We start from the raw sequence: 222,681 nt of genomic DNA, 5'->3' as shown, positions 1-222,681 counted from the left end.
GCCGCGGCCAGGGCCGCCGACGACAACGTTCCGGCATGCGAACGCAGGCCGAGGGCTCGATAGCATTCCCGGGCGGTTTCCGACAGGGAGGTGTAGGCGGCGTCGAAGATCTCCGGCAACGACAGCGCTGTCGACCGGCGCCGGTCGCTACTCAGCAGATCGGCGAACGAGCCGATCCGTCGCGCGGGGTGTTGCGCGATCAGGCTCCCCACCACGCACAGCGCGAACGGCATGTTGGCGCAGAGCACGAGGATTCGCCCCGCGGCCTCCGGCTCCGCGGCGACCCGCTCCGGCCCCACGATCCGGCCCAGCAATTCACGCGCCTCGTCGCCGGGCAACGGATCCAGCTCGAACACGCGTCCTCCCCGGCTCAGGTCGGCGGCGGAGTTCCGTCCGGTCACCACGATCAGCGACCCGCCGTCCGCCGGCTCGAGCCACGACACCTGAGCCGCCGTGGCGGCGCCGTCCAGGACGACCAGCATGCGCCGCCCGCGAGTCAGTGTGAGGTAGTGCCCGTGTCGCGCTTCCGGGAGATCCGGCAGGTCCTCACGCCGAACGCCCAGTGCCACAAGACTGTTGGCGAGCAGATCGGGAATCGATGTGGCGTCCGAGAGACGATGGAAAAGCTGTCCGCCGTGATAGCCCTCGGAGAGACGATGCATCAACTCCGTCACCACGGCGGTCTTGCCCACACCCGGCAATCCCTTGATGACGACCGTCGCATTCCCCACCGACCCGGCAGCGTGCTCCTCGACCGCGGCCAGAACCGCATGACGATCCACGAAATTGCCGTTACGCGGCGGGATCTGCCTCGGTACGTCCACCACACACCTCCCCTGCGCCGCACGCAGCCTACCCGAGCCATCCGGCCACCGGAATGCCAACGCGCGACACCGAATGATGTTCCGCGCCACCAGCGCACCCGCGAATCACGCACGGGACCGGTCCCGTGCGACAGACCCCATCATCGGCTCGTGACGTCGGAACAGACGTCTCGATCGATCGCCAACGAGAGGACACCGCCATGACCACATTTCGTTCCGCCGCGGCCCTGACCCTGGCCGGGCTCGCGACCTGGTCCGCCCTGCACGCGGGCGCCGCGGCCGCACAGGGACCCGCACTGGCCGACCCGATTTCGCTGACCGCCGTCGCGGCAGGACCGGACGGCCGCGCGGCCACCCCGGTGGCGTCCGGTTCCGCGGAGCGTTTCCAGAAGCCGGATCCCGGCCCGTACCCGAGCATGGAGGAATGCGAGAGGGCGCGGGCCCGCTACTACGACCCGTCCCAGTTGGAGTGCGTTCCGGTGCGGTAATCGGTCCAAAGTTGGTCGGGATGACAGGATTTGAACCTGCGACCCTCCGCTCCCAAAGCGGATGCGCTACCAAGCTGCGCTACATCCCGTTACAGGCCGGCAACTCGCTGGGACTCCCCACTGCGGGGGCCGGCAGACGGCCGCTGCCAGAGCGGGCGACGGGAATCGAACCCGCACCATCAGCTTGGAAGGCTGAGGTTCTACCATTGAACTACGCCCGCACGCATACGACACCCTGGGATCGCCACGATGTCGTCTGCGCCTAGGACTGTACCGAATCCCCGATCCCGAACGCCAATCGCCGCGACTGCCCGCGTTCGCCCGGAACGAAATTTTCGTCACAGCGCCGTGAGTCGGGCACCCGTTCGGCGCGCCGGGGCCGACACGCGTAACACGCCGCTCACGACACGCAGGCGAAGCTGTAACACTCCTGCCTGATCAGCGATGACATGGACGGTCGCCATTCGCGAGATATCGGAACAGGTTGTAAAACACCATTTTTCGGTGTCGAGTGGCTTGCTAGGATCCTTTTTGCCGGACGGGGGTATCTGGAAAGGGGGCGGTGAGCGTGCATCGAGTTAGGTGTACCGGACCGCAAGGTAGTGAGCACGATCCGGAGGGCGTGACCGGTCGGGGTACCGGCGCAGACGGCGTTCGCGTGAGGTGAGCATCGATGCCCGCCGATCTCGAGACGCAGGCCAAAGCGGCCACCACCCGGGACTGGGTCCGTGCTGTCTACAGCAGCAGCGGCCTGACCGTATCGCCCGAACATCTGGAACGGGTTTTCGCCGGCATCATCGACGAACTGATGGATCTGGCGCGCTCGGAACCGTTCCCGGTTCCGGCCGCGCGAGCCATCGGCCGCCGACTGGGCGAGGCGCCGTTCGATCGCACCCGCATGCTGGCCCCGGCCACCCGCGCGCTGCTGGGCTTCGCGCCCGGTGACCCGGGTTCGCTGGTGTCCACGCGCTGGCCGTTCGTCGCCAGCCATGCCATCGACGCGTACGCGGAGGCGCTCCAGCAGCGCGCCCTGGCCCAGCAGGAACGCAATCTGACCGAGGCGGTATCGGTGCGGGTGCAGGAGATCGCCGCCCTGCAGCACCGGCTCCGGCACGAGGCCACCCACGACGCCCTCACCGACCTCGCCAACCGGTCGCTGCTGCAGGAGCGCGTGCGGCTGATGGCCACCGACCGCTCCCGCGGCGTCGGCCTGCTGCTGATCGATCTGGACGATTTCAAGCAGATCAACGACGGTTACGGCCATTCCGTCGGCGACGAGGTGCTGGTGGAGATCTCCCGCCGACTCCGCGCGACCTGCCCGCGCGACACGGTGGTCTGCCGGTACGGCGGCGACGAATTCGTGCTGGCGCTCCCGGCCCGCCGCAATACCCTGGGCGAGCTGGCCATGCGCATCCTCGCCGCGCTACAGGACCCGGTGCCGACCGCGTGTGGCCCGGTGCCGGTGTCGGCGAGCGTGGGCACGGCCTACTGCCCGCCGGGCCGGTCGTGTGATTTCTCCGACCTGCTGCGCAGTGCCGACCGCGCGATGTACTCGGCGAAAACGGCCGGCAAACGCCGGTTCGCGCTGTCGGAAATGGACGACGAGGAGCCCGAACCCGACAGCTACGCGCCCGCGCGGCTCGGCTACGACACGGCCGTCGCGGGCTGATCGGCGACCGGTCGCGGCCTGGGCGCCCGCGTACCCTGGTGCATGTGGCAACCCTCTTTGTCCTCCTGGTTCTCGTTCTGGTGGTGTTTCTGGCCGTGTCATTTTTCGGACGTTCCGCACAGCGCAACCGGCAGGCCACCGAGCTGGCCGACGCCAAGGCCGATGCCCGCCGGCTCATCGAGCGGCTCGGCGGGCAGGTCTACAACCTCGTCGGCAACGACGAGGCATCCAAGCAGGCCCTGGCCGACGCCGGTGAACGGCTCAACGCGGCCGGTTCCCAGATCGACCAGGCGAACACCGTCACGCAGGCCCGGCTGGCGAAGGAGACCGCGGTCGAGGGCCTGTACTACGTGCGCGCGGCCCGCACGGCGATGAACCTGGACCCGGGCCCGCCGGTGCCGGAGCTGGACGGGCAGCGGTCGGCCGGGCGGGTCACCGAGGACCGGACGGTCGACTTCGAGGGTCGGCAGATCGAGGCGTCACCGTCGCCCTCCCCGCAGACGCCGAACTACTACCCCGGCGGCCGCGTCGCCGGGCGCCCGGTCCCGGCCGGGTGGTACTCGGAGCCGTGGTGGAAGACCGCGCTGGTCGCGGGCGCCTGGGGCATCGGCTCGGTGCTGTTGTTCGATGCCCTGTTCAGCGGCATGTCCGGGGTCGCCTACGGCGCTTCCGGCTTCGAGGGCGGTTACGGCGAGGGCTACGACGCCGGATTCGCGGCCGGGCAGGATTCGGGCGATCAGGGGGCTATCGACCAGGGCGGCGTCGACCAGGGCGGCGACCAGGGCTTCGCGGACCAAGGCGGGTCCGGCGGCTGGGACGGCGGCGGATTCGACGGCGGCGGCTGGGATGGTGGCGGGTTCGACGGCGGCGGGTTAGACGGGGGCTTCTGAGCCCGGCGACGACCCGCGCGGACCGTTGCGGTGCCCTGCATCAGGGTTGCGGAAGGTCCTTTCGCCGATCAGCCGATGGCTCGGAGTCACTCGGGCTGACAAGTAGGGCACCAGAACAGGTTTCGGCCCTCGAGTACCGCGTGCAGCACGGTGGATCCGCAGACGCGGCATGGTTCGCCGGCGCGGCGGTAGACGTAGGTGCGGGGCTTGCCCTCGGCGTATGACGGTGCGCCACGGTCGTGTTCGCGCCGCACGACGACGATCTTCCCGCGCCGCACACCGACCCGCATGAGGTCGACCAGGTCGGTCCACAGCTCGTCCCATTCGAGCGCGGTAAGGTCGCGTCCCCGGCGCTGCGGCGAGATGCCGTGGCGGAACAGCAGTTCCGCCCGGTAGACGTTGCCCACACCGGCGACCACGGTCTGGTCCATGAGCAGTGCGCCCAGTGTGCGGGTGGAGCGGCGGATGCGCTGCCAGGCGCGGTCCGGATCGGCGTTGCGGCGCAAGGGGTCCGGGCCCAGCCGGGCGGTGAGCGCGGCCACCTCCGGTTCGTGCAGCACTTCACACGCGGTGGGGCCGCGCAGTTCGGTTCCGTACAGCGATCCGTTCGAGCGACCCGCGCCGATCATGCGCATCCGGACCTGCCCGACCGGATCGCCCAGTGGCACGGTCGATTCCGTGAACGTCCCGTAGAGCCCGAGATGAACGTGCACGACGAGCCCCGAATCATAGTGGTGCAGCAGGTGTTTGCCCCACGCCTCGGCGCGCACCAGCGTCCTGCCGTCGACCAGCGCCGCGCCCTCGGCGAACCGGCCCTGCGGGCTCGACACCCGCACCACTCCCCCGGCGAAATGCTTGTGATGCAGCTTCGCCAAGCGATGCAGCGTATGCCCCTCAGGCACGGCTCAGCTCTGCAGCGCGGGGGCCTCGCCGGTCTTCTCGTACTCGGCCAGGATGTCGATGCGGCGCTGGTGGCGCTCCTCGTTCGACCAGGGGGCGGCCAAGAAGGCGTCGACGATGGCGAGGGCGTCCTCGGTGCTGTGCATCCGGCCGCCGATGCCCATCAGCTGAGCGTTGTTGTGCTCGCGGGCCAGGCGCGCGGTCTCGATGCTCCACGCCAGGGCGCAGCGGGCGCCGGGCACCTTGTTGGCGGCGATCTGCTCGCCGTTGCCGCTGCCGCCGATCACGATGCCGAGGCTGCCGGGATCGGCCACGACGCGGCGGGCGGCGTCGATGCAGAACGCCGGGTAGTCGTCGGCGGCGTCGTACACGTGCGCTCCGCTGTCGAAGACCTCGTGACCGGCCCGCTGCAGGTGGTCCTTCACGTGGTTCTTCAGCTCGAAGCCGGCATGGTCGGCACCCAGATATACGCGCATGGCTGCGATTGTGTCAGGCGCTCGAGAGGCGGTGTGCCCGGGGCCGACGCGGTGTGCCGGGAGCGCGGCGGGCGGTTACTGCCTAAGGTTCAGCTCATGCAGTTCGACGACAGCACGTCGCCCCCGACAGCACACCCGGGGCAGCAGCCCGACGCCGTAACCGGGCGGAATCCCATTGCCGCGCTGGCCGGTTGGGATCCGCGGGTGGGTCCGCCGGGCTGGGCGCCGCAGACGCCGTACTCCCCGCCGCCGCCCCGGGTGGTGCAGCACACGCGCGGGTTGTCGCCGTACGGCATGCCGGCCCGGCACAGCTGGGAGATTCCGCTGCTGGTGATCGTCATCGTGGTCACGAGCCTCGGATATCTGCTCAGCATGGTGCTGCTGCTGGTCGGGGAGATCAACGACTACATGCTGCTGTTGCTGGGGGCGCCGATCCTGCTGTACCTCGGGCGTGGTCTGAACTACGCGACGCAGCGGGTGAACGCGGTCAGGATGTCGCCCACCCAGTTTCCCGAGGGCTACCGCATGGTGGTCGAGGCCGCACAGCGCTTCGGCATGGCCACGGTGCCGGACGCGTATGTGATCACGGGCAACGGGCAGATCAACGCGTTCGCGTCCGGGCACGGGTTCCGCCGCTACGTCGTGGTCTACAGCGACCTGTTCGAGGTGGGCGGCCAGGCCCGCGACCCCGACGCGCTGGCGTTCATCATCGGGCACGAGGTCGGGCACATCGCCGCCGGTCACGTCTCGTACTGGCGGCAGCTGGGCATGTTCCTGGTGCCGTTCCTGCCGATCCTGGGCAATTCGCTGATCCGTAGCCAGGAGTACACCGCGGACAATCACGGATACTGCAACCGGCATGTCGGCGCGCCCGGCGCGATGCGGACGCTGGCGGCGGGCAAATGGCTCAACCCCCTGGTCGGATTCGACGAGATGGCCGACCGGGCCGGACAGGAGAGGGGCTTCTTCGTCTGGGTCGCCAACGCCATGTCCTCGCACCCCGTGCTGACCTGGCGCATGTGGGCCCTGCGCGACCGCAGCCGCCACGGCAAACTGTTCTGGCGACCGAGCGCACCACTCCTCCCGCCCAATCCCGCCCTCCCCCAAGGCTTCCCGCCACCCGGCGGCCCAGGATACCCACCGGCCGGCCCGAACACCCCGCCAACCGGAACCTACTACTCCGTCCCCGGCCAACCCTTCCCGTCAACCGGACAGAACTACCCCGGAACCGGACACAACTATCCGACTACCGGCCAAAGCTATCCCGCTGCCGGACAGAGCCATCCCGCTGCCGGGCCGGGCGAAGCCGGGACGACACCGACCCCGCACCCGACCGGATCGACCTCACCCGGGTCTACCTCGGCCGCGACCGGGGCGACCCCATCTCCGGCTGGACCGCCTTTCTCGTCGAGCGGGGAGGGGTACTCGCAGCCGGACGACGGCACCAAGGGCGAGGACCCGAAAGACTCCCAGTAGCAAGCTGATCCGGCCTGGGCGGGCACATTTCGGTGCGTCGCGGCATTTTTTGCCGGTTTCGCACCGATCGTGACCGCTCAGGCCGGATTCAGGCGTCGACGCGTTCCGGGTCGGATGTCCGGAGACCCGCGTAGGTCAGTCGAACTGCGGATCCTCGGTGCGGGTCCGCTTGAGTTCGAAGAAGTGGGGGTACGAGGCCAGGGCTACGGCGCCGTCCCAGACCTTTCCGGCGTCGTCGCCGCGCGGGATGCGGGAGAGCACCGGGCCGAAGAAGGCGACATCGTTGATGTGGATGGTGGGGGTGCCGACATCCTTGCCGACCTTGTCCATGCCCGCGTGGTGGCTGGCGCGCAGGGCCTCGTCGTAGTCGGTGCTCGACGCGGCCTCGGCCAGTTCGGCGGGCAGGCCGAGTTCGGCGAGCGAGTCGGCGATGACGGCGGCCAGTGTCGCGCCCCGGTCCTCACGTTCGTATTCGGCGCGGCGGTTGTGGATGCGGGTACCCATGGCGGTGTAGAGCGGGGACAGCACCTTGTCGCCGTGCTGCTGCGCGGCGGCGATCGCCACCCGGACCGGACCCCACGCGGTCTTCATCATCTCCTGATAGACCTCGGGCAGTTCGTCGCGGCCCTCGTTGAGCACCGCCAGGCTCATCACGTGGAAGTGGGTCTCGATGTCGCGCACCTTCTCCACCTCCAGGATCCAGCGGGAGGTGATCCAGCACCACGGGCACAGCGGGTCGAACCAGAAGTCCACCCGGTCCTTGGCACCGGTCGGGGTGGTCGTCGTGTCGCTCACGTCGGGGTCCTCTCGGAAAGTCGGTCCGGCACCGCCGGGTCTCACCGATGCCGTCGACAGTCATCAACGACGGAAACTTCCGGATATTTCCCGACCCGCGCAGCGCGGCGCAGTAGGGTCGGAATCGACCTGGTTGCCGTCGCACGGAGGTTTCCATGAGCACAGATTCCAGGTTCGTCATCGTAGGCGGCGGGCTCGCCGCGGCGAAGCTGGCGGAGGCGTTGCGCGCCAACGACTTCGCGGGCTCGATCACGCTGATCGGCGCGGAGGAGCACCTGCCCTACGAGCGACCACCGCTGTCGAAGGAGCATCTGCTGGGCAAGCAGCAGCTCGCCGATTTCACCCCCGACCCGGCGCACTGGTACCGCGACCACCACGTCGAGCTGATGCTCGGCACCACCGTCACGGCCGTCGACCGTGCCTCGAAAACCGTTGCGCTGCCGGATGGTTCGACACTGCCCTACGACAAACTGGCGCTGGCGACCGGCTCGCGGCCGCGACGCCTGCCCATCCCCGGCGCCGACGCCGACGGCGTGTACGAACTGCGGACCATCGAACAGTCCGACGCGCTGATCGAGCTGTTCGGCTCGGCGCGGCGGCTGGCGGTGATCGGCGCGGGCTGGATCGGGCTGGAGGCCGCCGCCGCGGCCCGCGCCGCCGACGTCGAGGTCACCATGCTGGAGACCGAGCAGGTCCCGCTGCGGGCCGCGCTCGGCGCCCGGATGGGCGAGGTGTTCGCCGACCTGCATCGCGCGCACGGGGTCGACCTGCGCTGCGGAGTGAAGGTCGGTGAGATCACCACTTCCGGCGGCCGGGCCACCGGCGTGCGGCTCGAGGACGGCACGGTGATCGAGGCCGACGCCGTGCTCCAAGCGGTCGGCGCGCGCCCCAATATCGAACTGGCCGCCGACGCCGGACTCGCCGTGGAGAGCGGCGTGCTGGTGGACGAGAGCCTGGCGACCGACGACCCGGACATCGTGGCCGTCGGCGACATCGCCGATCACCAGCATCCGGTGCTGGGCCGCCGGATCCGCGTCGAGCACTGGGCCACCGCGCTCAATCAGCCCGCGGTGGCGGCGCAGACCATGCTGGGCAAATCCGCCACCTACGACCGGCTGCCGTACTTCTTCACCGATCAATACGATCTGGGCATGGAGTACACCGGGTACGTCGCGCCCGGGGCGGACGCGTCGGTCGTGGTGCGCGGCGACACCGGCACGCGCGAGTTCGTGGCCTTCTGGCTGGACTCCGGCAATCGCGTGCTGGCGGGCATGAACGTCAACATCTGGGACGTCACCGACCGGATCAAGGAGCTGATTCTCGCGGGCGACCCGGTCGACCCGGAGCATCTGGCCGACACCTCGACGGCATTGTGACCGCGATCACGCACCGAATGCGTCGAAGCCGCGCGGTCGGCCCCGACCTGTTCGCGAGAGCGCCAGGACGGGCGCAGCGAAGATCCAGGAGCCGACCGTGAAGTACATGCTGTTGAAGACCTACGGCCCGACCGCCCACTGCGACACTCCCCCGGACCAGTGGACGCCGGAGGAGATCGCGGCCCACATCGAATTCCAGCGAACCCTGGGCGAGGAGCTGCGGAAGTCCGGGGAATTGGTGGACGCCCAGGGCCTCGGCTCCCCCGACCAGGCCCGCATCGTCTCCTCCGACGGCCGCTCGGCCCCGGTGATCACCGACGGCCCTTTCTCCGAAACCAAAGAGTTCCTGGCCGGCTACTGGATCGTCGACGTCGACACCCCCGAACGCGCCATCGAGATCGCCGCCCGCGCCTCCGCCTCCCCAGGCCCCGGCGGCACACCGATCGGCGAATACATCGAAGTCCGCGCCATCATGTCCGCCCCCTCCCCCGACGCCTGAGCCATCCATGCCCAACCCGTCCCGCCCCTCCCCAGCCCAATCAGCAAAAGAGGCAACGCAACCGGCCCCAGTGACAGAGATGACGCGAGCGACCCAGGCAGCAGTAAACCGAACACCGGAAGCAGAGCAGGCACCGGAGGTCGAGTGCGCACCGGAAGCCGAGCGAACGGCGCAAGCGGGGAGCACAGCAGAAGCCGCGCGGTCAGCGCAAGCCGGACAGGCACCGCAAGCCGAGCAGACGGCGCAACCCGCACAGGCGCAGCAAGCGGGGCAGACACCGCAAGCGGGCCGGGCGGCGCAAGCAGGCCGGGCAGCGCAAGCAGGGCTGGCGACGCAAGCGGGGCGAGCACCGGAAGCTGTGCCGGCGGTGGAGGTGGGGTGTTTGTTGCGAGAGTTGGCGCCGGCGGTGGTGGGGGTGTTGGCGCGGCGGGCGGGGGACTTCGATGCGGCTGAGGATGCTGTGCAGGAGGCTATGGTGGCTGCGGCGACGCAGTGGGTGGCGGAGGGGCTTCCGGACAATCCGCGGGCGTGGTTGATTCGGGTGGCGCAGCGGCGGCTGGCGGATTCGGTGCGGGCCGAGATCGCGCGGCGGCAGCGGGAGGCGACGGTGGCGGGGCGGGAAGTGGTGCCGCCCAGCGACTTCGGTTCCGGGCAGGACGACACGCTGACGCTGTTCCTGCTCTGCTGCCATCCGGCATTGTCCCCGGCAAGCGCCATCGCCCTGACCCTGCGAGCGGTGGGCGGGCTCACCACGGAGGAGATCGCCCGCGCCTTCCTGCTGCCGGAAGCGACCATGGCACAGCGCATTTCGCGTGCCAAACAGCGGCTGTCAGCGCTCGAGCGCCCGTTCGGGTCGCCGATCGAGCCGACGGACGGCTCCCGCCTCGCCTCGGTCCTGCATGTGCTGTACGTGATGTTCACCGAAGGGCACACCGCGAGCACCGGAGAGCAGTTGTATCGCGTCGATCTGGCCGCCGAGGCGATCCGGCTGACCCGGCTGGTACACCGCCTACAGCCCGACGATCCCGAGGTCACGGCGCTGCTGGCGCTCATGCTGCTCACCGATGCCCGGCGGTCGGCCCGGACCGGTCCGAGCGGCGAGCTGATTCCCCTGCTCGAGCAGGACCGTTCGCGATGGGACCGCACGCGGCTGTCCGAGGGCATCCGCCTCGCCACCACCGCGATCGGCCACGGCCTGCGCGGACCGTATCGCCTGCAAGCCGCGATCGCCGCGCTGCACGCCCAGGCCCGCCGCGCCGAGGACACCGACTGGGAGCGAATCCTGGTGCTGTACAACCTCTTCGAAGACCTCGCCGACAACCCGATGGTCACCCTGAACCGGGCCGTCGCCACCGCCATGGTGCACGGCCCCGCCGCGGGCCTGGAGCTGACCGCCACCCTGACGGACCGATTGTCCGGAAACCACCGTCTCGACGCCGTTCGCGGGCACCTGCACGAGATGGCGGGCGACCGCACCGCGGCCGTCGCCGCCTACACCACCGCGGCCCGGCGAACCACCAGCGTCCCGGAACGCGACTACCTGACCCTCCGCGCCGCCCGACTGAGAAACGAGAGCCGAGGATGACCGATCAGCAGCCTTATGTGAAAGATCCGCGCGTCGACACCTACATCGATGCCCTGCCGGAGTGGCAGCAGGCGATCTGCCGTCAGGTCCGCGACCTGGTGCATGCCGCCGATCCGGAGGTCACCGAGACCGTCAAGCGCCGCGTGCAGCCGTACTTCGTGTTGCAGGGCAACATCTGCGCATTGCTGGCCACCAAGGACCACGTGAACATCTTCCTGTACGACGGCGGCATCGTCCCCGACCCGGAAAATATCATCACCGGCGGCCACGACAACAAGACCGCGCGCATGATCTCGATCTACCGCGACGACGAGATCAACACCACCGCGCTGGTGGCGATGTTCCGGCACATCATCGCCGACAACCGAGCCGGTGGCTGGCGAAAGATCAAGGCGCGCAGCTGATCACGCGGGCCAGGCGCGCCCCGTGATCAACTGATACGCCTCCCGGTACTTCCCGCGCGTGGCGTCGACGATCTCGGCGGGGATCTCCGGGCCCGGTGGTTCCTTGTCCCAGCCGGTGGAGGTCGCCCAGTCCCGCACGAACTGCTTGTCGAACGAACTCTGCGGGCGGCCGGGCGCCCATTCGCCGGCGGGCCAGTAGCGCGAGGAGTCGGAGGTCAGCACCTCGTCCCCCAGGGTGAGAACGTCTCCGTCCCAGCCGAATTCGAATTTGGTGTCGGCGATGATCACGCCGCGCTCCGCCGCGTACGCCGCGCCGCGGGAGTAGATGTCCAGCGTCAGGTCGCGCAGGCGCTCGGCGACCTCGCGGCCCTCCTGGCGCACCACGTCGTCGAAGGTGATGGGCTCGTCGTGCCCGACGGACGCCTTGGTGGTCGGCGTGAAGATCGGCTCGGGCAATTTGTCGCCCTCGCGCAGCCCCGCGGGCAGGGCGATCCCCGAGACCGAGCCGGTGCGCTGATACTCCTTCAGCCCCGAACCGGACAGGTACCCGCGGGCGATGCACTCGACCTGCACCATCTTCAACGGCTTCACCCGCACCGCGCGCCCGGCGAACTCCGCGGGCACGTCGGTGGTGGACAGCACGTGGTTGGGTACGGCGGCGAAGTACTCGAACCACCAGTTCGACAGCTGGGTCAGCAGCGCGCCCTTGTCCGGGATCGGCGTCGGCAGCACCACGTCGTACACCGACACCCGGTCGGAGGCGACGAGAATCAGCGAGTCGCCGTCCTCGTACAGGTCGCGCACCTTACCGGCGTGGATGTGCCTCAACTGTCCTCCTCGTGGCTGGCTGGAACCTCAGCTTACCGAGGCCACCGGCCACCGCGGGCGCGGCCTCACGTGGCATTCTGGGCAGCGACGCACAGTTCTCCGACCGACGAAGGAGCCTCCTTGTCCGCACCGAATCTCACCCGAGAGCAGGCGATCACGCGTGCCGCGACGATCAGCGTGGAGAACTATCGCGTCGAACTCGATCTCACCGGTCAGCCCACCAGCGCGGCGGCGCCGACGTCGGAGACGTTCTTCTCGCGTTCCACGGTGACCTTCACGGCGACGCCCGGATCGGACACCTTCGTCGACTTCGTGGGGGCGGGCGTGCGGTCCGCGGTGCTCAACGGCGTCCCGCTGGAGATCGGCGAGTACGACGAGTCCGAGGGCCTGCGCCTGGCCGGCCTGGCCGAGCGCAACGAACTGGTGGTGGAGGCCGACTGCGAGTACTCGCACACCGGCGAGGGCCTGCACCGTTTCGTCGACCCGACCGACGACAAGGTCTACCTGTACTCGCAGTTCGAAACCGCCGACGCCAAGCGGATGTTCGCCTGCTTCGACCAGCCGGACCTCAAGGCCACCTACGACATCACCGTCACGGCCCCGCAGGACTGGGAGGTCATCTCCAACGGCGCGGCCGTCGAGACCCGCAGGACCGGCACGGTGGTCACGCACACCTTCGCCACCACGCCCCGCATGAGCACGTACCTGGTGGCGCTGATCGCCGGGCCCTACGCCAAGTGGACCGACACCTACACCGACGCACACGGCAGCATCCCGCTGGGCATCTACTGCCGCGCCTCGCTGGCCGAATTCATGGACGCCGAACGGCTTTTCACCGAGACCAAGCAGGGCTTCGGCTTCTACCACGAGAACTTCGGCGTCCCTTACGCGTTCGGCAAGTACGACCAGCTGTTCGTGCCCGAGTTCAACGCCGGGGCCATGGAAAACGCGGGCGCGGTCACCTTCCTCGAGGACTACGTGTTCCGTTCCAAGGTGACCCGGGCTTCCTACGAGCGACGCTGCGAGACGGTGCTGCACGAGATGGCGCACATGTGGTTCGGCGACCTGGTCACCATGAAGTGGTGGGACGACCTGTGGCTGAACGAGTCGTTCGCCACCTTCGCGTCGGTGCTGGCGCAGACATCGGCCACCGAATACTCCAGTGCCTGGACCACTTTCGCGAATGTGGAGAAGTCGTGGGCATATCGGCAAGACCAGCTGCCGTCCACCCACCCCATCGCCGCCGACATCCCGGATCTGGCCGCCGTCGAGGTCAACTTCGACGGAATCACCTATGCCAAGGGCGCTTCCGTGCTGAAGCAGTTGGTGTCCTATGTGGGGCTGGAGCCTTTCCTGGCCGGTCTGCGTGAATACTTCGCCGACCACGCCTACGGGAACGCCACCTTCGACGATCTGGTGGGCGCGCTCGAGAAGTCTTCCGGCCGAGACCTTTCCGGCTGGGGCGCGCAGTGGCTGAAGACCACTGGCCTGAACATCCTGCGCCCGGACTTCGAGGTGGACGCCGACGGCCGGTTCACCCGGTTCGCCGTGCTCCAGGAGGGCGCGCAGCCCGGCGCGGGCGAGCGCCGCGTGCACCGCCTGGCCGTCGGCGTCTACGACGACCAGGACGGAAAGCTGGTGCGCACCAAGCGGATCGAGCTGGATCTCGAGGCCGCCGAACGCACCGAGGTGCCCGAACTGGTGGGCGTCCCGCGCGGCAAGCTGGTGCTGATCAACGACGACGACCTCACCTACTGCTCGGTGCGGCTGGACCCGGAGTCGCAGGAGACGGTCGTCACCCGGATCGCCGACATCGCCGAATCGCTGCCCCGCACGCTGTGCTGGTCGGCCGCGTGGGAGATGACCCGGCAGGCGGAGCTGCGGGCCCGTGATTTCGTCGCACTGGTGCAGCGCGGTGTCGGCGCCGAGACGGAAATCGGTGTGGTGCAACGTGTTCTGATGCAAGCGAACACCGCGCTGGGCAGCTACGCCGATCCGGAGTGGGCGGCACGCGAGGGCTGGCCGCGGTTCGCCGATCGCCTGCTGGAGCTGGCGCGTGCGGCCGAACCGGGGTCGGATCATCAACTGGCCTTCGTGAATTCGCTGACCGGCGCGCGGCTGTCGGAGCAGCACGTCGAGGTGCTGCGCGCAGTGTACGAGGGCGATCCGGCGGAGGCGGGCCTGGCGGGGCTGGTGGTCGACACCGATCTGCGCTGGCGGCTGGTGCAGGCGCTGGCCAAGTCGGGCGCGGTGGACGCCGAAGACGACGCGACGCCGGTGATCGACGCCGAACTCGACCGCGATCCCACCGCGGCCGGTCGTCGCCAGGCCGCGGCCGCCGCCACCGCCCGGCCGCGGCCTCAGGTCAAGGAAATCGCCTGGAACACGGTGATGAGCGACGACTCGGTGCCCAACATCACCGCCCGCGCCATCGTCGGCGGCTTCGCCCCGGCGGGCCAGGACGACCTGCTGACCCCGTACGTCGAACGCTACTTCGCGGAGATCCCGGAGGTGTGGGAGCGTCGTTCCAGCGAGGTCGCCCAGACCGTCGTGGTCGGCCTCTACCCGCACTGGGCCATCACGCCCGAGGCGGTCGCCGTCGCCGACAAGTTCCTCGCCGGCGACCATCCCCCGGCGCTGCGCCGCCTGGTCTCCGAGGGCAAGGCGGGGATCGAACGTTCCCTGCGCGCCAGGGCTTTCGACGCGAGCTGAGTCCCGCATCCTCGCTGCTGTGGGCAGATCTGCTCACAGCAGCGAGGGGCGGTTTTCGGGGGCGGGGTCGGGCACCGTGGGGGCATGGCTCACGACGACAACAAGATCCCGCTGTTCAGCTGGCGCGCCCGCGAGCAACTGCTCAGCCGGCGCATCCTGGTCCTCGACGGCGGACTCGACGACGACAACGGAACGCTGCTCGCGACACAGCTGCTGACGCTGGCGGCCGAAGATCCCGATTCCGGTATCTCCCTGTGGATCCACTCCCCCGGCGGCTCGGTGCCGTCGATGCTCGCGATCCGCGACGTGATGCGCCTGGTGCCGTGCGACGTGTCGACGCTGGCGCTGGGGCTCGCGTGCAGTGCGGGTCAGTTCCTGCTCTCGGCGGGCGCGCGTGGCAAGCGATTCGCGTTGCCGCACGCCAGGATTCTCATGCATCAGGGCTCGGCCGGGATCGGCGGCAGTGCGGGCGAGGTCGAGGTGCAGGCCGACGATCTGCGGCACACCGTCAACACCGTGCTCGGCCTCATCGCCGAGGACACCGGGCAGCCGTTCGACCGCATCTACGAGGATTCGCTGCACGACCGCTGGTTCAGCGCCCCCCAGGCGCAGGAGTACGGCTTCATCGACGGCATCGTCGACTCCTTCCACCAGGTGATTCCGCAGCGGCAGAAAGTGGGGATCTCGGCATGACCAGCTACACCATTCCCAATGTCATCGCCCAGCATCCGCGCGGCGAGCGGATCATGGACGTCTATTCGCATCTGCTCACCGAGCGGATCGTGTACCTGGGCACGCCGATCGATTCCGGCGTGGCCAACGCGCTCATCGCCCAGTTGCTGCATCTGGACGCCGACAGCCCCGGCCAGGACATCAACCTCTACATCAACTGCGAGGGCGGCGACCTGTCGGCGATGCTCGCGGTCTACGACACCATGCAGCACGTCCACTCACCGGTGCTGACCACCTGCGTGGGCCAGGCCATCGGGGTGGGTGCGGTGCTGCTCGCCGGCGGCGCGGCCGGTCGCCGCTCGATGCTGCCGCACACCCGCATCGTGCTGCACCAACCGGCGGCGCGGGGTCAGGGCGCCATCCCCGACCTGATCATCCAGGCCGACGAGCTGGTCCGGATGCGCACGGAGATCGAGACGATTCTGGCCGAGCACACCGGTCAGGACGTGGAGACCCTCCGCCACGACACCGACCGCGACCGCGTCTTCACCGCGTCGGCCGCGGTCGAATACGGCCTGGTGGACCAGATCCTCGGCCGCCGGGATTGAGTATCCGGCCGGTGCTCAGGCGGCCAAGGCCATGAGTGTGGGACCCGAATTGCGGTCGCGCCCAGCCCGTTCGGGGACGGCGGGCCGGGTGCGGACGATCCGGCGTCGCCCGTTCGCCATCTCGATGAGGTCGGCGGGCGACATGCCGGGAGCGCCCGCGAGTGTCGGCAGGGCGCCGGGCCGCAGGGCGGCCGGGCGAGCCAGGGCCAGGCGGCGCTGACGGCGCAGCTCGTCGGCGACCTGTTCGGTGAGACCGCCGAGCGAGGTGCCGAGCGCACCCGCCAGCGCGGCGATCATCTCACTGGACGGTTCCTTGCGCCCGCGCTCCACCTCGGAGAGGTACTGCGGCGACACGCCCGCGCGCTTGGCGGTCTCGGCCAGGGTCTCGCTGTGTTCCTGCCGCAGCGCGCGCAACCGCTCCCCGAGCACCTCGCGCCACAGCGGTTCCCGCACCGCCTCCTGGGGCCGCGCGGGCGAGCGATCGTCGCGTCCGCCGGGGATCGAATGAAGTCGCGGGTGCTCGGCCATACTCCGAGCCTAAGGCCCGGCCGCGGCGGCCCGCCCCCTCATTCCGCTCAGAGCGTAATCGCCGCCCCCGCAGCCGAACCCCTGCCGTTCAGCTGGGGCGACCGATGGCGGCGGCCATCACTCGCACGGCCGCCACGAGACCGTCGATCAGCTCGCCCTGCCGGAACGAGCTGAGCGCGGCGGTGACACCGAGCTGGCAGACGCGGTCGTTGACCCGATCGGCGACATCACGGCCGGAGCGGACCTCGATGGCGCGGTCGTTCGGCGAGACGGCGATGAGCACCGAGCGCGCCGCCTCCGGAGTGGAAGGAAAGAGCGCCTCGACGCCGGTGGCCGGGTCCGGCCGCAGCTCACCGATGTAGATGTTGAACCGCACCTTGGTCGCGCGGGTGGCCTCGGTGAGCGTGTTGTCCAGCAGCAGCCGTTCGGTGTCGTTGAACGGCGCCTCGTTGAACACGTCGCCCGCCTCGTGCACACCGGACACCCGGCCGCTGGTCGTGACGGCGTATCCGCGCGGAAGGTCGGCCTCGACCACCGCGGGCCAATTAGAACTTGCCACTTGCCCGGCCTCCGATCAGCTCCGCCCCGGATTCGACAGCCGCATGATGGTCATGCGAATGGTCGGCGATGTGGTGACCGTAGACGGTCACCTCATCGGTCGCGCTCCACAGCACCGGGTCCGCGGTCCACTTGTCGCCGAGGTTGAAGTGGACCGGCTTCTCGCCGGGCAGCGGTTTGCCGAGAAACGACAATCCGGCGATCACCGCGTATATCACCAGCGGGATGCCGACAAAGATCAGCACTGTCTCGAGAATGCTCACAGCCCAACGGTAGACGATGCGCCCGACCGGGGTATCGACCGGTGAGCCACCGCGACCCGTGTCGCGTCGCTCAGACCAGCCAGGCCGCCGCGTTCACGGGCAGCCGGTTGCCGTCGAGCGGGGCGCTGGACAGCAGCACCTCGCCGGGCGGCAGCGGAATCGGCTCGTCGGAGGCGTTCAGCGCGCACACCAGACCGCCCGAGCGGCGGAAGGCCAGGCAACCGGCCGGGCTGCCGTACCAGTCGAGTTCGTCACCCGCGAATTCCGGTCGCAGCGCACGCATTTCGATGGCCGAGCGGTACAGCGACAGCGTCGAGTCGATGCGTTCCAGCTGCGCCTCGACGGTGAGATCGGCCCACTGCGGCGGTATCGGGAGCCATGACCGGCCGGTGGTGAAGCCGAACGGCGGCCGGTCTCCTTCCCACGGCAACGGCACCCGGCAGCCGTCCCGGCCGCGTTCGGTGTGCCCGGACCGCTCCCATGCCGGATCCTGGAGGACCTCGTCGGGCAGGTCGTCCACGTTCGGCAGCCCCAGTTCGGATCCGTTGTAGACGAACACCGCGCCCGGCAGCGCCAGTTCCAGCAGCAGCATCGCGCGCGCCCGGTCCACGCCCACGCTGCCGCCCCCGTAGCGGGTGACCTCGCGCTCGACGTCGTGATTGGACAGCGTCCAGGTGGCGCTGGCGCCCACGGCCGATACCGCGCCCAGCGAATTGTCCACGGCCGCACGGATCTTCGTGGCGTCGAAGGGGGTCTCGGCGAGCTGAAAATTGAAGGCCAGGTGCAGTTCGTCGGGCCGCACGTACTCGCCGAAGCGGACGTTGTCCGCCACCCACACCTCGCCGATCGACACCGCGCCCGGATACTCGTCGATGATCTTGCGCAGCCGCCGGTGGATGTCGTGCACGCCCGGATTGTTGAAGCGCGGATCGTCGTCATCGTGGACGAGCATGCGGGTGTCGACGGTGTCCATGTCCGGCAGGCCCGGCGGTTTGGCCATCCCGTGCGCGACATCGATGCGGAATCCGTCGATGCCGCGGTCCAGCCAGAACCGCATGGTCTGCTCGAAATCGGCCACGACCTCGGGGTTGTCCCAGTTCAGGTCGGGTTGCTCGGGGGCGAAGATGTGCAGGTACCACTGGCCGGGGGTGCCGTCGGGTTCGGTCACCCGGGTCCACGCCGGGCCGCCGAAGACGCTCGGCCAGTTGTTGGGCGGCTCGGCGCCGTCGGGTCCGCGACCGTCGCGGAAGATGTAGCGCGCGCGTTCGGAACTGTCCGGCCCGGCGGCGACGGCCGCGGTGAACCAGGGGTGCCGGTCGCTGGTGTGGTTGGGCACCAGGTCCATGGTGACCTTGATCTGCCGGTCGTGTGCCTCGGCGATCACCTCGTCCAGCACCGTGAGGTCGCCGAACATCGGGTCGATGGCGCGCGGATCGCTGACGTCGTAGCCGCCGTCGGCCATCGGCGAGCGCATCACCGGACAGATCCACAGCGCGTCGACGCCGAGAAGTTCCAGATAGCCGAGCCGATCGCGGAGGCCGGCCAGATCGCCGACTCCGTCGCCGGTCGAATCGGCGAACGACCGCGGGTAGACCTGATAGAAGACCGCCGAACGCCACCACGGCCCGTCCGACGGCGAGGCCTGCTCCCCGGGGGATGAAGCTGTCACAAACGCCAATAGTGCCAAAGGTTTCCGGCAAAAGTCGCCCCGGGGGCGCGTGTTGGCGAGATCGAGCTAACGTTCAGCGAGAATCGGACACGCTCCGCTCCATGCCCGATTTTTCCGCGTGCCGTCAGAGAGGCGAGTTGATCAGCGAATTCGCCGCCATCTCGAGGTAATCCAGCAGCGCACGGCGATGTTCGTCGTCGAGCACCTCCGGCTCGATCTCCGCCACGCCGATCCGCATGCAGCGCAACCACGCGTCCCGCTCGATCGGGCCGATCCGGAACGGCATGTGCCGCATCCGCAGACGCGGATGGCCGCGCTCGTCGGAGTAGGTGCGCGGGCCGCCCCAGTACTGCTCCAGGAACATCCGCAGCCGCCGCTCGGCCGGGCCGAGATCCTCCTCCGGATACAGCGGGCGCAGCACCTCGTCGGCGGCCACCTCCCGGTAGAAGGCCGCCACGATGCGGTGGAACGTCTCCGCTCCGCCGATCGCCTCGTAGAACGATGTCGCCGTCTGCTCGCCGGAACTCACACTCGCCAGCATATCGCCGGGTCCCGGAGCCCGGCATCCCCGTCGCGCATACCACCCGCGGGTGTCACCACGCGTTCATCGACAGCACAGATGGAATGTGTCAAATCAGCTGGCAAAGGCGTCGGTTCCATGGTCAACTGGTTGGCAGTGTCTGCCGAGATACCACACGAAACGGCCCAAACGAATTCGGGGTTCCCATGAAGCAGCGGCAGGGCGCTCGGTCACACGAGGCCAGAACGCATCGACAACTCCAGCCCGCCGACGTCCACAATCGTGGGTCGGGGGCTACTCCGCTGCATGTCCTTTCCGATAAACGTTCTCATCAGGGTGCTGCTTGGCCGCACCGCACCATCGAACCCGCGCCCCCGGTGGCCGCGTGGTTGAAGCGCCGGGTGCTGCTTCTGAACGCCACCTACGAGCCGCTCACCGCGCTCTCCGCCCGCCGCGCGATCGTCCTTCTGATCTGCGACAAGGCCGATACGGTCCACCACAATCCCGAAGGCCCCGTTGTTCATTCCGCGGGCGCGGCCGTCACCCTGCCGTCGGTGATCCGCCTGCGCAACTACGTCCACGTGCCGTATCGCGCCCGAGTCCCCATGACCCGCGCGGCGCTGATGCACCGCGACCGCTACCGCTGCGCGTACTGCGGCGGCAAGGCCGAGACCATCGACCACGTGATTCCCCGCAGTCGCGGCGGCGCTCACTCCTGGGAGAACTGCGTCGCCTCCTGCGCACCGTGCAACCACCGCAAGGCCGACAAGCTGCTCAGCGAGCTGGGCTGGACGCTGCACCATCCGCTGGTGTCGCCGAAGGGGCCGCACTGGAGGTTGCTGTCGACCACCGCCGACCTGGATCCGGTGTGGTTGCAGTATCTCGGCGAGGGTGCCGCCTAGGTCGTCGACCTGCCGGGCTCACCGCTTCTCCGGCAGCTGTCCGAGCAGCGGAAATCCCGCGGTCGTCGCGATCGTCGCGAGCGCGCGACGCAAGGCGGTGCGGTCCCGACCGGCCAGTTCCGCGGCGAGTTCGCCGTCGAGCCGATGCGCGATCTCCGCGCAGGCGGTGAGCAGTTCCCTGCCTCGACCCGTGAGCGACAGCACCTGACGCCGCCGATCCTCGGGGTCGCGCATCCGGCGTAGCGCGTCGAGGCTTTCGAGATGGTCGGCCAGCGCGACCACCAGGCTGGGCGCCACTTCGCCCTCCTCACGGGAGGAGCCGCCGTGCTGGGACTTGCCCGGCCGACCCTGCTGGCACACGCCGGGACCATAGCCTCGCCCGGCGTGACGATGTACGCCCAGGCGTACGCCGCCCGCGCGCTGCCGCTCAGCGCGGTCGCGGTGGCGGTGCTCGTCGGCGACCTCCACGACGCCCTTGTCCCTGTACTGGCGATCGCCGGGCTGGCACAGGTCGGCGACGTGATCATCGGTGCGCTGCAACGAAATTCGGGCATGCTCGCCGGATCCGCCACGAGTGCCGTCATCCACCTGGGGTCGGTGGCCTGGATCACGGCGCACTGAAGAGAGCAGTGCTCTTGACTTTATCGGGCGTGCCGGGCATGCTCGATACAACAGAGATCAGCGCTCACAAAAGCGAAAGGTGCGCACAATGTCCGAACTGCACGTCGTTACCGGGGCCGGGCCCGTCGGCACCACCGTGGCCGAGCAACTCGCCGCCGCCGGGAAGAACGTCCGGATCCTGACGCGCTCCGGGAGTGGCCCGGAGCATCCGCTGATCGAGCGTCGGCGGGTGGATGTCACTCGGCGCGAAGAACTTTCGGCAGCGGTCGACGGCGCGGTGGCGGTCTATCACTGCACGCACGGCTCCGAGTACGCCGCGCGCACCTGGTGGGCCGAACTGCCCGCCGCCGAGCAGACCGTGCTGGAGGTGGCCGGAGCCGCCGGCGCCGTGGTCGTTTTCCCGGAGAGCTTGTACTCCTACGGGCCGGTGAGCCGGCCGATGACCGAGAACATGCCCCGCACAGCCGATTTCGGCAAGCCGGCCGTGCGGGTGGCGCTGCTGCGGGCGCGTGACGCCTCGCCGACTCCGACCGTCAGCGTGGCGGCCTCCGACTTCATCGGGCCGCACGTGCGGATGTCACACGCCGGCGAGCGGATGGTCCCGAACATCCTGGCGGGCAAGACTGTTCAGGTCTTCGGCAAGGCGGATCTGCCACATTCGTTCACCTACATGCCCGACCTGGCGGCGGCGATGATCGCCGCCGCGGCGAATCGCACGCTGTGGAACTCCTTCCTGCACGCGCCGACCGCGCCCGCGGTGTCGATGCGCGAACTGGTCGCCGCCCTGGCCGCGGCCGCGGGCGTCCCCGCCCCGAGGGTGCTGGCCGTGCCCGGCTGGGCACTGCGCACAGTCGGCGTGGTGAACGGCATGATGCGCGAACTGGCGGAGATGAACTACCAGTTCGAGCGTCCCTTCGAGCTGGACTCCACCGCCAGCGAACGCAAGCTCGGGCTGCGGCACACGCCCTTGGACGAGATCGCCCGCGGCACCGTCGCCTGGTGGAAAACCGTTGTGGCCCCGGATGATCGGCCGGTAGCCGCATAGCCGGTCAGCCGTACTCGCTGGCCTGGATTCCCCAGGTGCCGGGCTCGAGGGCCTCGAAGATGTGCGGCTGGTCCCCGGGGTAGCGGATGTAGTCGCCCGGACCGAGTTCGACCGGGTCGGCGGCCGGGCCCGCCAGGGCGCGTCCGGCCGCCAGGATCAGATGCTCGATCTCGCCGCGCGAATGCGGTTCGGAGCGGCGAGGCAGGCCCGGCTCGGCCGAGACGCGGTAGATGTCGCGGCGGGCGTTCGGCGGGCTGGCCGCCAGCAGCGCCACCTGATAATCGGCTTGCGCCGACGCCAGCACCGGCCCCTCCCCCGCCCGGATCACCCGCACCTGCGGGCGCGGCGGGTCGAGCAGGCGGGAGAACGGAATGCCCAGCGCCACGCACAGCGCCCACAGGGTCTCGATGCTGGGATTACCGGCGCCCGATTCCAGTTGCGAGAGTGTGGATTTCGCGACACCCGCCCGGCGCGCCACCTCGGTGAGCGACAGCCCGGCGCGGGTCCGCTCACGGCGCAGCGCGGCGGCGATGGCCTCCTTCGGCGGGGCGGGCTGGGCGTCGTCGTGCTCGGTCATGATGGGTTCAGACAGTACCGGGCGGCGACGGCGCGATTGACGAGCCCGGGTCGTGGCGTTCACTATAGAAGCCGTGCGTTCGATATGGCGAACACTCGATCGGAGTGATCTCACCGGTATAGCGACCATCTGCCTGGCGGTCGTGGCGATCGGCGTCTCCTACGGCGCGTCCGCCGTGACCGCCGGGATGCCCGCGTGGTTGCCGATCCTGCTCAGCGTCCTGGTGCTGGCCGGTGGTGCGGAGTTCCTGTTCGTCGGCATCGTCGCCGCCGGGGGCGGGCTGGTCGCGGCGGTGCTGGCGGGGCTGGTGGTCAACGCTCGCCACCTGCCGTACGGGCTCGCCGTGCCCGACGTGGTCGGCACCGGATGGCGGCGGCTGCTCGGCACCCACGTCATGAACGACGAGTCGGTGGCGCTGGCCTTGGCCGAATCCGACCGCGACCGCCGCCGCGCCGCCTTCTGGCTGTGCGGACTCGGCGTGCTGCTGGCCTGGCCGCTGGGCGCGCTGCTCGGCGTGGTGGTCGGCACCGCGGTCCCGGACCCGGACCGGTTCGGCCTGGACGCGGTATTTCCGGCGGTGCTGCTGGCCCTGGCGCTCCCCGCGCTGCGCGGTGATCGAGCCACCCGGCGCGCGGCCCTGGTCGGTGCGGGCGTGGCCGCCGCGACCACACCCTTCCTCGGTGCCGGGCTTCCCGTATTACTGGCCCTCCCCGCCGCGCTTCTGGCATTCGGCCGCGGCGGAAAGCAGTCCGAACCGACCCGATCCGAAAGCGACCGAGCATGACCGTCGGTACCACTCTGATCGCGGGCACGCTGGCCTTGGCGGCGGGCACCTACGCCCTGCGCTTCGCGGGGCCGGTGCTACGCCGCCGCATCACTTTTCCGCCTCGCGTCACCCGACTACTGGAGGCGGGCTCGGTGGTCCTGCTCACCGCTCTGGCCGTCACCGAACTCGTTCCCACCGGTCACAAGGCCGGATTCGCCCTCCCCGCAGGCGTTCTCGTCGCCGTCGTCCTCGCCTGGCGACGCGCCCCGCTCATCGTCGTGGCCCTCTCGGCAGCCGTCACCACCGCCCTCCTCCGCCTACTCGGCGTGGCCTGATCCGACTGCGGTGTGACAGCCGGGAACCAACTGGGCGGTCAGCGGGGGGTCAGGGGCATGCCGGGGCCGCGGCGGCGGGCCACGGAGCCGTAGCGGGCGTCGAGGCGGAGCCAGGTGCGGGCGGCGCGGACACGGACTATTTCGGTGGGGGCGATGCGCCGGGAGTCGGCCTTGTCGCCGGAGTGCGGGATGAAATCCATGGCGGTGAGGGTGAATACGACCCGCATCGGGACCTCGACCTGCTGTCCGGCGCCGGTGACGGTGAGGACCGCCTGGTCCAGCAGGGAGACCGGCGGGCCGAGACCGCTGCCGTGCTCGGCGGCCACCTCCGCGCCGCGCTCGGCCAATTCGACCAGGCTGCGCGCCGGGACGTCGTCGACATGCACCCAGCCGTCCGCCGGCGGAAGCGCGGTGCGCCAGGCCGAATCCATCGAGAAACCGAGGTCGATCGGGCCGCCCGCGCCGGGACCGGTCAGACCGGACAGGAGCGTATCGCCGCCCACCGTCACATCGTCGACGCCCAGGTCGGCGACCACGGTGCGGACCGCCAGCGCCTCGAAACTCGTTGCCGTCCAAGCCGCTACGTAGCGGTCACCGCGCCGCCGCAACCGAATCACCGCGGCCGGATCCAATCGCACCGCGCGGCCCACGAAGGTCGCCAGGTTCTCGCGCTCGGCCGGATCGGGCACCCGCAGCGCTCGCTGGTCCGAACGGTCGAATCCCGGCATCATTGCCGCTGTCCTCTCCTTCCGCGCGACGCAGCCGGTCGCGCCCCTCGCCTCGTCAGTCCGACTTCCACTGCGCGAGGTACTCGCGCTCGGCCGGGGTCAATCGGCGCAACCGCTGGGTATCGATGTCGAATGCGGCCATCTGGGTGCTGGCGATCACCGCGGGCGCCGAATCCAGCGCGACACCGTTCGCGCGCACCTCGTACCCGATGGTGAAGTCGACCGCACGCAGCTGGTCGATCCACATCGCCACATCCAGCGGCGTGTCCTCGTGCCGCAGCTGACCCCGGTAGCGCACGTGCAGATCGGCCAGCACACAACCGGCGCGCAGCCCCGCGGTCGGGCGGTCACCCTCGAACAGCCACGGGATCCGCGCCTCCTCCAGCAGTGTCACCATCCGGGCGTGGTTGATGTGCTGGAAGACATCCATATCCGACCAGCGGACATCGACCTTGGTGTGAAAACGCTTGGGCAGCACGGCGATATCGGCCGACTTCGCGAGCCCGTTCACCGAACCGACACTCGTCACACGTAACCTCCGATCGGATCGCCACGCGCGCGCCTGCCGCCGGGCGGCCTGCGCCGCGGGTCGTGGAGCAGCGGGTCCGAATCGTTCCGGTGCGCCGATGCCTCCGAAACCGATTCGGCTACCCAGTATGCCGGGTCCGCCGCGGACCCTCGGCCCCGACACCGCCGCGCGGACCTCAGCACACCCTGTCCGTGCCGGTCAGGGTGCCGATCCACGGCTTTCTGTGAATCGGCACAACCGGCGCGCACTCAGCGCGGGACCTCCGACTGCGCGCCCACGCCGCTGACCATGCTGCGCACCTGGCGTGCCGCCACCGACAGCGTCGCCAGATCGTGGGTACCGGACTCGAAGAGTTCGGCCAGCGCGGCGCGGGCACGGCCGAGCCGAGACTGGTTCTTCGACTCCCAGTACGCGATCTTCTCCTCGGCCGTCTCCTCCGGATCGCCGCCGGACAGCACGTCCAGCGTGAGCGAGCGCAGCGACCCGTACATGTCGTCGCGCAGCGCCAGGCGGGCCAGCGCGTGCCAGCGGTCGCCGCGTTCCAGGTGGCTGACCGCCTGCAGCAGCCAGTCGATCTTCAGATGCTCGTTGAGCGCGTAGTACAGCGCGCCCACCTCTTCACCGCCGCGGTCGGTGATATCGGCGATGTCGATGACGTCCAGCAGGGGGAACAGGTTGAGCAGGCCGAAGACCTCGGTCGCCAGCTGCTCCGGCACGCCCCGGCCGACGAGCTTCGCCGACTGTGCCTCCAGGGTGTCGATGTGGTGGCCGCGCAGCCACCCCGGCACCTTGGGCGCCAGCTCCCGCACCGCCCCGCTGTACCGGTGGATCTCGGCGCCGACCGCGATGGGCTGCGGCCGGTTGCTCAGCAGCCAGCGCGAGGCCCGGTCGAGCGTGCGCTTGGTCTCGAGTTCCAGATCGTCCTGCACGGCGGTGGCGACGTCGGCCGCCCGGATGCGGGTCCAGATCGACTGCAGATCGAAGATCTGGGTCGCCGCCGCGAACGCGCGCACCGCGTCGGTCGCGCTGGCGCCGATCTCCTCGTTGAGCCGGTGCGCGTAGGTGATTCCGCCGAGGTCGACCATCTCGTTGATCACCATGGTGGTGACGATCTCCCGGCGCAGCCGGTGCCGCTTGATGGCCGCGCCGAAGCGTTCCCGCAGCGGCGCCGGGAAGTACTGCGGCAGCCGTGCCGAGAAGTACGCGCTGTCGGGCAGATCGGACTCGAGCAGATCGGATTTCAGCGAGAGCTTCGCGTGTGCCATCAGATTGGCCAGCTCCGGCGAGGTGAGCCCGTCACCGGCCTCGGACCGCCGCTTGATCTCCGCGTCCGAGGGCAGCGCCTCGAGTTCGCGGTCCAGGCCCCGGCGTGACTCCAGATCCTCGATCAGGCGCTTCTGCACGTTCAGCATCCGCGGCGCCTCGGTCCGCGACATGCCCATCAGGATGTTCTGGGACACGTTGTCCTGCAGCACCATTGCCGACACCTCGTCGGTCATCGAGGCCAGCAGCGGACCGCGTTCGGCGGCGGGCAGTTCGCCCGCGGACACCACGCCGTCGATGAGGACCTTGATGTTGACCTCGTGGTCGGAGCAGTCCACCCCCGCCGAGTTGTCCAGCGCGTCGGTGTTGCATTTGCCGCCGTTGCGGCAGAACTCGATCCGGCCGAGCGCGGTGAGTCCGAGATTACCGCCCTCGCCGATCACCTGAACCCGCAACCGGTTCGCGTCGACGCGCACCGAATCGTTGGACTTGTCGCCGACATCCGCGTGGGATTCGGTACTGGCCTTGATGTAAGTGCCGATGCCGCCGTTCCACAGCAATTGCACCGGCGCCAGCAGAATCGCCCGAATGAGTTCGGGCGGCGACAGCGACACGATCCCGTCGGGCAACCCGAGCGCCCGGCGCACCTGCGGGCTGATCGCCACCGATTTCACGGTGCGGTCGTAGACGCCGCCGCCCTCACTGATCACCGACCCGTCGTAATCACGCCACGACGACCGCGGCAACCCGAACAACCGCCGCCGCTCCGCAAACGACCGCGCCGCATCAGGATCCGGATCCAAGAAAATATGCCGATGATCGAACGCCGCCACCAACCGAATGTGCTCCGACAACAACATCCCGTTACCGAACACATCCCCCGACATATCACCGACACCCACCACAGTGAACTCCTGCGACTGCGTATCGACATCCATCTCCGCGAAATGCCGCTTCACCGACTCCCACGCACCCTTGGCGGTAATACCCATCGCCTTGTGGTCGTAGCCCACCGAGCCGCCCGAGGCGAACGCGTCACCCAGCCAGAATCCGTACCCCTTCGCCACATCGTTCGCGATATCGGAGAACGCCGCCGTGCCCTTGTCCGCGGCCACCACCAGATACGTGTCGTCCCCGTCGCGGCGCACCACCCGCGTCGGCGGAATCACCTCGCCGGTCGCGTGATCGACGTTGTCGGTCACGTCCAGCAGGCCCGAGATGAACGTGCGGTAGCAGGCCACACCCTCGGCCTGCAACGCCTGCCGATCCGCCGTCGCATCGCCCGTCGGCGCCGGCGGATGCTTCACCACGAACCCGCCCTTCGCGCCGACCGGCACGATCACCGCGTTCTTCACCGCCTGGGCCTTCACCAGACCCAGAATCTCGGTACGGAAATCCTCCAACCGGTCAGACCAGCGCAACCCGCCACGCGCCACCGGACCGAACCGCAGATGCACACCCTCCACCCGGGGTGAATACACGAAGATCTCGAATTGCGGCTTGGGCCTGGGCAATTCGGCTATCTCGCCCGGCTCCACCTTGATCGACAGGTACTCACGCGGCGCGCCCTGCTCGTCGGTGCGGTAGTAGTTCGTGCGCAGCGTCGCCCGCACCAGGCTCAGGATGGCCCGCAGAATGCGGTCGGCGTCGAGGCTCACCACCTCGTTGATGCGTTCGGCGACCGCCGCTTCCAGTTCCGCCGCCCGGTCCGGGGCGGCCGAGTCGGGGTCGAACAGCGCCGCGAACAGGTCCACGAACAGCCGCGCGGCGTCCGGTGACGCGAGCAGCACGCGGGCGATATTGGCCTGGCTATACGGAAAATCGGCCTGCTGCAGGTACTTCGAATACGCCCGCAGAATCGACACCGTGCGCCAGCTCAGGCCCGCGCGCAGCACGAGTTCGTTCAGGCCGTCGGCCTCGGCGCGCCCGTACCACAGTGCGTCGAAGGCCTGGGTGAACCGCTCGCGCAGACCACGCTCCCGCATGCCGAGCGCCTCCAGGCGGTCGGTCTTCTCGACCAGCTCGGCATCCATGTCGCGGTCCAACGCCATTCGCAACATGTCGGGCCGGGCCTGCAGCCCGAAATCGTAGATCCAGGTCTCGCGGCCGTCCTCGAACTGGATCTTGTACGGCCGCTCGTCGACCACCTCGACACCGAGGCTCTGCAGCAGCGGCAGGACCTGGCTCAGCGAGATGCCGCCGCCGACGTAGAGGGTGAAGCGCCACGAACCCGGCTCGGCGCCGGGGCGGCGGTACAGGTGCTGGTCGATCCGGCCCGCGCCGAGCCGTTCCAGCCGCACGATGTCGGCGAGCGCGCGGCCCGCCGAGAAGTCTTCCTTGTAGGCGTCGGGCAGGGCGGCCGTGTAGCGCTGCACCACGGCCGGGTCCAGCACCGTGGAGGCGGCCACCTCGTCGCGCAGGTGGTCGTCCCAGGTGCGGCTGGCCTCGGCGAGCAGGCTCTGGATGCGCAGCCGGTTGGCCTCGGAGACATCCACCGGGGTGCCGGGTTCCGGCAGCCGCACGGTGAAATACACACTGGCCAGCTCGCTTTCGGAGACCCTGGCCGAGTAGTCGATGGAGACACCGCCCAGCTCGCGCACCAGGATGTCCTGGATTTCCAGCCGGACCCGGGTGGTGTAGCGGTCGCGCGGCAGGTAGACCATGCAGGCCACGAATCGACCGTAGGAATCCGAGCGCAGGAACAACCGAACCTGCCGCCGCATACCGACATTGAGCACCGCGCCCGCGGTGTGCCGCATCGTCTCCACGTCCGCGGAGAACAGCTCGGTGCGCGGGAAGGACTGGATGACCTCCAGCATCGCCTGCCCGGAGAAGGAGTCGAGATCGAAGCCACTCTGCTCGATCACCGACCGCACCCGGCGCTCGACGACCGGAATGTCGAGCACGTTCTCGTGCATCGCGGCCACGGTGAACACGCCGATGAACAGGTGCTCGCCGGTGACGACGCCGGTGGAGTCGAATTCCGCGACGCCGACGAAATACGGGTACACCGACCGGTGCACGGTCGCCGGGACCAGGCCCTGGGTGAGCATCAGCAGCGGGCGCTCCCCGCTGTCCACCGGGACCCGGAAGTCGGTGCCCACGTCGGGACGCAGCACGCCGAGCGAACTGTCCGCCACGACAACGGGTTTCGCCTGCGGATCGCCCGTGGCCGGGCGCTGGTACCGGGCATATCCGAGCACGGTGAAATGGCCGTCGGCCAGCCAGCGCAGCAGGTTGGCGCAGTCGATCAGGTCGGTCGGGGAGAACGGCGGGTTGCCCCGCCCGGCCGCCGCCTCCAGTTCGTCGGCGAGCCGGTCCTGCACGGTGCGCATGGTCTCGGTGTCACCGATCACCTGGCGCACGTCGGTGAGGACGTCGGCGATGCCGGTCTCGAGTTCGGCCAGCAGTTCCGGGCTGGTCGAGGGATGCAACTGCACATGCATCCAGGACTCCCGGCGGCCCGTCGTCCCGTTGCCGTCGACCTCGTGCGGCACAGCGGATTCCAGCGCGCCCTCGGCGTCGCGGACCACCTCGATGATCGGGTGGATCACCTCGCTGATGCTCACCGCCTGCCGGCTGAGGTACGAGGTGACCGACTCCACCAGCAGCGGCATGTCATCGGTGACCATCTGCACCGCGGCCCCGAGGCCCGAACCGTCGTCCGGGTGGTACACCCGCACCCGCGCCTGTCCCGGCGGGCGGAGCAGGCCCAGTTCGATGTGCCGCCGGAACACCAGGTTCGAGCCCCCGGTGATCGCGCAGTCCACATCGCCGGCGTCCACGTGGCGGAAGTACGCCTCCTCGAGGCTCGCCAGCTCGCCGCGCAACTGCTCCGGCAAACTCGCGACCCACGCCACGGTGGACATATCGGACGAGACCGTCATTTTCTTCGCCAACTCCCTCGGATTGGGTTCCGCAACAAAGTGACGCCGGAGTCGAGAGTAGCTGGACGCCGGAGACGCCGCCGGGGAATGTCCCCAAACCTGCGACTACGGCAGCCCGCCCGAACGTTCCGGTTGGTACGACCTCACCCGTGCATTCTCGAACTTCCAGGTAGCGCCCGACAAGCGTTGCGCCGGTAGTCATTTGGCACACGCCTGAAATATGACGAATCACACCGTTTGCTTCTGGATAACCCCTCGGTAACCGGCACGCTGCCGGGTACGGAACGACGGAAAATCAGTCGCGGGTCAGCTTGCGGTGGGTCACTCGATGCGGCCGCGCGGCGTCCGGTCCGAGCCGCTCCACCTTGTTCGCCTCGTAGGCCTCGAAGTTGCCCTCGAACCAGAACCAGGCGGCCTCGTTGTCGTCGTTGCCTTCCCAGGCCAAGATGTGCGTGCAGGTGCGGTCGAGGAACCAGCGATCGTGGGAGATGACCACGGAGCAACCGGCGAACTGCTCGAGGGCATTCTCCAGCGAGCCGAGGGTCTCGACATCGAGGTCGTTGGTGGGCTCGTCGAGCAGGATCAGGTTGCCGCCCTGCTTCAGGGTGAGCGCCAGGTTCAGGCGGTTGCGCTCACCACCGGAGAGCACACCGGCCGGCTTCTGCTGGTCCGGGCCCTTGAAGCCGAAGGCGGAAACGTAAGCGCGCGAAGGCATCTCCTGGCTGCCGACCTGGATGAAGTCCAGGCCCTCCGAGACCACCTGCCACACCGTCTTGTTCGGGTCGATACCGGCGCGGTTCTGGTCGACGTAGCTCAGCTGGACCGTGTCACCGACCTTCACCGTCCCGCTGTCCGGCTGCTCGAGGCCGACGATGGTCTTGAACAGCGTGGACTTACCGACACCGTTGGGGCCGATGACGCCCACGATGCCGTTGCGCGGCAAGGTGAACGACAGATCCTTGATCAGCTGCCGGTCGCCGAAGCCCTTGTCCAGGTGCTCGACCTCGACGACCACATTGCCCAGGCGCGGACCGGCCGGGATCTGGATCTCCTCGAAGTCCAGCTTGCGCATCTTCTCGGCCTCGGCCGCCATCTCCTCGTATCGACCGAGGCGGGCCTTGTTCTTGGCCTGGCGGGCCTTGGCGCCGGACCGCACCCAGGCCAGCTCGTCCTTCAGCCGCTTCTGCAGCTTCTGGTCCTTTTTGCCCTGCACCTCCAGGCGCTCGGCCTTCTTCTCCAGGTAGGTGGAGTAGTTGCCCTCGTAGGGGTAGGTACGGCCGCGGTCGAGCTCGAGGATCCACTGGGCGACGTTGTCGAGGAAGTAGCGATCGTGGGTGACGGCCAGCACGGCGCCCGGGTACTGCGCCAGGAACTGTTCCAGCCACAGCACGGATTCGGCGTCGAGGTGGTTGGTGGGCTCGTCGAGCAGCAGCAGGTCGGGCTTGCTCAGCAGCAGCTTGCACAGCGCGACGCGGCGGCGCTCACCGCCGGAGAGATTGGTGACCGGCTCCTCCGGCGGCGGGCAGCGCAGCGCGTCCATCGCCTGTTCCAGCTGTGAGTCCAGATCCCAGGCGTCGGCGTGGTCGAGATCCTCCTGGAGCTTGCCCATCTCCTCCATCAGCTCGTCGGAGTAGTCGGTGGCCATGAGTTCGGCGATCTCGTTGAAGCGGTCCAGCTTCACCTTGATCTCGCCGAGGCCCTCCTCGACATTGCCGCGAACGGTCTTCTCCTCGTTCAGCGGCGGCTCCTGCTGCAGGATGCCGACGGTCGCCCCGGGAGCGAGCCAGGCGTCCCCGTTGTTCGGCTGGTCCATGCCTGCCATGATTTTCAGCACGCTCGACTTGCCGGCGCCGTTCGGACCGACAACGCCGATCTTGGCGCCGGGGAGGAAGTTCAAGTTCACGTCATCGAGGACGACCTTGTCGCCGTGCGCCTTGCGAACTTTCCTCATCTGATAGATGAACTCAGCCATGTGCGAAAGCCTATCGGTGTGGGTGTGTGCGGGACGAAGCGGCGCTACCGCGCGAGCGCCGGGGAGCGGAATCGCTCGTCAGCCGGCCTCGACCGGGGTAGCGGAGACCGGGTCGGCGGCGCTCGGGTCGGCCGGTCGATGATCCGCCTCGAGATCAACGGACGCGGAGGCGGCGGAGTTCCCGCCCGGAGGGCGCAGTACCGGGGCCGAGCAGCGGCCGAGGTCCGGACCCAGGGCGCTCGCGCGCATCTCCAGGTCGTGCCGGGCCACGCCGTCTCTGGTGTGGTACTCCGCGGTACGCAGCTGCCCGTAGGCGATGACGGGATCACCGCGGCGGATCGAGGCGTCCACACCCTCGACCAGCCGCCGCCAGCAGTTGACGGTGAGGAAGAGGGTGCCGTTGTCCACCCAGCTGCCGCTGTCGCGGTCGAACCGGCGGGCGGTGCTCGCCATCCGGAACGACACCACCTGCTCGCCGCTGGGCAGGCTGCGCCGCACCGGGTGCGTGACCACATTGCCGATGACGGCCGTATTCGCCTCGTACATGTTCCGCCCCTTCGTAATTCGGTCCCTCGACGGCGCGCGGCCGTGCGGACCGATCCCCTGTGCCCCTGCGATCGGGACACCTCCAGCCTGATCGATCACCCGCCGTCGCAACAGACCGAAACCGAATCTGTGGATGAAATTCCCGGCTGTGGATAGCCGCTGTTCCGCTTTGCGCGGCCAGGGCCTACAGCGTCGTCAGATCCGTGTTCGCGCCGCAGAGCACGATCACCGGCCGCTCCCCCGGGCCGGGCACGTACGCGCCGCTCTGGATCGCCGCCAGCGCCACCGCGCCGGCCGGTTCGACCACGATCCGGAATTCCCGCCACAGGTACTCGCGCGCCATCGCGATCGCGTCGTCGGTGACCAGCACCGAACCCATCCGATACCGCTGCGCGAGTTCCAGCGGTATGTCGCCGATCCGGGTGGCGCCCAACGCATCCGAGGCCAGCCCGCTGACGTGTACGTCCACCGGGCGGCCCGCGGCCAGGGCGGCGTGCAGAGTGGGTGACCCCTTCGGCTCCACGCCGATCACGCGGCCCCGCAGGCCCAGGGCGGCCGCGATCCCCGACGCCAGCCCGCCACCACCGACCGCGACCAGCACCGGCGGACGGCCGCGGACCTGACGCTCGATCTCGAGCCCCACCACCCCCGCTCCGGCCACCACCGCGGGCAGGTCGTAGGCGTGCAGTTGCAGGGCGCCGCGCTCCTCGGCCAGCTGGGTCGCGTAGTTCTTGGCGTCGGCGTAGGTCGTGCCGTGCCAGAGCACCTCGGCGCCGTAGGCCCACATGGCGGCCACCTTGGTGTGCGGCGCCGACTCGGGCACCACCACCGTGCAGGACCGTTCCTGCACGGCGCAGGCCAGCGCCGCGGCGATACCGGCGTTGCCGCCCGAGGCGATGATGACGCCGCGCCGATCGGACCGGTTCTCGAGCAGCGCGTTCAGGCTGCCTCGTACCTTGAAAGTGCCGCCGTGCTGGAGGTATTCGAGCTTGAAGGTCACCTTCACCGGGCCGTGCGGACCGGTCACCTCGGTGTGGAAAACCGGCGTCACCCGGATCCGGCGGCCCAGCCGCAGGCGGGCGGCTCGCACGTCGGACCGGTACAGCCGCCGCACATTTCCCGTCGTGGGCGCGTCGGTCACGGCCGAGTCCCCCGATCCCGCCGGGCCAGCTCGGCGAACATGGCGTTGTGCGCGGCCAGGTCGGCGTCGTGGTCGCGCTCGGCGGCGCGGTCCATCCGCTTGGCCAGCCGGTCGTCGCTGCGCGACCACTGGATCAGCAGCGCCAGCATCACCAGCACGAGCGGGATCTCGCCGCTGGCCCAGGCCAGGCTGCCGCCGGTGCGCTGATCACCGAGCAGATCGGTGTTCCACCCCAGCCCGATCGAACGGTAGAACGAGGCGCCCAGCACGGTCGTCATGCTCATCAGCGCGACACCGAAGAAGGCGTGGAACGGCAGCGAGCCGAACACCATGCCCACCTTCGTCATCGACTGCACCTGCCGCGGTTTCGGATCGATCCCGAGCACCACCCAGTAGAAGAGGTAGCCCGACACCAGGAAGTGCACGTTCATCACCAGATGCGCGCCGTGCGAGTCGACCACCGAGTCGAAGATGCCGCCCAGATAGAGCGCGTAGAAGCCGACCACGAAGAACGCCGTAGCCACCACGGGTTGAGTCATGAACCGCGACACCGGATTGTGCACCGCGGCCAGCACCCACTCCCGCGGCCCCGGCGGTGCGTCGCGGCCGGCAGGTGGCAGCGCGCGCAGCGTCAGCAGCACCGGCCCGCCGAGCGCGAACAGGATCGGGGCCAGCATCGACAGCAGCATGTGCTGGGCCATGTGCACGCTGAACATGGCCGGGGCGTAGCGGCCGACACCCGAACTGGTGGCGATCAGCAGCACCACGCAGCCACACAGCCAGGCGATGGTGCGCCCGGCGGGCCAGGCGTCGCCGCGGGAGCGCAGTCGCCGCACCCCGGCCAGATACAGCACAGCAAGCACGAGGGACAGCGTCCCGAAGATCAGATCGAAGCGCCAGTCGAACAGGATTCGCGCGGCCGTGGGCGGACCGGCCAGGTCGTATCCCAGCTCCACCTCGGCCGGGGTCGGGACCTGCTTCAGATCCGGCGGCGGCGTGCGACCCAGCCCGGCGGCGAGCCCGACGGTAGCCGCGAACACCAGCGCCTCGACCCCGGCGTAGCGGATCAGGGCGGCGCGGTCGCGCGCGTTCTTCAGGAGCGCGGGCACGGCGATGCGCCGCTGCACGAATCCGATCACCCCGAGTACGCACAACGCCATCGTCTTCGCGATCACCAACCGGCCGTAGGTGGTCGTGAACAATTCGCTACCCGGCACCCGCACCCAGGCGTTGATCACCCCGCTGACCGCGACCACCGCGAACGCCCCGGTGGCCACGAGCGAGAACCGCCGCGCCGCCGTCCCGGTGTGCTCGCCGCCGCGCAGCGCGTAGGCCAGCACCGAGAACAACCCGCCCACCCAGAGCGACACCGCCACCAGGTGCAGGATCAGGCTGTTGGTGGCCACATCGTGCGCACCGCCGGACGAGGAGTGTCCGGTCAGGGCGACCGGCATCAAGCACAGCACCGCGTACGCGAACAGCACCGGCGTCCAGCCCCAGCGCAGCGCGAGACGACAGCCCACCGCCAGCGCCAGCGCCATGCAGGCCGTGGTCCGCCAGGAACCCGCGACCTCGACCTGCGTGATGGCATGCCACACCTGGTCCGGCCGCAGCGTCGACCGGACCGGTTGCCCGGTGGTGTCCGACAGCGTCAGCGGCACCAGCAACGCCGCCGCGCCGGCCCACACCAGCGCCGCGATCCCGGCGCGGTGCAGCGCCCGGTACCCGCCCACGTCCAGCAGTCCATTACGCTGCGGCGGCGTGAGGAATGCCGCGAACAGCAGCGAACCGACCGCCATCGCCGCGGCCAGATCGGCGACCGCCCGGACCGCCGGCAGACCGTAGGTGGTGAGCGGGCCGGGATCCGGGATTCCGAGCAGCGTCAGCGCCTGAGCTGCGGACAGGCCCACCACCAGCGGGGCGACCAGCGCCGCCAGCGCGGTGGCGACCGCCGTGAGCACCAGGAACATCGCCGCCGACTCCGACCGGATGCCCTGGGATTCGGCTTCGACGGACGGGTCCTGCGGTGACGACATGCGGTTCAGCCTAGTTCGGCGCCCACACCCGCGACCGCCCCGGTCCGCACCTCCCGCGGCCTCCTGTGACCCGCTGACATGCCCGCGAGTTGCTCAGCGGCAGCCGGGACCGAATCTGGACGCTCGCTATACTAATCGTGCTGGACACCGTGCCGAGAACCCGGCATGGTGTGTGGTGCTGTGCACTGCCTCCGTAGCTCAGTTGGATAGAGCAAGGGCCTTCTAATCCCTAGGTCGCAGGTTCGATTCCTGCCGGGGGCGCCACCCAGCTTGACCATTTTCCCAGGTCAGGCAGATTACCCACATTAGTACCCCGCCGCGGCACCGAGGAAACCCCCGGATCACACGCGATACTCGGCGCGGAGGTCCTTCTTCTCCAGCGAGATCTTCCACTGCTCACGGCGCGTTCGCGCGGTTGCCGTCAACATCGTAGGTCTACGATCAAGAGCGCGGTGAACCTCGAGAAATGGAGTCCTTCGGATGGCCGAGTCGTCGAACAGTCGCAAGAAGACCAGGGCCGGGCGCGGTGATGGCCCGGTGACTCGGGCGGCGGTGCTGAGCGCGGCGTTGGACCTGGTCGATCGCGAGGGTGTCGACGGGTTGTCGATGCGGCGGCTGGCCGAGGCGGTGGGCCGGGATCCGATGGTGATCTACCGGCATGTGCCGAACAAGGCCGCGGTGCTCGACGGTGTCGCCGAGGTGGTGTTCGGGCAGTTGTCGGTCGACGCCGCGGCACCGGATTGGGTGGCCGAGGTGCGCAGGGTGGCACGGGAGTTCCGACGGGTGGCGCTGGCGCATCCACGGGTGGTGCCGTTGCTGGTGACGCGGCCGCTGGCGACTCCGCTCGGACAGCGCCCGGCGACCATGGTGCGGCCGCTGGAGGACACGCTCGCGCTGCTCATGCGCGTCGGCTACACCGAGGTCGACGCGCTGCACATCTACCGGGCGCTGTTCGGGTTCCTCTACGGGCATGTGCTCAACGAGTTGCAGGAGATCGTGGAACGCCCGGAGGAGACCGACGATCTGCTGCGGCTCGGGCTGTATCGCCTGCCGATCGGCGAGTTCCCGCTGGTGCGCAATCTCGCATCGGTGCTGGCGGCCTACGACGGCGAAACCGAACTGGAGCGTGGGCTCGACATCCTGCTGGCCGGTCTCGCCGCGACGCTGCCGGGGCCGGGTGACGCCGCGCCCGTCGACACGGGCGCGGTCACCCTCCCCGGACCGGAGGATGCGCCCGCCGCGCGATGAGGCTCGCGACTCCGTCGTCTACAATGTGAATCTACGCTGTAGATAGCAGTGCGATCGCTGCGCGCCGACTCGGCACGAACGGCCGTCGAGCGGCGCAGGGGTTGGACGACGGAAGGAGGACGTGTGCCGGTTCGAACCGACAGACCTCCGAGTACGGACACCATTTCCTACGCACACCTGTTCCGGTTGAGCGACGAGTGCGGGATCTTCGAGCACGCGCGGCTCACCGAGCCACGGGTCGACAACGGCTACTGCGTCGACGACGTGGCACGCGGCCTCCTGGTCACGGTCCGCGAAACCGAGCCCACCCCGGAGCTGCTCGACCTCACCAGGGTGTACTTCGACTTCGTGATCGATGCGCTCACCCCGGACGGGCGCTGCCACAATCGACGCGGGCCGGACCGGTGCTGGCAGGACGAGCCCAGCCTCGACGATCACTGGGGCCGCGCGCTGTGGGCGCTCGGCGCCGTCGTCGCCCGCAGGCCCGACTTGGCGGAAACCGCGCTGGCGCACTTCATGATCGCCGCCGAGCAGCGGCCGGAGTCCGCGCGCGCGATGGCGTTCGGCGCCCTGGGCGCGGTCGAGGTGCTGCGAAAATATCCGGAAAACCATTGCGCCCGTAACCTATTGGTCGACGCCGCGGCGCTGATCGGGGCTCCGACCCGTCGGCTCGATTGGCGATGGCCCGAGCCGCGACTGCAGTACGCCAACGCCGTACTGGCCGAGGCGTTGCTCGCGGTCGGCTCGCTACCCGGCCGGGAACGCACCCACGCCGACGGATTGGCGATGTTGCGCTGGCTGCTCGAGACCGAGACCACCGGCGACCACCTCTCCGTCACCCCGGTCGACGGCTGGGCGGTCGGGGAGGACCGACCCGGCTTCGACCAGCAGCCCATCGAGGTCGCGACGCTGGCCGACGCCTGCGCCCGGGCCTATCACGACACCGGCGACCAGCGCTGGAAGGACGCGGTCATGCTGTGCGAGGCCTGGTTCCGCGGCGCGAACGACATCGACACCCCGCTGCTCGACCCGGACAGCAACGGCTGTTCCGACGGACTGGAACCCACCGGCCGCAACGAGAACCAAGGCGCCGAATCGACACTCGCGCTGCTGTCCACCCAGCAACAGGCCAGACGGCTGACACGGAACCCGTAACGCGAAACAACTGTCGGGCTACCCGACCTTCGTGTAGGTCAGATCGAAGTCCGTCTGCCAGGTCCGGCCGTCCTCGGCCAGTTCCCAGCGGCCCTGGATCGTCTTGCCGTCGTCGGAGAATCTGCCGGTGAATCGCTGCGCGAAGGGCTCGCCGTCGCGGCGCAGTGTCCAGATGCTGTCCGACAGGCCCATCTCGTAGATGCGCTGCACGTCCCGATCGTCGGTGTAGAGCTGGTAGTAGGCGCCGCTCATGCCGTCGCAGCCGATGACCGCGACGCCGTCGGGCGCCTCGGGCATGTCGATGTGCCACCGCTGCACGAGCAGCGGTGTGCCCCTGAGCCAGTCGAAGGTGACGCGGCCCGAACCCGGCCACGGCGGACCGTCGGGCGGTCCGGCCTGCATGGTCCATTCTCCGACGAGAACCTCCAGGCGCTTGCGTGCCGAGTCGTTCGTGGACTGGTTCATCGAGCTGCTCCTCTCCGCTGGATCACTCGTATCGACGCCACGAGTCGGCGAATCTCATCGGTGCCCGGCGGCGCGGGTCAGGATGCGGCGCGAAGCCGGGAACGCAGGACCTTGCCGCTGGCGTTGCGCGGAATCTCGTCGAGCACGACGAACCGCTTGGGCACCTTGTAGCGCTCGAGACCGTCCCGGACGTATTGCCGGAGATCGTCGTCGGACGGCGCCGCGGCATCGGGGGCGACAACGACGAAGGCATGCAGGACCTGCCCGAACTCGGCGTCGGGAACACCGATGACCACGGCGTCGGCAATGCCGGGATGCGCGGTGAGACGCTCCTCGACCTCGCCGGGGAACACGTTCTCCCCGCCGGAGACGATCATGTCGTCGGAGCGGCCGTCGATGTAGAGCAGGCCCCGCGCGTCGAGGCGCCCCATGTCCCCCGTGTTGACGTGGCCGTCGACGACCTCCTTGGCCCTTGCCCGGACGGTGGCGTCCGGGGTGTAGCCGGTGTACTCCAGCGCGGTGCGGACGAAGATCATGCCGGTCTCCCCGACCGGTGCGACCGTGCGGTCCGCGCGCAGGATGCGCACCGACACGCCCAGCGCCGGACGGCCCGCCGTATTCGGCGCGGCCACCAGGTCGGCCGGGCCCGCGATGGTGACCAGGCCCGCCTCGGTGGACCCGTACCCGTTGATCAGGATGGGACCGAACGCCTCGAGCACACCCGAGACGGTGCCGGCGGAAATCGGCGCGGCACCGGTGACGATGCTCCGCAACGCCGCGCGACTCGGGGCGGATCGCGCGAGTCCGGGGACGGCCAGCAGTCGTTGCAGCATGACCGGAACCGCCATCAGCACCGTGACCCGATACCGGGCGATGTCGTCGAGGGCCAGCCGCGCGTCGAAGCGGCGGCGGCAGATCGCGGTGCCCCCGAGCGCCAGCGGCCCGAGCAGCGCGAGCAGTCCGAAGCCGTGGAAGAACGGCGGCGCCACCAGCACCCGATCGGAGGAACGCAGCCGCAGCAGGGCCATGGCGGTCGCGGTCAGCAGCGCGATCGCCTGCGGTTTCACGGCCCGCGGAACGCCCTTGGACAACCCCGTGGTGCCGGAGGTCAGCAGCGTCAGCCGCACCGCCCGCCGCACCGGCGGCGGTGCCGGGTTACGTTGCGCGGCAAGGTCGTCCAATGTCGGCAGGCGCGTAGTGGAGCCAGGCTCGTGCCAGGCAAGTACCCGCAGGCCCGAGTAGCCGGATTCCTCGACGGCCGCCGCGTATTCGTCGTCGTAGATCAGGATGTCGGGGTCGTGGCGGCGCAGGATCGCCGCCAGTTGCGGCGGCGGCAGTTCGGTATTGACGAAGATCAGTTCCGCGCCCAGTTGGGCGCCCGCGCTCATCGCCTCGACGAACCCGCGATGATTGCGGCAGACGATGCCCACCGACCGCGGCGCGGCGGGCGACCGGGCGAACAGTGCCGCCGCGATCGCCTCGGCGCGCCGCTGCAACTGCCGATAGGTCAGTTCACCGCGCTCATCGATCACCGCGACCCGCTCGGGAAACCGAATCGCGCTGGCCGCCAACAACATCGCCGGAGTCGGGCCGAACCGGCGGAAGTCCCGCGCCAGCGCCGCCAAGGCCGGTGGCGCCATCGGGGTCAGTAGGCCCGACGTCGCGATCGCCGGTACCGCCGCGGCCCACTGCCGCACACCGCGGCCGAAGTCAGCGCACACCGGACCGCACCTCCGTCGTCGCCGGGGCCTTCGGCGATCGCACCCGCGCGAGCGACGCCTGTGTGTCGCCGAGGAAGCGGTAGACGAAGCCGAGCAGTAATTCGTTCGGAACACGCAGCAGCGGAACGAGAATCGCCGACGGATGGCCGTAGATCGGTGTCAGGGTGCGCGGCTTGTGCACCACCGCGCGGGCGATCACCCGTGCGGCGTCGGCGGGTGTCTGTCCCGGCAGCATCCGCATCCAGCGGCTCGGCGCGCTCATCCGGGTGTGCATCAGCCCGGCATAGAACGTGGTCAGGGTGACGCCGTCCGCGCGCGCCTCCATCCCCACCGCCCGCAGCCACCAGTCGAACGCCGCCTTCGACGACAGATAGAAGCCCCACTTCGGCACGACCGGGAACATGATGCCGACCGTCGACACGTTCACGATGTGCCCACGGCCGCGAGCGCGCATGGCGGGCAGCAGCGCCAGCGTCAGCCGCATCGGGCCGACATAGTTCGCCCCCGCGGTGGCGGTGATGTCCTTGGGCCGGTCGTAGGACAGGTGAATCGATCGCCGCAGCGACTTGCCCGCGTTGTGGATCAGGTAGTCGACCTCGCCGAAATCGAACAGCACCGAGGCGGCGAACTCCGACACCGACTGCTCGCTGGTCAGGTCGAGCGGATAGGCGAACGCCTGCCCGCCCTCGGCGGTGATCTCGTCGGCGAGTGCGCGCAACCGGTCCATAGACCGCGCCGCCAGCACCACCCGCGCCCCGGCCCGCGCGAACAATCTCGCGGTCGCCTCGCCGAGGCCGTAGGACGCGCCGGTGACGACGACGACCTTGCCCGCGACCTCGGCACGCAACTCCGCGCGGTCGCGCAGTCCCCGCGGGCCGATCAGGAAGGCCGCCGCGCGGGCGATCGGGTGCGACACCCACCGCGAAGGGCCGGAAGGAAAGGGCATCGACATCGAACTACTCCACATTGTCGGAACGGGTCAGCTGCGGGAGGTCGAGCAGAGACGACAGCGACTGCGCATCGGGTATCGCCGCGTCCAGCACCCGCTGGGTCAGTCGGATCTCAGGATCCGAGCGCAGCGCGCTGATGACGGTGCCGAAGAGGTTGGCCACGATCAGATCTCGCACCTGCTCGCGCGAGATCTCCTCGCTGTGCACCCAGTGCAGCACCACGCCCTCGATGAAGGACAGGTAGCCGTTGATCGCCGCGCGCAGCACCGCGCTGGTGTCGCCGCCGGTGATCTCCACGGCCAGCGCCTCCGCGACCCGTTGCCGATGCCGGTCGCGAATGCTGCGCACCTCCGCGTCCGCCACGTCGGCGATCAGGGCCTCGAATCCGCTGGTCTGATGCTGGGCGCGGTCGAGGAGCTGGTCCACACCGCGGTGCAGCCGGTCCAGCGCGGGACCGCGCATGGACACCAGATCGCTCCAGAACTCCTCGGCCGCCTGCTCGAGCACCGCCAGATAGAAGCCCCGCTTGCCGCCGAAGTGGTAACTGATCGATCCCGCGGCGACCCCGATGGAGCGGGCCAGATCCACGATGGACACATCCTCGTACCGCTGCTCGCTGAACGCCGTCCGTCCCGCCTCCAACAGCGCGGCCCGGGAAGCCTCACCCCGCCGATTGCCGACCATCGCACCCCAGTTCTTGAATCAGATTCAAAGTCTGACGGTAGTGCGGGGGCGCGGGCGGGTCAAGGCAGAGTTTGAATATGCTTCAAATTCTCGGCAGGCCCCCGACAACCGCTGGGGCGCCGCCGGATTCCCAGCGGCGCCGCGAGCGGTGCCGTCCGGCTACGCGGGGATGTCCTCGCTGGCATCTCCGACGGCCTTCGCGATCGCCGTGAACGACCGCGCCGGGGCATGCCGCAGCATGCGGGCGTAGGTGCGGGCCGAGGCCGGCCACGGATTGGTGACGGCCCCGCTCTCATGCTTGTACCAGCTCGAACCGGCGGACGCCCAGACGGTCCGGCACAGCGCGTTCCGCATCCACAGCTCGTAGGCGGCCATCGCGTCGGCGCTCACTTCGATTGCGGCGGCGCCGGTTTCGTCTCGCCATCGCAGGCACTTCATGATGTAGTCGATCTGCAGTTCCTTCATGCCCGGGTTGCTGCCCGCCGGATTGAACGAGTTGGGCCCGGCGATGAGGAACGCGTTCGGGAAGCCGGGCACCGCCAGGCCCATGAATGCCGAAGCGCCCGAACGCCATTGGTCGTGCAACAGCCGCCCGCCGCGTCCGCGCACCAAGATCGGCGCGAGGAATTCGGACGCCCGGAAGCCCGTCGCGTACACGATGACATCGGCGCGATGGCGCGCACCGTCGACGGTGTCGAGCCCGTCCCGGGTCAGGCGCGCGATCGGCGCGGTGACCAGCTCGACGTTCGGTTCGCTCAGTGCCCGAAGGAAATTGCTGTCGAACAGGATCCGCTTGGCGCCGATCGGATAGTCAGGTGTCAGCCGCGCGCGCAACGCTGGATCCGCGACAGATCGGCGCAGGTAGGTGTGCGCGAGCCACCTCGCGGGCCGAGCCGACCAGCCCTCCCGCATGATCGGCGACAGCAGCGAATCCGCGGCCTGCCACAGCAACCGGCGATAGGCACGATGCCCGCCGGGCAGCCGCAGGGCGATCCGGGCGAGCAGCCCGAACTCCCGGCCGGGTTTGGGGAGAATCCAATGCGGAGAGCGTTGGAACACAGTGACTTTGCGGGCAGAGGCCCGCAGTATCGGCAGCACCTGCGCCGCGCTGGAACCCGTGCCGACCACCGCCACGTCCCGGCCGTCGAAATCGATGTCGTGATCCCACTGCGCGGTGTGGCACGACGCGCCCGCGAAGTCGCTGTGGCCGGGGAACACCGGCACGCTCGGGCGGTGGAGCTGACCGACGGCGAAGACGACGACGTCGGCGGTGAGGCGAGTTCCGTTGGCGGTCACCAGCGCCCAGCAGGCGGCGGGCTCGAGATAGCTCGCCTCGGTGACCGCCGAGTGCGGCCGCAGGTGCGCCGCCAAGCCCTGTTCGTCGACCACCTTCCGGAGATAGTCCAGGGTGTGGCGCTGATCCGGATATCTGGTGCGGGTACTGCGATACGGGGCGAAGGAAAACGAATACAGATGTGCCGGAACGTCACAGCTACAACCGGGATAGGTGTTGTCCCGCCACACCCCGCCCAGTCCGGGCCCGCCCTCGAGGATGACGAAGTCGTCGATCCCGGCCCGCCGCAGCGCGGCCCCCATGCCGATACCGCCGAATCCCGACCCGATGATCACCACTGAGTAGTGCAATCTCGTTACCACCTCCATGCGCGAAGACATCCAGTAATCGATTGGCAACCTTACTGTCCGGGGCCTTCAAATCGATAAACGTGACGTCAACACAGGGGTTTTCGGCCATCGGCAACTGTCGAGCAAGCACCTGCTCGAGTCGGGCAGGCACACGGCTGGCAATCACCGCGAGAGGGAATCACCGGACACCTGAATCGCGCGCGAAAATCGCGCCGCCCACCGTCGGCCGCGCAACTTCCCGAGACCGCCCCGGCGGCAGGCCCCATGCGTGCCGCAGGGCGCGGAGGTGGACGAATGCCCAGCGCTGCCCGGCATTACCCGGGAGACCAGCGAGGACGGCAAGGTCAGTCGGCCAAGAGATTCCGGCCGGTACGGAAGTCTGGCCTACGGCCGCCGGAAGGGTATTATGTTCCTTCGACGCGGTGTGATCGGCGGTCTTTGGGCACCGCTGGTGATCGTCGAGCATCGGAGTAGAGGTCATGGTCGCAGAACCGGTTCAATCTCGGATCGGCAGCGTGGATTCGCTTGTCGCCGAGCGTGGTCCGACGGCGCTGCGGATCGCCGTCGGCGGGCAGTTGCGCAAGCTGCGCGAGCAGTGCGAGATCACCCGTGAGGCCGCGGGCGAGCACATTCGCGGCTCGCACGCCAAGATCAGCCGTCTCGAACTGGGCCGCACCGGCTTCAAGGAACGCGACATCCGCGACCTGCTGACGCTGTATCGCGTCACCGATCCGCAGGATCGCGAGGCGTTCCTGGACCTGGTGCGCAAGGCCAACCAGCCGGGCTGGTGGCACCGCTACAGCGACCTGCTACCGCAATGGTTCGAGACCTACATCGGCCTCGAGCACGCCGCGCACTCCATCAGAACCTTTGAGGCGCAACTGGTTCCGGGCCTGCTGCAGACCGAGGCCTACACCCGCGCCGTGGTCGCGCTCGGGCACCAGGAGGACGAGGCCAACCGGCGCGTCGAGCTGCGCCGCCACCGGCAGAAGATCCTCGACCGGGAGGGCGGCCCGACGCTGTGGGCGGTGCTGGACGAGACGGTGCTGCACCGGCCGATCGGCGGCAACGACGTGCTGCGCGGGCAGTTGGAGCATCTGGTCGAGATGTCGGATCGGTTGAACGTGACGATCCAGGTGCTGCCGTACGCCGCGGGCGGCCATGCGGCCGCGGGCAGTTCGTTCACCATGCTGCGCTTCGCCGAACCCGAACTCCCCGACCTGGTCTACATCGAACAACTGACCAGTGCGCTCTACCTGGATCGCCTGCGCGATCTGGAGATCTACCGCCTGGTCATGGACCGCCTGAGCGTGCAGGCCGAGCCGCCGGAGGTCTCGCGGCAGATGATGGTGGACGCCGCCGCTCGATTGTGAGCGGCTCCGCGCCGTCAGTGCACTTCGACGACTTCGCTTGTGTCCCTGGGCCGTTCGTCGACCACGGGCAGCGGTTCGGCCGCCGCGGGCCGTCGGATCGGGTCGCCGACGGCGTGCAGGTGGCGCAGTGCCTGTGCGTAGGAGTCCAGTAGTCCGGTCTCGCTGTAGGACACGCCGCGCTCGCGGCAGAACTCCACGACCAACGGCTGGGCGTGGCGCAGGTTCGGGCGCGGCATGGACGGGAACAGATGGTGCTCGATCTGATAGTTCAGGCCGCCCATCGCGGTATTGATGAGCCGGCTCCCGCGCACGTTGCGAGAGGTCAGCACCTGCCGGCGCAGGAAGTCGGTGGCCTCGTCCGCCGTCAGCACCTCCATGCCCTTGTGGTTGGGGGCGAAGGTGCAACCCATGTAGAACCCGAACAGCATCTGCTGCACGGCGATGAACACCAGCGCCTTGCCCGGCGGCAGCACCGCGAACACCACGGCGAGGTAGCCGACGGCGTGGGCGGCCAGCAGCGCGCCTTCCCAGCGACGGTGCGAAATGGGCCATCGCGCCACCGCACGCGCGCTCGCGAAGTGCAGACTTCCGGCCTCCAGCAACAACATCGGGAAGAACAGCCACGCCTGATAGCGGAAGACCCACCGCCGCAATCCCCGCGCGGTCCCCGCCCGGTCGTGCGAGTGCGCCAGCACACCCATGACGTCCGGGTCGGCGCCCTCGGTGTTGGGGTGGGCGTGGTGACGGTTGTGGTTGCTGGTCCACCAGCCGATGCTGACGCCGATGGCGAGATTGCCGGCGATCAGGCCGAAGAGGTGATTGGCCCGCCGCGTCCGGAAGATCTGCCGGTGCCCGGCGTCGTGCCCCAGGAAGGCGAGCTGCGCGAACACCGCCGCCAGCCAGACGGCCACCGGGAGCTGCCACCACGAGTCGCCGACGAGTACGAACGCCGCCCATCCGCCGATCCACGCCGCGCCCGTGATCGCACTCTTCCAGCCGTAGTACCGCAACCGGCGCTCCAGCAACCCGGCCTCACGTACCCGCCGCGACAACACCGCGTAGTCGCTGCCCCGCAAAACCTCATAGCTACGCACGGCCAGCTCCGCTCCGACTGTCGTTGTTCCCGGTACACGATGCCATGTCCGGCGACCTCTTTCCGGTTGCCGGACTTCCCGTCACCGGCGGCAAACTGCGATCGCGGCGCACCCGTCAGGGCCCCATGATCCCGCGACAACATGTCCGCCGAGTGAACGAACGTCGGATCGGCGACCCGCCGCCCGTGCCGCCATCGTCGCACAGTGCGCCCGGCTCGCGGCGGCGGGCCCGGAGCCGGACGGGGTGGCGGAACGTCTTTCACCCCCGCTTCCGTTTCCTTCGGCGCGGTATCCTGCCGAGGTGGCGGGTCGGGGGAACGAGTTCAAGCCGGATGCACAGGATCCCAAACGCGTACTGTTGCGCACCGGATTACCGCCGGGCGTCTCGCGGGCGGAGATCACCTATCGGGTCGGCGGCGGGATCCGGGGAACGCGTGTGGTGCGGCGCTCGGAGGCGGAGTTCGCGCACCTGCGGACCGCCGTGGACGACGTCTACGAAGGTCCGTGGAGCGCGCCGGAACAGCTGACACCGGCCGCGGCCACCTACTACATCGACCAAGCCGAACAGCGAACGGCCTTGCGCGCGGCCGAGATCCAGCGGCACCGCGAATCGATCGATCTGACCTGCCCGTGGTGTGCCCGGCCGCGCACGTATATCGGCGTGCTCGGGTTCGTCACCGGCCACGCCGGGTTCCTCACCGATCACCCCAGTGAACTGGGCCAGCAGGTCGAGAAGCAGCACGCCTACCGGTGCGACCGGTGTGGATCGATGCTGTACTTCGCCGACGGCTATCTGGCGCACCCGTTGCCGGGGCGCCCAGCGACCCCGTCCTGAGAGCCGCGTTTGCGCTCGAAAAGTCGGGCGGGGACGATATCCCCGCGCAGTTCTGCAGCCCCGACAGTCCGCAGACCGGAGACCGATGGCACTTTCCGCACTGCTCACCAAGATCGTCGACTGGTTGCGCGCCGGATATCCCCACGGCGTGCCCGATACCGACTATGTGCCGCTGCTCGCCCTGCTGGCACGGCGCCTGACCGAGGACGAGGTGCGTGCGGTGGCCGAGGAGTTGGTCGCGCAGGGCACCCTCCCCGCCGATCGGGCCGACGTCGGGGTCGGCATCACCAGGATCACCGACGCGATGCCGCGCGAGGCCGACCTCGCCCGCGTCCGCGAGCACCTGCTGGCGGGCGGCTGGCCGGTCGACGACAGCTGGCCCGGCACACTGCCGTGAGCGCGCCGAGCCGGTAATCGCAAGGCGCGGTACGGGTTACGCACTGCGGGCGCGTCGGTCGACCGACGCGAGCAAACCGGGATCGGCCAATCCACCCTCCAGATGCGCGGCGTGCCCGACGCCGGGCAGAACGAGCCGGCGAGTGCCCAGGTAGTCTGCGAGCGCGGCCACCGCGCGGTGCCGGGGGCCGGGCGACCGCGCACCGACGGTGAGCACGACGCGCTCGGGCGCGGCGAGCGGCGCGGGCTCGAAGGCGCCGAACATGGCGAACTCGGCGGCGACGGTAGCCCGCGACGCGCGAGTGCACTCGGGCCGCCATGCCGGACCGTACAGCGCGCGGCCGAATCCCTCGACACCGCCGGCCGCCAGCCCGGCCGCGACATGGTCGAGCAGGCCCGGGGCGAGCGAGCCCGCCGCGGGTTCGTGGAGCAGCGCACCGGCCAGCGGCACTCCGCGGGCCGCCAGTTCCAGGCCGAGAGTCGCTCCGCCGCTCACGCCGAACACGAACGCGCCCACGCACATCGGCGTCAGGAAGGCGATCTCGGTGTCCAAATCTCCGGACTGCGGACGGTCCGGGGCGAGCACCTCCGCGGTACCGGACAGCGCGGCGGCGGTCGCGCCCCAGACTCGGGAATCGGTTGCCGCGCCGTGGATCAGGACGACCCGTCTCATCCGCCGAGCGCGGCGAGCAGGTCCGCCGAGGTCGCCACCGCGCCGAAGATGCCGCCCTGCATGGTGACCATGCTCAGCGCCGCCTCGTGGTGTCGGCGTTCGGTGGCGCCCGTGCAGTCGGACAGCAGCAGGCATTCGTAGCCGCGGTCGTTGGCCTCGCGCAGGGTGGTGTGTACGCAGACGTCGGTGGTGATACCGGTCAGCACGAGATGGGTGATGCCGCGGGTGCGCAGCAGGAGATCCAGGTCGGTGGCGTAGAACGCGCCCTTGCCGGGTTTGTCGATCACCGGCTCGTCCGGCAGCGGCGCCACCTCGGGAACGATTTCCCAGCCGGGTTCGCCGCGCACCAGGATGCGCCCGCACGGGCCGGCGCTGCCGATCTCGGCGCCGGCCCGGGCCGAGCGCCAGCGCTTGTTGGCCGGCAGATCGGCGAGGTCGGGGCGATGTCCTTCGCGGGTGTGGATCACGGTGAGGCCGTGGCGGCGGGCGGCGTCGAGCACCCGCGCGGTCGGTGTCAGCCCGGCACGGGTGAGGGCGAGGTCGTAGCCCATCTGATCGACGTATCCGCCGGGTCCGCAGAAATCGGTCTGCCAGTCGATGAGCAGCAACGCGGTGCGGGCCGGGTCGACGGCGCCGTCGAACGGCCAGGCGTAGGGTCGCGCGGCCACGGTCGGGAGGGTCATACCCCAATCTCCTTGTCTCGAGCGGTCATTGCGCACGCGGCGGTGAAGACGACCGCGGCGGCCAGCAGGCCCACCACGGCATCGGACAGCTGCGGCGCGCAGGCGTGGGTGAGCAGCGCGGCGGCGGAACCGCCGAACCAGCCGGCGAACGGCGGCCAGCGCAGCGCCCGCACTCGGCCCCCGGCGCCGAGGCCGAAGCGCGGCAGGACGAGTTGGTCGAGGATGACCACCGCGCCGATCGGCGGCACGATCACCCCGAGCAGGTTCAGCCACTGCTCGAACCACGACCAGATCCCGGCGACCGCGAGGATCACCCCGACCGTGCCGAGCACGACGGTCAGCCGCCGCATCCGTCCGCGAGTGAGCTGGCTCCAGCCGACCGCGCCGTTGTAGAGGCAGTGCGTGCACACCGAGCCGAGATTGACGAACACGAAGGCCACGGCCAGCGGTACCAGCAGGCCGCCGTGATCGATGAGCAGCCCCAGGAAGTCGCCGCCGTCGGCGGCCGGATCCCGCGCCCCGCCTAGCGCGACGATCAGCCCACCGATGACCAGCGCGATCATCTGCCCGACCGGGAAGGCCGAGAACGCCGCGAGAAAACCCTCGCGACCGCTGCGCGACCAGCGGGTGAAGTCCGCGGTCATCGTCCCCGAGTCCACGAAGGACGCGATCACCAGCGTGACCGCCGCGCCGAAACTCATCACACCGGTGCCCTGGTAGGCGGTGGGTGAGGCGGGCGCGTCGGCGGCGGCGAGCCCGACCGCCACCAGACCCAGCACCACATAGAACGGCGCGGCGATCATGCCGATCACCGATAGCGCACGGATGCCGAGCAGTGTGACCGCGACGAAGACGACCCCCGTGAGCAGGGTGGTGAGTCGTTCGTGCCAGCCCAGACTGTCGTGCAGGATCGCCCCGGCCATGCCGGTCTGGAAGGCGAACCAGCCGATCACGACGGTCGCGAGGAAGCCGGACGGGATCGCGGCGGCGCGGCGGCCGAAGGTCTCGGCGGCGGTGAGCGCGAAGTTCTTGCCCGTGCGACCGGCGAGGTAGCTCAGCGCGCCGACATAGAGCATCAGGATCAGGCTGCCGGTCGCGATGGCCAGCATCCCGCGCCCGAAGCCGAGCGAGTGCACGATCAGGCCGCCGAAGAGGGCGCAGGTGAGCACCATCGGGAAGCCGAACCACACGGCCGAGACGGACAACAACCCGCGCCGGTGTTCGGCGGGCACCGGGACGTCCTCGAACTCCTCGATGCCCGTACCCGGCGTGCCGGTGATCGTCGTGGCGGTCATCCCCGCACCTCCGGTAGCTCGTATACGACGGTGATGCTGCCGCCGCCGGGAGGACCCTGGTGTTCGGCCCCGCCCGAGACATAGATCGCGCCGTCGCCCTTGAGCGCGGCGAGCAGACCGCCGACGGCCGCGCGGGCGTGGCGAGTGGCATTGATGTCGGAGTCGGTGAGCATGGTGTGCCGATGACCGCGCACCGTGCCCGACGGGTCGGCCTCGGCCTTGGCTAAGATCTGCCGCACGGTGCCGCCGCGCCGCGCGACCTCGTCGAGCAATGCGGTCACGGCCGCGAGGTCGAGCGCGTCGGCCATCTCGCCGTGCAGCGCGCGCAGCGGGTTGGCGGCCGCGGCGCTCTCGGCGACGACGAGGACATGGCAGTCGTCGAGTTCGGCTCCGGCGCTTGCCGATGCGCGTGCCGACGACACCTCGGCCGTCCCCGACAATGCCGCCGCGGCGGTGGCGGTATCGCATTCGCCCAACGCGACCGCGATGCCGAGGGCACTGGCCGCACGCGAGCGGCCCATCGATTCATAGGTGTCGTCGCAGACCGGTTCCAGCCCGGCGGCGCGCAGTGCCGCGATCTTGGCGGAGGTCAGCAGCGGGCATTTCACCAGGACGAAGTGCACGTCCGCGGCGGCGACACCGAGTTCGGAGACGAGCTTGCCGACCGTGTCGGTAACGGCGGCGACCTGCGCGGGCCGACCGATCTCCGCCGGATCCAGCGTGCGGGTGCGGCCCGCGGCGGCAACCAGGCCGCGATCGAATCCCGGATGCCGGGTCTCGTCGCGGACGAACAGAGTGACGTGCGGGCTCAGGACGCCCTCGGTGCCGCCGGAGAACACGGTGACCGCGGCCTCGGGCAGTAGCGGTTCCCACGCCGCGGCGGCCAGGGTGCGGCTGAAGTCGTTGACGCAGCCGTTGCCCTCGGTCTTGCCGACGACGCCGACCACGTCGGTGGCGCGCTGCCCGGCGGCGGTGAGCGCCGTCAGCGCGGACACATCGGCGGGACCGGCCGTGGGCACGGTGAGCAGGGTTATCGGGGTCATGCGGATGCGCTCCTCCGGGACAGCGGGCCGAGATGGTGGAAGACGAGATTGAGGACGAAGGCGACGATGACCGTGCTGGTGATGGCCCCACCGCAGATGATCTTGGCGGCGGACGGCAGCCCGGAGTACACGTCGGGCGAGACGATCGGGATCATCCCGATGCCCATCGCCGGCGACACGATCAGCAGGTTGTCGCTCCCGGAGAAATCGACCTTCGCGAGGGTCGCGATACCCACTCCGGCGACGGTGGCGAACATGACGAGGCTGACCGAGCCGATCACCACGTCGGGCAAGCTCGCCACGAGTTCGCCCATCTTCGGCACCAGGCCGAGCGCGATGAGGATGCCACCGGCCACGCCGACGACCCGCCGGCTGGTCACCCCGGTCATCCGCACCAGGCTGACGTTCTGCGCGAACACGGTGTCGGGGAAGGAGGTCAGGAATCCGGCCAGTAGCGCGGACAGTCCGTCGGCGGCGAGCCCGCGAGCCAGCCGCGGCGGTGTGACCTGCTCGCCGGTGGTCTCCGACACGGCCAGCAGGTAGGCGGTCGACTCGGTGTAGATCACCAGCATGACCAGGCACATCGAGATGATTCCGGCGATCGGGAAGGTCGGCGCGCCGAAGAGGAAAAGCCGCGGTATCCCGAACCAGCCCGCCCCGCCGACACCGGCGAAATCGGTCATCGAGAGCAGCGCCGCGACGCCGGTCCCGAGCACCAGCGCGATCAGCACCGCCGACTGTGCGAGCAGGCCCCGGCCGTAACGCAGCAGCGCCACGATCAGCAGCACGATGCCCGCGGCGAGGGCCAGCCGCGAACCGCCGGCGGGCTGGTCGCCGAAGATCATCGTGACCGAGTTGCCGATCAGCGACAGCCCGATCATCGTCACCGCCGCACCCCGCACCACCGGCGGGAAGAACCGGATCAGCCGCGAGAACGGCACCGCGACAAGGACACCGAAGATACCGGCGGCGATCATCGCGCCGTAGACCGCGGACAGGCCGTACTCCTGGCCGATCAGGATCATCGGCGTGACCGCGGTGAACGACGCCCCGACCACGACGGGCATCCGCGCGCCGAGCAGGCGGCCCACCCCGGCGGCCTGCACGACCGTGACCACACCGGCGACCAGCAGATCGGCGTTGACCAGGACGGCCACGGTCGATTTCACGAGGCCGAGGGCTTCGCCGAAGACGAGCGGCACGGTGACACAACCGGCGTACATCACCAGCACGTGTTGCAGGCCGAAAAGAACGGTGCGCCAAGCGGACAGGCGGCGGGGCGGTGATTCGGTGCCGAGAGTGGCGGCGGACATGCGGGCCTCCAGCGGGACGAGCTATCTCACTGGAGATTTGTATACAAAGAGTATTTCTAGCGCGTTTCCGTTGGTTCAAGCCGCGTTACATGCCAGTACAGCGGAAAGATTTGTATACGAACTAGCCGTTGCGCAGGCCCACCACCAAGGCCTCGTCCTTCGCGATGTGCTCGCCCATCAGATAACCCGCCTGGACCGGCGACCGGCCGAGGATGGCCTGGGCGATGGCCGCGTGCTCACTCCACGAGCCGGCCGTCCGGGTTTCCAGCTGCTGATCGAAGATCCACGACACCCGCCCCAGGATCTGGCCGAGCATGATCTGGAGCTGGTGATTGCCCGAGGCACGCCCGACCAGCGTGTGGAACTGCACGATCAGCGACGGCAGTTGTTCGTGCGCCGCGGTGCCGCGCCCCAGCTCGACGACCCGCCGGAGTTCGTCGGCGACCTCTCCCCCGCCGCGCTCGGCGGCCAGCTGCGCCGCCAGCACCTCGAGGCCGCGCCGCACCTGCACCAGTTCCAGCGCGGCCGCCCCCGCGGTGTCCGAGACCGTCGCGCCGCGATAGCGGATCAGGGTGACGAACCCCTCGCTGTGCAACTGCGACAACGCTTCTCGGATCGGCACCCGCGAAACCTCGAATCGCCGAGCCAGATCCGTCTCGCGTAACCGGTCGCCCGGCGCCAGACGTCCCGCGAGGATGTCCTCCCGCACCGCGTGCGCGATCGCCTCCCGCGGTGCCACTCCGATACTCTCTCCACCGGCGGCCACGCCGAGAGCGTAGCGGCTGACGGCATGCCGGGGCCGCAGCTGCCATGATGGAAAGGCCGCCGGAACGGGGAGGATCGTCATGCGTCTGATCTCGCTGCTGATGTTCGTGTGGTTGATCGTCGGGGTGGTGGCCGCCGGCCAGCGGGGCTATCTCACCCAGATGTCGCAGAGCTGTGGCGATTTCGGAACCATCGCGCTGAATGTGGTCGCCGGTCCGCTGAACTACCTCGGTGTCGACCCCAAGGTCACCGAATGCACACTGCCCGAACCCAGTTCGACACCGTCGTGACGGCCGCTCAACGCTCGCGCGCGACGTTGTCGAGGATGGTCTTCCACGCGGTGGCCCAGGCCGCCGAGGCGGGCGCGGTGAACTCGGCGTGACCGACGCCGGGGAGTATCTGTAGGTCCGTCGTGTTCCCGGCGCGGCGAGCGGCGCCGACGTAGCGGCGGCTCTGCTCGACGTCCACCACCCGATCGGCCTCTCCGTGCAACGCGCTGATGTGGATGCCGCGCGGCAGATGCTCGATCGGCGACGCCTCCAGGTAGCGGTCGGGAACCTCGTCGGGGCCGCCGCCGAGCAGCTTGCGCACCGCCGCGTCACGGCCGTTCCGCACCGCCAGCACCGGATCCAGCACCCCGGCCAGCACCGTGAGGCTGCGGATCCGAACCGCTTGCCGCGCATCGGGATTCGCCGCGAGCCGGCCCGCCGCCCACGCGGCCAGATGCCCACCGGCGGAGTGCCCGGCCAGATGCACGCGCCGCAGGTCCAGCCGTCGGCCGGAACGCTGCTGGACCACGGTCGCCAGCGCGTCGACGGCCTGCTCGACATCGGTGAGGGTGACCGGCCAGCCCCCCGCGCCGTTCACCCGCCGGTACTCGATGTTCCAGACCGCGACACCCTGCTGGGCCAATGCCGTGGACTGCGAGGCGAATTGCGCCAGCGTCCGATACTGCGCCCAACTCCCGCCGTGAACCAGCACCACCACCGGGAACGGACCGGAACCGCTCGCGGGCAGGTACAGGTCGCCGTAGGTATCCGCGGCGTTCCCGTAGCCGATGCGCAGCGGCGTCTCCGGTGTCGCGGGCGCGCCCGCGGCGAACACGGCGGGAGTCGCCGGTTCGACCGCCCCGTATCCGGTGGTCAAGGCCACGGCCGCGAACACCGCCGTCACGGCCAGTGCCCGTAACCGGCCGCGCCTGGTTCCCAGCACGATCGGGCACCTCCGTACTCGGTGATCACTCGCCCCGGCAATCCTAGCCGTCTACCACCATCCGAGTATCGGCTGCAGCCGGCGCCCCAGCGGACCGGCCAGTGACCGCGAGTAGCTGGCCGTCAGGTGATGCTCGTCGTGGTAGACGAGCACGTTGCCGCCGACCACCGGGCACACGTCCGGCTGGCAGACGGCGTCGGTCATGTCGACCGGGAAGACGTTGGGGAACCGGGAGGCCGGCTCGAGTTCCGGATCGACGGGGTCCAGCGCGTCCGTCCGGCGCATGCCGCACGCGATCGGATTGCCGCCCTGGGCAAGGCAATCCGCCGCCCGGTACCGCACGCCGTCGCGCCGCAGCCACGGGGTGTCGCGGACCGCGACGACGTTCAGCCCGCGCTCGCCCAGAGCCGACCACACGTCGAGGTAGTCCTGCGGGGTCTCGTCGCCGCCCTCGTCGCGCGGGCGGGTGCCGGTGGTGAAGACCCAGTCCGGCCGATCGGCGTCGAGGCGATCGATGGCGGCGCGCGACCAGTCGCGGCAGTCCGGATTCGACTCGCCCTTGTAGGTCGCGTCCTCGGCGAGCGTGAGCGGACAACCCATCTTCAGATACACCTGGATGCGGAACGAGTACTGCGCGGCCAGCACCTGCAGTGCCGGAACCCAGTGCTCGGCATGGGAACTCCCGGCCACCGCGAGCGTGCGGGTCGCGGCCGGATCGCCGTAGGTGCAGGTGACGACCTCGCGGGTATCCCAGTCCGCGATGCACCCGTCCGCGGTGGGTGGCGGCACATCGGCGGGCGCCTCGAACACGCTGGGACGCATCGACGCGTGCGGCACGGGCGCGCCGGAGTCGAGCGCCTCCGCACCGGGATACTGCGCCACATCCAGATCGGCGACCGCGTGCGGCGGGTTCAGCCTGGTCACGGCGACCTGCCAGGTGCCCGCGGCGACGGCCACCAACACGGCGACCAGCGCGACCGCCAATCCGGCCGCCCGGCGGTAGCCGACGAACGCGGCAAGGCCGGTCCGCGCGGGGCGCGTCCGCAACCGCAGCGGTTCCTCGACCCAGCGCTGTGTCACCCACGCCAGCAACACCGAGAGCACGATCACCAGGAGCCCGCCGGCGAATCCGGCGTCGGTGCGGTTCTGGTCGGCGAGGAAGAAGATCAGGATCGGCCAGTGCCACAGATACAACGGATAGGCGAGATCGCCGAGCCACCGCGCGGTCCGGCCCGACAGGATCCGGATCGGCCACGGCGCCCGGTCGCCGGTGTGACCGTTGCCCGCGACGATGACGGCCACGGCCGCACCGACCGGCAGCAGCGCGGCGGGACCGGGAAAACGGTTGGCGCCGTCGAGGATCAGCCATCCGCACAGCACCACCCCGGCCAGTCCTACCCAGGCCAGCACGGCGCGCACGACCCGCGGCGGCGACAGATACGGGGCGGCCAGCGCCAGCCCCGCTCCCACCAGCAACTCCCAGGCCCGCGCCACGCTGTCGTAGTAGTTCCAGCCCTGCTGGGTGGCCGTGCCGTGCGCCGCGTAACCGAACGACAGCAGGGCCGCCCCGACGACCAGCACGCCCAGCACCGGGCGCGCGCTCTCGGGCCGCCCGAGCCACCGCGCGGCCCGGACCAGCGCCGCGACCACCAGCACCGCCACGAGATAGAACTGGCCCTGCACCGACATCGACCACAGGTGCTGCAGGGGGCTCACCGACGGGTCGGCCGCCAGATAATCCGACCACGTCGATGCCAGCTGCCAGTTCTGGACGTAGCACAGCGAGGCCAGGGTCTGCGCGGCGATATTCGCCCACTGCGTGTAGGGCCGCAGCACGACCGCGGCCAGCAGACCGGCGCCGAGCACCACGACCATGGCGGGCAGCAACCGGCGCGCGGTGCGGCGCAGCGTGAAAACCACACCCACGGAACCGGTTCCGTCCGCCCGCCGCAGGAGCAGGCCGGTGAAGAAGAAGCCGGACAACACCAGGAACACGTCCACACCGCCGGACACCCGGCCGAACCAGATGTGGAACACCACCACCAGCGCGATGGCCACACCGCGCAGACCGTCCAGATCCGCGCGATAGCCGGAGACCGGTGGTGCGCCGTACAGCGGTCGGTTCCGACCGCGAACGAGCACAGCAGGATGAAGGCGGATCGACGGCGACACGACCATTCTCTTACCACGGGTAAAGATTCCGGGCCACTCGTTCGGAAGTCTCGGGGCTCGAGCGCGTAGCAACGGGCGGGCCGCGAACGACACACAGGATGTGAGCGAGCGCCTCGGTCGAACACGGTGTGGATCAAGGCCACCGGGCCGGGGCGGCGAAATGGGAAGAGGGTCGTCGAGGTGCGGGATCATCCCTCGATCAGTATTCGCCTGCTGCGGGCCGGGCCGTGGAGCGGCAATCCCCTGATGCGGTCGGGCGACCGGGCACTGGGCGTGCTGCGCGTGGTCGCGGTGCTGGCCTGTCTGGTCGCGGTGCCGTTCGCGGGAGCGGTCGGCACCGCGGTGTACGGCGGCCACGCCGACCGGATTCGCGTCGAGCACGCGACCCGGGCGCGCGTCGAGGCCACGGTCGTCGAGGACCCGCACCGGGTGCGGGCGGCGCGCGGCGGCACGGAGGCCACGGTGCGGTGGGATCGTGACGGCCGCACCGGCACCGCGGTCGTGTCGGTGCCCGAGAATGTGTCCCGCGGTGCGCGGGTGACGGTGTGGCTGGACCCGGGCGGTACTCCGACCGTCCCGCCGACCTGGTCCGGCGCCGCGGTGCTGGCCGGGATCGCCGCGGGTGCGGGTGTGGTCGCGGCGACCGCGCTGAGCGGTGCGGGCCTCTGCGCCGCGATGCAGGGCGCCCTGTTCCGCCATCACACCCGGCGGCTCGATTCCGAATGGCGTCAGTTCAGTCCCGGACACCTCTGACCGTCGGCTCGGCCACGATGTGGACCCGGGGCGCAGCGTGCAGCAACACCTGCGGCGCGTGAAGTGCCGGTCCTGGGATGCGCTTGCCGGGAGGTTCCGAAACGGAAATCCGGTTTGACACGCTGCGCCCGGGTAGACGAGGAACGCGGCAACGCATGCGCTCCACCCCGTACGCTACGGCCTTCCCGCAGTTGGGCAGCCGCCCGAAATATCGCCTCGGACAACCGGACCGAGTTGCCGCAACCGCCCCGCGTCGACAGCCCGGACGGTCTACACTGCGCTCGCCGGGATCGGGGTCGGACAACCAGGGTGGGCGCATGACGAGCGTCGGGGACATCATCGCGGGCCGATACACGTTGCGGGAGCTGTTCCTCCTGGGCGGCGAGGGCATGGTGTGGCGGGCGGCGGACGAGGAGCTGGGCCGCGACGTCGTGCTGAAATGCCCGCGCCCGGACGACACGGGCAGCGCCGAACGCCTGCGGACCGCCGCTCGCAACGCGGCCCGGCTGCGGCATCCCCACATCGTCGGCGTGCACGACATCCTCGTGCGCGACGGGGTGCACTGGCTGGTCATGGAGTACGTGCCGGGGCGTTCGCTGGCCGAGATCGCCCGCCGGGAACGGAAACTCGACGCGCCGACGGCCGCGGCCATCGGCGAGCAGATCGCCGGCGCGCTGGCCCACTGCCACGAGAACGGCATCCTGCACTGCGACGTCTCCCCCGAGAACATCATCGTCACCGACGCGGGCGACGCCCTGCTGACCGACTTCGGCAGTTCCCTGGACCTGCGCGACGCGCCCACCGGCGAGAGCCCGAAAATCGATGCGGCACGGGGCAAATGGCAGTATCTGGCGCCCGAGGTCGAGCGCGGCGCGCCGCCCGGCCCCAAGGCGGACGTCTTCGCGCTGGCCGCGTCGCTGCGGGCCGTCACCGCGCACCGCCGCCATCCCGGCCCGCTCGAGGCGGTGCTGGACCAGCAGTTGCAGCCGAGCCCGCAGCACCGTCCGACCGCCGCGGCCGCGGCGACCCGGTTCGCGCGCGTAGAACGCCCCGCGCGCGGCTGGAATCGCGTGCTGCTCCGGCGGATCACCACGGCGACAGCGGAATTCGTCGCGGTGGCATCGATCGTCACGGCCGGTGCGATGATGCCCGTCGCCGCGGCGGACAATTCGATCGGCGACCCGCGCACCGCCGACCCCTGCGCGCTGCTCGACCCGGCCACGCTTGCGCCGTACGGGCGGATCGATCTGACCACCGACGAGGCCAACTTCGACACCTGCGATCTGCGGGTTCGGCAGTGGGGCGAGGATTTCCACCCCGACACCGGCCATGTCCGGCTGAGACTGTCGGCCGACGCGCCCGAGCAGACCTCGCAGATCGCGTTCACGCGCGCCGGGAACATCACGATCGCCGCCGAACCGCCGAGCGGCGCCAGATGCATTCGGACCCTGATGCTTTCGGGTGGCGGCAATATCGAGATCACCGGTGAGCGCCTGGTGCCCGACGGGCCGGACCCGTGCGCGCTGGCCGACGCCGTGGTCGTCGGCGCGCGAAACATCCTGTGGCACGGCCCGATACCGCGGCGGCCGGGACCCTTCGGGGCGGATTCGCTGGCGCGGCACGAGGCGTGCGGCCTGGTGGACGGATCGATGCTCGCCAAGGTGCCGGGCATCGACGCCGTTCACCCCGCCGCCGGATTCGGCGACTGGTCGTGCCGGTGGGACAGCACCATCGACGGCCATGTGACGCTGCGCTACGACCGCGACGCGCCGAAGACGGCGGCAGCCGGGCAGCCGCTGCTGCTCGCGGGCCTACCCGCCTTCCGCCGCTCGGACCGCAACGACTGCACCGTGCAGATCGAGTACCGCCGTTTCCGGGGGCCGTCGGGCGGCGACCACGCCGAGGTCGTCGTGATCAGGTATGCCGGAACGCCCGCACCGCCCGAACAACGCTGCGCCACCGTCACCGAGCTGGCGACCACCGTCGCGATCAACCTGACTCGGTGAGGCGCGGTCACCGGGGCCGGAGTGTGACGGTCACCGTCCGATTCGCTTGCGGCCCTGCGTCCGTCCCGTCAGGGAACGGTGGCGCGGTGGCGCCCGCGCTGGCCAGGAGAAACATCGACAAGGGCAGGCCGGTGGCGACGGCCAGATGCGCGGCGACGGTGCGGGCACGGGCGAGACCGAGTTCGGCAGCGTCGATGTATCCGAGGGTGGGCGAGACGGTCGCGGCCTCGGTGTGACCGGTGACCGTCACCGTCACCCGGTCGGCGAACGAGGGCAGCACCGAGGCGAAACGGTCCAGCGCCATCTCTCCGTTGCCCGCCAATTCCGTTCCTACGGAGAACATTCCGCCGGGGAAAGTGACGGTGAGGGCGTCCGCGCTCGGGTAGGCGCGCAGCGCAGGTTCGGCGGCCAGCGCCGCCGCCAGGTCCCGCAGTGTCGCGTCACGGTCGGCCACCGCACGGTCGAACCGGTCGGCGACCGCGCCGACCTGCCTCGAAAGCCGCTGCTGCTCGCCGCGCAGCACATCGAGCCGGGCCGACAGCTCCGCGCCGCGCACCGGATAGTGCTGGATCACCGCGATACCGCCCGCCCCGATCGCCGCGGCCGCCACCAGCGTCAGTCCCGCCCGGACGGGATGCTTCCGCGCCCGGCGCGCCTGGAGCGCGGCCAGCCGCCGACGGCCCGCCCGCGCCGCGGCAGCGTCCCCACCCGCCTGCTGCGCTCGCGCCCAGCAGTCGTCCGCGTCGGCGAATTCCCCACGCTGCGCATGGATTCGGGCCAGCAGGTCGAGCACGTCCGGGTCCGCGCCCTCTCGTCCACCGGCCTCGTGCAACATCTGTTCGGCCTCGTCGTAGTGTCCCGCACCGGCCAGTCGCGCGGCCTGCGCGATCGCGGCGGTCACCAGCGCCGTCCCACGGTGCTGCCGAACGCCCCGCCGCCGGCTTGCGCACCGGTCTCGTCGGGCGCCAGCTTGTCGAGTTGCGTGAGAACCTGGCGCAGCTCGAGGTTGTCCCCGCGCGCCAGCGCGGCCCGGCCTCTGCGGAGCGAATCCTGCACCGCCGGGTCCGGATGCTCGCCGAGCTCCTGCTCGCGGGCGCCGAAGATCACCGCCTCCAACCGGCCCGAATCGCGCAGCACCTCCGCGAAAACCTCACGCACGACGTCGATCTGGCGGCACAGCACGGTGTCGTCCTCGGCCGTCACCGCATGTCGGATGGACCGCTCGGCCTCGCGCAGCGCGGTCCGGCGCGCCGGACTTCCCCAGTTCAGGATCGGCTCGCGCACGGAGTCGAGCAGCCCGTTCGCCTCCTCGACGAGTTCCGGAAAGCGCAGCGCCGCTTCGATATCCGCGACGGCGACCTGGGCGTCGCGCAGCCGGTTCTGGCATTCGCGCGCGGCGTCCGGGTCGACCGCGGCCGCGGCGGCCTGCCGCCGGACATCGTCCAGCGCGCCCTCCCGCACGAAGGCGTCGATCAACCCGGCCGCCCGGGCGCCCCGGGACTCCAGCTGCCCGGCTCGTCGCTCCAGATCGTGCAGGCCCGCCTCGAGATCGTCTGCGGCATGGCGCAATTCGTCGGCATCGGTCGAGGTCGTGCGGCCGAGTTCGACGGTGATGGGGAACTCCTCGTCGAGGATCGGCACGTAGGCGTCCGCGCGCGGCACGAAGCTGGCGTCGATCCGCAGCTGCACCTCCACCTCGCTGCCCGCGGGCACATCGCGAACGATCTGGCTCGGGGTGATATCCAGCGCGCCGACCAGCGTATTGAGATCCGCCCGGGGTCGCTCGCCTTCCACGATGGGCACCCGGATCAGGCCGGTGCGCTCATCGCGCCGCACGGTGACAGTCGACCGCAGGACCTCGCGCGTCTTGGCGGGCAGCTCGGTGCCCTTGCGCGCCAGCCACAAGACCTCGTTGTCGTCCAGCCCGATACCGACCGAATGGCTCAGCGTGGGCGGCGTGCCCACCAGCGTGGTGTGCTTGTAGGTGATCCGCTCCGGATCGCAGTCCAGCGGTGTGCCGCGGGCGTCGCGTACCTCCACCACATACCGGTTGGTGGTCTTCTCCTCGGCGTGCAGCCGCGCGGTGAAGGTGCCGTCGGCGGTGAGCGGAATCTTCCCGCTGTGCCACGCGGGTTCGCCGTCGGGATTGACGAATTCTATGGTGGCGCCGGTCCAATCGCGATCCTCCGCGGCCGCGACCCGCCCGCCGACGAGCGGATCGGGATCGGAACCGACCGGCTGATGCGCCATGTCGATCACCACCTGCCCGCCCCGGGTCGGCCGGGACCGCGGCGGCACCCGCTGAGTGCCCGCGAACAGCGCCGCGCCCCGGGCCACGACGGTGACCGGGTCCAGGCTGTGGTCCAGCGGCAGCCCCAGCCCCTCGCCCGGATCGGCCAGCAGCTGCCGCAGGGTCGGCGCCAGCGTCGCGCCACCGACCAGCAGCACCCGGTCGATCTCGCCGGTCGCGAGCTCGGATTCGGCGAGCGCCTTGCGGCACAGGGCGATCGAGCGCCGATAGAACGGCATGGCGAGCCGTTCCAGGTCCGCGCGGGTGATCTCGTAGGGGAATTCGACGACCGCGCCGTCCGCGCCGTCGAGCAGCACCTCGCCGGAGACCGAGGCGGCGCGCGACAACTGAATCTTCGCGGTCTCGGCCGCGGCCTTCAGTTTGGCGACGGTGCCGGCGTAGCGCCGGTTCCCGCGCGCCAGCTCCGGAATCCCCAGGGCGCCGCGGGCCGCCGGGATCAGCAGCTCCTCCACGACCGCCCAGTCGATCAGCTTGCCGCCGAGAAAGTTGTCCCCCGCGTGGTTGATCGTGCTGAACTCGCCGTCGGCGACCCGGATGACGGCCGCGTCGAAGGTGCCGCCGCCGAAGTCGTAGACCAGCCAGAAGCCGCGCTCGGCCGGTCCGTGCGCGCTGTAGGCCCACGCCGCCGCGCTCGGCTCCTGGATGAGCGGCGCGAACTCGAGCCCGGCCTGCGCGGCGGCGGTGCGCGTCGCGTCGCACTGGTCGAGTTCGAAGGCGGCCGGGACGGTGATGACCGCGGCGTCGATGTCCTCGCCCAGGGCCTGCCGGACGTCGTCCCGCAGCGATTTCAGTATCTCCGCGGACAGATCCGCCGGGCTCATGCTCAGGTCCGCGGCGCGAAAGTGCTTGTGCGCGCCGCGCATTCCCATCTGCAACTTGAATTCGGCGCACGCGTTGTCGGGATCCGCGTCGACCCGCTCCTTGGCCACCGCGCCCACCCGCACGTGTTTCATGCGGTTCACATACACCGCCGACGGCGTGTACTCGCCCTGGTCGTTGTTGCGGATCACGCGTGCGCTGTCGGCGTCGACAACCGCGATGGCACTGTTCGTGGTGCCCAGGTCTATCCCGAAATCGATGGTCTCGCGCGTCATGCTGGTTGTCCTTTCTCGGGCATTCCCACGATCACCTGGCCGGTCTGGATGCAGCGCCCGGACCGGTAGACCGACGGCCGCACGGTCTCCACGACGAGTTCGCGATCTATGCCGGCGCGCGCCTCGTAGGCCATGACCCGCAGCGACAGGCCGGGGTCGAAGACCGCGCCGTCGTGATCCTGGATGCGGACCTGTGCGTCGGCCAGGCGTTCGGCGACAGCGGTCAGGTTCCGGGTGGCCAGCCGCTGCGCCTTGGCCGCCTCGCTGTCCGCCGCGAACCTCTTCAGCACCCGCCACACGCCCGTCGCGACATCGGCGATCACGGCATCGTCCAATCCGGCGACGACCGCCGGGGCCGGCTCCGGATCGGTCACGACGGGCATCGGCAGCGTCTCGAGCTGGTCACCCGGCCGGACCGAATATCGGTCGGGCGCCGGGATGCGGAACTCCGCCGGAAACCGGTGTTGCCGGACGATTCTTCGAATGTTCGAGAGCCCCATGGCTTTTCGGGTCATCGGCCCACCTGTTCGGTTGCGAAACGGTGCAGCCGGTACGCCCGCCAGGCCCACAGCAGTCCGGCCAGCGCCAGTACAACCAGGAAGTTGCGCAGTTCGGTCGCTCCCTCGTACGGCCGCACGAGCAGCGTCACCAGCCCGAGCAGCACGACCAGCCGCCAGATCCGGGCGCGGACCGTCAGCGGCACCTTGCCGTAGTAGTAGGTCTCGTCGCGCAGGTAGGAGGCCATCGGGATCGGCACGAAGCACGGCGCGGCGTAGTGCGTGGTAACGAAGGTGCCGTCCGCCGCGAGTGCCCGGCTGCCCATCACGAACGAAAAGCCGATGAACCAAAATCCCTCGAACAGGCCGCCTCGGGGCGGCGGCGCGACGATGGCTCGGGGCTCGGCCAGCACCGCGTCGAGTTGTCTGCGCACCGCCGGGTCCGCGGTGCGGCGGCGCCAGGCGCGCAGCCGGTCCGCGGCGCTGTTGACCCGGCCCAGCGTGATCAGGTCCGCGACACTCCCGGTGACGGACTCGGCGGCGACCACGTCGCGGTTGCTGCCCACCAGCTCGATCGTGGTGGCCAGCCGGGCCATCTCGCCCGCCCGCGTCAGCAGCGCCAGTGCGGCCGCGGTATCCGACGTCGACCGCAGATGCGTTGTCGCACAGCGGTTCAGGGTCCGCGCCACCTGATCGGAGGCCGCCTCGCTGACCGGATCGTCGTCGCCGAGCAGTGCCGCCGTCACGGCCAGCGCGGGCGTGGCACGCTCGACCAGGGTCCACCCAGCCGCCGCGGAGTCCTCGCCGTCCGCCGCCGCGGCATGCTCGGCCGTCGCGCACGCGGCCGCGATCCGGGCCTCCAGCGGCCGCGTGGCGCCCCGCAGCGCCGCGTCGATCAGGTCGTCGTCCAGGGGCGACTCGTCGAGCAGGCGCAGATGCCAGTCCGCGGCGGCGGGACCCACCGACTCGACCACCTCGACGGCCAAGGCGACGCTGACGTCGATCAGGTGCCGCGGCAGCCGCTCCCGCAGGCGGCGGACCACGCCGGTGGTCAACCGGGGGTCGTCGATCTCACCGACGCGCTCGCGGGCCCGCTCCCAGGTCCGCTCCGCGTCGAGCACGCCCGACCACCGCCGCAGAGCGTCGGCCCAGCGCTGCGCCCGGGGGTCGTTCTCGAAATCCTCGGCACTGTGGTCGGTGGGTGAATATTCTTCCAGCACAGCGCAATGCGCGCGCACAGCGGCGTCGTGCTCGGCGTCGGTCTGCCACAGCCAGAGCATTTCGTGGATCAGGCGCGCCACCGGATCCCGCAGCGTCTCGAACGCCATCTTCACCGCGTCCACGTCGGGCGCCGGGTCCGGCGGTAGGTCACCGGTCGCCTGGTACGGCACGCCCAGCCGCTCCGACAGCGTCAACTCCGCACGGCGGCGGCGGATTACGGTCGGCGAGGCGGTCGTGGGCACGCCGGTCACCCGGAAAGCGTTATTGCGATACATCCCCGTGCCGGTGAGCGGGCGAAGGATCCGGTCCAAGTCGTCGGCGCGCCGCGCCAGGTCCGTCTCCGCCGTGCCGTCCCGGCCGGGCGCCGCGGTACTCACGTCACAACTCCTTTGCGCCACAGGCGAAGCCGGCCCTCGTACGCTTCACGCAAACGGGGCGACCGGCCGAACGCCTCTTCCATCACATCGGCGGCCTCGGGCAGGGTCGCGGCCTGCCGGGCCAGGGTCAGGGCGCGCTCTGCCAGCCGCTCCGCATGCCGTTCGTCCGCCGGGGAACGATTCCCGAGCACCGTCTTCGAAGTGTGCTGGGACAGACGCGCCGCCTCGGAGCCACCGCCTGCGCGGTCCCGCCGGCTCTCGAACTGCTTGGCCAGCGCGCCGGCGTCGGGAGTGCGTGCGGTCGCGTCGGGGTCCAGCGCCGCCAGCACGATCCGGTCCAGTTCCTCGTCCACCTCGGCGTTCAGCTCGTGCGGCGGACGCGGCGGACGCCGTCGCTGCGTGCCGAAAAACGCTGCGGCACGGCCGTCTTCGTGTGCGCCGTCGTCGTAGGGCAGGGTATCGGTGAGCAGTAGATAGGCGATGGTCCCGATGGCCCACACGTCACCGGCCCGGGAATCCCCGTTCGGGTCCAGCAGCGACTCCGGCGATTTGAACGCCAGCGTGCCTCGCGTACTCGCCAGCAGCGTGAGCGGGTTGATCCGCTTCGCCAGCCCGAAATCGCTGATGCGGGCGCGCAATCCGGCCGGGTCGTAGCCGACCAGAATGTTCTGTGGCGTGAGGTCGCGATGGATGATGGGCGGCTGTGCCGAATGCGCGACGGCCAGCCCCTCCGAGATCTGCTGCAGGATCCGCACCGAATCGGCCACCGGTACGAACCGCTCGCGGTGCGAGGTCCAGAAGCTCTGCAGATTGCCGCCCGCGATGTATTCCATGGTGAAATAGCCACATTCGCCGCGTGCGGTGGTCACCGTGTTGGCGTCGAACACCCGGATGATGTTGGGGTGCCCCATCTGCGACAACATGATGGCCTCGCCGAGCATGTCCTCGTTCTCCGCCGCGGTGCCGGTGCGTTTGAAGACCTTCATCGCCTGCCGTCCGAGGATGCGGTGGCGCACGCGGTACACCTCGGCGAACGCGCCCTCGCCGAGAAACCGCTCGACCTCGTAGGTGCCGCCGATGCGCTGCCCCTCCCGCAGCAGGCGCATCAGCCCTCGCCACCGAAATCGATCAGGGCCAGATCGCGCGGGACGAGGGTGCCGGACAGCATCAGTTCCTGAATCAGGTTGTGGTTCAGCATGTTTCCGATCGGCTGCGGCACCTCGTCGGCGGTCAGCCCGGATACGCCGAGGCCGCACAGGCGCAGGCGGACACCGAGGACGAGGTCTTCCACCCGGCGGCGCTTCCAGCCCGCGTCCGGCTCGAGGTAGGCGAGTAGTCGCGCGGTCGCGTCCCACGTCCACGGCTGCGGGCGCGCTTCGTGACGCAGGTACCGCTGGCCCAGTACGACCAGCGCCAGGCGTTCGGCATCGGTGAGGTCGTAGGACACCGCCGGGCTGGTCACGTGCCGGTGCCGGGGACCGGGCTCGCGCAGTTCGGCATTGCTGACGAAGATCTCCAGCAGATGCTCCCGCCGCTCCGACCCGCGAATGAACAGCGGCGTGTAGCCGGGCTCCAACGCCACCGGGTCCTCGTCGCGGAACAGCAGGCACGATTCGGCGACCCGGATCGGCTGGGCGCCCAGGTTGCGCACCCACCACCGGCCGTTGCCGCACACCAGGGTGCCCTGGTGACGGCTGATCCGCAGATCGTTCTCGCCGACACACACGTGCACCAGCGGCCGGTTGCGTCCGAAGACGACCTTGCGCCCCTCCTTCGGGCCGAAACTGACCCCGCCGACGAGCGACAGCGCCGACACCGTCCCCGCCACCGGTGCCGACACGCCTCGGGCGAGGCTGTCGTGCGAGGCGGGCAACCGCTGTCCGCCTACGGGTTCCAACGTGCGGCACATCCGAATCACCCTGCCTCTCCGTCGCCGAGTTGCCGTCGCACCGATCCTGACAGCGATCGCCGGGACCGGTCCCGGAAATGTGTCGCAGCCGCCGCCGGGCGCCCGAGATGCGGTTAGGGTGAGCCGCGAATCGGTTGGCGGTCCGCTGGTTTCGGAGTCGCCCGGAGGTAGGGGAGACACGGTGCTCGTTCCGCTGCACGACGACGGCGGCACGCCGCTGGACTACGTCGCCATGGCACTGGGCTGGGCCCCGGCGCTGGGCCGTCGCTGGTTCGGGGCGCGCCGGCGGCCGATCGATCTCAACGCCGCCGCACTGCTGTTCGACGGCGATCGGTTGCTGGAGGTCGTCTATCACGAGCACTTCGATTCGGCCGACGGCGCCGTCCGCCTGCACGGCGACAACGTCACCGGCGTGGGCCGCGGCGACGACGAGGTGCTCACGGTCGACTTCACGCTGCTGCCGGGCGAGGTCGACGCGGTGGTCCTCCTGATCACCTGCTACACCGACCAGACCTTCGAGGACATCGACAGAGCCTTCTTCCGACTGTTCGACGCCGACTCCGGTGCGGAGGTCGCCCGCTACAACCTGCCGCGCGGTCCGCACACCGGACTGGTGGCGGGCGTGCTGGAACGCGGGCCCGCCGAGTGGCGGTTCCGGCAGGTCGTCGAGGGCATCTCGGCGCGGCACCCGGCCGACGCGGTGCCGCTGCTGAGCCGCTATCTGGGCTGAGCGCGCCGCCGATTCGCCGGTTTCCACCCCGCCCGCCGCCGAGTCCTGGTGACATGGTTGCCGGTGCGCGGCACCGGAAGGAGGCGAAGATGTGGTCGCTACAACAGATTTCGGACCGGCTGGAGATCGAGGATCTCATGGTCCGGTACTCGCACGCGGTCGATACGCGGCAGTGGGAGCTGCTCGACGAGATCTTCACCGCGGACGCGACAATCGACTACACCGCGATGGGCGGACCGAAAGGCGACCTGGCGGAGACCAAAACCTTTCTCGCGCAGACGATGCCGAATTTCCTGGCATTCCAGCATCTCATCAGCAACTCGTCGATCACCGTCGACGGCGACCGGGCCACCGGCCGGACCATGTGCCACAACCCGATGGTCGTCGCGGACCACACGGGCAAGCAGAGCCTCATGCTGTGCGGCCTGTGGTACCTCGACACCTTCGAGCGGGTCGACGGTCACTGGCGCATCGCGCGCCGCGAGGAGGAGAAGAGCTACCTGTTCGTCGCGCCGTCCGCGGGCTGAACCGGCGCCGGAATCAGCGGCGTCCGCGTGCGTTGTCACGACTATGACATCGTTGCACTCGGTACGGTTCTCGATCCTGGACCGCTCCCGCGTCCGGCAGGGTCAGACCCATCCGGCGGCGCTGCGGGACACGGTCGAATTCGCGCAGCTCGCCGAGCGGTGGGGTTATCACCGGTTCTGGGTGTCGGAACATCACAGCGTGCCGGGCGTGGCCGGGTCCGCGCCGACCGTGCTGGCCGCCGCCGTCGCCGCGGCCACCGACCGGATCCGGGTGGGCACCGGCGGCGTGATGCTGCCCAACCATCAACCGCTCGTGGTCGCCGAGCAGTTCGGGGTGCTGGAGTCGCTGTTCCCGGGCCGGATCGACATGGGCCTGGGCCGATCGGTCGGCTTCACCGGGGGCATCCGCCGGGCGCTCGGACACGACCGGGAGGCCGCCGACGACTTCGATGCCCAGCTCACCGAGCTGCTGGACTACTTCACCGGCGGCCGGGACGGGGTGCACGCCTGGCCTGCCGAGGGGTTGCGGGTCCCGGCATTCCTGCTCGCGATCGGTTCCGGCGCCGAGCGGGCGGCGCGATTCGGGCTGCCGCTGGTCATCGCGGCCGCGCACGGCGAGGACGCGATGGTGCGCTCGATCGAGCAGTACCGCACGGACTTCCGGCCCACTGCGTGGGGTGCGGCGCCCGTGGTGATCGTGTCCGGCTCGGTGGTCGTCGCCGATTCCGCCGAGCAGGCGCGGCGGCTGCTGATGCCGGAGGCGTGGTCGGCCGCGTATTCCCGCACCCGCGGCGAATTCCCCGCACTGCTGCCGCCCGAGGCCATCGATCCGGCGACGATGACCGAACGCGAACGACGCCTCTTCGACGAATCGATGCAAGGGCAGCTGGCGGGCACCGAGGAGACCGTCGCGGCCGGACTCGAACGGCTGCTCGAACGCACCGGCGCCGACGAGATACTCGTCCACACCAGCACCTACGACCGCGCGGCCCGGCTGGAATCGCATCGGCGGCTGGCACGACTGGCCGGACTCGCGAAAATCCCCGCATAAAAAGCTCTGTGCCCCGCTCAGGGGCACAGAGCCTTGGTCGCCTCGAGGGCACGAACCAGTGTTGAGCCTATTTCCGCCCGTGCACCGGTCCGACCGGATACTAACTCGGTACGACCGGGTGATCGCGGACGTCGCCGTGCGCGTTGCGCCGAAATCCTACGTGCGCCTCGGCGCGCATCCGCTCGATCATGTGCGGATAGTGCAACTCGAACGCCGGACGCTCGGACCGGATACGCGGCAACTCGTAGAAATTGTGCCGCGGCGGCGGACAGGTCGTCGCCCACTCCAGCGAACTGCCGTAACCCCACGGATCATCGACCGTGACCACCTCGCCGTACCGGTAACTCTTGAAGACGTTCCAGATGAACGGCAGCGTCGAAGCGCCCAGGATGAAGGCGCCGATGGTCGAAATCGTGTTCAGCAGAGTGAAATTGTCCGTCGGGAGGTAGTCGGCGTAGCGGCGCGGGAAACCCTCGGCGCCCACCCAGTGCTGCACCAGGAAGGTGGTGTGGAAGCCGACGAACGTGGTCCAGAAATGCCATTTGCCGAGCCGCTCGTCCATCATGCGGCCGGTCATCTTGGGGAACCAGAAGTAGATGCCGGCATAGGTGGCGAACGCGATCGTCCCGAAGAGGACGTAGTGGAAGTGCGCGACGACGAAATAGCTGTCCGAGACGTGGAAGTCCAGCGGCGGGCTGGCCAGGATGACACCCGACAGACCACCGAACAGGAACGTCACGATGAAGCCGACGGAGAACAGCATCGGCGACTCGAAGGTCAACTGCCCCTTCCACATCGTGCCGATCCAGTTGAAGAACTTCACCCCGGTCGGGACCGCGATCAGGAACGTCATGAACGAGAAGTACGGCAGCAGCACCGCGCCGGTGGCGAACATGTGGTGCGCCCACACGGCGATCGACAGGGCCGCGATCGCGAAGGTGGCATAGACGAGGGCGGTGTATCCGAAGATCGGCTTGCGGCTGAATACGGGGAAGATCTCCGTCACGATGCCGAAGAACGGCAGCGCGATGATGTACACCTCCGGATGCCCGAAATACCAGAACAGGTGCTGATACAGGATCGGCCCGCCGTTCGCCGCGTCGTAGATGTGGCCGCCCAGGTGCCGGTCGTAGGCCAGCGCCATCAGCGCCGCGGTGAGAATCGGGAAGGCCAGCAGGATCAGAATGCTCGTGACGACGATGTTCCAGGTGAAGATCGGCATCCGGAACAGCGTCATACCCGGGCAGCGCAGGCACACCACCGTCGTGATCATGTTGACGCCGCCGAGAATGGTCCCGAGGCCCGAGACCGCCAGTCCGAGAATCCACAGGTCCGCGCCGACGCCCGGGGCGTGCACGATATCCGACAGCGGCGTGTAGGCGGTCCAGCCGAAATCGGCGGCGCCGCCCGGGGTGACGAAACCGGCCGTCGCCATCGTCGCACCGAACAGATACAGCCAATAGCTGAAGGCGTTCAGACGCGGGAACGCCACATCGGGTGCGCCGATCTGCAAGGGCAGCACGATATTCGCGAACGCGAACACGATCGCGGTGGCATAGAACAGCAGCATGATCGTGCCGTGCATGGTGAACAGCTGATTGAACTGTTCCGGCGAAAGGAATTGCAGGCCCGGACGTGCCAGCTCGCCGCGCATCAGCAGCGCCATCACGCCGCCGATGAGGAAGAACGTCATGGCCGTGGTCAGATACATCTGGCCCAGCATCTTCGGGTCCGTCGTGGTGATCGCCTTGTACAGGAACGACCCTTTCGGGCCGCCTCGCGCCGGATAGGGCCGCGCGGCCTCGAGCTGGTCCTCCGGTTTCGGAGATACAGCAGTCAACACATCCTCCTAGGTCGTTCCCGCAACTCGTCCGCGCTGACGGAACCGGCATATGAAACCCATGAATGACGCGCACACCGAACGCAAGCAGCATACTTGCAGCTATTCGGGGGTGTGCGGGGAACACTCCGGTCGGGCGCGCTCCCGGTGAGGATGCCGGGGCGCAATTCGTCGACCGGGTTTCGTACACGGCGGCAGGCCCCGCGTCCGGTGGTCGCGGGGCCTGCGGGTGGGATTCGCCGTCAGGAGATGGGCTGGGTCAGGTCGTACACCGTGGTGCCGCCGACCGTCATGGCGGTGAAGTGTTCCTGCACCCACGCGGTGATCTCCGCCGCCGATCCGGAACTACCGCCCGGTCCACCCATGCCGCCGCCCGCGATGAAATAGCGCACCTCGCCGTTCGCGACATACTGCTGGAACTGCGCCGGCGTCGGGGCGTTGTCGCTTCCGGTGAAGCCGCCGATTCCCATAACCGATGTGCCGGTGGATAATTCGAGCCCGCTCGCCGACTGGGCACCGACTGTCGCTGCGGCCCAGCGGTTGCTGGTGTTCTTAAGCAATTGCTGTAGTTCAGTATTGGTGCTCGCGGACCCGCCCGGTGTGCCGGAAGGAGCAGTGCCATCTCCCGCGCCACCGTCGCCGCTGCCCGAGGAGTTGGCATTCGGCGCGCTACCCGTACCTGTCCTCGTGCTGCTACCCGAAAGCTGCCCTGCGATGCCGTCGCCCGCACCCGCGTCGGAGCCCGTTCCGTCACCGCCCGCGGTTCCGTCGGGGCGCGCATTGCCGCCTGCCCCACCGGGACCGCCCATGCCGCCGCCCATTCCGTGGCCGGTCTGCGGCCCGGAGGTCGGGATGGAACCGCTGTGCGCGGTGGCAACGGTGTCGATGGTGTACGCCGCGGTACCACCCAGCCCCAACAGCAGGCCCGCCGCCGCCACGACCACCGTCAGGCGGCCGAGCCGGTGCGCACCGACCACCAGGATCAACGCCACCACGATCGAACCGATCAGCACGATCCACCGCAGGACGGGGAACCAATCCGGAGTCCGGTTCAGCAGCACGAAGTTCCAGACACCGGTCGCCGCGAGCATGCTCGCCAACATCGCGCGTAACCCGAAACGCCCTCGGCCACGCCACAATTCGGCGACGGCGATGCCGACCAGCGCCGCGATCGCGGGCGCCAGCGCGACGGTGTAGTACGGATGAATCGTGCCCTGCATGAAACTGAACACCACACCGGTGACGAGAAGCCAACCGCCCCAAAGGATCAGCGCCGCACGGGTCCGATCCGTGCGTGGCGCCCGCCGGGTCAGCCACAGCCCCGCGGCGAGCCCGATCAGCGCGGCGGGCAGCAGCCAGGCGATCTCCGTGCCCATCGAATCGCCGAACAGCCGCGTAATCCCGGTACTCCCACCGAAGCCGGTGTTGCCACCGCCCCCGCCGCCACCACCGCCGCCGTTGCCCTCCCCACCGAGCACCCGGCCGAGCCCGTTGTAGCCCAGCGCCAGCTCCAGCAGGCTGTTGTCGGTGGAACCGCCGATGTACGGCCGCGAGCCGCTCGGCCACCACTCGACCAGCAGGATGTACCAGCCGGATGACACCACCACCGCGAGCAGAGCGCCGACCAGCTTGCCGATCCGCTTCCAGAACCCGATCGGCGCGGCGAGGAGGAACACCAGGGCGAACGCGGGCAGCACGAGGAACGCCTGCATCATCTTGGTCAGGAAGTCGAACCCGATCGCCGCCCCCGCGAGCGCCAGCCAGCGCCCACTACCGCGCTCGGTCGCGCGCACGGTGCAGTACGCGGCGGCAACCAGCAGGAACACCAACAGTGCGTCGGGGTTGTTGAATCGGAACATCAGCGCGGCCACCGGCGTGAGCGCCAGCACGCTACCCGCCAGCAATCCAGCACCCGGCCCACTCCAGCGCCGCACCGCGGCATACACCAGGCCGACCGACGCCACCCCCAACAACGCCTGCGGCAACAGCATCGAGAACGAACTGAAGCCCAACAGCCGCCCCGACAGGCCCATCAACCACAGCGAAGCGGGCGGCTTGTCGACGGTGATGGCATTACCCGCGTCCAGCGATCCGAACAGCAGCGCTTTCCAACTCTGCGTGCCCGCCTGCGCGGCAGCGGCGTAATACTCATTGGCCCAACCATTTTCACTCAACGCCCACAGATAGGCGACAGCCGTCGCGGCCAGCAGCACCAGTAGCGCGGGCAAAGCCCAGCGCGGCCGGCCGGGCGGCCCGACCCCCCGCCGATGCCGATGCCGCCTTCCGTCCGGTGGGCTCGGGGGTCGCGGTGTCTCCCGCCGCGCGGGCGCCTCGATCGTGGTCATATCCGGTCCTCTCGTGTCTCGACCCCATCGTCGAGCCACCAACTGAGTCCGCCGTCTACCCCCGCTGTGGTGTTGCTGTGACCCCCTTCGCCCACCCCATCCCCCACCACCAGCGGATTAGCCCTCCCCCACCCCCATCCGCTATCGTTTTACCCGTCGCCACAGGGCACAATGCGGATGTAGCGCAGCTGGTAGCGCATCACCTTGCCAAGGTGAGGGTCGCGGGTTCGAATCCCGTCATCCGCTCCACGAACCAACAGATAGCAAGCCGACTATGCCGACCTCGGATGCCGAGCGTCCCACCCTTCCCGAGTACATGACATGGGAAGAACTCGAGCGTCTACCGGAAGAAATCGCCGACCAGATCGAGCTGTGGGAGGGCAAGGTCATGTGGGTCCAGCGCGGACCCGCCGAGCACCACGACTACAGCGTCGAGTTCCGAAATGCATTGCGCCGCTGTGCCCGCGAGGACATGTCGCACAACCTCGAGCATTGCTGGCGAGTGACCACGGAAACCAACATCTTCTTCGGCAAGGCCGGCAAGTCGGACTTCGTAACACCCGACTTCCTCATATACCGATGCCTGGAGGAGGAGTACCAGGACATTCGCGCCGATGAAGTCTTCGTCGTCGGAGAGGTGCTGTCACCGTCGAATACCGAACGTGACATCGAGGCGAAGAAGGCCCGATACGCCGACGCAGGCATCCCGTGGTACTGGGAAGTCCTGCTCGGCCGCGGACCACGCCGCATCACCACCGTCCGCGCGTACGCACTGGAGACCGGCCACGGCCGCCTCCCCGCAGGAGTGTCACCGCTACACAAGGCGAATTACGTCATCACAGGCGAATGGGCCTCCGCCCAATCGGACGGCATAACCTTCGATTTCCCCTTCCCCATCCGGATCCCCTGGTCCGAGCTGGAGTTCTGAGTCTGAAATCGGCTCTACGCCAACAGATCCAGCACACCAGTCATCTGGCGGAACTTCACCCGCGAGATGGCGCGAAAGGTAGCGAATGTCCTCGCCCGCCGCGATATTCCGCGCCGCGACCACGAGACCCCAGCGCTGGTAGTCCGTGTGTGGTTCCGTCACCACGCGGACACGGCGCATCACCACGCCCCGAGCGGTCGCAGCCGACACCAGCCGCTCCCATTCCTGAAACCACTCGTAGTCGTCGGGCACGCCTTCGAGGAACCGACGAAACGGCTCGGATTCAGCAGCTACCGCATAGTCGTCCCGAACCTCGAGGTGAAACGCTTCAGTACGGCAGTCGTTGAACACGTCGGACCAATCACCTTGCCGCAGCAGCACCGTAGAACAACCTTTCCCGCTTGGGCACCTCGATGGCCGTCTCGCCGTCGGACAGATCGAGTTGCGCAAGGACATCAGACTCGGCAACAGGCCGACCGGTCAACGTGAAGGTACCCCGCCCTGTGTCGAACAACGTGGCGCCCAGAAACGTGCGCGGCTCAGCGAATCCGGTAAGCAGATGCGGCATCTCAGACCTCGGACACTCGTTCACTTGCGAACCGCCCTTGCCCAGAAATTCGAGTTGCACGGCATACCCTGTCTTCGATTGCGCGCCAGCGCCTCCGGCTGCAATCAATGCTCTCCAATCCCGCCCCACTCGGAACAGAACGGCCGAACTTTGCCAAGTTCGGGCAAGTTTGTGTCGTGTCATACCGCTGTCTTCCTAGCGTCGGCGTTAGTGGTCGGGTTCGCGGTCAGTCGGCACCTTTCTCCATGAGCCGACGAACCGAGCGGAGTTCGTCCCGGATGTCCAGCGGCGAAAATGGGGTCGACATGGCTTGGCGCTCAATGCTTCTACCGTTCGAGGGAGGGGTTCTCGAACTGGCCGTCGAAGACGGCGACGAGACCGACCCGGACGACGTCACAGGTGTCTACCTCGAGCTACTGAGCAGCGGGGGCTCTACTCCACCTGACTGCCGTATTGATGAACCGCCGCAGCAGCACATCGGCGGGACGGCATGATCTTGCTCGGATTGATACTCGCGGGTGGGGTGCCGATGGGAGTGCTGATCTGGGCTTTGTGTTGGCCTATGGGCGACTCTGAACGTAACGAAGTAGCAGCGAACGAGGACGGCGACGAACAGTCGCGGCACCAAAGTTCCAGGTGCTGAATTCAGCTCTGGGCCAACAGGTCCCGACCTACATTGGCGGCGGTCTCCTGGAGTAGGGGGATGATGGTGTTCATGTCCAATCCCGAGACTCGGGCTTGGGGGCCGGAGATGGAGATGGCGGCTCGGGTGGGGGCGTGGGGGATGGCTGCGGCGAAGCAGCGGACGCCTACTTCTTGTTCGCCGTCGTCTTGGGCGTAGCCCTGGATGCGGATGCGGTCTATTTCGGTGCGCAGGACTGCGGGGTCGGTGAGAGTGTGGGGGGTGCGGGGGCTCATCGAGAGGCGGGAGAGGACGCGGTCGGTTTCCTCGGGGGCGAGCGTGGCCAGCACCGCCTTGCCGACGGCGGTGCAGTGCAGGTCGACGCGCTGACCCACCTCGGTGAACATCCGCATGGCGTGCGGGGAGGGCACCTGGGCGACATAGACCACCTGGTCGCCGTCTAGCACCGCCATATTGGAGGTCTCCCCGGTCAGATCTCGCAGCCGCGTCAGGTGCGGGCGGGCCGAGGCGCCGAGTACCCGGCTCGCCGTCTCGCCGAGCCGAATCAGCCTGGGCCCCAACGAGTACCGACGCGACGGCTGCTGGCGGATGTAGCCGCCCGCGATCAGGGTGCGCAGCAGCCGGTGAATGGTCGGCTGCGGCAGGCCGGACGCCTCGGCGAGCTGTGACAGCGTCGCCTCACCACCCGCGTCGGTCACCAGTTCCAGCAGTTCGAAGGCGCGATCGACGGACTGCACCCCGCCGGTCCGCGGACGGGCTTCGGTCACGGCGATCCTTCCTTCGGCGGTGGGCATCCCCACCATTCTCGCAGCCGGGTTCCACTTTGCGGAAGTTCGCATTGCGGAATCTGAACTCTAGAATACGAAAGAATCTGCCGGCGATCCGGGTCAGGACTCGCGACAACCTAGCAAAAGCCGGGAATCCCGTGCCACGCCGCGCCCGGCTCCGTGGCGTCGTCCCGCTCGACCGTGGCTTCGATCAGACCGTACGGGCGATCCGCCGCAATGAACACCTCGCCCGGGTTGTCGACGCCGAAAGGCCCCAGGTCGTAAAGGAAGTGGTGCTTGTTGGGCGCGGAGAAGCGGATCTCGGCCACCTCCCGATGCTGCTCCAGCACCGCGCGCCCCATGCTGTAGAGGGTCTGCTGCAAGGCGTAGGAATGCACAGCGGCGAACTGCCGCAACAGGATCGAGCGGATGGACTCGTAGGACTTGTCCCAGTCGACGTCCGTATGGTCGTAGCGCCAGCGCGCGACCAGCGACGTCGCCATGATCCGGTCGTCGGTCTCCGCGAGCGTCGTGTACTTGTCCTTGAAGAAGCCGTGGAACTCCGACCCGGTCGACTTGAGCACCACCAGATCCTTGATGCCGGACACGACGAACGCGCGCCGATCCGGCCCCACGCCATCCACGTTGATCACCGTGGTCCGCACCCCGCCGCCACTGCGCACGAAGGAGTGATCGTGGCCGAGTCCGTCGACAGGGATTCTGTCCCAGGCGTATTCGTCGATCTCGACGCGCGCGCCGTCCGCACCCGGGCAGCGGGCGATGAAGTGATCGGCGAGGGTGAGGCCGAAGTCCTCGATCGCCGCGACGCCCCGCTCCTTCGCGAAGGCGAACACGGTGTTCTTCTGGGTGTCGGTGGGCAGAATGTCGCGCTGGTCCCCGGTGATGTGAGCGTCGGCGAACCGCCCGCGCAGCGACGTCGAGACATTGAGATCGCGGATGGAGTGCCGCGCGGCGTCACGATGCACGCGCACGAGGCGATTCTCGGCCTTGCCGTACTGGTTGGGCCCGAGCTGGATAGCCATGAGAGTTCAGCTCCCTCGATAGGTGGATATGGCGAACGGCGACAGCAGCAACGGCACGTGGTGGTGCTGCGCGGGGTCGGCGACGGTGAAGGTCACGACCACCTCGGGGAAGAAGTGCTCCCGATCGCCGAAATAGCCTGCGGTGTCGAAGATCAGGCGATAGTCGCCCGCCTCGACCGCTGCGGGGCCGATGGCGGAAACCCGGCCGTCGTCGTCGGTCCGCGCGGCACCCAGCTCTCGCCAGCCATCGCCGACGCGAGTCTCCAAGCGCACCTGGATATTTCGCGCCGGGTGCCCGGCGGCGGTATCGAGAATGTGCGTGGTGACGGCACTGCGACTCATGGGGTAACCATCCCTTCCAGGCGCTTTCGCGCGATCGCGGCGAGTTCTCTTCGGGTGACCGGTATTTCGTCGGCCGGGTCGTTGTCCAGCCGTTCGGTGAGGTCGGCGAGCAGTTCGCGCCCGCCGCGCCCCGCCGCGCACACGAGATAGATATGACCGAACTTGGCCTCGTAGGCGAGATTGCCGACGCGCAGGCGTTCGGCCAGATCGGCGTCGGTGGCATCGACACCCGACTGCTCGCGCGCGGCCCGGGAGCCGGGTGCGGTGGTCGCTCCGATCCGTGGATGGTCGGCCAGTGCCTGCCGCACCTGGGGCTCGGTGAGCGCGAGCGTCGTGCGCTCGGCCAGTTCGACGAGGGCGTCGCGGTCCGCGTACGGACGGGACGCGCCGACCGTATCGACCCATTCCGCCACGCTCACAATGCCTTTCAGGATGTCGCGCCAGGTTGCCGCCGGTAGCTCGTTGATACGGGAGATCGGGAGCGATTCCGTCACCGGATACACCTCCGCCCGGGTGGTCCGGGTGTCGTGTTGATTCTGTATTACGGAACTTTAGTTCCATCTCACCGTATCTAAGTCGGACCGAGGTGCACTGTCAACGCCCTGGCGATCGAACGCTCGAACTTCAGCCAAAGTGTTGACCGCCACACTCGCGGACCGTTACCGTCGTTATACGGAAGTAGTATTCCACACAACGGAATTTATCCGAGCCGTGGATCCGCCACCCACCCAGTCCGTGGGAGACGACCGAGAAGAGACCCCCATGACCCGACCACTCCCCTACGCGGTGAACCTGTCCATCCTGTTCACCGAACTCCCGCTCCTCGACCGCCCCGCCGCCGCCCGAGCCACCGGATTCGACGCGGTGGAGTACTGGTGGCCGTTCAGCACCGCCACCCCCGGCGACACCGAAGTCGAGGATTTCGTCCGAGCCGTCGAGCAGGCCGGGGTGCGGCTGATCGGCCTCAATCTCTACGCCGGCGATATGCCCGGCGGCGACCGCGGCCTGGTGTCGTGGCCCGGCCGCGAACGAGAGTTCGCCGACAGCGTCACCGTCGCCGCGCGGATCGGCCGACGGCTGGGCTGCCGGGCGTTCAACGCGTTGTACGGCAACAGGATCGACGGCATCGATCCCGCCGAGCAGGACGCGCTGGCGGTGCGCAATCTCGCGCTGGCGGCCGATGCCCTCGCCGACATCGACGCCACCGTGCTGCTCGAACCGGTCAGCGGAATCGCGGCCTACCCGCTGAAATCGGCGGCCGACGTGGTCGGCGTGCTCGACCGGGTCCGCGCCACGCACGGGTCGGCGAACCTGGGCCTGCTCGCCGACCTCTACCACCTCGCCACCAACGGCGACGACCTGGACAAGGTGATCGAACGCTACGGCGACCGCATCGCCCACGTACAGATCGCCGACGCCCCCGGCCGTCACCAGCCCGGCACCGGCGACCTCGACCTCTTCGGCTACGTCGACAAGATCGGCGCGGCCGGCTACCGCGGCCACATCGCCGCCGAATACGTCCCCACCGGCGCCAGCGCCGACAGCCTGGCCTGGCTGCCCACGACAAGGAGCAACGCATGAGCAGGATCGGATTCATCGGCCTCGGCATCATGGGCTCGCCGATGGCGGGCCACCTGGTGCGGGCCGGGCACGAGGTCACCGGCTACACCCTGAACAGCGACGCGCTGGACAAGCTGGAGGCCGAAGGCGGCCGGCGGGCGGACAGCGTCGCCGCGGCGGTGCGCGACGCCGGGATAGTCGTCACCATGCTCCCCAACCACCCCCAGGTGGAGGACGTGGTACTCGGCGCGGACGGCGTCTTCGCCCACGCGCCGAAAGGTGCTCTGCTGATCGACTTCTCGACCATCAGGCCGGAAAGCTCGATCGCGATCGCGGAAGCCGGTGCACAGCAAGGATTCCGCGTGCTGGACGCACCTGTTTCCGGCGGCCAGGCCGGTGCCGAACAAGGGGTGCTGTCCATCATGGTCGGCGGCACGGAGGCAGACTTCGCTTCCGCCACAGGTGTTTTCGAGAGCGTCGGTAGGACGTTCATCCACGTCGGCGACCATGGCGCCGGGCAGATCGTGAAAGCGGCCAACCAACTCGTCGTGGGCGGCACCTACGCCCTGGTGGCCGAGGCCATCGTGCTCATGGAGGCGCTGGGCGTGGATCCGGGCAAGGGTCTCGAGGTGCTGGCGGGCGGCTTGGCGGGCAGCCGGATCCTCGAACTCAAGCGCACCGCCATGGTGGCACGCGAATTCGCGCCCGGATTCCGAATCGACCTGCACCACAAGGACATGGGCATCGTCGCCGACGCCGCGCGGCAGGCGGACATCGCCCTGCCGACCGGCGCGGTGGTGGCATCGCTCGTCGCGGCGGGCCGCGCGCAGGGTTACGGCGCACTCGACCATTCGGCGCTGCTGAAGGTCATCGAGAACCTCAACGGCCGCGGCGCGAACTAGCGCAGTACCTTTCAGAAGGGAAACAACAATGGCAAGAGTCCCGGTCATGCAGGCCGTGCTGGACGTGCTGCTGTCCGAAGGCGTCGATGTGACCTTCGGCTGCCCCGGCGCGGCCATCCTGCCGCTCTACGACGCCATGCGCCGCACCGATATGCGGCACCTCATCGTCCGGCACGAGGAGGGCGCCACCCACATGGCCGACGGCTGGGCGCGCACCACCGGCAACGTCGGCGTCGCCATCGGCACCTCCGGCCCGGCCGGCACCAATATGATCACCGGCCTCTACACCGCGCACGCGGATTCCGTTCCGATACTGTGCATTACGGGCCAGGCCGAGTCGAACAAATTGCACCAGGAAGCCTTTCAGGCGGTCGACATCGTCGCCATCGCCGAGCCGGTGACGAAGTGGGCCGTGCAGATCAAGGAGGCGGCGCAGGCGCCGTGGATCTTCCGCGAGGCGTTCCGGATCGCGCGCTCGGGCCGCCCGGGGCCGGTGCTCATCGACCTGCCGCTGGACGTGCAGAAGCAGGAGATCGAATGGGACCCGAGTATCGACGCGCCGCTGCCGGTGACACGGGTGCTGCCGCATCCGCCACGGGTCGCGCGGGCCCTGGACCTGTTGCTCGAGTCGGAACGCCCGCTGATACTGGCCGGTGGCGGCGTGATTCTGGGCGAGGCGCACGCGGAGCTGACCGAACTGGCGGAACTCCTGGGCGTCCCGGTGCAGGTGACGCTGATGGGCAAGGGTTCCTTCCGCGAGGACCACGCGTTGTTCGCGGGCATTACCGGCGTGCAGACCAGCCAGCGGTGGGCCAATGCCGCGTTCCTGGAGTCGGATCTGGTGCTCGCGCTGGGCGCCCGCTTCGGCGACCGCCACACCGGCACGCTCGACGTCTACCGCGGGAATCGCACATTCATCCATGTCGATATCGAACCCACGCAATTGGGCAAGGTGTTCGGGCCCGATCTCGGGGTGGTGTCGGATGTGCGTCCGTTCCTCACCGCTCTGCTGAGCGAGGCACGTAAACGCGAGCAGCGTAAGGACTTCGACCGCTGGGCCGCACGGGTTGCCGAGCTGCGCGGGTCGCTGACACGGCGCGACGACTTCGACGTGACACCGATCAAGCCGCCGCGCGTGTTCAAGGAGATCAACGAAACCTTCGGGCAGGACACCTATTTCGTCACCGCGATCGGGCTGTACCAGATCTGGTCGGGGCAATTCCAGAAGGCTTACCTGCCGCGGCACTATCAGGTGTGTGGCCAGGCGGGGCCGTTGGGTTGGGAGATTCCGGCGGCGATCGGCGTGAAGTCGGCCCGACCCGACGCGGAAGTCGTTGCGGTGGTGGGTGATTACGGGTTCCAGTTCCTGGTCGAGGAGCTGGCGGTGGCCGCTCAGTACGACCTGCCCTTCGTCATCGTGATGATCAACAACGAGTACCTCGGGCTGATCCGCCAGGCCTCGCTGCCGTACGAGATGAACTACCAGGTGGACATCCACTACGACGAGTTCGGTACCGACAACGTCAAGATCATGGAGGCCTACGGGTGCTCGGGGCGGCGGGTGTACGAACCGGGCGACATCGCCGACGCGCTCACGTGGGCGCGCAAGCAGGCCGAGTCGACCTCGCGGCCGGTGCTGGTGGAGATCATGGTCGAGCGCGAGGCGAACACCGCCCACGGCCCCGCCATCGATGCCGTCCGGGAGTTCGAACCGGCATGAAACGTCCGCGAATCGTGGTGGCGCCGGACAAGTTCAAGGGCTCGCTCACCGCCGCGGAGGTCGCCGGCGCCGTGGCCGAAGGCATCCGGCGGGTGCGCCCCGACACCGATATCCGCCTGGTCCCGGTGGCCGACGGCGGGGAGGGGACGGTGGACGCGGCGGTGAGCGCCGGATTCGACCGGGTGACAGTCGAAGTCGCGGGACCGACGGGCGAGAGGGTGCGGGCGTCGTACGCGCACAACGGTTCCGTGGCCGTCGTGGAGGCCGCCGCGGCGTGCGGGCTCGCGCTACTGCCGGGCGGAGAACCTGCCCCGCTCACCGCGACCAGTCTCGGTGTCGGCGAACTGATCCGGGCCGCGCTGGACACCGGCTGCCGCACCCTCGTGCTCGGCGTGGGCGGCAGCGCCTGCACCGACGGCGGCGCCGGTCTGCTGACCGGGCTCGGGGCCGAGCTGCCGGCCGCCGACGGACGCCCGGCTGGTCCGGGCGGCGGGGGGCTGACCGGCATCGCGTATCTGGACCTGCACCGCCTCGATCCCCGAATCCGCGAGGTGGAGTTGGTGCTGGCGAGCGATGTCGACCACCCGCTACTCGGAAAAGACGGCGCCGCAGCCGTTTTCGGCCCGCAGAAGGGCGCCGGTGCGGGCGAGGTGGCGGCACTCGAGGCGGGCCTGACGCACTGGTCCCGGCTCGTCGCCCAGCGCACCGGATTCGACGCCGCCGACCGGCCGGGCGCCGGCGCGGCGGGCGGCATCGGATTCGCGGCGCTCGCCGTACTCGGAGCCCACCGGGCCGTCGGCATCGACATCCTGCTGGACCTGGTGGATTTCGATCGCCACGCCCGGGGCGCGGACCTGATCATCACCGGCGAAGGCGCCCTCGATGCCCAAACCCTGCACGGCAAGGCCCCGGCCGGAGTAGCCGCCCGCGCCGCATCGCACGGCGTCCCGGTGGTAGCGGTGGCAGGCCGACAGCTACTCGACGCCAGGCAACTCGAGAACGCGGGCTTCACGGCCGCCTACGCCCTCACCGATCTGGAGCCCGACCTCCGCCGCTGTCAGGAGCATGCACCGGAACTCCTTGCGCGCCAAGGCGAACACATCGCCCACCACCACCTGCACCGACCTTGAGCACCCGTCCCATCCAACCCATGCACAACGCTCCCGCCCGGAACGCACGGCCGTGCTCCACAGTCCCGACTCCGCCCGTGGGCGGAGGCAATGCTCCGCCGGTCCTGCGGAGACCGGGTACCCGGCCCGCCGTCAACGGGTCCCGGTTTCCGTTGGATCGGCGGAGAGGATGTGGTCCGGGCGTGCCGGCGCCCGGACCACATCCGGCGGACCTCAGCCGCCGACCGAACCCACTGACCGAACGGAGACTCCCATGGTCCTGATGTTCCTCAACGGCGACGGCATGCGCGGCGGCCGTCTGCACGACCAGCTCGCCGGCGCCCCACTGCTCCGCATCGCCCCCAGCGCCCCGAAATACCGCTACTACTCCGTCGGCGATCGCTTCCCCGCCATGATCGCCACCGCCATCGAGGGCCGCACGGTCACCGGCGAGGTCTACGACGTACCGCTGGAAGTCTTGCGCGACAACCTGATTCCCGCCGAACCACCCGAACTCGAACTCGACCTGATCGAATTGGACGACGGCACCGCCTGCCTCGCGACCGTCCTGCGCCGCAGCCACCTCGACTCCCCCGAACTCATCGACATCTCCGATATCGGCGACTGGCGCACCTACCGCACCACCCCCTGAGTCCGAACCCGACACCCCCCGCTTGCGCAGGTCTGCCGCCGCGGAACGGCACGGGCAACTATGTTCGAGGTGCCCCTTGTCACCGATCAACGAGGAAGCGGGGTGCGATGCACTGGGATCAGATGACGGCCACGTCCGACGATCTGCGCAAACGCGCGACACGACTGCGCCGGGGCGTCGGGCAGCTGGGAGTCATCGAGTCGATCATCGACGCCGCGACCGGGCCGTGGCTGGGCGCCATGGACGCCGACGGCCGGGGCACCGCGGAACTGCGCATGCACCTGGCCGGGCGCTACCGGCTCACCGCCGTCGTGACCAGCGCCGGCAAGCTCAACCTGGTGCAGATGCAGACGCCCGAGCCCGGCGCGGAGCGGGTGCTGTCGTCGAAGCCCGCGCTCCGGCGCGGCTGGGAACCGCCCGAGGAGATGCCCAAACAGCCCGACTGGCTCGACTACGTCGTCGAATGGGTCGCCAAGGCCAGCGCCGATGTCGACCGCCGCGCCGTCATCGAATGGCACCTGGTGGGCGCCGACCGCAAGCTGGCCGCCATGAACGACACCATCGACAGCCTCCGCGTCAGCTTGCTCGAACGCGAACAATTGCGCGACGAACTGGCCGTCGAGGTCGCGGAACTGCGCTCCGAACTCGATTCCCTCGGCAGCCGCCACCCCGACACCGACCACAGCAGCCGCGGAGGCCACGAGGGCACCGCGGCTGCTGGTGACGCCGCATATTGACGGACTTCGGGATTCACCCGATATAGGGCCGAATCAGTAAGCGATGAACAGGATCTCGTCGCGCGAGTACTCGTGCCCGGGGTGGTTCTCGGACAGATGCTTCTGGGTCTTCTCGACGAGATCGTCCTCGTCGGCGCCGACAATGGCTTCTCCGCACGGGCAGTTGAGATTCCGCTTCATGAGCCGTCCTTTCTCCTCGATCGGAAGTCTAGGTGTTCACCACGCTATCCGGCATAGCGGTCGGCGAGCTTCGCGTATTCGTCCAGCGTGCGCAGGGTTTCCGGCTCGGGCACGGTCGGCAGGGAGATCGTGACGCGCTCCACTCCGGCCTCGGCGTAGGCGTCGAGGATCGCCGGGTCCGGAGCCACCGGGGTGATCGCGATCGGCAGGTCGTGTCCGTCGAGGGCGGCGAGTTGCGCGGGCACCTCGGCCGCCGACGCGACGCCGTTGGGGACCCAGCCGACGCCGTGCCGGACGGCGCGGCGGGCCGCGGCCTCGGCGCCGCCGATGAAGATCGGCGGATGGGGGCGCTGGACCGGCTTCGGCCAGGCGTACATCGGGTCGAAATTCACGAAGCGGCCGTGGTACTCGGCGAGGTCCTCGGTCCAGATCCGGACCAGGGCCTCGAGTTGCTCGTCGAGCAGCGCGCCGCGGGTGCGCGGGTCGGTACCGTGGTCGGCCATCTCCTCCCGGTTCCAGCCCACCCCGACTCCGAACACCACGCGTCCGCCGGAGAGCAGGTCCAGGCTCGCGACCTCCTTGCCGGTGTGGATCAGATCGCGCTGAATCAGCAGGGTGACCCCGGTGCCGAGCACGAGCCGCTCGGTGACGGCCGCGATGGCGCCGAACGCCACGAACGGATCGAGGGTGCGGTAGTAGACGCGGGGCAGGTCGCCGCCGCCGGGATAGGCGGACTCCCGGCTCGCCGGAATGTGTGAATGCTCGGCCAGGAACAGCGATTCGAACCCGCGCTCCTCCAGGGCTCTGCCCAGCGCCGGGCCGCCGATGCCTTCGTCGGTGAGGAAGGTGTTGACTCCGATCTTCATACCGAGCCGAACCTCCCGAGTACCGGCGTGTATTCCGCACTCGGCGCGCCGCTCGGGCAACCCGCCGGCGAATCCTCCGTAACATTCCGCTACCCGGAGGCGACGTCTCCGGTGACACATGGCCCGTCGGGGGGCTCGTCCATCCTCTTGTCGCAATCTGGAATGGAATCAGGACATGGCTCTTCGCGAGTTCATCGCACGGCACCGGATCGCTTCGGCCGTTGCCGCGCCCGCCGCGCTGGGAGTGGCGGCGATCGTCGCCGCCTCCTTCGCGCTGACATCGACGCCGCAGACCCGGGATACCCAGCTCACGTCGTCGGTCACCGAATGCCACGACATGGTGACCATCTCGGTCGCCGGGCGCAACGACACCCCGGTCGCCGGGACCACGAAACTGCTGGTCGACGCCAACGGCAACGAGTTGCCCGCCGCGCTGTCGGGTGACCACAGCAGCGAATGGGTCGATCCGGTCGTCAACGCACCCGCGGGCGCGGTCGATCCCGGTTCGTACGCCGCGGTCTACATCGCCTATCCCGCGAACATGGCCACCTACGAGGACGCCGTCACCGCCGGGGTCGCCAACACCGAGAAGGTGATGCGGGAGATCTCGCAGGCGTGCCCCGACACCAAGTTCTCGATCGTCGGCTACAGCGAGGGCGCGGACGTCGTGCGCCGGGTCGCGACGACCATCGGGCACCAGGAGGCCGACAAGGACGGCCGGTACGGCATCGTCGACCCGGACGACGTGATGGGTGTCGTCATCCTCGCCGATCCCGGTCGTTCCGCGGGCGACGGGCCGTTCCCCGGCGCCAAGGACCCGTACAGCAATCCCGACGGGTTCGACAAGGCGTATCAGAACGGCAAGCAGCCCGTCCCCGGCCAGGGCGCGATGCCCGGCACCAGCGGCGATTTCGGCGCGCTGAACGGCAAGGTCGCGTCCTTCTGCTCCGACGGCGACCTGACTTGCTCTGCGCCGCAGAACATTTCACTGCTACAGCTGGCGGTCAACGTCGGCCGCCAGTTGAACGTCGACGCGCTGGAGCGCGACGGGCTCACCCCGGCGACCGGACAGGACGTCGCCGTGGTGCTCGGCCGCATCGCGCTCGCGGCCTTCGCCGACATCCAGTCGCAGCCGAACTGGATGCAGAGCGACGAGACGTTCCTCCAAGTGCTGCTGCGGGTTTCGGACCCGGCCTACAAGCCGGGCCAGGCGCCGAAGGCATCCGCGCCGGCGGACTCGATCTCGACCGGTGAGATGTCGCCGCTGGCCTACCTGCCGCAGAAGGTGCTCAACGAGATCGTCGGCCTGATCGTGACCAACCAGAACACGATTCCCGTCATCCTCAGCGATCCCTACCAGCAGACCCTGGGCCCGAACCACACCGGCCACCACTTCGACTACTGGAAGGACGCCGACCCGGCCAACGGCAAGCCGCTGACCTCCGCCGAGTACGCGGCCGCCTGGCTCACCCACCTGGCGCAGCAGGCCCAGGCGGGCAAGCAGGTCGACCCGACCTCCCAGCCCGGCGAGGCCGACCTCGCCGCCGCGTACAAGGCGGCCACCACCACCGCGGCCCCCACCAGCACCTCCACCCCCACCACCACGAAGGCCACGCCGACCACCACCCCGACCACCACCGGCGCGCCGACGACCACCCAACCTCCCACCACCACAACAACTCCCGTAACCACCACCCCACCGACCACAACTACCGAAACCACGAAGCCCACCACCACCCAGCCGACCACCACAACCACCGGCCCGACCGTGGCGGCGTCGAAGTAACACCACCCGGCACCCGAAGAAAGTGCTGCCCTAGCGAAGTAGCATCACGGACCTGCAAGAGCCCGCGGACAGAGGTAGCCCTGCGCCCATTGGGTAAGCGGCCGGCCACATCCCGCACCACCGCGGAATGTGGCCGGCCCCTTCACGATCAGCCAGAACCCGACCTCTCGACCACCGTTCCCGCGACATGGAACAAGCTGCACAAAGGCCCGGCCTCACTGGAACCCACCCGGCGCTGCTCGCTGTTCGGCGGAGGACACACCGGCTCGTCCGAGGCGATCGGTTCAGGCGCTCAAGCGAATCTCGAGCGAATGCCCGGTCGCCTGCGCGAGACGTTCGAGCATATCGAGCGTCGGCAGCCGACCGCCGCCCTCGAGTGCGGCAATGGTCGGCTGCGTCGTGTGCATCCGACGCGCCAACTCGGCCTGAGTAAGGCCTGCGGCGGTTCGGGCGTCATAGAACAGTTGCGCCATGCGCATCGTCAGACCGGCCTTCGCGTACGCCTCGTCGTACAGAGCCCGCTCGTCACTTGTCATCTTCGCGAGTTCGGCATCTCGCAGCTTCTGATAGTTGGTTGTCTTCACTGCCTCAACCTCTCCTGCGCTGCCGCGCCAGCGCCCGCCGAGCCCGAGCAACCTCACGTGATTCGTTCTGACGCTGCTTCCGAAACGTGGTCAGAGTGATTATGCGTCTCTCGGTATCGAACACATAAGTGATCCGACGATTCACATTTTCACAATAAAACCGCAGCTCCCACAACTTGTCGCCGAGGTACCTGGCGTATGGCATGCGTAATGCGACGCCCCGCTCGGCGAGCAAGTCGAACATCCACTGGGTCTTGACGCGGTCGTCGTCTCCGAGCTTCCTGATACCACAGCAAAACCTCCTCCGACAGCTCGATTTGCCACATGCGAGCACCATATCGTCAACAGTATATATCGCCAACGAGATCGCCTGAAGTTCCAGGTGGATCGGGCCGAGTGCGACCGTGTTTTGCCCCGATCATCGCGTCCGCCGGAACAGGGCACAGCACAGCAGGCGAAGGTCCACTGCGGCAAAGGCTTCAGGCAGTCGGGCCGTCGAGGGACAACGGGGTGGCAACTGCTCGGTATCGGTTTCGGAACATCTGTGGTTCCCCAATCTTGTTGTGAACGCAGCGCAATCGCCGTAGCGTTAATTCGTTGTGCGCGCTGATCCAGGTGTCTATCTGCGACTGGCAGAGGCGGGATTCCGCAGGCAGTGGCACTACCGGCTGGCAATGTTCGCCGGCATGTGCACCAATGTGGTGTTCGGGCTGGTGCGCGCCTCGGTGATGCTCGCGGCCGTGCGAGCAACCGCTGAATTCGGCGGGTACACAGCGGATTCGATCGGCGCGTACGTCTGGCTGTCGCAGGGGTTGCTGGGCGCGCTGGGAGTGATGGGCCCGCCGCTGGACATCGTCGACCGGATCAAGAACGGCGATGTCGCCATCGACTTCCTGCGCCCGGTCGACATCCAATTCTCGTACCTGGCCGGAGATCTCGGCCGGGCCGGCTGCACCCTGCTGCTGCGCGGACTGCCCAGCGTCGTCGCGGGCACCCTCACCTTCGAACTCGGACTGCCGCGCACCGGCCCGCCGTACCTGCTCGGCGTGGTGAGTGTGCTGCTGGCGGTGACCATTTCGTTCCTGCTGCTGTTCGCGGTGAGCCTGGTCGGTTTCTGGCTGGTGGAGACGCGCGGCATCCGGCTGCTCTACCAGATCGTCGCCACGTTCCTGGCGGGGCTGTTCGTGCCGGTGCACCTGTTCCCCGGCTGGCTGTACACCGTCGCCACATTGACGCCGTTTCCCTCGCTGCTGCAGGGGCCGATCGATGTGCTGTCCGGCCGGGCAACCGGCGCGGCGGCAGTGCAGATCCTGGGCGTACAGGTGGTCTGGGTGCTCGTGGGCGTCGCCGTGGGCCGGATGCTGCTGCGAGCGGGCCGGCGCAAACTGGAGGTGCAGGGTGGCTGACCCGGCGGATCGACCGGTGACCGAACCGGCTGTGTTGCACGGCAACTGCTGCACGCCGTACGTGGCGGTGCTGCGCTCGCGGATGCGTTCCCAGCGCGCCTACCCGCTGTCGTTCGGCGCGGACCTGTTGTCCTCGCTGCTGATCGGGATCGTGGAGTTCGCCGAGGTGTGGGTGATCTACCACAACGTGCGCGTGCTCGGCGGGCTCGACCTGCACGCGATGCTGCTGCTGTTCGGATTGTCCAATCTCACCTTCGCCCTCGCCCAGATCGCGGTGGGGCACACCGACACTCTGCCCACCTACATCCGGATGGGGACCCTCGACGCGTTCCACCTGCGCCCGCAACCGCTACTGCTGCAACTGATCACCAGCGACGTCTCCCTGCGGCGGCTGGCCCGCGCGACCGTGGCGGGCGCGGTGTTCGTCACCGGCCTCGTCGTCAACGACATCGCCTGGACCGCAAGGACCTTCACGCTGCTGGGGATGTCGCTGGTCGCCGGTGTGGCGATCTTCGCGGGCCTGTTCGTGTGTGCCGCGGGGTTGCAGTTCTTCCTCATCGACGGCTCGGAGCTGACCAACAGCTTCACCTACGGCGGCTCGTTCGCCTCCCAGCAACCGGCGTCGGTGTTCTCGCGGCCGCTGACGCTGGTGTTCGGCTTCGCGGTGCCGGTGGCCTTCGTCGCCTACCTGCCCACGATCGCGCTGCTCGGCCTGCCCGGCCCGGCGTGGTTGCCCGCGGCACTGGCGTGGGCGAGTCCGGTCGCGGCACTGTGGATCTGGGTTCTCGCACTGATGTGCTGGCGAATGGGTGTACGGCACTACCAGGGAGGCGGTGGATGAACGCGATCGAGATTACGGACTTGACCCGGCAATTCGTGCTGCGGCGCAAGGAGGAAGGACACTGGCGCCGCCGACGCGACGTACTCACCGCGGTCGACCGGATGAGTTTCACCGTCGAAACCGGTACCGCCGTCGGCTATATCGGGGCGAACGGGGCGGGCAAATCCACCACCATCAAGATGCTCACCGGCATCCTGGTGCCGACCGCCGGCACGGTGCGCACCTGCGGCCTGGAGCCGGTGCGCCAGCGCCGCGAACTGGCGGGGCGGATCGGGGTGGTGTTCGGGCAGCGCTCGCAGCTGTGGTGGGATCTGCCGCTGCGCGAGTCGTTCACGATCCTGGCCGCCATCCACCGCCTGGAACCGGACGCCGCCCGCAAGCGCACCCACGAACTGGTCGAGCAGCTGGAGATGGCCGACACCCTCGACATCCCGGTGCGCCAACTCTCACTGGGACAGCGCATGCGGGGGAAATCGCTGCGGCACTGTTACATTCGCCCGAGCTGCTGATTCTCGACGAGCCGACCATCGGCCTGGATGTCCTCTCCAAACAGCGGCTGCGGGAGTTCCTGTCCTACGAACGCGTCCAGCGAGGCACCACGCTGCTGTTGACCACCCACGACATGGGCGATATCGAGCGGTTGTGCGAGCGGGTGCTGGTGGTCGACCACGGCCGGCTGGCCTACGACGGCTCGCTCACGGGGCTGGCCGCCACGGTGGGGGTACGACGGGTGCTCGTGGTCGACCTCGCCGTACCCACCACCGATCTGACCGGGCTGCCGGGCGCTCAGCTGATCTCCAGCGAGGGTGGCGGCATTCGCCAGCGTCTCGCCTTCGACACCGAAACCACCACGGCCGCACAGCTTCTCACCGCGGTCTCGGCGCGCGCCGAGGTCCGCGACCTGTCCATCGAGGAGCCCGATATCGAAGACGTGGTCCGCCGCATCTACGACGCGGATTCGGGCTCGCGCGGTCCCTGGGACTCGGGCTCGCGAGGTCCCTGGTCCAGCCGGAAGGGCGGATACTCGTCCCGCATCAGCGATGTGTAGGCGCGCACCCGGATCGTCCACCGGTTCACGCCCATCACGAACGCGTACAGCCCGCCGGGATAGCTGCCGGTGAACAGCAGACCGATCACCGCGATGACGAGGAGAATTCCCAGCAGCGGCGGAAAGAACATGCCGCCGCCGTCGTCATCGCCCCAATACTGCCCGCCGCCCGTCAGCGCCCACACGATCAGATATTGCGGAATAGCCAGCAACCACCACTTGATCAACACCAGACCGCGCGACAGCCGCTCCGGATAGTCGACCTCGAGATCGGCCGGATAGTCGTCGTTCGAGCGCAGGCTGAACGGCGGATACCGATCGGTGCCCAGCGCCGAGAACGCGTAGAAGCGCACCCGCCAGGACCAGCGCATGACACCCACATTGAAATCGAAAAGCCCACGGGGATAACGGGTTGTGAACAGAATGGCAAAGAATGCGATCACGGTCACCACGGCGTACGCGATGCTCAGGAAGAACAGCACGATGTAGTGCGGTATCGCCAGAATCCATTTGACGATCCATTGCCACCGCGACAGCGCGGGGTCGAGATCGCCTCGCACTCTGATCGGGTTCGGATTCACGGTTTCCGGATTCATGATCACGCTCCTCTCGGGCGTTTCGGCCCTGCGGTCGGGCCGGTTGTGTCGTCAATTGTTTCCCATGCGGACGTAAATTCATGGGACTTTCCACACTGGACGTGTCATAACAGCTCGACGGCCCGGCGTGTCGCATTCGAGCCAGTGTCGTGGCGAACGGCTGTAGCTGTTGCGGAAGCCGCCGGGGTGTGCGACGTTGCTTGTGATTCTCCGCGGCATGCGCCGGAGGTCGGTGTCGAGCGAAAAGCGAGGAGTACAAGTGCAATTCCGCCGCGCTCGATTGTTGCCGTCAGGTAGCAAAAGGCTCACACCGCTGGCCCGCGTGGTCCGCCCCCGCACCATTCGCGGTCAGCTCACGCGAGTCCTGGTGGTGTCGGTGGCGCTGGCGCTCGTGCTGCTCGGCGTGATCGTCGCCCGCGAGGTCGGTTCGTATCGCGATACCGATGCCACCGTCCGCGCGGTCTCGCTGGCCCTGTCGGTACAGGACGCCGTGCACGAACTGCAGCGGGAACGCGGCCTCAGCAACGGTCTGCTGGGCGGTGATCCGGCGCTGCGCGCGACGGTCGACACCCAGCGTGCGGACACCGACCGGGCACTGGCGGCGCTGGACACCACGCTCGCCACCGACGCGCCCGGCGTGGCCCCGGCGCGTGGCGCGTTCGACCAACTCGGCACGCTCGGCGACACCCGGACGCGGATCGACACCGGCCGCCTCGACCGCGCCGCGGCCTTCCAGTTCTATACCGGCGCGATCAGCGCGCTCGGCCGCACCCGCTCCGGACTCGACCATGCCCGCGACGACCGGGTGTGGCGCGGCCTGCAGGCGCTGTACCGGCTCGGCGACGCCAAGGAGTACACGGGCCAGGAGCGCGGCTTCCTCAACGGCGTGTTCGCCGCGGGCGGCTTCGGGCCGGGCGAATACGTGCAGTTCCTCAACATCCGCGCGGGTCAGCAGGCCGCGGTCGAAGCCTTCCGGGAGGACGCGACCCCCGAGCGCCGGGCCGGGTTCGACGCCGCGCTGCGCTCCGCCGACGCCACCCGGGCCGCCGAGTCCGAGGCGGTGGCGCTCGCCTCCGACCGCGGGCCGCTGACCCACCCGGTGGACGCCGCCGACTGGTGGGCGCGGACCACCGCCGTGATCGACGCGCAGCGCGGCGTGCAGGGCGCGATCGGCGCCGACATCGAAAATCGGGCCGATCAGCTGCGCCGCGAGGCCGCGACCACCCTCGGCGTCTACACCGGCGCCGCCGTGCTGGCGCTGCTCGCCCTGGTGCTGCTGGTGGTCGCCAGTGCGCGCGCGATCGTGCGGCCGCTGGCCGCGCTGGCGGCGGAGGCCGACGACGTGGCCTCGCGGCGGCTGCCGGAACTCATCGCGGCCTGGCACACCACCACCGGCGCCGAACCCGATCCGCCGCAACGGGTCCGGACCCCCGCCGCCGCCAGCACCGAGATCGTCTCGGTGGCAGAGGCTTTCGACCGGGTACAGGTCACCGCCTACGAACTCGCCTCGCAGCAGGCGCTGCTGCAGCGCAACACCACCGAGTCGCTGGCGAATCTGGGCCGGCGCAACCAGAACCTGGTCCGCCGCCAGCTGGCGCTGATCAGCGAGTTCGAGCGCGAGGAACTCGATCCCAAGATGCTGGGCAATATGTTCGAACTCGACCATCTCGCGACGCGCATGCGCCGCAATGCCGAGAGCCTGCTGGTGCTCGTCGGCGAGGCGAGCCCGCGGCGCTGGGCGGAACCGATCCCGCTGACCGACGTCATCCGCGCGGCGCTGTCGGAAGTGGACGACTACCGGCGCGTGACCTTGCGCCGCGTCGACGATGTGCCCGTCACCGGCGCGGTGGTCAGCGAGCTGGCGCACATGGTGGCGGAACTGATCGAGAACGGCCTCGCCTTCTCACCACCGGACCTCGAGGTCGAGATCTACGGCCGCCGCATCGGGCAGCAGTACCTGCTCGCCATCGTCGACCACGGCGTCGGCATGCCCGCCGCCCAACTCGCCGAAGCCAACGCCCGGCTCCGCGGCGACGCCGAATTCCTGGTCGCACCCACCCGCTTCCTCGGCCACTATGTCGTCGGCCGCCTGGCCCGCCGCCTCGGCATAGCCGTCGAACTCACCGTCTCCCCGGTCAGCGGCGTGGTGGCCCGCCTCCTGCTCCCCACCACCCTGCTGGCCGACCCCACCACGCCTGCCCCCGATCCCGTCGCTTCTTCCGAACCTGTAGCGGCTATCGGCCGTTCAGGCCTTCCGGAGGGCGTGCCTCCCGCCGCATCCGCAGCGCGATTGCCCGTGGTCAGCCAGCCCACGAACGGGAGCGGGCGTGTCGAGGTGCAGCCCGGAGATACCTCGCAGTGGGCCACCGGGACATCGACCGAGTCCTCGGCATGGCCTCCCGGATCGCCTACGCGGCATAGTGCTTCAGCGGAGGCCATTTCGTCAGGGCCGCAGCCGTTTACGTCCGTGTGGCCCCCGGATTCGGCCGAACAGTCGGATTCGGCAGGGCAGCTCCCGGATTCGACCGTGAGGCAGCCGGGTTCGATCGGGCGGCAGCCGCATACCACCGAACAGCAACCGAATCCCATCGGGCGGCAACCGGATTCGGCGGGACAACAGCCGGGTTCGGGGCTGCAGCCGGGTTCGGTGGGGCGGCACAGTCTTCGGGTCGGCGGGGCGGATGGGGCCGTAACCGGGGCGTATCCGGATCCGTTTCCTACATTGCCGCCCGGGCCGATGAAGGATTCGTTGTTCGCCGCGGCGGTGGAGCGGGGGCGGCACGGCGGGGCGGGTGAACCTCACAGTGGCGGAGACACGCCGGTAGCCGAAGTTCAACGTACGCGAAACGGTCTCGTCAAGCGGGCGCGGAAGACTCGTGATGCGGGGAATCGCCCGGCGGCCCCGCCCCGGCATCCGGTGGCGCCCGCCGCCGATCGCTCCCCCGACCAGGTCCGCAGCATGCTCGCCGGTTTCCGCAGCGGCCATCAGCGCGGCGAAACCGAAGAGCGGCAACGGATTCCGGTACCGACGAACCAGGAGGAACCCAGGTGACCACCCACCTGTCCGACACCGACCCGCACGCCTTCAACTGGCTGCTCACCGACTTCGTCCGCACCACCGACGGCGTGCGCGACGCGGTCGCGGTGTCCTCGGACGGCCTGCTGACGGCGATGTCGGACGACCTCGACCGGACCGACGCGGATCGGCTGGCCGCCATGGTATCCGGCCTGGTCAGCCTGTCGCGCAGCGCCTCGCGCAGCTACGACTTCGACGGCCTGAAACTGATCATGATCGAGATGCGCCGCGGCTTCCTGCTCGTCTCGGCGATCGCCGACGGCAGCTGCGTCGGCGTGATCGCGGACAGCGACGCCGATGTGGGCCTGGTCGGGTACCAGATGGCCGTGCTGGCCGACCGCGCCGGCGCCCTGCTCACTCCGGCCCTCATCACCGAACTGCGGGAATCGCTGCGCAGATGACCGAGTCGCACCGGCTGCCCGACCACCGGATGATCGCTCTGAACCGACCGGATGCGTGGTCGAGTTCCGCTGTGGCACAATCAGACCCGACGACATCACGCTCCACCGAAGAGCCCGTGGTGCGACCGTTCCTGATGACGGGCGGCCGCACCGCTCCGCTGATCGCGGGACTACGCATCGAAGCACTGGTCCACGCCACCACCGCCGCGCTGTCGGCCCCTTTGCGGTTCGAACAGTCCACGGTGGTGCGGCTGTGCCAGCGACCCCACTCGGTCGCGGAAATCGCTGCCGCACTGCGGGTTCCGCTCGGTGTCGCCCGGGTCGTGGTCAGCGACCTGGTCACCGCCGGGCACGTGTCGGTGCACACCGCCGACGAACTGTCCACCGCCGCCATCGAGAGGATCAGGGATCTTGTTCGGGCACTCTGACATCGGCCCCTCCGGCAACCCCGCGCCGGACCCGTCCCCCTCCTCGGTCAAGATCGTGGTCAGCGGCGGCTTCGGGGTCGGCAAGACCACCTTCATCGGCGCCATCTCCGAGATCGAGCCGCTGTCCACCGAGGCCGCGATGACCGAGGTCTCCGTCGGCGTCGACGATCCCGGCCGGCGCGCCGACAAGACGACCACCACGGTGGCAATGGATTTCGGGCGCATCACTCTGGATCGCACGCTGGTGCTGTACCTGTTCGGCACGCCGGGCCAGCAGCGGTTCGAATTCCTCTGGGACGACCTGCTCGACGGCGCGCTGGGCGGGGTGATCCTGGTCGACACCGGCCGGGTCGAGGACTGCTACCCGGTGCTGGACTACTTCGAGCAGCGCGACACCGCATTCGTGGTGGCGGTCAACCGTTTCGACGGCGCCCCGCAGTTCGCACTCGACGAGGTGCGCGAGGCGCTCGACATCGACGAGTCGATCCACCTGGTCGAATGCGATGCCCGCGACCGCGAGTCGGTCAAGCGGGTCCTGGTCGAACTGCTCGAACAGGTGCTGCTGCATCGGTTGTCGCACGCGGTCGCCACGTGACGCCGGGAGTATCCCGGAGCACCTTCGGATTCACCCCGGCAGATTGCCCTGCGACGAATACAGGCTGACCGCGCCCTCGTCGTCGAGGAACGCGTTCACCAGCATGGTGCGAGCGGCCAGCAACTCCTCGCCGTCCGGGGCCTCGGTGGTGATCGAAATCTGCGGAATGGCGGCCCAATTCACGACGTAACGCTCCGGGGGACCCGCGGTGCCCGACACGTGTGCCAGCCGGAACACCGAAACCGTCCGGCGTTCCATGAGATTGCGGACCACCTCGGCGATTCGCTCGGGGTCTTCCAGTGCGAACAGGAAGCCGAAGGTCAGCTCCGGGGAGGACACATAGGCAGACACGAAATAGCAGGCTATCGGACGACGTCCCCCGACGCGGCGTGGATAGCTCCCGTGTCGCTATCGCGACCGCGCGGCCGTCCGCTCGGCGGCAGCGGGTTTCGCCGACGCACCGCCCGGGTACCTGTAGTACCTACCGTGCCGGAAGATCACCGATCTTCGCGATCATGTGACCCCGCCGTAATGGTGTATAACGATTGCCCGCAGCTTCGGTGTTTCGGGCGTCCGACTGTTGCGTGGGTTCTGCCGACGCGCTTTCCTGAATATGTCCCGCATTTCCCGGACACTCTTCTATCGCATCGTCGCGGATTTCCCGGTTTCTTCACCGTGAGCGTTTGTGGTGGGCTGCCGTGTCCGGGCCCGCGGGGCTGCGCCGGAGCCGAGGGGAGCCCCTCCCCGATACCCCCTCGGCCCTGGCGTATCCAGTCGACGCTAGTACGAGGGTGGGAACACCATGTCCACCGAATACGCCGACGGCCGTATCGGATTCGGCGAACTGCCGTCCGCGGCGGCGCTCTTGCGGGCCTTTCGCGCAGACCACGAACAACACGCGCATCCCGTGCTCGACGCGGCCGCGGCGCTGGTGCGATGTCACGAACGGCGGCGCCACGCCCAGCGCGACGCCCGCGCGCCCGGCGTGCCCAGCAGCCGGGTGGCCGCGTGCAGTCAGGTCGTCGACGATGTCGATGTCACTCGGATGCGGCTGATCGCGCGCATCGACACCTGGGTCGGGGACAACATCCCGCACCGGGAGGGCGCCTCGCTGCACACCGAGACCCTCGGCTCGGTCATCGATCGAATGGCGGCGAAATGGGTTGCCGCCCAACATGCTCTGGGCCTGCCGACACCCGATACGCGAATGGGCGTGGACAGCGAGGCGCACCTGCAATGGGTACGCCTCGCCGAGTTGGCCGACGGCTACAAGGATCTGATCACCGACGTCACCGAACACCGCCGCCGCTTGCCGGTCTTCTGACCCGGCAACCGGTCTCAGCGGTCCCGCGGGTCGACGATCTCGATATCGGCGTCGATATACGGCTGTTCGGTGGACACGTGTGGCGTCTGCCGGGGCTCATCGAGCAACACGTCCGGCTCGTCGCGCCCGGCGTTCACGTCGGCGGCGGCGGCCTGATCGCGCTGGGCCGCCGCGGCCGCCTCCCGCATCTCGATCGCGTCGGTGACCCACTCGCCGATCTCACGGGTCACCTCGGCGACGGTGCTCGTGATGATCGTGGCGATATTGCCGACGTGCCGCGCCCCGGACGACGTCAACTCCTGGATCAGATCCTTGTTGCTTTCGAACTTTCCGATCATTCACACGCCCGCTTCGCTAGGATGCCGCTCTCGCATCACGATAACACCTGGCTGCGGGGCATTCTTGGCGAGCGCCGGCGGCAGCGCGAGCCGGAACAGCTTCATCCACACCTCGCCGACCTGCTTGCTCAGCGGGCCGGTGTTGTAGGGCAGGCCGTACTTCTCGCACAGCGCGCGCACCTCGGGAGCGATCTCGGGGTAGCGGTTGGCCGGCAGGTCCGGGAACAGGTGATGCTCGATCTGATGCGACAGGTTCCCGGACATGATGTGGAACAGCTTGCTGCCGGTGATGTTCGCCGAACCGAGCATCTGCCGCACATACCATTCGCCGCGGGTCTCCTCCGCGGTCTCCTCTTCGGTGAACGTCTGTACGCCCGCCGGGAAGTGGCCGCAGAAGATGATCGAATAGGCCCAGATGTTGCGGACGATATTGGCGGTGGCGTTCCCGGCCAGGGTGGACAGGAACAGCGGCCCGCTCAGCAGCGGGAACACCACATAGTCCTTGAGCACCTGCCTACCAGCCTTGCGCAGTTGCCCCTTGGCCAGCTTCTTGATGTCGGACCACTTGCGCTTGCCCTTGACGATGTTGTCGGCCTCGAGGTCGTGCAGCATCACGCCCCACTCGAACAGCATCATCAGCAGGAAGGCGTACGCCGGGTTGCCCAGGTAGTACGGGTTCCACGGCTGCCCTTCGTCGATGCGCAGCACGCCGTACCCGATGTCCCGGTCGCGGCCGTGGATGTTGGTGTAGGTGTGGTGCATGTAGTTGTGCGAGTGCTTCCACTGATCGGCCGGGCAGACCGTATCCCATTCGAAGACACGGGAATTGAGCCCCGGCTCACGCATCCAGTCCCACTGGCCGTGCATGACGTTGTGGCCGATCTCCATGTTGTCCAGGATCTTCGACACGCTCAGCGCGGCGACGCCGGCCAGCCAGAACGGCGGCAGGAAACCCAGATACATCAGGCCGCGGCCGGCGATCTCGAACCCGCGCTGCGCCTTGATGATCGAGTAGATGTACTCCCGGTCGCGCTCGCCCAGGTCGGCGGTGATCCGCTCGCGCAGCTCGTCGAGCCGGCGGCCGATCTCCTCGACCTGCTGCGGGCTGAGCACCAGCGGGCCGTCCTTGGTCTCGGTGAGAATGGTCATAGTTGTTCTCCCCTTTCAGATTTCGATGTCGACGTCGCCGACTGCGGCACTGATGCAGAGCTGGATGGGCTGATCGGGGTCGCCGTCCAGCTCGCCGGTGCGCAGGTCGCGGGTGCAGCCGGACCGCCGGACGGCGGTGCAGGAGAAGCAGATTCCCATCCGGCAGCCGTATTCCGGGGTGAGCCCGGCGGATTCGGCCTGCTCGAGCAGGCTGGCGCCGGCATTGGCCTGCTGCACGCCACTCGCCGAGAAGGTCGTGGTGCCGGTGACGTCCGCCGGGTCCACCGGCGTGGTCGAGATGATGAATTCCTCACTGTGCAGCCGGTTTTCGAGTCCTTCGGCCTGGTAGACCCGGCGTACCGAGTCCATCAGCGCGGGCGGGCCGCAGACGAAGGCCTCCCCGGTCGCGAACCACGGCGCCAGCTGCTCCACCGTGTCGTAGTCGAAGTGGCCGACGGGGCGCGCCTCGGCCGCGACCGGCGAACCCAGGCGCTCGCCCGCACCGCGGCTCGGGTAGCGCAATTCGATGTGGAAATTGCCGTGCCGCTCGGCGATGTCCGTCAGTTCCGTGCGATGCGGCACTGCCTCCGGCGCCTTAGCGTAGTGCAGGAATACCACGGCGCCCGGGTGCTTCTCGCGATCGAGCGTGCGCAGCATCGACAGCACCGGCGTGATGCCGCTGCCGCCGCTGATCAGCAGGACCTTGTCCGGCCGCGGATCGGGCAGCGCGAAGGTGCCCGCCGCGGGAGCGAGATCCACCACCATGCCGGGGGCGGCGTGACGGTAGAGATACTGCGACACCAGGCCGTGCGAATGCGCCTTGACCGTCAGCCGCAGGCGTCGGCTCCCGCGTCCCTGCGCGTCGACCGGCGAATAGCAGCGGGTGTGCTTCACGCCGTCGATCAGCACTCCGACCTGCACGTACTGTCCGGCGCGGTGGCCGGTCCACTGCCAGGTCGGGCGCAGTGTCAAGGTCACCGAATCCGACGCCGAGTGCCGCACGTGGGTGATCTCGGCGCGCATGTCGCGCAGGGTGAGCGTCGGCCGCACCAGTTCGAGATAGCGATCGAGCGGGTGCGGCGAAGTCAATGTCTGCACCAGGTCGATGAGTCCCACCATTCGGTTCTCCCAGAGCCTCGACGTAACCACTAAACTTTCGGTGCACATCTGTACACTCAGATAGTGTGCCTGCTGGTGCCATACAAGTTCAACCAGCAGATGCTGTGACCGAGGCAACATCCCTAGGAGAGTACGAATCGTGAACGGATGTATGCTCAGCGATGTGAGTGAGCAGGTGGAGTCCCGAGTCGAGCGCAAAGAGCGCACGCGGCAGGCCCTGCTGGAGGGCACGCTGGCGCTGGCCGCCGACCGTGGCTTCGCGGCCCTGTCCCTGCGCGAGATCGCGCGCTCGGCCGGCATCGTTCCGACCGCGTTCTACCGCCATTACGCCTCGCTGGACGAACTGGGCACCGCGCTGGTGGACGAGGGCGTGCGCCAATTGCGCCTGGCCCTAAGGGAATTGCGGCGCACGCCGGATGCCAGGCTCGCCGAGACCGTGCGTTTCGTCTTCGGCCAGGTCGCGGGCCGGGAGGCGCTGTACGGCTTCCTGATCCGGGAGCGGCACGGCGGTTCGGCGGCGCTGCGCACCGCGATCGCGGTCGAAATGCAGCTCATCACCCGGGAGCTGGTGGTCGATCTCTCGCGGGTCAGGGCCCTGGACACCTGGTCGCCCGACGATCTGGAGCTGGCCGCCGACCTGATCGTGTCCACCGTCGCCGACCACATCGCCGACTACGTGGCCGCCGCCCTGCGCGACCGCGTGGACATCGTCGACCGCACGGTCCGCCAGGTCCGCATGATCGCCCTCGGCATGGCCGCCTGGCGCTCGTCGACCTGAGGCGCGGCGATATGGTGGCGGCCGCATCAACCACCGCCACCATGGGAGAAGTCCGCGTGACCCGCGTATCGATCGAAGAGTTTCCGGTAGCCGACGGCGGTCCGTACGCCGTGACGACAGGGCCGGACGGCGCGCTGTGGTTCACCTTGGTACACGAAGGCCGGATCGGACGGCTGATTCCTGGCGGTGCCGCGGACTATCATCGCCTCGCGCCGGACTGTGGTCCGACGATCATCACGTCCGGTCCCGACGAGGCGCTCTGGTTCACCGAGTATCGGGCCCATCGGATCGGCCGAATCACCGTCGACGGCTCGATCACCGAATTCTCCTTGCCTACAAAGGATTCCGGCCCGTTCGGGATCGCCGCCGGACCGGACGGGGCGTTGTGGTTCACCGCCACCGCCGCGGACCGGATCGGCCGGATCACCACCGCCGGTGCGGTTTCCGAATTCCCGCTGCCGCGCCCGGGTGCGTTCGCGTCGGCCATCACCGCGGGGGCCGACGGCGACATGTGGTTCACCATGAACCAAGCCGACGCGATCGGACGAATCGGGATGGACGGCGCGATCACGGTGCACCCGTTGACAACTCCGGGCTCGGCCCCCGTGGGCATCACCGCGGGACCCGACGGCGCGGTGTGGTTCGTCGCGATCGCGGCGGGTTATATCGGGCGCATCACGCCGGACGGCGAGGTGACCGAGTTCCCGCTGCCCGACCCCGAAGGACGGCCGCACGCGATCACCGCGGGTGGTGACGGCCGGCTGTGGTTCACCGAGTGGGCCGGTAACCGGGTCGGCTCGATCACCGTCGACGGAGTCATCGAAACCCACGACCTGCCCACCGCCGGCGCCGAGCCGCATGGTATCGCACCGGGTCCGGACGGCGCGCTGTGGACGGCGCTGGAAAACGGAGCGCTGGCACGCATTACACCGTGACGGAAGTCTTCACCGCGCCAGCAGGGCGCGCAGTTCCGCGGTGATGCGGTCGGGGTCCTCCTCGGCCATGAAGTGTCCGGAGGTGACGGTGGCGTGGGCCAGGTCCTTCGTCCAGGCGCGCCACCGGGCGGCGGCGTCGAAGCCGAGTGCGGCGCCCCAGTCCTGCTGTAGGACGGTCACCGGCATTCGCAGGAGGTTTCCGGCGGTGCGGTCGGCGCGGTCGTGTTCGAGGTCGGCCGTGGCGGAGGCGCGGTAGTCCGCGACGATCGAGGGCACGGCGGCGCGGCAGGCGTTCAGGTAGGCGGCGCGGATATCGGCCGGTACGGCGTCGGGGCGCAGGCTCCAGATGTCGAGGAAGTGGCCGAAGAAGGCGTCCGGGGAATTCGCGATCAGCTGTTCGGTCAGGCCCGGCGGTTGCGCCATGAGGTAGAGGTGGAAACCGACGGCCGCATCGACGCCGTGCATCACGTCCCACATATCGAGCGTCGGCAGGACGTCCAGGCAGGCCACATGAGTGATCGTGTCGGGGTGGTCCAGCCCCGCCCGGAAGGCGACCAGCGCGCCGCGGTCGTGCCCGGCGAGGGCGAACCGTTCGTGGCCGAGCGCGGCGGCCAGCGCGACGATGTCCGCGGCCATGGTCCGCTTGCTGTACGTGGCCTTGTCGATCTCGGCCGGTTTGTCGCTGGCACCGTATCCGCGCAGGTCCGGGCAGATGACGGTGTGGTCGGCGGCGAGCCGGGCGGCCACGTGCCGCCACATCAGATGGGTCTGCGGGAAACCGTGCAGCAGCACGATCGGACGGCCGCGCCCGCCGATCGCGGCGTTGAGTGCGACACCGGGCGCGACCGGCACGCGGCGATACTCGAAATCGGGGATGGTCGGTGTTTCCATGAATCTCTCTCGTCGGGACGGATCCGCCGGACCGGCGGGCATCATCGACTGTGCCGCGGGCGAATCAGCATCCGATCAGCACCGAGGTCAGTGCGTCATTCGATGGTTCAGCGCGGTGACAGACGGTAGGGAGGCGGCATGCGGCAGGTCACGTTCGGCGTGCTCGGGCCGGTGACCGCGTGGGACGCCGACGGCGGGGCGCTCGGGTTGAAGGGGCCGCGGCATCGGGCGGTGCTGGCGCGATTGATTGTGGCTCGCGGGCAGTTGGTTCCGGTGTCGCGCCTGGTGGAGGACCTCTGGGAGGACCCGGCCGCGGGTGCGGTCGGCGCGATCCGCACCTTCGTCGGCGATCTGCGGCGCGTGCTCGAACCGGATCGGCCGCCGCGTGCCGCTCCGAGGCTGCTGGTGACCGAGGGGCCCGGTTACGCACTGCGGGCGCGGCCGGACGCGGTCGATTCGTGGCGTTTCGAAACGGCCGTCCGCACGGCGGCCGAGTTGCCGCCCGCGCAGGCGCTCCAGCGGCTGGACGACGCGCTGCGATGGTGGCGCGGCCCGTCCTACGCCGAATTCGCGCACGAAGATTGGGCCCGGACCGAGCGCGCCCGGCTGGCGGAGCTGCGGTTACATGCCGTCGAACAGCATGCCCAGGCCCGGCTGGCATTGGGCAGGGCAGCCGAGGTGATCGCTGACCTGAACGCCCACCTGACCGACCACCCGTGGCGCGAAGAGGCGTGGGCGCTCCTGGCGTCGGCGTTGTATCGGTCTGGGCGCCAGGCTGATTCGCTCGCGGTACTGCGCCGCGCCCGCACCGCACTGGCCGACGAACTCGGACTCGACCCCGGCCCGCGACTACGCCGGTTGGAGGCCGACATCCTGTCTCACCATCCGCGCTTGGAACCGCGGCCGAGTCCGGAGACCGCGGCGGCCCAGGTGTGGACGGAGGCCACCGCGGCGTACGACCGGGCCGTCTCCGCCGGATCCCGAGCCCGGCTGGATTCGACGGTGGGCCTGCTCCGCAACCTCGCCGTCACCGGCGGCACCGGCCTCGAACTGGCCCGGGAGCATCGGATGGCGGCCATCACGGCCGCCGAGGAGTTCGGTGACCCGGAGCTGACCGCCCGGGTGATCGGCGCCTTCGACGTCCCCGCGATCTGGACCCGCAGCGACGACCCGCGGCAGGCCGAGCAGGTGGTCGCCGCGGCCGAACGCACGCTGTCCGCGCTGCCCGGCGACGAACCGCACGACCCCGCGCGCTGCCGTCTGCTCGCCACGATCGCTGTGGAGATGCGCGGCAGTCGCTCGCCGCGGGGGCCGGAGGCGGCGCACCGCGCCGAGGAGATCGCGCGGCGACTGGATGATCCCGCGCTACTGGCTTTCGCTCTCAACGGGAAGTTCATGCAGTCGTGCACCCGCGCCGGTCTCGCTTCACGGCGCGGCGAAATCGGTTCGGAGCTGGTCGATCTGGCGGCCAGGCACGGACTGGCGTCGTTCGAGATTCTCGGACATCTGATTCGCGTGCAGGCGTGCGGCGCGCTCGGCGATTTCGCTGCCGCGGATCGTCATGCCGCCACGGCAGACCGCTTGGGCGAACGCTACGAACGGCCGTTGACCGGCGTGTTCACCGAGTGGTATCGGGCGCTTCGACTCGCCGCCACCGGTTCCGAGGCCGACGCGGAGGCCGCGTATCGTGGTGCCGCGCAACGTCTGGACGGCGCGGGGATGCCCGGGGCGGAACGCGGCCTACTCCCCCTGGCGTTGCTGTGCCTGCGGCTGTCCGGCGGCGCGGTGTCCGCCCGCGCCGCCGCGGAATACGTTGATCCGCAGGAAGATTGGGGACCGTACCGGCCTTGGATAGAGCCCTTCGTCGCGCTTCGGGAGAACCGCGACGCCGACGCGAAGGACGCCTTGCATGCCCTGCCGGAGCCGCCCGCGGATCTCATGTACGAGGCGCAAACCTGCTTGGAAGCGGTCGTCGCGCTGGCGATAGACGACCGAAAAGTGTTGCGCCGGGCACATACTCGCTTGTCACCAGCCACCGCCGAACTGGCGGGCGCGGGCAGCGGCATGATCAGCCTCGGGCCGGTGCGGGACTGGCTGAACCGAATTGCTCACGCGCTCAGTTGAATACGCGCGTGGCCGAGGCCGATCCGCACCGGCTCGTCGTTCGGTGGCTTGTCAGCGGCTCAGTTCGGTGGTGATGGTGTCGACGAAGTCGGGCAGGTCGTCCGGCTTGCGCGAGGTGATCAGGATCCAGCCGTTGTGATCGCAGCGCATCACCGACTGGTCCACCCATTTCCCACCGGCATTGACGATGTCCGTGCGCAGCGACGGGTAGGACGTCAGCGTCTTGCCGGGGAGCACCTCGGCGTCCACCAGCAGCCACGGACCGTGGCAGATCGCGGCGATCGGCTTGCCCGCCGACTTCACGGCACGAACCAGTTCGCGGGCGCGGTCGTCGGTGCGCAGCGTGTCGGCGTTGACCGTGCCGCCGGGGACGACCAGCACGTCGATGTCGTCGGGCGCCACGGCATCCAGGGTGACGTCGGGCTGCACCTGCTCGGCGGGCTCCAGATCGTGGCGATACGTCTGTACCGCTTCGCCTTTCATCGCGGCATGCCGCACCTGAGCGCCGCGTTGGCGCAGCTGGTCGCGCGGCACCACCAACTCGTCGTGCTCGACCCCGGCATTGGAGGTGACGATCAGGACGCGCGCACCCTCGAGTTCTGCGGACACAGTTACCTCCTCTTCTCGGCTACCTGTGCGATCTACCCGGCGCGAAACCGCCCAAACGACGGCACGCGCCGGGATTGATGACAGCAACTGACATAAGCGCTACGCTGATGACAGCGGCTGTCATAGGCCGCTCTCGCACCGCGGTGCGAGCCCCGAACTCATCGCAGGAAGGTGTTTCACCATGCGGGTATTCGTCACCGGAGCGTCCGGGCACGTAGGTTCCGCCGTGGTCCCGGAACTCCGCGCCGCCGGGCACGAGGTCGTCGGCCTGGCTCGTTCGCAGCGCTCGGCCGACGCGCTGGTCGCCGCGGGCGCCGAGGTGCATCGCGGCGACCTCGACGCTCTCGCCGGTCTGGCCGCCGCCGCGACCGCCGCGGACGGCGTGATCCATCTGGCGTTCAAACACGAGAACATGCTGTCGGGCGATTACGCCGGCGCGGCCGACGCCGACCTACGGGTTGTCCAGGCGTTCGGCGAGGCCCTCGCGGGCACCGGTAAACCGCTGGTAATCACGTCGGGTACAGGGATGCTCGGCGCCTTGCAGCGGACCGGCACCGAGGCCGACGCGCTGGAATCCGGGCCGCGCATCGACGCGGAGAACACGGTCGTCGGTTACGCGGACCGCGGTATCCGATCCAGCGTCATCCGGCTCCCACCGACTGTGCACAGCGACCTGGACCACCACGGTTTCGTCCCGACCCTGATCGCCATCGCCCGCGAGAAGGGCGTCTCCGGCTACGTCGGCGACGGCGCCAACCGCTGGCCCGCCGGCCACACCCGCGACGCCGCCCACCTGTACCGGCTGGCCCTCGAATCCGCCCCCGCCGGCTCCCGCCTGCACGCCGTCGACGACGAGGGCGTCCCCCTCCGCGACATCGCCGAAACCATCGCCCGCCACCTGAACATCCCCGCGGTGAGCATCCCCCCGGAGTCCGCCCCCGCCCACTTCGGCTTCCTGGCCCCCATGGTCACGCTGGACAATCCCACCTCCAGCACCCGAACCCAAGACCTCCTCAACTGGAAACCCACCCACCCCAACCTCCTCGAAGACCTCGACGCGGGGCACTATTTCCGGCTCCCGAGCGAATCCTGAACGTGCGGGGCGATCCGACCGCTGAACCGGTGGGATCGCCCACATCCGTTCCGTCGCACCAACTTTCGTGTGTCACATTCCGACACCGTCCCACACCGACAACCGCGCCGACCGATTCGCGTACCGCCACCGATGCGTTCGTGCTACCTGCTCGTAGTCACGACATGCCTCGCCGAACCGAGCGTCCGCATCACTGTCCACGCACCGACTGAACCTGGTCCGCGTCTCGTGCACGACGGACCAACTGATCGCGAGTTCATCGACCGCGAGGGCGTATTCCCGATCCCCGCCGACGGCGGCGGCAATGCGGTCGATCAGCGCATCACCGGTAACGAGGGCAAGATCCACATCCAGCGCGTGCAATGCTTCCGCGCCGGATTCCAGGTGAGCGATATTGCCGGAGGCGGCGTCGATCCGCATCGCATGCACGCTCCTCGGCGCAAACCAGGAGTCGAACGTGGCCAGAAGCCATGCGGCACGGAGAATGTCGACCTGCGGGTGGTGCGGGTCGAACCGTCCGTCCATGGCATCCAACAGGTCGCCGACCACCGGGATCATCATGATGCTTCGTCCTCCTCACTCCATTGCTCGATGGCGGCAGCGGTCCGAGCCAGAACGGTTCCGGGAGGCCTCGACACCGGATCTCTCGCAAATCCGTAAGAGCCAGGAATGCGTTGCGGCAGGCGCGTTTTGGAAGTATCCGCCGAGCCGTTCACCGCAGCATCGGACGCGGGCATGTGGCGGGATGGCTGTATCGGCAGGAACAAGGCCGCGCCAGTGACCGCTGCCAGCACCGCGACCAGACTGATAATCAGGATCATTCGACACCTCGAGGTCGGTTCTTCAGGTGCCAACGAAGGTAGATTCGGCACCGAATGCTGCCGGGTACATTCCGTACCCCTGGCCGCTTCGCTAGCCTTGATCTCGGGGGCGACGAGCGGAGGGCGTTATCGTGAACGGCGAGGACAGCCTGGCGATCGGCCGGCGAATCAAGTTGCGGAGAGAGCGCGCGGGGATGTCGCGGCCGGTTCTGGCCGGTTTGATCGGCAAATCGGCGGAGTGGTTGAAGGCTGTCGAGAACGGCCGCTTGCAGACTCCGAGGCTTCCCATCCTGCTGCGAATCGCCCAGGCTCTCGAAATTCGAGATCTCGCCGAACTGGCCGGTGACGGTCACGCCGTGCCGGTGGCGGTGTTCGCAGGGGAACGCCACGCGGCGCTGACCGAGGTACAGAACGCGCTGACGGACTTCCGTGCGAGCCCGTCCGGCAGGCGCACGCAGCCGCAGCATCTGGCCGAACGGTTGCGGCAGGCGTGGCAGATCCGGCATGCCAGCCCGGACCATCGAACACAGTTGGGTGCGTTGCTGCCAGGGCTGATTCGCGACGCGCAGACGGCGGCGCGCACGCCCGGTGCGGAACGCCGTACGGCCCGCAAGATCCTGGCCGGGGTGTATCAACTCGCGGACTTCTACGTCGCCTACCAACCTGCCCCGGAACTGGTCTGGATGGTCGCCGACCGCGGACTCAACGAGGGCTACGAGGCCGACGATCCCTACGTGATCGCATGCAGCGCATGGTCTATGGTGCAGGCTCTGCGAGATTCCGGTCGGTGGGAAGAAGCGATCGGCCTGGCTCACGATTCGATCGACCGTTTGACTCCCTACCTCGATCGGCCGGGAACATCCGACGATTGGCGCGGTATCGCGGGAGCGCTCGATGCCGAGATCGCCTACGTGCACGCGCGTCGAGGCCGACATGGAGACGCCTGGCGCTACTGGGCACGCGCCGACCGCACCGTCAGACTGCTCGGCCCGTCGTATCGGCATGTGCAGACATCGTTTTCGCAGCCCGTGATGGCCGCGCACGCGGTGACCCTCGGCGTGGAGCTGCGCCGTTCCGGAGAAGCGTTGCAGGCGGCACAGACGTTCGACGCGGAGCGGATCGTCTCCGTACCCCGCCGCAGCAGGCATTTCATCGAAGTCGCCCGCGCTCATCACCGCCGCGACGATGCGGTCGCCACACTCGCCTTGCTGTCGAAATCGGAACGGACGGCTCCGGAAACCATCCGATACAACGGTTTCGCACGGGACCTGCTCCGCGGTCTACTGAAGTCACCCCCTTCGGGAATGCGAGACGACGTGCACGCTCTGAGCGAGCGCGTCGGCGTGGCGGCTTGAAACGCGGAGTCTCGAGATAACGAGAGCGGCCGTGTCGCAATGCATTACGTGACCAGGTGCGGAAAACACGGGACCGACGGCTGCCAATGGGCCTACACTTGGTAGGTGGGTCGGGAGCAGTGGGAGACGCCGGAAGAGCAGGCTATTCGTCGGAAGAACCGGCTGCGGCTGGCCGTCGTGGGGCCTATCGCGATTTTGATCGTGGCGATTGCGGTGATCGCGTATGTCCGCAATCCGGAGGATACCGATTCGGCGGCGACGGCCGCGCCCGCGTTCGTCGGGGCGTGGCAGGGGGCCGCCGACAACGGGCGTGAGACCTTCGATGTCGTCTTGACGATCAATGGCGAGGGTTCCGAACAGGCCGCCACTTCGTCGCATACCAATACGGCCACGGGCGCCCGTTGCGACCGAGTGGAGCGGGTAGTCAGCGCCTCCGAAACCGAGCTGACCCTGACCGCCGAATCGGTGACCGGCACGGACTGCGACAAGGGTGCGCAATCGACGATTCAGCTGCACACCGACGGGTCCCTCGCCTACCGCACCGGCGCCGTCGGCAGCACCATCAACGGTGTGCTGCACAAGGTGTGAGTCAGGCCGTCGCCTCGGCGTGATACCGATCGAAATGCTCCTGCCAGGGCCGGGCGCGCTCATCCGGAGACATGGCGAGCAAACGGTTCAGCTTCTCCCAGTCGGAATCCTGTGCGGGAGTGAGTATCTGGACCCAGGATCCGCTCATCGACGGTAGCGACATGCTGGTCATGACAACCTCCATATCACCGCTGGCGACATTGCGGACCATGCGATACCGGCCCAACGGCGAGGCGACGTCGTTACGCGCCCACAGCGCGGCGAAACGCGCACTGCGCGCGCACATGTCGTCGATGAACGCCACCCACTCCGGATCGTGCAGATTCTTGGCGTAACCGCTCCGCAGAAACCCGACCATACGGCAGACATGCTCGGGCTGACCGGGATACGGATTGCAGCACTCCTCGGTGAAGAACACCTTCCTAATCACATTGCGCTCACCCCGGATGAACCCCGGGCACAGCGCCGCATAGGCCTCGTTGTGCGCCAGCACGTCGTACCGCCCCGACAGCAACACGGCCGGCAGCGGATACAGGTGATCCAGAATCACCTGCAACTCTTCGGGAACCCCCTCCTCGACATGCCAACTCGGCACCGTCGGCACATCCGCGAGTCGATAGAGATGGGCGCGCTCCACGGCATCCAGGGCCAGCGTGCGCGCGATCGCGTCCAGCACCTGCACACTGACATTGATGTCGCGCCCTTGCTCCAGCCAGGTGTACCAAGTGACCCCGACCCCGGCCAATTGGGCGACCTCTTCGCGGCGCAACCCCGGCGTACGCCGCCGCGGCCCGGACGGCAGCCCCACATCCTCGGGCATGATCCGAGCCCGGCGAGTCCGCAGAAACGCCGCCAACTCGGTACGCCGCACCTTCCGCACCGTCCGGGACTCCGCAACCATGCACCCATCCTCACCGACCACCGGGCCGGTATCCAGGTGCTGCCACTACCAGTATGAGCAGGCTCCTGTTACCAGGATCCGACACGCTTCCCCAAGACAGGAACGTTGTCCGCGCCGATACCCGCCTCACTTCTCCCGCGCAGGACCACGCTTCGGACCGTCTCTCCCCGCCCGAGCGTCGAGGAACAGCCGCAGGACGGTGATCGCTCGGCGAGCACGCACGCGATCACGCGAGAACAAGGCAACCGCTGCCGCGAGCAAAACCGCGACCGCATCGCTCGACCTGCGGACAGCAGCGGCAACGGCCAGACAGGCCACCGGAGTGACCGACAAAAGGACCATGGGCGCAGACATGGGCGTTGTTCTCCTGGCATGGCGAAGAAACAACGTCAGCTGCGCGAACCCCTACAGAAGTGGACCGCGAGCGGCAGCACCCCCACAGGGGGAAGACAGTTGGCGAGGACAGGACCGATTATGACACCTTGCCGTCGGTTGGGCTAACCCCGGAATCAGGGTCATAGGCGGCGAGCGTTACCCACGCCTGTCTCGCGGCGCTCTGTTGCGCCTGCTTCTTACTGCCACCGTCGCCCTCACCGACGAGCACGCCGCCGACCGTCACCGACGCGGCGAACCGACGCTCATGGCGCGGGCCACGATCCCGCACTCGGTATTCCGGGACACCCCACCGCCTACGCGCCGTCAACTCCTGCAGATCCGTTTTCCAATCCGGACCGCCGCCGGAGTTGCGCATGGCCGCGGCGACCGACGGCTCGAATAGCTGTGCGACCACCCGCGATGCGACCCCGACGCCGTACTGCAAGTAGATCGCCCCGGCGACCGCTTTCAACGCACCGGCCAGGATGCTGTCCTTGTCCCGGCCGCCGGTCGCGGCCTCCCCTCGCCCCAACCGGATGTACCGCCCCAGTCCCCCCGGCAGAAATCGACGCGCGACCCCGGCGGTCGCACGCATATTGACCACCGCGGTCCGCAACTTCTCCAGATCATCCTCCGCCAACTGCTGATTTCTGCGGTAGAGCACCTCGGTCACCGCCAGGGACACAACGGCACTGCCGACGAACTCCAGCCGCTCGTTGTGCTCTTGTCCGCTGTGTTCGTAGGCGAAGGAACGATGGGTCAACGCGCACAGGATCAAATCCGCATCGACGGCCAAACCGGTCGCTTCGGCCACCGCGGCAACACCATTCGGACGATCACCAACTCGCATTTCGTCTCCCCATCATCGCGAAGGCCCCGCAACCAGGTGCTCTCACTACCAGTATGAGCAGGCTCCTGTTACCGGGATCGGAAGCGGCGCAGGCTCGGCGGCATGACACGAACGCTGCCTGAAACTCCATCGGCGACCGGCGTATCGGCGCTGTCGTCCGGCCGGTCGCTGACCGTTCTCGCCGTGATTCTGCTCGGGCAGTTCATGGCGGTTCTCGATGCCTCGATCGTCAATGTCGCGATTCCCTCCATCCGCACCTCGCTCGATGCCAGCGGGTCGGCGTTGCAGCTGATCGTGTCCGGTTATGTGATCTCCTACGCCGTACTGCTGGTGACCGGTGCTCGGCTCGGGGACAAGGTCGGCCAGCGGACGATGTTCCTGACCGGGCTGGCATTGTTCACGGTGGCCTCGCTCGCCTGCGGCCTGGCGTGGAATACGTTGGCGCTCATCGTGTTCCGATTCATTCAGGGTGTGGGTGCGGCGACCATGGTGCCGCAGGTGATGACGCTGATCCAGAAGACGTTCAGTGGTGGCGCGCGGGCGCGGGCGCTGTCGGCCTATGCGGCGGTAATCTCCGGCGCGATGGTGGTGGGGCAGATCGTGGGCGGTCTGCTCGTCAGCGCCGATATCGCCGGAAGCGGTTGGCGCGGCGTATTTCTGGTGAACGTGCCGATCGGCCTGGCCCTGCTGGCGATCGCGCCGGGAGTCCTTCCCGCCGCCGTCCGTGTCGAGCGCAAGCTGGATCTGGCCGGACTGTCCGCACTCACCCCGGCCGTCCTGCTGCTGGTACTGCCACTCGTCCTCGGCCACGAGCAGCACTGGCCGGTGTGGACCTGGATCGCGCTGGTCTGTGCGGCAATCGGTTTCGCCACCTTCGCCCTCGTCGAGCGCCGCGTGCACCGGCGCGGCGGCGAACCGCTGTTCTCCGATCGCGTGCTGCGCGCGCCCGGTCTGGTCCTGGTCGCGGGCACGCTGTTCGTGATCATGGCCACCTTCAGCGGCTGGCTGTTCGCCACCGCGATCCACCTGCAAGGCCCGCTCGGATACTCGGCACTGCACGCCGGTCTGCTGTTCATCCCGTTCGGCGGCGTCTACGCGCTCGCCGGCTTGAATTGGCAGCGGATACCGAAACGCCTGCAGCCGTTCACGACTCCGGGCGGTCTGGTGCTCGGCGCCGTGACGATCGTGCTGCTCGGCCTGCGCCTGCGTGACGGTCACGCCATGGGAGCGCTGGAGTTGACGATCTTCGGCGTGACCGGTCTCGGCTTCGGAATCGCGTTCAGCCCGTTGATGACTCGGGCGCTGAGCAAGGTCCCGCCCGCACTGGCCTCCGACGCCAGCGGCATTCTGGTGACCAGCGTGCAATTGGGCATCGTGGTCGGCATCGCCGGTTTCGGCTCGCTGTTCCTGAGCCAGGCCGGCGCCACGGCCTTGTCCGCGGCACACGCCGTCGGCGTCACCGCCGTGGCCGAAGGGATAACAGTGCTGGTGGCAAGCGTTTTGGCGGCCCGCGCGGTGCGGTAAAACCGGCAGAAGGGCACCCCGCGAGACTCCGCGAGGCACCCTTCCCGTATCCGAGCTGGTGCGAGCACCGCCTCCGATGGTACAGAGAAATTCGGAATCTCTCTCTACCGCAACAAATCACCCACAATATTGCGGCGGCGACGTCATCGCCCGCGTATCGCGCGGCGGCAGAATGGGTTCGTCCGCCTCCGCCTCCGCGCCGTCCTCCACCAGCCGCCCCCGCGCCAGTTCGGCGTTCAGCCCCGCGCCGAGCAGCGCCGCCACATTGAGAATCCACAGCCACACCAGGAAGATCACCGCCCCGGCCAGAGATCCGTACACCTTGTTGTACGAGCCGAAATGCGCCACGTACACGCTGAATCCGGCCGAGGCGACGATCCACACCACCACCGCCAGCACACTGCCCGGCGTCAGCCACCGGAATCCCGGCTGCCGCGCGTTCGGCGCGACCCAGTACAGCAGGCTCACCACCGCACCCATGAGTACGGCGACCACCGGCCACTTCGCCAGTGTCCACGCCGATTCCACGAACGACCCGCCGCCGAGTCGATGCACGACGGCGCTGGTCGCCAGGCCGACCACCGCGCACAGACCGATCAGCACCACGAGCGCCGCCGTGACACCGAGGCGCATCGGCACCGTCTTCCACACCGGCCGCCCCTCCTGCACCTCGTAGATCCCGTTGGCCGCGCGCACGAACGCGCCGACGTACCCCGACGCGATCCACATCGCCACGGCCAGACCGACGAACGCCAGCGGCCCGGCGAGTTGCTGGGTGCCCTGCAATTCGTTCACCACGTCCACCAGCAACTCGGTGCCCCGGCCCGGCCCCAGCTCCCGAATGGCCCCGATCAGCGGAGAGGTGGCCGACGGCCGCAGCAGGCCCACGAACGCCGTCAGCATGATCAGGCCCGGAAAGATCGAGAGCACACTGTAATAGGTGAGCGCGGCTGCCCTGTCGGTGACGGTGTCGTCCCACAGCGCCACACCCAGCCGCCGCACGGCCGTCCACCACGTGCGCTTGTGCAGCCCGGTGGGACCCGACGACCAGTCCACCGGCGCGTCGCCGCGCCTTTTCGATCCGTTCACCTGCGCCTCCTCACCGGGGCGCGATACCCGAATCACGGAGATCACAAACTACGCCGGCACCGGGTGAGCGGCCTACGATCGATGAGAACCGCTGCGCCGGAATGACAACGAACACACCTGTTTGAGATCCCCGCGGCGGTCTATGTACTTCACGGAGGCGGCCCGCCGGGCCGCGCGTGAAGACGGTGAGGAGAGGTCGGCGTGGCCTGGGAGCTGGGTTGGCTGGTACCTGTGTCGGTGACGGCGATAGGTAGCGCGGCGGTTGTCGTGATCGCGATGTACTGGGTGTTCGTGGTCGGATACGAACGCCAGATCCGCGCCCGCTTCCGTGGCGGGGTGGCCCGCCGCCGCTGGGACTCCCACTACGTCGGCATGTGATCGGAGGAGCGAGACCCCGATCGATTTCCGGCCGTGGCGCCCTCCCGCCGCACATCGTTGCCCGATGTGCACGGCGAGGCAGTCGCCGCGCCGCAGATCCCGCAGCAGGCCACATCACAGCGCTCTACGCCGGTACGCTCGCGCGACGGCACAGAACAGGAGTAACGCATGGATTCGAGTGACGAAGTCGCCGAGCCGGTGACGCCCACCCGGACCATCGGCGTGCGGATACCGGCGGATTTCGAGGATCTGGCGCTGCTGCGCGCCGTGACCGAAACCGTCGCCCTCTTCGCGGATTTCGCGATGGATCAGGTCGTCGACATCCGTCTGGCCGTAGAAGAGGTCGCCACCGCACTAGTGCAGGACAGCGTGCGCGACACCGAACTCGACTGCGCGTTCGAGTACGACCGTGCGGGCATGCGCGTGCGGGTCGCGGCGGTGACCAACTCGGACAAGGGTCCCGACGAGGGCGGCATGGGCTGGCACATCGTGTCGACCCTGACCGACTCGCTGACGACTTCGGTGGACCCCTACGACTCCGCCCTCGGCGGTCATCGCGCGATCATCGAATTCTGTTGCACCGCGGCGGTCACCGATGGCCGATGACCGCAACACGCCGCGGCGGCCGCGGCGCTCCACCCCGGACAGCTACGACAATATCGAGCCGCTGTTCGTCCAGCTCCACGCGCTGGACCCGGACGACCCGCAGCGCCGGGCGCTTCGCGAAACCATCATTTCGCGATGCCTGCCGGTCGCGGAACACATCGCGCGCAAGTTCTCCGGCCGCGGCGAGAACTTCGAGGATCTGGTGCAGATCGCGCGGGTGGGGCTGGTCGCGGCGGTCGACCGCTTCGACCCCGCAGTCGGCAGCACCTTCCTCGGCTACGCGGTGCCCACGATCATGGGCGAGGTACGCCGCCACTTCCGCGACTACACCTGGGCAGTGCGAGTTCCCCGGCGGCTCAAGGAGATCCAGATCAAGCTGGGCCCGGCGACCGACGACCTGACGCATCGGCTGGGCCGGGTGCCCACGGCGCGCGAGATCGCCGAGGAACTCGAGGTCGACCTGGCCGAGGTCACCCAGGCGCTGATCGCGCGCAACGGATATCAGGCCAGTTCGCTCGATTCGGCCACCGAGAGCGACGAGGGCGGCTCGTCACTGCTGGACACCCTCGGCACGGAGGAGCCACAGTTCGGCGCCATCGATAACTATCTGGCCGTCAAGCCCCTGCTGGCCGCGCTGCCCGATCGGGAACGCCGGATATTGTCCATGCGATTCGGCGACTCGATGACCCAGCAGCAGATCGCCGAACAGCTCGGCTGTTCGCAGATGCAGATTTCGCGCATTCTCACGAAAACCCTGAAGAAATTGCGAGATCAGGCACTGCAGGAGTAAATCAAACCGCTTCGAATGCTTCGTCCACCGTGGTGCAGAGATTGAGCAACTCCGACAACCCGGTGACGGTAATCGGCCGGGAGGTCGCCGGCTTGTCGGCGACCACCCACAGCCGGGCGCCCTCGGGAGCCGACCGGGAGCAGCCGGCGAGAACCGCCAGCCCGGCCGAGGCGAGAAACGTCACAGCGGTGAGATCCACGATTGTCGCGGGCGGCTGTGGGCCCTCACTCCAAGCGGTTTCGATGGCTTCCCGTAGCACCGGTGCGGTGAGAACGTCGATCTCGCCGCTGACGCGCAGAACCGTCGCTTTGTCCTGCGTGTCGGCGACGATGTGAATACGCGTCTCGCTGGAGTTGTCGGACACTGCACGATTCTGTTCCGGGGCGCTATCGGTCACGCCTGGCAGTTTACGTTGTATCCACGGCGGACGGGAACCCGATCCGGGATGTGGCGCTCATCGCCGAGCGAGCAGGGCCTCGAGCCGGTCCAGCAGGGCCTCGAGGGCATCTTCGAACTCTTCCAGCGAACGGTCCTGCGCCAGCATCGGTTGCAGCCGCCGCAGTTGCGGGTAATCGGACAGGTCCCGCTCCGGTTCCGGCCGCGATGCGGAATCCGCGCGCGGCGCCGGGGTGCGCGCGGATACTTCCAGCAGTAACTGCCCCAGCAGGAATGTCGTGTAGGACCGATACGCCACCACCGCGGCGATATCGTCGAAACCGTAGGACAGCAACGTATCCAGGAACGTTTCCATCCACTGCAGGCTGCGCAGCGGCGGCCGCACCCACGGCGCCTCCGGCGGGCGCGTGGCCACCAGCGGGAACAACTCCGGATGGTCCAGCGCGATCTGCCGCACCCCGTGCGCGAGTCGCACCAGAAAATCCTGCCACCCGTCCTCTCGGCGGCGGGCCGCGAGCTGATCGGTGCGCAAACGGTCGACCAGATGATCCACGATGCCGCTGAGCAGGTCTTCCCGGCCGTGCACGTACCGGTACAGGGCCATGGCCTCGACCCCGCATTCCGCACCCAGCCTGCGCATCGTCAACTTGTGCAGGCCTTCGCGATCGACCAGGTCGATAGCCAATTCCAGGATCGACCGGCGATTCAGTGGCGGGCGCGGTTCATCGGGCACTGATCACAGCACCGGACCCAGTTTGTTCGGTTCCCGGGGCAGCCGGACCACCTGGACGAAGAACTCGTCGATCTGTTTGATCGCGGCGATGAACTGATCCAGATCCACGGGTTTGGTGACGTAGGCATTCGCGTGCAGTTTGTAGCTGCGCAGAATGTCCTCCTCGGCCGCCGACGTGGTCAGGACGACCACCGGAATATGCGCGAGTTCGGCGTCGGACTTGATCGTCGCCAATACCTGGCGCCCATCGTATTTCGGCAGATTGAGGTCCAGCAGAATCAGGTCGGGGCGGGGCGCGTCGGCATGCTCGCCACGGCGATACAGGAAGTCGAGCGCTTCCTCGCCGTCGTGGGCGACATGCATGGTGTTGCCGATCTTGTTGTCGGCGAATGCCTCCCGGGTCATCAGCTCGTCGCCCGGATCGTCCTCGACCAGCAGAACATCGATGGGTTGGCCTGCCACGGTCATGCCGGTGCTCCTTCCACCTCGACCGGTGCGGCCGTGGTTTCTTCGTTGTTCGCCGGGAGTATGAAACAGAGTCGAGTGCCGTCGGTGTACGTGGTGTCCAGCCAGATACGGCCGCCGTGATACTCGACGATCTTCTTGCACAGCGCCAAACCGATCCCGGTTCCACCGTATTCGTCGCGGCCGTGCAGCCGCTGGAAAATCACGAAGACCTTCTCGCTGAACTCGTCCGGAATGCCGATGCCGTTGTCGGTGACGCACAGCCGCCAGACCTCGCCCTCGTCGCCGGGTTCCGGCTCACAGTCTATGCGGACCACCGGCGCCCGGTCGGGGCTGCGGAATTTGACGGCGTTGCCGATCAGGTTCTGCCACAACATGACCAGCAATGTCGGGGCGGCATGCAGTTCGGGCAATTGCTCCGGCCGTCGCACGGTCGCGCCCGATTCCTCGATCGCGGTGGCGAGGTTGTCGAGGGCGCGGTCCAGCGTCTGATCGAGAGCGACGGCCACCTTGTCCTCACCCAACCGGCCCACGCGGGAGAAGGTGAGCAGGTCGTTGATGAGGACCTGCATCCGCCGCGCGCCGTCCACGGCATACATCAGGTATTGCGTGCCGCGCTCGTCGAACTTGTCGCCGTAGCGCTTCTCCAGCAGCTGACAGAAGGAGGCCACCTTGCGCAGCGGTTCCTGCAGGTCATGGGAGGCGACATAGGCGAATTGCTCGAGTTCGGCGTTGGAACGGCGCAATTCGACGGCCTGCTCGTCGAGTTCCTCCGCTTGTCGCGCGAGCGCCTGCTGCTGCGCGCGGGAGGAGGCGAGTTCCTCGACGATGCGCCGCCGCATCGCCTCCACCGTCTGTGCCATGGTGCGTAGATCGGCCGGGCCGCGCGCGGCGATGCGGTGCTCGAAATCGCCGGCGGCCACTCGCAGCGAGGCCGACCGCAGATCCTGCAGCGGCCGCGTCACCAGCCGCCGGACCAGCACGGCCGACACCACGCCGGTGAGCAGGAACAGCGCCACCATGCCGCCCAGCACCCAGTCCCGCACGGCGCGGGTGTGCGCCAGCTCGGCGCGGTCGTCGGCGATCGTCGCGCTCAGCCCGGCGTTCTGGGTGTCGAACCGGGCGCGCAGCCGGTCGAACGCCGCCTTGCCGCCCAGCACGGCGTTCGGGTCCGCCGCCGGTGCGGAGTTCGCGGTCACGACATCGATCAGCGGCCGGGCGTACCCGGTGCGCCACTGCGACGCCAGCTGTTCGACGGCATCGAGTTCGGCGACCAGTTCGGGCCGATCGCCGATCAGGGTCCGCATTCGCGCGGCCGCGCGGGCCTCGTCCTGCTCGCCCTGCTGGAACGGCGTCAGGAATTGCTCGTCCGCGCTGAGGGCATAGCCCCGCACGCCCGTCTCCTGATTCACCAGCGCGGCCTGCAGGCGATACGCCTCGGTGGCCGCCGGTTCCGTGCGATCGATCAGCCGATCGGTGACCTGCCCGGTCTGCTGCAGCAACCGGACGCCGACAAAGGTTGCGACGATCACCAACAGCACCATGCTCGCCAGCACGACATAGAACCACCGCTGCACACTGAGCCTGCCGACCACACCCACCTTCCCCGATCCACCCAACTCTCCCCGCGGCGCTGCGTCCCCGTCGCCCGGCTTCGGCGTGCCCGTCATCGCGGCTCGGTCGCGTCGTGGGACCAGCGCACGTAGACCGCGGCCACGTCGTCGGCGAGGCCGCCCTTGTCCTCGGCCAGGGCCTCGGCGGCGGCGATCAGTTCGTCGACGAACGGGCCCGGGTCCCGGCCGGCCGCCGCACCGGCGAGCTCGAGCAGGCCCTCTTCGCCCAGTCGTTCGTCGCCGACGCCGTTGTGGCCCTCGAACAGGCCGTCGGTGAACAGCAGCAGGCCCGCGCCGGGCGGCAGGGTCATCTCGTGCACCGTGCATTCGATCGGATCCGGGAGCAGGCCGAGCGCGGGGCAACCGGGGACCTCGACCCATTCGACCGACTCGGCACGATGCAGGAGGAGACCGGGATGCCCCACCCGCATCAGCTGTACGGTCGTATGGTCCGGCAGCAGCGTCACCGTGGTCATCGTCGCGAAGATATCAGTGCCGACGCGTTCGGCGAGTAGCACCTGCTCCAGCAAGCGCAGTTGCTGCGGACCGGTCGTTCCCGCGAGAACCAATGTGCGCCAAGCGATTCGCAATGCCACGCCGAGCGCCGCCTCGTCCGGGCCGTGCCCGCAGACATCGCCGACCACCACGTGCACCGACCCGTCCTCGGTGCGGACCACGTCGTAGAAGTCGCCGCCGAGCAACCCGCTCGCCCGGCCGGAGCGATACCGGGCGACCACTTCGACGTCCCCGCTCGCGCCGAGCAACGGGGTGGGCAGCAAGCCGCGCTCCAGCCGCGCGTTCTCACGCGCCCGCATCTGGCCCGCCCGCAACGCGGCGGTCGCGCGCTCGGCCTGCTTGCGTTGCACGGCGTAGCGCACGGCACGGCCCAGCAGCTCCGGCTCGACCCGGCCCTTGACCAGATAGTCCTGCGCGCCCGAGGCCACCGCCGCGAGACCCGCCTCCTCATCGTCCAGACCGGTGAGCACCACCACCGCGACGTCGTCGGCGTGCTCGCGCACCCGCTGCAGGGCCTCCATGCCGGCGGCGTCGGGCAGATTCAGATCCAGCAGTACACAATCGGGCAGCGTGGTCGCGAGTCGCTCGATGGCCTCGCGGATCGACCGCACCCACAGCAACCGCAGCGGCGGCGCGGTATCCGCGGCCAACTCCTCCACCAGCAGCGCATCACCCGGATCGTCCTCGACGAGCAGCACCAGCGGTTCCTGACCGTCCCCCACCGCGGCGGCGCGCGCGGACCGGGCGAGGGCGCCCTCGGCACCCGCGCCGTGGTCTCGGGAAAGCATCGGCAAACACTCCTTCCATCGCACCGCGGCCGTGGGGTGAGCCGTGTGCGTCCGTCACGAAAGCCGGAGCTTCCAGCCGCTTTCTCGACGTAGAAGTGCCGCCCGCCGGGAAGTTTACGTTGTAAGCGCACAAAAGCGCATAGCCACCGGCCGGACGGGTATGCCGAAATCGTGGCGTTGCGAAACGACTCCCGCTCGGGCAGTGCCGGGGCGGGCAGCAGAAGGCACAGACAGTCGTCGAGCCGTGGCGGGGAACGCATCCGACTGGACCTCGACGCGGTGCCGCCCGCGCGATTGCGGAGCCTGGTCCAGGAACTCCTCGCGGAGAATCACGAGGAGCTGTCCATCCCGGACGCGGTACAGATCGCCGACGAACTCGCCAGCAACGCGCTCCGGCACGGGGCGGCACCGCGGAGCTGCACGATCACCCTGTCGGCCGGACCTCGTCTGCGCATCGAGGTCGCCGACGCCTCTCCGATCGATCCCCGGTTTCGCTCCGCGGACGAAACGGGCGGTCTCGGACTGGTGCTGGTCGATCAGATGTCCTCGGGCTGGGGCGTGATCCACCGTGGCGACCGCAAGATCGTGTGGGCGGAACTGGCCGCCGAGCAGCGCGGCACCGGCCCGCCGCTATGCACCGAGTTGCATAGTACATCGCGTATCAGTTAATCTCGCCGCATGGCCCTCGAGCACGCGCTGCTGGTATCGCTGACCGAGCGCGCCGGTTCGGGCTACGAACTCGCACGCCGGTTCGACAAATCCATCGGATTCTTCTGGAACGCCACCCACCAGCAGATCTATCGCGTCCTCAAGCGCATGGAGCAGCAGGGCTGGATCACCGGCGAGGCCGTGCCGCAGGACGGCCGCCCCGACAAGAAGGTCTACAGCGTCAGCGCCGCCGGCCGCGCCGAACTGGCCCGCTGGATCGCCGCGCCGAGCGAGGACATCGGCCCGTTGCGCAGCGAACTCGGCATCAAGATCCGCGCCGCCGCCCACGGTGACCTGCCCGCGCTGCTCGCGGAGGTGGCCCGGCACCGCGAACGGCACGCCCAGCGACTCGACATCTACCGCCTGATCGAGAAGAAGGACTTCCCCGCGCCGCACCGCCTGACCGGCACCGCCCTGCATCAATACCTGGTGCTGCGCGGCGGCATCCGGGTGGAGTCGGGCTTCGTCGAATGGTGCGACGAGGTGCTGGACGCGCTCCGACCGAAAGGTGAAACCCGATGACGCCCAACCCGTATCCGCATCTGTTCGAGCCGCTCACCGTCGGCGGCGCCACGCTGCGCAACCGAGTGGTGATGGGGTCGATGCACACCGGCCTCGAGGACCGGGCCTGGGATGCCAACCGGCTGGCCGCCTATTTCGCCGAGCGCGCCCGCGGCGGTGTCGGGCTCATCATCACGGGCGGCTACGCCCCGAACCGGGAGGGCTGGCTGCTGCCGTTCGGCGCCAAGCTCACCAACAAGACCGAGGCCTACCGGCATCGCGCGATCACCAGGGCGGTGCACCGCGAGGGTGGCCGGATCGCCTTGCAGATCCTGCACGCGGGCCGCTACGCCTATGTGCCGTTCAGTGTCTCGGCCTCCTCGATCAAGGCTCCCATCAACCCCTTTCGGCCACGCAAGCTGTCGGGCAAGGGCGTCGAACGCACCATCGACGACTACGTGCGCTGCGCCGAGTTGGCGAAGTTCGCCGGCTACGACGGCGTCGAGGTGATGGGCGGCGAGGGCTACCTGATCAACCAGTTCCTCGCCCCGCGCACCAACAAGCGCACCGACGAGTGGGGCGGTTCGGCGGCGAACCGGCGCCGGTTCCCGGTGGAGATCGTGCGGCGGATGCGGGCCGCCGTCGGCGACGACTTCCTCATCGTCTTCCGGCTGTCCATGGCGGAGTTCGTGGAACACGGCCAGACCGAGACCGAGATCATCGCGCTGGCAACGGAATTGGAGCGCGCCGGGGTCAGCATCATCAACACCGACATCGGCTGGCACGAGGCCCGCGTCCCGACCATCGTGACCTCGGTCCCCCGTGCGGCTTTCGTCGAATACACCGCGAAAATCAAAGCGCGGGTGAGCATTCCGGTGTGCGCGTCGAACCGGATCAACATGCCGGAAGTGGCCGAGGAGGTCCTCACCCGCGGCGACGCCGACCTGGTCTCGCTGGCCCGGCCGCTGCTGGCCGACCCGGAGTGGGTGGTCAAGGCGCAACAGACCCGCGACGACGAGATCAACACCTGCATCGCCTGCAACCAGGCCTGCCTGGACCACGCCTTCGTCCACAAAACCGTGTCCTGCCTGCTCAATCCGCGCGCCGGGCACGAGACCGAACTGCGGCTGCTGCCCACCCGGCGGATGCGGCGCGTCGCGGTGGTCGGCGCGGGCCCGGCCGGGCTGTCGGCGGCGGTCACCCTGGCCGAACGCGGGCACAAGGTGGACCTGTTCGAGGCCGACGACAAGATCGGCGGGCAGTTCGACATCGCGCGGCGCATCCCCGGCAAGGAGGAATTCAACGAGACCATCCGCTACTTCACCCGCAAACTCGAGGTCAGCGGAGTACGAGTGTTCCTGAACCGGCGGGTGGACGCGGCGGAACTGGTCGAGGGCCGTTACGACCACGTGGTGCTGGCCACCGGCGTGCGCCCGCGCATCCCGAACATCCCCGGCATCGATCACCCGAAGGTGCTCACCTACGCGGAACTGGTGCGCGAGGAGAAGCCGGTCGGCAAGAAGGTCGCCGTGATCGGCGCGGGCGGAATCGGTTACGACGTCAGCGAATTCCTCACCGTGGACGGTCATCCGGCGCTGAAACTCGACGAGTGGAAGCAGGAGTGGGGAGTGACGAGCGACGACCCGGACGCTCCCGGACAGCTCACCGCACCCGTGCCGTCCCCCGCCGCCCGGGAAGTCGTTCTGCTGCAACGCAAGTCGTCGCCGTTCGGAAAGAGCCTGGGCAAGACCAGCGGCTGGGTGCATCGAGCCGCGTTGAAAGCCAAGGGCGTCGAGCAGGTCGGCGGAGTCAACTACGAGCGCATCGACGATCGCGGCCTGCACATCAGCTTCGGCGAGCAGCGCAAGCGGCCGACCGTCATCGAATGCGACAACGTGATCCTCTGCGCCGGACAGGAATCCGTGCGCGAACTGGAGGCTCCGCTGCGAGCGGCGGGCGTGCCGGTTCATCTGATCGGCGGCGCCGACGTGGCGGCCGAACTGGACGCCAAGCGCGCGATCGACCAGGGCACCCGGCTGGCGGCGGCGCTGTAATGCCGGAACTGGTGAGCCTGGGCTTGCCCGGTGACGAAAAGGCTTGGACCGCTCTCGGTTTCACCGTCGACGAGCACCGCAGAATGCCGGTGGGCGCGGTCTCGTGCGTTGTCGGCATGCCGCCGAGCTGGGGGTTCGACGAATTGCGCGGCGACGCCTCGGAACTCGGCGTGCCGGAACTGCTCAGCGAGAACGCGGCCGCCGCAGGTCCGGAACAGCGGCTGGAGCAGTTGCTCGAGCACATGTCCGACGATCCGAGCGGCGCCGATCTTACTGCCGCCCTGGTAGTTTCCAGCCCGCATCCCAACGGCGTGACCTTCGTCGACCACATCGTCTACCTGGTGCACGACCTGGACGAGTCCGTGGCGGCCCTGGCCGACGTGCTCGGCATGCCGCCGCGCCGCCGCTTCCATCCGCGCGGGCCGTCCGGCCCGGAGATGGCGTTCTACCGTGTGGGCGAGGCTTTCATCGAGGTCGTCGCCGCCCGGCGGCCACCGGCGCTGATCGGCATCGCCTTCGGCACTCCGGATCTCGACGCCACCGTCGCCGCCGTGCGCGCGGCCGGCGGCCCGATCGGCGACCCGAAACCAGCAGTGCAGGGCGGGCGCATCGCCAGCGTGTGGAACGGTCACATCGACTGGGGCATCGCCTTCATGGAGCCACCGGTAGGCTCCGGGTCGTGAGCCTGCCTGCACCGACCTCCGAGAACCGTGCCGTCGTCACCGGAGCCTCCTCCGGCATCGGCACCGCGCTGGCCGAGGAACTCGCCCGGCGCGGATATTCGCTGATCCTGGTGGCCCGCCGGGGTGACCTGCTCAGCGAGCTGGCCGGGCGGCTGACCGAGCGATACGGCGTCGTCGCCGAGGTGCGCGCGGTGGACCTGTCCGACCGCGAGCAGCGGGCGCCGCTGGCCGAGGAGCTGTCCCGCCGCGACATCGTGATCCTGTGCAACAACGCCGGAGTCGCGACCTTCGGCCCCGTCGCGAAGCTGGATCTGGAGTTCGAGCGGGCGGTGATGGAACTCAACGCGGTCGCCGTGCACGATCTCACGCTGGCCGTGCTGCCCGGCATGACCGCGCGCGGCAGCGGAGGCATCCTCATCACGGGTTCGGCCGCCGGCAACATGCCGATCCCGAACAACGCCACCTACGCGGCGACCAAGGCCTTCACCAACAGCTTCTCCGAATCGCTGCGCGGCGAACTCACCGGCACCGGCATCAACGTCACCCTGCTCGCGCCGGGGCCGGTCCGCACCGACAACCCCGATCAGGACGAGGTCGGCAGCAAGATCCCCGACTTCATCTGGGTATCGGCCGCCTACACCGCCAAGATCTCCATCGACGCGCTGGAACGCAACAAGATGCGGGTGGTGCCGGGCCTGATCAGCAAGGGCATGAGCGTCGCCGGACAGTACGCGCCGCGGGCGGTCACCGCGCCGATCGTGGGCACGTTCTACAAGAAGCTCGGCGGTAGCTGACTTCGGGGCGTGCGGCCGATCACATCGGTGTCAGGACCGCGTCAAGATCGCGCCGCCGCATGTCAAGGCCGCGTAGTCGGCCGTTTCGGCGCCCCGGAACCGGCGTAGTCCTGTCGGTGGCCCCGCAGCACAGGCGAAAGCGGGGAACACCGCAGGAGAGATCGTGACGCTGCTCGAGATATTCCCTTCGCTGCGATCGGGAATGCCGTCCCCCGCGTCGACACGACCGTCTGGCCGTGCGAGACCCATTACGACGACCTCGGACGCATCACCCTCGGCGGGGTCGCCCTGGCCGACCTCGCCGACCAGTACGGCACCCCCGCCTACGTCCTCGACGAGACCGAGGTCCGCCGCCGCTGCCAGGCCTACCGCAAGCATTTCCCGGAGGGCGAGATCGTCTACGCCGCCAAGGCGCTGCTGACCAAGGCCGTGGCCGGGTGGATCGCCGAGGAGGGGCTGTCGCTGGATGTGTGCTCGGGTGGCGAGCTGGCCGTGGCGCTGGCCGCCGGCGTCGATCCGGCGCGAATTGTGCTCCACGGCAGCGGGAAACCGTTCGCCGAGCTGGAGGCGGCCGTGGCGGCGGGGGTCGGGCGTATCGTGATCAATTCGCTCACCGAGATCACGCTGCTGTCGGCGCTGGTGTCGCGGCGGCAGCAGGTGCTGTTGCGTCTGTCGCCGGGTATCGATGTGCACGGGCATCCGGCCGTGAAAACCGGTGTGGCGGACCAGAAGTTCGGTTTTCCGCTGGGTAGTGCCCAGGCGGCCGAGGCGATCGAGCGGGTGCTGCGGCAGCCCGCGCTCGAACTGGTCGGCTTCCACTGCCATCTGGGTTCGCAGATCCACGATCCGGATTTCTACGGTGAGGCCGTGCGGCGACTGGTGGCCGAGATGTCCAGGGTGCGTACGGAATACGGGGTGCTGCTCACCCAGCTCGACCTCGGCGGCGGGCACGCGGTCGCATACCGGTCGGGTGACGCCGAACTGAATCTGTACGAACTGGCCGACATCATCGAGGACGCGCTCGACGCCGCGTGCGCGCGCCACCGCTTCCCCCGCCCGCGGATCGCGCTGGAGCCCGGCCGTGCGATCGTCGCCCGCGCCGGGGTGACGCTGTACCGGGTGATGACGGTCAAACACATCGAGGGCGGGCGCACGTTCGTCATCGTCGACGGCGGTATGAACGACAATCCGCGCGTCGCCCTGTACGGCGCCCGCTACGACGCCGTCGTCGCCAACCGCCACCCCACCGGCCCGTTCATGACCGCCACGGTCGCCGGCCGCTACTGCGAAGCAGGCGACATCCTCGCCCCCGACATCCGCCTCCCCGCCGACCTGCGCCCCGGCGAAATCCTCGCCATCCCCTGCACCGGCGCCTACCACCACAGCCTCGCCTCCACCTACAACGGCGTAGGCCGCCCACCCCTCATCTCCGTCCACCAAGGCCGCTCCCGCGAACTCATCCGCCGCGAAACCCCATCCGACCTCCTCGCCCGAGACCTCGGCTGACCACCTCTCACCAACCACCACACCCCAACTCACCCACCCACCAAGACCCACACCAGCTCACGCACCCACCAACCACCAAGACCCACACCAACTCACGCACCCACCAACCAACGAGCCCATGTCCCCGGCCCACCGCCGGGCACACACCATTCCCTGTCTTCCCGCGCCCTGCGCGGGAAGACAGGGTCACCGCCGCCGAGTCCCGAAAATACTTCGGCTGATCTCGCGCCCCGCAGCGGTGGCGGCGGAGCGGAGGAATCCCTTGACCGCGGGGTTCTTCATGATCCGGTCGGCCGCCGACTCCTCGGTTTTCGAGGGTCGGCGCTCGGGCTCAGGATCCGGCTCCGCCGCAGCCACTTTCGCGGCGAGACGCTCGTACGCCGATTCCCGATCGATTGTCTCACCGTACTTCGAGTGCAACTCACTACCCTGCGCGGCCGCGCGAATATCGTCCTCCCCGATGGTGTCCATCAGCGAGCGCGGCGGGCGCAGCCGCGTCCAGGCCACCGGGGTCGGCGCACCCTTCTCCGAGAGCACCGTCACCACCGCCTCGCCGATACCCAATGTGGTCAGCGCCTGCTCCAGGTCGTAGGCGCTGGTCTTCGGGTAGGTGCGCACGGTCTTGGTGAGCGCCTTCTGGTCCTCCGGGGTGAAGGCGCGCAGCGCGTGCTGTATCCGCGCACCCAGTTGCGACAGCACCTGATTCGGCACATCGGTCGGCAACTGCGTGCAGAAGAACACGCCGACACCCTTGGACCGGATCAGCTTCACGGTCTGCTCCACCTGATCCAGGAAGGCCTTCGACGCGTCGTTGAACAGCAGATGCGCCTCGTCGAAGATGAAGACCAGCTTGGGCTTGTCGATGTCGCCGATCTCGGGCAGCGTCTGGAACAGATCGGCCAGCACCCACATCAGGAAGGTGGAGAACAGCACCGGCCGCGACGACTGCGCACCCAGCTCGAACAGCGTGATCACGCCCCGCCCGTCGACCGTGCGCAGCAGATCGGCCGGGTCCAATTCCGGCTCGCCGAAGAAGGTGTCACCGCCGTCGTTCTCCAGATTCACCAGCGACCGCAGGATCACACCCGCGGTAGCGGCCGAGACACCGCCGATGCCCTTCAGATCCTCCTTGCCCTCCGGACTGGTCAGGTGCTGAATCACCGACCGCAGGTCCTTGAGATCCAGCAGCGCGAGCCCCTCCTGGTCAGCCCAGTGGAAGATCAGGCCGAGCGTCGATTCCTGAGTCTCATTGAGCCCCAGCACCTTCGACAGCAACACCGGACCGAACGACGTGATGGCGGCACGAATCGGCACCCCGATACCCTCGGTGCCCAGGGAGACGAACTCGGTCGGGAAACCCGCTGGGGCCCACTCGCTATCGCCGGTTTCCCGGGCCCGCGCAGCGACCTTGTCGCCGGGCGCCCCGGGCCGCGACAGTCCCGACAGGTCACCCTTCACATCGGCCAACACCACCGGCACCCCGGCGGCGGACAGCTGTTCGGCAATGCCCTGCAACGTCTTCGTCTTACCGGTACCCGTGGCGCCCGCGACCAGACCGTGCCGATTCATCATCCGCAGCGGAATACGCACGCGCGCAGCCGGATCCACGGACTCGCCCACCACGACCGTGCCCAGCTCCAGCGCGGCACCCTCGAAGGCGTATCCCGCCGCGATCTCCTGCGCGACCGTATTGCCGGATTCCGATTGCGGCGCAGAGCTTTTCGCATCGCCGGAAGCGGCATCCGAGAGTTCCGCGTCCTGCTCCGGACCCTCCGCGTCTGTCGCCTCGGACGCCTCGCGCTCAGCGGCCTCCGCCGCGGCCGCCGCCTCCGCGGCGACCCGCGCCGCCTCCGCAGCCGCCTTACGCGCCGCCGCGGCCTTCTCCTGAGGGGTTGTCATCGCCGATCCTCCGTCTGCCCTGCCAACTTACCGCCAACATTGCCGACCGCCTGACCAAAGCGCGGATCTGCGCAAACCATATCCCTCAGTACCACTGCGCGGGAGCAACCCGGGCGCAGCAACTTCACGGCGACACAGTCGTGCCACATCCGGTCCCACATTGCGGCGGCCCGTACGGCAGTACCGGCCGATCGCACGCACCGGCCGCCGGTTCGCCGAACGGCCGCCGACCGCGCTGTAGTGTCGACCGGGTGTCGGAGAAATACATGGTGTGGATGGATTGCGAGATGACCGGCCTGCGGCTGGACAGCGACAAGCTGATCGAGGTCGCCGCGCTGGTGACCGACAGCGATCTCAATATTCTCGGTGACGGTGTCGACATCGTCATCCACGCCGACGACGCCGCGCTGGCCGCCATGCCGCCGGTGGTCCAGGAGATGCACGCCCGGTCCGGCCTCACCGAGGAGGTGCGCCGCTCCACGGTCACCATGGCCGAGGCCGAGCGCCAGGTGCTCGACTACGTCAAGCAGTACGTGCCCACGCCCCGCACGGTCCCGCTGGCGGGCAACTCCATCGCCACCGACCGCGGCTTCATCGCCCGCGACATGCCAGACCTCGACGCCCACCTGCACTACCGCATGGTCGACGTCAGCTCCATCAAAGAGCTGTGCCGCCGCTGGTACCCGCGCATCTACTTCGGCCAGCCCGAGAAGGGCCTCGCCCACCGCGCCCTGGCCGACATCAAGGAATCCATCCGCGAGCTCGAGTACTACCGCCGCACCGCCTTCGTCCCCGCCCCCGGCCCGGCCACAGCCGACATCGCCGCAGTCGCCGCCGACCTCCTCTCCCCTCAATAAACCCCAGCTCACCGCCCCGATTAGGCGCTGCACCAAGGTACGCGATACGATCTAGCCCGCCGGTGCCAACCGGCAATGGTGGCTGTAGTTCAGTTGGTAGAGCACCAGGTTGTGATCCTGGCTGTCGCGGGTTCGAGTCCCGTCAGCCACCCTGAAAGTCAGGTCAGGTCCGGTCAATCGACCGGACCTGACCTGTTTTGTGGAATTCCCGCGGTCCCCACTTCCGCTAAGCACGCGGTGGCACCTGGTGCTACAGAACGTACGCTGAGCATTATGGCCCATCCTGAAATCACCCAGCGCGACCTACGCAACCGGTCCAAGGAGATCATGGACGCGGTCCAGCACGGTCAGTCCTTCACGGTCACCCGCGACGGACACGAGATCGGCGAGTTGATTCCGCTGCGCCACAAACGCCGCTTTGTCACCCGCGAAGAGTTCGCGGCCATGTCCCGCAACGCGCCCTCGATCGACCTCACAACCTTCCGCGCCGACCAACACATCGCACTCGAGCACGACGCGGACGACGCATATGAGCGTTGATCCAGCGCTCGCAGACGCAGGCCTGCTCGACACGAATATCATCGTCCTGCGGCAATGGATCGACGCAGCCGAACTGCCCGCCAGGATGGCGATCAGCGCAATCACCCTCGCAGAGCTGTCCGCCGGGCCGCATAAGGTCCGCAGCAATACCGAACAGAAGGACTACGACGAGCACGAGGAGCGCGCCCGCAGGCTGGAAATCCTGCAACGCGTCGAGAACGAATTCGATCCGATACCGTTCGACGCCGAAGCCGCCCGCATCTACGGCCGCATCGCCGCAGGTCGCAAACCGCGACACCGACTCGCCGACCAGATGATTGCAGCCATCGCAATTGCCAACGGTCTCCCGCTGTACACCACCAATCCGGCCCACTACCAAGGCCTCGACAAACTACTCACCATCATCAGCATCAAGCGCCCGGCACATTGAACTCGACCGGCTACAACGCCCTTACCGCTTTTGCAGCTGGGGCAGACCGATGCAGGCGGCGTCAGCCGCCCTGAGCTGCCCGGGTCGGCCGGTCGATCCGCTGACTCGGGCTTGTTTCATCTCCCGGGTCGACACCGATGTCGTCGGCGAGGGTGATGAAACCGCGGCAGCGGCAGCGGAGGTCGTAGGCGCACAGGGTCCAGTCGTCGGGGCCGACGCCGGGGACGGTGCTCGCCCGGCCGCGGCACACCCCCACGGTCGGGTCGTGGGCTACGTAGAGGTGGCCGCAGAGTTCACAGCGGCGGCGCGACACTTGTCGCGAAGTGACAACGAGCCAGGCCACATACGAGAATGCGGCTGCCACACCGACGAGCTGTAGCAGTTGTGACGAATACATTCTCTGCCCTCACCTTTTTCGATCGACCGCGATGCGGCGCACTTGCCGACCTCCACGTTCAGAGTGACCCACCGGCGACCGGATGAGATTGTCCGATTCGCACAATCTGCCAGAGTGTCGTTGGGGATGCCGTACAGTCACCGGAGGCAGTGTGAGTTCGTGCAGCAGGAGTAGCGGTCGGTAGCGATGGTCAAGTTGGATCGCCTGATCAACATCCTGGGCAGGTACGGCACCCGGCTGCACGGGCACGCGGCGGCGCGCGACACCGAGCTGCACAGCGTGACGGTGCACGACCCGGTGCGCCCGCACTCCGCCGTCGGTGACGTTTTCCTCGCCGTGGGCATCGCCGATCTGCATGAGGCCGTCGCACTGGCCGCGCGCACGCGGGCCATGCTCGTCGTCGCCCGGACCACCGAGCAGCCCAGCCGAACTCTCATCGACACGCTCGAAAAGGCCGGTACCGCACTACTTCTCGCGGATCCGGCGGTGTCGTGGAGCCAGATCGCGTCGGTGGTCTACGGATTGGTGCTCGAGGGCCGCGAGACCGAATCGGGCCGGGGGCCGAGCGACCTGTTCGCCCTCGCCGACACGCTCGCCGCCACCCTCGACGCACCGGTGACGATCGAGGACCAGCTGTGCCGGGTGATGGCGTATTCGAGTACGCCGCACGACACCGATCCGGTCCGATTGGACACCATCCTCGGCCGTCGCATGCCGGACCACGTGCGCGGCCTACTCGAACAGCAGGGCGTGTTCGACCACCTGGCGCGCACCGACGCCCCGTTCCACATTCCGCCGTCACCCGAGCACGGGCTGCGGGGACGCACGGTGGCGGCCGTCCGGACCGGACGCGAGCTGCTGGGATCGCTGTGGATCTCGTCGGAGGACCCCCTCTCCCCCACCCAGTCGCGGATCCTGGAGGACGGCGCCCGCACGGTCGCACTGCATCTGCTGCGGTCCCGGGTCAGCGCCGATCTGGAGCGGCAGGTCGAATCCGAGCTGGTGATCCAGCTCTTGGAGGGCAGCCCGGACGCCGAGGCGGTCGCCGGCAAACTCGGCATACCGGCCGAGCATCTGCGCGTGATCGCGCTGCAAGCGCACACGGAACTGGAGCGGCACGCCGGGATTCTGCTCGCCTTCGAACGGGCCACCACCGGGTTCGGCTGGTCCCGGGTGGGACGCAGCACGCTGTTCGGCAACACGGTCTACACCCTGCTGCCGACGGGCGACGATCCGGCGCAGGCCTATCGCTGGGTCCGGGATCTGGCCGCCGGGCTGCCCGCGCACATCGAGATATTCGCCGGGATCGGCGGGCCCGCGAATCTGCGCGAGGTCGCGGCGAGCCGTCAGGAGGCCGACGAGTGCATGGCGCTGCACATGAGTTCCGGTGATCCGGTGCCGGTCTGTTACGACACCGCGTGGGACCGGGTACTGATTCAGCGGTTGAAGTCGGTGGCGTCGAAAGGCCGTCTGCCCGCGCGGGATCCGGTCGCGCAACTGGCGGATTACGACGCCCGCAACGACACGCACTACCTCCCGACACTGAAATCGTGGCTGGAGGCGCACGGCGAATTGTCCGCGGCCGCAAAGATGTTGGATGTTCACCCCAACACCGTGCGCAACCGCATCAACCAGATGAGCCGGATCGTCCCGCTGCACCTGAACGATCCGCAACAGCGCGTCGCCATGCTGATCGCGCTGTCGGTCCGCTCCCCCGACTCTCCTTCGGAGTAGAACGACCGCGCCTGCGTGCGGTCGAAACCCCTGCGGCACAACGGTTCAAGATGTCGTGTGAGCCGTAAGATCGTCGAGCAGGATCATGACCTCACCCTGTCGCTTGACCACCTCCGTGAGCCGCACCCGCAGACCGAGCAATTCGGCGCCGGTGATCGCGGACTCCGCCCGGTGCCGCACGCGCTGCCATTCGCCGTGCGCGGAGACGTTGCCCAGCAACAGATCCCGCGACTCCTCCGCGATCCCGATGCGCGCGTACACGTCGATCGAGGCGTGCGGCGAACGCACCCACAGGTTCACCGCGTCGAGCTGCCCGGCGATCGCGAGCGCCCGGCCCGGCTTGGCCACCAACTCGACCTCCAGCCCGTCGGTCGCCGAACGAACCAGCAGGACCAACGCCCGGTGATCAGCCCCCGCGGCGCCGTCGCTGTAGACGCCGGGCCGCTTGGCGGGCGCTCCCTCGGCGAACGTGGTCAGATGCGTACGGCTCGCCCCGTCGCCGGTGATCTCCCACTTCCCCTTGTCCTCGAAGTCGTCCAACAGCACCTCGACCGAGGCGTCCGACATCGTCACCCTCCCTGTGCTCCGCAACCGATTCCGGCCGCATGAACCCTACCCGCGGTCGGCGCGAGGTTCATCGGACATCAGGTAGCCAGTACCGGGAAAGCTTGCGACGCGACAGGATTCAGCCGGTGAACCGGAATCCGTCAGTCCTCCTCGGCCGGAAGCGCACCGGCTTTCACCGCGCGAACCAACTCCTCGTGGTCGGCCTCGGTGCGGTCGGCGTAATCGAGGGCGTAGCGGGCATAGGCCGAGTCCATCTTGTCGCCGTCCGCGCAGTAACCGGCCAGAATGCGCGGGTCGATGGAGCGGCTGTGCGCGCGGGCCAGCAGAGCGCCGGCGAGGCGGCCGTAGTCGTCGAGATGGTCGCGCTTCAGCTCCGTGACCTCGATGGAACCCTTGCGATTTCGGAACTGCCGCACGATGTACGGGCGCTCGCCGATCGTCGCCCAGCCCAGCAGAATGTCGGTCTCGGCCTGTACCAGCCGCGCGCCGTTCACGATCCGCCGGCCCTCGTGCGGCACCGGAGCGAGGCCCAGTGCCTGCTGCAACGCGCTCGGCCGGGCCTGCTTGGCCTGTAGCACCAAAGCCTCGTCGCCGTTGCCGCGCAACAGGATCAGATAGTTGCGCAGTCCGACGCTGCCCGTGCCGACCACCCGGAACGCCACGTCGCACGCCGTGTACCGCCGCACCAGATGCGCCCGCGACTCGCGGAGGGTGTCCACGTAATCGTCCAGTGCGGCTACGACCTCATCGGCCGTCGCATCGGGCACCTCGGTCAGCACGGGCGGGTCGGCGACGAATCGCCACTGCCCGCCCTCGGCGCTCGTCGTCTTCGCCGCGACCTTCGCGCTGGTGTTCTTCTTCGCCTTCCCGGCGGCCTTGGCGAAGTCGTCGAGCAGTTCGTCGGCCTCGACTCGGTCGATCACCGACTCGTCGCCCAGCGCCGTCCACGATTCCAGGAACGGCAGCCGCGCCAGGTGGTCGATGGTGCGGCGGTAGCTGCGGGCGGCGTCGTGCGCGGCCTCGCGACAGCCGTTCTCCGACACTCCGCCCACCCGGCCCGCCAGCACCAGGCTGGCGGCCAGTCGCTTCAGGTCCCACTCCCACGGGCCCGGCGCGGTCTCGTCGAAGTCGTTGATATCCATGACGATCCGACCGTAGGAAGTGCCGTACAGCCCGAAGTTCGCCGCGTGCGCGTCGCCGCACAACTGCGCGGTGAGGCCACTGCTGGGCGTCGCGGCGAGGTCACCGGCCATCAGGGCGGCGCTGCCGCGGAAGAACGCGAACGGCGACTCGAGCATGCGCCCGACCCGCAGCGGAATCAGCTCGGGTACCCGATCGGCATTGCTCGCGTGCACGAAATCGACGATCGGCGGACGGTCGTCGGGCAGCGCGAGTTCCCGATGTTCGCTGTGATCGTCGTCCTCCCGCAGCGCGCGGCCGCGGGCGTACGCCTCCTCCGGATCCAGCCACTGGTCGAACATGCCCGCTCCTCGCTGTCTGCCGTCGCACGGTCAACGTGCGGGCGGGCGAAGCGGGTTCCGCGCAGCGGCTCGGGCATCGCCGGGATCACATCGTCACCAACTGCCGTCGGCGTTGCCCGCCTTCCACTCCGACCACGGGATGTTCCAGTCGCCCAGCCCATCGATGCCCGACAGCGTGTCGCCCACCGTGTTCTTCACGATGGCGATATCGCCGCGTTTGGCGTTCTCGTAGACCCAGCGCGCGTCGGCGGGACTGAGATTCAGGCAGCCGTGGCTGGTGTTCGAGTAGCCCTGCGCGCCCAGTGACCACGGGGCGGAGTGCATGAAGATGCCGCTGTAGGACATCCGGGTCGCGTAGTCGACGGGTGTGCGATAGCCGTCGGGACCGGTCGCCGAGACGCCGTAGGTGGAGGAATCCATGATGATGTGGTCGAACCGGTCGCTGATGATGTAGATGCCGTTGTTCGTGGGCGCGGACGCCTTGCCCATCGAGGTCGGCATGCTGCGGATCACCTCTCCGTTGCGCTCCACGACCACCGTCTTGGTGTTGTCGTCCGCGGTGAAGACGGTCGGCTCGCCGATCGTGAACGCGGAGTGGATGTCGCTGTCGCCGATCAGGCCGTTGCCGAGATTCTTGCCGTAGGTGTCGACGTCGACGTTGACCCGCGTGCCCGCCGCCCAGAAGTGCTCGGGCCGCCACCGCACCTCGCGGTTGTTCACCCAGTAGAAGGCGCCCTCCACCGGCGGATTCGTCGTGATCTTGATCGCTTCCTGCGCGGCGCGCCGATCCGGGATGTTCTCGTCGAACTGCACGGCCACCGGCTGGCCGATGCCGACCACCTCGTCCTCACCGGGCAGCAGCCACGGGTGCGTGCGGTTGCGCGGCGACAGCGTCGTGAAGCTCAGCGCGGTCGAGGTCTTGCCGCCCAGCCCGACCGCCTCCGCCTGCAGCCGGTAGGTGCGGCCGAAGCCGAGTTGCTCGCCCACCTGCCAGGACTGCCCGTCCGGCGCGACCTGCCCCGGCACCTGGACGCCCTCCGGATTGACCAGCGTCACCGAGGCGAGCTTGCCGTCCTCGGCGCGGAGTTGCAGCGGCACGCCCGGGGACACCCCCGCCTCGCCGTCCTTGACCGGCACCACGAGCTTGGGTTTGATGAGGTCGGCCACGGGGTTGGGCTCGATCGCGGCCTTCGTGCCGTCGGCGCCCGAATTGCTGCACGCGGTGGCCGCCAGCCCCAGCACGGACAGTATCGCCACTGCCCCCAGCATCGTCCTCGACCGCCGTCGACCCCGCCATATACCCATGTCCAACCCCGTTTCATGTTCTCGGCGCCGCCGGGCCGCCCCGGCATGCTGCTCAACCCACCACGCTCGCGGGGATCGGTCGAGACCACGCCCCGCCTATTCTGCCAGCTGGAAGGGCCCGAAACGCGCAAACACGGCGGGCCCGCCGCATGGTCTGCCCCTTCATCCGTTCCCGGCCCCCATCCGTTAACAACCGGCGACACATTCCCTCCCCACCCCCACTGAACAGGCGATTTCACTTTCCCCACACCCGCCTGTTATGGTTTTCCCCGCACCGGAACGGAGCCCCCAGGGCCCCGCCACCGGGCCACGCACCAGCGCCATTAGCTCAATTGGCAGAGCAGCTGACTCTTAATCAGCGGGTTCGGGGTTCGAGTCCCTGATGGCGCACCATTAGCCCGTTACTGAAACACCGCTCAAAACGGCGCAAGCCGGGGCCGTGACCAGCAGCGTACCCTCGCCGCCCGACCGGGGTGGCGAGTCGCGTTTCTGGCAGATGCTGCCGGAGGATCCCTTCGGCCACCGCTGCGGCTGTAGCTTCGTCGTGGCCTCGTCCCCTCGCCGCGTATCCCGCTTGGACGACATGTACTGGGCGATCGTCGGCTGGATTCATGACCGGTGACCTTGTCTTCAAAGACGTACCACCGTTTGAGGATGGCTTGTACAACCGGCATGGATCTCGCAACCCGGGCCTCCCCTGTCGCTGGATCGAGCGACCGACGGGAATCACTGGACCTGACGGCGAAGGAGTCGCAGTTGCCAAATAGGCAGCGCCATCAGGCCGGGGATCTATGCCAGTTCGAACGACAAGTCGAAATTGTCCAGTCAGTTAGATCTCCGGCTTTGAGATCACATGATCATATTCTTATCCGACGTCCCAATCCCTTCTCTGAACAACATCCGCCCAGTCTGTTGAGATAATTGATCCGTCCGACCGGATCTGCGCGCCAATGTCGGTTGCCGAAGTGGTGATCGCGTAGACACGTTCACCGAATCCGGCCAAATCATCCGTAGGTATGCTTCTCGTGAGATCGGCTATTCCTTGTAGGAGACTCACTCGAAGTCCGAAGACTCCGAAATCTACCGCTTCCATCTGGATGCCCGAGTCCGCGACGTACGGTTGACCAAGGTTCAGAGCTTCCACGAAGGGGGCGTAATAGGAGTACAGATACCGGTCTATCGTCAAGTCATCAATCCGTATCGCATCTTCTGCGGATTCGTCGGGATCGAACGCGTCCACAACCAGGTTCTCCCCGGCACCTGGAAAGTGAGCGACGCACCCCAGCGCGAGGCTCGGTGGCGCTGACTCGATCGACAGCACAGAACGTTTCTGGTCCACGAGCTTGCCGCGAAGCGCTCTCTCCATACCCCGAGAGCGCCCTTTCGCTTCAGCAACAATCCAACCCGCCGGGGATCGCCCGATGTAGTCTGCCCGCTTTCGGCCGGCTCGGAACCTCATGCCATATGTCGACCAGTAGCGATCGATGTGAAGGAGGTGGTCGACATGTAGAACCTGGCGACAGAAGATATCCGTCATGGCCGTCCCAAGCGCGTAAGACAGGCCAACCAGCTCCGATCTGTCCAATTCATGTGCAAGCCGTGAGCGAGTAAGCCCGCCGTGGGGGCGACGACGAATATACGCCGGGATGACAGCTGAGCGGTGCAGGAATTCCCACAGTGATGCCCCGCCATGACCGAATCGGTCACCAGGAGCACGCCCGGCGGTGAACATGGCGTGTGCAAGTTCGTCGGCACTGAAAGTCATCGAACCATGGGGTGCAATAGCAGCCGGGAATGAGAACGCGTTGTAATTCACCTCGAAGGTCGGCATCGCCGGAACTCGCATCACAGTCTTCCCCCGTTGTTGCTGGCTTTGTCATTGCGGCTGCCTCAGAGTATGACAATCGTTAGCATTCTGCCCGTTGATCACGCCCTTTTCGTAATGCCCGGCGCGACGGCCGATCCCGTGTTGTGCTGCCGGATGCAACCGACTTCGTTGGACCGGATTGGCATCGTCTACCGCACGGTCTCGGCCGAGCACGCGAGTGGTCCGGCCGAACGTGCGGGGCTCGGCGCGCTGGGCCGGCCTCCGAGCACGCCGGGCCGGATCCGGCCCCGGAGGCGGATACCGACGGCTATGTCGTCGTTCCGCGAGGCGCTCGGCCGCCGCCGGCGAACGGTCCGACAATGCAAAAGAATGCAGTGTGAATGCTTGCCGGGGTCGCTGCGTTCGCGTACTGTCATTCATTGTGTTGCTCACGCCGGAGCCGACACTCTTTGCGCGGCAGCGGTTTTGGGTGCGGGAGCCGATGCATACCGGAGGTGGGATCGTGTGCGGGGCATAATCCTGGCCGGAGGGCACGGCACTCGGCTCACGCCATTGACTCAGGTCATGTCGAAACAGCTGCTGCCCGTCTTCGACAAACCCATGATCTACTACCCCTTGTCGGTGCTCCTGCTGGCGGGCATCCGCGAGATTCTGCTGATCAGCACCCCTCGCGATGTGGGCCACTTCCAGACGTTGCTCGGCGACGGGCGCCGTCTCGGCATAGCGGTGCACTATGCCGTGCAGGCCGAACCGAACGGGCTCGCCGAGGCATTGCTCATCGGGCGCGGATTCGTCGGCGACGGCCCGGTGGCCTTGATCTTGGGCGACAACATCTTTCACGGGCACAACCTCGCCCGAATTCTGCAGGAGAGCATCGAGAAACTGAACGGTGCCACCCTGTTCGGCTACTCGGTGGCCGACCCGGAACGGTACGGTGTCGCGGTCTTCGACCGGGACGATCGCCTGATCGACATCGTGGAGAAATCCGATCGACCGCCCTCGTCGCTGGCCATCACCGGCCTCTACCTCTACGACAACGAGGCGCTCGACTACGCCGCGCAGTTGCGGCCGTCGGCACGCGGGGAACTCGAGATCACCGACTTGAACCGCCGCTTCATCCGGGAGGGCCGAGTCGAATTGGTGAACCTGGGCCGGGGCACCACCTGGCTAGACGCCGGCACCCACACCAGCCTGCTGGATGCCGGGAACTACGTGCAGGTCATCCAGAACCGGCAGGGTGTGCGAATCGCCTGCGTCGAGGAGGTCGCGTATCGAATGGGCATGTTGGACCGGGACGGTCTGGCGGCGGCGATAGCGGCCGTCGGATCGGCCTCGGAGTACGGAAAGTACCTGGAGCGAATACATCTGGAAGCCACCAGGTCGACGCGACCGATGTGACTGGAGGAGAGTGGGATGGGACCCACCGATCAGGCCGAACGCCTCATCCTGGCGGCAGGCTGCCGACCGGCAGACCTCGTCGCCGCCATCGAGGACATCGGCGCGCAGGCGGTCGGCGCGCTGATAGTCGACGAGTTGGTGTTCCGCTGTCGTCCGCCCACCAACGAGTACCGCATGGTGATCGATCTGGAACTGCGCCACGGCGGGGAAACATTCGGTCATTCCCTCGCCGTGCAATCGGGGCAACCCATCTGCGTGACCGCGGGGCGGGAGGAGACCGCGATCGCGCGTCTGGAGTTCGAGCTCGCCGACCTCGTCGCCGACCTGTACGGGCCACCGCGGGAGCGGGCCGCGGGCACCCACCGCACCGAATTGCGCTTGGCCGAGCCCGCGGTGCGCGCCGTCTATCTGCCGGTACTCGATCAGGCATGGCCCTCGATCGGGCGCGCGATCGACGCGGTGCTCAGCGGCCGCTCCGCCCGCTGCCCCGACCTCGGCGAGCTGGCGGTCCGATTCGGCTCCGACAAGTGGGGCACGGTGCACTGGTTCGCGCCGCATTACGAGATGCATCTACGGAGCCGCCGCGCCGATCCGATCCGGATTCTCGAGATCGGCATCGGTGGTTATCGTGACCCCGATGCCGGCGGCGAGTCGCTGCGGATGTGGAAGGCGTATTTTCCGCGCGCCATCGTTACCGGTGTCGATGTCTTCGCCAAGCGCGGCGTGGAACAGCCACGTATCCGCACCGTGCGCGGCGACCAGAACGATCCGGCCTTTCTGACCACGCTGGCGGACGAACACGGGCCCTTCGACATCGTTATCGACGACGGCAGCCACATCAACGAGCACATCCTGACCTCGTTCGACACATTGTTCGACCATGTCCGGCCCGGTGGTCTGTATGTCATCGAGGACCTGTGGACCACCTATTGTCCGGGGTTCGGCGGGGTCGCGGAACCGGTCTCGCCGCCGACGACAGCCATCGGAATGCTGAAGAATCTCCTCGACAAACTCCACTACGAGGAGCAGCCCGGCGATCCCGGCGCCTCGCCCGCCAATCAGGTGGTGGGTGTGCACGTGTATCACAATCTCGCGGTGATCGAGAAGGGAATCAACGCCGAAGGCGGTATCCCGCCGTGGATTCCGCATTCGTTCGACGCCATCGTCGGTAGCCCCGAAGGCGAGGATGTCGTCGATCGGGGGGCCCGATGAAGATTCTGTTCGTGCCGTTCGAATGGGCCACCCACTATTACGCGATGACCTCGCTAGCCTGGGCCGCGCGCGCGGCGGGGCACGAGGTCCGGGTCGCGGCGCATCCCAGCATTACCGCAGCCGTGACCGGCTCGGGAATGATCGCGGTGCCGATCGGCGGCCGCTCCGACCTTTCCGCCGGAATGACGGAGCTTCGGCGCTCGCCGGAATTGCAGCGGGCGCGCAGTGAGCTGAGCGGCGATGTCGGCGATCTGTGGAAGCTGCCCGACGACAAGCTGGCGCCCATCCTGGCCTTCATGATGATTCCGCACGTCCGGATCGCCGAGGACGCGACGCCGGACCTCGTCGAGTTCGCGCGCGCCTGGCGGCCCGAACTCGTCATCGGCGATCCCCTGATGTACGCCGCACCGGTGGCTGCGAGTGTCGTCGGCGCCCCACTCGTCCACCACCTGCTCGGCCCGGATTTCCTGCGCGTGATGCGTTTCCCGGGCCTCGGTGGTGACGCCGCGGTCGGCTGGCCGGAGGGTCTGCGGCGGCTCTACGACCGCTACGGAGTCGACATCGGAGCGGGCGCGGCCCTCCGCACGGTGGACCCGTGTCCGGAGCTGATTCAGGTGCCGGGAGTCCCCCGCCGGTCGCCGGTCCGCTTCGTGCCCTACAACGGGGCGGGCACAATGCCGCGCTGGTTGTCGGAACCACCTGCGCGCCAACGGATCTGCCTCACCTGGGGGACCAGCATGCAGGCCTTGAGCGGCGGCGCCGGGTCGCTGCTCCCCGAACTGCTCGAGGCGCTGCGCGGCCTGGATGTCGAGGTCGTCGTCGCGGTCCGCCCGCACGATCGAGATCAGCTGGGCGACCTGCCACCGAACAGCCGGGTGGTGGTGGACCTGCCGCTCGATATCCTGCTCCCGACCTGTGCCGCGATTCTCCATCAGGGCGGCGCGCAGACCATGCTCACCGCGGCGGCGCACGGTGTGCCACAGATCCTGGTGCCACAGATCATCGATCAGGGGCTGGTGGCCGAGCTGCTGACGAAGTCGGGCGCCGGGATCGGGCTGGATGCGAAGCACCTGCAACCCGGCCTGGTGCGGGAATCGGTCGGCGCGGCGCTGGGCGACGACGCCATCAGGAACGCGGCGGCCGAACTCAGGCGAGAGATAATGGCACAGCCCAGCCCCGCCGAGGTCGTGCGGTCGCTCGCGCAGGTGATTCGAGCGTGATCTCGGTCTTGCGCGACTGTTCCGCCGACATTGATGAATGCGTCCTGAATGCTGGTCGGAGGCACGGTCCCGTGCTACCTTCGCGTCGAGCGAGGGGAAGGAACGGGGCTTGATGCGATTCGGCAGCATCGTCTGGGGGAACGCCGGCGAAACCGGCACGGTCGCCATCGCGCCCGAGGCTCTCACCGACTTGAATCTCGATCAGATCTTCGCTGCCGCCGGTGGCGAATTGCACGCGGCGGTGCATGGGCGCCCACTGTCCGACGTGTCCGTCGTGCGGTATCGCCACGAGGTGTTCGACGATCTCCGAGACGACGCGGTCCGCGCGGTGTTCGATGCCTTCGTCGCCGGAATGCGTTCGGTCCGAAAGCATCTCGAGCGCGCCGAGCAGATGAAGAACTCCTACCAGCGAGACCGCTGGCAACTCGACGGCGAGGCGGTGTACGTCCGGACGCTCGAGGAGTTGCGCAACGCGCTGCACGAGCTGCCCCTGCGCGCTGCCGGGCTGCTGGACTGGCGCGCCTGGCTCGACGACCACCTGAACGGCGCGGAGTTCCGCGGGTTCGCGGACGACGGCGCGAGCGTGCGGACCGCGCTGGAGTCCCTCCGCTACACCATTCATGTCCAGGGCCGTCAGGTCGTCGTCGGGTCCTACGCGGGCCAGTCCGATTACAGCGAGGTGATCGCGGACGCGCTCGCCAGACTCCGTCCGGTGAACGATCCCCGCGGCCCGCGCGTCATCGACCCGTGGCCGGACATGAACGAGGTGGAGGAACAGATCCTCGCCACCGTTGCCGACCGTCACCCCCGCGAGTTCCGGCGGCTGGCTGAGCACGCCCGGCAGTACCGCGGGGTAATCGACTCGACGGTGGCGCGATTCGACGTCGAATTGCGTTTCTACCTCGACTATCTGCGGTTCGTCCAGCGGCTGGAGCGGCACGGCACACGGTTCTGCAATCCGGAGGTGACGGCGGATTTCACCGGCATGTTCGTCGAGGGCGGCTACGACCTGGCGCTCGCCAACACACTGGCCGGCGGGGACAGCGCGGTGGTGACCAACGACTTCCGGCTCGACGGGGCGGAGCGGGTGCTCGTGGTGACCGGTCCGAATCAGGGCGGCAAGAGCACCTTCGGCCGGATGTTCGGTCAGCTGATGTATCTCGCGGCTCTGGGCTGCCCGGTGCCGGGCACCCGGGCGCGGGTCATGCTGTCGGACGGACTGTTCACGCATTTCGTGCGCGAGGACGATGTCAACGATCCGGACGGCGCCCTCGCGCAGGAACTGTTTCGCCTGAACGAGATCCTGAACCGGCTCACGCCGCACAGTATCGTGGTATTGAACGAAAGCCTGAGTACCACGACGGCCGCCGACGCGGCCCTGCTCGGCGGGGAGGTGGTGCGGCGCATCGTTTCCTCCGGTGCGGTGGCCGTATTCGTGACATTCGTCGGAGAGCTCGCCGAATGGGGGCCGGAGGTGGTGAGTATGGTCGCAGGCATCGAATCGGGTGACGATCCGATCCGCACGTTCCGGATCGAGCGGCGCCCGCCCGACGGGCTCACCTACGCGGCGGCGGTCGCGCAGCGACACGGGCTGACCTACAACGCGATTCGGGAGCGGGTGCGATGATCACCGTCGGCCTGCTGCAACCACCGAACGGTGCCGGACGCCTCGCCCGGCACGGGGCGGCGATGCCCGTCGATCTCGGCCTGGACGAGCTGTACGCAGCCATGGCTCTCGGCGACAAGTTCGTTGCGCAGGTGGTGAAAGCCGTTGTGCCCGCGAGCCTCACCGACGTGGACGTGATCCGTTACCGGCAATCCGTCCTGGGCGACTTCCTCGCGACTCCCGAAATGCTGCACGACTTCTTCACCATCGCCACCGAGGCGGTTGCGGTGCGACGCTGGGGTTCCGGGCGCGGCGGTACACCCCGGGTGAAGCTCGGCTTGGCCCGGCAACCGCTCGAAGAACTGGCCGTCCATCTGCGTAGACTCCGGCAAACATGCGAAAAGTACGCGGGCGCATGCACTTCCGACGGATTGATCCGGCTGTGCTCCGTGCTGACGGACCTGCTCGACGAGGACTATCTCGTGACCCTCTCCGAGCACCTGGAGTCGCTGGACTTCGCCGACTACGGGATCATGTTCAGTGCGACTCTCGGCGCAGGTAACAAGCCGTACCGGGTCATGCTGCACGAGCCGCCGAAAGAGGTCAAACGCACATTGTTCGGTCCGCGCCGCGGCGGTACCGCATTCGAGGCGACCAGCAATTTCGAGCTGCCGCACGATCCGTTGATGGCGGTCATCGAGCCACCGCTGGATGCGGTCGCCGAGGTGGTGTCCCGCGCGACCGACAATGTTCAGGAGTTCTTCCGGTCGCTCCGCGCGGAGCTGGCATTCTATCTCGGCTGCCTGAATTTGCACGATCGGCTGCGGCGGGGCGGTGTTCCGATCTGCTTTCCGGAGCCGGCGGTCGGGAGCGACCCTGCGCTACGTGCGGAGGAACTGCGTGACACGTCGCTGTGCCTGTCATCGAATACCGTGGTGGGCAACAGCGTCGATGCCGCCGGGCGAACGCTGCTGGTGGTGACCGGAGCGAACAGCGGCGGCAAGTCGACGTTCCTGCGCAGCGTCGGCGTGGCCCAAGTCATGATGCAAGCCGGCATGTTCGTCACGGCCGGGTCGTTCACCGCCGACGTGCGCGAAGGTGTGTGGACGCATTTCGTGCAGCGCGAGGACTCGAGCATGACACACGGGCGGCTCGACGAGGAGCTCGCTCGAATCAGGGAGATCACCGACGAGCTCCGGCCCCGCGCGATGGTGCTGTTCAACGAGCCGTTCGCGTCCACGAACGATCAGGAGGCCGCGGTTATCGCCGACCCGATCGTCACGGCGCTCCTGGATTCGGGGGTGAAGGTCCTGATCGTCACGCACCTCTATGATTTCGTGCACCGGCGCTACGATGCCGGGCACCGTTCGGACCTTTTCCTGCGCGCCGAGCGCACGCCCGACGGCCGCCGTACCTACCGGCTGACCGTGGGTGCTCCGGAGGCGACCAGCCACGGCCAGGACATCTTCGCTCGCATCGTCGGCTACCGGCCGGGGGCGACCGGCGAGAGTTGATCTCGCGGGCACTGTGTTTCGACGGTGTCCGCCCACAGCAGCATCGGCGGACGTAGCCGGCGCCGCTCCGGATCGGTCAGCTGGCCGGCCAGGGCGAGAATATCGCGGCGCAGCTGAGCGGGGTTGAGCTCGTGGTACCGCCGAGTGAGCGCGGCCTTGGCGTGCTGGGGGACGTTCGGATTGTCGAGGAGCCGCTGATACGGCGTGCGCGCGGTGTCGTATCGCCGGACCACCTTGGTCCCGGCCCGATGCTTGGCCACGAGCTGTTGACGCGGCGAGAAGAAGTTTTGATGCAACCGCAGCTTCGCGTGAATCTCGTTGAGCAACAGCTGCTCTCGCTCATCGGTGGGACGAGGGAGCCGTGCCGGTGACAGCGACGCCGCGTCGGGCCGTAACCGTTTCCGGTCGTCGGCGAGCCTGCGGTCGATGGTCGCGGCCGACAACGCCGACAGTTTCGCCGCCGTCCGGTCATCGATGTCCAGCTCCCCGCAGGCGCGTAAGCGCGCCACCGCCTCGGGCAGGAACGGCGCCAACCGCTTACCGGACGGTGTGCCGAGCGCCAGCCATACCGTGCGCAACGCCTCGAATACCTCCGCGGAGTAGCTCGGTGGCCGAGGCCGCCGCCGCTGCTGGGTAACGGCTTTCGGATCCAGCGCGGCGCGCAGCTGCTTGCGTGCGTGATCGCGGTGCCAGCCGGTGCGCAGGCACAGTTCGGTCAGGATCGCATTCTTTCGGTCCTTTCCCGCGGCCCGATACCGCAGCGCCATCGCGTTGGTGACCATTTGTCGTCGACCCATCGTCCGGCACCGTCCCCTCCGCCTGAACCGGCTTTCACCTGATGTGATCCATCAATGTTGGCGTACTGTCATTTGTAGCGCGGCGCACCGCGGTCGGCAACACGTGATATCTGTTGTCACACAAAGATGCTCGGCGCCCGGTACTCTGATCTATTCCAGCGCCCGTAGGGATGGGAATGTCGCGCCCGCAATGCGTGGGCAGGATTGCGCGACAGCTCCTGTGCGACAACCTGATTGACGAGGGAAAGATGGAAGTGACCCGGCCGACACCCCAGGTCGACGACGTACCCGCCGCACGAACCGCCCGCGAGATTCTGCCGGTTCTGGGCAGCCTGCTGATCGCCCTGCTGCTGGCGATGCTGGACAACACCATCGTGGGCACGGCACTGCCCACCATGGTGGGCGAACTCGGTGGAGCGCAACAACTTCTGTGGGTGGTGACCGGATATACGCTCACCTCCGGAATCTCGACACTGATCCTCGGCAAGGCCGGCGATCTCCTCGGCCGCAAGGCCACCTTTCAGGCCTCGATCGTGTTGTTCCTGCTCGGCTCCGCGCTGAGCGGCGCGGCGCAGGACATGGGGCAGCTGGCGCTGTTTCGCGGCGTTCAGGGCATCGGCGCCGGCGGGCTGGTCGCGGGCGCGATGGCGATCCTGGGTGAGTTCGTGCTGCCCGCCGAGCGCGCCAGATACCAGGGGCTGCTCATGGCCATCATGCCGATCTCGTTGCTCGGCGGCCCGCTGGTGGGTGGTTGGATTACCGACAATGCCTCGTGGCGCTGGGTGTTCCTCGTCAATCTGCCGCTCGGAGCCATCGTGCTGCTGACCGTCTGGCGGACCGTGCACCTGCCGCCGCGGGAGCGGCCGAAGCTGGTGATCGACTGGCGCGGCGCCATCCTGCTGACCGTCTGGACCACCGCGCTGGTGTTGATCGGCAGCTGGGCGCATGCGCGCTACGCCTGGGATTCCTGGCAGATCCTCACCCTGGCAGCGGTGTTCGTCGTCGTGCTCGCGGTGTACGTCCGGGTCGAACGCACGGCCGTCGAACCGATCACGCCGCTGCACGTGCTGACCGGCCGGGATTTCGCACTGGCCAGCGTGCTCGCTTTCATCTCCGGCCTCGTCATGATCGCGGCGGCCGCCTTCATGGCGCCGTATCAGCAACTCGTGCAGGGACTCTCCGCGACCAGCAGCGGCCTGCTCGCCCTGCCCATCATGGCTCCCGCCGTGATCGTCAGCGCCCTGCTGGGCCAGATCATCGCACGCAACGGCAGGATACGGCTCTATCCGATCGTCGGCATGGCCTGTTCGGCCCTCGGCATGCTGCTGCTTGCCCTGATCAACGTGCAGACCGGTCAGACGGCGTTGATCGCGCGAATGATCGTGCTGGGCATCGGAATCGGATTCACCCTCCAGGTCCCGACCTTGATCGCACAGAACAGCGTCGGCCTGCGGGACATGGGTGCTGCGATGGGGATGAGCACCTTTCTGCGCACGATGGGTATGTCGGTCGGTGCGGCGGTGCTCGGCACGGTCTACGCGTCGCGATTCACCGCTACCGCCGATGAGCACGGCGGCCTCGGCCCGGGGGTACCCGCGGACGGCAACAACCTGACGCCCGAACGGGTCCACGCCCTCCCCGCACAGGTGCAGGATGTAGTGCACGACAGTGTCACGGCGGGCGTACAAGGCGTCTTCTGGGCCGGGATGGGTTGTGCCCTACTCGGATTCGTCGCATCGTGCCTGCTTCGAGATATCCGGTTGACCACCCGGCCGCGGCGGAAGGCGGAGGCCTCCGATCCGGCCGCGACGCGATCGAAATGACCTCGGAAGAATGCACAGGACACCGTCCGACCTCGCGAAAGACGTTGTGCTGCAAGCATTGATGGAACTCGAACAATGAGGTACCGTCAATGAATGCGGATTGCCGGGAATGTCGGCGGCGCTGGGGGTGGAAAGGTGCCCCGCGGTGCCGTCACCGAGAAGGGCGACCTGGTCGAACTCGGGCCGGATTTCCTGGCCGATCCGCACCGCGTGTACGAGCAGCTACAGCTGCGCGCGCCCGTGCATCATGTGCGGCTGCCCAACGGCCAGACCGGCTGGCTCGTCACCGGGTACGACCTGGCCCGCAAGGTGCTCACCGACCGCCGGATCGGCAAGGACCTGGACCGGGCGCCGGCGGATCTCCGACGCCGGGCCGACGGGTTCGCGGCGATCATGGGTCATCTGTCGAAGCCCGGCGACACCCGGACGCCCGCACCGGTTCGGCACATGCTCAATTCCGATCCGCCCGAGCATACTCGGCTGCGCAAGCTCGTGACCGGGGCGTTCAGCGCCGGCACGGTCGAGGCGCTGCGCCCCGGAATCATCGCCCACGCCGACGAATTGCTCGACGGGATGGCGGACCGACCGGTGGTCGACCTCATTGCCGACTACGCCCGCCCGATTCCGCTGGCCGCGATCTGCGACCTGCTGGGGGTGCCGCCGCGCGATCGAGATCGCTACCGGCGATTACTGCTCGACGCGATGCCCGGACTGGAGTCGCGCAAGGCCGTACGGACGGTGACACCCGAACAGGTCGCCGCCGCGGGCGCCAGCCTGGTGCGGTTCCTCGGCGAGCTCGTCGCCGCCAGGCGCACGGATCTCGGTGTGGACCTGCTGTCGGCGCTCATCGTCGCGCAGGGCGAAGGCGGACTGGACGAGCACGAGCTGGTCGCGACCTTGTTCCTGCTGCAGATGGGCGGCCATGAGACGACCGCCAACCTCATCGGCACCGGTCTGTTCGCGTTGTTGCGCGACCGCTCGCTGTTCGATGCGCTGCGCACCGCTCCGGAGCAGATCCCGGCCGCGGTCGAGGAATTCCTGCGCTGGGACGGTCCCTCCCATTTCACCACCGCGCGAGTCACTCTCGAACCGGTGAGCCTGGACGGTGTCGAGGTGTCGGCGGGTGAGTTGGTGTGGGTGTCGCTCACGGCGGCCAATCGGGACCCCGGGCGTTTCGACGCGCCGCAGACGGTGGCGAGCAGGCTGAAGCCGGTGGGGCACTTGGGTTTCGGCTACGGCGTGCACCGCTGCGTCGGCGCGCCGCTGGCCCGCCTGGTGGCCGTGACCGCATTCGAGCGGATCCTGCGTCGATACCCGGACCTGCGTCTCACGGTCGATCCGGACGAGATCCGCTGGCGCGACTCGGCATTCCGCGGCGTGCGGGAACTGCCGGCGCGACCGGTCCCGCGGCGGTCTCCCTGACTTGACCCACCTACGACGCCCGCCGAAGGGATATGACGATGTCGCACTCCGAATTCCGCACTGTGCTGACGGAACAGGACCTGCCCGACGGCAGACAGATCCTCACGCCCGATCCGCTGTACGCGAAGCTGCTGTGGCGGTCGGTATCTCAGGATCCTTTCTACCGAGCAGCGGCCGCCGGCCTGACCGCGGGCGATGTCGTGCTCGACATCGGCGCCAATATCGGCCTCACCACACTCTGCTTCGTCGCCGCGGCCCCCGGCCTCCGGGTGATCGCGGCCGAACCCGCGCCGGTCAGCCACGCGGCCCTCCTCGCCAACCTGGAGCGGCACGCACCCGGTTGCGTTGCGGTGCACACCGCCGTCGGATCTGCCTGCGGGACAGCGGAATTGACGTACTACCGCCGGTCCCCCGCCAACTCGACGCTGTATCCGGATCTCGCGGACACTGTCGAGGTCAGTCGGACCTATCTGCGCAACGCGGGCCTGTCCGAGTCCGCCCGCGCGCAGCGGGAGAGCGCCATCGTCGCGAAGTTCCAGGACACCAGCCACGCCGTCGTGCCGGTGACCACGGTGGACGAACTCGTGGCGCGGTTCGATATCGAGCAGGTGGCGCTGGTCAAGATCGATGTGGAACGCGCGGAACTGGAGGTGATGAACGGAATCGGCGACGCCACGTGGCCGCGCATCGACCGGGTGGTCGTCGAGGTGCATGATCTGGACCACCGGGTGGATCGCGTCACGGAGCGGCTCAGCGGCCGCGGCTACCAGGTGGACGCCGGCCAGGATCCGAGTATGGCCGGAACCAACATCTACATGGTGAGCGCGAGCCGCTGACGGTGTCCGCGCTAGCTGTTCGCGTAGTACTCCTTGCACTCGCCATAGGTCGGCAGCACACCACGTTCGATGGCCTGGCCCAGGCTCATCGCGTGCGCCATTTCCGTCGCCATGATCGGCGGTTCGCTCAGTCCCCAGGGCAGATTCAGTTCCGCGTCCAGCGGATGGATCGTGTAAGCCGCCTCCGGCACGTAGGTCGTCGAGCACAGATAGCCCACGCAGGTGTCGTCGGTGAGCGCGAGGAACGCGTGGCCCAGCCCGGCAGCGATGTACATGGCGATCCCGCCCGCCGCGTCGAGAATATTCACGCTGTGGGACCCGAACGTGGGCGAGTCGACGCGCAGGTCCACGACGATGTCCAGCGCGCTGCCGCGCAGACACATCACGAACTTCGCCTGGCCGGGCGGGATCTGTACGCTGTGCAGCCCCCGCAGGGTGTTACGGCGTGAGACGGAGAAGTTCATCTGCGCAACCTCGAACCGGTGCCCCACCGCGTCGCTGAGCCGGCCGCTGCGCATTGCCTCGTAGAAGTACCCGCGCTCGTCATGATGCTTCTCAGGCGTGATCCGGTAGGAATCCGGAACATTCAGTTCCTCGATATTCATTCGATCGCTCCTTCGTCGTGATCGGTGCTCAACGGATACGCCGCGCGGTGGTGGCGATGGCCTCGACCAGCTCCGCCTGCCGGACGATGGCCGCCACGTCGGTGCCTCGCCCCGTTCCGACGGACCGGGCGAATGCCACCAGGCTGTTGCGGAATTGGGTATCCGGGCTCAGTCTTCGTTCCTCGATCACGCCCTGGCGGCCGATCCGGACGATCGGTGCGAGGTCGTCCGGCGGGGTGAACGCTCGATGCACGCTGATCCGCCCCTGCTCGCCCCACAGTGTGTACGCGCAGCGGTAGTCGTGCGCGAAACCGAAGGTCAGTTGCGCGGTGACGCCGGTCGGCGAAGCCAGCAGTGCACTGCCCGCGATATCGACGTTGTGCTTCGACGACATCCGCAGTGTGGCGCCCACGAGTTCCAGCTCCGGGCCGAGGAACAATTGCGCGGCGCGGATCGGGTAGACGCCGGCGTCGTACAGCGCCCCGCCGTGCAACTCGGGCCGGTAGCGAATATCGCTGTCCGGCAACGGGGGAAAGGCGAAATCGGCGGTGAGGGCGCGCAACTCGCCGATGACGCCGTCGGTGACCAGCTGTGTCACCGCGGCGTGCATGCCGTGGTGCAGAAAGGTGAAGTTCTCGACCAGGACCAGGTCGCGCTCGCAGGCGGCCGATGCCGCCGCCCACGCTTCGGCTTTCGTCGTGGCCAACGGCTTTTCCATCAAGACATGCAATCCCGCGTGCAGAGCGCGGTGCGCCCAGTGAGCGTGCAGGGACGGTGGCAGCGGGATATAGACGGCGTCGATGTCGGTGCGAGCCAGCAGCGCGTCGTAGCCCGCCACGGGTTCGCCGCCGAACCGAGCCGAGAAGGTCTCGGCCTTGTCGAGATCGCGGCTGGCGAGGGCCACGAGGTTCAGCTCGGGCACCTGTTCGAGTGCGGGCAGGGTCTTTCGGCGAGCCACGTCGGCACAGCCGATAACACCCAGGCGAATTGTCATGTCTGCCGCTGTCTCCGAGGGGGAACACTCCGGGCCGGAAACGGACCGGATCGACCTCTTCCACTGTCCATCGTGGCGATCGAGCGGCACTGGAGCCACGCTGAAGCGGCGGTCGAATCCAGCACGGCTCCAGGATGTTTCGAGTAGCGCGTGGCACCATGAGGTCGATTCCCGCGCGTGGAGAGAAACGGATACCGGCATGCGAATCCTGTGCACGACATTTTCGTGGCCGTCACACCATTTTCCGATGGTGCCGCTGGAATGGGCATGCCAGGCCGCTGGACACGAGGTCTTGGTGGCGAGCACGCCGAGCCTGACCGACGTGATCCTGCGGTCGGGAATGCCTGCGGTCGCGGTCGGCAAGGATGTCGAGATGACTCCCGGTCCCGCCGCTCGCAGACGCACGGCGCGCCGAGCCCATCGGCGGTGGCCGGACAGGTGGCCGATGCACCCGGAGTTGCTGGACGAGACACAGCGCGAATTGGTCGCGGCGGTGGGACGCATTCACATCGGGATGGCCGAGGCGATGGTCGACGACCTCATCGAGGTCGCGCGGAGCTGGCGACCGGACCTGATATTGCACGACGCATTGTCGTTCGCCGGGGCGGTCACCGCGTCGGTGCTGGACGTGCCGAATGTCAGTTCCCTGTGGGGCGCGCCCGGTCCACAGCGCGCCGAGATGCGTGACTTCCGCTCCGAGCCGCTGCCGGAGTACGTCGACCTCTACGCCACGCGCGCCGCGCCGATCCGGAATACGCCGACGGCCTGGATCGACCCGTGTCCGCCCGCGATCCGCCTGCCGCTGGACGGACGGTGTCTGCCGGTGCGGTACGTGCCCTACAACGGACCCGGCGCCGTTCCGGACTGGTTGTTCGAGCCGGGTCCGCGGCCGCGGGTCTGCGTGACGTGGGGCGCCACCGAGGCCAAACTCGGCGCCGCGCCAACGGATCTCGTCCGCGGGGTCCTGCGGGCGGCCGCCGCGCTGGACGTCGAGGTCGTGCTCGCCACCACCGAGCAGATGCGGGTCGAACTGGGCGAGTTGCCGGTAGGCGTGCGCGGCGCGATCGACCTGCCCCTGAAGTATCTGCTGCCCGGCTGCGCCGCGGTGGTGCACCACGGCGGCGCGGGAACCACCCTCACCGCGGGTATCAACGGCGTGCCTCAATTGATCATCACGACCAGGCCGGAGCCCGCGCTGATCGGATCGCAGTGGGCGGCCGGCGGCGGGGGTCGCCACCTCCTCGCCGCCGAGTTGCCCGCCGAGGAGGAAGCCACCGTCGAAGTGCTCCGCAGGGAGCTTGCCCTGGTGTTGCGGGAGTCGTCGTATCGGGCGGGAGCCGAGTCGATCAGGGCCGGGATGCTGGCGACGCCGAGCCCGGCCGAGTTGGTCGGATCCCTGGAACAGCTGGTGTAAGCGCGGTCGGTCCGTCAGTCCGACAGATACTCCAGCCCGGAGTCGGCGAGCACGGCCTGGTGCACGTGCCACAGCATTTTCGACGGTTCCAGCCCCACCTCGTCGATCATCCGGGCGCGCAATCGCTGGAAGACCTCGAGTGCCTCCAGCCGTCTGCCACTGCGATAGAGCGCGATCATGAGATGACCGTGCAGCCGCTCGTTGAACAGATGCTCGCCGGTCAACTCGGAGAAGCTCGCTGATCACCTCGCGGTGGCGGCCGAGCCGCAGGTCGGCATCAATGCAATCTTCCAAGGCGACCATTCTGGCCTCCTCGAGACCGCGAACCTTCGGACGCAGCACCTGCCCGATGGGAACATCCGCGAAGGGACATCCGCGCCACAGATCCAGCGCGTTGCGAAGTAATTCCGCGGCCTCGGCGATCCGGCCCTCGGTCGACGCGAGTCGTCCGCGCGCCACCAGATCGGTGAAGTCGTGCAGATCGAGCTGCCGCGAGCGCATTTGCAGGGTGTAGCCCACCGGTTCGGTGACGAGAACCTCTTTCGTCACCACCTTGGCGTCGACGGCCAATGAGTTCGTGAAGAACTTCCGGAGGGTCAGGATATAGGTCTGAATTGTGGTGACCGCGCTTTTCGGCGGGGTATCGCCCCACAGTTCGGCCGCCAGTTTGTCGATCGGGACCGGCCGATTCGGATTCATGATCAGCAGTGCCAGCAGTTGCCGCGGCTTGGCAGCGCTCAACATCGGGGCGCGATCACCGGCTGTGAATGTCATGGTCCCCAGGATGGAAATTTTCAGGTCCACCGGTTCGGCGGTACGCAACATCGCCGCTCACCACACCGAATTCAAGCACGCGATCAGGCTGCGCGCCTGCACGTTCAGGTAGTGGCCGTGCTCGAGCAGGCCCGTGAGCTGGCCGACCGTCATCCACAGATAGTCGGGAGGAACGTCCAGGTCCTGATCCACCTCGATGATGAGGTAGCGGTTCTGCGCCTGGAAGAAGCGGCCGCCCTCCTCGGACTGAATCGCGTCGTAGCGGATCTGTCCCGGCTCGGCCTCGAGAACCGCATCCAGAAACGGCGGTCGGTACCGGTCGGGCCAATCGGCGTAATTCTCCGGCGTGCACTGGACGGTCGGCGCCAACTCCACGATGTCGAGGTAGCCCGGCTCGATCCGCGCATGCACCAAGACATGCAACCCCCCGGCGAATCCGCAGACCAGGAATGCGATCACCCCGATACCTACGGGAGCGAGGAACGGCTGCGTCCACTCACGCACCTCGCGGCGAGACGAACGCACCGCCGCGGCGATCACCGAGAAGTATTTCCCGCTCTCGTGCGCGATGTCGCCCTCGGTACGCCGCCATCCGCGCACCTCGCGCAACGGGAGGAGTTGGGCGGCAATCGAATTCCGGATCTTGATGTCGTTGAACCAGCGCATCACCTCGATCCTGGTATGTAATGCGCCGGTGCGCGGCGAGAGGGAGCGGGCCACCGCCAGCCGGAAATCATCCTCGACCCTGCCCTCCAGGACCTCCGCACTCCGGTCGAACGGGATACACGCGAAGACGGTGCGCAAGTCCATATTCATCAGGTTGTCCACGGCAGCGATGCGGCGCAGCAGACCGAGGGTGATCCAGCGATAACCGTGCCGCACCGGTACGGTCTCCGTGACCTCGACGACCATGTTGCGGTTGCGCTTTCGATAGAACCACGACCCTTGCTCGGACTGCAGTGCATCCACCAGCACCCGGGCCTTGTCGGGGGCGGTGAAGTATTCGAGGTACGGCACCGGCAGTCCGCCGTGTACCCGGGTGTAGTTGCTCTGCGTGGCCTGGACCGTGGGAGACACCTGCACCACGTTGATATTGCCCGGCTCCACCTTGGCCTGGACCAGACAATGCAGCACGCCGTCGAAATCCCGGACGACCAATCCGAGTATGCCGACCTCGGATTGATTGATGATCGGCTGCGTCCAATGCGGCACCGGCGGCTGTTCGGTGGTGACCTGCAGACCTTGGACAGTGAAGAAGCGACCGCTGTCGTGCCCCAGATTCCCGGTCTCCGCATCGAACTCCCAGTTCCGCAGGTCGGCGAACGGCACGCGCTCGACCGCGAGCTCTGTGTCGGAGCGCATCTCCTCCCACCAGCGCTCGAAGTCGCCCGCGGGCGCCGTGGCGGTCTCGGTGACCATTGCCGAGGCGGCCAGCAACGATCGATCCACAATGTCTCGACTCGATCTCGGTCGCCTGGCCCGAACAATCTCGGACATTCCGCTTCCTCCTCGCTCGGGGCCGCCGTCGGTCGGAGTATTACATTCATGCTCGAACCACACTAGAGCCGAGCCGCCGCCGCACGACAATGAAATGTCATCCGCTTCTCCCTTGTTACCCTGCTCGACGTGCGCGTATCGCGTGTTACGCGGGCATTCTCAAGTGAGGCAACAATGCCTGTCGTACCCGGGCATTTGCCATGAGGCAACCAGCGCGCCGAACCGGACACGGAGCACGGCATCGTCGGCGGGGAGGGGGACACGTCATCCAGCTACGGGGGCAAAGCAGGGACGAAATGCCCTATTGCGGTGAGGGAATCGGAGTAGAGGCTTCGAGGCATCGATGTTTCAGATGAGGACAGATCATGACGATGCCGCCGCTATTTCCGTCGCAGCCGGAGTCTCCGCCGCGTCCGAAGGAGCGCCTGCTGTGGCCGTGGATCCTGTTCGGGGCCACGATTCTCGCGCTCTGCGGGTGTGCTGCGGTGATCAGCGCCGCCGTGGACCTGGCGATCCGGTCATCCGCCGAGAACGCTGCGGCGGCGACTCCCTCCGCGGAGAGCCCCACGCCCACTCCGGCGGTGCTTATTCCGCCGTTGCCGACCACACCGCAGCCCAAAACCATTACCTACGAAGTCATCTCGAATGCCGGGCTGAATACGGTCGCCTACTTCGACGAGCAGTCCGATCTCGCGAAGGAACCGGGTGTTCGCGCGCCGTGGGTGAAGACCGTGGTGAACAGTTCGGCCGTGACCGTCTCGGGGCTCAGCGCGCAGACCAACGGCACCTCGGTGACGTGCCGGATCACCGTGGACGGGGTGGTGGCGGACGAGCGGACCGCCACGGGCAAGTACGCGGCGGTCAATTGCACGGGGCAGTGAGTTCGCGCGAATTGCCCTGCGCCGGAAGCTCTGTAGGATGAGCGTCTCGCGGTAGACGAAGGAGTGGGGGATGCCGTACGCCGTTGTGGGGGTCGTGACTCTGCTGTTGTGGGTGTATTGCCTGATCGATGTGATCACTGCGCCGGAGAGCGGAATTCGGCAGTTGCCGAAGGCCGGGTGGCTGTTGGTGGTGATCCTGTTGCCGACCGTCGGCGCGCTGCTGTGGTTGTTCATCGGGCGGCCGATCTCCGAGGGCCGTAGCACCGCGCCGAGCCGATTCCCCGAATATGACCGGCCCGGACGTTATGTTCCGCAGAATTCGGAGGCGGACGAGGCGTTCCTGCGTGGGCTGCGCGAGCGTGCGGAACAGCAGCGCCAGGAAGCGCGGCGGCAGGAAGCGGCCAGGCAGGCGGAGATCGACCGGCGCCGCGAAGCCGGCGAGCTTTGATCAGAAACGGCTCTCTACCGGTCCGAGTCGGCTGGCTGGCCAGATCTTGAAGACGGCCCGGCCCCGAACGTCGCTGACGGGGACGGTGCCACCGAACTCGTCGGATGTGTGCGCGCGGGAATCCGCCGAATGGTTTCGGTTGTCGCCCATGACCCATAGATAGCCTTCGGGCACTCGCACGGGACCGAATTCGCGGCCTGCGCCGTAGCTCGCTTTGTAGGCGAGGCCGGGCTGGTACGGGATGTCGTATCGGGCGTAGGGCTCGTCGAGGGCCTTGCCGTCCACGATGATTCGCCCTTGCGGGTCACAACATTCCACCGTCTGCCCGCCCACCGCAACGACGCGCTTGACGAGATCGTTCTCGTCGGGCGGCACCAGCCCGAAGAACGAGAAGAAGTCTTCCACCGGCCGGACGACGGGATTGCTCGATCGGCGCGAGGCGTGGTTGTTGTTCCAGGAATCGGTCGGGCCCACGAACACGACCACGTCACCCGGCCGCGGATCGCGGAAGTAGTAGCTCAGCTTCTCGACGAATATGCGATCCCTGGTGCATCCCGCACAGCCGTGCAGCGTCGTTTCCATCGACTCGGACGGGATGACGTAGGGCCGTCCGATGAGGTGGACGATGACGGCCGCGATCACCGCGGCGATCACCACGAGGAACGGCAGCTCCTGCCAGAACGGCCGCCCGGCCTTCTTCGTCACCACCGGCTCGGCGCCTCCCTCGTCTGCCACGCCGAACAGAGTAGCCGCACAGACGAAAATCACTTTCACTTAGGAAGGCTAATGAAATAATCTGGTAACAGAGAGATCGACAGCGGAGGAGGGCACGACGCGCAGGGACGAGGACGTGGCTTCGACAGTCGGGATGTTCGCCTCGCTGGCGGTCCGCAACTATCGCTACTATTTCGCCAGTCAGATGGTGTCGAATACCGGCACCTGGATGCAGCGGATCGCGCAGGACTGGCTGGTTCTGAGTCTTACCGGCAGTTCCTTCGCCGTCGGTATCACCACCGCTATGCAGTTTCTGCCGATGCTGCTGTTCGGCCTGTTCGGCGGGGTGATCGCGGACCGCTTCGGCAAGCGGCGGCTGTTGCTTTTCACCCAGAGCGCCATGGGCCTGCTCGCGGGGGCGCTCGCCGTGTTGACGCTCACCGGGATGGTCGAGGTGTGGCACGTCTATCTCTTGGCATTCCTGCTCGGGCTGGTCACAGTGGTGGACAATCCGACGCGGCAGACGTTCGTCGCGGAGCTGGTCACGCCGGGACAATTGCGGAACGCGGTGAGTTTGAATTCGGCGAACTTCCAGTCCGCACGGTTGGTCGGCCCGGCGGTGGCCGGTGTGGTGATAGCGGCGGTCGGCACGGGGTGGGCGTTCGCGGTCAATGCCTTGTCGTTCGCGGCGGTGATCGGCAGCCTGCTGATGATGCGGCCCGCGCAGTTGCGGTCGCTGCCGCCGGCGCCGCGCCGGAAGGGGCAGTTGCGGGAAGGGTTGCGATACGTGAGTGCGCGGCCGCAGTTGTTCTGGCCGATCGTGCTGGTCGGCTTCCTCGGGACGTTCGGATTCAATTTCCCCACCGTGCTGTCCGGCTACGCCTACAACGTCTTCCACGTCGACGCGGGAATGTACGGCTTGCTCAATACGGCGCTGGCGGCCGGGTCGCTGCTCGGCGCGCTGCTGGCGGCGCGGCGGACCCAGGTGCGGCTGCGCATGCTGGTGATGACGGCGGTCGGCTTCGGCGTGCTCGAGGCGGTGACCGCGTTCGCGCCGGAGTACTGGCTGTTCACGGCGATGCTGACGCTCGTGGGTCTACTCGGGCTGACGTTCAACACGTCGAGCAACTCGATGGTGCAACTGGCCACCGAGCCCACCGTGCGAGGCCGCGTCATGGCGCTCTACATGATGGTGTTCACCGGCGGCACCCCGATCGGCGGCCCCATCGTCGGCTGGATCACCGAGCACTTCGGCCCGCGCATCGGCCTGTTCGCCTGCGGCACCGTCTCCGCCGCCGCCGCGCTCGTCGTCGCCTTGATCCTCGCCCGAGTAGGCCGCCTACGCCTCCAACTAACCCGCCGCGGAGTAGCCTTCGTCCCCCGCGAACCCCTGACCGCGCTCGTCTGACAAGCGGGCGTAGAGCCGAAATACTTTGGCGCGGTGGTCCTGGTGGCCAGTTCGCTGTTGCTGCCCTGGGGGCGGGGCGAGTTGTGGGATCGGGCGGGGTCGGGTGATCGTGGCCCGGGCCAGTAATCTCTCTGGGCATGGCACGGGATGAGCGCGGTGTGACCGCCCAGAGTGAGGACTTCGCTGCCTGGTACAACGAGGTGGTCTTCAAGGCCGGACTCGTCGACCGGGGACCTGCCAAGGGCACCATGGTCATTCGACCGTACGGGTATCGGTTGTGGGAGCAGTTGCAGGCCGAACTGGATCGGCGGATCAAGGCGACCGGGCACGAGAACGCCTACTTCCCGCTGCTGATCCCGGAGAGCTACCTGAGCCGGGAAGCCGAACACGTGGAAGGGTTTTCGCCCGAACTGGCGGTGGTCACCCACGCCGGCGGCAAGGATCTCGAAGAGTCGCTGGTGGTGCGGCCGACGTCGGAGACGATCATCGGCGAGATGATGGCCAAGTGGATCAGCTCGCACCGGGATCTGCCGCTACTGCTGAACCAGTGGTCGAACGTGGTGCGGTGGGAACTGCGGCCGCGAATGTTCCTGCGCACCACCGAATTCCTGTGGCAGGAGGGGCACACGGCACACACCGACGCGGCCGATGCGCACCGGGAGACGAAGCTCGCGCTCGACATCTATCACGAGGTGGCGCGCGATCTGGCCGCGATGCCGGTGATTCCGGGCGAGAAGACGCCGGGCGAACGGTTCGCGGGCGCGGTGTCGACGTTCACCATCGAGGGCATGATGCGCGACGGCCGCGCCCTGCAGGCGGGCACCTCGCACTACATGGGCACCAATTTCGCCACGGCCTTCGACATCCGATACACCAGCGACGCCGGTCGAGACGAGTTGTGCCACACCACCTCCTGGGGCATGAGCACCCGCATGATCGGCGGCATCGTGATGACCCACGGCGACGACAAGGGCCTGGTCTTCCCGCCGCGGCTGGCGCCGTACCAGGCGGTGATCGTGCCGATCACGCGCGGCGGCAACACCGCGGTCGAGGAGGCGGCCGACGAGCTGGCCCGCCGCCTGCGGGCCGCCGGGGTGCGCACGCACGTCGACGCCCGCCCGCAGCTGAGCCCCGGGTTCAAGTACAACGAGTGGGAGATGCGCGGCGTCCCGGTCCGGCTCGAACTGGGACCCCGGGATCTGGAAGCCGGGACGGCGATGCTGGTGCGGCGGCTCGGCGGCGAGGGCAAACAGGCCGTGCCGATCGATACTCTGCCGGAGGTCCTGCCCGGCATCCTGGACGAATTCCAGGCCTTCCTGCTCGCCCGCGCCACCGAATTCCGCGACAGCCACACCCGAACAGTCGACAGCTGGGACGATTTCGCGGACGCCGTGTCGACCGGCTGGGCCCTGGCGCTGCATTGCGGCACGCCCGCTTGCGAGGACGACATCAAGTCCGGCACCGCCGCCACCCCGCGATGCATCCCGCTGGACGGCGAACCGGCGACGGGCGCCTGCGTCCGCTGCGGCACGGCGTCCGCTTACGGTAAACGGGTGATCTTCGGCCGAGCCTACTGAGACAGATGCCGCGCGACCTGGTGACATAGGTGGTCTGCATCACAGGTTGACCAGATCTGACGCGCTCGAGTAACGTCGCGGCAGTGGCTACGAAGCAGGGCGCCCGGGCCAGGCGCCACTACGGCGGTCGCACCGCCGAAGAGCGGGCCGGACAACGACGGGAACGACTGTTGCAGGCCGCGCTCGAATTATTCGGAACCCAGGGGTATTCGGCCACCAGTATCGAGCAGTTGTGTTCCGCGGCAAGCATTTCCACACGCAGCTTCTACGAGGAGATGAGCAGCCGTGAGCAGCTGCTGATCGCCCTGGCGGACGACCTCATCGGCCGCGCGGTCGCCGCCGGGCTGGCCGAGATCGACGCCGCGGCCGAACTGCCCCTGGCGGAGCGAATCGCCCGCGGGGTTCGCGCCTATCTCCAGATCACCTGCCGCACACCTGGTTCGGCGCGGGTGTGCTACATCGAGGTGGTCGGGGTCAGCGATGCCGTGGAGCGGTGGCGGGCCGAGTGGCGCAAGCGGATCGGTGCGCTGTTGCAGGGCGAGGCCGAACGCGCGGTGTCCCGCGGCCAGGCGCGGCCGCGGGACTACCGGCTGTTCGCGATCTCGGTGATGGGCGCGGTGAACTCGCTGGCCCAGGAACTCGCCCGGCACGACCCGGAATCGCCTCTCACACTGGACGATATCTGTGCCGAGATCGGCACGCTGATCGGCGCCGGGGTCGCCTGAACCCGGCGGCGGTTCAGCTCACCCAGGGCGGGGTGAACCGGCTCCCGTCGGCGAGTTCACCGGAGAAGCCGACCGGCACACTCACTATCAGCACGGCCGGCGACTCGCCGAGATTGTCGACCCGGATGCGAGCGCCGGCGGGGACGACGGCGGCGTCACCGGCCGACAACCGTTCTGCCGCATCGTCGATCGCGAGCACGATCTCGCCCGCCAGCACCACGAACACCTCCTCGCGCAGTACGCGATGTGGCTCCCCGGCCGTGCCGGCGGCCACCTCGAGCTGCCAGACGCACAGCTCGGTGCTGCCGGTGCCGGGCCGGGCGTAGGAAATGAAGCGGGCGTTGTGCATTTCGTGGACATCGGCCTCGGCGGCACGGACGACAGGCATCGGACAACTCCTCTTTAGTCAATTTTCTTGACTATATAGTCAAGCTGCTTGACCTATCTGTCAAGTGCCAAGATGCAACCATGCCGACCCGAGCCGCCGCACCCGCCCAGGATCTGCCCATGCTGCTGCTCGCGGCCGCCGCGGAAGTCACCGACGCCGTGCACGCCGCGGTGGCCGCGGCCGGATTCGACGATGTGCGTCCCACCCACGGTTTCGCCTTCGCCCGCATGGCGCCCGACGGCGCGACGGTCGGCGAGATCGCCGAACACCTCGGCGTCACCAAGCAGGCCGCGAGTCAATTGGTCGAGGAATTGGTGAACAAGGGCTACGCGCAACGCAATCCGCATCCGCGCGACGCCCGCTCCCGGCTCATCACCCTCACCGCGCGCGGGTGGGCGGCGACCCGGGCCGCCGATGCCGCGGCCGCCGAATTCACCGCGCGATGGGAAGCCGCCCTCGGCCGGGAGCGGACGGCCGGCCTGCGCGACGCGCTGGCGCGGGTGGTGGCGCCGGGCAGGGTCCGGCCCTCGGCGTGGTGAGCGACTAGGCTCGACGCCACCGTCCCCGCGATACGAGTCCGCCATGCCCGACTACGCACACACCGACCACGCCGCCAAGGGCCGCGCCGACAAGGCGCGCCGCCTCGCCGCCTACCTCTGGCAGCGCGGCATCACCGGCGCCGATCTGCTCGCCCTGCCCGCGGCGACCCGGCGCAAACTCGCCCGCGCCGCCGACACCAATCCGCCCGGCACCGACGAGACCTGGGCCATGGTCGCGCGCCTGCTCGACGAGAAGGACGACTGGGCCGCCCGCCACCCCGAGCATCCCGCGGCGCGGCGCGCACACCGCGACGAGAAGATCCTGTGGGTGAAGCCGCCCGTGAAGCCGTGGACCGCACCCGAGCCGGGGCCTTGACATCAAGAAATGAACAGGGGTTCACTCCTTGATGTGGCACCCGACTACGAGCACCATTCCGGCACCCGCCCGGCGGCCTGGCGCGACGACGCGACCAGCGGCGACGATTCGCCGTACACCGGCCTCCCCGCGCCGGACGCCGATATCGCCTACCGCACGCTGACCTACGAGGTGACCGGCCGCATCGCGCGAATCACCTTCGACCGGCCCGAGCAGGGCAACGCGATCACCGCCGACACCCCGATCGAGCTGGCTCACGCGGTCGAGCGCGCGGATCTGGATCCGCGCGTGCACGTCATGGTGGTATCCGGCCGCGGCAAGGGCTTCTGCGGCGGTTACGACCTGTCGATCTTCGCCGAGGGCGGGTTCTCCCCCACCGGGGCGGCCCAGCCCACCACCGGCACCGTGCTCGACCCCGCCGTGCAGGCCCGCAACCACAACCCCTGGGGCACTTGGGATCCCATGGTCGACTATCAGATGATGAGCCGGTTCAACCGCGGTTTCGCCAGCCTGCTGCACGCGAACAAGCCGGTCGTCGCCAAACTGCACGGCTTCGCCATCGCCGGCGGAACCGACATCGCCCTGTTCGCCGACCAGATCATCTGCGCCGACGACACCAAGATCGGTTATCCGCCCACCCGGGTCTGGGGCATTCCCGCCGCGGGCATGTGGGCGCATCGACTCGGCGACCAGCGCGCCAAGCGACTCCTGTTCACCGGCGACTGCCTGACGGGCAAGCAGGCCGTCGAGTGGGGCCTGGCGGTCGAGTCCTGTCCGGCCGCGGAACTCGACGAGCGCACCGAGCAACTGCTGCAACGGATCTCACGCGTCCCGATCAATCAGCTGATCATGGCGAAGCTGGCACTCAACAGCGCGCTGCTGGCGCAGGGCGTGACGAACTCGGGCATGGTCAGCACGGTCTTCGACGGCATCTCCCGGCACACCCGCGAGGGCTACGCCTTCCAATTGCGTTCGGCGACAGTGGGCTTCCGCGAGGCCGTGCGCGAGCGGGACGAGCCGTTCGGCGACTGGAAGCGGGCGCAGTTCGAGAAGGGTTCGAGCGCAGGCGAATAGACTCCGCGCCGCCGGACGACCCTGGTCAGCCGAGATCGATATCCGTGCTGTGCTCGGCCTCGCGCACGACCTTCTCGGCCAGGGAGCGGACCGCCTTCGCCTCGCCCTCGGTCATGTCGTCGATGAACAGCCGCCGCACCAGCTCGACGTGATGGGGGGCGGCTTTTTCGAGGGCTCGGCGCCCCGCCTCGGTCAGCCGCACCAGGACGCCGCGCGCGTCGTCGGCGGCGGGGGTGCGCGATACCAGGCCGCGATTGTCCATCCGGCCCAGATGCTTCGACAGGCGGCTCTTGTCCCAGCAGATCTCGGCGGCCAGTTCCTTGGCCCGCAGACAGCCGCCGGGCGCCGCCGACAACGCCACCAGGATCTCGTAGTCGGACATCGACAGGCCGTCGCGGGCCAGCCCGGCCGCCATCGCCGCGTCCAGGCGCTGCCGCATCCGGATGTACGCGGACCATGTCGCCTGTTCCGCGTCGCCGAGCCATCGCACCATGGAATGATCCTAACCGGCGTTTGGTTGACATGGACACCAACCCGCCGAGGAGGTCCCGATGCCCGCCATCACCGTCGACAACATTCTGGTACTGCCGCGGCTGCCCCGACCGGACGGCACCGCGCGGCAGCGGCCGGTCCGCGGCATCAGCACGGCACACCGCCAGCGCGAGGGCGCCGGTTTCGAGGTGCGCCGCCCGTTCCCGAGCACGGAACTGCGCCAGGCCGACCCGTTCATCCTGCTGGATCAGATGGGCCCGGTCGCCTACGAGCCCTATGAGGCCAAGGGCGCGCCCTGGCATCCGCATCGCGGCTTCGAGACCGTCACCTACATGCTCGACGGCACGATGGTGCACCACGACTCGAACGGCGGCGGCGGTGTCATCAGCGAGGGCGACACCCAGTGGATGACGGCCGGCTCCGGCATCCTGCACGACGAACTGCCCGCCGAGGAACTGGTGATCTCCGGCGGCGTCTTCCACGGCATCCAGCTGTGGGTGAACCTGCCGCGGGCGCAGAAGATGGCCCCACCGCGCTATCAGGATCTGCGCGCGAGCGAGCTGACGCTGGTCAGTTCGCACGACGGCGGCGCGCTGGTGCGGGTCATCGCGGGCGAGATCGGCGGCTTCGCAGGACCCGGCGCCACCCACACCCCGATCGCGTACGCACACGCCTCACTCAGCCCCGGCGGGCGCCTGGAAACGCCCTGGCCGCAAGAGTTCTCGGCGATGGCGTACGTGCTGAGCGGCAGCGGCACGGCCGGTGCGGAGGGCCGCCCGCTCACCGAGGGACAGCTCGCGGTGTTCGGGCACGGCGACGCGCTCACCCTGACCGCCGACGCCGACCAGCACACCCCGTCCGGGGATCTGGAGGTCCTGCTGCTCGGCGGTGCGCCGATCCGCGAGCCCGTGGTGCAATACGGTCCGTTCGTGATGAACTCGCGCAGCGAAATCATCGAGGCCATCGAGGATTTCGAGGCGGGCCGGATGGGGCACATTCCGGCCGAGCACGTGACCGGGCGACGGCTGGGCGAGTAAGCGGCTCTCGGCCGCCCAGTTGACAACTGGCCGAGCCATCAGAACAGTAGACTCCGCGGATCCCGGCCCGGCCCCGCGGGGAGTGCCGACCGGCCCCGTCTCAGACGACCCATCAGACATCGAGGAATACATGAACGTTCGCAGGCTAATCGTGACCGCCGGCGCGGGACTGATCACCCTCGCGGCCCCGATCACCCTCTCCACCTCGGCCTCGGCCGAGGGTTTCGTACCCTCCGGCTCGGCCGGAACCGGCTCCTCCGGCATCGACGATGCCATCGGCGCCACCGGATCCGCGGGACTCGCCCAGACCGGTTCGGCCGGTGGCACATTCAAGAACTGCGACGAGGCCCGCGCCGCGGGTCGTGCGCCGCTGTTCCGTGGCGAGCCCGGCTACTCCCCGCACCTGGACCCCGACGGCACCGGAATGGCCTGCCCGACCGTCTGAACGGCTCCCAGAGCGGCACTCGCGTCAACGACGACACCCGGTGTGGCACGCTGCCACACCGGGTGTCGTGTGTCCGGGCTCAGCGCCGGAAGACCTTCACCAGCACCAGCAGCAGCACCAGCGCGCCCGCACCGATCAGGCTGTACTTCACCTTCGGTTCGTTGACCTTCGCGACCACGGCGTGTTTGGTGTTGTCGGCGATCCGCTGCGGGTCCGCCCGCACCGCGAGTTCGTCGAGTGTGTTCGCGAGCCGATTGCGCGCGGCTTCGATCTCCCGCTCGATGCCCTCGGTTTCCTTCGCCACAAGTGTCTCCTGAAATATTCGTCGTCGGTCGTGCGTCGCTAGGGGACGAGTCTATCCGGCGCGGGGAAGTCGTCGCCGTTGTCACCGCCGTCGATTACCGTGCTTGGACATGACCGAGAACCGACTCAGTCCCGGCGATACCGCGCCGGAATTCACCCTTCCCGACGCCGACGGCAAGGAGGTGTCCCTCGCCGACTACCGCGGCCGGAAGGTGATCGTCTACTTCTACCCCGCCGCCAGCACGCCGGGGTGCACCAAGCAGGCCTGCGACTTCCGCGACAACCTGGCCGAACTCGGCGGCGCGGGCATCGACGTCATCGGCATCTCCCCCGACAAGCCGGCCAAGCTGGCCAAGTTCCGCGACAACGAGAAGCTCACCTTCCCGCTGCTCTCCGACCCCGACCGCGAGGTGCTCGAGGCCTGGGGCGCGTTCGGCGAGAAGACGATGTACGGCAAGAAGATCACCGGCGTGCTCCGCTCCACCTTCCTGGTCGACGAGGACGGCAAGATCGCCCTGGCCCAGTACAACGTGCGGGCCACCGGGCACGTGGCGAAGCTCCGCCGCGATCTTTCGGTGTAGACCGGCTGGAACGACGACGGCCCGGGACGTGCTGTCCCGGGCCGTTTCGCTGTTCATACGCGCGGCATCAGCTGGGCCGCCCACTGGACCATCATGCGCCAGTGGTTGTCCCACCACTTTCCGAATTCCTCGGTGCCGAACTGGGGCGGCGCGGTCTCGCCCGGGAACAGCAGCGAGCCGTTGGGTGCGCCGACCTGGACGGTGGGCGCCGGAATCACCGAGGACGGGCCCATGGCCGCCGGTTCCGCATCGGAGTGGTGCAGGAGCGGCTGTCCCTCCGAAACCTCGGAATCGGCGGGCTCGGAATCGAATTGGCGTATCCCGAGCCGGTCGGAATCGCGTGGTCGCCAGTTCACGGCGGCCGGGTCGACGGTGATGATCTCGGGATCGGGCTCCGAGCCAGCGGATTCGTCGCTCCCGCGCAGGGCATCCCGCCGCTGCATGGGATGCGCGCTCGGGACCGTGCGGTGTGTCTGGGCCGCTATGCGGGCATCGGTCAGCTCGGAGTCGGTGCGCGACTTGCCTGTCGCGTGGTAGGCGCCGCCGACGACCAGCCCGCCAGCCAGCACGCTCGCCGCGGCGAACACCGCCGTGGCGCCGCGGGACACCCGGGCGCGGGGGGCGCTCTCCGCCGTGTCGGACAACTCCGGCTGCGCCACCAGCGCGGCGCCGATCGCCGACCCGGCCGCGGCCACCTTGCACGGCACGATCGACGCGCCGAAGCCGGTGCCCAGCGCCGACGTGACGGCGGCATCGCCGGCTGCGGAACCGATCAGCACCACCGCGTCGGGGTCGACACCGGCCGCCTCGAACTGGTCCCACGCGGCAGTGACCGCGGGCCGCATCGTCTCGCGGGTGACCGCGCCGCCCGCCGCCGTCAGGCCCGCCACCACCCGGTCGCGGCCCGGGGAGATCAGCGAGAAGCCCTGGTAGCCGGGTACCACCTCGCAGATGACCAGGTGATCGAAGCCGTCGACCCAGGTCATGGCGCGGGCCAGGGCCAGATGCGCGGACTTGGCGGACACCAGCGACGCCGTGCGCCACGGGCTCGAGGCCAGACCGGTGACGATCGCGCGGCGCTCGGCCGCGTCGCGGTAGGTGACCGCCGCACCGGCGGCCTCGTAGTCGGCGCCGAGTTCGGCGTCCAGATCCTCCAGCGCCGTTTCGACCGCGTGGGCCAGGTCGTACTTGCCGTCGCCGCGGATGCGCTGGGTGCGATGGTGCAGGATTCGCTCCGGCAAACTGTCCGGGCCGCTGCGGAGCGCCACCGCCTGCACGGCGCCGCGCTCGGTGGAAACGCCGAATGTCACCACTAATCGAGCCACTACTGATCAGCCTTCCGCCTGGTCGATGGACGCTCACTCGGTTATGTGTTCGTCACCACATCTGGTACGGATGGGTTATGAACGGCAACCAAACCGGACTCAGTCGGTGCCGCCGCGTGTCATCAGCGTGTCGCTACCGCTAGCCTGGTGACGTGGTGGAAGCGCGCACGGCAACGAGGTCGAACCGACGTGCGGACCCCGCGTTGGAGTTGCAAGACGACCCGCGGGAACTCATGCCCCGGCGCCGGCCCACGCAGGAACGCAGCAAGCGCAAGTTCGACGCCCTCCTGCAGGCCTCGCGGGAGCTGCTGGTGGAGGTCGGGTTCGAATCGTTCACCTGCGAAGAGGTCGCGGCACGCGCCGAGGTCCCGATCGGGACGCTGTACCAGTTCTTCGCCAACAAATACGTCATCGTGTGCGAACTCAACCGGCAGGACCTGGTCGCGGTATCGCAGGAGCTGGCCGACTTCCACGGCGAGATCCCCTCGATGGACTGGCTGCGCCACATGAACAAGCTCGTCGACCACCTGGCCGACCTGTGGATGACCGACCCGTCCCGCCGCGAGGTCTGGCTGGCCATGCAGTCCACCCCCTCCACCCGGGCCACCGGCGCCATCCATGAAAAGGAGTTCGCCGAGGCCGTGCAGCAGATGCTGCGCCCCCTGATGCCCCGCACCCCCCGCGCCCGCCGCTCCATGATGGCCCAGGTCCTGGTCCACGTCGTCTACTCGATGATGAACTTCTCCGTCCAGGACGGCCTCAGCCACGAAGCCGCCGTAGCCGAACTCAAGCGCCTCATGGTCGCGTATCTACTGGTGGCGGAGAAGGAATCCCGCACGGGCGGCCAACGCGACGAGTAGAGCGGGGAGCGCCGCCATCGGCGGAGTAAGCCAGTGCTTTGTACAGCCAGTCGTGGGCTCGTCCGACTGTGACGCGAGTTCCGAACAATTGTTCCGTCAGAGCCCAGTAACGGTGAATTCGATGATCGGAATCCGTTGCATCAGTCAGCAATTGCTCACGAAAATGCGCGGAATCACGATGGCCTCGCGCACGGGCATGGGCGTGTACGAACCGATCGAGTTCGCTTCCGGTGTGCGGGTGCACGCCTCCCGATACGAGCGGTACCACGTCCGCCAAGACGTCACCTACGTCGAGGTACAGCGCGTGGCGGTCTCGGATCAGGTCTGCACCGTTCCGCCAGTATTGTTGTCGCACAATACTGTTCATGCCGGGATCGGAGACTAGAGCAGCCAATTCCGCATAGGCGACGATCTCGTCGACGGAGGGATCCACCGGCGGCTCCGGGACATTCCAGCACACCCACATATCGATATCGCACCGCGGCAGCGGCGCGAGGACGCGCTGCCAGAACTGCACGAGACACCCGTGCGCTACGCCACCGTCCCGCACGGCGGCCAGGAGAGCGAGCCGCTCGGCCCGCTGCGCCGATGTAGCCGCATCGATGGCCCTCAGTGCTGCCTGAGGTTCACCCCGGATGGTGGACAGGGGCTTACAGATTTTCAGGCGGCAGCGGTTCGAAGTGAACGCTCGTAGTTGTCGGGGCTTTGGTTCCCGATCGCGGAGTGCCGCCGGGTAGTGTTGTAGTAGTTCATCCACTTGTCAACCGAGACAACGAGTTCGGTCTTCGTCGCGTAGGTGTGCCGGTAGTAGTGCTCGTGTTTGAAACTTGACCACAGCGATTCGGAAGGGCTGTTGTCCCAGCATATTCCGGTCGCTCCCATCGACCGGCGCAGCCCGTGCCGCCGGCAGGCTTGCGCGGTCAGATGCGCGGTGAACTCCCCGCCGCGATCCGAGTGCAGGATCGTGCCCTGGGCTCGGCCGCCGCGCACCGCGACCGCGGCATTGATGGCTTCGGTGACCATATCGGCGCCGATATGATCGGCCAGGCTGTAGCCGAGCACCTTGCGGGTGTGGCCGTCACGGATAGCGCAGAGGAACAGATCCCCGTGACCACAGGTCAGGTAGGTGATATCGGTCGTCCAGACAGCGTCGGGGCGGCCCTGGTCGAAGCAGCGCTTCACCAGATCCGGCGGGAACGACGCCGCCGGATCGGCCACGGTGGTGCGCACTTTGAACGTTCGGGGACTGATCCCTTCGAGCCCGGCGGAGGCCATGATCTTGGCGACGGTCTTGGCTGAGACCCGTTCGCCCTGATCGCGTAGCTCACCGGTGATACGCGGTGATCCGTAGGTGCCGTGCGATTCGCGATGCACCGTGGCGATCTTCGTTTCCAGATCCGCACGCCGCTGCTGCCGGTCGGTGAGAACCGTTGCCGCCCTGCGCTTCACATACGCGTAGTAGCCCGACTTCGACACCTGCAGCAGTCGTGCCATGCGGCGAATCGAAAACCGGTGCCCTGCAGGCTGATCAGTACCAGCAACGCCGGTGACAGTGTCGGGGCCGGCGTACTCGGCCATCAGATCGAACCGGGCCGGTTCGTCTGCATCGCGGCAAAGTACGCCGACGCTTTTTTCAGGAACGCGATGTCTTTGTCCTGGTCAGCGACCTGCCTTCGCAGTCGCTGCAACTCGGCTCGCTCCGCCGCATCGAGGGGTTTTTCACCATGAATCTCGGCGGCAGCGATCCTGCGCCGCTCGTCTTTGACCCACGTCCCCAGCAGACTCTCGTGAATGCCCAGTTCCCGGGCAACTTCGGCGACCGTGCGACCGGAATCGATCACACGATGCGCAGCCTCGACCTTGTACTCGGCCGTGAACGACCGGCGCTTACGAGGAGGCATGCAGACATCCTTTCAACAGGATCAGTGATCCTGTCAACTCGGTGTCCACAACCCGGGGTGAACCTCAGCCCGCCGCCACGCGAGAGACTTGAATTCGACCTCGACTCGCGCGCTTTCGACCGCGACGGCTTCCTCGATCGATCGTTCGCCGCGCAGTACAGCGCTGATCGAACTCAGGCCGAGACCCAGAGTGCGCAACCACCGCACTAGCAGTAGCCGCTCGGCAGCGCTCTCGGATTCGAACATCCGATGGCCTCCGGCGCTGCGTTGGGCTTCGAGAATGCCCTCGTCGCAGTAGAACCGGATCGTGCGCACCGCAAGTCCGGTGGTGCGCGCCAACTCTCCGATACTCACCAGCGCACCGGAGTGCGTGTCGCTCGTCACAAGTTATTGAACCTCCACCCCACTGGAGACCTTAGCGTACTGGCACCACCGGCCGACCCGACAGTGGAACGAAGCGGTCGTGGCGGACGAGTGGATCACGACGCATATGTCGCCATACAGAGGAGAATGTTTCTTGGCTACCACACAAGAGGAAATCGTCGCCGGTATCGCGGAGATCGTCGAGGAGGTGACGGGTATCGAGGCCGCGGAGGTGACGATGGAGAAATCTTTCGTCGACGATCTGGATATCGACTCGTTGTCACAGGTGGAGATCGCTGTGCAACTGGAGGACAAGTACAGCGTAAAGGTCCCCGACGAAGACCTCGCGAGCCTGAGAACCGTCGGCGACGCGGTCACATACGTCCAGCAGATGGAAGCGAAATACAAGGAAGGCCAGTCGAATTGAATGGCACAGGACGGTTCTGCTCGTCGCCGAGGTGGCGAGCCGGTGATTGCTGACCCAGATCTGAATCCCGCCGCAATCGAACTCGGCAGCTTCTTCCGACAGCCGCCGGATATTGTATGGCGCGCGTTGACGGAGCCGGATCTGCTGGAAAGGTGGCTGCTTCGACCGACCGGATTCGCCGCCTCGGTCGGGGCCCACTTCCGCTTCACCATCCCGGACTCATCGATCGACGAGATCATATGCGAGGTGCTGACTGCCCGGCCGACCGAGCAACTGACCTACAGCTGGATGTATCCACAGGCCGAATACCCGGCCCGATGGATCGTCGACTGGACATTGCGATCACAGGGTCGTGGCACACGACTCCTGCTGACACAGACAGGTTTCGATATCGCGGACCGTCGGCAGAAGATGGCACGCAACGCCATGGAGCGCGGCTGGAAACGGCTCGTGCTGCCGCGGCTGGGTGAGGTGATCCACCGCTGACCGGGAACGGTGCGCCGCGCCGGGTGTCAGGAGTTGATGAGGTCTGCCAGTTCGCCCGGGTCTTCCAGGACGACCATGGCGGCGGCGGTGTCGCCGTCGTGGGTGAGGGAGAGGTGGACTCGGACTCGGGGGAGGAATTCGGCGGCGAGGCCGTGCAGTTTGATGCTGGGACGGCCCCAGGCGTCGTTGACCACCTCGATGAGGGGGTACGGGTTGTCGCCGATCTGGGGGCTGCGGGCGAAACGCGATGAGGCCCAGGCCTTCAGCACCGCTTCCTTGGCCGCCCAGCGGGCCGCGTAGCTGCGCGCGGGGTCGGTGCCCTTGCTCTCGCAGTAGCGGCGCTCCCCCGCGGTGAAGCTCTCCCGGAGCATGGTGGTTCCGGCCCGCTTCAACTGGTCGGCGAACTCGGAAATGGTCACCAGGTCCAGCCCGATCCCCAAGATGGTCACAGCGTCGCAGCTCCTCAACCGTCTGTGCACCGCGGCGACCGCGTCACCGCCGTTCGTTCAATGAACTCGAACACGACGACCGCCGCTCGTGACGAGCGATCACCGATTCGGCTGCAACATACCAGCGCGGCAGCCGTTCCCCGGGGACAACGAGAGACGGACCCGCGGGGATTTCCGCCTCCGGGTGAAGCGACGAAACGGCTGCCGCGAATATGCCTGCGCGGCAGCGGTTTTCGTCAGTTTACCATCAGCGGCAGGCGGGCCCGCCGTCGGCGACGTAGGTACCGTCCTGCGCCAGGCGAGCCTGGGGCGAGAGCAGCATGTCGGCCTCCAGCTGCCGGATCTGCCCGGACGGCGTGCCGTCCGCGCCCAGCCGGCGATCGGCGGGGCGCTCGTACAGCGGGGCGCCGCCGCACATGGCCTCGACGAACCGCTGCCGTCCCGCCAGCTGCCGCTCCTCGGCCCGGCGCAGGTACTCCTCGCGCCCCTGCGGGTCGATGGCCTGGACGAACGCCTGCGGGTGCACGACCGCCAGCAGCCCGGACACGTGGCCGAAGCCGAGCGAGGTGACCAGACCGGCCTTGAGCGCGAACCGATCTCCGAAGCGCAGCGGCTCCCGCACCCACACCAGGTGCGGGTACTCCTGCATCTTTTCGTCGACACAGTCCAGGCTGCGGTTCGGCGGGATCACGCCCTGCTCCAGCACCTGGCAGAGCCCGATCAGCTGGAAGGCCGCCGCGCCGCCCTTGGCGTGGCCGGTGAGCGACTTCTGCGAGATCACGAACAGCGGATTGCCCTCGGACCGGCCCAGCGCGCCCGCGAGCCGCTCGTGCAGCTCCGACTCGTTGGGATCGTTTGCGGCCGTGGAGGTGTCGTGCTTGGACAGCACCGCGATGTCGTCCGGCCCGACGCCCAGCTTCCGCAGTTCGGCCGCCAGTCGCGACTGAGCGCCGCCCCGGCCCGCGCCCAGCGCACCGAGTCCGGGAGCCGGGATCGAGGTGTGCACGCCGTCGGCGAACGACTGCGCGTAGGCCACCACGCCCAGCACGGGCAGCCCGGCCTCCAGCGCGATGTCACCGCGAGCCAGCAACACCGTTCCGCCGCCCTGAGATTCGACGAACCCGCCGCGGCGGCGGTCGTTGGCCCGGGAGAAGTAGCGGTCGCTGATGCCCTTGGCGCTCATCGCGGCCGAATCCGCGGTGGCCGACATGTCACCGAAGCCGACGATGCCCTCGATGCCGAGATCGTCGTACCCACCGGCGACCACGACATCGGCCTTGCCGAGGCGGATCTTGTCCACGCCCTCCTCGACCGACACGGCCGCGGTCGCGCACGCCGCGACCGGGTGGATCATCCCGCCGTAGCTGCCGATGTAGGACTGAACCACGTGCGCCAGAGCGACATTCGGCAGCGCCTCCTGCAGGATGTCGTTGGCGCGCGGCTCGCCCAGCAGGTTGTCGATGTACAGCGACCGCATGGAGGACATGCCGCCCATGCCGGTGCCCTGGGTGTTGGCCACCAGCGAGGGGTGCACCCAGCTCATCAGCTCGGCGGGGCTGAACCCGGCGGACAGGAACGCGTCCACGGTGCAGACGATGTTCCACAGCGCCACCCGGTCCACCGAACTCGCCATATCCGGCGAGATGCCCCACTTGGTCGGGTCCCAGCCCTGCGGGATCTGGCCGCCCACGGTGCGCGACAGCTTCGCCTTGCGCGGGACGCGAATCTCGGTGCCCGCCTGGCGAGTCACCTGCCAGTCGCCGGAATCCGGCACCGGCGCGACGACCGTGTGCTCGGGGTCGGCGGCCTGGAAGGCGCGCGCCTCGGCCTCGCTGGTGACCACGAACGACAGGTCCTTGTCCAGGAACACCGAGGTGAGCAGCGGCGAGGTGTTGTCGATCATGGCGCCGTCGTCGCCGTAGCGGCGCACGCCGCAGCGTTCCACGACCGTGTCGTGGTAGCGCTCGGCCACCTCCGATTCGTCCACGTACTCACCGGATTCGGTGTCGTACCAGCCCGGCTTGGGCTCGTTCTCCCAGGTCACCAGGCCGGTGGTCCATGCCAGCTCCAGCACGCCGGCCGCCGACAGCTCGTCGGAGACCTCCATCTCGAAGCGGGTGCGGGCCGAGCCGTACGGGCCGAGTTCACCGGCGCCGACGATGACCACCATGTCGGCGAGATCGGCTGTCACCGGGCCCCATTCGGGCACCGGCAGCGCCGAGGTCAGCGTCGGCGGGGTGGGCAGGGCGGCGATGGTGCGCTCGGCGGGCTCGAGTTCGACTGCGGCAGCGTCGGTTTCGGCGTTCTCCGCCTCCTTGGCCAGCGCGGGCAGGTCGAGCTTGGCGCGGGCCAGGCCGCCGGTCAGGTCGATCTGCTGCGGTCCGGACGTGGTGACCACGCGGGCCCGGCTGGTGCACCACTTCAGCAGCTCGTCGGCGATCTCCGTCGTCGACCAGGTCTGCACACCGGCCCGCTCGACCGCCGCGACCAGCGGATCGTTGTGGCCCATCAGCCCGGTGCCGCGCACCCAGCCGATCAGCGCGTGCACCAGGGTGACCCGCTGCGACCACGACTTCTCGACCCGCCACTTGGCGACCACGGCGTCCAGCGCGGCCTTCGACTCGCCGTAGGCGCCGTCACCGCCGAAGATGCCGCGGTTGGGCGAACCCGGCAGCACCACATGCAGTTTCGCGTCCACGTCGTGGTCGGCGCCGAGGCCGGACAGACCGCCGATGAGGCGCTCCACCGACCACAGCAGCACCCGCATCTCCATCTCCGCGCGGGCGCCGGCGTCGGCCAGGTCGCCCGCCACCCGCGGGGCCGCGAACGGCAGCAGCAGCGTCGGCGTCATCGCAGGCTTGACGAGAACCTTTGCGCCACCGGCATTGTCGGTCTGCTCGTTACCGACCCAGTCGATCAGCGCGTCGACGTCGGCGTAGGACGCCATGTTGGCGGGCACCACCCACAGCGCGGCGCCGTGCCGGGCGTTCTCGCGGTAGAGCCGCTTGTAGAACCCGAGCCGGTAGTCGTCGAGCTTGGAGGTGGTGACGATGACCGTCGCGCCGCCACCGAGCAGGCGCCCGGCGGCCGCGGCCGCGATGGAACCCCTACTCGCACCGGTGATCACGGCGATATCCGAGGACCAGGTACCGGCCTCGTCGGCGTCCAGGGCCGCCTCGGCGATCCGCTCGTAGACGCCGGCGAGCACCGAGCGCGCCTCCGACATCGCCCGCTGACGCCACCAGTTCGCCTGCGCCGCAACGGTTTCGCCCGCACCGACAAAGGTGTCCACCGGCAGCTCGCCGAGGTCGGCGTCGTCGCCGAGCCACAGGCGCGCGAGATCCTCGCGGGCGGTGGCCCAGCGGTCGTCGATCAGTACCGCCTTGCGGCCGTCGAACGCGGGGGCGACCAGCCGCGGCCAGTCCGAACCCAGTTCGGCGGACACCAAGTCGACCAGCGAGTCGTCGGAGGCCTCCGGCGCGGACACCTGCTCCGCGAGGCCCAGCTGCTCCAGCACGACGCGGGCGGCGGTGGCCAGCACGCCGTCGCGGCCGGTGATCTGCTCGGTGAACTCACCCAGCGCGGCGGCGTCGACGGTCGCGCCGCCACCGCCACCGGCGGCGGGCAGCGAGACGCTCACCCCGCGCCGGGCCGCCACCGACTGCACGGCGGCGTCGATCGCGGCATCCACCGCGGCGGCGTCGCCGAGCGCGCCGGAGACCAGGCCGCCCAGGTCGCCACCGCGCACGCTGGCGCCCTCGCGGGTGCCCAGCGAGACCTCGGCGGTGACGTGGTGGGCCCAGCCGTCACCGAGTTCCCAGACCTTCTTCACGCGGTCGGCGATGGCCGCCGGGCGCTTGCCGGAGGGGCCGAACACCTTGCGCAGGTGGTCGCCGACGGCGTCGGAGAGCACCGAGCCGAACGGCTTGTAGGTGCGGGCCAGCCGCTCCACGGTCGCCGCGAGGGCGCCCATGTCGGCGTCGGCGGCACCGTCGATGGCGCCCAGCGACAGCTCCGAGCCGAGGTCGACCAGCAGCTGGTTGCGCCGTGAGGAGACGCCGTCGCACAGGCTCTCGATGGTGTCCACCGGCCCGATCTGGTCCAGGCGCAGCTTGGTCCACAGGGCGATCAGCACGCGGGTCGCGTCGGCGGCAGTGAACGGGATGTCGTCGGGACGCGGGCCACCGGAGGCAGCGACCGGAGCGGGAGCCGCGGCGGCCGGAGCGGCGGCAGCGGCCGGAGCCTGTTCGGCCACAACCTCTTCCGGCTCCTCCACGGGCGCCGGGTCGGAGTCGGTGGAGTACACCACGCCGGCCTCACGCTCGATATTGAGCACCTCGACCTTGGCGGTGGCGAACTGCGGCAGCTTCAACGTGTTGGTGGCCAGGTTCGCCACGGTCGGCGTGGCGGCCAGACCGATCTCGACGAAGCGCTCCACCCCGAGCCCGCCCTCGGCCGGGTCGCCGAACAGCAGGTCCTGGGTCTCGATCCAGCGCACCGGGCTGGCGAACTGCCAGGCCAGCAGCTCGATCAGCACCACCCGGCACAGCTCGGTCGGGCGCGCGGACCAGTCGTCCCAGTCGGCCAGCACCCGGGCCAGCGGCTCGGAGGGCACCAGATCGGCGATCTCGCTGAGGAACTCGCGCTCCAGCGAGAACGGCCGCGGCACCAGGTTCGGAATGTAGCGTCCCGCAAGGATTTCGGGGTGCAGATTCTCCGGCAGCAGGTCCTCGAGCTTCTGCCGGAACTCCGGCACGCCCTTGCGCAGCACGGTCGAATGGAAGGGCACGTCGATGCCGGGCACCAGCACGAAGGCCCGCTTGCCGCCGAATTCCGCACGGCGGCGCTCGATCTCGGCCTCCAGCTCCTCGAGGCCCTTGACCGTGCCGGCGATCGCGTACTGCGAGCCGCGCAGGTTCAGGTTGACGACCTCGAGGAATTCTCCGGCGCGAGCGCCGATTTCCGCGACGAAGTCGATGACCTCGGCGTCGGGCAGCCCGATCTGCGACGGGCGGATGGCGGCCATCCGATAGTCGCTGCGGCCCTGGGCATCCCGCGGCACCAGCTCGTGCATGGCCGAGCCGCGCTGGAACACCACCTCGAGCACGGCCTCCAGCGGCAGCACCCCGGCGACGGCGGCGAGCGCGTTGTACTCACCGACCGAGTGCCCGGCCAGCATCGCGCCCTCGACGAAGGCCCCGGCCTCGCGCAGCTCCGCCACCTGGGCGACGCCCAGGGTCGCCATCGCGACCTGGGTGAACTGCGTCAGGTGCAGCACGCCCTGCGGGTGGCGGTATTCCACGCCGCGGGCCTTGAGGTAGGTCGGATTGTCGCGCACCACCGCGAGGATGGAGAAGCCCAGCGCCTCGCGGGTGTGCTTGTCGGCGCGATCCCACACCTCCTTGGCCGCCTTGGAACGCGAGCGAGCATCCAGGCCCATCCCCTTGGACTGGATGCCCTGACCGGGGAAGGCGTACACGGTCTTGGGCGCGGCGAGCCGGCCGGTGCCGGTCATCACCAGATCACCGGCGGCGCGGCAGGAGACCTCGATGATCTCGCTGCCCCCGTCGACGGCGACCCGCTCGACCCGCACGTCGATCTCGGCGCCCGGCCGCACCATGCCCAGGAACCGGGTGGTCCACGCGGTCAGAGTCCGTGCGGGAACCGGGGATTCGGGGTCCACGGCCGACACCGCGTGCTGCGCGGCGGCCGACAGCCACATGCCGTGCACGATCGGGCTGCCCAGCCCGGCCAGCTTGGCGGCGTTGTCGCTGGTGTGGATGGGGTTGTGGTCGCCGGAGACCGCGGCGAACGCGGCCATGGCGCGCGGCGCGACCATGGTGAGATCGCGGCGGCGACGCCGCGGGGTGTCGGTGGCGGAGTCGGAGACGGCGCTCCCGGCGCGCGGCGGATCGGTGAGTTCACCGGCGCCGGTGCGGCCGCGAATCGCGAAGCGCTCCACCAGCTTCGCCACGGTCGGGGTCTCGAGACCGTGGTCGCGCATCACGCCGACGGTGACATTCACCTCCACGACGCGGCCCAGATCGGTGTCGAGCACCGACGCGGACTCCGCGCGCACGCTGAGAACCGCTGCGCTGTCGGGCAATTCACCCACCAGCTCGATCCGGTGATCGAGGTGCACCAGATCCAGCATGCCCTCGATGACGGCGGCGCCGTCCTCGGTGCGGCCGGCGCCGAGCACCGCGAAGACGGCGGGCCAGCAGGCGCCCACCAGCACGTCCGGCACGGTGCGGCCGATGGTGCTCAGGGTCGGCGGCAGTCCGGAGCCCGTGACACCGGCGTGGTCGGCGATCAGATCCGGGGTCCAGGCCGTGTTGACGTGCGCGACGTGCGTGCCGTCGGCGGACTTGACCTCCGGCAGCGACTGCCCGGCGGCGACCGCCAGCAGCGCCGACATGGCGGCCTCGGCGTCGTCCTCGGTGATGACCGGCGCACCGCCGTTGTAGACCGAGGCGGGCACGGTGATGCGGATCCGCACCGCGTCGCGGCCCAGCAGCGGCACCGAAAGCTCCACGTACGCATGGTCGTTCGTGGGTCCCTCGGTGGCGCTCAGCGTCGCGCCGGTCGGCGGGTGCTTCGCGCCCTTGCCGTTCATGGTCCACTCGCTCAGGTCACCGAGGCGGTGGATCGGGTTGACCGTGGTGCGCCCGGCCCACTGCACATCCGGTGCGGCGAGCACGATGTCGAGCGCGCCCGCGGCGACCTCGACGCGGCGGCGGCCGTCGACCGCCTTCGGCGTCACGCCGTCGCGCATCAGCGCGTAGGCGGTGTTCTGCTCGAACCGGTCCAGCAGTTCGCCCACCGGCTCGTCGACGCGGGTGATACCGGCGACGGACACGGTGCCCGGGATGACGCAGACCTGGTCGGCGGCGTAGCGCGGGTCGTGGGCCTGCCACAGCGAATCCGAGCGCCACCAGCGCCGCACGTCCTGGTCGACGACGGGCACGAAGTTCACCGGCTTGCCCGGGGTCTTGCACAGCGAGACGAAGAACGGCACGTCGGCCGGGTGCAGCACGGTGTTCGCGGCGGCCGGGTACTGCTCGCGCAGCGCGCAGATCGCCTGCACCGGCTGCTCGAACGCGTCGTCGGCGCCGAACAGCGTCGGGATCTCGCCGCGGTCGGCGGGGTGCAGCCGGGATTCGGTGCGGCGCATCATCTCCGCGAACCGGTCGCGCCAGGTGATGTCCAGCCACACCGAGCGGGTGGCGTCGGCGATGGCGTCGCCCAGGTCGCTGCCGCAGTCGAAGTCCTTGCGGCGGTCCAGTCCGACCGCGAGTTCGACGTAGCGCTCCAGCCATTCCAGGTAGGTCATGGTGGCGACGTCGCCGAAATACGGCTTGGCCGTGCTGTTCAGCGCCTCGATGATCTCCGCGCGCCGCTCGGCGACGGCGTCCGCGTCCCCGGCGACCTCGTCCAGCAGTCGTCCGGTGCGCGAGGCCGAGTTGTCGATCTCGTGGATGTCGGCGCCCAATTGGCTACGGCCCGACGCCATTCCGCCGACTGCCGTGCCCGCGCCCACCCAGTCGGGGGTTCCGGGGGTGTCGACCAGCAGCTGCTTCACCTCGGGAGCGGTGGTGGCCTCCAGCGTCGCCATGGCGGCGGTGCCGACCAGGACGCCGTCCAGCGGCATGGCCGGATAGCCGTGCGCCACAGACCATTCGCCGGTCAGGTACTCGGTGGAGCGCTCGGGCGTGCCGATGCCGCCGCCGACACAGACCACCACGTTGGCGCGATTGCGCAGCTCGGCGTAGGTCTCCAGCAGCAGGTCGTCGAGGTCCTCCCAGGAGTGGTGGCCACCGGCCTTACCGCCCTCGATGTGCATGATCACCGGGTAGTCCCCGACCGCGTCCGCGATCCGCAGCACCGCGCGGATCTGCGCGACGGTGCCGGGCTTGAACGCGACATGGGTGATGCCGACCTCGGAGAGTTCCTCGATCAACGCCACGGCCTCGTCGAGTTCCGGGATACCCGCGGTGACGATCACGCCGTCGATCGGTGCGCCCGCGGACCGGGCCCGCTGCACCAGCCGCTTGCCGCCCAGCTGCAGCTTCCACAGGTAAGGGTCCAGGAACAGCGAGTTGAATTGCACCGCGCGGCCGGGGTGCAGCAGCGTCTGCAGTTCGGCCACCCGGTCGGTGAAGATCTGCTCGGTCACCTGGCCGCCGCCGGCGAGTTCGGCCCAGTGGCCCGCATTGGCCGCGGCCGCAACGATTTTCGCGTCGACCGTGGTCGGTGTCATGCCCGCCAGCAGGATCGGCGAACGGCCGGTGAGGCGGGTGAAGGAGGTCTCGACCACGACGCGGCCGTTGGGCAGGCGAATCGGCTCGGGCGCGAACGCCGACCACGCCGGGGGCACCTCGGGCGCGGCGCCCGGCGTGAACAGGGCGCGCTGCCCCGGACGGGTCGCGACCGGAACGGCGCCGACGCCGGTGCCCTTCAGCGAGCCCTGAGTCAGGCGGGTGAGCAGGTCGCCCGGGCCCAGATCCAGGATCCAGTGTGCGGCAGCCGAAACCACCCCGTCGACGATCTCCACCCAGTCCACCGGGTCGACCAGGATCGCGCGCGTCAGCTCCGCGGCCAGCGCGGTGTCGATGTCGCACTGCTCAGCCCACGCGGTAACCAGCTCGACCGTGTCCGCCAGCGCCGGGTGGTGGAACGCCACCTCGACCTCGACATCCTCGAACACCGGCGCGAACACGGCGCCGCCGCGCTTCTTGGCGTCGCGGTCGCGGGTCTGCTCGTCATGGATCTGCGCGCAGCGCTGCCGCACCCGGTCCAGCTGAGACACGGTGCCCGACAGCACCACTCGCCGCCGTCCGTTGCGAATCGACACCACCGCGGCGATATTCGGGTCCACGCCCTGCGAGACCTCGGCCACCACGGCCCGCAGCTGGTCCGGGTCGACATTGGACACCGCGACCATCGGCGACTTCGCGCCCACCGGGATCAGTCCGCGACGGCGCGCCACCAGAGTCGCGGCGGCGCCGATCAATTGGGCCAGGGCGAGCAGTTCGGCGTCGCGCGCGCCGTGCGATTCGGCGGCCTTGGCGGCGAGCAGGCCCTGCGAGTGCCCGACCACCGCGACCGGCGCGTGCTCGGCCGGGTCCAGCCCCTGCAGCCGCAGCGCGCGCAGCGCCGCCGCCTGCGCCAGGAACACACCCGGCATGGAGACCGCGGCCGACCGCAGCACCTGCTCCGACGGCGCGGCCGACACCTCGCCCTGATCGAGGTCGGCGAGGTCGTCCTCCAGCATCCACCCGATCGGGTCGAAGCCGACGGGCCGCACCACCAGCAGCTGCGCCGCCACCGGCTCCAGCGCGGCCGCGGCCTCGTTCACCAGGGCGGTCAGTTCCGGCTCCAGCGCGCTGTCGCGCCCGATCTCCTCCAGCTCGCCCAGCCATCGCGCGCCCTGCCCCCCGAAGGCCAGCGCGTACGTCTCCCCGGCCAGCAGCCGATCCAGCAGTGACGACTTGATCGCCGTATCCGAAGCTCCCCCAACAATCTTGGCGTTCGATCCGGTCTCGGTGCTCTCGTTGATCGTCAAGACGTTCGACTTCCTTACTCGTGGCGGCCGGTCCCTCGTGGGGGCCGCTGTCCATGCGCAGGTGTCCCTCGCCCCTGAGGACCTGATGAAATCCGAGGATCGCATAAATCATGAGGAAATCCTCACGTTTGCCGTCCGGTCACGGCCGCTACCGCCCAGTATTTCGGTACGTCCGTACAAGAACATCGCCAAACATGACCCTCCCTCATGTTTGAACCCGCTGGTGGAGCCGGTTACACCGCCGTAGGAAAGTTGAGGGTCCCTCACATTGCCCGTTACCCGATTGTTATAATCGCAGGTCGTGTTACTCGTGGGTACGAAACGCCCCGGGGGAACTTCATGATGGCGGTCAAGCCCGGTAGAGTTTGGACGGTCGTACCATCACGCGCGAGTGGCGGAATTGGCAGACGCGCTGGATTTAGGTTCCAGTGTCCTAGGACGTAGGGGTTCAAGTCCCCTCTCGCGCACACATCCCCGGCAACTCTGCCGGATTGCGTGCCGCGTGTTTCGAGCGCACTCGAATACACGTCGCTACCACCAGCCAGCCGACTCCACGCAGGCGTCACGGCGGTGGTGGTCAGTCGGCCGCGCCGTGCGGGCGGTGATAGTTGGCGGATGAATCGGGATCGTGTCTGCTTGGCGCGTCTCCTTGACGGTTGCTCGGCCCGGGTAGAACACTAGGGCTCCAGCCAGGCACGATGAGTTCGTGTCTCGCAGGCACGCGCTTACTCAGTCATGCACGTCGATACGAAGCAACAGATGCATCGGAATCATCCGCAGCGACATGAGAATTGAGGCGACATGCCCGAGCTTCCCGTTCCCGGATCGATCAGCTCGCTGGCTTCCGACGCTGTCGCGGAGGCGGTGGATATTGCCGCGCAACAGGCTCCGCTGCTGCGCGACAAACAGCAACGCCGATTCGAGATTTTCGACATCGACCGCGACGGGTTCGTCACTCCGGCCGACACCACCGCGCTGGCCCGCAAGCTGGCCCGCCTCACCGGGCACGAACCGGACTCGCCCCGCTCCGTTCAGCTCGAGGCGACGATCGCCAAGATCTGAGAGGACGAGGTCGAAGGGCCGGGAGCAGTTGCCGACCCGCACCGGCTCAGTGCGCAGGACTACATCGTCGCGGCAGCCTACGCACTCGTGCGCCGGCCCGACCAGGTCCTGCTCAACATCGGCGCCCTGACCAATCTGGTCTTCGTGATGACCGACGCCGACCACGACGGACTGATCGGCAAAGACGACACCGTGCGCTTGATGAGCGAGGTCCTGGGCCTGTCCGACGACGACGCCGCGACAGCTTGGAAAGCCCTCGGGACCGCCGATGCCGCCGAGGCGAGCTACACGCAGTGCCTCACCGCGATGACCGAGTTCATCACCAGCACGGACTCGAAGGCCCCTGGGAACTCGTTGTTCGGTCCGCTCTGAGCGGCGCACCCGTGACCCCCACTCGTATTCTGCTCACCGGGGCCAGCGGCGCCGTCGGTTCCGCGGTGCTCGAACGCCTCGATCATCGTTCGGTGATCGCGATGACCCACCGGAGATCGCTACCCGGTCCCGGGTTGCGCGGCAACATCATTCGTCCCAGGTTCGGTATGTCCCGTGACGAGTATCGGGCCCTCGCCGCGCAGATCGATGTCGTGATCCACTGCGCGGCGGGGGTAACACATTCACCGCGCACGAACTATTTGCACAAGGTCAACGTCGACGGCGTGGCGGAAGTGCTGCGGTTCGTGGCCGACGCCGACGCTCGGCTGGTGTACACCACGACCGCCTTCACCGCCCGCACCGGCGCCAACGCGCCCTTCGATGCCTACGCCGACACCAAGGCCGCCGGTGATGCGCTGGTCCGCGAATCCGGCGCACCAGCAAGCGTCGCCCACATCTCGACGGTGATCGGTGACCCACGCGCCGGCCGCACCACCCGGCTCCAAGCTCTCGAATACCTGCTCGGATTCGGGATGTCCGGTCAGCTGCCGTTCCTGCCCCTGCGAACCCGATACCCGGGTCGACTTCGTTTCCCGCGGTACGGCGGCCGAGGCGTTGATCGCGTTGGCACACAACAGCAATGAGCGCGGTGACTACTGGATCACCGCCGGCACGGCAGCGCTCGAGATGACTCGCATCATCGACATGGCCTACCACAAGGCCGCCGCCCGCGCTCGCGACGACGCGACACTCCGCCACATCGACAGCTCGCTGTTTCGGACCCGGCTGATCAGCCCCGCCGTCTGCGACAACATCCTCGACTCCGTGCTCGCCCGGACCTCGCCGCAGGCGGCACCCAGTGTGATCCTTCGCGCCGCCCGGCTCATGGCCGGCTACAACGGGGCCGCCGACTTTCCGACATCACTCGGCGACATCCCCGACGGCCCGGACAAACCCACCACCGACGACCTGACCGCCACACTCGATCCAGTACTCGACCACCTGCTGACACTCCCCCAACACCTGTGGGCACTGGACCACCGACCCACCGGCCTCGCCGAACCCGCCCGCAAGGCCGGATGATCATCTGAGGCCCGTACCGCATCTCTGGCTCGATCATCGGCGCGATGGCGGCGGAGACGGTGGCATGACCCCACCCAGCAACCGGTGACCTACACCGCCTCGCTGACCGACGGCGGTGACCTCGATATCGAGACCAGTTCCCTGTCTGCACTCACCGGCTGACCACGGCCCGACAACCCAACCACCCACGCGCGGCGAGTAACCATCGCCGCCACAGCTTGCGCCGATCTCGGCAACTGATCGCTACGTCAGCCCACTATTGGCGCAACATCCCGGTGCACGAGCCGCAAATACCCAGATGACCATGATTTTTGCGCCGAGGGATCCTCCGGACTAGCGGTCGGCCCGAGTTGCGGCCAACCGGCCCCATCCGCCTGCGCAGCGGCTACTGTTGGTGCGGACACTCGGGTCCCGAAGCGTGGCCGTGCCCGCCTTCACTCCTATCCCGAGGTGATTCCCGATGAATTCTCCTGCGTCCTCGGGCGTTGGCGATCAACGCGCATTCGATCAGCGGTTGTCCGGCGAAACCAGCGGCGCGGGCAATAGGCCGGCGGAGCGGGATGTCGTCGGCGAGGTGAGCGATCTGTTGATCGACCGCATGTTCGCGATCGGGCTGAACATCCACAACGAACTGGTTCGCTCACAGCGAGACGTCGCCGCACCGGAGCGCCGGAGCGCCGCCACTGTCACGATCCGGTGTGCCATCGACGAACTCGACCAGCTGATCCACAACACCCGGGCGTCCATGGACCGACTCGACTCCGCACGCGTGCCGCCGAATGATCGGTTCTCGCGGCCGACGCCTTGACCGCCGATCAATTACTGATCTGACGGAGGCGCGTGCCGTTGCCGAACTCCGGAGGGAAGAGGTTCAACGCGATGGAACTCCCGGCTTCATTGTGTCGCAGCGCTGCGTGTTCGGGTGGTTGTCAGGGCCGACGGCGGCGCGGCAACTCGAGCCGGTCCCGCCAGCTCGGGTGAGTGCGGATGTGCCGCGAGCCGCCGGCATGTTCCCGCCGGTCGACACCGAACGCGGAGTCTTCACCCCGAGACCGATCCGGCTCGGGAACAGCTGTGACGCCGGGGCGCGGGAAGCGCCGAAACCCGGTCGACAGCAGTGCCAGACCGGCGGCGCCGACTGCGCCGACGACGATGCCGAACAGGAACGGACCATCGGTGAGCACACCGACGATGCCGAGAACGACGGCCGCGGCCACAGCGGTCAGGCCGATGACGATGCCCATAGGAAACTCCTGAATGTTGCTGGGGTGAATACGTTTTCGCGCGTACCCCGCCCGGTGATCGTCAACCTCGACCGCCGGTCGACGTGCCCACTTCAGTACCCGCCGGTCGGTCGGCGGGTACTGTCGCTGGTTCCGACAAGTCCACAGACGACCGCACCGATCTGCGCGACAGGGACGATGAAATCGGCTGATCCGGTCGCGACCGCCGCGTTCGGCATGCCATCGAATGCCGCCGTCTGCGGGTCCTCGACAATGACGGTGCCGCCGCGTGACTTCACCGCCTGCGCCCCGAGGGCGCCGTCGCTGCCGGTGCCGGTGAGCACGCACGCGATCGCCCGCCGTCCGTAGGTGCCGGCGACCGACTCGAAGAGCAGATCGGCCGACGGCCGCACGAAATGCACAAGCTCGCTGCTCGTCAGCGCCAGTACACCTCCCGGTTCCACGAGCAGATGGTGATCGGGTGGAGCGATGTAGACGATCCCGGGCTCGATCTGCTCCTGGTCGCCGGCGAGATGGACAGCCAAAGTCGTCCAACGGGCAAGAATCTCAGCGAGGCTCGTACGACGGTGCCGATCAAGATGCTGGACAACGAGGACCGGCACCGGGAACTCCGGGCCGAACGCCCCCAGCAGGACCCCCAGTGCGGGGATACCACCGGCCGACGAAGCGACCGCTAGCACGTCGTAACGCTTCGACGAGGACCTCTCGGACATCACACCGCGACCCCTAACCCGCGCGGAACAGCACGAGGTCCGACCAGCGACCTCTGGTCCCGCTATACACCGGACGGGAATTCCAGCTGTTCGCCGATCTCCTCGACCTCCGTGGACTCGAGACCAGCGGGCCGTCCTTCGTATCGGCGAGCATTGCCATATCGCCGCTCTCCTCTCGGATTCGATGCCGACACCGCAGCAGCGATCCGCAACCGGATCGGCTCACCTAGTTCGTGGTGTGACACATCGTTGACAGATTGCGAGTGAAGCCCGGACCCGCTCCGTCGAGGCGTAGAACCCGAGGCGGTTCTACGGACGTATTTCATTGTATACCAGTCTATTTCGTCGCCGATAAGGTAGGGAGAGGTCTCACCTGGACGGCTCATCGCACTCATATGCCCCCAGCAGTGCACCGGACTACATCTTCGCGTATCTGGCCATGGCGAAGCTGTAGAGACCGTAGGTAATGATGCCCAGTCCGGCCACCACCAGAAGAGCCGCGCCATACGGCTGCGCCCCAAGGGTTTTCAATACGCCATCGAGTCCGGCAGCCCTATCCGGCTCGGAACGGCTCGCGGCAAGGATCACCAGCAACCCGACCGCGGCGATCGCCAGTCCCTTCGCGATGTATCCGATCGTGCCCAGCCGGCGCACGAGGTCGCTGGTGCTGCCCTCGAGGTCCTCGAGGAAGTGCCCACTACCCCCCTTGTACGCGTGGTAGCCACCGATCGCGATGATGACCACCCCGGCCACGGCGAGGGCGATCGTGCCCGCGGTGGATTGCGTCAACCGGGCGCTGAGCCCGGCACTCTCCTCGCCACTGGATCTGCCGCTACCGCGGGCGAATCCGAACGCGGAGAAGGCGAACACAAAATAGATCACCGCCAGGGAGAATGCCTTGACGCGATTGACCGCTTCGGACTTCTTACCGGCTGCGTCAGGTTTGGACGAACTGCCCAGTGCCGCTTCGGCGAGCCGCCACAGCGCCATCAACACGAACCCGATGACGCCCACCCATAGCGCGACGATGCCGCCGGGCTTGGCGGCCAGTTCGGCCATGGCGCCGGATTGATCCGCAGTGCCACCCGCACCACCGAGGGCGACCCGGATGGCGATGTAGCCGATGAGCAGATGGACGATGCCGCTCGTGACGAAACCCGCGCGGGCACATCGCTCGAAGACGCTGTTCTGGGCGAACCGACCCGCGATGGAGGACGAGTTGTCATAGGGCGCCCTGGAAGGATTGCTGTCAGCCACGGCGCCTCCTTCATACGGCGGGTGTTTCGCCGGTATCGACATTCCACACCGACCGGATGTCCAGTAGATACCTCGTCACGACGTATCGAAACACCAGCGCCGCTGTGGAATACCCGACAACACACAGCCCCGCCCGGCAGCAGGGTCGCACCCATACTCAGAGGGAGCAGGCTTCGCTACTACGCTGCACAGCCTTCGAAGGAGACAACCTGTGGAGAAGTCCGAGAAGAGCAGTGTAAGAACACTTTTCGACAACGAAGCCGGGCTGTCATGGGTCCTCGCGGGGCTGTCCGGTCTCATCGGGGCCGCTGCGTTCATGCACACGGCCGGCTACTTCGTCACCTTCATGACCGGCAATACCGAACGAGCGATCCTCGGAACCTTTCACGACAAGACCGAAGTTGTCGTCCCAGCGACGCTGTTGCTGGGTTCCTTCCTCGCCGGTGTCGTGGTCGCGTCCCTGTGCCGGAGGCACCTCTGGTCCCGTCACCTGCACGGACCAACCATCCTCACCACCGCCAGCCTCATCATCGCGTCGATCATCGACACAATCTTCAGCCAGGCAACGGAATCGGCCGAACTCGACCTCCTGCCCATCCTGGTCGTCGCGTTCGGCATCGGTAACCTGAACACCACGTTCGTCAAGGACGGCGAGGTGTCGGTGCCGTTGAGCTACGTCACCGGAACACTGGTCAAGATGGGCCAGGGCATCGAGCGACACATCAGCGGCGGCACCTGCGCCGACTGGCTCGGCCATTTTCTGCTCTACACGGCGTTCTGTCTAGGCGCGCTACTGGGCGGTGTACTCGCCACAATCGTCGCCGGCGGGACCATGCTCATCACTGCCGCCGCGGCATGTCTGGCCGTAACCATGTACACCCATTTTCACCTCGACAAACACGGCCCGCTCGCGACCGAATGACTCGAGCACGCCGCGAGATGTTCATGCCTCGGCAGGTCGACGTCGGGACCGGCTCGGTGCCGGATAGGCGGCGCCCGGTCGCCGTGCCGAAATAGAGTGTAGCCCTACAGTGTTGACATAAGGTGTGGATAGGCGTGTACTCGGGGGATCCTATAGATCCGAGGGATCGTCATGATCGTCATCATCGGGCTCGTCGTCCTCATCGCCGCTGTACTCGTCGGAGTCGCGGGTGTATTCGCCAACGGCGGCGCCACGCACGCATTGACCGACAACTTCGCAGTATTCGGCTACCACGTCACCGGATCCACCGGCGTGCTGTTCCTGTACGGAATCGTGGTCGGCGGTATCGGAATCGCGGGGCTGGGCCTGCTGCTGGCAGGTGCCCGCCGCACCGCGCGGCGCGGCGCCACGGCACGCCGTGATCTGAAGACGTCGCGTCACGACACCGCCGTCGACGATGCCCGCCGCCCCTACCCGCCGCAGCCTTCCGGCGCACAGCAGAACGCTCCCACTTCCTACGGCCATACCGGCACCACGAATGTCGGAGCGCAGGTGCCCGACACCGCCGTCGGACAGCAAACCAGCAACCGGTCCGCACCCCGCAGGCGTGGTCTACGCGAGATGTTCGATCACACCGGTGCCGGACAATCCGCTACCGCGCGCGGCGACCAGCGTCGATAGCCACACCCCTGCGCGGCGATCGCCTCGCTTGCCGCGTGACATCTCACGCACTATCCGAAATCAGGTACCCCAGTCATGATCATCCTCGGAGCCGTCCTGCTCGCTGCCGGACTCCTGCTCGGTATCGGCCTGCTGACCACCGCCGGCATCATCATCCTGCTCATCGGTGTAGCGCTGATGCTCGCCGGTCGTGCCGGACACGCCATCGGCGGCCGACGCCACTACTACTGACCAACGCCCCAGGTGGCGGACAACGATCGAACACCCGAAACATGCACCAGCAGTAGAAGACTCGATATACGGAGATAGAGAAATGACACGATACGCACACGACACCAGGAGAATGCGGACAGGCCGCCGCTCGAGAACGACCAGCATCGCCATGATCCTGGTGTTCGTGTGGCTGATGGCCGGCGTCATCGCCGGCGCGCAACGCGACTACTACAACAGCGCCCCGACCAACTGTGCGGGCGCCGGAACCATCGCGGTCACCATCCTCGCGGGACCGCTCAACTACCTCGGCATGAACCCGACAGTCGAAGACTGCCACGTCAACGTGCCATCGCCCAGCCAGTAACCGGGCCCACGACCGGCGCGGTCGAGACCGGAGCGTCCACGGTGCTCACCGCCCGGCTCGGGCCGATCAATCGCCCGGTAAAGCCGCCATCGAAGGCCGCAGGGTGCACCTCGCACGGTGACCGGTACAGATCGCCCCACTCCGGGGCACCGCCCTTGCCCTGCTGGTCCATCCTACCGAACACCACCTCCGGCGACCCTGATACCGCCATGGCGGCCGCGGCCGACCCCACAACACCTCGACCGTCGAGGCCCTGCTCGCCATGGCCTGACGACACGGCAGCGATGTCGGTCCGGAAGGACCACCACGATGACGTCGTTACAGACACATCAGTCCCCCGCCCGGCATCGGGTTCCACCCGAGTACATGCCGCGGCTGCGAGTCGAACCCTCTACAGACCGCTATGCCGGATCAACAAGGCGGACAGCGTGAAACGATCGCCTGCTCCTTGCCGGCATCTTGCGATGGACTGAAAACGCTTGCCGTGCAACTGCACCGTCAACCCTGGACGGTAGGACCCACCGCCCCTCTGCTGCGGCTCGCGTTCGGGTCGCGGCCGCCGCTGCGTTTCGAGTTCTGGGACGGCAGCGTGGTCGAGTCGACGGGCGAGTGTCGCGGAACAATGCGTATACGGTCGAAAGATGCGCTGAGCCATATGGTGTGGGCACCTGGCGAACTCGGAATGGGCCGCGCCTTCGTTTCCGGCGCCGTGGATATCGAGGGCGATATCTTCGAGGTCCTCCGTCAGCTGCAGTCCGCAGTGCCGGGCGACGCACGCTTGGGTGTCGCCGGAGCGTGGCGGGCGGTCAGCGCGGCCGGGCGGCTCGGGGCACTCGGCCATCGCCCGCCGCGGCCACGCGAGGAGGCACGCCCGCGTCGTGGCCGGCGGCACACGCGGAGCCGGGACGCGCGGGCGATCAGCCATCACTACGACGTCGGCAACGAGTTCTACCGACTGGTCCTCGGTCCGAGCATGACCTATTCGTGCGCCCGATTCACGACCGAGGACGATGACGGCCGCGGCCCCGCCGATGCGAGCGTCTCCCTGACCGATGCCCAGCGCGCCAAGCACGATCTGATCTGCCGCAAGCTGGGCCTGTCCGAGCGGCCGGGCATGCGCCTGCTCGATGTCGGATGCGGATGGGGCTCCATGGCTATGCACGCGGCCACGACGTACGGCGCACGGGTCGTAGCGGTCACGATCAGCAGTACTCAGGCCGAACTCGCACGCCGGCGAGTAGCCGATGCCGGCCTGTCCGGCAGTGTCGAGATCAGCTTGTCGGACTACCGCGACCTGCGCGGCGAACAGTTCGACGCCATCTCCTCGATCGGCATGTTCGAGCACGTCGGAGCGAACCGTGCCGGGGAATACTTCGACAAGCTGCACTCCCTGCTCCGGCCCGAAGGACGCCTCCTCAATCACGCCATCTCCTCCATGGGCGGATTCACGATGGGTGATCGGTCCTTCGTCGGACGCTATGTCTTCCCCGACGGAGAACTGCGCGATGTGTGCGATGTCGTATCAGCAATGGAGCGCGCGGGTTTCGAGGTCCGTGACGTCGAGGCGTTGCGGGAACACTACGCACTGACACTGCGGAAATGGGTCGCCAACCTGGAAGAGGGTTGGCAGCAAGCGGTTTCACTCGCCGGGGAGGGACGTGCGCGAATCTGGTGGGTGTACATGGCAGCCTCGGCCCTGGGGTTCGAAGACGGCGGACTCGGACTGCATCAAGTACTGGGTGTGGTCCCCGACTCACAAGGCCACTCGGGCATGCCCGGAAATCGACGGGCGTGGAGATGATCTCGAATCACTGACTGGGTTGCGGTATGTCGACGTTTGCAATCCCCGATTTTCGGGTTCATGCCCAGGTAGTTGAGTGGTCGTTGTCGCTCCATGTATCGAGTTGTGGGTGGTTATTCGAGCCGGTCTCGCCAGCTCGGGTTGGTGCGGATGTGCCGTGAGCCGCCGGCGTTTTCGTTGAGGTCGCGGCTCGCGGCGTTGTCCTCGGGATGCGACCGGCGCAACAGTTGTCGTGCGGCGAAACTGCGATCCCTGCCGCCGCCACCCGGCGATCGGCCGTTCATGGCGGTCATGGCGATGAGTCCGGCGACGACAGCGCCGAGGAGGATTCCGATGATCAGGGCGATGATGACGAGCATGTCGAGCTTCTCGGTTCTATTGGAGTCCTTCCAGTACACGCCGACGAGCACCCAATGTCAACACTGTAGGTCTACACTTGGACAAGTGAGCGAACGGCTGTGGCACGACAACGACATCGCGAGACGGACAATCCGCCGCCCGCGGCACACGATCGCGGGAATCGCATGGACCCTGGGGTTCGCGTACCTGGTCGTCGAGTTCGTCACCGCGTTCTTCTGGAAGAGCGGCTACAGCTTCCGCCACGACACCATCAGCGATCTCGGCATCACCGCATGTACGCCCAGCATGTGCTCACCACTGCACCTGCTCATGAACGCCGCCTTCGTGGCGCTCGGGCTGCTGACCATCGTCGGCGCGATCGGATTCCGCGACTATCTTCCGCACGGGCACCGCCAATGGTGGATCGTCGCCCTCGCCGTCGTCATCGGCCTGAGCACCGCGGCCACCGGCGTGGTTCCCTCCGACAACGGCATCGTCGTGCACGGCCTGGCCGTCATGCCGGCGCTCGTCTCCCGGCACATCGTGCTGATCCTGCTTGCGATCTGGCTGTGGAAACAACGCCGCCTGGTCGCGATCTGCTCGGCATTCTGCGCATCGGCCGGACTCGCCGGCACCGTCCTGTTCGCCATCGGCCTCCAGGTCGGCATCAGCGAACGCCTCGTCTTCTACCCGCTGCCGATCTGGATGGCGATCACTGGTGCCGTCATCGCGCTCGGCCCGCTACGCAACGCGGCGCCCCTGCGATACCTGTGCCGGTTCGAGGCGAAAACCGCTGCGGTGCCGATGTTTTCCGGAACCGCAGGCGATATCCGGACTTCGCGGGCCGAGCGAACTACCTCGATGCGTGACCCGGACCTCCTGCTCGCCGGTCCGGCCGCGCCGACCGATGCCGGGCCCGGAGCCACGCGGCGGCGTCGGCTCCCCCGCCGCGTTCGGAATCCCAATGCTGCTGTGCGGTAGTCATATCGCCATCGGCCACGGGGGTGATGATCCGTAGCGTCAGGGCGGTGTCGATGCCGTCCCCGATCACGGCGAGCGTGCGCGCGGGCCGGTGCCGGGAGCCGTCGAGACGGATCCGTCGACCGGCGCTGTCCAGTTCCCTTGGCGCGACCGACCATTCGTCGAGGTGATAGATCACCCGGCGGATCGGGCCGATGCCGGGGCGCAACGCCGAGAGCAGGCTCGTCAGCTCCACGACGAGATCACGGCTGTGCGGCCACCAGACCCCGTCGACGTTTGCCGTGCCGGCGGCATCGAGCTCGAGCCGCAGCCCTCGAGGCGGCGACGACTGTCGGGCGCTGGTCACGTGCGGTTGTGGTGTCATGATCGACACTCCTGTCGCGGCCGTTGCGGTCCGCCATGATGATTCGGTTCGAGGTCCGGTGTGTGTCGCACCGACGGTCGATCGGTGCTGCCGGACCGGATATTGCCTACGATGTAACTCTACGCCGTAGACATCCGCCATGACGGCGGGATACGCTGAGGTCGGCGTCGACATCGCCTCCCCATGCCTGCCGCGAGGACAGCGCCTGCCATGGCGAAGAGTCGAGATTCAAAGGTCCATTACCGAAAGGAAACAAGAAAATGGCGGCGAAAACGCCTTACGAGCGCCGAGTGGCTCGCGTCCGGGACGCGGTGCGGAAGCATTCGAAACTCGACGATGCCGCGGCGACCGCGCTCGCGGTCCACGTGCTGCATTCCCTCGATACCATCCCCGAGAAGATTCGCTGACGAGGATGCCCGCCTGCGGCTGCGTGCGCAGCCGCGGGGCCTCCGGGTCGGGACCACTCGACCTCCCACATGCCGGGCGAATACCGTTTCGCGCCTAGGTTTCCCGCGCGAGCCGCCGGGCCTGCTGCTGGGTGGAGATCAGTGCGAGTGTCGCTTCGGCACCCTGATTCTCGTTGCTGCCGGTGGGTTCCAGCCCGTCGGAACAACCGTCGCTGTCGGGGTCGAGCAGCACGGTGGCAACGTCGTTCACGCCACGGAACCAGGCTTCGCACAGCATGACCGCGTCCTTCCAGCGCGGCTCGCCGGTGGCATCGTAAGCGCGGGCGCAGGCATCGGCCAGCGTCGCAACCTCGATCGGCTGCTGGTCGAACCCGGGCCGGGCTTCTCCGGTCACCCACCCGTCGACCGGCGTGACGGAGAGGTGGTCACCGGCCGTCTCAATCTCGAGCAGCCATCGCAACATCGCCAACCCGTCGGCCTGGGTACGCCCCTTGCCGGGGAGCGCACCGGCCACGAGCAACGCCTCGGCCAGCACGGCATTGGCATACTGCAGTCGCGGCTCGGGCCATCGCCAGTCCAGCCTGCGCGTGGGTGCGCCGATCACCCCCGCGGCGGCGGCCAGAAGATCACGGGCGCAATGGTTTTCCGGATACCCCCGCAGAACCTCCGCGGCACCCAGCGCGGCGAATGCCATGCCGCGGGCCGAGCCGGAGCGCTGTCCGGCCGCGATCGTGAAGCGCGGCAACACGGTGGGCGCCAGGTCGGGCCTGCGGGCCACGACGGTCCCGAGCGCCCACACCGCGCGGCCCCAGTGATCGTCGAGGCTGGGCTCGTCCTGCCAGCACCGGTCCGGCCCGCGCCGGTTGTGGCAGCGCCCGTCGGGTGTGAGCGCATCGAGGACGAATTCGAGGTACACCCCGGTGAGGGCAAGCAGTTCCGGCGAGTTTTCGGTCTCGCGGACCGCGACAACCAAGGCGCGCGCGACATCGTCGACGCAGTAACCGTTCTCGACGCGAGGCTCGGTGAGCCTGGCATGCTCGAAGATTCCACACTCGTCGCTGAGCCGGACCAAATGCGCGTAGGAAATGGTGATCGTGCTCATGCATCCTTCTTCATCCGGCGGCGCGGACTGAGCCGCCTGGCGCCGACTCGGGAGATCTGTTGCGAGGCCACCGGGGACCGGCCGGCCTTCAAGTGGAGCCGCGGCGACTCCCCCGCCGCTCGCAGCGCCGAAACCAGGCCACGCCTACCGGTCGGGCCATCGATGTCGGCGGCGGCACGGGGCGGGTCGTTGTGAAATTTCCGCTCCGATGCTGTCTCCGGTGCGTCGTCGCTGGTCGCGGTCAGGAAGGTGTCTGGCAGTGCAAGTTTGTGGATGGTGCGTAGGGTCAGTAGGTACTGCCGCAGTAGCGGGCCGGAGGTGTAGGGAAGGTCGTATTTTTCGCAGAGCGCCCGGACCCGGCGCGCGATCTGGGCGTAGCGGTTGCTGGGCAGGTCGGGGAAGAGGTGGTGTTCGATCTGGTAGCACAGGTTCCCGCTGAGGAATGCCAGCGTCGGGCCGGCGTCGAAGTTGGCGGTGCCCAGCATCTGCCGTAGGTACCACTCGGCCTTCGACTCCTCCTCGAGAGCCGCGGGCGTGAATTTCTCTGCGCCGTCGGGAAAGTGGCCGCAGAAGATCACGAGATAGGCCCAGAGATTGCGGGCAATGTTGGCGGTGGCGTTCGCGGCGAGCGTACGGCGCCACCGCCGCCCACTCATCAATGGAAACAGCAGATAGTCCTTGCCGACCTGTCTGCCGATCTTGGTGGCGAACAACTTGGTCTGCGCGGCCTTGCCCGCGGGTGTGGCGGCGCGGTCGCGTTCGGAGTACAGATCGTGCAGGGCGATGCCCCACTCGAATGTTGCCGCCAGGAACAGATTCTGCAGGGGTTGCAGCAGCAGCCGCGGCCGCCACGGCTGGTCCCGGGTCATGCGCATGACACCGAAGCCGATGTCGTCGTCCATGCCGAGCACGTTCGTGTAGACGTGGTGCCGGAAGTTGTGCGAGTAGCGCCATTGCGCCGACAACCCGGCCATATCCCATTCCCAAGTGGCGGAATGGATTTCGGGATCGTTCATCCAATCCCATTGGCCGTGGCCGATATTGTGACCGAGTTCCATGTTCTCGATGCTCTTGGCCACCGCCAGCCCGGCGGTACCCAAAAGCCAGCCGGTCTTGCCCCGGCTGAGGGCGATGGTCAGCCGGGAGGCCGCGTCCAGCGCCCGCTGAAAGGTGATCGTGCGACGAATATAGGTGGCGTCGCGGGTGCCGCGCTGGTCTTCGATGTCGCGTCGGATCGCGTCGAGTTCACGTCCGAGCGCCTCGACATCGCCAGGAGTCAGGTGTGCGTAGATGCCGACTTCGGTGATTGCCATAATTCATACCCTCGAATTGCCGGGTGTCGTGTTTGGCCGAACCGATGCCGGGCACCCGCGCAAGCATGCTGCGCGGCTGCGGAACCGGATCAGCGTTTGAATGCCGCCTCGAGTCCTTTTTTGGCCCGGTCGATTGCACTGCGGGCTTGCTGCCCAGCGCTTTCCGTCCGGGGGCGGCCGTCTCCGCCTGCCTTGTCGAACAGCTTGTCCAGGTTCGCCTTCGCTGCCTGAACCTGGTGGGTGATCTTGTCGCCGATGGTCATCGGGATGGTCCCATCCCCGGATGCGCTGTGGAACCGCGGTCGGCAGATCGCCGGCCGGTCGACGCATAAGACCGGTTATGGCTTCATCCTAGGCCTGAATACGCTGTATGTCTACAGTGTAGGATTACAGCGTAACCAAATGCTTCCGGACAGGCGGAAGAATCGAGGAGCGTGCGATGAACTACACGAGAGCAGGACCACCCGGCGACCCCGACACACACGGCGATCACGCCGGCGACAGCCACACTCACCCGCTGACCCGCGCGGCGATACTGACCGCCGCGCTCGAGATCATCGACCACGACAGTATCGAGCGGCTCTCGATGCGACGCTTGGGCCAGCGACTCAACCGGCACCCGACTGCGCTCTATCGCCATGCCTCCAACAAGGCCGCGCTGCTCGACGGCGTCACCGAATTCGTTCTCGAACAGTTGACCGTCGACTCCACCGACCCGGATTGGCACCATCAGCTGCGCGTCATCGCCCGCGACTTCCGCCGGCTCGCCGTGACGCATCCGCACGTCGTGCCGCTGCTGGTCACCCACCCGCTGGCCACGCCACTGGGCCTGCGGCCGTTGGGCACACTGCGCCCCTTGGAACATATTCTCGACCTGTTGACCCGGGCGAACTTCAGCGGAAACGACGCCCTGCAGATCTACCGGGCGCTGTTCGGATTTCTGTACGGGCATGTACTCAACGAACTACAGGAGATCATCCACCTGCCGGAGGAGTCCACTGATCTATTGCGGCTCGGACTGCACCACCTTCCGATCGGCGACTTTCCGCTGCTGCGCGGACTCGCCTCGGAGCTGGCCGCCTATGACGGCGTCATCGAACTCGAACGGGGGCTGGACATCCTGCTGGCCGGCCTCGACACCACCCTCGCCACGACCGCGTCGCGACCCGATCGCCCGTGACCACGCCGGATGCCCGGTCACCGCGGATCGGGCGCGTCCCCCGGCCCGGGCAGCACGGCATCGCCCGAACCGGGACGGGTGCCGTTACCCGGCCCGGGCAACGTCGCCGCGAGACCGGCCAGCAGAATGTCGAGCCCCCGTTCGAGTTCCACCGCGCCGTTATAGCTCGCCAGCACCGACGCCAAGTTCCGCACCCGCGGAAACTCCCCGATCGGCAGCCGATACAACCCCAGCCGCAGCAGATCGTCGGTCTCGTCCGGACGTTCCACGAGTTCCTGCAATTCGTTGAGCACATGCCCGTGCAAGAACCCGAACAGTGCCCGGTAGATGTGCAAGGCGTCGACCTCGGTGTATCCGGCCTGCATGAGCAACGCCAGCATGTCCTCCAGCAAACGCACCACCGCTGGCGGACGCTGCCCGAGCGGCGTCGCGAGCGGCCGCGTCACCAGCAACGGCACCACCCGCGGATGTGCCAGCGCAACCCGCCGGAACTCTCGGGCGACGCGCCGCACCTCCGCCACCCAGTCCGACGCGGCGGCATCGACCGACAGCTCCGTGAACACGACCTCGGCGACGCCATCGATCACCGCAGCCTTGTTCGGCACGTGCCGGTAGATCACCATCGGATCGCGGCCCACCGCCTCCGCCAGCCGCCGCATTGATAGGCCATCGATCCCGACTCGATCCACAATCTCCAGCGCCGCACTCAACACCGCCGCCCGAGTCACCGGAGTGTCGCCGCGCCCAGCCCTGACCTTGTTTCGACCACTCGGCGTTTCAGCCATTACAGGCGGACTCCATTCCTCGGAACACACAACTGCCGATGTAGACCTACAACGTTGACATACGAACCCACGCGGCGTCTACTGAAGGTAACCGACCCAGGGAGCAACACCATGGCACCACTCCATATCCGCCGTCGGACCACCCGGCACCGCGGCCCGCCCGAATACACGCCGCGATTGCGGCTCAAGCCGGAAAGCGACGCATACATCGACGGCGCCTGGTGGCCCCGGTCCGACGAACTCACCACCGAACTACCGGGCCTGCTGACATTCCTGGAAATTCGGATGGGACCCATCTGCCGCGTCGTCTACGACCGGGCCAGCTGGGCACCCGCACCCCGCACCTTGACCGTCGGAGAGCGCGACGTCCAACTCGACGCCTACCCATTCGAGGCGGGCAACACGATGTATGTCTTCGGCGACGACAACAGCATGCTCGTGCTGCAGGTCGTCCTCTCGACCACCGACTACTACAGCGCACGTTCCACCCTCATCGCCGCCGCGCGACAACCGGCACCACAGCCCCTCGAACAGGAGACAAGCTCATGATCAACGGCAACACGCGCCGCCCGATCACCAATCACCTCGCCATGAACAGAAGCACCGGCCCACCCGGAAGACACACCCAGCCGTTCGGCGCCCCGACCCGCACACCACGATTGCTGTTGCGCCGCAACAGCACCCGCGCCGGTGACGTCGACGGCGCCTGGTGGCCCTGGACGGCCAACCTCACCGCCGAACTGCACGATCTGATCGCCGCCCTCACCCCGAGTCTCGGCCCGATCACCGGAGTGGGCTTCGACTGGAACCGGATCAGCCGCGCCCAACGCCACATTGATCACGACGACGGCGTACACATGCACGACCCGAGCGCCGGCCAACCCGCCGGCATCATGCGCCTGACCGTCGCGTACGGCCCCCAGGCGGTCCTACTCGTCATCCCCTTCGACACTCCCCGCGAACGAGCCGAAGACCTGATGCGCCAGGCAGCGCGAAATACGGACCTGTCCGTTTAACTACACCGAAGGCCTCCTGAGCCGAAAATAGCTCCACACCAAGCAATCAGGGATGAGACGGCGGCCGGAAGCCGCCGATCTTCTGCTCGAGCAGTTCGGCCAGCCGCAACGGGGTGCGGTCCTCGAACATCGGACCGATGAGTTGCACCCCCACCGGCAGACCTTCAGGGGACCGGCCCGTGGGGATGGCGGTGGCGGGCAGGCCGGGCATGGTGGCGACGCCGGCCCAGACGAGTTGGTCGAAGTACGGGTAGTCGACGCCGTCGATGGCGATGTGCCGGTCCTCCAGATCTCCGTTGTGGTCGTGCGGGAAGGCGGGAGTGGGCGTGATGGGGCACACCACGGCATCGAATTCGGCGAACAGCTGCCGCCAGCCGCGGCGGTGGAGTTCGCGACGGTTGTTCGCCTCGACCCAGTCGCGGTGGCTGAGCACCATGCCGCGCAGCCGCGCCGCAGCGAGACTCCGGTCCGCCGCGCTCAGGGCGGCGGCGTCGGTCCGCAGCTGTTCGTACACGTCGAGGGGAAGGCTCGCGGCGGCATTCGACAGCATCAGCAGCATGTAGAGCGTCGCCGCCTCGGTCGGATCGGGCAGCAGCGGACTGTGCCGTTCGACGCGGGCGCCCTCGTCGACGAGCGCCTCGGCGACCCGGTTCACGCCCGCCCGCACCGCCGATCCGGTCGGAATGAGCGGATGGTCCTCGATGATCAGGACATGGAAATCCGATAGCCGCTCGTGGCGCGCGGGCGGCAGCGCGAGGTCGTAGGCGATGCCGTGGGTCAGCGGGTCCGGTCCGGCCATCACGTCGAGCAGGAGGGTGAGGTCGCGGGCGGTGCGCGCCATCGGACCGACGACGGCGAGGTCGAGATCGATCGGCAAGGCCGGCGCGGGCGGCGCGACCATGCCGCGGGTCGGCACCAGCCCGAGTGTCGGCTTGTGCGCGTAGATGCCGCAGAAATGCGCGGGGGTGCGCAGCGAACCGGCGAGATCGGAGCCGAGGGACAGCGCGCCGAATCCGGACGCCAGGGCCGCCGCCGAACCGCCGGACGATCCACCCGAGGTGCGGCCGTGATCCCACGGATTGTTGGTGGTGCCGTAGATCTCGTTGAAGCTCTGGATATCTCGCAGAATCAACGGCACGTTGGTCTTCCCGAGCACCACCGCGCCGGCGGCCTTCACCCGCGACACCTGTACCGCGTCCTGGGCCGGCACGTAATTCTCGTACTGCGGCATGCCCCAGGTCGTGGGCAGCCCGGCGACGTCGTAGGACTCCTTGACCGTCACCGGAATACCGAGCAGCGGCCGGTCCTCGCCGCGGGCGCGTGCCTGGTCGGCAGCGCGGGCGGCGGCCCGCGCACGGTCGAAGTCCGGCACACAGATCGCGTTGATCACCTTGTCGTCGCGCTCGATACGGGCGATCGCCTCATCGGTGAGTTCCACCGAGGACACCGCACCGGCACGCAAGGCAGCCGCGAGTTCTTCGGCCGACTGAAAATTCCGTTCCATGAATTCGAAGTTATGGTCCGCCCACAGGGGGCATAAAATACTGTTTCGCACAACGGGAAAGTCGAACCGTCCACCTGCACCGACACCCGATCCGTCACTACAGGTGTTCCACCGCAGGTCACGGGGTTGACAGCGGGCTTACCCCACTGACAGAGGCCATAAGACGGCCGTTTCGCACAACGGGATGTATATCTCACTACCCGTCATATTTCGAGCTGAAAGGATGGAAATCACCTTGCATGGGTGATCTCGGGGCTGGGGTCGGCACGCACAATCCGTAGCGTGCAGCATCTGCTTCCCGCCGGTCAGCGGCGGTCGCTGGCCGAGTTGGCGGATCGGCTGGATCTGGCGGTGGGTGATGTGCCGGCGAAAAGGTCGGCGTTCTGGATCATGCTGGTGTTGTCGGCGGTGATCGCGATTTCGGGTGTGGTGGGCGATTCGACCGCGACGGTGATCGGGGCGATGATCGTGGCACCGTTGTCGGTGCCGATTCTCGGTATCGGACTGGGTATCGCGACCGGTGACGGCCGTTTGATCGGACGCAGTGTGCTGCTGGTGGTGGCCGGGATCGGGCTGGTGATCGCGCTGGGATTCCTGTTCGCGCAGCTGCTGCCGAACCCGGTGAGTGTGCTGTCGAATTCGCAGGTGGTCGGGCGGACCTCGCCGAAACTCATGGACCTCACCGCGGCGCTGGCGACCGGCGTGGTCGCCGCGGTCGCGATCACCCGCCGCGACGTGGGCGACGTGCTGCCCGGCGTGGCCATCGCGATCTCGCTGGTGCCGCCGCTGGGTGTGGTCGGCGTGTGCCTGGGCTCCGGCGCGCCCGCGCTGGCGCTGGGCGCGTTCGTGTTGTTCGCCTCCAACGTGGTGGCGATGATCATCACGACGACCGCGCTGCTGGTGGTCGCCGGGTACGGCCGGGAAGCGCGGGCGGTCGGTGCGCGGCGCGGGCGCGCGTACCTCGTGCTGGCCGTGGCGCTGGTGCTGGTGGCGGCGCCGATGACGGTGAATTCGCTGACCTCGTTGTGGGCGGGGCAGATCGCCGACGCCACCCGCGACTGGCTGCGCGACAGCCCGGGCGCCGAGGTGACCGACGTGTCCCTGCACAGCGATACGGCGACGGTGTCGGTGCTCGCCCCGGCGGAACTGCCGCCGCTCGCGGAGCTGCAACGGGTGGTCGACGATCTCGTTCCGTGGGACCCCGAGGTGGTCGTGGTGCATACGGTGGGCGGCCGGGTCCCCGGTCGGTAGGCGCACCGGGCTTGCGCCCGGATACGGGGCGGGGGTATAACAGGGGCTCTGGTTCCGATCACCGATGTCCGGGAGTCGCGGTCGAATGATGTGGCGCAGCAAGGGTTTCTCGCGAGCGGCCGGTGGGTCGCGGCGTGGGGCCTACGTGGCGGCGCTGCTCACCGCGCTGCTGCTGGCGCTGCCGATGACGCATTGCGCGGAGGCGCGGGGCCTTGCCTCCGGTCACCATACGCACGCGGCGATGTCCGCCGAAACCGCCGGGCCGGTGCGAGACCACGCCCACACGGTGGCCGGAGGCCCGCTGGACGGCCACTGCCTGCTGCACTTCGATCACTGCCGCGCCGAGCCGGTAGTGCGCGGCACCGCCGAAAGCGTTCCGGCGCAGCATATGGTCCTGCTCGCGCTGGCCCCCGCGGTGCTCCTGGTGGCGGACTCCGACGACATCGTCTCCGCGGGGCCGCGAGATCCGCCCGGCCGCATGCCCGCTCTCGGAGGCCGGGCCACTCTGACTCGGCTCTGTATCGCTCGACGCTGACATGTCAGCGCCAGGCCGACGCCGCTGTGCGTCGGCCGGTGTCCGCTGCCTGCTCACGTCTGCGCCGCCGCGAAGGCGGTTCGATACAGAAAGCGACGGTCATGGACAAGATCGTGCTCGATACCCTCGCCGATCCCGCGGCGGCACTGGTGGGTTCACCGGCGCCGGCCCGGTATCCGCATTCGCTGGTCGGCAATACGCCGGTGCTGTGGGTGAGTGCGCCGTTGGCGCCGGCGGGCCGGGGATTCTGGGCCAAGCTCGAAGGGTTCAATCCCGGCGGCATGAAGGACCGGCCCGCGCTGCACATGGTGCGCCGGGCCGAGCAGCGCGGCGATCTGGCGCCGGGCGCGCGGATCATCGAATCCACCAGCGGCACACTCGGATTGGGCCTGGCGCTGGCCGGAATCGCCGCCCATCACCCGGTGACGGTGGTGACCGACCCGGGCCTGGAACCGATCGTGGCGCGGATGCTGGCCGCCTACGGCGCTCGGGTCGACGTGGTGCCCGTGCCGGGATCATCCGGCGGCTGGCAGCAGGCGCGCCGCGACCGGGTCGCCGAACTGCTTGCCCGCGAACCGGATTCGTGGTCCCCGGACCAGTACGGCAACCCCGACAACGTCGAGGGATACGAGTCGCTCGCGCTGGAACTGATCGAGCAACTGGGCGTGGTGGATGTGCTGGTCTGCGCGGTCGGCACCGGCGGGCACTCCGCCGGGGTCGCCCGGGTGCTGCGCCGGTTCAATCCGGAGATGAAGCTGATCGGGGTGGACACCGTCGCCTCGACGATCTTCGGCCAGCCCGCCGGGCCTCGCCTGATGCGCGGACTCGGCTCGAGCATCCACCCGGCCAACGTCGACTACGACGCCTTCGACGAAGTGCACTGGGTAGCACCGGCGGAGGCGGTCTGGGCGGCCCGCACCCTGGCCGCGACCCATCACGCCAGCGGAGGCTGGAGCGTCGGCGCGGTCGGGCTAGTGGCGGGCTGGGCGGCCCGCACGCACGACCCCGACCTGCGCATCGCGGCCGTCTTCCCCGACGGGCCGAACCGCTACTTCGACACCGTGTACAGCGACGCCTACTGCGCCGCCCACGGCCTCCTCGACGTGCCGCCACCGCTCGAACCGGACACCATCGCGCATCCGGCCGAGCGCGTCGTGCGCTCCTGGACCCGGACCACCACCGTCATCGATCCGAAACACCTTCCGCGGGACCAGGAGTGGGCGTCGTGACCGTCTTCGCGAAATTCGGGAGCTTCGACGCGGCCGCCCGCCTGTTGATGATCAACCAGTTCGGCATCAACCTCGGCTTCTACATGTTGATGCCGTACCTGGCCGGTTATCTGGCCGGGCCGCTGGGCTTGGCGGGCTGGGCGGTGGGGCTGGTGCTGGGCGTGCGGAACTTCTCCCAGCAGGGCATGTTCCTGATCGGTGGCACCCTGGCCGACCGGCTGGGCTACAAGCCGCTGATCGTCGCGGGCTGTCTGCTGCGCACCGGCGGATTCGCGCTGCTGGTGTTCGCCACATCGCTGCCGGGGCTGCTGATCGCCTCGGCGGCAACGGGTTTCGCCGGGGCGCTGTTCAACCCCGCGGTGCGCGCCTACCTCGCCGCGGAGGCCGGTGAGCGGCGCGTCGAGGCGTTCGCGGTGTTCAATGTGTTCTATCAGGCGGGCATTCTGGCCGGGCCGCTCGCCGGATTGTTGTTGCTGGCGTTGGACTTCCGGGCCACGGCGGGCGCGGCGGCGGTGATCTTCGCGATACTTACCGCGGCGCAGTTGTTCGCGCTGCCGACCCGCCGCGGCGAGGCGCCCGCCGAACGGCGTTCGGTGCTCGCGGAGTGGCGCGTCGTGGTCGGCAACCGCCGGTTCGTGTGGTTCGCGGCGGTGATGAGCGGTTCGTATGTGCTGTCGTTCCAGGTCTATCTGGCGCTGCCGCTGCAGGCGGAGTTCATCGCGGGCGCGCAGGCACAGACGCTGGTATCGGCGCTGTTCGTCGTCTCGGGTCTCGTCGCGGTCGCGGGCCAGTTGCGCATCACCGGCTGGTTCCGGGCCAGATGGGGTACCGCGCGCAGCCTCGTGACGGGGCTGGGAATCCTCGCGGCCGCGTTCGTCCCGCTGGTGATCGTGCCCGGTCCGGACCGTTTCGGTGCGCCGATCGCGGTCGCCGCGCTGCTGCTCTCGGCGGCGCTGCTGGCGGTGGGCACGGCGGCGGTCTTCCCGTTCGAGATGGACACCGTCGTGTCGATGTCCGGCGGGAAGCTGGTCGCCACGCACTACGGCTTCTACAACACCGTCGTCGGCGTCGGCATCCTCGTCGGCAATCTCGCCACCGGCGCGGTCCTCGGAGCCGCGCGCGACGCCGGGGCCGGGTGGGCGGTATGGGCGGGTCTGGGCGCGATCGGCGTCCTCGCGGCGGTCGCCCTGCGCGGGTCGAATCGGCAGTCGCGAACCGTCGCGCCGAGTGCGGGAGAGGGCGCGACGGTGGGCGCCGATCGGGCGTGAGCGCCGCGCTGCCCGGGCGTGCCGTTCACCGGGCGGAGGTGTGGCGTTCACGCGGGCGGGTTAGCGTGTCGCGGATCGATTCCGGGGACTGTCGACAGCCCCGAGTACGTGGATCCGAAACGCCGTGCAGAGAAGACGTTTCAGACGTGGGTGAGGGTGTTGGTAAGAGTCCGGCGAGTCGTCGAGTCATGACCGAACTGGTCGGGAAGGTACACGTGCAGTTGCGGTTTCGGCACAATGGGGCGGTGCTCGACTACCGTGCCAGCCGAGTCGCGGCCGCCAATCTGGCGACCGAACTCGTCCAGCACGGCGTCGAGGTCCGCGTCGACGAGGAGGTCGACGACGCGCTCGCCGATCTGCCTTTCGCCGAACTGTGGTCTTCGTGATCGCCGGATTACCAGGCGTCCACGTGAATGATCCCGTCCAGGTCGGTGCGGGAAGCGGGCTTGAATTCGGTGCCCTTCGTGTAGGCGACGGGGAGCAGGGCGCCCTGGGCCACCGTCTCGTAAGGGATGCCGAGAAGTTCGGCGGCTTCGCGTTCGTACTTCAAATGCAGTGTGGTCCAGGCGGTTCCGAGGCCGCGCGAGCGCGCCGCCAGGCAGAAGCTCCACACCGCGGGGAACAGCGAGGCCCAGTGCGACGCGCTGCGTGCGCTGGGGACGTTGTCGACGCGGCCGGAGATGCACGGCACCAGCAGCACCGGAACCTCGCCCATGTGCTGGGACAGGTACTGCGCCGAACTCACGACGCGCTGTCGCACGCCATCGGCCTCGGGGTCCTCGACCGCCTGGTTACCGGGGTAGTCGGGCGAGGACGCGTACTCCTCGAACCCGCGCCGGTACAGCTCGCCCAACGCCCGCCGCTTCTCGGCATCGGTCACGACCAGCCAATGCCACCCCTGCCGATTCGACCCGCTCGGCGCCTGCACCGCCAGCTCGATGCATTCGCGGACGACCTCGAGCGGTACCTTCCGATCCAGGTCCAGCCGTTTGCGCACGGCCCGCGTGGTCGACAGCAATTCGTCCGGGGAGAGGTCCAGCTCGATCGGCATACTCGGCTCCTGTCGCGTTCATGATCCGTCCGCTCGACCGTACGTCACCCGCCCCGAGCATTCACCGAAGGTGATGGTGGTGCCGACGGGGCCGGGGGCGGCGGCGCGCAGCGTTACCTCGTCGCCGTCGCGGAGGAAGGTGATTTCGGTGCCGTCGGCGAGGGGTAGTGGGGTTGTTCCGCCCCAGGCGATTTCGAGGAACGAGCCGCGTTGGCGGCGCTCGGGGCCGGAAATGGTGCCGCTGGCGAAGAAGTCGCCCGCGCGCAGCGCCGCGCCGTTGACGGTCGCGTGGGCCAGCATCTGCGCGGGGGTCCAGTACGTCGAGGCATAGGGCGCGGTGGAGACCACCTCACCGTTGAGGACGATGTCGATATCGATATCGAAAGCCCAAGCGGGAGTCGAGGAGTCGTCCAGATAGGCGGCCGGTGGCAGGTCCCGCGGCGGCGGTGCGACGCGGGCTCGATCGAGGCACGCCAGCGGGGTCACCCACGCCGCGATCGAGGTGGCGAAGGACTTCCCGAGGAACGGTCCCAGGGGGACGTACTCGAATGCCTGGATGTCGCGGGCGGACCAGTCGTTGGTGAGCACCAGGCCGAAGATGTGGTCGTCGGCGTCGCTCAGGGCGACTTCCCCGTGCGGCACCGGGGATCCGAGGACGAACCCGACCTCGGCCTCGATGTCGAGACGGCGGCTCGGGCCGAAGGTGGGCGGGCCCTCAGGCTCGGGTCGCAACCCCTTGGGCCGCCGGATGGCCGTGCCGCTGGGGACGATCGTGCCCGCTCGCCCGTGATAACCGATGGGCAGGTGCTTCCAGTTCGGCGTCAGGGGCGGCTGCCCGGGACGGAAGATCCGCCCCACGTTGGACGCATGGAACTCGTTGCCGTAGAAGTCCACGTAGTCGGCGACGGTGAAAGGCAGGTGCAGCGTGCAGTCGACCAGCGGAATCGACTCGGACACAATACTTTCGGCTGCGTCCGGGCTGTCCACCGCGCGAATGATGCTCGCGCGCACCCGATCCCAGGTAGCCCGGTCCCGGATGAGCAGGATGTCGAGGTTCGCGGTCTCGACGGCCGCGATGTCGTCGTCCGCCGCGCCCGCGTGCCGGAGCAGCGCGGCGACGTTCAGCACGTGGTCACCGAGCCGGACGCCGAGCCGCGGCCCGTCCGCCGCTGTCGAGTACGAGCCGTACGGCAGATGGGTGCTTTCGAAACCGTTGGCGCCCAGCTGTTTTGCGGCGGTCATCCGATAGTCTCCGGTCGGTTCGCCCAGACCCAGGCGTACTTGCCGTCGTCCGTGGCCGTCCCGCCCTCGCCGAGTTCCAGCGGCCGGAAGGTGTCCACCATCACCGCCAGTTCGTCGACACTCCGCACGCCGAGCGACGCCTCTACCGCGCCGGGTTGCGGTCCGTGCGCGAGCCCGCCCGGATGCAACGACACCGAGCCGATCCCGATACCGGAGCCCTTGCGCGCGGCGTAATCGCCTGCGACATAGAACATCACCTCGTCGGAGTCGACATTGGAGTGGTAGTACGGCACCGGTACCGACAGCGGGTGGTAATCCACCTCGCGCGGCACGAAATTGCAGATGACGAAGTTGTCGCCCTCGAAGACCTGGTGCACCGGCGGCGGCTGGTGGACCTTGCCGGTGATCGGCATGAAGTCCTCGACGTTGAACGTGTACGGGTACAGGCAGCCGCCCCAGCCCACCACGTCGAACGGGTGGTCGGCGTAGACGAATCGCGTGCCGACGATGCTCGCGCCCGCGCGATGCTTCACCAGTACCTCGACCTCCGTGCCCGCGGCGAGCAGCGGTTGCCCGGGGCCGTGCAGGTCACGCTCGCAATAGGGCGCGTGCTCGAGGAACTGGCCGAAGCGCGACAGGTAGCGCTTGGGCGGGGCGATATGACCGTTGGCCTCCACGGCGTACAACCGGCTCGGCCCCTCTGGTACCCAGCGATGGGTGGTTGCTCGCGGAATGACGACGAAATCGCCTGTGCGGTAGGGCAATACGCCGAGGACCGTCTCGACGACGCCACGGCCCGCCTCGACATACACGCATTCGTCGCCGACCGCGTTGCGGTAGTACGGCGATGCCGCCGCGGCCACCACGTAGGCGATGCGCACGTCGCCGTTGCCCAGCACCAGCCGCCGCCCGGTCACGGCGTCGATCCCGGCCACGGCGTCGCCGAACAGGTCGTGCAGCCGCAGGTGGCGCGGTGTGAGTGGATGGTTCGGCACGGTCGACTGGTCCGGCAGGTCCCAGATCTCACTGCCGATGATCGCCGAGGGGATCGTGCGGTGATACAGCAGCGAGGAGTCCGCGGAGAAGCCCTCCTCCCCCATCAGTTCCTCGTACCGGAACCGGCCCGCATCGTCACGGAACTGGGTGTGCCGGGTATCCGGCACCTCGCCCACACGTCGGTAGTACGCCATACCCAATCCTCGATGTCCGATAAACGGTTATTGAGCGTCCTATTATCGCCCATGCTCCGCTACAGTCTGAGGCATGTCAATCCCGAGGCAGTGGCAGCCGTGACACGGACGGAACCGAACGACGGTGCGCAGACACTCGAGCGGGGACTGGCCGTCCTGGTCGAGTTGAGCCGCCACCCCGAGGGCCTGACCACCGCGCAGGTCGCGGCGGCCTGCGGGTTGCACCGGTCGATCACCACCCGGCTGCTGGTGTCGTTGCAGCGCACCGGTTTCGCGCGGCGGGCAGAGGGCGGTGCGTACCGGGTCGGCCCGGCGGTCGCCGAACTGCTGGGTCTGTCGCGGCCGCAGTTGTGCGAGGTGGCCGAGCCCGTTCTCCGACGCCTCGCGCGGACCGTGGACGCCACCGCGTCGCTGGTGGAGGTGGTCGACGGGTTCGCGGTCACCACGCTGGTCGCCGAACCGCCGAGCGACGGGCCGCGCTTCTCCTACCGCCTCGGCAACCGCGATCCCCTCGACCGCGGTGCGGGCGGGGTGGCGGCGCTGGCCGCCGGGCCGCCGCGACCGGGCGAACCCGACCGGGTCGCCGCGGCGCGCGCCGACGGCTATCTCGTCACCCACGGCGAACTCAATTTCGGCGCCCACGCCATCGCCGCCCCGCTGCCCGGCTGGGGTCGGCCCGCGGCGGTCAATATCGTCACCAACCGGCAACCCGTCATCGATGCCGCCCGCCAACCGCTGCTCGACGCGGTCCGGGAGATCAGCGCCCACGTCCCGAATCCCGAACCGTCAGGGCGGCAATGAGGCCCGCGGTCAGATCACCGGGCGTTCGCGCGGGACAGGTTCCAGCTGTTCCAGGTGTCCTCGCCGGCGCGGTGGAGCAGGCGGTCGCGCAGCTGGGTGCGGAGCGGGTCGGGTAGGCGGTCGGCGGCGGGGAGGACATCGAGGGAGAGTTCTGCCAGGTAGTCGGTGTCGAAGTTCTTGCCGTGCTGCCAGCGATCGATATTCCGGTCGGCGATGAGGGCCTCCGGGTTCAGCGCGGCGAGCGCGAGCAGGGCGGCCGTCGCGGTTCCGACGGCGGCGCGGGGCAGCCAGGTCAGTTCGAGCCGCATGATGGCGACCACCACCAGCACGTATACGACGCCGAGCCAGAGTTCGCAGGTCTCGACCAGCAGCCGCAGCACGGTGAAGCCGTAGGCCTGCTGATAGGTCCACATGCGGCCGAGCGCGGACGCGAGGATCACCAGGGTGAGGCCGCTGATCGCGCACAGCAGCACCCGTAGCCAGCGGCGGTCCGCGGTGGAATCCTTTGCCGCCCAGCGCAGTACGGCCAGAACGACCGCGAGGGTGAGCACGGTGACCGCGGACAGCTGCCAGAAGCCGCTGCGCGCGTATTCGGCATAGGTCAGCCCGGCGGTGCGCTGTACGTAGCCGTCGCCACCGAACAGGGCCACCAGCTGCGTCGCGACGAACACCGCGAACACCACCGTCAGCGCGCCGACCGGCAGGCCCCACTCGGTCCGGCTCAACGTCCGGCCCGAAACCCCTTGGCGCTCTTCGGCAGCGGGCGGCGGTCCGGCGAGCAGGTACATGGCGCTGACGGCGGCGGTGCCCGCCACCGCGAACACGACGAGCCAGCGCGCGACGGAATCGCCGTCCAGGTTCGGCACCAGCCCGACGACGAGGGCGCCGAAGGTGGCGTCGGCGCTGCCCAGCAGGGGCACGAACACCAGTAGCAACGCCACGGTCGCGACGACCGAGACGCCGAGACGCCGATGGCGGGTTCCGACCCCTTCGCGGGCTCGGCCCAACGCCGTATATACCCAGGCGAGAGCGCCGAACGAGGACAGCGGCACGGCGATGGCGTCATAGAGCACACCGTGGACCGACCGCCGCCCGATCACCGCCAGTGACCCGGCCACGGCCGCCGCCACGGCGCACAGCACGAACAACCACTCCGCCGCGCGCACGACGCCGACGGCCAGCAGCGCCAGCGCCACACCGGTCCACCAGATACGTTCCCAGCCGCGCCCCGCCACCGCCCCGGCCGCTCCCCGGGCGCGGCGGTCGACCACGATCACCGCGGCCACAGACGCCGAACCCGCCAGCAGCCAGCCGATTCCGGGCCGGTCCACCGGAACCGTCAGCGCCGCAACCAGTCCCGCGACGCCCGCAGCGGGCAGCACGCCGGACGGACAGGTCACCCGCCGCCAACGCGGCGGGGCAACCGGCTGTGGAGGATGCATAGGAAACGTCGGCAGCCCGGTCCGACTGGACAACGGGCCACGGCCCCCGGAGCCAGCGCCGGCATCAACGCCGGAGCCGGTGCCAACGCCGGAGCCGAAACCACCGTCAGAGTCGGTGCCAGTGCCAGAACCAGCGCCGGTACCCGCGCCCGCACCGAAGCCGGTGTCAGCACCGCTGCCGCTGCCGCTGCCAGCGCCGGTGCCAGCGCCGGTGCCAGTGCCAGTGCCAGTGGCAGTGCCAGTGGCAGTGGCATCAGGCATGGTGGAAGTCTTTTCAGGTGCTCGCCACAGCAGTTCGTCCCAGGGCGAGAAGGGCTGGGTGCCGGACTCTTTCGATGCCCTGGTCGTAGCGTCGCTGGAGCCAGTGTCAACGCCGGAGCCCGTGTCAGAGCCGGTGCCGGTGCCAGAACCAGCGCCGGAGCCCGCGCCCGCACTGGTGCCGGTGCCAGCACCGGGGCCGGGGCCAGCACCGGGGCCGGGGCCGGGAGCATCGGGCACGGTGGAAGTCTTTTCATGTGCTCGCCACAGCAGTTCGTCCCATGGTGAGTGGGGCTGGGGGCCGGACTCTTTCGGGGGACCGGTCGTGGTGTCGTCGGCGCCCTCGGCAGGTGCGCCGGGCGGCTCCGGGGCTTTCGGTGCCTCGTCTTCCCTTGGTGTCGAAGGCTTTTCGTCGTGGGCGGGTTGTTCGGGCATGGCTGTTCTCCTGAGGGTGTGCGTTATCGCCCCGGGAGCCGATCGGCGGGCCGGGGTGTGGGTGGCGGGAGTGTTTAGTGGCTCGGCGGCGCCGTGGCCGGAAGTGTCACGCGGATACGGGAACCGGGATCGGTCACGGCGATGGTGCCGCGGTGCAGGTCGACCACCCAGCGGGCGATGGCGAGGCCGAGGCCCGTGCCGCCGCCGTCGGTGCGGCCGCCGCGGGTGAAGCGGTCGAAGACGCGGGCGCGTTCGGCGGGCGGTATGCCCGGGCCGTCGTCCTCGACATCGATGACGAGATCGCCGCCCGCGGTGTGGGCCCGGATGCGGACCTCGCCGCCCGCCGGACCGTGCCGGGCGGCATTCTCCAGCAGATTCAGCAGCACTTGATGCAGCCGGGCCCGGTCGGCGTACACCGTGGCCGCGGCGGGCCGCACCTCGCTGTGGAAACGGATGCCCCGCCCGAGGACCGCGGCCATGACCTCGCCCTCGGCCACCACCTCCGCGAAAAGCGTTGCGACGTCGATCTCTTCACGATCCAGCGGCATCGCGCCCGCCTCGATGCTGGAGATGTCGAGCAGTTCGGAGACGAGCCGGCCGAGCCGTTCGGTCTGTGCCAGCGCGGTTTTCAGGGTTTTCGGGTCGGGCTCGGACACCCCGTCGACCAGGTTCTCCAGCACGACGTTCAGCGCGGTGATCGGCGTGCGCAGTTCGTGCGAGACATTGGCGATCAGTTCGCGGCGCTGCCGGTCGGCGGCGGCGAGGTCGGCGGCCATCCGGTTGAACGCCTCGGCCAGTTGCCCGACCTCGTCCCGCGAGGACGCCCGCACCCGATTCGTGTAGTCGCCGTGGGCCATTCGCTGTGCGGCCGCGGTCATCTCACGCAGCGGCTTGGTGATGCCGTGCGCCAGGAATTGCGAGGTCACCATCGCGATCACCATCGCGGACAGCGTGGTCAACGGCGGCAGCCAGCCGATCCGCAACCGGAAGTAGCCGAAGGCGAGCCCGCCCGCGAAGATCATCAGCACGGCCAGCTTGAGCTTGACGGACCGGATCCGGTCCAGGGGACGCGGCAGCGTCTCCGCCACCCGGTCCAGCGCGCCCCGCAGTCTGCTCACGGCGGGGTCGGCCCGCGGGACGTCATGCTCGATCACCGCGCCTCCAAGGCGTAGCCGACACCGTGCACCGTGCGAATGAGATCGGCGCCCAGCTTGCGGCGCAACGCCTTGATATGACTGTCGACGGCGCGGGTGCCCGCCGCATCCGCCCAGTCCCACACCTCCTCGAGGAGCCGTTCGCGCGGATGCACCACGCGCGGACGCCGGGCCAGCCGGGCGAGCAGATCGAACTCCAGCGGTGTCAGCTTGGCCTCCACCCCCGCGCGCCAGACCCGGCGCTGATCGGCGTCGATCCGCAAGTCCCCGACCACGATCCGGGCGCCGTCCCCGGCGCCCGCGCGGTCGACCCGGCGCAGCAGCGCGTGCACCCGGGCGGTGAGTACGCGTAGTGAAAACGGTTTGGTCAGATAGTCGTCGGCGCCGACGCCGAGCCCGATGAGCTGGTCGGTCTCGTCGGCGCGCGCGGTGAGCATCAGCACCGGAACCGGCCGGGCGGCCTGGATCCGCCGGCAGACCTCCAGCCCGTCGAAGCCGGGCAGCATGACGTCGAGCACCACCAGATCCGGCTCCAGCGTCTCGGCCGCGGCGACCGCGCCGGGACCGTCGTGCGCCGTCTCGACGGTGAACCCCTCGGCCCGCAGCCGCGCCGCCACCGATTCCGCGATCGTGATCTCGTCGTCCACGACCAGAATCCGGCGCGCCGTCGCTCCCCCGGCCGGTACGTTCTGTTCCATATCGGGGACCCTAACCACCCGCTGTGGAGAGAACCGGTATCAAGTGTGGAGATTTCGTGTGCACGGAATGCCGCACCCGCGCCGGAAGTTGCTGGAGCCATGAAAGCTTTGGTGTACGACCCGGACGCGAAGCACGGTCTGCGACTCGGCGAAGCCCCCGATCCGACGCCCGGACCCGGGCAGGCGCTGGTGCGAATCGCGGCGACATCGCTCAACTTCGGTGAGGTCACGTATCTGGGCAAGAACTACGCTCCCGGCGAGGTGGCCGGCTGGGACGCCGCGGGAGTCGTGGTCGCCGCGGCCGCCGACGGCAGCGGCCCGGCGGTCGGGCAGCGGGTCGTGACCTTCGGCTGGCGGGGTGGCTGGGCCGAGTTGCGCGCGGTGGACACCGGCGAGCTGGCGGTGGTGCCGGACGCGGTCGACCTCGGCGCCGCCGCAGCGTTGCCCGTGGCCGGTGTGACCGCGTTGCGTGCGCTGCGCAGGCTGGGCCCGCTCGTCGGACGTCGGGTACTGATCACCGGCGCGTCCGGCGGGGTCGGGCGCTTCGCGGTCCAACTCGGCGCGCTGGCCGGAGCGCACGTGGTCGCGGCGGTCGGACGACCGGAGCGCGGCGCGGGACTCACCGAATCCGGTGCGGCCGAGGTGGTTTCGGGCGGACTGGCGGACATACGAGAGCCGGTGCACGGGGTGATCGACAATGTCGGCGGCCCGCTGCTGGCCGACGCCTACGCGCTGCTGGCCCCGGACGGCCTCGCCCTGAGCGTCGGCAAGGCGTCGATGGCGCCGACCACGATCGACTTCGAGCAGGCCCGGGTGACCAACCCCGGCGCCCGGATCGAAGCGTTCGGGGTCGGTCCCGGCTTCGGCCCGGACCTGGCCTACCTGGCCGCACTCGTGGCCGCCGGCCGGCTCGACCCGCAGGTAGGCTGGCGCGGCGACTGGGCACAGGCGGGCGACGCCGCCGAACTGCTGCTCGGCCGCAAGGTGAACGGCAAGGTGGTCCTGGATATATGAAGACGACAGCGTAAGGGGTCAGCCTTGGAATCCACCGACATCGACGTCGACACCGAACTCGGTCGCCTGCGGGTCACCGTGACGGGTTCCGGTGCGGCACTGGTGATGTGGCCGAGCCTGCTGATGGACGCGAACCTGTGGCAGCCGCAGGTCGAGCATTTCGCCCGGCGCTATCGCACCATCGTGATCGATCCGCCGGGGCACGGCCGATCCCAGTCGCTGGACCGGGAATTCGACTTCGACGAATGCGCGCGCTGCGTCGTGGCGGTCCTCGACCGGCTGGGTGAGGCGCGCGCCCATTTCCTCGGCAACTCGTGGGGCGCGATGATCGGCGGCACCTTCGCCGCGACGTACCCCGACCGCGTGCACAGCGTGGTGCTGATGAATGGGACGGCCTCGCCCGCCTCGCGGCGGCAGCGGGCGGAGTACGGCGCGCTGCTCGCGATCGCGAAGCTGCTGCGCGGCATCCGGCCGCCGCTCACGGTGGCTGTGCTGCGCGCCTTTCTGGGACCCACCAGTCGCGGCACCCGCCCGGAGGTGGTGCGGCGGGTCCGCGCCGCCGCCATCGACAACGACGTGGCCTCGGTGGTCTACGCGGTGCGGTCGGTCGTGATGCGCCGCCCCGACCAGCGAGAACTGTTCGGCTCCATCGAATGTCCGGCGCTGGTCGTCGCGGGGCGGGAGGACGACACCTTCCCGCTGCCCGAACTCGAGGCAATGGCCCGCGCCATTCCCACCGCCGAACTGATCGTGCTCGACGATGCCGCGCACTTGGTCGCCGCCGAGGTTCCCGAGGTCGTCAACGACTTGGTCGATCGGTTCCTCGCCGAGCACGGGCACTGATACGCACGACGAAACATGTTCGGGGCGGCCATATTCCGGCCACAATGCACGAAGCCGGGCGAGGCGTCGATGTGACGCCCCGCCCGGCTCGCGCGTACGGTCAGTTGGCCGGTGCGGGCGTATTGATCGTCTGGAAGAACTGCACCGCGGCGGCGATGCCGACGGGGACACCGACGATGAGCGATCCCGCGGCCGCACCCAGCGCGACACCGACGCTGGCGCCCGCGATGCACCCGCCGGGCGCACCGGCGAAGAAGATCGGAGCCGTGAGCGCGCCGACGGTCAGCGCACCCAGCACACATCCGCCGACCAGGCCGACAAGGCCACCGATCATCGTGCCGACACCCGTGGCCAGGCCGAACGCGGTGGCAGCGGTCGACAGCGCCGAGTTGAAGTCGGCCTGAGCGTCGATGGACTGCGGCATGTCGACCGGGTGCGCGGTGGCCGGGTCGGTGCTGGGGGTGAGTGTCGCGGTGTTGCCGTTGATGGCCGCCGACACCGGGAACTCGAGCCCGTTCATCTGATAGGCAAGCGGTAGACCCCCCAGCACCGTGCCCGCAGCGTCCCGCACCACGAACTGGTTGTCCCGAGCCTCGAGGAAGCCCGCGTCGGTGGTGACGACGACCGATTTACCGACAACGTCGGCGTCCCAATGGATAACGGCGGCGTCGCTCTGCTCGGCGGCGGCCGGAGCGGCGTGCACCGCACCCGTGGCGGCGGTCAGCGCCCCGACGACGAGCACGGACGTGGCTGCGAACTTCCGAAACTTCATGTGATTCAGTGCTTTCTTCAGTACCTGCGCCGCCGGTCCGGCGCGCACGGCCCTAAAAGGGCCTCCTGGGAGAGTCGGGCCGTGCTGTTACCCGGGTGGTTCCGTTGTGTGAACACCCGGAAAATTGGGAATTTGCAGCAACCTTCGGCGCCGCCACGAGCAACCGCGAGGGAACCCGTTACGTGTCAACGACCTTCGCGGACGCTCAACCGAAATCGCGGGCGAGTACGGCGCGGGCATAGGCCTCGGCCAGCGCGATTCCCGCGATCCGGCGCAGCCGGGCGAGTTCGCGGCGGCGTTCGCCCGTACAGACCGTAGCCTCGAGTTCCCCGTCCAGGAAGTGGAGGACGTGCTGCAGGCCGCAAACGGTCTCGACGCTCGCCGCGCCGTCCAAGGCCCTCACCTCGTCGACCACGCGCAGCAGTCGGCGTTCCAGACCGAATCGGCGTTCCAGACCGAGCATCTCGCCTCCCGCGCAGCTGTGCGTGTCCGCCGTCGGCCGCGCCGAAGTCCGTCGTTCGCCGCCGCACCGTAAGCCCCACCTATCGTACCGTTAAATAACGGTACATCAAGTAGTGGTGTGCTTGGTGTGGTCGCGAACCCATTGCGCGACAACGGCGCAGGCGGAGATGAGCGAGACGGCGCCCGCCGCCCAGGCCCACGGCGTCAATCCGGCGTTGGCGTACGCGCTCACCCGGCTGCCCGGCAGCACGTACGCTCCGTTGCCGAAATACGCGCGCATCACCAACCCGAGTTGCCCGCCCAGATCGCGGCTCACGCCGACCATGGCCTTCGCTTCGGGCCCCTTGGTATTCAGGTAGACCAGCGTGATCAATACCCACCCGGCCGACGCCAGCGTGGACAGCATCACCAGGCGCGACAGTGTGCGGCTGCGGGCCCGCAGATCGAAAACAACGAAGCAGACGGTCAGGATGCCGGTCGCCGCGGTCAGAATGCCCCACGCGCCGGTGACCCGCACGGCGGCGGGCGGCGATTGCGACCAGGCGTTGAGCGCGCTGGTGGTGATCTCCATCCGGCCGAAGGCGTTGATGCCGATCGAGCCGTCGAAACCCGAAGCGCTGAGCCATGGTTCGAACAGCAGCGCCAGGGTGACCAGGCTCCCCGCCGCCGCGCTCACATACCCCCACCGCCCGCGCAGCGCGCGCAGGGCGGACAGATCGAACTGGAACCGGTCGGGAGCGACCGCGGCAGTGGTTGATTCACGTCGAAGGTCGTTCGCCCGCCAGGGCGTCGGCTGCACCATCATGCTCGTTTCGTGGTGAGGTTGCGGCAGGAACGGGGCGATGTCAGAAGCGCGGAATCGCCTTGGAGGGAGTCAATTTGACGTTTCCGGTCCAGTACTCGGAATTCGCCATGACCTGCAGGACCTCCGACGCTCGGGACAGGTTCTCGGCCTGCGCGGCGCCCAGGTACTGCTGCGCGAGGTGCGGCATGATGAACCGGTTCATCAGCTGACCGCGCTCCTGCGACCAGCCCTCGAACTCGACCGGCAGCGGGTAGTCCGGATTCGACTGCACCACAGCGCCAGTGGCGTCCCGGGTGATCCGGCTGCCGCCCGCGAGCGCCTGGATGCCGCGGATCTTGTCGCGGGTCGGGTTGGCGAAATAGTCACGCAGGTAGGCCATTTCCTCGCGGGTGAGTTCGTTCTCGTGCACGTGGTCGATGTAGCGGCGGTTCGCGAGCCGGTGCGCGGTCTGCTGGAACAGGGCCACGTTGGCCGGCGAGGTGCCCAGCTTGAGCACGGCCAGTGACGCCGCGGCCTCGCCGATGTACTTGTCGCCGTCCCACACACTGGGCGCGAAGTTCTGCCGGTAGTTGTAGGCGCGGATGGCGTCGGTGATCATCGAGTGGTCGGTGAAACCGGCGTCGGTCAGCGCGGCGCCCACGTCGGTGAGCGACCCGCCGCGATTGAGCACCCGGTCGACCGCCGCGGCGGCGCTGCGCGGGGTGTGGCGGCCGCCGTGCTCGTGCACGGCCGACCTGGCGGCCTCCATGATCTGACCGCGCGTCCGGTAGTAATTGAGCATCCAGCCCTTCTCGTGCACCAGCGCGTTGGTCCGCCACATTCCGACCTCGGCGCGGTTGCGCACCCGCGAGTTCGGGTCGAGAGGGTTTCTGCGATAACCGAACAGCGCCGCCGCGATCGGGTTGTTGTTGACGGTGTTGACCGCGGTCAGTCCGGCGAGCAGGCCCGGCGACATCGAATGCGCGGCGCCGCCCGTGCCCATCCCCAGCGCGGTGCCGCCCTCGGCGGACTTGCCGCCGCCCTGTCCCTGCATGGCGAGCGCGAACCGGTTGGCCATCCACTCGTTGCCGCGGTCGAGCCCGGCGCTGAGCCGCTTCAGCTGCAGGATGGCGATGATCTCCACGATCGCGCCCAGCACCAGCACCACCGTGACCTGCCCGCCGGCCTGCTCGAAGAGCTTGCCGAGGAACAGCGCGTAGATGGCGAGGAAGATGGTGTACGCGGTCATCCGGGCGCCCGAGACGAGACCGTCGACCAGATTGCGAGCCAGGAACGTCTGGGTCGGGCCGTAGACGAAACCCCCTGCGGCGAAACCGAACAGCGCCATGAACCCGTGGTAGATGGCGTCCAGGGCGGCCCAGATTATCTTGATCGCAAGATACGCCCCGAAGCACAGCAGGATCGCGGCGCAGATGAGCAGCACGAGACCGGAACCGATCTGGCCCATGCTCGGGTTGTCGGCCTTCGCGTACGCGGTCGCGTCGCCGCAGGACCGCAGGCCGTTCAGCACGCGGTCCGTCTCGCCGGAGCGCACACCGGCCGACCACAGGGCGGCGCACTGCGGCGACTGATCGATCACGTGGCCGAAGTTCCACACCTGCACCGGGCGCCGGGCGAAGTTGTCCGCCAGATCGCTCTGCATATCGGTCATGAGGTGGTTCGTGTCGGGGTGCGAGTCGCCGCCCAGACCGGCGGCCACCGCCACACCCACGTCGCGGCCCTGCGCCAGCAGCCCGTGCGAGGACAGCACGTCCGCCAGCGGGTGGGCGAGGAACAGCGGGCCGATCACAGCGACTCCGAGCATGGTGACGATCTGCACCGTGGCCTTGGCGTAGTGGCCGCGCAGCACGAACCACGCCACGCAGAACGCGCCGATGCCCGCCGCCGTCACCAGCACCATCGGGGTGGCGATCTGGCCGGTCACGCTGTCGGCGACACCGGTCAGCGCCCGCTCGAACGGGTCCAGCCAGCGGAAGCTGATCGCGAAACCGATCAGCCACACGGCACTGGTCACGATCACGATGTAGCCGACGAACTCCAGCCCGAGCACGGCGGAGATCACCGTCTCCAGCGGGCTGAACAGGCTGCCGTGACTGGTCGCGAAGACGTAGTCGGTCAGCCGGATACCGCCCGAGTCCCGGATGTCCATCCAGTTCAGGGCGTCGATCCCGGCGCCCCCGGCGGCCGCGTTGCTCTGGGCGCGGGCGACCGCGCCGACGCCGCCCGGGAAGACGAACAGCACGCCCAGGATCGCCGTGACCCACACCGTCCGGCGTCGCCTCGAGGTGGCGTCGATCCAGTCGCGGGCGCGCCGGAACAGCGTGCGCGGCAACCACTTCCGGGAATCCCAGAACGCCATCTCACGGTCGGACCACGAGGGCCGACAGCCGGAACCCCGCGCGGGACCGTCGGCGATCGGGGCGAGTCTGGGCGTGTTCAGCACTGTGGTCATCGGATCCTGGTCGAGGGGGACGAAAGGGCGTCGCCGGACCCCCAGCCGAGCCCGGCGACCAAAGTTATGCCGCCGCGCGCCGGGTGGACAGGAATGCGACCAGCGTGATCGAAAATATGGAATGTCACCGAACGGCCCGTCGAAGGGCCTGTGCACCAGGGATTTTCAGCCCGATGGCGAGGGCGCTGAGGTCATGTCGCCACCCATCCGGCGACTGTGATTGCGGCCACTGCGCGAACCGGAACAGCGATCAAGCCTGGCGCAGAGGGTATCTCGGTTACGCGTGCCGGACAGAACGCGGAACCCGCAGACTCAGAGCCGATTTCGCGCGCGGCACTGCGTCCCGGAGGCGGTGTCCTCCGTGGCGACGCCGCGCGGACGGGCGACATCGGCCGCGAGTTCGTTGTCCGCGGTGAGACGGTGCACCGCGCGCTCGAGCGTGGGCATGATCTCGGCGATATCCAGTGCGCCGGCGGCATAGCGGCTGATGAGCCCGTAGCTGAGATTCACGAGAATGCGGTCGAGGTCGTCGCGGTACCCCGGGTCCGCCGCGGCGAGGACGGCGGTCGCGGTCTCACGCACGGCGGCACGACCCTGGATGTCGAGCCGATGCCCGCCCGGTCCGCAGAGCGCGCGGTGGTACGCCTTCAGCATCTGCGGGCTGCGCTCCCAGGGCTCGAACACGCCGCGCAACAGCCGCATCAGCCCTTCCCGCAGCGTCTCGCCCGGCGGCGGGGGCGGCGCGGTATAGCTGCACTGCGCCATCCAGCGCTCCATCGCGGCGACGATCAGTTCGTCGCGGGTGCCGAAAAGCTTGTACACCGTGGTGAGCGAGACCCGCGCGCCACGCGCGACCTCTTGCACGTAGACGCTGTCGTACCCGCCACGCTCCAGTGACCGCACCACCTGAGCGAGGATCCGCGCTGCGGTATCCGATTCTCGCTCTTCACTCACGAAGCCAGCGTAGTATGAGAACCGGATAATCGAATTACTCTCAATGGGACTCTCAGATTTGAGAGCCTGGTTATCGAACGTGAGATGAGCCGGTGAAGGGTCGCAGATCCCGCAGCACAGCCGAGGCCGGAGTGCCCGACGTAGCGTCGCTGCTGCGCCTGCTGCGTGCCGCGTCCAGGGAAGGAGCCGGTGCCGCAACGGCACTGGGCTTCGTGCTGGCGAGCGGCGGCAATCCGGGGGCGATCGCGCACACCGCGGGGGTGCCGGTCGCCGGTCGGTACGCGGTGCTGGCGCTCGAGACGGACCAGGGGGCCGACCGGCTCCGAACGGCGCTGGCCTCGGTCTACGGCGAGCGCGTGCTGCCACTGCTCGGCGCGGGCGGCGGCACGCTGCTGCTCGCCGAGGCCGACGCCGCCGACCGGTCGGTGCGGGACCTGTTCGCCTTCGCGGGGCGGGTCGCGCACGGCCCGCTGGCCGCGACCGTCGTCTCCGCGACCGTGCCGGGACTGCCGGAGGCCACCGACCTCGCCCACGATCTGCTCGATATCGTCCGCCGACTCGGCTACGCCCCCCGTCTCTACGAGTTCGACGATCTCGCTCTCGAATACCAGATCACCCGTCCCGGCCCCGCCAACGAATACCTGCGGTCGCTGCTGCATCCCCTGCTGGCACACGACGATCTGCTCGAACTGCTGCGCCGCCGGGTCAGCGACAACTTCACCCGGCGGGCGACGGCACGCGCGATGCACGTCCACACCAACACCGTCGACTACCGACTCCGGCGCATCAAGGAACTCACCGGGATCGACCCGACCGAACCGGTCGGCCTGTGGTACCTGCAGTCGGCGTTGATCGCTCACACCTACACCACCGGCGCGGGCCCGGTCGCCGACGGGACCGGGCAGCCGATCCGGCGGCAACCGCAACCCACCTGACTCCGGGCGCCGACTCGGTCAGGCGGCCCGTGGCGGTTCGGTGAGCGCTTGTTCGCGCAGGGTGGTGAGGATGCGTTTGAGGGTGCGATGGATCTGCATCTGGGAGACGCCGTAGTGGCGTCCGATTTCGGTCTGGCTGCGGCCGGCGAAGAAGCGCTGGATGAGGATGTCGCGGTCGCGGGCAGCGCGGCGATGAGGGGGCGAATGGTGATGGCGTCCTCGAGCAGGGTGTAGCAGGGATCGGTCGTGCCGAGATGGTCGGTCAGGGTGGTCTGGCCGTCGCCGGTGTCGATGGGGGTGTCGAGGGATTCGGTGCGGTAGCTGTCGGCGGCGACGAGGGCCTGGGTGACATCCTCGCGGTCGGCGCCGAGCGCGTCGGCGAGGTCGGTGGCGGTGGGCATGCGGCCCAGTTGCTGGGCGAGGTCGGGCGTGAGGGCGGCGATGCGCTGGCGGAGTTCCTTGAGCGCGCGCGGCACGCGCAGCGCCCAGCCGTGATCGCGGAAGTGGCGGCGGACCTCGCCCATGATGGTGGGCACGGCGAAACCGAGAAAGCTGGCGCCGTGGCCGGGATCGAAGCGGTTGACGGCGGCGAGCAGGCCGACGCGGGCGACCTGCAAAAGGTCGTCGTAGTCCAGACCACGGCCGGTGAAGCGGCGGGCGATGTGGTCGGCCAGCGGCAGGGCGCGGGCGATGATGTCCTCGCGCAGGCGTTGGTGGCGCGGGTCGCCCGGATCGAGAGTGGCGAGTTCGGCGAACAGGGGCTCGAGGCCGTCGTAGCTGTCGGTGCCGCGGCGGGAGCGCCGGGCGGTCGAGGACGGGGACGTGCGCGTGTCGGTGGGCATGGCCGAACTTCTCTCCCAATCTATGCGGACGGACATCGGACGCACTACGTCGGCTACCCGGTCTCGACGAGCTGAAAATAAATCGCCGCGCGGGACCGCGTCAGGCCACCACAGGCGTGCCGACGGGATCGAGCACGATCTTGACCGCGCCATCGGACTTCTGCTGGAACATGCGGTAGGCGTCCGGCGCGGCGGACAGCGGAAGCCGGTGGGTGGCAAAGCCTTCCACGCCCAGCGGATCGCCGTCGGCCAGCAGCGGCATGATGTCGGGCGCCCAGCGGGTGACGTTCGCCTGGCCCATCCGCAACTGGATCTGCTTGTCGAACAGCACGCGCATCGGCAGCGGGTCCACCATGCCGCCGTACACGCCGACCAGCGAGATGGTCCCGCCGCGGCGCACGATGTCGATTGCGCTGCGCAGCGCGGCGAGCCGGTCGATCCCGGCCGTGTCCATCATCTTCTGCGCCACCGCGTCCGGCACGAACGCCGCGGCGCGCTGGGCCAGCGACGAGATCGGCGACCCGTGCGCCTCCATGCCGACGGCGTCGATCACCGCGTCGGTGCCGCGCCCGTCGGTGCGATCGCGGATCACCTCGCCGAGGGAGTCGTGCACCCGTTCCATGTCGACCACCTCGATCCCGCGCCCGGCCACCCGCGCCAGCCGCTCGGGCACGCGGTCGACCCCGATCACCCGCACACCGCGATGCGCCGCGACGCGGCAGGCCATATCGCCGATCGGGCCGAGGCCCAGCACGGTGAGCGAATCACCGGCCGAGACCCCCGCGTACTCCACCGCCTGCCACGCCGTCGGCAGCACGTCGGACAGATACAGGAACCGGGTGTCGTCGGGGCCGTGCGGCACCTTGATGTGCGTGGCATCGGCATGCGGCACCCGCAGGTACTGGGCCTGCCCGCCGGGCACCTGCCCGTACAGCTTCGAGTAACCGAATAAGGCGGCGCCGGAGCCCTGTTCGCGCACCTGGGTGGTCTCGCACTGGGTGGGCAGTCCGGTCGTGCACATCGCGCAATCGCCACAGCTGATCTGGAACGGGACCACCACGCGATCGCCCACGGCGAGGGTGGTGACCTCCGGGCCCGTCTCGACCACCACCCCGATCGGTTCGTGGCCGAGCACGTCGCCCGGGCTCATGTAGGCGCCCAGCACCTCGTACAGGTGCAGATCGGACCC

At 68.5% G+C, this 222,681-nt stretch carries 223 protein-coding genes, 7 tRNA genes and 5 pseudogenes (2 of these 235 running past the window's edge); 119 read left to right on the top strand and 116 right to left on the bottom strand.

Going from position 1 to position 222,681, the window contains the following annotated elements; all coding sequences use genetic code 11:
* Positions 1-824, bottom strand: the 5' portion of a protein-coding gene (locus tag ACFMRZ_RS30565; protein WP_400181725.1) for an NB-ARC domain-containing protein. 1,147 nt of this gene lie to the left of the window's left edge; only the first 824 of its 1,971 coding nucleotides appear in the window; it begins with the start codon at positions 822-824; its stop codon lies beyond the left edge, outside the window.
* Positions 825-1,024: 200 nt separating this feature from the next.
* Here ACFMRZ_RS30565 and ACFMRZ_RS30560 point away from each other — a divergent pair, with 200 nt between their 5' ends.
* The gene (locus ACFMRZ_RS30560) at positions 1,025-1,312 is read left to right on the top strand and encodes a hypothetical protein (RefSeq protein WP_400181724.1); all 288 of its coding nucleotides are present in this window, start codon (positions 1,025-1,027) and stop codon (positions 1,310-1,312) included.
* 12 nt (positions 1,313-1,324) lie between these two features.
* On the opposite strand, the gene ACFMRZ_RS30555 is transcribed toward ACFMRZ_RS30560, so the two are convergent.
* Positions 1,325-1,401: transfer RNA gene (locus ACFMRZ_RS30555), tRNA-Pro, on the bottom strand.
* 61 nt (positions 1,402-1,462) lie between these two features.
* Positions 1,463-1,533, bottom strand: a tRNA-Gly gene (locus tag ACFMRZ_RS30550).
* 452 nt (positions 1,534-1,985) lie between these two features.
* Here ACFMRZ_RS30550 and ACFMRZ_RS30545 point away from each other — a divergent pair.
* Complete coding sequence (locus tag ACFMRZ_RS30545) at positions 1,986-2,981, top strand: diguanylate cyclase domain-containing protein (protein ID WP_400181723.1); 996 nt, start codon at positions 1,986-1,988, stop codon at positions 2,979-2,981.
* A gap of 44 nt (positions 2,982-3,025) precedes the next feature.
* Positions 3,026-3,871: a DUF1542 domain-containing protein gene (locus ACFMRZ_RS30540; RefSeq protein WP_400181722.1), complete on the top strand. Its 846-nt coding sequence runs from the start codon at positions 3,026-3,028 to the stop codon at positions 3,869-3,871.
* 86 nt (positions 3,872-3,957) lie between these two features.
* On the opposite strand, the gene ACFMRZ_RS30535 is transcribed toward ACFMRZ_RS30540, so the two are convergent.
* A complete protein-coding gene (locus tag ACFMRZ_RS30535) occupies positions 3,958-4,773 on the bottom strand; it encodes an Fpg/Nei family DNA glycosylase (protein ID WP_400181721.1) in 816 nt (271 codons plus the stop codon).
* A gap of 3 nt (positions 4,774-4,776) precedes the next feature.
* Positions 4,777-5,247: a ribose-5-phosphate isomerase gene (locus ACFMRZ_RS30530; protein ID WP_280361217.1), complete on the bottom strand. Its 471-nt coding sequence runs from the start codon at positions 5,245-5,247 to the stop codon at positions 4,777-4,779.
* A gap of 96 nt (positions 5,248-5,343) precedes the next feature.
* On the opposite strand from ACFMRZ_RS30530, the pseudogene ACFMRZ_RS30525 reads away from it, so the two are divergent.
* A pseudogene (locus ACFMRZ_RS30525) lies at positions 5,344-6,378 on the top strand (M48 family metallopeptidase); the annotation flags it as partial.
* Between the two features lie 480 nt (positions 6,379-6,858).
* Here ACFMRZ_RS30525 and ACFMRZ_RS30520 read toward each other — a convergent pair.
* The gene (locus ACFMRZ_RS30520; protein ID WP_280276715.1) at positions 6,859-7,518 is read right to left on the bottom strand and encodes a DsbA family protein; all 660 of its coding nucleotides are present in this window, start codon (positions 7,516-7,518) and stop codon (positions 6,859-6,861) included.
* A gap of 155 nt (positions 7,519-7,673) precedes the next feature.
* Here ACFMRZ_RS30520 and ACFMRZ_RS30515 point away from each other — a divergent pair, with 155 nt between their 5' ends.
* The 4 genes from ACFMRZ_RS30515 (at position 7,674) to ACFMRZ_RS30500 (ending at position 11,382) form a co-directional block, all read left to right on the top strand.
* A complete protein-coding gene (locus ACFMRZ_RS30515; RefSeq protein ID WP_400181720.1) occupies positions 7,674-8,894 on the top strand; it encodes an NAD(P)/FAD-dependent oxidoreductase in 1,221 nt (406 codons plus the stop codon).
* Positions 8,895-8,991: 97 nt separating this feature from the next.
* Positions 8,992-9,393 (top strand): YciI family protein, encoded by a 402-nt coding sequence (locus ACFMRZ_RS30510; protein WP_280276717.1) that lies wholly within the window; start codon positions 8,992-8,994, stop codon positions 9,391-9,393.
* Positions 9,394-9,751: 358 nt separating this feature from the next.
* On the top strand, positions 9,752-10,978 hold the full coding sequence (locus ACFMRZ_RS30505) for an RNA polymerase sigma factor (RefSeq protein WP_400181719.1): 1,227 nt from the start codon (positions 9,752-9,754) through the stop codon (positions 10,976-10,978).
* Entirely contained in the window at positions 10,975-11,382 is a 408-nt protein-coding gene (locus ACFMRZ_RS30500) for a DUF1801 domain-containing protein (RefSeq protein ID WP_400181718.1), read from the top strand. The genes ACFMRZ_RS30505 and ACFMRZ_RS30500 overlap by 4 nt, the downstream gene beginning before the upstream one ends.
* Here ACFMRZ_RS30500 and ACFMRZ_RS30495 read toward each other — a convergent pair whose 3' ends face one another.
* Positions 11,383-12,210, bottom strand: coding sequence for a phosphoribosylaminoimidazolesuccinocarboxamide synthase (locus ACFMRZ_RS30495; RefSeq protein ID WP_400181717.1), 828 nt, complete (start codon positions 12,208-12,210; stop codon positions 11,383-11,385). It abuts the gene before it with no gap.
* A 120-nt stretch (positions 12,211-12,330) separates the two neighbouring features.
* On the opposite strand from ACFMRZ_RS30495, the gene pepN reads away from it, so the two are divergent.
* The 3 genes from pepN (at position 12,331) to ACFMRZ_RS30480 (ending at position 16,202) form a co-directional block, all read left to right on the top strand.
* Positions 12,331-14,922 carry an aminopeptidase N gene (gene pepN, locus ACFMRZ_RS30490; protein ID WP_400181716.1) on the top strand — a complete coding sequence of 864 codons (2,592 nt, stop codon included), beginning with the start codon at positions 12,331-12,333 and terminating at the stop codon, positions 14,920-14,922.
* 84 nt (positions 14,923-15,006) lie between these two features.
* Positions 15,007-15,615, top strand: coding sequence for a ClpP family protease (locus ACFMRZ_RS30485; RefSeq protein ID WP_400181715.1), 609 nt, complete (start codon positions 15,007-15,009; stop codon positions 15,613-15,615).
* Positions 15,612-16,202 (top strand): ClpP family protease, encoded by a 591-nt coding sequence (locus tag ACFMRZ_RS30480; protein WP_280276723.1) that lies wholly within the window; start codon positions 15,612-15,614, stop codon positions 16,200-16,202. The genes ACFMRZ_RS30485 and ACFMRZ_RS30480 overlap by 4 nt, the downstream gene beginning before the upstream one ends.
* A gap of 15 nt (positions 16,203-16,217) precedes the next feature.
* On the opposite strand, the gene ACFMRZ_RS30475 is transcribed toward ACFMRZ_RS30480, so the two are convergent.
* The 5 genes from ACFMRZ_RS30475 to ACFMRZ_RS30455 all read right to left on the bottom strand — a co-directional run bounded on the left by ACFMRZ_RS30475 (position 16,218) and on the right by ACFMRZ_RS30455 (position 19,761).
* Positions 16,218-16,730, bottom strand: coding sequence for a helix-turn-helix domain-containing protein (locus ACFMRZ_RS30475; RefSeq protein ID WP_400181714.1), 513 nt, complete (start codon positions 16,728-16,730; stop codon positions 16,218-16,220).
* 88 nt (positions 16,731-16,818) lie between these two features.
* Complete coding sequence (locus tag ACFMRZ_RS30470; RefSeq protein ID WP_280276725.1) at positions 16,819-17,289, bottom strand: DUF5130 family protein; 471 nt, start codon at positions 17,287-17,289, stop codon at positions 16,819-16,821.
* Positions 17,276-17,551 carry a hypothetical protein gene (locus ACFMRZ_RS30465; protein ID WP_400181713.1) on the bottom strand — a complete coding sequence of 92 codons (276 nt, stop codon included), beginning with the start codon at positions 17,549-17,551 and terminating at the stop codon, positions 17,276-17,278. The genes ACFMRZ_RS30470 and ACFMRZ_RS30465 overlap by 14 nt, the downstream gene beginning before the upstream one ends.
* Before the next feature lie 70 nt (positions 17,552-17,621).
* Complete coding sequence (locus ACFMRZ_RS30460) at positions 17,622-19,220, bottom strand: glycoside hydrolase family 13 protein (protein ID WP_400181712.1); 1,599 nt, start codon at positions 19,218-19,220, stop codon at positions 17,622-17,624.
* Positions 19,221-19,344: 124 nt separating this feature from the next.
* Complete coding sequence (locus ACFMRZ_RS30455; protein ID WP_280276728.1) at positions 19,345-19,761, bottom strand: globin; 417 nt, start codon at positions 19,759-19,761, stop codon at positions 19,345-19,347.
* Between the two features lie 185 nt (positions 19,762-19,946).
* On the opposite strand from ACFMRZ_RS30455, the gene ACFMRZ_RS30450 reads away from it, so the two are divergent.
* A complete protein-coding gene (locus ACFMRZ_RS30450; RefSeq protein ID WP_280276729.1) occupies positions 19,947-20,642 on the top strand; it encodes an HNH endonuclease in 696 nt (231 codons plus the stop codon).
* Between the two features lie 18 nt (positions 20,643-20,660).
* Here ACFMRZ_RS30450 and ACFMRZ_RS30445 read toward each other — a convergent pair whose 3' ends face one another.
* Positions 20,661-20,939 carry a hypothetical protein gene (locus tag ACFMRZ_RS30445; protein ID WP_400181711.1) on the bottom strand — a complete coding sequence of 93 codons (279 nt, stop codon included), beginning with the start codon at positions 20,937-20,939 and terminating at the stop codon, positions 20,661-20,663.
* Between the two features lie 27 nt (positions 20,940-20,966).
* On the opposite strand from ACFMRZ_RS30445, the gene ACFMRZ_RS30440 reads away from it, so the two are divergent.
* A complete protein-coding gene (locus ACFMRZ_RS30440; protein ID WP_400181709.1) occupies positions 20,967-21,263 on the top strand; it encodes a hypothetical protein in 297 nt (98 codons plus the stop codon).
* An 88-nt stretch (positions 21,264-21,351) separates the two neighbouring features.
* Complete coding sequence (locus tag ACFMRZ_RS30435; protein WP_400181708.1) at positions 21,352-22,308, top strand: NAD-dependent epimerase/dehydratase family protein; 957 nt, start codon at positions 21,352-21,354, stop codon at positions 22,306-22,308.
* A gap of 4 nt (positions 22,309-22,312) precedes the next feature.
* Here ACFMRZ_RS30435 and ACFMRZ_RS30430 read toward each other — a convergent pair whose 3' ends face one another.
* The gene (locus ACFMRZ_RS30430) at positions 22,313-22,885 is read right to left on the bottom strand and encodes a helix-turn-helix domain-containing protein (protein ID WP_400181707.1); all 573 of its coding nucleotides are present in this window, start codon (positions 22,883-22,885) and stop codon (positions 22,313-22,315) included.
* A 73-nt stretch (positions 22,886-22,958) separates the two neighbouring features.
* On the opposite strand from ACFMRZ_RS30430, the gene ACFMRZ_RS30425 reads away from it, so the two are divergent.
* Positions 22,959-23,669, top strand: a complete 711-nt coding sequence (locus tag ACFMRZ_RS30425) for an AzlC family ABC transporter permease (protein ID WP_400181706.1) — start codon at positions 22,959-22,961, stop codon at positions 23,667-23,669.
* Positions 23,666-23,986, top strand: coding sequence for an AzlD domain-containing protein (locus ACFMRZ_RS30420; protein WP_280276737.1), 321 nt, complete (start codon positions 23,666-23,668; stop codon positions 23,984-23,986). The genes ACFMRZ_RS30425 and ACFMRZ_RS30420 overlap by 4 nt, the downstream gene beginning before the upstream one ends.
* A 38-nt stretch (positions 23,987-24,024) precedes the next feature.
* On the opposite strand, the gene ACFMRZ_RS30415 is transcribed toward ACFMRZ_RS30420, so the two are convergent.
* From ACFMRZ_RS30415 to ACFMRZ_RS30385, 7 genes are all read right to left on the bottom strand, one after another.
* Positions 24,025-24,717, bottom strand: a complete 693-nt coding sequence (locus ACFMRZ_RS30415; RefSeq protein WP_280276734.1) for a hypothetical protein — start codon at positions 24,715-24,717, stop codon at positions 24,025-24,027.
* 52 nt (positions 24,718-24,769) lie between these two features.
* Entirely contained in the window at positions 24,770-25,225 is a 456-nt protein-coding gene (locus tag ACFMRZ_RS30410; protein ID WP_400183009.1) for an acyl-CoA thioesterase, read from the bottom strand.
* Between the two features lie 266 nt (positions 25,226-25,491).
* Positions 25,492-30,393 (bottom strand): NAD-glutamate dehydrogenase, encoded by a 4,902-nt coding sequence (locus tag ACFMRZ_RS30405; protein ID WP_400181705.1) that lies wholly within the window; start codon positions 30,391-30,393, stop codon positions 25,492-25,494.
* Between the two features lie 295 nt (positions 30,394-30,688).
* Positions 30,689-32,365: an energy-dependent translational throttle protein EttA gene (gene ettA, locus ACFMRZ_RS30400; RefSeq protein ID WP_280273532.1), complete on the bottom strand. Its 1,677-nt coding sequence runs from the start codon at positions 32,363-32,365 to the stop codon at positions 30,689-30,691.
* 78 nt (positions 32,366-32,443) lie between these two features.
* Entirely contained in the window at positions 32,444-32,911 is a 468-nt protein-coding gene (locus ACFMRZ_RS30395; protein WP_280371798.1) for a single-stranded DNA-binding protein, read from the bottom strand.
* Positions 32,912-33,095: 184 nt separating this feature from the next.
* Positions 33,096-34,052 (bottom strand): threonine/serine dehydratase, encoded by a 957-nt coding sequence (locus tag ACFMRZ_RS30390; RefSeq protein WP_280273530.1) that lies wholly within the window; start codon positions 34,050-34,052, stop codon positions 33,096-33,098.
* Entirely contained in the window at positions 34,049-36,088 is a 2,040-nt protein-coding gene (locus ACFMRZ_RS30385) for a cytochrome c oxidase assembly protein (RefSeq protein WP_400181704.1), read from the bottom strand. Before ACFMRZ_RS30385 ends, ACFMRZ_RS30390 begins: the two co-directional genes overlap by 4 nt.
* Before the next feature lie 187 nt (positions 36,089-36,275).
* On the opposite strand from ACFMRZ_RS30385, the gene ACFMRZ_RS30380 reads away from it, so the two are divergent.
* From ACFMRZ_RS30380 to ACFMRZ_RS30370, 3 genes are all read left to right on the top strand, one after another.
* Positions 36,276-36,352: transfer RNA gene (locus tag ACFMRZ_RS30380), tRNA-Arg, on the top strand.
* 216 nt (positions 36,353-36,568) lie between these two features.
* Positions 36,569-37,336: a TetR/AcrR family transcriptional regulator C-terminal domain-containing protein gene (locus tag ACFMRZ_RS30375; RefSeq protein ID WP_400181703.1), complete on the top strand. Its 768-nt coding sequence runs from the start codon at positions 36,569-36,571 to the stop codon at positions 37,334-37,336.
* 123 nt (positions 37,337-37,459) lie between these two features.
* On the top strand, positions 37,460-38,491 hold the full coding sequence (locus tag ACFMRZ_RS30370) for a glycosyltransferase (RefSeq protein ID WP_400181702.1): 1,032 nt from the start codon (positions 37,460-37,462) through the stop codon (positions 38,489-38,491).
* 18 nt (positions 38,492-38,509) lie between these two features.
* Here ACFMRZ_RS30370 and ACFMRZ_RS30365 read toward each other — a convergent pair whose 3' ends face one another.
* The 5 genes from ACFMRZ_RS30365 to ACFMRZ_RS30345 all read right to left on the bottom strand — a co-directional run bounded on the left by ACFMRZ_RS30365 (position 38,510) and on the right by ACFMRZ_RS30345 (position 43,955).
* Positions 38,510-38,956 (bottom strand): hypothetical protein, encoded by a 447-nt coding sequence (locus tag ACFMRZ_RS30365; protein WP_280274596.1) that lies wholly within the window; start codon positions 38,954-38,956, stop codon positions 38,510-38,512.
* Positions 38,957-39,033: 77 nt separating this feature from the next.
* Positions 39,034-40,596: an AMP-binding protein gene (locus tag ACFMRZ_RS30360; protein WP_400183008.1), complete on the bottom strand. Its 1,563-nt coding sequence runs from the start codon at positions 40,594-40,596 to the stop codon at positions 39,034-39,036.
* A gap of 70 nt (positions 40,597-40,666) precedes the next feature.
* A complete protein-coding gene (locus ACFMRZ_RS30355) occupies positions 40,667-41,629 on the bottom strand; it encodes an SDR family NAD(P)-dependent oxidoreductase (RefSeq protein ID WP_400181701.1) in 963 nt (320 codons plus the stop codon).
* Positions 41,630-41,633: 4 nt separating this feature from the next.
* Positions 41,634-42,311, bottom strand: coding sequence for a TetR/AcrR family transcriptional regulator (locus ACFMRZ_RS30350; protein WP_400181700.1), 678 nt, complete (start codon positions 42,309-42,311; stop codon positions 41,634-41,636).
* A gap of 159 nt (positions 42,312-42,470) precedes the next feature.
* Entirely contained in the window at positions 42,471-43,955 is a 1,485-nt protein-coding gene (locus tag ACFMRZ_RS30345; RefSeq protein WP_400181699.1) for a flavin-containing monooxygenase, read from the bottom strand.
* A 479-nt stretch (positions 43,956-44,434) separates the two neighbouring features.
* On the opposite strand from ACFMRZ_RS30345, the gene ACFMRZ_RS30340 reads away from it, so the two are divergent.
* On the top strand, positions 44,435-45,328 hold the full coding sequence (locus ACFMRZ_RS30340) for a helix-turn-helix domain-containing protein (protein ID WP_400181698.1): 894 nt from the start codon (positions 44,435-44,437) through the stop codon (positions 45,326-45,328).
* Positions 45,329-45,342: 14 nt separating this feature from the next.
* Here ACFMRZ_RS30340 and ACFMRZ_RS30335 read toward each other — a convergent pair whose 3' ends face one another.
* Positions 45,343-46,422, bottom strand: coding sequence for a fatty acid desaturase family protein (locus ACFMRZ_RS30335; protein WP_400181697.1), 1,080 nt, complete (start codon positions 46,420-46,422; stop codon positions 45,343-45,345).
* 301 nt (positions 46,423-46,723) lie between these two features.
* On the opposite strand from ACFMRZ_RS30335, the gene ACFMRZ_RS30330 reads away from it, so the two are divergent.
* The gene (locus ACFMRZ_RS30330; RefSeq protein ID WP_400181696.1) at positions 46,724-47,257 is read left to right on the top strand and encodes a hypothetical protein; all 534 of its coding nucleotides are present in this window, start codon (positions 46,724-46,726) and stop codon (positions 47,255-47,257) included.
* Between the two features lie 85 nt (positions 47,258-47,342).
* On the top strand, positions 47,343-47,654 hold the full coding sequence (locus ACFMRZ_RS30325; protein ID WP_280273273.1) for a DUF3349 domain-containing protein: 312 nt from the start codon (positions 47,343-47,345) through the stop codon (positions 47,652-47,654).
* A gap of 36 nt (positions 47,655-47,690) precedes the next feature.
* Here the strand turns inward: ACFMRZ_RS30325 and ACFMRZ_RS30320 are convergent, their stop codons facing one another.
* The 6 genes from ACFMRZ_RS30320 to ACFMRZ_RS30295 form a co-directional block, all read right to left on the bottom strand.
* Complete coding sequence (locus ACFMRZ_RS30320; RefSeq protein ID WP_400181695.1) at positions 47,691-48,326, bottom strand: alpha/beta fold hydrolase; 636 nt, start codon at positions 48,324-48,326, stop codon at positions 47,691-47,693.
* On the bottom strand, positions 48,323-49,009 hold the full coding sequence (locus ACFMRZ_RS30315; protein WP_400181694.1) for a cysteine hydrolase family protein: 687 nt from the start codon (positions 49,007-49,009) through the stop codon (positions 48,323-48,325). Before ACFMRZ_RS30315 ends, ACFMRZ_RS30320 begins: the two co-directional genes overlap by 4 nt.
* Positions 49,006-50,304: a cytosine permease gene (locus tag ACFMRZ_RS30310; protein ID WP_400181693.1), complete on the bottom strand. Its 1,299-nt coding sequence runs from the start codon at positions 50,302-50,304 to the stop codon at positions 49,006-49,008. The genes ACFMRZ_RS30315 and ACFMRZ_RS30310 overlap by 4 nt, the downstream gene beginning before the upstream one ends.
* Entirely contained in the window at positions 50,301-51,347 is a 1,047-nt protein-coding gene (locus ACFMRZ_RS30305) for a ring-opening amidohydrolase (protein WP_400181692.1), read from the bottom strand. Before ACFMRZ_RS30305 ends, ACFMRZ_RS30310 begins: the two co-directional genes overlap by 4 nt.
* The gene (locus ACFMRZ_RS30300) at positions 51,344-52,660 is read right to left on the bottom strand and encodes a nucleobase:cation symporter-2 family protein (RefSeq protein ID WP_400181691.1); all 1,317 of its coding nucleotides are present in this window, start codon (positions 52,658-52,660) and stop codon (positions 51,344-51,346) included. Before ACFMRZ_RS30300 ends, ACFMRZ_RS30305 begins: the two co-directional genes overlap by 4 nt.
* A gap of 121 nt (positions 52,661-52,781) precedes the next feature.
* A complete protein-coding gene (locus tag ACFMRZ_RS30295; protein WP_400181690.1) occupies positions 52,782-53,426 on the bottom strand; it encodes a GntR family transcriptional regulator in 645 nt (214 codons plus the stop codon).
* Positions 53,427-53,505: 79 nt separating this feature from the next.
* Here ACFMRZ_RS30295 and ACFMRZ_RS30290 point away from each other — a divergent pair, with 79 nt between their 5' ends.
* Complete coding sequence (locus tag ACFMRZ_RS30290) at positions 53,506-53,715, top strand: hypothetical protein (RefSeq protein ID WP_280273266.1); 210 nt, start codon at positions 53,506-53,508, stop codon at positions 53,713-53,715.
* Positions 53,716-53,722: 7 nt separating this feature from the next.
* On the opposite strand, the gene ACFMRZ_RS30285 is transcribed toward ACFMRZ_RS30290, so the two are convergent.
* Both ACFMRZ_RS30285 and ACFMRZ_RS30280 read right to left on the bottom strand, forming a co-directional pair.
* Positions 53,723-54,637, bottom strand: coding sequence for an alpha/beta hydrolase family protein (locus ACFMRZ_RS30285; RefSeq protein WP_400181689.1), 915 nt, complete (start codon positions 54,635-54,637; stop codon positions 53,723-53,725).
* Between the two features lie 51 nt (positions 54,638-54,688).
* Positions 54,689-56,815 carry an acyltransferase family protein gene (locus ACFMRZ_RS30280; protein ID WP_400181688.1) on the bottom strand — a complete coding sequence of 709 codons (2,127 nt, stop codon included), beginning with the start codon at positions 56,813-56,815 and terminating at the stop codon, positions 54,689-54,691.
* Between the two features lie 174 nt (positions 56,816-56,989).
* On the opposite strand from ACFMRZ_RS30280, the gene ACFMRZ_RS30275 reads away from it, so the two are divergent.
* Together ACFMRZ_RS30275 and ACFMRZ_RS30270 are read left to right on the top strand one after the other, a co-directional pair.
* Positions 56,990-57,562: a hypothetical protein gene (locus tag ACFMRZ_RS30275; protein ID WP_280370516.1), complete on the top strand. Its 573-nt coding sequence runs from the start codon at positions 56,990-56,992 to the stop codon at positions 57,560-57,562.
* 317 nt (positions 57,563-57,879) lie between these two features.
* On the top strand, positions 57,880-59,568 hold the full coding sequence (locus tag ACFMRZ_RS30270) for a serine/threonine-protein kinase (protein ID WP_400181687.1): 1,689 nt from the start codon (positions 57,880-57,882) through the stop codon (positions 59,566-59,568).
* A gap of 7 nt (positions 59,569-59,575) precedes the next feature.
* On the opposite strand, the gene ACFMRZ_RS30265 is transcribed toward ACFMRZ_RS30270, so the two are convergent.
* Genes ACFMRZ_RS30265 through ACFMRZ_RS30240 form a run of 6 tightly spaced genes read right to left on the bottom strand, consistent with a single transcriptional unit; the run spans position 59,576 to position 66,977 of the window.
* The gene (locus ACFMRZ_RS30265; RefSeq protein WP_400181686.1) at positions 59,576-60,469 is read right to left on the bottom strand and encodes an OmpA family protein; all 894 of its coding nucleotides are present in this window, start codon (positions 60,467-60,469) and stop codon (positions 59,576-59,578) included.
* Positions 60,466-62,973 (bottom strand): Hsp70 family protein, encoded by a 2,508-nt coding sequence (locus ACFMRZ_RS30260; RefSeq protein ID WP_400181685.1) that lies wholly within the window; start codon positions 62,971-62,973, stop codon positions 60,466-60,468. Before ACFMRZ_RS30260 ends, ACFMRZ_RS30265 begins: the two co-directional genes overlap by 4 nt.
* Entirely contained in the window at positions 62,970-63,488 is a 519-nt protein-coding gene (locus tag ACFMRZ_RS30255; protein ID WP_400181684.1) for a hypothetical protein, read from the bottom strand. Before ACFMRZ_RS30255 ends, ACFMRZ_RS30260 begins: the two co-directional genes overlap by 4 nt.
* On the bottom strand, positions 63,485-65,068 hold the full coding sequence (locus ACFMRZ_RS30250; protein WP_400181683.1) for a hypothetical protein: 1,584 nt from the start codon (positions 65,066-65,068) through the stop codon (positions 63,485-63,487). Before ACFMRZ_RS30250 ends, ACFMRZ_RS30255 begins: the two co-directional genes overlap by 4 nt.
* Positions 65,065-66,174 carry a serine/threonine-protein kinase gene (locus ACFMRZ_RS30245; protein ID WP_400181682.1) on the bottom strand — a complete coding sequence of 370 codons (1,110 nt, stop codon included), beginning with the start codon at positions 66,172-66,174 and terminating at the stop codon, positions 65,065-65,067. The genes ACFMRZ_RS30250 and ACFMRZ_RS30245 overlap by 4 nt, the downstream gene beginning before the upstream one ends.
* Positions 66,174-66,977, bottom strand: a complete 804-nt coding sequence (locus tag ACFMRZ_RS30240) for a hypothetical protein (RefSeq protein ID WP_280272444.1) — start codon at positions 66,975-66,977, stop codon at positions 66,174-66,176. The genes ACFMRZ_RS30245 and ACFMRZ_RS30240 overlap by 1 nt, the downstream gene beginning before the upstream one ends.
* A 181-nt stretch (positions 66,978-67,158) precedes the next feature.
* On the opposite strand from ACFMRZ_RS30240, the gene ACFMRZ_RS30235 reads away from it, so the two are divergent.
* From ACFMRZ_RS30235 to ACFMRZ_RS30225, 3 genes are all read left to right on the top strand, one after another.
* Positions 67,159-67,707 carry a TerD family protein gene (locus ACFMRZ_RS30235; protein WP_280272445.1) on the top strand — a complete coding sequence of 183 codons (549 nt, stop codon included), beginning with the start codon at positions 67,159-67,161 and terminating at the stop codon, positions 67,705-67,707.
* A gap of 89 nt (positions 67,708-67,796) precedes the next feature.
* On the top strand, positions 67,797-68,234 hold the full coding sequence (locus ACFMRZ_RS30230) for a nuclear transport factor 2 family protein (protein WP_400181681.1): 438 nt from the start codon (positions 67,797-67,799) through the stop codon (positions 68,232-68,234).
* A gap of 43 nt (positions 68,235-68,277) precedes the next feature.
* Positions 68,278-69,285: an MsnO8 family LLM class oxidoreductase gene (locus ACFMRZ_RS30225; RefSeq protein ID WP_400181680.1), complete on the top strand. Its 1,008-nt coding sequence runs from the start codon at positions 68,278-68,280 to the stop codon at positions 69,283-69,285.
* A 100-nt stretch (positions 69,286-69,385) separates the two neighbouring features.
* Here ACFMRZ_RS30225 and ctaD read toward each other — a convergent pair whose 3' ends face one another.
* Together ctaD and ACFMRZ_RS30215 are read right to left on the bottom strand one after the other, a co-directional pair.
* Positions 69,386-71,125 (bottom strand): cytochrome c oxidase subunit I, encoded by a 1,740-nt coding sequence (ctaD, locus tag ACFMRZ_RS30220; protein ID WP_400181679.1) that lies wholly within the window; start codon positions 71,123-71,125, stop codon positions 69,386-69,388.
* Positions 71,126-71,367: 242 nt separating this feature from the next.
* A complete protein-coding gene (locus ACFMRZ_RS30215; protein ID WP_400181678.1) occupies positions 71,368-73,470 on the bottom strand; it encodes an ArnT family glycosyltransferase in 2,103 nt (700 codons plus the stop codon).
* Positions 73,471-73,643: 173 nt separating this feature from the next.
* Here ACFMRZ_RS30215 and ACFMRZ_RS30210 point away from each other — a divergent pair.
* Together ACFMRZ_RS30210 and ACFMRZ_RS30205 are read left to right on the top strand one after the other, a co-directional pair.
* Positions 73,644-73,719, top strand: a tRNA-Gly gene (locus ACFMRZ_RS30210).
* A 25-nt stretch (positions 73,720-73,744) separates the two neighbouring features.
* Positions 73,745-74,398, top strand: a complete 654-nt coding sequence (locus ACFMRZ_RS30205) for a Uma2 family endonuclease (RefSeq protein WP_400181677.1) — start codon at positions 73,745-73,747, stop codon at positions 74,396-74,398.
* Here ACFMRZ_RS30205 and ACFMRZ_RS30200 read toward each other — a convergent pair.
* Complete coding sequence (locus tag ACFMRZ_RS30200; RefSeq protein WP_400181676.1) at positions 74,285-74,854, bottom strand: DUF6879 family protein; 570 nt, start codon at positions 74,852-74,854, stop codon at positions 74,285-74,287. The genes ACFMRZ_RS30205 and ACFMRZ_RS30200 overlap by 114 nt on opposite strands.
* Entirely contained in the window at positions 74,760-75,026 is a 267-nt protein-coding gene (locus ACFMRZ_RS30195; protein WP_400181675.1) for a hypothetical protein, read from the bottom strand. Before ACFMRZ_RS30195 ends, ACFMRZ_RS30200 begins: the two co-directional genes overlap by 95 nt.
* A 218-nt stretch (positions 75,027-75,244) precedes the next feature.
* On the opposite strand from ACFMRZ_RS30195, the gene ACFMRZ_RS30190 reads away from it, so the two are divergent.
* On the top strand, positions 75,245-75,460 hold the full coding sequence (locus ACFMRZ_RS30190) for a hypothetical protein (RefSeq protein ID WP_400181674.1): 216 nt from the start codon (positions 75,245-75,247) through the stop codon (positions 75,458-75,460).
* Positions 75,461-75,611: 151 nt separating this feature from the next.
* Here the strand turns inward: ACFMRZ_RS30190 and ACFMRZ_RS30185 are convergent, their stop codons facing one another.
* From ACFMRZ_RS30185 to uraD, 4 genes are all read right to left on the bottom strand, one after another.
* Complete coding sequence (locus tag ACFMRZ_RS30185; protein ID WP_400181673.1) at positions 75,612-76,376, bottom strand: IclR family transcriptional regulator; 765 nt, start codon at positions 76,374-76,376, stop codon at positions 75,612-75,614.
* A gap of 137 nt (positions 76,377-76,513) precedes the next feature.
* Positions 76,514-77,419 (bottom strand): factor-independent urate hydroxylase, encoded by a 906-nt coding sequence (gene pucL / locus ACFMRZ_RS30180; protein WP_400181672.1) that lies wholly within the window; start codon positions 77,417-77,419, stop codon positions 76,514-76,516.
* A gap of 6 nt (positions 77,420-77,425) precedes the next feature.
* Entirely contained in the window at positions 77,426-77,761 is a 336-nt protein-coding gene (gene uraH, locus ACFMRZ_RS30175) for a hydroxyisourate hydrolase (RefSeq protein WP_400181671.1), read from the bottom strand.
* A complete protein-coding gene (gene uraD, locus ACFMRZ_RS30170; protein ID WP_400181670.1) occupies positions 77,758-78,255 on the bottom strand; it encodes a 2-oxo-4-hydroxy-4-carboxy-5-ureidoimidazoline decarboxylase in 498 nt (165 codons plus the stop codon). Before uraD ends, uraH begins: the two co-directional genes overlap by 4 nt.
* A gap of 268 nt (positions 78,256-78,523) precedes the next feature.
* On the opposite strand from uraD, the gene ACFMRZ_RS30165 reads away from it, so the two are divergent.
* From ACFMRZ_RS30165 to ACFMRZ_RS30140, 6 genes are all read left to right on the top strand, one after another.
* Positions 78,524-79,342, top strand: a complete 819-nt coding sequence (locus tag ACFMRZ_RS30165; RefSeq protein ID WP_400181669.1) for a hydroxypyruvate isomerase family protein — start codon at positions 78,524-78,526, stop codon at positions 79,340-79,342.
* Positions 79,312-80,223: a 2-hydroxy-3-oxopropionate reductase gene (locus ACFMRZ_RS30160; RefSeq protein ID WP_400183007.1), complete on the top strand. Its 912-nt coding sequence runs from the start codon at positions 79,312-79,314 to the stop codon at positions 80,221-80,223. The genes ACFMRZ_RS30165 and ACFMRZ_RS30160 overlap by 31 nt, the downstream gene beginning before the upstream one ends.
* 28 nt (positions 80,224-80,251) lie before the next feature.
* Complete coding sequence (gcl, locus tag ACFMRZ_RS30155; RefSeq protein ID WP_400181668.1) at positions 80,252-81,943, top strand: glyoxylate carboligase; 1,692 nt, start codon at positions 80,252-80,254, stop codon at positions 81,941-81,943.
* Positions 81,940-83,073 carry a glycerate kinase gene (locus ACFMRZ_RS30150; RefSeq protein WP_400181667.1) on the top strand — a complete coding sequence of 378 codons (1,134 nt, stop codon included), beginning with the start codon at positions 81,940-81,942 and terminating at the stop codon, positions 83,071-83,073. Before gcl ends, ACFMRZ_RS30150 begins: the two co-directional genes overlap by 4 nt.
* Positions 83,074-83,326: 253 nt before the next feature.
* The gene (locus ACFMRZ_RS30145) at positions 83,327-83,704 is read left to right on the top strand and encodes a gamma-glutamylcyclotransferase (protein WP_400181666.1); all 378 of its coding nucleotides are present in this window, start codon (positions 83,327-83,329) and stop codon (positions 83,702-83,704) included.
* A gap of 122 nt (positions 83,705-83,826) precedes the next feature.
* Positions 83,827-84,441, top strand: coding sequence for a hypothetical protein (locus tag ACFMRZ_RS30140; RefSeq protein WP_280273698.1), 615 nt, complete (start codon positions 83,827-83,829; stop codon positions 84,439-84,441).
* 33 nt (positions 84,442-84,474) lie between these two features.
* On the opposite strand, the gene ACFMRZ_RS30135 is transcribed toward ACFMRZ_RS30140, so the two are convergent.
* Both ACFMRZ_RS30135 and ACFMRZ_RS30130 read right to left on the bottom strand, forming a co-directional pair.
* Positions 84,475-84,621, bottom strand: coding sequence for a DUF1059 domain-containing protein (locus tag ACFMRZ_RS30135; RefSeq protein WP_400181665.1), 147 nt, complete (start codon positions 84,619-84,621; stop codon positions 84,475-84,477).
* Positions 84,622-84,665: 44 nt separating this feature from the next.
* Positions 84,666-85,487, bottom strand: coding sequence for a TIGR03619 family F420-dependent LLM class oxidoreductase (locus ACFMRZ_RS30130; RefSeq protein WP_400181664.1), 822 nt, complete (start codon positions 85,485-85,487; stop codon positions 84,666-84,668).
* Between the two features lie 175 nt (positions 85,488-85,662).
* On the opposite strand from ACFMRZ_RS30130, the gene ACFMRZ_RS30125 reads away from it, so the two are divergent.
* Entirely contained in the window at positions 85,663-87,273 is a 1,611-nt protein-coding gene (locus ACFMRZ_RS30125) for a cutinase family protein (RefSeq protein WP_400181663.1), read from the top strand.
* Positions 87,274-87,557: 284 nt separating this feature from the next.
* On the opposite strand, the gene ACFMRZ_RS30120 is transcribed toward ACFMRZ_RS30125, so the two are convergent.
* Entirely contained in the window at positions 87,558-87,857 is a 300-nt protein-coding gene (locus ACFMRZ_RS30120) for a helix-turn-helix domain-containing protein (RefSeq protein WP_400181662.1), read from the bottom strand.
* A 4-nt stretch (positions 87,858-87,861) separates the two neighbouring features.
* Positions 87,862-88,101, bottom strand: a complete 240-nt coding sequence (locus tag ACFMRZ_RS30115; protein ID WP_400181661.1) for a type II toxin-antitoxin system RelE/ParE family toxin — start codon at positions 88,099-88,101, stop codon at positions 87,862-87,864.
* Positions 88,102-88,456: 355 nt separating this feature from the next.
* Here ACFMRZ_RS30115 and ACFMRZ_RS30110 point away from each other — a divergent pair, with 355 nt between their 5' ends.
* The 4 genes from ACFMRZ_RS30110 (at position 88,457) to ACFMRZ_RS30095 (ending at position 91,152) form a co-directional block, all read left to right on the top strand.
* Positions 88,457-89,263: an ABC-2 family transporter protein gene (locus ACFMRZ_RS30110; RefSeq protein ID WP_280365190.1), complete on the top strand. Its 807-nt coding sequence runs from the start codon at positions 88,457-88,459 to the stop codon at positions 89,261-89,263.
* 16 nt (positions 89,264-89,279) lie between these two features.
* Positions 89,280-90,104 (top strand): ABC transporter permease, encoded by an 825-nt coding sequence (locus tag ACFMRZ_RS30105; RefSeq protein WP_400181660.1) that lies wholly within the window; start codon positions 89,280-89,282, stop codon positions 90,102-90,104.
* Complete coding sequence (locus tag ACFMRZ_RS30100) at positions 90,101-90,613, top strand: ATP-binding cassette domain-containing protein (protein ID WP_400181659.1); 513 nt, start codon at positions 90,101-90,103, stop codon at positions 90,611-90,613. Before ACFMRZ_RS30105 ends, ACFMRZ_RS30100 begins: the two co-directional genes overlap by 4 nt.
* A gap of 98 nt (positions 90,614-90,711) precedes the next feature.
* A complete protein-coding gene (locus ACFMRZ_RS30095; RefSeq protein WP_400181658.1) occupies positions 90,712-91,152 on the top strand; it encodes a hypothetical protein in 441 nt (146 codons plus the stop codon).
* On the opposite strand, the gene ACFMRZ_RS30090 is transcribed toward ACFMRZ_RS30095, so the two are convergent.
* Positions 91,050-91,748 carry a DUF4389 domain-containing protein gene (locus ACFMRZ_RS30090; protein WP_400181657.1) on the bottom strand — a complete coding sequence of 233 codons (699 nt, stop codon included), beginning with the start codon at positions 91,746-91,748 and terminating at the stop codon, positions 91,050-91,052. The genes ACFMRZ_RS30095 and ACFMRZ_RS30090 overlap by 103 nt on opposite strands.
* A 259-nt stretch (positions 91,749-92,007) precedes the next feature.
* On the opposite strand from ACFMRZ_RS30090, the gene ACFMRZ_RS30085 reads away from it, so the two are divergent.
* From ACFMRZ_RS30085 to ACFMRZ_RS30070, 4 genes are all read left to right on the top strand, one after another.
* Positions 92,008-94,800: a nitrate- and nitrite sensing domain-containing protein gene (locus ACFMRZ_RS30085; protein ID WP_400181656.1), complete on the top strand. Its 2,793-nt coding sequence runs from the start codon at positions 92,008-92,010 to the stop codon at positions 94,798-94,800.
* The gene (locus ACFMRZ_RS30080; RefSeq protein WP_400181655.1) at positions 94,797-95,225 is read left to right on the top strand and encodes a roadblock/LC7 domain-containing protein; all 429 of its coding nucleotides are present in this window, start codon (positions 94,797-94,799) and stop codon (positions 95,223-95,225) included. The genes ACFMRZ_RS30085 and ACFMRZ_RS30080 overlap by 4 nt, the downstream gene beginning before the upstream one ends.
* 116 nt (positions 95,226-95,341) lie before the next feature.
* On the top strand, positions 95,342-95,653 hold the full coding sequence (locus tag ACFMRZ_RS30075) for a DUF742 domain-containing protein (protein ID WP_400181654.1): 312 nt from the start codon (positions 95,342-95,344) through the stop codon (positions 95,651-95,653).
* A 55-nt stretch (positions 95,654-95,708) separates the two neighbouring features.
* Entirely contained in the window at positions 95,709-96,248 is a 540-nt protein-coding gene (locus tag ACFMRZ_RS30070; RefSeq protein ID WP_400183006.1) for a GTP-binding protein, read from the top strand.
* Between the two features lie 30 nt (positions 96,249-96,278).
* On the opposite strand, the gene ACFMRZ_RS30065 is transcribed toward ACFMRZ_RS30070, so the two are convergent.
* Entirely contained in the window at positions 96,279-96,599 is a 321-nt protein-coding gene (locus tag ACFMRZ_RS30065) for a hypothetical protein (RefSeq protein WP_280276960.1), read from the bottom strand.
* A gap of 451 nt (positions 96,600-97,050) precedes the next feature.
* On the opposite strand from ACFMRZ_RS30065, the gene ACFMRZ_RS30060 reads away from it, so the two are divergent.
* The gene (locus ACFMRZ_RS30060; RefSeq protein WP_280276961.1) at positions 97,051-97,572 is read left to right on the top strand and encodes a DUF4254 domain-containing protein; all 522 of its coding nucleotides are present in this window, start codon (positions 97,051-97,053) and stop codon (positions 97,570-97,572) included.
* Positions 97,573-97,586: 14 nt separating this feature from the next.
* On the opposite strand, the gene ACFMRZ_RS30055 is transcribed toward ACFMRZ_RS30060, so the two are convergent.
* From ACFMRZ_RS30055 to ACFMRZ_RS30045, 3 genes are read right to left on the bottom strand one after another with little or no spacing between them, the layout of a single operon-like run.
* The gene (locus ACFMRZ_RS30055) at positions 97,587-97,910 is read right to left on the bottom strand and encodes a hypothetical protein (RefSeq protein ID WP_280365173.1); all 324 of its coding nucleotides are present in this window, start codon (positions 97,908-97,910) and stop codon (positions 97,587-97,589) included.
* Positions 97,911-99,059, bottom strand: a complete 1,149-nt coding sequence (locus ACFMRZ_RS30050) for an acyl-CoA desaturase (RefSeq protein ID WP_280365171.1) — start codon at positions 99,057-99,059, stop codon at positions 97,911-97,913. It abuts the gene before it with no gap.
* 15 nt (positions 99,060-99,074) lie between these two features.
* Complete coding sequence (locus tag ACFMRZ_RS30045; RefSeq protein WP_400181653.1) at positions 99,075-100,178, bottom strand: ferredoxin reductase; 1,104 nt, start codon at positions 100,176-100,178, stop codon at positions 99,075-99,077.
* A 163-nt stretch (positions 100,179-100,341) separates the two neighbouring features.
* Between ACFMRZ_RS30045 and ACFMRZ_RS30040 the strand changes: the two genes are divergently transcribed.
* Positions 100,342-100,956 carry a TetR family transcriptional regulator gene (locus tag ACFMRZ_RS30040; RefSeq protein WP_400181652.1) on the top strand — a complete coding sequence of 205 codons (615 nt, stop codon included), beginning with the start codon at positions 100,342-100,344 and terminating at the stop codon, positions 100,954-100,956.
* Positions 100,957-101,012: 56 nt separating this feature from the next.
* Positions 101,013-101,891 carry a virginiamycin B lyase gene (locus ACFMRZ_RS30035; protein ID WP_400181651.1) on the top strand — a complete coding sequence of 293 codons (879 nt, stop codon included), beginning with the start codon at positions 101,013-101,015 and terminating at the stop codon, positions 101,889-101,891.
* Between the two features lie 9 nt (positions 101,892-101,900).
* Here the strand turns inward: ACFMRZ_RS30035 and ACFMRZ_RS30030 are convergent, their stop codons facing one another.
* Complete coding sequence (locus tag ACFMRZ_RS30030; RefSeq protein WP_400181650.1) at positions 101,901-102,782, bottom strand: alpha/beta fold hydrolase; 882 nt, start codon at positions 102,780-102,782, stop codon at positions 101,901-101,903.
* 138 nt (positions 102,783-102,920) lie between these two features.
* Here ACFMRZ_RS30030 and ACFMRZ_RS30025 point away from each other — a divergent pair, with 138 nt between their 5' ends.
* Positions 102,921-104,906 carry a BTAD domain-containing putative transcriptional regulator gene (locus ACFMRZ_RS30025; RefSeq protein ID WP_400181649.1) on the top strand — a complete coding sequence of 662 codons (1,986 nt, stop codon included), beginning with the start codon at positions 102,921-102,923 and terminating at the stop codon, positions 104,904-104,906.
* A 51-nt stretch (positions 104,907-104,957) separates the two neighbouring features.
* Here ACFMRZ_RS30025 and ACFMRZ_RS30020 read toward each other — a convergent pair whose 3' ends face one another.
* Positions 104,958-105,515 (bottom strand): type 1 glutamine amidotransferase domain-containing protein, encoded by a 558-nt coding sequence (locus ACFMRZ_RS30020; protein WP_280276968.1) that lies wholly within the window; start codon positions 105,513-105,515, stop codon positions 104,958-104,960.
* A gap of 181 nt (positions 105,516-105,696) precedes the next feature.
* Between ACFMRZ_RS30020 and ACFMRZ_RS30015 the strand changes: the two genes are divergently transcribed.
* The gene (locus tag ACFMRZ_RS30015; protein ID WP_400181648.1) at positions 105,697-106,608 is read left to right on the top strand and encodes an SDR family oxidoreductase; all 912 of its coding nucleotides are present in this window, start codon (positions 105,697-105,699) and stop codon (positions 106,606-106,608) included.
* Positions 106,609-106,680: 72 nt separating this feature from the next.
* Here the strand turns inward: ACFMRZ_RS30015 and ACFMRZ_RS30010 are convergent, their stop codons facing one another.
* Both ACFMRZ_RS30010 and ACFMRZ_RS30005 read right to left on the bottom strand, forming a co-directional pair.
* Entirely contained in the window at positions 106,681-107,169 is a 489-nt protein-coding gene (locus tag ACFMRZ_RS30010; protein ID WP_400181647.1) for a hypothetical protein, read from the bottom strand.
* Positions 107,166-107,429 (bottom strand): hypothetical protein, encoded by a 264-nt coding sequence (locus ACFMRZ_RS30005; protein WP_400181646.1) that lies wholly within the window; start codon positions 107,427-107,429, stop codon positions 107,166-107,168. Before ACFMRZ_RS30005 ends, ACFMRZ_RS30010 begins: the two co-directional genes overlap by 4 nt.
* A gap of 131 nt (positions 107,430-107,560) precedes the next feature.
* Here ACFMRZ_RS30005 and ACFMRZ_RS30000 point away from each other — a divergent pair, with 131 nt between their 5' ends.
* Positions 107,561-108,784 (top strand): multiprotein-bridging factor 1 family protein, encoded by a 1,224-nt coding sequence (locus ACFMRZ_RS30000; RefSeq protein ID WP_400181645.1) that lies wholly within the window; start codon positions 107,561-107,563, stop codon positions 108,782-108,784.
* A gap of 105 nt (positions 108,785-108,889) precedes the next feature.
* On the top strand, positions 108,890-109,372 hold the full coding sequence (locus tag ACFMRZ_RS29995; RefSeq protein WP_400181644.1) for a hypothetical protein: 483 nt from the start codon (positions 108,890-108,892) through the stop codon (positions 109,370-109,372).
* A 1-nt stretch (position 109,373) separates the two neighbouring features.
* Here ACFMRZ_RS29995 and ACFMRZ_RS29990 read toward each other — a convergent pair whose 3' ends face one another.
* Positions 109,374-110,273 (bottom strand): helix-turn-helix transcriptional regulator, encoded by a 900-nt coding sequence (locus tag ACFMRZ_RS29990; RefSeq protein ID WP_400181643.1) that lies wholly within the window; start codon positions 110,271-110,273, stop codon positions 109,374-109,376.
* 472 nt (positions 110,274-110,745) lie between these two features.
* Entirely contained in the window at positions 110,746-111,462 is a 717-nt protein-coding gene (gene rnc, locus ACFMRZ_RS29985) for a ribonuclease III (protein WP_400181642.1), read from the bottom strand.
* A gap of 138 nt (positions 111,463-111,600) precedes the next feature.
* Here rnc and ACFMRZ_RS29980 point away from each other — a divergent pair, with 138 nt between their 5' ends.
* Positions 111,601-113,022, top strand: coding sequence for an MFS transporter (locus tag ACFMRZ_RS29980; RefSeq protein WP_400181641.1), 1,422 nt, complete (start codon positions 111,601-111,603; stop codon positions 113,020-113,022).
* A 117-nt stretch (positions 113,023-113,139) separates the two neighbouring features.
* Here the strand turns inward: ACFMRZ_RS29980 and ACFMRZ_RS29975 are convergent, their stop codons facing one another.
* The gene (locus ACFMRZ_RS29975; RefSeq protein ID WP_400181640.1) at positions 113,140-114,111 is read right to left on the bottom strand and encodes a YihY/virulence factor BrkB family protein; all 972 of its coding nucleotides are present in this window, start codon (positions 114,109-114,111) and stop codon (positions 113,140-113,142) included.
* 201 nt (positions 114,112-114,312) lie between these two features.
* Here ACFMRZ_RS29975 and ACFMRZ_RS29970 point away from each other — a divergent pair, with 201 nt between their 5' ends.
* From ACFMRZ_RS29970 to ACFMRZ_RS29960, 3 genes are all read left to right on the top strand, one after another.
* Positions 114,313-114,489 carry a hypothetical protein gene (locus tag ACFMRZ_RS29970; protein ID WP_280271514.1) on the top strand — a complete coding sequence of 59 codons (177 nt, stop codon included), beginning with the start codon at positions 114,313-114,315 and terminating at the stop codon, positions 114,487-114,489.
* 168 nt (positions 114,490-114,657) lie between these two features.
* Positions 114,658-115,095 carry an anti-sigma factor gene (locus ACFMRZ_RS29965; protein ID WP_280271513.1) on the top strand — a complete coding sequence of 146 codons (438 nt, stop codon included), beginning with the start codon at positions 114,658-114,660 and terminating at the stop codon, positions 115,093-115,095.
* Complete coding sequence (locus ACFMRZ_RS29960; protein ID WP_400181639.1) at positions 115,085-115,885, top strand: RNA polymerase sigma factor SigF; 801 nt, start codon at positions 115,085-115,087, stop codon at positions 115,883-115,885. Before ACFMRZ_RS29965 ends, ACFMRZ_RS29960 begins: the two co-directional genes overlap by 11 nt.
* A gap of 1 nt (position 115,886) precedes the next feature.
* Here ACFMRZ_RS29960 and ACFMRZ_RS29955 read toward each other — a convergent pair whose 3' ends face one another.
* The 5 genes from ACFMRZ_RS29955 to ACFMRZ_RS29935 form a co-directional block, all read right to left on the bottom strand.
* Complete coding sequence (locus ACFMRZ_RS29955) at positions 115,887-116,282, bottom strand: anti-sigma factor antagonist (protein WP_280365144.1); 396 nt, start codon at positions 116,280-116,282, stop codon at positions 115,887-115,889.
* Positions 116,283-116,339: 57 nt separating this feature from the next.
* On the bottom strand, positions 116,340-117,014 hold the full coding sequence (locus tag ACFMRZ_RS29950; RefSeq protein ID WP_400181638.1) for a TetR/AcrR family transcriptional regulator: 675 nt from the start codon (positions 117,012-117,014) through the stop codon (positions 116,340-116,342).
* Positions 117,015-117,017: 3 nt separating this feature from the next.
* On the bottom strand, positions 117,018-117,482 hold the full coding sequence (locus ACFMRZ_RS29945) for a response regulator (RefSeq protein ID WP_280271509.1): 465 nt from the start codon (positions 117,480-117,482) through the stop codon (positions 117,018-117,020).
* Positions 117,479-119,023 (bottom strand): CHASE3 domain-containing protein, encoded by a 1,545-nt coding sequence (locus ACFMRZ_RS29940; RefSeq protein WP_400183005.1) that lies wholly within the window; start codon positions 119,021-119,023, stop codon positions 117,479-117,481. Before ACFMRZ_RS29940 ends, ACFMRZ_RS29945 begins: the two co-directional genes overlap by 4 nt.
* A gap of 122 nt (positions 119,024-119,145) precedes the next feature.
* Positions 119,146-120,396, bottom strand: coding sequence for a PP2C family protein-serine/threonine phosphatase (locus tag ACFMRZ_RS29935; protein ID WP_400181637.1), 1,251 nt, complete (start codon positions 120,394-120,396; stop codon positions 119,146-119,148).
* A 171-nt stretch (positions 120,397-120,567) separates the two neighbouring features.
* On the opposite strand from ACFMRZ_RS29935, the gene ACFMRZ_RS29930 reads away from it, so the two are divergent.
* The 6 genes and pseudogenes from ACFMRZ_RS29930 (at position 120,568) to lysA (ending at position 126,642) form a co-directional block, all read left to right on the top strand.
* Complete coding sequence (locus tag ACFMRZ_RS29930) at positions 120,568-121,065, top strand: ATP-binding protein (protein ID WP_400181636.1); 498 nt, start codon at positions 120,568-120,570, stop codon at positions 121,063-121,065.
* 9 nt (positions 121,066-121,074) lie between these two features.
* Positions 121,075-121,626, top strand: a complete 552-nt coding sequence (locus tag ACFMRZ_RS29925; protein WP_400181635.1) for a PadR family transcriptional regulator — start codon at positions 121,075-121,077, stop codon at positions 121,624-121,626.
* Complete coding sequence (locus ACFMRZ_RS29920) at positions 121,623-123,659, top strand: FAD-dependent oxidoreductase (protein WP_400181634.1); 2,037 nt, start codon at positions 121,623-121,625, stop codon at positions 123,657-123,659. Before ACFMRZ_RS29925 ends, ACFMRZ_RS29920 begins: the two co-directional genes overlap by 4 nt.
* Positions 123,659-124,342 carry a VOC family protein gene (locus tag ACFMRZ_RS29915; RefSeq protein ID WP_400181633.1) on the top strand — a complete coding sequence of 228 codons (684 nt, stop codon included), beginning with the start codon at positions 123,659-123,661 and terminating at the stop codon, positions 124,340-124,342. The genes ACFMRZ_RS29920 and ACFMRZ_RS29915 overlap by 1 nt, the downstream gene beginning before the upstream one ends.
* Positions 124,339-125,136: a mycolate reductase gene (gene cmrA / locus ACFMRZ_RS29910; protein WP_280271503.1), complete on the top strand. Its 798-nt coding sequence runs from the start codon at positions 124,339-124,341 to the stop codon at positions 125,134-125,136. Before ACFMRZ_RS29915 ends, cmrA begins: the two co-directional genes overlap by 4 nt.
* A gap of 163 nt (positions 125,137-125,299) precedes the next feature.
* Positions 125,300-126,642 (top strand): annotated as a pseudogene (gene lysA / locus ACFMRZ_RS29905) (diaminopimelate decarboxylase).
* A 186-nt stretch (positions 126,643-126,828) separates the two neighbouring features.
* On the opposite strand, the gene ACFMRZ_RS29900 reads toward lysA, so the two are convergent.
* On the bottom strand, positions 126,829-128,541 hold the full coding sequence (locus tag ACFMRZ_RS29900; RefSeq protein ID WP_400181632.1) for a helicase HerA-like domain-containing protein: 1,713 nt from the start codon (positions 128,539-128,541) through the stop codon (positions 126,829-126,831).
* 266 nt (positions 128,542-128,807) lie between these two features.
* On the opposite strand from ACFMRZ_RS29900, the gene orn reads away from it, so the two are divergent.
* The 4 genes from orn (at position 128,808) to ACFMRZ_RS29880 (ending at position 130,368) form a co-directional block, all read left to right on the top strand.
* Positions 128,808-129,398 (top strand): oligoribonuclease, encoded by a 591-nt coding sequence (gene orn, locus ACFMRZ_RS29895; RefSeq protein ID WP_280275833.1) that lies wholly within the window; start codon positions 128,808-128,810, stop codon positions 129,396-129,398.
* A gap of 78 nt (positions 129,399-129,476) precedes the next feature.
* A tRNA-His gene (locus tag ACFMRZ_RS29890) sits at positions 129,477-129,549 on the top strand.
* A 122-nt stretch (positions 129,550-129,671) separates the two neighbouring features.
* Positions 129,672-129,938: a type II toxin-antitoxin system Phd/YefM family antitoxin gene (locus ACFMRZ_RS29885; protein WP_400181631.1), complete on the top strand. Its 267-nt coding sequence runs from the start codon at positions 129,672-129,674 to the stop codon at positions 129,936-129,938.
* On the top strand, positions 129,928-130,368 hold the full coding sequence (locus tag ACFMRZ_RS29880; RefSeq protein WP_400181630.1) for a type II toxin-antitoxin system VapC family toxin: 441 nt from the start codon (positions 129,928-129,930) through the stop codon (positions 130,366-130,368). Before ACFMRZ_RS29885 ends, ACFMRZ_RS29880 begins: the two co-directional genes overlap by 11 nt.
* Before the next feature lie 61 nt (positions 130,369-130,429).
* On the opposite strand, the gene ACFMRZ_RS29875 is transcribed toward ACFMRZ_RS29880, so the two are convergent.
* On the bottom strand, positions 130,430-130,765 hold the full coding sequence (locus ACFMRZ_RS29875; RefSeq protein WP_280275787.1) for a hypothetical protein: 336 nt from the start codon (positions 130,763-130,765) through the stop codon (positions 130,430-130,432).
* A 186-nt stretch (positions 130,766-130,951) separates the two neighbouring features.
* Between ACFMRZ_RS29875 and ACFMRZ_RS29870 the strand changes: the two genes are divergently transcribed.
* Positions 130,952-132,499, top strand: coding sequence for a PucR family transcriptional regulator (locus tag ACFMRZ_RS29870; protein ID WP_400181629.1), 1,548 nt, complete (start codon positions 130,952-130,954; stop codon positions 132,497-132,499).
* A 45-nt stretch (positions 132,500-132,544) separates the two neighbouring features.
* Here the strand turns inward: ACFMRZ_RS29870 and ACFMRZ_RS29865 are convergent, their stop codons facing one another.
* The 3 genes from ACFMRZ_RS29865 to ACFMRZ_RS29855 form a co-directional block, all read right to left on the bottom strand.
* Positions 132,545-133,066: a hypothetical protein gene (locus ACFMRZ_RS29865; protein ID WP_400181628.1), complete on the bottom strand. Its 522-nt coding sequence runs from the start codon at positions 133,064-133,066 to the stop codon at positions 132,545-132,547.
* Between the two features lie 140 nt (positions 133,067-133,206).
* Positions 133,207-134,547, bottom strand: a complete 1,341-nt coding sequence (locus ACFMRZ_RS29860; RefSeq protein ID WP_400181627.1) for a DUF2252 domain-containing protein — start codon at positions 134,545-134,547, stop codon at positions 133,207-133,209.
* Positions 134,548-134,640: 93 nt separating this feature from the next.
* A complete protein-coding gene (locus tag ACFMRZ_RS29855; protein ID WP_400181626.1) occupies positions 134,641-135,852 on the bottom strand; it encodes an Ig-like domain-containing protein in 1,212 nt (403 codons plus the stop codon).
* 317 nt (positions 135,853-136,169) lie between these two features.
* Here ACFMRZ_RS29855 and ACFMRZ_RS29850 point away from each other — a divergent pair.
* Both ACFMRZ_RS29850 and ACFMRZ_RS29845 read left to right on the top strand, forming a co-directional pair.
* A tRNA-Lys gene (locus tag ACFMRZ_RS29850) sits at positions 136,170-136,245 on the top strand.
* Positions 136,246-136,291: 46 nt separating this feature from the next.
* Positions 136,292-136,474 carry a hypothetical protein gene (locus tag ACFMRZ_RS29845; protein ID WP_400181625.1) on the top strand — a complete coding sequence of 61 codons (183 nt, stop codon included), beginning with the start codon at positions 136,292-136,294 and terminating at the stop codon, positions 136,472-136,474.
* A gap of 243 nt (positions 136,475-136,717) precedes the next feature.
* Here the strand turns inward: ACFMRZ_RS29845 and ACFMRZ_RS29840 are convergent, their stop codons facing one another.
* Complete coding sequence (locus ACFMRZ_RS29840; protein WP_400181624.1) at positions 136,718-137,683, bottom strand: hypothetical protein; 966 nt, start codon at positions 137,681-137,683, stop codon at positions 136,718-136,720.
* 501 nt (positions 137,684-138,184) lie between these two features.
* Here ACFMRZ_RS29840 and rfbA point away from each other — a divergent pair.
* The 5 genes from rfbA (at position 138,185) to ACFMRZ_RS29815 (ending at position 144,630) form a co-directional block, all read left to right on the top strand.
* Complete coding sequence (rfbA, locus tag ACFMRZ_RS29835; protein WP_280361377.1) at positions 138,185-139,078, top strand: glucose-1-phosphate thymidylyltransferase RfbA; 894 nt, start codon at positions 138,185-138,187, stop codon at positions 139,076-139,078.
* A 15-nt stretch (positions 139,079-139,093) separates the two neighbouring features.
* On the top strand, positions 139,094-140,290 hold the full coding sequence (locus ACFMRZ_RS29830) for a class I SAM-dependent methyltransferase (RefSeq protein WP_400181623.1): 1,197 nt from the start codon (positions 139,094-139,096) through the stop codon (positions 140,288-140,290).
* On the top strand, positions 140,287-141,510 hold the full coding sequence (locus ACFMRZ_RS29825) for a nucleotide disphospho-sugar-binding domain-containing protein (RefSeq protein WP_400181622.1): 1,224 nt from the start codon (positions 140,287-140,289) through the stop codon (positions 141,508-141,510). The genes ACFMRZ_RS29830 and ACFMRZ_RS29825 overlap by 4 nt, the downstream gene beginning before the upstream one ends.
* A 112-nt stretch (positions 141,511-141,622) precedes the next feature.
* A complete protein-coding gene (locus tag ACFMRZ_RS29820; RefSeq protein WP_400181621.1) occupies positions 141,623-143,137 on the top strand; it encodes a DNA mismatch repair protein MutS in 1,515 nt (504 codons plus the stop codon).
* Positions 143,134-144,630: a DNA mismatch repair protein gene (locus ACFMRZ_RS29815; protein WP_400181620.1), complete on the top strand. Its 1,497-nt coding sequence runs from the start codon at positions 143,134-143,136 to the stop codon at positions 144,628-144,630. The genes ACFMRZ_RS29820 and ACFMRZ_RS29815 overlap by 4 nt, the downstream gene beginning before the upstream one ends.
* Here ACFMRZ_RS29815 and ACFMRZ_RS29810 read toward each other — a convergent pair.
* Complete coding sequence (locus ACFMRZ_RS29810; protein WP_400181619.1) at positions 144,600-145,427, bottom strand: hypothetical protein; 828 nt, start codon at positions 145,425-145,427, stop codon at positions 144,600-144,602. The genes ACFMRZ_RS29815 and ACFMRZ_RS29810 overlap by 31 nt on opposite strands.
* A 248-nt stretch (positions 145,428-145,675) precedes the next feature.
* On the opposite strand from ACFMRZ_RS29810, the gene ACFMRZ_RS29805 reads away from it, so the two are divergent.
* From ACFMRZ_RS29805 to ACFMRZ_RS29795, 3 genes are all read left to right on the top strand, one after another.
* Positions 145,676-147,250 carry an MDR family MFS transporter gene (locus tag ACFMRZ_RS29805; RefSeq protein WP_400181618.1) on the top strand — a complete coding sequence of 525 codons (1,575 nt, stop codon included), beginning with the start codon at positions 145,676-145,678 and terminating at the stop codon, positions 147,248-147,250.
* Positions 147,251-147,343: 93 nt separating this feature from the next.
* A complete protein-coding gene (locus ACFMRZ_RS29800; RefSeq protein ID WP_400181617.1) occupies positions 147,344-148,672 on the top strand; it encodes a cytochrome P450 in 1,329 nt (442 codons plus the stop codon).
* Positions 148,673-148,710: 38 nt separating this feature from the next.
* Positions 148,711-149,508 carry an FkbM family methyltransferase gene (locus ACFMRZ_RS29795; protein WP_400181616.1) on the top strand — a complete coding sequence of 266 codons (798 nt, stop codon included), beginning with the start codon at positions 148,711-148,713 and terminating at the stop codon, positions 149,506-149,508.
* 11 nt (positions 149,509-149,519) lie between these two features.
* Here ACFMRZ_RS29795 and ACFMRZ_RS29790 read toward each other — a convergent pair whose 3' ends face one another.
* Together ACFMRZ_RS29790 and ACFMRZ_RS29785 are read right to left on the bottom strand one after the other, a co-directional pair.
* Positions 149,520-150,113 carry a dTDP-4-dehydrorhamnose 3,5-epimerase family protein gene (locus tag ACFMRZ_RS29790; RefSeq protein WP_400181615.1) on the bottom strand — a complete coding sequence of 198 codons (594 nt, stop codon included), beginning with the start codon at positions 150,111-150,113 and terminating at the stop codon, positions 149,520-149,522.
* A gap of 28 nt (positions 150,114-150,141) precedes the next feature.
* Positions 150,142-151,107 (bottom strand): Gfo/Idh/MocA family protein, encoded by a 966-nt coding sequence (locus tag ACFMRZ_RS29785; RefSeq protein WP_400181614.1) that lies wholly within the window; start codon positions 151,105-151,107, stop codon positions 150,142-150,144.
* 247 nt (positions 151,108-151,354) lie between these two features.
* Here ACFMRZ_RS29785 and ACFMRZ_RS29780 point away from each other — a divergent pair, with 247 nt between their 5' ends.
* Positions 151,355-152,521 (top strand): nucleotide disphospho-sugar-binding domain-containing protein, encoded by a 1,167-nt coding sequence (locus ACFMRZ_RS29780; protein WP_400181613.1) that lies wholly within the window; start codon positions 151,355-151,357, stop codon positions 152,519-152,521.
* 14 nt (positions 152,522-152,535) lie between these two features.
* On the opposite strand, the gene ACFMRZ_RS29775 is transcribed toward ACFMRZ_RS29780, so the two are convergent.
* The 3 genes and pseudogenes from ACFMRZ_RS29775 to ACFMRZ_RS29765 all read right to left on the bottom strand — a co-directional run bounded on the left by ACFMRZ_RS29775 (position 152,536) and on the right by ACFMRZ_RS29765 (position 154,855).
* Positions 152,536-152,745, bottom strand: coding sequence for a BTAD domain-containing putative transcriptional regulator (locus ACFMRZ_RS29775; RefSeq protein WP_400181612.1), 210 nt, complete (start codon positions 152,743-152,745; stop codon positions 152,536-152,538).
* A gap of 19 nt (positions 152,746-152,764) precedes the next feature.
* Positions 152,765-153,265 (bottom strand): annotated as a pseudogene (locus ACFMRZ_RS29770) (BTAD domain-containing putative transcriptional regulator); the annotation flags it as partial.
* Between the two features lie 87 nt (positions 153,266-153,352).
* Complete coding sequence (locus tag ACFMRZ_RS29765) at positions 153,353-154,855, bottom strand: NDP-hexose 2,3-dehydratase family protein (protein ID WP_400181611.1); 1,503 nt, start codon at positions 154,853-154,855, stop codon at positions 153,353-153,355.
* A gap of 302 nt (positions 154,856-155,157) precedes the next feature.
* On the opposite strand from ACFMRZ_RS29765, the gene ACFMRZ_RS29760 reads away from it, so the two are divergent.
* Complete coding sequence (locus tag ACFMRZ_RS29760) at positions 155,158-155,673, top strand: MmpS family transport accessory protein (protein ID WP_400181610.1); 516 nt, start codon at positions 155,158-155,160, stop codon at positions 155,671-155,673.
* Between the two features lie 70 nt (positions 155,674-155,743).
* Positions 155,744-156,121, top strand: a complete 378-nt coding sequence (locus tag ACFMRZ_RS29755; protein WP_400181609.1) for a PLD nuclease N-terminal domain-containing protein — start codon at positions 155,744-155,746, stop codon at positions 156,119-156,121.
* Here ACFMRZ_RS29755 and lepB read toward each other — a convergent pair whose 3' ends face one another.
* Positions 156,122-156,856, bottom strand: a complete 735-nt coding sequence (gene lepB / locus ACFMRZ_RS29750; protein WP_400181608.1) for a signal peptidase I — start codon at positions 156,854-156,856, stop codon at positions 156,122-156,124.
* Positions 156,857-156,971: 115 nt separating this feature from the next.
* On the opposite strand from lepB, the gene ACFMRZ_RS29745 reads away from it, so the two are divergent.
* The 3 genes from ACFMRZ_RS29745 (at position 156,972) to ACFMRZ_RS29735 (ending at position 160,545) form a co-directional block, all read left to right on the top strand.
* Positions 156,972-158,243, top strand: coding sequence for an MFS transporter (locus ACFMRZ_RS29745; protein ID WP_400181607.1), 1,272 nt, complete (start codon positions 156,972-156,974; stop codon positions 158,241-158,243).
* 137 nt (positions 158,244-158,380) lie between these two features.
* Positions 158,381-159,820 (top strand): proline--tRNA ligase, encoded by a 1,440-nt coding sequence (proS, locus tag ACFMRZ_RS29740; protein ID WP_400181606.1) that lies wholly within the window; start codon positions 158,381-158,383, stop codon positions 159,818-159,820.
* A gap of 83 nt (positions 159,821-159,903) precedes the next feature.
* A complete protein-coding gene (locus tag ACFMRZ_RS29735; protein WP_400181605.1) occupies positions 159,904-160,545 on the top strand; it encodes a TetR/AcrR family transcriptional regulator in 642 nt (213 codons plus the stop codon).
* Between the two features lie 13 nt (positions 160,546-160,558).
* On the opposite strand, the gene ACFMRZ_RS29730 is transcribed toward ACFMRZ_RS29735, so the two are convergent.
* Positions 160,559-160,933 (bottom strand): cupin domain-containing protein, encoded by a 375-nt coding sequence (locus ACFMRZ_RS29730; RefSeq protein WP_400181604.1) that lies wholly within the window; start codon positions 160,931-160,933, stop codon positions 160,559-160,561.
* Between the two features lie 80 nt (positions 160,934-161,013).
* Here ACFMRZ_RS29730 and ACFMRZ_RS29725 point away from each other — a divergent pair, with 80 nt between their 5' ends.
* The 3 genes from ACFMRZ_RS29725 to ACFMRZ_RS29715 are packed head-to-tail and all read left to right on the top strand — an operon-like array spanning position 161,014 to position 162,922.
* Positions 161,014-161,472 (top strand): MarR family winged helix-turn-helix transcriptional regulator, encoded by a 459-nt coding sequence (locus ACFMRZ_RS29725; protein WP_280361399.1) that lies wholly within the window; start codon positions 161,014-161,016, stop codon positions 161,470-161,472.
* Between the two features lie 43 nt (positions 161,473-161,515).
* Complete coding sequence (locus ACFMRZ_RS29720) at positions 161,516-161,848, top strand: hypothetical protein (RefSeq protein WP_280275820.1); 333 nt, start codon at positions 161,516-161,518, stop codon at positions 161,846-161,848.
* A gap of 33 nt (positions 161,849-161,881) precedes the next feature.
* Positions 161,882-162,922, top strand: coding sequence for a crotonase/enoyl-CoA hydratase family protein (locus ACFMRZ_RS29715; RefSeq protein WP_280275821.1), 1,041 nt, complete (start codon positions 161,882-161,884; stop codon positions 162,920-162,922).
* 25 nt (positions 162,923-162,947) lie between these two features.
* Here ACFMRZ_RS29715 and ACFMRZ_RS29710 read toward each other — a convergent pair whose 3' ends face one another.
* On the bottom strand, positions 162,948-163,415 hold the full coding sequence (locus ACFMRZ_RS29710) for a MarR family winged helix-turn-helix transcriptional regulator (protein ID WP_400181603.1): 468 nt from the start codon (positions 163,413-163,415) through the stop codon (positions 162,948-162,950).
* 58 nt (positions 163,416-163,473) lie between these two features.
* Between ACFMRZ_RS29710 and ACFMRZ_RS29705 the strand changes: the two genes are divergently transcribed.
* Positions 163,474-164,451, top strand: coding sequence for a pirin family protein (locus tag ACFMRZ_RS29705; protein ID WP_400181602.1), 978 nt, complete (start codon positions 163,474-163,476; stop codon positions 164,449-164,451).
* 130 nt (positions 164,452-164,581) lie between these two features.
* Positions 164,582-164,896 carry an excalibur calcium-binding domain-containing protein gene (locus tag ACFMRZ_RS29700; protein ID WP_280275824.1) on the top strand — a complete coding sequence of 105 codons (315 nt, stop codon included), beginning with the start codon at positions 164,582-164,584 and terminating at the stop codon, positions 164,894-164,896.
* Between the two features lie 79 nt (positions 164,897-164,975).
* Here the strand turns inward: ACFMRZ_RS29700 and ACFMRZ_RS29695 are convergent, their stop codons facing one another.
* Positions 164,976-165,200 carry a DUF3618 domain-containing protein gene (locus ACFMRZ_RS29695; RefSeq protein ID WP_280275825.1) on the bottom strand — a complete coding sequence of 75 codons (225 nt, stop codon included), beginning with the start codon at positions 165,198-165,200 and terminating at the stop codon, positions 164,976-164,978.
* Positions 165,201-165,309: 109 nt separating this feature from the next.
* Here ACFMRZ_RS29695 and bcp point away from each other — a divergent pair, with 109 nt between their 5' ends.
* Positions 165,310-165,780 (top strand): thioredoxin-dependent thiol peroxidase, encoded by a 471-nt coding sequence (bcp, locus tag ACFMRZ_RS29690; RefSeq protein WP_280275826.1) that lies wholly within the window; start codon positions 165,310-165,312, stop codon positions 165,778-165,780.
* Positions 165,781-165,833: 53 nt separating this feature from the next.
* Here bcp and ACFMRZ_RS29685 read toward each other — a convergent pair whose 3' ends face one another.
* Positions 165,834-167,090 (bottom strand): hypothetical protein, encoded by a 1,257-nt coding sequence (locus tag ACFMRZ_RS29685; protein WP_400181601.1) that lies wholly within the window; start codon positions 167,088-167,090, stop codon positions 165,834-165,836.
* A 248-nt stretch (positions 167,091-167,338) separates the two neighbouring features.
* Here ACFMRZ_RS29685 and ACFMRZ_RS29680 point away from each other — a divergent pair, with 248 nt between their 5' ends.
* Together ACFMRZ_RS29680 and ACFMRZ_RS29675 are read left to right on the top strand one after the other, a co-directional pair.
* Positions 167,339-167,965 (top strand): TetR family transcriptional regulator, encoded by a 627-nt coding sequence (locus ACFMRZ_RS29680; RefSeq protein ID WP_400183004.1) that lies wholly within the window; start codon positions 167,339-167,341, stop codon positions 167,963-167,965.
* A gap of 121 nt (positions 167,966-168,086) precedes the next feature.
* A complete protein-coding gene (locus ACFMRZ_RS29675; protein ID WP_400181600.1) occupies positions 168,087-168,350 on the top strand; it encodes a hypothetical protein in 264 nt (87 codons plus the stop codon).
* A gap of 275 nt (positions 168,351-168,625) precedes the next feature.
* Here ACFMRZ_RS29675 and ACFMRZ_RS29670 read toward each other — a convergent pair whose 3' ends face one another.
* From ACFMRZ_RS29670 to ACFMRZ_RS29660, 3 genes are read right to left on the bottom strand one after another with little or no spacing between them, the layout of a single operon-like run.
* Positions 168,626-169,543, bottom strand: coding sequence for an IS3 family transposase (locus tag ACFMRZ_RS29670; RefSeq protein ID WP_400181599.1), 918 nt, complete (start codon positions 169,541-169,543; stop codon positions 168,626-168,628).
* Positions 169,543-169,866, bottom strand: a complete 324-nt coding sequence (locus ACFMRZ_RS29665; RefSeq protein ID WP_280330709.1) for a transposase — start codon at positions 169,864-169,866, stop codon at positions 169,543-169,545. Before ACFMRZ_RS29665 ends, ACFMRZ_RS29670 begins: the two co-directional genes overlap by 1 nt.
* A 33-nt stretch (positions 169,867-169,899) precedes the next feature.
* Positions 169,900-170,205 (bottom strand): MerR family transcriptional regulator, encoded by a 306-nt coding sequence (locus tag ACFMRZ_RS29660; protein ID WP_400181598.1) that lies wholly within the window; start codon positions 170,203-170,205, stop codon positions 169,900-169,902.
* Positions 170,206-170,383: 178 nt separating this feature from the next.
* On the opposite strand from ACFMRZ_RS29660, the gene acpM reads away from it, so the two are divergent.
* The gene (gene acpM, locus ACFMRZ_RS29655; RefSeq protein WP_400181597.1) at positions 170,384-170,656 is read left to right on the top strand and encodes a meromycolate extension acyl carrier protein AcpM; all 273 of its coding nucleotides are present in this window, start codon (positions 170,384-170,386) and stop codon (positions 170,654-170,656) included.
* Entirely contained in the window at positions 170,657-171,142 is a 486-nt protein-coding gene (locus ACFMRZ_RS29650; RefSeq protein WP_400181596.1) for an SRPBCC domain-containing protein, read from the top strand. It begins immediately after the preceding gene.
* Between the two features lie 26 nt (positions 171,143-171,168).
* Here the strand turns inward: ACFMRZ_RS29650 and ACFMRZ_RS29645 are convergent, their stop codons facing one another.
* Positions 171,169-171,591: a holo-ACP synthase gene (locus tag ACFMRZ_RS29645; RefSeq protein ID WP_280366601.1), complete on the bottom strand. Its 423-nt coding sequence runs from the start codon at positions 171,589-171,591 to the stop codon at positions 171,169-171,171.
* Between the two features lie 247 nt (positions 171,592-171,838).
* A complete protein-coding gene (locus ACFMRZ_RS29640; protein WP_400181595.1) occupies positions 171,839-181,156 on the bottom strand; it encodes a fatty acid synthase subunit beta domain-containing protein in 9,318 nt (3,105 codons plus the stop codon).
* Positions 181,157-181,541: 385 nt separating this feature from the next.
* On the opposite strand from ACFMRZ_RS29640, the gene ACFMRZ_RS29635 reads away from it, so the two are divergent.
* The 6 genes from ACFMRZ_RS29635 (at position 181,542) to ACFMRZ_RS29610 (ending at position 184,481) form a co-directional block, all read left to right on the top strand.
* Positions 181,542-181,623: transfer RNA gene (locus tag ACFMRZ_RS29635), tRNA-Leu, on the top strand.
* A 334-nt stretch (positions 181,624-181,957) separates the two neighbouring features.
* The gene (locus ACFMRZ_RS29630; protein WP_400181594.1) at positions 181,958-182,218 is read left to right on the top strand and encodes an EF-hand domain-containing protein; all 261 of its coding nucleotides are present in this window, start codon (positions 181,958-181,960) and stop codon (positions 182,216-182,218) included.
* Positions 182,219-182,305: 87 nt separating this feature from the next.
* On the top strand, positions 182,306-182,590 hold the full coding sequence (locus tag ACFMRZ_RS29625; protein ID WP_400181593.1) for a hypothetical protein: 285 nt from the start codon (positions 182,306-182,308) through the stop codon (positions 182,588-182,590).
* Positions 182,591-182,601: 11 nt separating this feature from the next.
* The gene (locus ACFMRZ_RS29620; RefSeq protein ID WP_400181592.1) at positions 182,602-183,234 is read left to right on the top strand and encodes an SDR family oxidoreductase; all 633 of its coding nucleotides are present in this window, start codon (positions 182,602-182,604) and stop codon (positions 183,232-183,234) included.
* A complete protein-coding gene (locus ACFMRZ_RS29615) occupies positions 183,215-183,673 on the top strand; it encodes a hypothetical protein (protein WP_400181591.1) in 459 nt (152 codons plus the stop codon). The genes ACFMRZ_RS29620 and ACFMRZ_RS29615 overlap by 20 nt, the downstream gene beginning before the upstream one ends.
* A gap of 460 nt (positions 183,674-184,133) precedes the next feature.
* Positions 184,134-184,481, top strand: a complete 348-nt coding sequence (locus ACFMRZ_RS29610) for a hypothetical protein (RefSeq protein ID WP_400181590.1) — start codon at positions 184,134-184,136, stop codon at positions 184,479-184,481.
* A gap of 121 nt (positions 184,482-184,602) precedes the next feature.
* Here the strand turns inward: ACFMRZ_RS29610 and ACFMRZ_RS29605 are convergent, their stop codons facing one another.
* The 3 genes from ACFMRZ_RS29605 to ACFMRZ_RS29595 all read right to left on the bottom strand — a co-directional run bounded on the left by ACFMRZ_RS29605 (position 184,603) and on the right by ACFMRZ_RS29595 (position 186,887).
* Positions 184,603-184,917: a hypothetical protein gene (locus tag ACFMRZ_RS29605; protein ID WP_400181589.1), complete on the bottom strand. Its 315-nt coding sequence runs from the start codon at positions 184,915-184,917 to the stop codon at positions 184,603-184,605.
* A 92-nt stretch (positions 184,918-185,009) separates the two neighbouring features.
* Positions 185,010-185,630, bottom strand: coding sequence for a chemotaxis protein CheB (locus ACFMRZ_RS29600; protein ID WP_400181588.1), 621 nt, complete (start codon positions 185,628-185,630; stop codon positions 185,010-185,012).
* A gap of 417 nt (positions 185,631-186,047) precedes the next feature.
* Positions 186,048-186,887, bottom strand: a complete 840-nt coding sequence (locus ACFMRZ_RS29595) for a DUF1206 domain-containing protein (protein ID WP_400181587.1) — start codon at positions 186,885-186,887, stop codon at positions 186,048-186,050.
* A 211-nt stretch (positions 186,888-187,098) separates the two neighbouring features.
* Here ACFMRZ_RS29595 and ACFMRZ_RS29590 point away from each other — a divergent pair, with 211 nt between their 5' ends.
* The 5 genes from ACFMRZ_RS29590 (at position 187,099) to ACFMRZ_RS29570 (ending at position 190,868) form a co-directional block, all read left to right on the top strand.
* Entirely contained in the window at positions 187,099-187,809 is a 711-nt protein-coding gene (locus ACFMRZ_RS29590) for a YoaK family protein (RefSeq protein ID WP_400181586.1), read from the top strand.
* Between the two features lie 171 nt (positions 187,810-187,980).
* Positions 187,981-188,490, top strand: a complete 510-nt coding sequence (locus tag ACFMRZ_RS29585) for a hypothetical protein (protein ID WP_400181585.1) — start codon at positions 187,981-187,983, stop codon at positions 188,488-188,490.
* Positions 188,491-188,565: 75 nt separating this feature from the next.
* Positions 188,566-188,721: a DUF6131 family protein gene (locus ACFMRZ_RS29580; protein WP_400181584.1), complete on the top strand. Its 156-nt coding sequence runs from the start codon at positions 188,566-188,568 to the stop codon at positions 188,719-188,721.
* An 82-nt stretch (positions 188,722-188,803) separates the two neighbouring features.
* Positions 188,804-189,067: a hypothetical protein gene (locus ACFMRZ_RS29575; RefSeq protein WP_400181583.1), complete on the top strand. Its 264-nt coding sequence runs from the start codon at positions 188,804-188,806 to the stop codon at positions 189,065-189,067.
* A gap of 655 nt (positions 189,068-189,722) precedes the next feature.
* Complete coding sequence (locus tag ACFMRZ_RS29570) at positions 189,723-190,868, top strand: class I SAM-dependent methyltransferase (RefSeq protein ID WP_400181582.1); 1,146 nt, start codon at positions 189,723-189,725, stop codon at positions 190,866-190,868.
* Between the two features lie 113 nt (positions 190,869-190,981).
* Here ACFMRZ_RS29570 and ACFMRZ_RS29565 read toward each other — a convergent pair whose 3' ends face one another.
* Positions 190,982-191,278: a hypothetical protein gene (locus ACFMRZ_RS29565; protein ID WP_400181581.1), complete on the bottom strand. Its 297-nt coding sequence runs from the start codon at positions 191,276-191,278 to the stop codon at positions 190,982-190,984.
* Between the two features lie 34 nt (positions 191,279-191,312).
* Here ACFMRZ_RS29565 and ACFMRZ_RS29560 point away from each other — a divergent pair, with 34 nt between their 5' ends.
* Positions 191,313-192,188: a DUF998 domain-containing protein gene (locus ACFMRZ_RS29560; RefSeq protein WP_400181580.1), complete on the top strand. Its 876-nt coding sequence runs from the start codon at positions 191,313-191,315 to the stop codon at positions 192,186-192,188.
* Positions 192,189-192,204: 16 nt separating this feature from the next.
* Here the strand turns inward: ACFMRZ_RS29560 and ACFMRZ_RS29555 are convergent.
* A pseudogene (locus ACFMRZ_RS29555) lies at positions 192,205-192,552 on the bottom strand (DUF5994 family protein); the annotation flags it as partial.
* A 260-nt stretch (positions 192,553-192,812) separates the two neighbouring features.
* Here ACFMRZ_RS29555 and ACFMRZ_RS29550 point away from each other — a divergent pair.
* Complete coding sequence (locus ACFMRZ_RS29550) at positions 192,813-192,959, top strand: DUF6307 family protein (RefSeq protein WP_280277004.1); 147 nt, start codon at positions 192,813-192,815, stop codon at positions 192,957-192,959.
* Between the two features lie 94 nt (positions 192,960-193,053).
* Here the strand turns inward: ACFMRZ_RS29550 and ACFMRZ_RS29545 are convergent, their stop codons facing one another.
* The 3 genes from ACFMRZ_RS29545 to ACFMRZ_RS29535 form a co-directional block, all read right to left on the bottom strand.
* Positions 193,054-194,061, bottom strand: coding sequence for a glycosyltransferase (locus ACFMRZ_RS29545; RefSeq protein ID WP_400181579.1), 1,008 nt, complete (start codon positions 194,059-194,061; stop codon positions 193,054-193,056).
* On the bottom strand, positions 194,058-195,374 hold the full coding sequence (locus tag ACFMRZ_RS29540) for a fatty acid desaturase family protein (RefSeq protein WP_400181578.1): 1,317 nt from the start codon (positions 195,372-195,374) through the stop codon (positions 194,058-194,060). The genes ACFMRZ_RS29545 and ACFMRZ_RS29540 overlap by 4 nt, the downstream gene beginning before the upstream one ends.
* 89 nt (positions 195,375-195,463) lie before the next feature.
* Positions 195,464-195,637 (bottom strand): CsbD family protein, encoded by a 174-nt coding sequence (locus ACFMRZ_RS29535; RefSeq protein ID WP_280277005.1) that lies wholly within the window; start codon positions 195,635-195,637, stop codon positions 195,464-195,466.
* A gap of 176 nt (positions 195,638-195,813) precedes the next feature.
* On the opposite strand from ACFMRZ_RS29535, the gene ACFMRZ_RS29530 reads away from it, so the two are divergent.
* A complete protein-coding gene (locus ACFMRZ_RS29530; protein ID WP_400181577.1) occupies positions 195,814-196,554 on the top strand; it encodes a TetR/AcrR family transcriptional regulator in 741 nt (246 codons plus the stop codon).
* Between the two features lie 17 nt (positions 196,555-196,571).
* On the opposite strand, the gene ACFMRZ_RS29525 is transcribed toward ACFMRZ_RS29530, so the two are convergent.
* Positions 196,572-197,339 (bottom strand): TetR/AcrR family transcriptional regulator C-terminal domain-containing protein, encoded by a 768-nt coding sequence (locus ACFMRZ_RS29525; protein WP_400181576.1) that lies wholly within the window; start codon positions 197,337-197,339, stop codon positions 196,572-196,574.
* A gap of 111 nt (positions 197,340-197,450) precedes the next feature.
* Between ACFMRZ_RS29525 and ACFMRZ_RS29520 the strand changes: the two genes are divergently transcribed.
* Together ACFMRZ_RS29520 and ACFMRZ_RS29515 are read left to right on the top strand one after the other, a co-directional pair.
* On the top strand, positions 197,451-197,888 hold the full coding sequence (locus tag ACFMRZ_RS29520) for a DUF5994 family protein (RefSeq protein WP_400181575.1): 438 nt from the start codon (positions 197,451-197,453) through the stop codon (positions 197,886-197,888).
* Entirely contained in the window at positions 197,885-198,355 is a 471-nt protein-coding gene (locus ACFMRZ_RS29515; protein ID WP_280366577.1) for a DUF5994 family protein, read from the top strand. Before ACFMRZ_RS29520 ends, ACFMRZ_RS29515 begins: the two co-directional genes overlap by 4 nt.
* 46 nt (positions 198,356-198,401) lie before the next feature.
* Here ACFMRZ_RS29515 and ACFMRZ_RS29510 read toward each other — a convergent pair whose 3' ends face one another.
* On the bottom strand, positions 198,402-199,859 hold the full coding sequence (locus ACFMRZ_RS29510; protein WP_400181574.1) for an amidase: 1,458 nt from the start codon (positions 199,857-199,859) through the stop codon (positions 198,402-198,404).
* Positions 199,860-200,141: 282 nt separating this feature from the next.
* Between ACFMRZ_RS29510 and ACFMRZ_RS29505 the strand changes: the two genes are divergently transcribed.
* The 5 genes from ACFMRZ_RS29505 (at position 200,142) to ACFMRZ_RS29485 (ending at position 204,528) form a co-directional block, all read left to right on the top strand.
* The gene (locus ACFMRZ_RS29505; protein ID WP_280365317.1) at positions 200,142-201,110 is read left to right on the top strand and encodes a TIGR00341 family protein; all 969 of its coding nucleotides are present in this window, start codon (positions 200,142-200,144) and stop codon (positions 201,108-201,110) included.
* Positions 201,111-201,195: 85 nt separating this feature from the next.
* Entirely contained in the window at positions 201,196-201,645 is a 450-nt protein-coding gene (locus ACFMRZ_RS29500) for a hypothetical protein (RefSeq protein ID WP_400181573.1), read from the top strand.
* Between the two features lie 101 nt (positions 201,646-201,746).
* On the top strand, positions 201,747-202,874 hold the full coding sequence (locus ACFMRZ_RS29495) for a PLP-dependent cysteine synthase family protein (RefSeq protein WP_400181572.1): 1,128 nt from the start codon (positions 201,747-201,749) through the stop codon (positions 202,872-202,874).
* Positions 202,871-204,142: an MFS transporter gene (locus ACFMRZ_RS29490; RefSeq protein ID WP_400181571.1), complete on the top strand. Its 1,272-nt coding sequence runs from the start codon at positions 202,871-202,873 to the stop codon at positions 204,140-204,142. Before ACFMRZ_RS29495 ends, ACFMRZ_RS29490 begins: the two co-directional genes overlap by 4 nt.
* A 188-nt stretch (positions 204,143-204,330) precedes the next feature.
* Positions 204,331-204,528: a hypothetical protein gene (locus ACFMRZ_RS29485; protein ID WP_280277016.1), complete on the top strand. Its 198-nt coding sequence runs from the start codon at positions 204,331-204,333 to the stop codon at positions 204,526-204,528.
* Between the two features lie 8 nt (positions 204,529-204,536).
* On the opposite strand, the gene ACFMRZ_RS29480 is transcribed toward ACFMRZ_RS29485, so the two are convergent.
* From ACFMRZ_RS29480 to ACFMRZ_RS29470, 3 genes are read right to left on the bottom strand one after another with little or no spacing between them, the layout of a single operon-like run.
* The gene (locus ACFMRZ_RS29480) at positions 204,537-205,187 is read right to left on the bottom strand and encodes a nitroreductase family protein (protein ID WP_400183003.1); all 651 of its coding nucleotides are present in this window, start codon (positions 205,185-205,187) and stop codon (positions 204,537-204,539) included.
* 24 nt (positions 205,188-205,211) lie between these two features.
* Positions 205,212-206,435 (bottom strand): fumarylacetoacetate hydrolase family protein, encoded by a 1,224-nt coding sequence (locus tag ACFMRZ_RS29475; protein ID WP_400181570.1) that lies wholly within the window; start codon positions 206,433-206,435, stop codon positions 205,212-205,214.
* Entirely contained in the window at positions 206,432-207,625 is a 1,194-nt protein-coding gene (locus tag ACFMRZ_RS29470) for a homogentisate 1,2-dioxygenase (RefSeq protein WP_400181569.1), read from the bottom strand. Before ACFMRZ_RS29470 ends, ACFMRZ_RS29475 begins: the two co-directional genes overlap by 4 nt.
* A gap of 99 nt (positions 207,626-207,724) precedes the next feature.
* On the opposite strand from ACFMRZ_RS29470, the gene ACFMRZ_RS29465 reads away from it, so the two are divergent.
* Positions 207,725-208,426, top strand: coding sequence for an IclR family transcriptional regulator (locus ACFMRZ_RS29465; protein ID WP_400181568.1), 702 nt, complete (start codon positions 207,725-207,727; stop codon positions 208,424-208,426).
* A 14-nt stretch (positions 208,427-208,440) separates the two neighbouring features.
* On the opposite strand, the gene ACFMRZ_RS29460 is transcribed toward ACFMRZ_RS29465, so the two are convergent.
* The 3 genes from ACFMRZ_RS29460 to ACFMRZ_RS29450 all read right to left on the bottom strand — a co-directional run bounded on the left by ACFMRZ_RS29460 (position 208,441) and on the right by ACFMRZ_RS29450 (position 212,413).
* Positions 208,441-209,826, bottom strand: a complete 1,386-nt coding sequence (locus ACFMRZ_RS29460) for a DUF4153 domain-containing protein (protein ID WP_400181567.1) — start codon at positions 209,824-209,826, stop codon at positions 208,441-208,443.
* A gap of 809 nt (positions 209,827-210,635) precedes the next feature.
* Positions 210,636-211,658 (bottom strand): ATP-binding protein, encoded by a 1,023-nt coding sequence (locus ACFMRZ_RS29455; protein WP_400183002.1) that lies wholly within the window; start codon positions 211,656-211,658, stop codon positions 210,636-210,638.
* Positions 211,659-211,711: 53 nt separating this feature from the next.
* Positions 211,712-212,413 carry a response regulator gene (locus ACFMRZ_RS29450; RefSeq protein ID WP_400181566.1) on the bottom strand — a complete coding sequence of 234 codons (702 nt, stop codon included), beginning with the start codon at positions 212,411-212,413 and terminating at the stop codon, positions 211,712-211,714.
* A 99-nt stretch (positions 212,414-212,512) separates the two neighbouring features.
* On the opposite strand from ACFMRZ_RS29450, the gene ACFMRZ_RS29445 reads away from it, so the two are divergent.
* The gene (locus tag ACFMRZ_RS29445; RefSeq protein ID WP_400181565.1) at positions 212,513-213,427 is read left to right on the top strand and encodes a zinc-binding dehydrogenase; all 915 of its coding nucleotides are present in this window, start codon (positions 212,513-212,515) and stop codon (positions 213,425-213,427) included.
* 24 nt (positions 213,428-213,451) lie between these two features.
* The gene (locus ACFMRZ_RS29440) at positions 213,452-214,270 is read left to right on the top strand and encodes an alpha/beta fold hydrolase (RefSeq protein WP_400181564.1); all 819 of its coding nucleotides are present in this window, start codon (positions 213,452-213,454) and stop codon (positions 214,268-214,270) included.
* A gap of 100 nt (positions 214,271-214,370) precedes the next feature.
* Here ACFMRZ_RS29440 and ACFMRZ_RS29435 read toward each other — a convergent pair whose 3' ends face one another.
* The 5 genes from ACFMRZ_RS29435 to ACFMRZ_RS29415 all read right to left on the bottom strand — a co-directional run bounded on the left by ACFMRZ_RS29435 (position 214,371) and on the right by ACFMRZ_RS29415 (position 219,715).
* Complete coding sequence (locus ACFMRZ_RS29435) at positions 214,371-215,042, bottom strand: hypothetical protein (protein ID WP_400181563.1); 672 nt, start codon at positions 215,040-215,042, stop codon at positions 214,371-214,373.
* 205 nt (positions 215,043-215,247) lie between these two features.
* On the bottom strand, positions 215,248-215,505 hold the full coding sequence (locus tag ACFMRZ_RS29430) for a hypothetical protein (RefSeq protein ID WP_400181562.1): 258 nt from the start codon (positions 215,503-215,505) through the stop codon (positions 215,248-215,250).
* 105 nt (positions 215,506-215,610) lie between these two features.
* A complete protein-coding gene (locus ACFMRZ_RS29425; RefSeq protein ID WP_400181561.1) occupies positions 215,611-216,309 on the bottom strand; it encodes a hypothetical protein in 699 nt (232 codons plus the stop codon).
* A 40-nt stretch (positions 216,310-216,349) separates the two neighbouring features.
* On the bottom strand, positions 216,350-218,761 hold the full coding sequence (locus ACFMRZ_RS29420; RefSeq protein WP_400181560.1) for a hypothetical protein: 2,412 nt from the start codon (positions 218,759-218,761) through the stop codon (positions 216,350-216,352).
* 312 nt (positions 218,762-219,073) lie between these two features.
* A complete protein-coding gene (locus ACFMRZ_RS29415; protein WP_400181559.1) occupies positions 219,074-219,715 on the bottom strand; it encodes a TetR family transcriptional regulator in 642 nt (213 codons plus the stop codon).
* Positions 219,716-219,807: 92 nt separating this feature from the next.
* On the opposite strand from ACFMRZ_RS29415, the gene ACFMRZ_RS29410 reads away from it, so the two are divergent.
* Positions 219,808-220,650: a PucR family transcriptional regulator gene (locus ACFMRZ_RS29410; protein WP_400181558.1), complete on the top strand. Its 843-nt coding sequence runs from the start codon at positions 219,808-219,810 to the stop codon at positions 220,648-220,650.
* An 18-nt stretch (positions 220,651-220,668) separates the two neighbouring features.
* On the opposite strand, the gene ACFMRZ_RS29405 is transcribed toward ACFMRZ_RS29410, so the two are convergent.
* The 3 genes and pseudogenes from ACFMRZ_RS29405 to ACFMRZ_RS29395 form a co-directional block, all read right to left on the bottom strand.
* On the bottom strand, positions 220,669-220,776 hold the full coding sequence (locus ACFMRZ_RS29405) for a hypothetical protein (protein WP_400183001.1): 108 nt from the start codon (positions 220,774-220,776) through the stop codon (positions 220,669-220,671).
* Between the two features lie 194 nt (positions 220,777-220,970).
* Positions 220,971-221,492 (bottom strand): annotated as a pseudogene (locus tag ACFMRZ_RS29400) (sigma-70 family RNA polymerase sigma factor); the annotation flags it as partial.
* Between the two features lie 100 nt (positions 221,493-221,592).
* A protein-coding gene (locus tag ACFMRZ_RS29395) for an alcohol dehydrogenase catalytic domain-containing protein (RefSeq protein ID WP_400181557.1) crosses the window boundary here: on the bottom strand, positions 221,593-222,681 show its 3' portion. Its footprint extends 114 nt past the window's final position; only the last 1,089 of its 1,203 coding nucleotides appear in the window; its start codon lies off the right edge, out of view; the stop codon is at positions 221,593-221,595.

This window comes from Nocardia sp. N2S4-5 (genome assembly GCF_044628355.1).
In the GTDB taxonomy this organism is placed as follows: Bacteria; Actinomycetota; Actinomycetes; order Mycobacteriales; family Mycobacteriaceae; genus Nocardia; species Nocardia wallacei_B.
Note: the sequence above shows the minus strand (reverse complement) of the source record. Positions and strands in the feature narration are given on the sequence as shown.

What these genes read in the sequence shown, in the direction of transcription:
- ACFMRZ_RS30560 (WP_400181724.1), top strand. Translation starts at nt 1,025, where the DNA reads ATGACCACATTTCGTTCCGCCGCGGCCCTGACCCTGGCCGGGCTCGCG.
- ACFMRZ_RS30545 (WP_400181723.1), top strand. Translation starts at nt 1,986, where the DNA reads ATGCCCGCCGATCTCGAGACGCAGGCCAAAGCGGCCACCACCCGGGAC.
- ACFMRZ_RS30530 (WP_280361217.1), bottom strand. Translation starts at nt 5,247, where the DNA reads ATGCGCGTATATCTGGGTGCCGACCATGCCGGCTTCGAGCTGAAGAAC.
- ACFMRZ_RS30515 (WP_400181720.1), top strand. Translation starts at nt 7,674, where the DNA reads ATGAGCACAGATTCCAGGTTCGTCATCGTAGGCGGCGGGCTCGCCGCG.
- ACFMRZ_RS30500 (WP_400181718.1), top strand. Translation starts at nt 10,975, where the DNA reads ATGACCGATCAGCAGCCTTATGTGAAAGATCCGCGCGTCGACACCTAC.
- ACFMRZ_RS30485 (WP_400181715.1), top strand. Translation starts at nt 15,007, where the DNA reads ATGGCTCACGACGACAACAAGATCCCGCTGTTCAGCTGGCGCGCCCGC.
- ACFMRZ_RS30480 (WP_280276723.1), top strand. Translation starts at nt 15,612, where the DNA reads ATGACCAGCTACACCATTCCCAATGTCATCGCCCAGCATCCGCGCGGC.
- ACFMRZ_RS30475 (WP_400181714.1), bottom strand. Translation starts at nt 16,730, where the DNA reads ATGGCCGAGCACCCGCGACTTCATTCGATCCCCGGCGGACGCGACGAT.
- ACFMRZ_RS30455 (WP_280276728.1), bottom strand. Translation starts at nt 19,761, where the DNA reads ATGCTGGCGAGTGTGAGTTCCGGCGAGCAGACGGCGACATCGTTCTAC.
- ACFMRZ_RS30450 (WP_280276729.1), top strand. Translation starts at nt 19,947, where the DNA reads ATGAAGCAGCGGCAGGGCGCTCGGTCACACGAGGCCAGAACGCATCGA.
- ACFMRZ_RS30435 (WP_400181708.1), top strand. Translation starts at nt 21,352, where the DNA reads ATGTCCGAACTGCACGTCGTTACCGGGGCCGGGCCCGTCGGCACCACC.
- ACFMRZ_RS30430 (WP_400181707.1), bottom strand. Translation starts at nt 22,885, where the DNA reads ATGACCGAGCACGACGACGCCCAGCCCGCCCCGCCGAAGGAGGCCATC.
- ACFMRZ_RS30420 (WP_280276737.1), top strand. Translation starts at nt 23,666, where the DNA reads ATGACCGTCGGTACCACTCTGATCGCGGGCACGCTGGCCTTGGCGGCG.
- ACFMRZ_RS30415 (WP_280276734.1), bottom strand. Translation starts at nt 24,717, where the DNA reads ATGATGCCGGGATTCGACCGTTCGGACCAGCGAGCGCTGCGGGTGCCC.
- ACFMRZ_RS30405 (WP_400181705.1), bottom strand. Translation starts at nt 30,393, where the DNA reads ATGACGGTCTCGTCCGATATGTCCACCGTGGCGTGGGTCGCGAGTTTG.
- ettA (WP_280273532.1), bottom strand. Translation starts at nt 32,365, where the DNA reads ATGGCTGAGTTCATCTATCAGATGAGGAAAGTTCGCAAGGCGCACGGC.
- ACFMRZ_RS30395 (WP_280371798.1), bottom strand. Translation starts at nt 32,911, where the DNA reads ATGTACGAGGCGAATACGGCCGTCATCGGCAATGTGGTCACGCACCCG.
- ACFMRZ_RS30385 (WP_400181704.1), bottom strand. Translation starts at nt 36,088, where the DNA reads ATGTCGTCACCGCAGGACCCGTCCGTCGAAGCCGAATCCCAGGGCATC.
- ACFMRZ_RS30375 (WP_400181703.1), top strand. Translation starts at nt 36,569, where the DNA reads ATGGCCGAGTCGTCGAACAGTCGCAAGAAGACCAGGGCCGGGCGCGGT.
- ACFMRZ_RS30365 (WP_280274596.1), bottom strand. Translation starts at nt 38,956, where the DNA reads ATGAACCAGTCCACGAACGACTCGGCACGCAAGCGCCTGGAGGTTCTC.
- ACFMRZ_RS30360 (WP_400183008.1), bottom strand. Translation starts at nt 40,596, where the DNA reads ATGGCGCCACCGGCCTTGGCGGCGCTGGCGCGGGACTTCCGCCGGTTC.
- ACFMRZ_RS30355 (WP_400181701.1), bottom strand. Translation starts at nt 41,629, where the DNA reads ATGTCGATGCCCTTTCCTTCCGGCCCTTCGCGGTGGGTGTCGCACCCG.
- ACFMRZ_RS30350 (WP_400181700.1), bottom strand. Translation starts at nt 42,311, where the DNA reads ATGGTCGGCAATCGGCGGGGTGAGGCTTCCCGGGCCGCGCTGTTGGAG.
- ACFMRZ_RS30340 (WP_400181698.1), top strand. Translation starts at nt 44,435, where the DNA reads ATGGTCGCAGAACCGGTTCAATCTCGGATCGGCAGCGTGGATTCGCTT.
- ACFMRZ_RS30325 (WP_280273273.1), top strand. Translation starts at nt 47,343, where the DNA reads ATGGCACTTTCCGCACTGCTCACCAAGATCGTCGACTGGTTGCGCGCC.
- ACFMRZ_RS30320 (WP_400181695.1), bottom strand. Translation starts at nt 48,326, where the DNA reads ATGAGACGGGTCGTCCTGATCCACGGCGCGGCAACCGATTCCCGAGTC.
- ACFMRZ_RS30315 (WP_400181694.1), bottom strand. Translation starts at nt 49,009, where the DNA reads ATGACCCTCCCGACCGTGGCCGCGCGACCCTACGCCTGGCCGTTCGAC.
- ACFMRZ_RS30310 (WP_400181693.1), bottom strand. Translation starts at nt 50,304, where the DNA reads ATGACCGCCACGACGATCACCGGCACGCCGGGTACGGGCATCGAGGAG.
- ACFMRZ_RS30305 (WP_400181692.1), bottom strand. Translation starts at nt 51,347, where the DNA reads ATGACCCCGATAACCCTGCTCACCGTGCCCACGGCCGGTCCCGCCGAT.
- ACFMRZ_RS30300 (WP_400181691.1), bottom strand. Translation starts at nt 52,660, where the DNA reads ATGTCCGCCGCCACTCTCGGCACCGAATCACCGCCCCGCCGCCTGTCC.
- ACFMRZ_RS30290 (WP_280273266.1), top strand. Translation starts at nt 53,506, where the DNA reads ATGCGTCTGATCTCGCTGCTGATGTTCGTGTGGTTGATCGTCGGGGTG.
- ACFMRZ_RS30280 (WP_400181688.1), bottom strand. Translation starts at nt 56,815, where the DNA reads ATGGTCGTGTCGCCGTCGATCCGCCTTCATCCTGCTGTGCTCGTTCGC.
- ACFMRZ_RS30270 (WP_400181687.1), top strand. Translation starts at nt 57,880, where the DNA reads ATGACGAGCGTCGGGGACATCATCGCGGGCCGATACACGTTGCGGGAG.
- ACFMRZ_RS30260 (WP_400181685.1), bottom strand. Translation starts at nt 62,973, where the DNA reads ATGACGCGCGAGACCATCGATTTCGGGATAGACCTGGGCACCACGAAC.
- ACFMRZ_RS30255 (WP_400181684.1), bottom strand. Translation starts at nt 63,488, where the DNA reads ATGACCCGAAAAGCCATGGGGCTCTCGAACATTCGAAGAATCGTCCGG.
- ACFMRZ_RS30245 (WP_400181682.1), bottom strand. Translation starts at nt 66,174, where the DNA reads ATGCGCCTGCTGCGGGAGGGGCAGCGCATCGGCGGCACCTACGAGGTC.
- ACFMRZ_RS30240 (WP_280272444.1), bottom strand. Translation starts at nt 66,977, where the DNA reads ATGTGCCGCACGTTGGAACCCGTAGGCGGACAGCGGTTGCCCGCCTCG.
- ACFMRZ_RS30230 (WP_400181681.1), top strand. Translation starts at nt 67,797, where the DNA reads ATGTGGTCGCTACAACAGATTTCGGACCGGCTGGAGATCGAGGATCTC.
- ACFMRZ_RS30225 (WP_400181680.1), top strand. Translation starts at nt 68,278, where the DNA reads ATGACATCGTTGCACTCGGTACGGTTCTCGATCCTGGACCGCTCCCGC.
- ACFMRZ_RS30215 (WP_400181678.1), bottom strand. Translation starts at nt 73,470, where the DNA reads ATGACCACGATCGAGGCGCCCGCGCGGCGGGAGACACCGCGACCCCCG.
- ACFMRZ_RS30205 (WP_400181677.1), top strand. Translation starts at nt 73,745, where the DNA reads ATGCCGACCTCGGATGCCGAGCGTCCCACCCTTCCCGAGTACATGACA.
- ACFMRZ_RS30200 (WP_400181676.1), bottom strand. Translation starts at nt 74,854, where the DNA reads ATGTCCTTGCGCAACTCGATCTGTCCGACGGCGAGACGGCCATCGAGG.
- ACFMRZ_RS30190 (WP_400181674.1), top strand. Translation starts at nt 75,245, where the DNA reads ATGTCCAGCGGCGAAAATGGGGTCGACATGGCTTGGCGCTCAATGCTT.
- pucL (WP_400181672.1), bottom strand. Translation starts at nt 77,419, where the DNA reads ATGGCTATCCAGCTCGGGCCCAACCAGTACGGCAAGGCCGAGAATCGC.
- uraH (WP_400181671.1), bottom strand. Translation starts at nt 77,761, where the DNA reads ATGAGTCGCAGTGCCGTCACCACGCACATTCTCGATACCGCCGCCGGG.
- ACFMRZ_RS30165 (WP_400181669.1), top strand. Translation starts at nt 78,524, where the DNA reads ATGACCCGACCACTCCCCTACGCGGTGAACCTGTCCATCCTGTTCACC.
- gcl (WP_400181668.1), top strand. Translation starts at nt 80,252, where the DNA reads ATGGCAAGAGTCCCGGTCATGCAGGCCGTGCTGGACGTGCTGCTGTCC.
- ACFMRZ_RS30150 (WP_400181667.1), top strand. Translation starts at nt 81,940, where the DNA reads ATGAAACGTCCGCGAATCGTGGTGGCGCCGGACAAGTTCAAGGGCTCG.
- ACFMRZ_RS30145 (WP_400181666.1), top strand. Translation starts at nt 83,327, where the DNA reads ATGGTCCTGATGTTCCTCAACGGCGACGGCATGCGCGGCGGCCGTCTG.
- ACFMRZ_RS30140 (WP_280273698.1), top strand. Translation starts at nt 83,827, where the DNA reads ATGACGGCCACGTCCGACGATCTGCGCAAACGCGCGACACGACTGCGC.
- ACFMRZ_RS30135 (WP_400181665.1), bottom strand. Translation starts at nt 84,621, where the DNA reads ATGAAGCGGAATCTCAACTGCCCGTGCGGAGAAGCCATTGTCGGCGCC.
- ACFMRZ_RS30130 (WP_400181664.1), bottom strand. Translation starts at nt 85,487, where the DNA reads ATGAAGATCGGAGTCAACACCTTCCTCACCGACGAAGGCATCGGCGGC.
- ACFMRZ_RS30125 (WP_400181663.1), top strand. Translation starts at nt 85,663, where the DNA reads ATGGCTCTTCGCGAGTTCATCGCACGGCACCGGATCGCTTCGGCCGTT.
- ACFMRZ_RS30115 (WP_400181661.1), bottom strand. Translation starts at nt 88,101, where the DNA reads ATGTTCGACTTGCTCGCCGAGCGGGGCGTCGCATTACGCATGCCATAC.
- ACFMRZ_RS30100 (WP_400181659.1), top strand. Translation starts at nt 90,101, where the DNA reads ATGAACGCGATCGAGATTACGGACTTGACCCGGCAATTCGTGCTGCGG.
- ACFMRZ_RS30090 (WP_400181657.1), bottom strand. Translation starts at nt 91,748, where the DNA reads ATGAATCCGGAAACCGTGAATCCGAACCCGATCAGAGTGCGAGGCGAT.
- ACFMRZ_RS30060 (WP_280276961.1), top strand. Translation starts at nt 97,051, where the DNA reads ATGTCCACCGAATACGCCGACGGCCGTATCGGATTCGGCGAACTGCCG.
- ACFMRZ_RS30055 (WP_280365173.1), bottom strand. Translation starts at nt 97,910, where the DNA reads ATGATCGGAAAGTTCGAAAGCAACAAGGATCTGATCCAGGAGTTGACG.
- ACFMRZ_RS30050 (WP_280365171.1), bottom strand. Translation starts at nt 99,059, where the DNA reads ATGACCATTCTCACCGAGACCAAGGACGGCCCGCTGGTGCTCAGCCCG.
- ACFMRZ_RS30045 (WP_400181653.1), bottom strand. Translation starts at nt 100,178, where the DNA reads ATGGTGGGACTCATCGACCTGGTGCAGACATTGACTTCGCCGCACCCG.
- ACFMRZ_RS30030 (WP_400181650.1), bottom strand. Translation starts at nt 102,782, where the DNA reads ATGGAAACACCGACCATCCCCGATTTCGAGTATCGCCGCGTGCCGGTC.
- ACFMRZ_RS30025 (WP_400181649.1), top strand. Translation starts at nt 102,921, where the DNA reads ATGCGGCAGGTCACGTTCGGCGTGCTCGGGCCGGTGACCGCGTGGGAC.
- ACFMRZ_RS30015 (WP_400181648.1), top strand. Translation starts at nt 105,697, where the DNA reads ATGCGGGTATTCGTCACCGGAGCGTCCGGGCACGTAGGTTCCGCCGTG.
- ACFMRZ_RS30010 (WP_400181647.1), bottom strand. Translation starts at nt 107,169, where the DNA reads ATGATGATCCCGGTGGTCGGCGACCTGTTGGATGCCATGGACGGACGG.
- ACFMRZ_RS30005 (WP_400181646.1), bottom strand. Translation starts at nt 107,429, where the DNA reads ATGATCCTGATTATCAGTCTGGTCGCGGTGCTGGCAGCGGTCACTGGC.
- ACFMRZ_RS29990 (WP_400181643.1), bottom strand. Translation starts at nt 110,273, where the DNA reads ATGGTTGCGGAGTCCCGGACGGTGCGGAAGGTGCGGCGTACCGAGTTG.
- ACFMRZ_RS29980 (WP_400181641.1), top strand. Translation starts at nt 111,601, where the DNA reads ATGACACGAACGCTGCCTGAAACTCCATCGGCGACCGGCGTATCGGCG.
- ACFMRZ_RS29965 (WP_280271513.1), top strand. Translation starts at nt 114,658, where the DNA reads ATGGATTCGAGTGACGAAGTCGCCGAGCCGGTGACGCCCACCCGGACC.
- ACFMRZ_RS29960 (WP_400181639.1), top strand. Translation starts at nt 115,085, where the DNA reads ATGGCCGATGACCGCAACACGCCGCGGCGGCCGCGGCGCTCCACCCCG.
- ACFMRZ_RS29945 (WP_280271509.1), bottom strand. Translation starts at nt 117,482, where the DNA reads ATGACCGTGGCAGGCCAACCCATCGATGTTCTGCTGGTCGAGGACGAT.
- ACFMRZ_RS29940 (WP_400183005.1), bottom strand. Translation starts at nt 119,023, where the DNA reads ATGGTGCTGTTGGTGATCGTCGCAACCTTTGTCGGCGTCCGGTTGCTG.
- ACFMRZ_RS29935 (WP_400181637.1), bottom strand. Translation starts at nt 120,396, where the DNA reads ATGCTTTCCCGAGACCACGGCGCGGGTGCCGAGGGCGCCCTCGCCCGG.
- ACFMRZ_RS29925 (WP_400181635.1), top strand. Translation starts at nt 121,075, where the DNA reads ATGGCCCTCGAGCACGCGCTGCTGGTATCGCTGACCGAGCGCGCCGGT.
- ACFMRZ_RS29920 (WP_400181634.1), top strand. Translation starts at nt 121,623, where the DNA reads ATGACGCCCAACCCGTATCCGCATCTGTTCGAGCCGCTCACCGTCGGC.
- ACFMRZ_RS29915 (WP_400181633.1), top strand. Translation starts at nt 123,659, where the DNA reads ATGCCGGAACTGGTGAGCCTGGGCTTGCCCGGTGACGAAAAGGCTTGG.
- ACFMRZ_RS29900 (WP_400181632.1), bottom strand. Translation starts at nt 128,541, where the DNA reads ATGACAACCCCTCAGGAGAAGGCCGCGGCGGCGCGTAAGGCGGCTGCG.
- orn (WP_280275833.1), top strand. Translation starts at nt 128,808, where the DNA reads ATGGTGTGGATGGATTGCGAGATGACCGGCCTGCGGCTGGACAGCGAC.
- ACFMRZ_RS29885 (WP_400181631.1), top strand. Translation starts at nt 129,672, where the DNA reads ATGGCCCATCCTGAAATCACCCAGCGCGACCTACGCAACCGGTCCAAG.
- ACFMRZ_RS29880 (WP_400181630.1), top strand. Translation starts at nt 129,928, where the DNA reads ATGAGCGTTGATCCAGCGCTCGCAGACGCAGGCCTGCTCGACACGAAT.
- ACFMRZ_RS29875 (WP_280275787.1), bottom strand. Translation starts at nt 130,765, where the DNA reads ATGTATTCGTCACAACTGCTACAGCTCGTCGGTGTGGCAGCCGCATTC.
- ACFMRZ_RS29870 (WP_400181629.1), top strand. Translation starts at nt 130,952, where the DNA reads ATGGTCAAGTTGGATCGCCTGATCAACATCCTGGGCAGGTACGGCACC.
- ACFMRZ_RS29865 (WP_400181628.1), bottom strand. Translation starts at nt 133,066, where the DNA reads ATGTCGGACGCCTCGGTCGAGGTGCTGTTGGACGACTTCGAGGACAAG.
- ACFMRZ_RS29860 (WP_400181627.1), bottom strand. Translation starts at nt 134,547, where the DNA reads ATGTTCGACCAGTGGCTGGATCCGGAGGAGGCGTACGCCCGCGGCCGC.
- ACFMRZ_RS29855 (WP_400181626.1), bottom strand. Translation starts at nt 135,852, where the DNA reads ATGGGTATATGGCGGGGTCGACGGCGGTCGAGGACGATGCTGGGGGCA.
- ACFMRZ_RS29840 (WP_400181624.1), bottom strand. Translation starts at nt 137,683, where the DNA reads ATGCCGACCTTCGAGGTGAATTACAACGCGTTCTCATTCCCGGCTGCT.
- ACFMRZ_RS29830 (WP_400181623.1), top strand. Translation starts at nt 139,094, where the DNA reads ATGGGACCCACCGATCAGGCCGAACGCCTCATCCTGGCGGCAGGCTGC.
- ACFMRZ_RS29825 (WP_400181622.1), top strand. Translation starts at nt 140,287, where the DNA reads ATGAAGATTCTGTTCGTGCCGTTCGAATGGGCCACCCACTATTACGCG.
- ACFMRZ_RS29820 (WP_400181621.1), top strand. Translation starts at nt 141,623, where the DNA reads ATGCGATTCGGCAGCATCGTCTGGGGGAACGCCGGCGAAACCGGCACG.
- ACFMRZ_RS29815 (WP_400181620.1), top strand. Translation starts at nt 143,134, where the DNA reads ATGATCACCGTCGGCCTGCTGCAACCACCGAACGGTGCCGGACGCCTC.
- ACFMRZ_RS29810 (WP_400181619.1), bottom strand. Translation starts at nt 145,427, where the DNA reads ATGGGTCGACGACAAATGGTCACCAACGCGATGGCGCTGCGGTATCGG.
- ACFMRZ_RS29805 (WP_400181618.1), top strand. Translation starts at nt 145,676, where the DNA reads ATGGAAGTGACCCGGCCGACACCCCAGGTCGACGACGTACCCGCCGCA.
- ACFMRZ_RS29800 (WP_400181617.1), top strand. Translation starts at nt 147,344, where the DNA reads ATGCGGATTGCCGGGAATGTCGGCGGCGCTGGGGGTGGAAAGGTGCCC.
- ACFMRZ_RS29795 (WP_400181616.1), top strand. Translation starts at nt 148,711, where the DNA reads ATGTCGCACTCCGAATTCCGCACTGTGCTGACGGAACAGGACCTGCCC.
- ACFMRZ_RS29790 (WP_400181615.1), bottom strand. Translation starts at nt 150,113, where the DNA reads ATGAATATCGAGGAACTGAATGTTCCGGATTCCTACCGGATCACGCCT.
- ACFMRZ_RS29785 (WP_400181614.1), bottom strand. Translation starts at nt 151,107, where the DNA reads ATGACAATTCGCCTGGGTGTTATCGGCTGTGCCGACGTGGCTCGCCGA.
- ACFMRZ_RS29780 (WP_400181613.1), top strand. Translation starts at nt 151,355, where the DNA reads ATGGTGCCGCTGGAATGGGCATGCCAGGCCGCTGGACACGAGGTCTTG.
- ACFMRZ_RS29760 (WP_400181610.1), top strand. Translation starts at nt 155,158, where the DNA reads ATGACGATGCCGCCGCTATTTCCGTCGCAGCCGGAGTCTCCGCCGCGT.
- ACFMRZ_RS29755 (WP_400181609.1), top strand. Translation starts at nt 155,744, where the DNA reads ATGCCGTACGCCGTTGTGGGGGTCGTGACTCTGCTGTTGTGGGTGTAT.
- proS (WP_400181606.1), top strand. Translation starts at nt 158,381, where the DNA reads ATGGCACGGGATGAGCGCGGTGTGACCGCCCAGAGTGAGGACTTCGCT.
- ACFMRZ_RS29730 (WP_400181604.1), bottom strand. Translation starts at nt 160,933, where the DNA reads ATGCCTGTCGTCCGTGCCGCCGAGGCCGATGTCCACGAAATGCACAAC.
- ACFMRZ_RS29725 (WP_280361399.1), top strand. Translation starts at nt 161,014, where the DNA reads ATGCCGACCCGAGCCGCCGCACCCGCCCAGGATCTGCCCATGCTGCTG.
- ACFMRZ_RS29720 (WP_280275820.1), top strand. Translation starts at nt 161,516, where the DNA reads ATGCCCGACTACGCACACACCGACCACGCCGCCAAGGGCCGCGCCGAC.
- ACFMRZ_RS29710 (WP_400181603.1), bottom strand. Translation starts at nt 163,415, where the DNA reads ATGGTGCGATGGCTCGGCGACGCGGAACAGGCGACATGGTCCGCGTAC.
- ACFMRZ_RS29705 (WP_400181602.1), top strand. Translation starts at nt 163,474, where the DNA reads ATGCCCGCCATCACCGTCGACAACATTCTGGTACTGCCGCGGCTGCCC.
- ACFMRZ_RS29700 (WP_280275824.1), top strand. Translation starts at nt 164,582, where the DNA reads ATGAACGTTCGCAGGCTAATCGTGACCGCCGGCGCGGGACTGATCACC.
- bcp (WP_280275826.1), top strand. Translation starts at nt 165,310, where the DNA reads ATGACCGAGAACCGACTCAGTCCCGGCGATACCGCGCCGGAATTCACC.
- ACFMRZ_RS29680 (WP_400183004.1), top strand. Translation starts at nt 167,339, where the DNA reads ATGCCCCGGCGCCGGCCCACGCAGGAACGCAGCAAGCGCAAGTTCGAC.
- ACFMRZ_RS29675 (WP_400181600.1), top strand. Translation starts at nt 168,087, where the DNA reads ATGATCGGAATCCGTTGCATCAGTCAGCAATTGCTCACGAAAATGCGC.
- ACFMRZ_RS29670 (WP_400181599.1), bottom strand. Translation starts at nt 169,543, where the DNA reads ATGGCCGAGTACGCCGGCCCCGACACTGTCACCGGCGTTGCTGGTACT.
- ACFMRZ_RS29665 (WP_280330709.1), bottom strand. Translation starts at nt 169,866, where the DNA reads ATGCCTCCTCGTAAGCGCCGGTCGTTCACGGCCGAGTACAAGGTCGAG.
- ACFMRZ_RS29650 (WP_400181596.1), top strand. Translation starts at nt 170,657, where the DNA reads ATGGCACAGGACGGTTCTGCTCGTCGCCGAGGTGGCGAGCCGGTGATT.
- ACFMRZ_RS29630 (WP_400181594.1), top strand. Translation starts at nt 181,958, where the DNA reads ATGCCCGAGCTTCCCGTTCCCGGATCGATCAGCTCGCTGGCTTCCGAC.
- ACFMRZ_RS29610 (WP_400181590.1), top strand. Translation starts at nt 184,134, where the DNA reads ATGAATTCTCCTGCGTCCTCGGGCGTTGGCGATCAACGCGCATTCGAT.
- ACFMRZ_RS29605 (WP_400181589.1), bottom strand. Translation starts at nt 184,917, where the DNA reads ATGGGCATCGTCATCGGCCTGACCGCTGTGGCCGCGGCCGTCGTTCTC.
- ACFMRZ_RS29600 (WP_400181588.1), bottom strand. Translation starts at nt 185,630, where the DNA reads ATGTCCGAGAGGTCCTCGTCGAAGCGTTACGACGTGCTAGCGGTCGCT.
- ACFMRZ_RS29585 (WP_400181585.1), top strand. Translation starts at nt 187,981, where the DNA reads ATGATCGTCATCATCGGGCTCGTCGTCCTCATCGCCGCTGTACTCGTC.
- ACFMRZ_RS29580 (WP_400181584.1), top strand. Translation starts at nt 188,566, where the DNA reads ATGATCATCCTCGGAGCCGTCCTGCTCGCTGCCGGACTCCTGCTCGGT.
- ACFMRZ_RS29575 (WP_400181583.1), top strand. Translation starts at nt 188,804, where the DNA reads ATGACACGATACGCACACGACACCAGGAGAATGCGGACAGGCCGCCGC.
- ACFMRZ_RS29570 (WP_400181582.1), top strand. Translation starts at nt 189,723, where the DNA reads ATGGTGTGGGCACCTGGCGAACTCGGAATGGGCCGCGCCTTCGTTTCC.
- ACFMRZ_RS29550 (WP_280277004.1), top strand. Translation starts at nt 192,813, where the DNA reads ATGGCGGCGAAAACGCCTTACGAGCGCCGAGTGGCTCGCGTCCGGGAC.
- ACFMRZ_RS29545 (WP_400181579.1), bottom strand. Translation starts at nt 194,061, where the DNA reads ATGAGCACGATCACCATTTCCTACGCGCATTTGGTCCGGCTCAGCGAC.
- ACFMRZ_RS29540 (WP_400181578.1), bottom strand. Translation starts at nt 195,374, where the DNA reads ATGGCAATCACCGAAGTCGGCATCTACGCACACCTGACTCCTGGCGAT.
- ACFMRZ_RS29535 (WP_280277005.1), bottom strand. Translation starts at nt 195,637, where the DNA reads ATGACCATCGGCGACAAGATCACCCACCAGGTTCAGGCAGCGAAGGCG.
- ACFMRZ_RS29530 (WP_400181577.1), top strand. Translation starts at nt 195,814, where the DNA reads ATGAACTACACGAGAGCAGGACCACCCGGCGACCCCGACACACACGGC.
- ACFMRZ_RS29525 (WP_400181576.1), bottom strand. Translation starts at nt 197,339, where the DNA reads ATGGCTGAAACGCCGAGTGGTCGAAACAAGGTCAGGGCTGGGCGCGGC.
- ACFMRZ_RS29520 (WP_400181575.1), top strand. Translation starts at nt 197,451, where the DNA reads ATGGCACCACTCCATATCCGCCGTCGGACCACCCGGCACCGCGGCCCG.
- ACFMRZ_RS29515 (WP_280366577.1), top strand. Translation starts at nt 197,885, where the DNA reads ATGATCAACGGCAACACGCGCCGCCCGATCACCAATCACCTCGCCATG.
- ACFMRZ_RS29510 (WP_400181574.1), bottom strand. Translation starts at nt 199,859, where the DNA reads ATGGAACGGAATTTTCAGTCGGCCGAAGAACTCGCGGCTGCCTTGCGT.
- ACFMRZ_RS29500 (WP_400181573.1), top strand. Translation starts at nt 201,196, where the DNA reads ATGATGTGGCGCAGCAAGGGTTTCTCGCGAGCGGCCGGTGGGTCGCGG.
- ACFMRZ_RS29495 (WP_400181572.1), top strand. Translation starts at nt 201,747, where the DNA reads ATGGACAAGATCGTGCTCGATACCCTCGCCGATCCCGCGGCGGCACTG.
- ACFMRZ_RS29485 (WP_280277016.1), top strand. Translation starts at nt 204,331, where the DNA reads ATGACCGAACTGGTCGGGAAGGTACACGTGCAGTTGCGGTTTCGGCAC.
- ACFMRZ_RS29475 (WP_400181570.1), bottom strand. Translation starts at nt 206,435, where the DNA reads ATGACCGCCGCAAAACAGCTGGGCGCCAACGGTTTCGAAAGCACCCAT.
- ACFMRZ_RS29470 (WP_400181569.1), bottom strand. Translation starts at nt 207,625, where the DNA reads ATGGCGTACTACCGACGTGTGGGCGAGGTGCCGGATACCCGGCACACC.
- ACFMRZ_RS29450 (WP_400181566.1), bottom strand. Translation starts at nt 212,413, where the DNA reads ATGGAACAGAACGTACCGGCCGGGGGAGCGACGGCGCGCCGGATTCTG.
- ACFMRZ_RS29445 (WP_400181565.1), top strand. Translation starts at nt 212,513, where the DNA reads ATGAAAGCTTTGGTGTACGACCCGGACGCGAAGCACGGTCTGCGACTC.
- ACFMRZ_RS29435 (WP_400181563.1), bottom strand. Translation starts at nt 215,042, where the DNA reads ATGAAGTTTCGGAAGTTCGCAGCCACGTCCGTGCTCGTCGTCGGGGCG.
- ACFMRZ_RS29430 (WP_400181562.1), bottom strand. Translation starts at nt 215,505, where the DNA reads ATGCTCGGTCTGGAACGCCGATTCGGTCTGGAACGCCGACTGCTGCGC.
- ACFMRZ_RS29425 (WP_400181561.1), bottom strand. Translation starts at nt 216,309, where the DNA reads ATGATGGTGCAGCCGACGCCCTGGCGGGCGAACGACCTTCGACGTGAA.
- ACFMRZ_RS29420 (WP_400181560.1), bottom strand. Translation starts at nt 218,761, where the DNA reads ATGACCACAGTGCTGAACACGCCCAGACTCGCCCCGATCGCCGACGGT.